This window comes from Ferdinandcohnia sp. QZ13 (assembly GCF_031324165.1).
Lineage (GTDB): Bacteria > Bacillota > Bacilli > Bacillales > Bacillaceae_L > Ferdinandcohnia.
Genome location: NZ_JAVIVW010000001.1, coordinates 57672 through 288357 on the forward strand (window position 1 = coordinate 57672; position 230686 = coordinate 288357).

At 36.4% G+C, this 230686-nt stretch carries 235 protein-coding genes and 3 pseudogenes (2 of these 238 only partly in view); 189 read left to right on the top strand and 49 right to left on the bottom strand.

Features of this window, described 5'->3' with window-relative positions; all coding sequences use genetic code 11:
* Nucleotides 1–1081: the start of a catalase/peroxidase HPI gene (gene katG, locus RGU12_RS00275; protein ID WP_309534270.1), read on the bottom strand. Its footprint begins 1136 nt before the window's first position; 1081 of the gene's 2217 nt are visible here — the first part of the coding sequence; the start codon lies at nucleotides 1079–1081; its stop codon lies beyond the left edge, outside the window.
* A 371-nt stretch (nucleotides 1082–1452) separates the two neighbouring features.
* On the opposite strand from katG, the gene RGU12_RS00280 reads away from it, so the two are divergent.
* The 28 genes from RGU12_RS00280 (at nucleotide 1453) to RGU12_RS00415 (ending at nucleotide 18945) form a co-directional block, all read left to right on the top strand.
* On the top strand, nucleotides 1453–1896 hold the full coding sequence (locus RGU12_RS00280; RefSeq protein WP_309534271.1) for an SRPBCC family protein: 444 nt from the start codon (nucleotides 1453–1455) through the stop codon (nucleotides 1894–1896).
* A gap of 426 nt (nucleotides 1897–2322) precedes the next feature.
* Entirely contained in the window at nucleotides 2323–2451 is a 129-nt protein-coding gene (locus RGU12_RS00285) for a hypothetical protein (RefSeq protein ID WP_309534272.1), read from the top strand.
* Between the two features lie 358 nt (nucleotides 2452–2809).
* Nucleotides 2810–3175 carry a hypothetical protein gene (locus tag RGU12_RS00290; protein ID WP_309534273.1) on the top strand — a complete coding sequence of 122 codons (366 nt, stop codon included), beginning with the start codon at nucleotides 2810–2812 and terminating at the stop codon, nucleotides 3173–3175.
* Nucleotides 3176–3240: 65 nt separating this feature from the next.
* Entirely contained in the window at nucleotides 3241–3990 is a 750-nt protein-coding gene (locus RGU12_RS00295; RefSeq protein ID WP_309534274.1) for a phosphotransferase family protein, read from the top strand.
* Between the two features lie 132 nt (nucleotides 3991–4122).
* Complete coding sequence (locus tag RGU12_RS00300) at nucleotides 4123–4308, top strand: DUF2187 family protein (protein WP_116354250.1); 186 nt, start codon at nucleotides 4123–4125, stop codon at nucleotides 4306–4308.
* A 261-nt stretch (nucleotides 4309–4569) separates the two neighbouring features.
* A complete protein-coding gene (locus tag RGU12_RS00305) occupies nucleotides 4570–5046 on the top strand; it encodes a CarD family transcriptional regulator (RefSeq protein WP_309534275.1) in 477 nt (158 codons plus the stop codon).
* A gap of 710 nt (nucleotides 5047–5756) precedes the next feature.
* Nucleotides 5757–6203 carry a GyrI-like domain-containing protein gene (locus RGU12_RS00310; protein WP_309534276.1) on the top strand — a complete coding sequence of 149 codons (447 nt, stop codon included), beginning with the start codon at nucleotides 5757–5759 and terminating at the stop codon, nucleotides 6201–6203.
* Between the two features lie 127 nt (nucleotides 6204–6330).
* Entirely contained in the window at nucleotides 6331–6804 is a 474-nt protein-coding gene (locus RGU12_RS00315; RefSeq protein ID WP_309534277.1) for a GyrI-like domain-containing protein, read from the top strand.
* 51 nt (nucleotides 6805–6855) lie between these two features.
* Complete coding sequence (locus RGU12_RS00320; RefSeq protein WP_309534278.1) at nucleotides 6856–7200, top strand: avidin-fold protein; 345 nt, start codon at nucleotides 6856–6858, stop codon at nucleotides 7198–7200.
* A gap of 60 nt (nucleotides 7201–7260) precedes the next feature.
* Entirely contained in the window at nucleotides 7261–7896 is a 636-nt protein-coding gene (locus tag RGU12_RS00325) for a DUF4253 domain-containing protein (protein WP_309534279.1), read from the top strand.
* A gap of 273 nt (nucleotides 7897–8169) precedes the next feature.
* Complete coding sequence (locus tag RGU12_RS00330; protein WP_309534280.1) at nucleotides 8170–8358, top strand: hypothetical protein; 189 nt, start codon at nucleotides 8170–8172, stop codon at nucleotides 8356–8358.
* A gap of 64 nt (nucleotides 8359–8422) precedes the next feature.
* On the top strand, nucleotides 8423–8773 hold the full coding sequence (locus tag RGU12_RS00335) for a YciI family protein (RefSeq protein WP_309534281.1): 351 nt from the start codon (nucleotides 8423–8425) through the stop codon (nucleotides 8771–8773).
* A gap of 157 nt (nucleotides 8774–8930) precedes the next feature.
* A complete protein-coding gene (locus tag RGU12_RS00340; RefSeq protein WP_309534282.1) occupies nucleotides 8931–9263 on the top strand; it encodes an HIT domain-containing protein in 333 nt (110 codons plus the stop codon).
* Nucleotides 9264–9429: 166 nt separating this feature from the next.
* The gene (locus RGU12_RS00345; protein WP_309534283.1) at nucleotides 9430–9993 is read left to right on the top strand and encodes a class I SAM-dependent methyltransferase; all 564 of its coding nucleotides are present in this window, start codon (nucleotides 9430–9432) and stop codon (nucleotides 9991–9993) included.
* A 170-nt stretch (nucleotides 9994–10163) separates the two neighbouring features.
* A complete protein-coding gene (locus tag RGU12_RS00350; protein ID WP_309534284.1) occupies nucleotides 10164–10541 on the top strand; it encodes a nuclear transport factor 2 family protein in 378 nt (125 codons plus the stop codon).
* Nucleotides 10542–10715: 174 nt separating this feature from the next.
* Nucleotides 10716–11189, top strand: coding sequence for a GNAT family N-acetyltransferase (locus RGU12_RS00355; protein ID WP_309534285.1), 474 nt, complete (start codon nucleotides 10716–10718; stop codon nucleotides 11187–11189).
* 793 nt (nucleotides 11190–11982) lie between these two features.
* The gene (locus RGU12_RS00360; RefSeq protein ID WP_309534286.1) at nucleotides 11983–12156 is read left to right on the top strand and encodes a PspC domain-containing protein; all 174 of its coding nucleotides are present in this window, start codon (nucleotides 11983–11985) and stop codon (nucleotides 12154–12156) included.
* A 51-nt stretch (nucleotides 12157–12207) separates the two neighbouring features.
* Nucleotides 12208–12609 carry a DUF3221 domain-containing protein gene (locus tag RGU12_RS00365; RefSeq protein ID WP_309534287.1) on the top strand — a complete coding sequence of 134 codons (402 nt, stop codon included), beginning with the start codon at nucleotides 12208–12210 and terminating at the stop codon, nucleotides 12607–12609.
* 147 nt (nucleotides 12610–12756) lie between these two features.
* The gene (locus RGU12_RS00370; RefSeq protein ID WP_309534288.1) at nucleotides 12757–13182 is read left to right on the top strand and encodes a hypothetical protein; all 426 of its coding nucleotides are present in this window, start codon (nucleotides 12757–12759) and stop codon (nucleotides 13180–13182) included.
* A 120-nt stretch (nucleotides 13183–13302) separates the two neighbouring features.
* Nucleotides 13303–13686, top strand: a complete 384-nt coding sequence (locus RGU12_RS00375; protein ID WP_309534289.1) for a hypothetical protein — start codon at nucleotides 13303–13305, stop codon at nucleotides 13684–13686.
* A gap of 44 nt (nucleotides 13687–13730) precedes the next feature.
* Nucleotides 13731–14162: a GNAT family N-acetyltransferase gene (locus RGU12_RS00380; protein WP_309534290.1), complete on the top strand. Its 432-nt coding sequence runs from the start codon at nucleotides 13731–13733 to the stop codon at nucleotides 14160–14162.
* A gap of 167 nt (nucleotides 14163–14329) precedes the next feature.
* The gene (locus RGU12_RS00385; RefSeq protein ID WP_309534291.1) at nucleotides 14330–15115 is read left to right on the top strand and encodes a TIM barrel protein; all 786 of its coding nucleotides are present in this window, start codon (nucleotides 14330–14332) and stop codon (nucleotides 15113–15115) included.
* Nucleotides 15116–15478: 363 nt separating this feature from the next.
* Nucleotides 15479–15604 (top strand): hypothetical protein, encoded by a 126-nt coding sequence (locus RGU12_RS00390; RefSeq protein WP_309534292.1) that lies wholly within the window; start codon nucleotides 15479–15481, stop codon nucleotides 15602–15604.
* A 46-nt stretch (nucleotides 15605–15650) separates the two neighbouring features.
* Complete coding sequence (locus RGU12_RS00395) at nucleotides 15651–16061, top strand: hypothetical protein (protein WP_309534293.1); 411 nt, start codon at nucleotides 15651–15653, stop codon at nucleotides 16059–16061.
* A gap of 187 nt (nucleotides 16062–16248) precedes the next feature.
* Nucleotides 16249–17355, top strand: coding sequence for a glycosyl hydrolase family 18 protein (locus tag RGU12_RS00400; protein WP_309534294.1), 1107 nt, complete (start codon nucleotides 16249–16251; stop codon nucleotides 17353–17355).
* Between the two features lie 172 nt (nucleotides 17356–17527).
* The gene (locus RGU12_RS00405) at nucleotides 17528–17695 is read left to right on the top strand and encodes a hypothetical protein (protein ID WP_309534295.1); all 168 of its coding nucleotides are present in this window, start codon (nucleotides 17528–17530) and stop codon (nucleotides 17693–17695) included.
* 2 nt (nucleotides 17696–17697) lie between these two features.
* Nucleotides 17698–18210: an MBL fold metallo-hydrolase gene (locus RGU12_RS00410; protein WP_309534296.1), complete on the top strand. Its 513-nt coding sequence runs from the start codon at nucleotides 17698–17700 to the stop codon at nucleotides 18208–18210.
* A gap of 225 nt (nucleotides 18211–18435) precedes the next feature.
* Nucleotides 18436–18945: a DinB family protein gene (locus RGU12_RS00415; RefSeq protein ID WP_309534297.1), complete on the top strand. Its 510-nt coding sequence runs from the start codon at nucleotides 18436–18438 to the stop codon at nucleotides 18943–18945.
* A gap of 79 nt (nucleotides 18946–19024) precedes the next feature.
* Here RGU12_RS00415 and RGU12_RS00420 read toward each other — a convergent pair whose 3' ends face one another.
* Nucleotides 19025–19477 (bottom strand): GNAT family N-acetyltransferase, encoded by a 453-nt coding sequence (locus RGU12_RS00420; RefSeq protein WP_309534298.1) that lies wholly within the window; start codon nucleotides 19475–19477, stop codon nucleotides 19025–19027.
* Between the two features lie 467 nt (nucleotides 19478–19944).
* On the opposite strand from RGU12_RS00420, the gene RGU12_RS00425 reads away from it, so the two are divergent.
* The 6 genes and pseudogenes from RGU12_RS00425 (at nucleotide 19945) to RGU12_RS00450 (ending at nucleotide 24248) form a co-directional block, all read left to right on the top strand.
* Nucleotides 19945–20613 (top strand): Type 1 glutamine amidotransferase-like domain-containing protein, encoded by a 669-nt coding sequence (locus tag RGU12_RS00425; RefSeq protein ID WP_309534299.1) that lies wholly within the window; start codon nucleotides 19945–19947, stop codon nucleotides 20611–20613.
* A gap of 203 nt (nucleotides 20614–20816) precedes the next feature.
* Complete coding sequence (locus tag RGU12_RS00430; RefSeq protein ID WP_309534300.1) at nucleotides 20817–21023, top strand: hypothetical protein; 207 nt, start codon at nucleotides 20817–20819, stop codon at nucleotides 21021–21023.
* 175 nt (nucleotides 21024–21198) lie between these two features.
* A pseudogene (locus RGU12_RS00435) lies at nucleotides 21199–21635 on the top strand (VOC family protein).
* Between the two features lie 154 nt (nucleotides 21636–21789).
* Nucleotides 21790–22947: an acyltransferase family protein gene (locus tag RGU12_RS00440; RefSeq protein ID WP_309534301.1), complete on the top strand. Its 1158-nt coding sequence runs from the start codon at nucleotides 21790–21792 to the stop codon at nucleotides 22945–22947.
* Between the two features lie 254 nt (nucleotides 22948–23201).
* Complete coding sequence (locus tag RGU12_RS00445; protein ID WP_309534302.1) at nucleotides 23202–23651, top strand: DUF3995 domain-containing protein; 450 nt, start codon at nucleotides 23202–23204, stop codon at nucleotides 23649–23651.
* 114 nt (nucleotides 23652–23765) lie between these two features.
* Nucleotides 23766–24248, top strand: a complete 483-nt coding sequence (locus RGU12_RS00450) for a hypothetical protein (RefSeq protein ID WP_309534303.1) — start codon at nucleotides 23766–23768, stop codon at nucleotides 24246–24248.
* Between the two features lie 133 nt (nucleotides 24249–24381).
* On the opposite strand, the gene RGU12_RS00455 is transcribed toward RGU12_RS00450, so the two are convergent.
* Both RGU12_RS00455 and RGU12_RS00460 read right to left on the bottom strand, forming a co-directional pair.
* Entirely contained in the window at nucleotides 24382–24717 is a 336-nt protein-coding gene (locus RGU12_RS00455; protein WP_309534304.1) for a L,D-transpeptidase, read from the bottom strand.
* 199 nt (nucleotides 24718–24916) lie between these two features.
* Nucleotides 24917–25339 carry an RDD family protein gene (locus RGU12_RS00460; protein ID WP_309534305.1) on the bottom strand — a complete coding sequence of 141 codons (423 nt, stop codon included), beginning with the start codon at nucleotides 25337–25339 and terminating at the stop codon, nucleotides 24917–24919.
* A 233-nt stretch (nucleotides 25340–25572) separates the two neighbouring features.
* On the opposite strand from RGU12_RS00460, the gene RGU12_RS00465 reads away from it, so the two are divergent.
* The 6 genes from RGU12_RS00465 (at nucleotide 25573) to RGU12_RS00490 (ending at nucleotide 32588) form a co-directional block, all read left to right on the top strand.
* Nucleotides 25573–26673, top strand: a complete 1101-nt coding sequence (locus RGU12_RS00465) for a GerAB/ArcD/ProY family transporter (protein ID WP_309534306.1) — start codon at nucleotides 25573–25575, stop codon at nucleotides 26671–26673.
* Nucleotides 26670–28145, top strand: coding sequence for a spore germination protein (locus RGU12_RS00470; RefSeq protein ID WP_309534307.1), 1476 nt, complete (start codon nucleotides 26670–26672; stop codon nucleotides 28143–28145). The genes RGU12_RS00465 and RGU12_RS00470 overlap by 4 nt, the downstream gene beginning before the upstream one ends.
* Before the next feature lie 6 nt (nucleotides 28146–28151).
* Nucleotides 28152–29300 (top strand): Ger(x)C family spore germination protein, encoded by a 1149-nt coding sequence (locus tag RGU12_RS00475; RefSeq protein WP_309534308.1) that lies wholly within the window; start codon nucleotides 28152–28154, stop codon nucleotides 29298–29300.
* 652 nt (nucleotides 29301–29952) lie between these two features.
* Nucleotides 29953–30450: a DinB family protein gene (locus tag RGU12_RS00480; protein WP_309534309.1), complete on the top strand. Its 498-nt coding sequence runs from the start codon at nucleotides 29953–29955 to the stop codon at nucleotides 30448–30450.
* A gap of 604 nt (nucleotides 30451–31054) precedes the next feature.
* Entirely contained in the window at nucleotides 31055–31411 is a 357-nt protein-coding gene (locus tag RGU12_RS00485; RefSeq protein ID WP_309534310.1) for a hypothetical protein, read from the top strand.
* A gap of 376 nt (nucleotides 31412–31787) precedes the next feature.
* On the top strand, nucleotides 31788–32588 hold the full coding sequence (locus RGU12_RS00490; protein WP_309534311.1) for a phosphotransferase: 801 nt from the start codon (nucleotides 31788–31790) through the stop codon (nucleotides 32586–32588).
* A gap of 746 nt (nucleotides 32589–33334) precedes the next feature.
* Here the strand turns inward: RGU12_RS00490 and RGU12_RS00495 are convergent.
* From RGU12_RS00495 to RGU12_RS00505, 3 genes are all read right to left on the bottom strand, one after another.
* Nucleotides 33335–34570 carry an IS110 family RNA-guided transposase gene (locus RGU12_RS00495; protein WP_309534312.1) on the bottom strand — a complete coding sequence of 412 codons (1236 nt, stop codon included), beginning with the start codon at nucleotides 34568–34570 and terminating at the stop codon, nucleotides 33335–33337.
* A gap of 418 nt (nucleotides 34571–34988) precedes the next feature.
* Nucleotides 34989–35555: a permease gene (locus RGU12_RS00500; RefSeq protein ID WP_309534313.1), complete on the bottom strand. Its 567-nt coding sequence runs from the start codon at nucleotides 35553–35555 to the stop codon at nucleotides 34989–34991.
* A gap of 674 nt (nucleotides 35556–36229) precedes the next feature.
* Nucleotides 36230–36832, bottom strand: coding sequence for a hypothetical protein (locus RGU12_RS00505; RefSeq protein ID WP_309534314.1), 603 nt, complete (start codon nucleotides 36830–36832; stop codon nucleotides 36230–36232).
* A gap of 417 nt (nucleotides 36833–37249) precedes the next feature.
* Between RGU12_RS00505 and RGU12_RS00510 the strand changes: the two are divergent.
* The 19 genes and pseudogenes from RGU12_RS00510 (at nucleotide 37250) to RGU12_RS00595 (ending at nucleotide 53982) form a co-directional block, all read left to right on the top strand.
* Nucleotides 37250–37453, top strand: a pseudogene (locus RGU12_RS00510) (hypothetical protein).
* A 535-nt stretch (nucleotides 37454–37988) separates the two neighbouring features.
* On the top strand, nucleotides 37989–39296 hold the full coding sequence (gene ltrA, locus RGU12_RS00515) for a group II intron reverse transcriptase/maturase (protein ID WP_309534315.1): 1308 nt from the start codon (nucleotides 37989–37991) through the stop codon (nucleotides 39294–39296).
* Nucleotides 39297–40177: 881 nt separating this feature from the next.
* Nucleotides 40178–40270, top strand: a complete 93-nt coding sequence (locus RGU12_RS23815; RefSeq protein WP_483867241.1) for a sunset domain-containing protein — start codon at nucleotides 40178–40180, stop codon at nucleotides 40268–40270.
* Between the two features lie 79 nt (nucleotides 40271–40349).
* Nucleotides 40350–40895, top strand: a complete 546-nt coding sequence (locus RGU12_RS00520; protein WP_309534316.1) for a hypothetical protein — start codon at nucleotides 40350–40352, stop codon at nucleotides 40893–40895.
* A 192-nt stretch (nucleotides 40896–41087) separates the two neighbouring features.
* Nucleotides 41088–41576 (top strand): GNAT family N-acetyltransferase, encoded by a 489-nt coding sequence (locus RGU12_RS00525; protein ID WP_309534317.1) that lies wholly within the window; start codon nucleotides 41088–41090, stop codon nucleotides 41574–41576.
* Nucleotides 41577–41843: 267 nt separating this feature from the next.
* Nucleotides 41844–42404, top strand: coding sequence for a sigma-70 family RNA polymerase sigma factor (locus RGU12_RS00530; RefSeq protein WP_309534318.1), 561 nt, complete (start codon nucleotides 41844–41846; stop codon nucleotides 42402–42404).
* On the top strand, nucleotides 42394–43869 hold the full coding sequence (locus tag RGU12_RS00535) for a hypothetical protein (RefSeq protein WP_309534319.1): 1476 nt from the start codon (nucleotides 42394–42396) through the stop codon (nucleotides 43867–43869). The genes RGU12_RS00530 and RGU12_RS00535 overlap by 11 nt, the downstream gene beginning before the upstream one ends.
* Before the next feature lie 565 nt (nucleotides 43870–44434).
* A complete protein-coding gene (locus RGU12_RS00540; protein WP_309534320.1) occupies nucleotides 44435–44935 on the top strand; it encodes a GyrI-like domain-containing protein in 501 nt (166 codons plus the stop codon).
* Nucleotides 44936–45005: 70 nt separating this feature from the next.
* Complete coding sequence (locus RGU12_RS00545) at nucleotides 45006–45533, top strand: AAA family ATPase (protein WP_309534321.1); 528 nt, start codon at nucleotides 45006–45008, stop codon at nucleotides 45531–45533.
* A gap of 339 nt (nucleotides 45534–45872) precedes the next feature.
* Nucleotides 45873–46835 carry a catechol 2,3-dioxygenase gene (locus tag RGU12_RS00550; protein ID WP_309534322.1) on the top strand — a complete coding sequence of 321 codons (963 nt, stop codon included), beginning with the start codon at nucleotides 45873–45875 and terminating at the stop codon, nucleotides 46833–46835.
* Between the two features lie 149 nt (nucleotides 46836–46984).
* The gene (gene thmT / locus RGU12_RS00555; protein WP_309534323.1) at nucleotides 46985–47188 is read left to right on the top strand and encodes a 2-hydroxymuconate tautomerase; all 204 of its coding nucleotides are present in this window, start codon (nucleotides 46985–46987) and stop codon (nucleotides 47186–47188) included.
* A gap of 214 nt (nucleotides 47189–47402) precedes the next feature.
* On the top strand, nucleotides 47403–48059 hold the full coding sequence (locus RGU12_RS00560; RefSeq protein WP_309536242.1) for an HAD family hydrolase: 657 nt from the start codon (nucleotides 47403–47405) through the stop codon (nucleotides 48057–48059).
* A gap of 128 nt (nucleotides 48060–48187) precedes the next feature.
* Entirely contained in the window at nucleotides 48188–49003 is an 816-nt protein-coding gene (locus tag RGU12_RS00565) for a lipid II flippase Amj family protein (RefSeq protein ID WP_309534324.1), read from the top strand.
* A gap of 85 nt (nucleotides 49004–49088) precedes the next feature.
* Complete coding sequence (locus tag RGU12_RS00570) at nucleotides 49089–49583, top strand: phosphoribosylanthranilate isomerase (protein ID WP_309534325.1); 495 nt, start codon at nucleotides 49089–49091, stop codon at nucleotides 49581–49583.
* A gap of 675 nt (nucleotides 49584–50258) precedes the next feature.
* Entirely contained in the window at nucleotides 50259–50828 is a 570-nt protein-coding gene (locus RGU12_RS00575) for a hypothetical protein (RefSeq protein WP_309534326.1), read from the top strand.
* Between the two features lie 28 nt (nucleotides 50829–50856).
* Nucleotides 50857–51453 (top strand): class I SAM-dependent methyltransferase, encoded by a 597-nt coding sequence (locus tag RGU12_RS00580; RefSeq protein ID WP_309534327.1) that lies wholly within the window; start codon nucleotides 50857–50859, stop codon nucleotides 51451–51453.
* Between the two features lie 172 nt (nucleotides 51454–51625).
* A complete protein-coding gene (locus tag RGU12_RS00585; protein ID WP_309534328.1) occupies nucleotides 51626–52267 on the top strand; it encodes an alpha/beta family hydrolase in 642 nt (213 codons plus the stop codon).
* A 152-nt stretch (nucleotides 52268–52419) separates the two neighbouring features.
* On the top strand, nucleotides 52420–53361 hold the full coding sequence (locus RGU12_RS00590) for a phosphotransferase enzyme family protein (RefSeq protein WP_396232288.1): 942 nt from the start codon (nucleotides 52420–52422) through the stop codon (nucleotides 53359–53361).
* A gap of 120 nt (nucleotides 53362–53481) precedes the next feature.
* Nucleotides 53482–53982 carry a GNAT family N-acetyltransferase gene (locus tag RGU12_RS00595; protein ID WP_309534329.1) on the top strand — a complete coding sequence of 167 codons (501 nt, stop codon included), beginning with the start codon at nucleotides 53482–53484 and terminating at the stop codon, nucleotides 53980–53982.
* 89 nt (nucleotides 53983–54071) lie between these two features.
* Here RGU12_RS00595 and RGU12_RS00600 read toward each other — a convergent pair whose 3' ends face one another.
* Complete coding sequence (locus tag RGU12_RS00600; RefSeq protein ID WP_309534330.1) at nucleotides 54072–54695, bottom strand: LysE family translocator; 624 nt, start codon at nucleotides 54693–54695, stop codon at nucleotides 54072–54074.
* Nucleotides 54696–54786: 91 nt separating this feature from the next.
* Complete coding sequence (locus RGU12_RS00605) at nucleotides 54787–55488, bottom strand: FTR1 family iron permease (RefSeq protein ID WP_309534331.1); 702 nt, start codon at nucleotides 55486–55488, stop codon at nucleotides 54787–54789.
* Between the two features lie 218 nt (nucleotides 55489–55706).
* On the opposite strand from RGU12_RS00605, the gene RGU12_RS00610 reads away from it, so the two are divergent.
* From RGU12_RS00610 to RGU12_RS00675, 14 genes are all read left to right on the top strand, one after another.
* Nucleotides 55707–56132 (top strand): RND transporter, encoded by a 426-nt coding sequence (locus RGU12_RS00610; RefSeq protein WP_309534332.1) that lies wholly within the window; start codon nucleotides 55707–55709, stop codon nucleotides 56130–56132.
* A 306-nt stretch (nucleotides 56133–56438) separates the two neighbouring features.
* Nucleotides 56439–56756 (top strand): hypothetical protein, encoded by a 318-nt coding sequence (locus tag RGU12_RS00615; RefSeq protein WP_309534333.1) that lies wholly within the window; start codon nucleotides 56439–56441, stop codon nucleotides 56754–56756.
* Between the two features lie 47 nt (nucleotides 56757–56803).
* Nucleotides 56804–57268, top strand: coding sequence for a spore coat protein (locus tag RGU12_RS00620; protein WP_116350226.1), 465 nt, complete (start codon nucleotides 56804–56806; stop codon nucleotides 57266–57268).
* A gap of 603 nt (nucleotides 57269–57871) precedes the next feature.
* Nucleotides 57872–58147, top strand: a complete 276-nt coding sequence (locus tag RGU12_RS00625; RefSeq protein ID WP_309534334.1) for a histidine kinase — start codon at nucleotides 57872–57874, stop codon at nucleotides 58145–58147.
* Between the two features lie 88 nt (nucleotides 58148–58235).
* Nucleotides 58236–58775, top strand: coding sequence for a DUF1572 family protein (locus RGU12_RS00630; protein WP_309534335.1), 540 nt, complete (start codon nucleotides 58236–58238; stop codon nucleotides 58773–58775).
* 176 nt (nucleotides 58776–58951) lie between these two features.
* On the top strand, nucleotides 58952–59653 hold the full coding sequence (gene vanR / locus RGU12_RS00635) for a vancomycin resistance response regulator transcription factor, VanR-F/VanR-M family (protein ID WP_309534336.1): 702 nt from the start codon (nucleotides 58952–58954) through the stop codon (nucleotides 59651–59653).
* Complete coding sequence (locus RGU12_RS00640) at nucleotides 59646–60752, top strand: sensor histidine kinase (protein WP_309534337.1); 1107 nt, start codon at nucleotides 59646–59648, stop codon at nucleotides 60750–60752. Before vanR ends, RGU12_RS00640 begins: the two co-directional genes overlap by 8 nt.
* A gap of 95 nt (nucleotides 60753–60847) precedes the next feature.
* Entirely contained in the window at nucleotides 60848–61720 is an 873-nt protein-coding gene (gene vanY / locus RGU12_RS00645; protein WP_309536244.1) for a VanY-A/VanY-F/VanY-M family D-Ala-D-Ala carboxypeptidase, read from the top strand.
* Between the two features lie 549 nt (nucleotides 61721–62269).
* Nucleotides 62270–63505: an MFS transporter gene (locus tag RGU12_RS00650; RefSeq protein ID WP_309534338.1), complete on the top strand. Its 1236-nt coding sequence runs from the start codon at nucleotides 62270–62272 to the stop codon at nucleotides 63503–63505.
* Between the two features lie 230 nt (nucleotides 63506–63735).
* Nucleotides 63736–65109, top strand: a complete 1374-nt coding sequence (locus tag RGU12_RS00655; RefSeq protein ID WP_309534339.1) for a hypothetical protein — start codon at nucleotides 63736–63738, stop codon at nucleotides 65107–65109.
* Nucleotides 65110–65429: 320 nt separating this feature from the next.
* Nucleotides 65430–68822, top strand: coding sequence for a phosphodiester glycosidase family protein (locus RGU12_RS00660; RefSeq protein WP_309534340.1), 3393 nt, complete (start codon nucleotides 65430–65432; stop codon nucleotides 68820–68822).
* Between the two features lie 176 nt (nucleotides 68823–68998).
* A complete protein-coding gene (locus RGU12_RS00665) occupies nucleotides 68999–69376 on the top strand; it encodes an SET domain-containing protein (RefSeq protein WP_309534341.1) in 378 nt (125 codons plus the stop codon).
* Between the two features lie 94 nt (nucleotides 69377–69470).
* Nucleotides 69471–69680 carry a hypothetical protein gene (locus RGU12_RS00670; protein ID WP_116350235.1) on the top strand — a complete coding sequence of 70 codons (210 nt, stop codon included), beginning with the start codon at nucleotides 69471–69473 and terminating at the stop codon, nucleotides 69678–69680.
* A gap of 361 nt (nucleotides 69681–70041) precedes the next feature.
* Nucleotides 70042–73950: a carbohydrate binding domain-containing protein gene (locus RGU12_RS00675; protein ID WP_309534342.1), complete on the top strand. Its 3909-nt coding sequence runs from the start codon at nucleotides 70042–70044 to the stop codon at nucleotides 73948–73950.
* Nucleotides 73951–74013: 63 nt separating this feature from the next.
* Here RGU12_RS00675 and RGU12_RS00680 read toward each other — a convergent pair whose 3' ends face one another.
* The 4 genes from RGU12_RS00680 to RGU12_RS00695 all read right to left on the bottom strand — a co-directional run bounded on the left by RGU12_RS00680 (nucleotide 74014) and on the right by RGU12_RS00695 (nucleotide 82419).
* Nucleotides 74014–77061 (bottom strand): FIMAH domain-containing protein, encoded by a 3048-nt coding sequence (locus RGU12_RS00680; protein WP_309534343.1) that lies wholly within the window; start codon nucleotides 77059–77061, stop codon nucleotides 74014–74016.
* A 104-nt stretch (nucleotides 77062–77165) separates the two neighbouring features.
* Complete coding sequence (locus tag RGU12_RS00685) at nucleotides 77166–79145, bottom strand: WD40 repeat domain-containing protein (protein WP_309534344.1); 1980 nt, start codon at nucleotides 79143–79145, stop codon at nucleotides 77166–77168.
* A gap of 887 nt (nucleotides 79146–80032) precedes the next feature.
* Nucleotides 80033–81628, bottom strand: a complete 1596-nt coding sequence (locus RGU12_RS00690; RefSeq protein ID WP_309534345.1) for an FAD-dependent oxidoreductase — start codon at nucleotides 81626–81628, stop codon at nucleotides 80033–80035.
* Nucleotides 81629–81795: 167 nt separating this feature from the next.
* The gene (locus RGU12_RS00695; protein ID WP_309534346.1) at nucleotides 81796–82419 is read right to left on the bottom strand and encodes a YesL family protein; all 624 of its coding nucleotides are present in this window, start codon (nucleotides 82417–82419) and stop codon (nucleotides 81796–81798) included.
* A 217-nt stretch (nucleotides 82420–82636) separates the two neighbouring features.
* On the opposite strand from RGU12_RS00695, the gene RGU12_RS00700 reads away from it, so the two are divergent.
* From RGU12_RS00700 to RGU12_RS00720, 5 genes are all read left to right on the top strand, one after another.
* Nucleotides 82637–83716 (top strand): GNAT family N-acetyltransferase, encoded by a 1080-nt coding sequence (locus RGU12_RS00700; protein ID WP_309534347.1) that lies wholly within the window; start codon nucleotides 82637–82639, stop codon nucleotides 83714–83716.
* Between the two features lie 312 nt (nucleotides 83717–84028).
* The gene (locus RGU12_RS00705) at nucleotides 84029–85297 is read left to right on the top strand and encodes a sugar ABC transporter substrate-binding protein (protein WP_309534348.1); all 1269 of its coding nucleotides are present in this window, start codon (nucleotides 84029–84031) and stop codon (nucleotides 85295–85297) included.
* A 105-nt stretch (nucleotides 85298–85402) separates the two neighbouring features.
* Nucleotides 85403–86359 (top strand): carbohydrate ABC transporter permease, encoded by a 957-nt coding sequence (locus tag RGU12_RS00710; protein ID WP_396232289.1) that lies wholly within the window; start codon nucleotides 85403–85405, stop codon nucleotides 86357–86359.
* Nucleotides 86360–86392: 33 nt separating this feature from the next.
* The gene (locus RGU12_RS00715) at nucleotides 86393–87199 is read left to right on the top strand and encodes a carbohydrate ABC transporter permease (RefSeq protein ID WP_396232290.1); all 807 of its coding nucleotides are present in this window, start codon (nucleotides 86393–86395) and stop codon (nucleotides 87197–87199) included.
* Between the two features lie 26 nt (nucleotides 87200–87225).
* Nucleotides 87226–88125: a Gfo/Idh/MocA family protein gene (locus RGU12_RS00720; protein WP_309534349.1), complete on the top strand. Its 900-nt coding sequence runs from the start codon at nucleotides 87226–87228 to the stop codon at nucleotides 88123–88125.
* Nucleotides 88126–88173: 48 nt separating this feature from the next.
* Here RGU12_RS00720 and RGU12_RS00725 read toward each other — a convergent pair whose 3' ends face one another.
* Complete coding sequence (locus RGU12_RS00725) at nucleotides 88174–89541, bottom strand: hypothetical protein (protein WP_309534350.1); 1368 nt, start codon at nucleotides 89539–89541, stop codon at nucleotides 88174–88176.
* 220 nt (nucleotides 89542–89761) lie between these two features.
* Between RGU12_RS00725 and RGU12_RS00730 the strand changes: the two genes are divergently transcribed.
* The 15 genes from RGU12_RS00730 (at nucleotide 89762) to RGU12_RS00800 (ending at nucleotide 107761) form a co-directional block, all read left to right on the top strand.
* Nucleotides 89762–90778, top strand: coding sequence for an NAD-dependent epimerase/dehydratase family protein (locus tag RGU12_RS00730; RefSeq protein WP_309534351.1), 1017 nt, complete (start codon nucleotides 89762–89764; stop codon nucleotides 90776–90778).
* Entirely contained in the window at nucleotides 90778–91833 is a 1056-nt protein-coding gene (locus RGU12_RS00735) for a dihydrodipicolinate synthase family protein (protein ID WP_309534352.1), read from the top strand. The genes RGU12_RS00730 and RGU12_RS00735 overlap by 1 nt, the downstream gene beginning before the upstream one ends.
* A gap of 21 nt (nucleotides 91834–91854) precedes the next feature.
* Nucleotides 91855–92859: a zinc-dependent alcohol dehydrogenase gene (locus tag RGU12_RS00740; protein WP_309534353.1), complete on the top strand. Its 1005-nt coding sequence runs from the start codon at nucleotides 91855–91857 to the stop codon at nucleotides 92857–92859.
* Between the two features lie 39 nt (nucleotides 92860–92898).
* Nucleotides 92899–94065, top strand: a complete 1167-nt coding sequence (gene nagA, locus RGU12_RS00745) for an N-acetylglucosamine-6-phosphate deacetylase (RefSeq protein ID WP_309534354.1) — start codon at nucleotides 92899–92901, stop codon at nucleotides 94063–94065.
* Between the two features lie 47 nt (nucleotides 94066–94112).
* Complete coding sequence (locus RGU12_RS00750) at nucleotides 94113–95996, top strand: beta-N-acetylhexosaminidase (RefSeq protein ID WP_309534355.1); 1884 nt, start codon at nucleotides 94113–94115, stop codon at nucleotides 95994–95996.
* A gap of 28 nt (nucleotides 95997–96024) precedes the next feature.
* Nucleotides 96025–97368 (top strand): GH1 family beta-glucosidase, encoded by a 1344-nt coding sequence (locus tag RGU12_RS00755; RefSeq protein WP_309534356.1) that lies wholly within the window; start codon nucleotides 96025–96027, stop codon nucleotides 97366–97368.
* Nucleotides 97369–97416: 48 nt separating this feature from the next.
* Entirely contained in the window at nucleotides 97417–98400 is a 984-nt protein-coding gene (locus tag RGU12_RS00760) for a Gfo/Idh/MocA family protein (RefSeq protein ID WP_309534357.1), read from the top strand.
* Nucleotide 98401: 1 nt separating this feature from the next.
* Nucleotides 98402–99376, top strand: coding sequence for a Gfo/Idh/MocA family protein (locus tag RGU12_RS00765; RefSeq protein WP_309534358.1), 975 nt, complete (start codon nucleotides 98402–98404; stop codon nucleotides 99374–99376).
* A 21-nt stretch (nucleotides 99377–99397) separates the two neighbouring features.
* Nucleotides 99398–100975: an FAD-dependent oxidoreductase gene (locus tag RGU12_RS00770; RefSeq protein ID WP_309534359.1), complete on the top strand. Its 1578-nt coding sequence runs from the start codon at nucleotides 99398–99400 to the stop codon at nucleotides 100973–100975.
* A 26-nt stretch (nucleotides 100976–101001) separates the two neighbouring features.
* Nucleotides 101002–102843, top strand: a complete 1842-nt coding sequence (locus tag RGU12_RS00775; RefSeq protein WP_309534360.1) for a hypothetical protein — start codon at nucleotides 101002–101004, stop codon at nucleotides 102841–102843.
* A 16-nt stretch (nucleotides 102844–102859) separates the two neighbouring features.
* Nucleotides 102860–104449, top strand: a complete 1590-nt coding sequence (locus RGU12_RS00780) for a hypothetical protein (RefSeq protein WP_309534361.1) — start codon at nucleotides 102860–102862, stop codon at nucleotides 104447–104449.
* 13 nt (nucleotides 104450–104462) lie between these two features.
* Complete coding sequence (locus RGU12_RS00785; protein WP_309534362.1) at nucleotides 104463–105080, top strand: SGNH/GDSL hydrolase family protein; 618 nt, start codon at nucleotides 104463–104465, stop codon at nucleotides 105078–105080.
* Between the two features lie 166 nt (nucleotides 105081–105246).
* Complete coding sequence (locus RGU12_RS00790) at nucleotides 105247–105804, top strand: hypothetical protein (RefSeq protein WP_309534363.1); 558 nt, start codon at nucleotides 105247–105249, stop codon at nucleotides 105802–105804.
* A gap of 479 nt (nucleotides 105805–106283) precedes the next feature.
* The gene (locus RGU12_RS00795) at nucleotides 106284–107012 is read left to right on the top strand and encodes an ABC transporter ATP-binding protein (RefSeq protein WP_309534364.1); all 729 of its coding nucleotides are present in this window, start codon (nucleotides 106284–106286) and stop codon (nucleotides 107010–107012) included.
* Nucleotides 107009–107761 carry an ABC transporter permease gene (locus RGU12_RS00800; RefSeq protein WP_116350259.1) on the top strand — a complete coding sequence of 251 codons (753 nt, stop codon included), beginning with the start codon at nucleotides 107009–107011 and terminating at the stop codon, nucleotides 107759–107761. The genes RGU12_RS00795 and RGU12_RS00800 overlap by 4 nt, the downstream gene beginning before the upstream one ends.
* 135 nt (nucleotides 107762–107896) lie before the next feature.
* On the opposite strand, the gene RGU12_RS00805 is transcribed toward RGU12_RS00800, so the two are convergent.
* Together RGU12_RS00805 and RGU12_RS00810 are read right to left on the bottom strand one after the other, a co-directional pair.
* Nucleotides 107897–108598 (bottom strand): cell wall hydrolase, encoded by a 702-nt coding sequence (locus tag RGU12_RS00805; RefSeq protein WP_309534365.1) that lies wholly within the window; start codon nucleotides 108596–108598, stop codon nucleotides 107897–107899.
* Nucleotides 108599–108776: 178 nt separating this feature from the next.
* The gene (locus tag RGU12_RS00810; RefSeq protein ID WP_309534366.1) at nucleotides 108777–110348 is read right to left on the bottom strand and encodes a glucose PTS transporter subunit IIA; all 1572 of its coding nucleotides are present in this window, start codon (nucleotides 110346–110348) and stop codon (nucleotides 108777–108779) included.
* 143 nt (nucleotides 110349–110491) lie between these two features.
* Between RGU12_RS00810 and RGU12_RS00815 the strand changes: the two genes are divergently transcribed.
* Nucleotides 110492–111676, top strand: coding sequence for a helix-turn-helix domain-containing protein (locus RGU12_RS00815; RefSeq protein ID WP_309534367.1), 1185 nt, complete (start codon nucleotides 110492–110494; stop codon nucleotides 111674–111676).
* 47 nt (nucleotides 111677–111723) lie between these two features.
* Here the strand turns inward: RGU12_RS00815 and RGU12_RS00820 are convergent, their stop codons facing one another.
* On the bottom strand, nucleotides 111724–112884 hold the full coding sequence (locus tag RGU12_RS00820) for a M20 family metallopeptidase (protein ID WP_309534368.1): 1161 nt from the start codon (nucleotides 112882–112884) through the stop codon (nucleotides 111724–111726).
* Nucleotides 112885–113083: 199 nt separating this feature from the next.
* On the opposite strand from RGU12_RS00820, the gene RGU12_RS00825 reads away from it, so the two are divergent.
* The 12 genes from RGU12_RS00825 (at nucleotide 113084) to yodN (ending at nucleotide 124191) form a co-directional block, all read left to right on the top strand.
* Nucleotides 113084–113239 (top strand): YjcZ family sporulation protein, encoded by a 156-nt coding sequence (locus RGU12_RS00825; RefSeq protein WP_309534369.1) that lies wholly within the window; start codon nucleotides 113084–113086, stop codon nucleotides 113237–113239.
* A 207-nt stretch (nucleotides 113240–113446) separates the two neighbouring features.
* Nucleotides 113447–114367 carry an NAD(P)/FAD-dependent oxidoreductase gene (locus RGU12_RS00830; RefSeq protein WP_309534370.1) on the top strand — a complete coding sequence of 307 codons (921 nt, stop codon included), beginning with the start codon at nucleotides 113447–113449 and terminating at the stop codon, nucleotides 114365–114367.
* A gap of 446 nt (nucleotides 114368–114813) precedes the next feature.
* A complete protein-coding gene (locus RGU12_RS00835) occupies nucleotides 114814–116169 on the top strand; it encodes an aspartate aminotransferase family protein (RefSeq protein WP_309534371.1) in 1356 nt (451 codons plus the stop codon).
* A 20-nt stretch (nucleotides 116170–116189) separates the two neighbouring features.
* On the top strand, nucleotides 116190–116882 hold the full coding sequence (locus RGU12_RS00840) for a CoA transferase subunit A (protein WP_309536247.1): 693 nt from the start codon (nucleotides 116190–116192) through the stop codon (nucleotides 116880–116882).
* Entirely contained in the window at nucleotides 116867–117508 is a 642-nt protein-coding gene (locus tag RGU12_RS00845) for a 3-oxoacid CoA-transferase subunit B (RefSeq protein ID WP_309534372.1), read from the top strand. Before RGU12_RS00840 ends, RGU12_RS00845 begins: the two co-directional genes overlap by 16 nt.
* A 35-nt stretch (nucleotides 117509–117543) precedes the next feature.
* Entirely contained in the window at nucleotides 117544–118794 is a 1251-nt protein-coding gene (locus RGU12_RS00850) for a peptidase (RefSeq protein WP_396232332.1), read from the top strand.
* Between the two features lie 38 nt (nucleotides 118795–118832).
* Nucleotides 118833–119687 (top strand): putative beta-lysine N-acetyltransferase, encoded by an 855-nt coding sequence (gene ablB, locus RGU12_RS00855; RefSeq protein ID WP_309534374.1) that lies wholly within the window; start codon nucleotides 118833–118835, stop codon nucleotides 119685–119687.
* Between the two features lie 57 nt (nucleotides 119688–119744).
* On the top strand, nucleotides 119745–121121 hold the full coding sequence (locus tag RGU12_RS00860) for a sigma-54 interaction domain-containing protein (protein WP_309534375.1): 1377 nt from the start codon (nucleotides 119745–119747) through the stop codon (nucleotides 121119–121121).
* Between the two features lie 72 nt (nucleotides 121122–121193).
* Complete coding sequence (gene kamA / locus RGU12_RS00865; RefSeq protein WP_309534376.1) at nucleotides 121194–122606, top strand: lysine 2,3-aminomutase; 1413 nt, start codon at nucleotides 121194–121196, stop codon at nucleotides 122604–122606.
* A gap of 18 nt (nucleotides 122607–122624) precedes the next feature.
* Nucleotides 122625–122897: a YokU family protein gene (locus RGU12_RS00870; protein WP_309534377.1), complete on the top strand. Its 273-nt coding sequence runs from the start codon at nucleotides 122625–122627 to the stop codon at nucleotides 122895–122897.
* A gap of 66 nt (nucleotides 122898–122963) precedes the next feature.
* Nucleotides 122964–123182, top strand: a complete 219-nt coding sequence (locus RGU12_RS00875) for a YozE family protein (protein WP_116350273.1) — start codon at nucleotides 122964–122966, stop codon at nucleotides 123180–123182.
* Between the two features lie 316 nt (nucleotides 123183–123498).
* The gene (yodN, locus tag RGU12_RS00880) at nucleotides 123499–124191 is read left to right on the top strand and encodes a germination protein YodN (protein WP_309534378.1); all 693 of its coding nucleotides are present in this window, start codon (nucleotides 123499–123501) and stop codon (nucleotides 124189–124191) included.
* On the opposite strand, the gene RGU12_RS00885 is transcribed toward yodN, so the two are convergent.
* The gene (locus tag RGU12_RS00885) at nucleotides 124188–124385 is read right to left on the bottom strand and encodes a hypothetical protein (RefSeq protein WP_309534379.1); all 198 of its coding nucleotides are present in this window, start codon (nucleotides 124383–124385) and stop codon (nucleotides 124188–124190) included. The two genes, yodN and RGU12_RS00885, sit on opposite strands and share 4 nt — an antisense overlap.
* Nucleotides 124386–124531: 146 nt before the next feature.
* Here RGU12_RS00885 and RGU12_RS00890 point away from each other — a divergent pair, with 146 nt between their 5' ends.
* Both RGU12_RS00890 and RGU12_RS00895 read left to right on the top strand, forming a co-directional pair.
* Nucleotides 124532–124702, top strand: a complete 171-nt coding sequence (locus tag RGU12_RS00890; RefSeq protein WP_116350842.1) for a YozD family protein — start codon at nucleotides 124532–124534, stop codon at nucleotides 124700–124702.
* Between the two features lie 118 nt (nucleotides 124703–124820).
* Nucleotides 124821–125590, top strand: a pseudogene (locus RGU12_RS00895) (sporulation protein).
* 38 nt (nucleotides 125591–125628) lie between these two features.
* Here RGU12_RS00895 and yoyE read toward each other — a convergent pair.
* Together yoyE and RGU12_RS00905 are read right to left on the bottom strand one after the other, a co-directional pair.
* Nucleotides 125629–125775, bottom strand: a complete 147-nt coding sequence (yoyE, locus tag RGU12_RS00900; protein WP_010281467.1) for a protein YoyE — start codon at nucleotides 125773–125775, stop codon at nucleotides 125629–125631.
* A 14-nt stretch (nucleotides 125776–125789) separates the two neighbouring features.
* Nucleotides 125790–125924: a hypothetical protein gene (locus RGU12_RS00905; RefSeq protein ID WP_309534380.1), complete on the bottom strand. Its 135-nt coding sequence runs from the start codon at nucleotides 125922–125924 to the stop codon at nucleotides 125790–125792.
* Nucleotides 125925–126054: 130 nt separating this feature from the next.
* On the opposite strand from RGU12_RS00905, the gene deoD reads away from it, so the two are divergent.
* The 3 genes from deoD to RGU12_RS00920 all read left to right on the top strand — a co-directional run bounded on the left by deoD (nucleotide 126055) and on the right by RGU12_RS00920 (nucleotide 129327).
* Nucleotides 126055–126759: a purine-nucleoside phosphorylase gene (deoD, locus tag RGU12_RS00910; protein ID WP_309534381.1), complete on the top strand. Its 705-nt coding sequence runs from the start codon at nucleotides 126055–126057 to the stop codon at nucleotides 126757–126759.
* 61 nt (nucleotides 126760–126820) lie between these two features.
* Entirely contained in the window at nucleotides 126821–129013 is a 2193-nt protein-coding gene (locus tag RGU12_RS00915) for an amidohydrolase family protein (RefSeq protein ID WP_309534382.1), read from the top strand.
* Between the two features lie 74 nt (nucleotides 129014–129087).
* Complete coding sequence (locus RGU12_RS00920; RefSeq protein WP_309534383.1) at nucleotides 129088–129327, top strand: hypothetical protein; 240 nt, start codon at nucleotides 129088–129090, stop codon at nucleotides 129325–129327.
* 237 nt (nucleotides 129328–129564) lie between these two features.
* Here the strand turns inward: RGU12_RS00920 and RGU12_RS00925 are convergent, their stop codons facing one another.
* Genes RGU12_RS00925 through RGU12_RS00940 form a run of 4 tightly spaced genes read right to left on the bottom strand, consistent with a single transcriptional unit; the run spans nucleotide 129565 to nucleotide 130598 of the window.
* A complete protein-coding gene (locus tag RGU12_RS00925) occupies nucleotides 129565–129801 on the bottom strand; it encodes a hypothetical protein (protein ID WP_116350280.1) in 237 nt (78 codons plus the stop codon).
* Between the two features lie 32 nt (nucleotides 129802–129833).
* Nucleotides 129834–130067, bottom strand: a complete 234-nt coding sequence (locus RGU12_RS00930) for a spore germination protein (RefSeq protein WP_309534384.1) — start codon at nucleotides 130065–130067, stop codon at nucleotides 129834–129836.
* 12 nt (nucleotides 130068–130079) lie between these two features.
* Entirely contained in the window at nucleotides 130080–130331 is a 252-nt protein-coding gene (locus tag RGU12_RS00935; RefSeq protein ID WP_116350282.1) for a hypothetical protein, read from the bottom strand.
* A 36-nt stretch (nucleotides 130332–130367) separates the two neighbouring features.
* Nucleotides 130368–130598 (bottom strand): hypothetical protein, encoded by a 231-nt coding sequence (locus RGU12_RS00940; protein ID WP_309534385.1) that lies wholly within the window; start codon nucleotides 130596–130598, stop codon nucleotides 130368–130370.
* A gap of 156 nt (nucleotides 130599–130754) precedes the next feature.
* On the opposite strand from RGU12_RS00940, the gene RGU12_RS00945 reads away from it, so the two are divergent.
* From RGU12_RS00945 to RGU12_RS00960, 4 genes are all read left to right on the top strand, one after another.
* Nucleotides 130755–131222 carry an Hsp20/alpha crystallin family protein gene (locus RGU12_RS00945; protein WP_309534386.1) on the top strand — a complete coding sequence of 156 codons (468 nt, stop codon included), beginning with the start codon at nucleotides 130755–130757 and terminating at the stop codon, nucleotides 131220–131222.
* A 29-nt stretch (nucleotides 131223–131251) separates the two neighbouring features.
* Nucleotides 131252–132112 carry a hypothetical protein gene (locus tag RGU12_RS00950; RefSeq protein ID WP_309534387.1) on the top strand — a complete coding sequence of 287 codons (861 nt, stop codon included), beginning with the start codon at nucleotides 131252–131254 and terminating at the stop codon, nucleotides 132110–132112.
* A 93-nt stretch (nucleotides 132113–132205) separates the two neighbouring features.
* On the top strand, nucleotides 132206–133015 hold the full coding sequence (gene mutM, locus RGU12_RS00955; protein WP_309534388.1) for a DNA-formamidopyrimidine glycosylase: 810 nt from the start codon (nucleotides 132206–132208) through the stop codon (nucleotides 133013–133015).
* Between the two features lie 72 nt (nucleotides 133016–133087).
* Nucleotides 133088–133354 (top strand): phosphocarrier protein HPr, encoded by a 267-nt coding sequence (locus RGU12_RS00960; protein ID WP_116350287.1) that lies wholly within the window; start codon nucleotides 133088–133090, stop codon nucleotides 133352–133354.
* A gap of 44 nt (nucleotides 133355–133398) precedes the next feature.
* Here the strand turns inward: RGU12_RS00960 and RGU12_RS00965 are convergent, their stop codons facing one another.
* The gene (locus RGU12_RS00965) at nucleotides 133399–133632 is read right to left on the bottom strand and encodes a hypothetical protein (protein ID WP_116350288.1); all 234 of its coding nucleotides are present in this window, start codon (nucleotides 133630–133632) and stop codon (nucleotides 133399–133401) included.
* A gap of 173 nt (nucleotides 133633–133805) precedes the next feature.
* Between RGU12_RS00965 and RGU12_RS00970 the strand changes: the two genes are divergently transcribed.
* The 5 genes from RGU12_RS00970 to RGU12_RS00990 all read left to right on the top strand — a co-directional run bounded on the left by RGU12_RS00970 (nucleotide 133806) and on the right by RGU12_RS00990 (nucleotide 136938).
* A complete protein-coding gene (locus RGU12_RS00970) occupies nucleotides 133806–134150 on the top strand; it encodes a YojF family protein (RefSeq protein WP_309534389.1) in 345 nt (114 codons plus the stop codon).
* A 41-nt stretch (nucleotides 134151–134191) separates the two neighbouring features.
* Nucleotides 134192–134857, top strand: a complete 666-nt coding sequence (gene bshB2, locus RGU12_RS00975; protein ID WP_309534390.1) for a bacillithiol biosynthesis deacetylase BshB2 — start codon at nucleotides 134192–134194, stop codon at nucleotides 134855–134857.
* A 47-nt stretch (nucleotides 134858–134904) separates the two neighbouring features.
* A complete protein-coding gene (yoyC, locus tag RGU12_RS00980; RefSeq protein WP_116350291.1) occupies nucleotides 134905–135189 on the top strand; it encodes a protein YoyC in 285 nt (94 codons plus the stop codon).
* A 134-nt stretch (nucleotides 135190–135323) separates the two neighbouring features.
* Nucleotides 135324–135509 (top strand): hypothetical protein, encoded by a 186-nt coding sequence (locus RGU12_RS00985; protein WP_116350292.1) that lies wholly within the window; start codon nucleotides 135324–135326, stop codon nucleotides 135507–135509.
* 214 nt (nucleotides 135510–135723) lie between these two features.
* The gene (locus tag RGU12_RS00990) at nucleotides 135724–136938 is read left to right on the top strand and encodes an ISL3 family transposase (RefSeq protein ID WP_309534391.1); all 1215 of its coding nucleotides are present in this window, start codon (nucleotides 135724–135726) and stop codon (nucleotides 136936–136938) included.
* A 303-nt stretch (nucleotides 136939–137241) separates the two neighbouring features.
* On the opposite strand, the gene RGU12_RS00995 is transcribed toward RGU12_RS00990, so the two are convergent.
* The gene (locus RGU12_RS00995; RefSeq protein WP_309534392.1) at nucleotides 137242–137367 is read right to left on the bottom strand and encodes a hypothetical protein; all 126 of its coding nucleotides are present in this window, start codon (nucleotides 137365–137367) and stop codon (nucleotides 137242–137244) included.
* A 95-nt stretch (nucleotides 137368–137462) separates the two neighbouring features.
* Here RGU12_RS00995 and RGU12_RS01000 point away from each other — a divergent pair, with 95 nt between their 5' ends.
* Nucleotides 137463–138293 (top strand): deoxyribonuclease IV, encoded by an 831-nt coding sequence (locus tag RGU12_RS01000; RefSeq protein ID WP_309534393.1) that lies wholly within the window; start codon nucleotides 137463–137465, stop codon nucleotides 138291–138293.
* 158 nt (nucleotides 138294–138451) lie between these two features.
* On the opposite strand, the gene RGU12_RS01005 is transcribed toward RGU12_RS01000, so the two are convergent.
* Nucleotides 138452–139816, bottom strand: a complete 1365-nt coding sequence (locus RGU12_RS01005) for an MATE family efflux transporter (protein WP_309534394.1) — start codon at nucleotides 139814–139816, stop codon at nucleotides 138452–138454.
* 181 nt (nucleotides 139817–139997) lie between these two features.
* Between RGU12_RS01005 and RGU12_RS01010 the strand changes: the two genes are divergently transcribed.
* From RGU12_RS01010 to RGU12_RS01020, 4 genes are all read left to right on the top strand, one after another.
* Nucleotides 139998–141236: a DHH family phosphoesterase gene (locus tag RGU12_RS01010; RefSeq protein ID WP_309534395.1), complete on the top strand. Its 1239-nt coding sequence runs from the start codon at nucleotides 139998–140000 to the stop codon at nucleotides 141234–141236.
* 104 nt (nucleotides 141237–141340) lie between these two features.
* Nucleotides 141341–141427, top strand: a complete 87-nt coding sequence (locus RGU12_RS23725; RefSeq protein WP_223254366.1) for a putative holin-like toxin — start codon at nucleotides 141341–141343, stop codon at nucleotides 141425–141427.
* Nucleotides 141428–141692: 265 nt separating this feature from the next.
* Nucleotides 141693–142577, top strand: coding sequence for an ATP-binding protein (locus tag RGU12_RS01015; protein ID WP_309534396.1), 885 nt, complete (start codon nucleotides 141693–141695; stop codon nucleotides 142575–142577).
* 10 nt (nucleotides 142578–142587) lie between these two features.
* Complete coding sequence (locus RGU12_RS01020) at nucleotides 142588–144504, top strand: vWA domain-containing protein (RefSeq protein ID WP_309534397.1); 1917 nt, start codon at nucleotides 142588–142590, stop codon at nucleotides 144502–144504.
* A 59-nt stretch (nucleotides 144505–144563) separates the two neighbouring features.
* Here the strand turns inward: RGU12_RS01020 and RGU12_RS01025 are convergent, their stop codons facing one another.
* Entirely contained in the window at nucleotides 144564–145115 is a 552-nt protein-coding gene (locus RGU12_RS01025; protein ID WP_309534398.1) for a response regulator transcription factor, read from the bottom strand.
* 198 nt (nucleotides 145116–145313) lie between these two features.
* On the opposite strand from RGU12_RS01025, the gene RGU12_RS01030 reads away from it, so the two are divergent.
* Nucleotides 145314–145712, top strand: coding sequence for a hypothetical protein (locus RGU12_RS01030; RefSeq protein ID WP_309534399.1), 399 nt, complete (start codon nucleotides 145314–145316; stop codon nucleotides 145710–145712).
* A gap of 65 nt (nucleotides 145713–145777) precedes the next feature.
* Here the strand turns inward: RGU12_RS01030 and RGU12_RS01035 are convergent, their stop codons facing one another.
* Nucleotides 145778–146224, bottom strand: coding sequence for a cupredoxin domain-containing protein (locus RGU12_RS01035; protein ID WP_309534400.1), 447 nt, complete (start codon nucleotides 146222–146224; stop codon nucleotides 145778–145780).
* A 174-nt stretch (nucleotides 146225–146398) separates the two neighbouring features.
* Here RGU12_RS01035 and RGU12_RS01040 point away from each other — a divergent pair, with 174 nt between their 5' ends.
* Nucleotides 146399–147511 (top strand): histidine kinase N-terminal domain-containing protein, encoded by a 1113-nt coding sequence (locus RGU12_RS01040; RefSeq protein WP_309534401.1) that lies wholly within the window; start codon nucleotides 146399–146401, stop codon nucleotides 147509–147511.
* A gap of 80 nt (nucleotides 147512–147591) precedes the next feature.
* Nucleotides 147592–149763, top strand: a complete 2172-nt coding sequence (locus RGU12_RS01045) for a DNA topoisomerase III (RefSeq protein WP_309534402.1) — start codon at nucleotides 147592–147594, stop codon at nucleotides 149761–149763.
* Between the two features lie 112 nt (nucleotides 149764–149875).
* On the opposite strand, the gene RGU12_RS01050 is transcribed toward RGU12_RS01045, so the two are convergent.
* A complete protein-coding gene (locus tag RGU12_RS01050; RefSeq protein WP_309534403.1) occupies nucleotides 149876–151702 on the bottom strand; it encodes a M6 family metalloprotease domain-containing protein in 1827 nt (608 codons plus the stop codon).
* Nucleotides 151703–151954: 252 nt separating this feature from the next.
* On the opposite strand from RGU12_RS01050, the gene RGU12_RS01055 reads away from it, so the two are divergent.
* The 3 genes from RGU12_RS01055 to RGU12_RS01065 all read left to right on the top strand — a co-directional run bounded on the left by RGU12_RS01055 (nucleotide 151955) and on the right by RGU12_RS01065 (nucleotide 155989).
* On the top strand, nucleotides 151955–152836 hold the full coding sequence (locus RGU12_RS01055; RefSeq protein WP_309534404.1) for an aminoglycoside 6-adenylyltransferase: 882 nt from the start codon (nucleotides 151955–151957) through the stop codon (nucleotides 152834–152836).
* Between the two features lie 75 nt (nucleotides 152837–152911).
* The gene (locus RGU12_RS01060; RefSeq protein WP_309534405.1) at nucleotides 152912–155266 is read left to right on the top strand and encodes a polyprenyl synthetase family protein; all 2355 of its coding nucleotides are present in this window, start codon (nucleotides 152912–152914) and stop codon (nucleotides 155264–155266) included.
* A 147-nt stretch (nucleotides 155267–155413) separates the two neighbouring features.
* Nucleotides 155414–155989 carry a hypothetical protein gene (locus RGU12_RS01065; protein ID WP_309534406.1) on the top strand — a complete coding sequence of 192 codons (576 nt, stop codon included), beginning with the start codon at nucleotides 155414–155416 and terminating at the stop codon, nucleotides 155987–155989.
* A gap of 53 nt (nucleotides 155990–156042) precedes the next feature.
* Here RGU12_RS01065 and RGU12_RS01070 read toward each other — a convergent pair whose 3' ends face one another.
* Together RGU12_RS01070 and RGU12_RS01075 are read right to left on the bottom strand one after the other, a co-directional pair.
* Complete coding sequence (locus tag RGU12_RS01070) at nucleotides 156043–156189, bottom strand: hypothetical protein (protein ID WP_309534407.1); 147 nt, start codon at nucleotides 156187–156189, stop codon at nucleotides 156043–156045.
* A gap of 19 nt (nucleotides 156190–156208) precedes the next feature.
* Nucleotides 156209–156649 (bottom strand): GNAT family N-acetyltransferase, encoded by a 441-nt coding sequence (locus RGU12_RS01075; RefSeq protein WP_309534408.1) that lies wholly within the window; start codon nucleotides 156647–156649, stop codon nucleotides 156209–156211.
* A gap of 144 nt (nucleotides 156650–156793) precedes the next feature.
* Between RGU12_RS01075 and RGU12_RS01080 the strand changes: the two genes are divergently transcribed.
* From RGU12_RS01080 to RGU12_RS01100, 5 genes are read left to right on the top strand one after another with little or no spacing between them, the layout of a single operon-like run.
* On the top strand, nucleotides 156794–157540 hold the full coding sequence (locus RGU12_RS01080) for a nucleotidyltransferase domain-containing protein (RefSeq protein ID WP_309534409.1): 747 nt from the start codon (nucleotides 156794–156796) through the stop codon (nucleotides 157538–157540).
* Entirely contained in the window at nucleotides 157530–158285 is a 756-nt protein-coding gene (locus RGU12_RS01085) for a class I SAM-dependent methyltransferase (protein WP_309534410.1), read from the top strand. The genes RGU12_RS01080 and RGU12_RS01085 overlap by 11 nt, the downstream gene beginning before the upstream one ends.
* Nucleotides 158286–158302: 17 nt before the next feature.
* Nucleotides 158303–158980: an HAD family hydrolase gene (locus RGU12_RS01090; protein ID WP_309534411.1), complete on the top strand. Its 678-nt coding sequence runs from the start codon at nucleotides 158303–158305 to the stop codon at nucleotides 158978–158980.
* Entirely contained in the window at nucleotides 158967–159356 is a 390-nt protein-coding gene (locus RGU12_RS01095; protein WP_309534412.1) for a VOC family protein, read from the top strand. The genes RGU12_RS01090 and RGU12_RS01095 overlap by 14 nt, the downstream gene beginning before the upstream one ends.
* A 13-nt stretch (nucleotides 159357–159369) precedes the next feature.
* Nucleotides 159370–160323: an MBL fold metallo-hydrolase gene (locus tag RGU12_RS01100; RefSeq protein ID WP_309534413.1), complete on the top strand. Its 954-nt coding sequence runs from the start codon at nucleotides 159370–159372 to the stop codon at nucleotides 160321–160323.
* Between the two features lie 60 nt (nucleotides 160324–160383).
* Here RGU12_RS01100 and pepF read toward each other — a convergent pair whose 3' ends face one another.
* Nucleotides 160384–162198, bottom strand: coding sequence for an oligoendopeptidase F (pepF, locus tag RGU12_RS01105; protein ID WP_309534414.1), 1815 nt, complete (start codon nucleotides 162196–162198; stop codon nucleotides 160384–160386).
* A gap of 726 nt (nucleotides 162199–162924) precedes the next feature.
* Between pepF and RGU12_RS01110 the strand changes: the two genes are divergently transcribed.
* Nucleotides 162925–165144, top strand: coding sequence for a glycoside hydrolase family 3 protein (locus RGU12_RS01110; protein ID WP_309534415.1), 2220 nt, complete (start codon nucleotides 162925–162927; stop codon nucleotides 165142–165144).
* Between the two features lie 58 nt (nucleotides 165145–165202).
* On the opposite strand, the gene corA is transcribed toward RGU12_RS01110, so the two are convergent.
* The gene (corA, locus tag RGU12_RS01115) at nucleotides 165203–166153 is read right to left on the bottom strand and encodes a magnesium/cobalt transporter CorA (RefSeq protein WP_309534416.1); all 951 of its coding nucleotides are present in this window, start codon (nucleotides 166151–166153) and stop codon (nucleotides 165203–165205) included.
* A 114-nt stretch (nucleotides 166154–166267) separates the two neighbouring features.
* Here corA and RGU12_RS01120 point away from each other — a divergent pair, with 114 nt between their 5' ends.
* The 6 genes from RGU12_RS01120 to RGU12_RS23730 all read left to right on the top strand — a co-directional run bounded on the left by RGU12_RS01120 (nucleotide 166268) and on the right by RGU12_RS23730 (nucleotide 174444).
* Complete coding sequence (locus RGU12_RS01120) at nucleotides 166268–167602, top strand: MDR family MFS transporter (RefSeq protein WP_309534417.1); 1335 nt, start codon at nucleotides 166268–166270, stop codon at nucleotides 167600–167602.
* Between the two features lie 116 nt (nucleotides 167603–167718).
* Nucleotides 167719–169485, top strand: a complete 1767-nt coding sequence (locus tag RGU12_RS01125) for an ABC transporter ATP-binding protein (protein ID WP_309534418.1) — start codon at nucleotides 167719–167721, stop codon at nucleotides 169483–169485.
* Nucleotides 169442–171238: an ABC transporter ATP-binding protein gene (locus RGU12_RS01130; protein ID WP_309534419.1), complete on the top strand. Its 1797-nt coding sequence runs from the start codon at nucleotides 169442–169444 to the stop codon at nucleotides 171236–171238. The genes RGU12_RS01125 and RGU12_RS01130 overlap by 44 nt, the downstream gene beginning before the upstream one ends.
* Before the next feature lie 104 nt (nucleotides 171239–171342).
* Entirely contained in the window at nucleotides 171343–171789 is a 447-nt protein-coding gene (locus RGU12_RS01135; RefSeq protein WP_309534420.1) for a YndM family protein, read from the top strand.
* Nucleotides 171790–171910: 121 nt separating this feature from the next.
* Nucleotides 171911–173881 carry a DUF4179 domain-containing protein gene (locus RGU12_RS01140; protein ID WP_309534421.1) on the top strand — a complete coding sequence of 657 codons (1971 nt, stop codon included), beginning with the start codon at nucleotides 171911–171913 and terminating at the stop codon, nucleotides 173879–173881.
* Between the two features lie 128 nt (nucleotides 173882–174009).
* A complete protein-coding gene (locus tag RGU12_RS23730; RefSeq protein WP_396232291.1) occupies nucleotides 174010–174444 on the top strand; it encodes an IS3 family transposase in 435 nt (144 codons plus the stop codon).
* 44 nt (nucleotides 174445–174488) lie between these two features.
* On the opposite strand, the gene mntR is transcribed toward RGU12_RS23730, so the two are convergent.
* Both mntR and RGU12_RS01160 read right to left on the bottom strand, forming a co-directional pair.
* The gene (gene mntR, locus RGU12_RS01155; protein WP_309536249.1) at nucleotides 174489–174905 is read right to left on the bottom strand and encodes a transcriptional regulator MntR; all 417 of its coding nucleotides are present in this window, start codon (nucleotides 174903–174905) and stop codon (nucleotides 174489–174491) included.
* A gap of 249 nt (nucleotides 174906–175154) precedes the next feature.
* Nucleotides 175155–176111, bottom strand: a complete 957-nt coding sequence (locus tag RGU12_RS01160) for a hypothetical protein (protein ID WP_309534422.1) — start codon at nucleotides 176109–176111, stop codon at nucleotides 175155–175157.
* 134 nt (nucleotides 176112–176245) lie between these two features.
* Between RGU12_RS01160 and RGU12_RS01165 the strand changes: the two genes are divergently transcribed.
* The 5 genes from RGU12_RS01165 to dacB all read left to right on the top strand — a co-directional run bounded on the left by RGU12_RS01165 (nucleotide 176246) and on the right by dacB (nucleotide 180920).
* The gene (locus RGU12_RS01165; RefSeq protein ID WP_309534423.1) at nucleotides 176246–176980 is read left to right on the top strand and encodes an SDR family oxidoreductase; all 735 of its coding nucleotides are present in this window, start codon (nucleotides 176246–176248) and stop codon (nucleotides 176978–176980) included.
* A 23-nt stretch (nucleotides 176981–177003) separates the two neighbouring features.
* Nucleotides 177004–177759, top strand: a complete 756-nt coding sequence (locus RGU12_RS01170) for an exodeoxyribonuclease III (protein WP_309534424.1) — start codon at nucleotides 177004–177006, stop codon at nucleotides 177757–177759.
* 96 nt (nucleotides 177760–177855) lie between these two features.
* Nucleotides 177856–178470 carry a DedA family protein gene (locus RGU12_RS01175; RefSeq protein ID WP_309534425.1) on the top strand — a complete coding sequence of 205 codons (615 nt, stop codon included), beginning with the start codon at nucleotides 177856–177858 and terminating at the stop codon, nucleotides 178468–178470.
* Between the two features lie 25 nt (nucleotides 178471–178495).
* The gene (locus RGU12_RS01180; protein WP_309534426.1) at nucleotides 178496–179326 is read left to right on the top strand and encodes an undecaprenyl-diphosphate phosphatase; all 831 of its coding nucleotides are present in this window, start codon (nucleotides 178496–178498) and stop codon (nucleotides 179324–179326) included.
* A gap of 178 nt (nucleotides 179327–179504) precedes the next feature.
* Nucleotides 179505–180920 carry a D-alanyl-D-alanine carboxypeptidase/D-alanyl-D-alanine endopeptidase gene (dacB, locus tag RGU12_RS01185; protein WP_309534427.1) on the top strand — a complete coding sequence of 472 codons (1416 nt, stop codon included), beginning with the start codon at nucleotides 179505–179507 and terminating at the stop codon, nucleotides 180918–180920.
* A 33-nt stretch (nucleotides 180921–180953) separates the two neighbouring features.
* Here the strand turns inward: dacB and RGU12_RS01190 are convergent, their stop codons facing one another.
* Nucleotides 180954–181487, bottom strand: a complete 534-nt coding sequence (locus RGU12_RS01190) for a YceI family protein (protein ID WP_309534428.1) — start codon at nucleotides 181485–181487, stop codon at nucleotides 180954–180956.
* Nucleotides 181488–181721: 234 nt separating this feature from the next.
* Here RGU12_RS01190 and RGU12_RS01195 point away from each other — a divergent pair, with 234 nt between their 5' ends.
* Nucleotides 181722–183059, top strand: a complete 1338-nt coding sequence (locus RGU12_RS01195) for a hemolysin family protein (protein ID WP_309534429.1) — start codon at nucleotides 181722–181724, stop codon at nucleotides 183057–183059.
* A 38-nt stretch (nucleotides 183060–183097) separates the two neighbouring features.
* On the opposite strand, the gene RGU12_RS01200 is transcribed toward RGU12_RS01195, so the two are convergent.
* Complete coding sequence (locus tag RGU12_RS01200; RefSeq protein WP_309534430.1) at nucleotides 183098–184441, bottom strand: sodium-dependent transporter; 1344 nt, start codon at nucleotides 184439–184441, stop codon at nucleotides 183098–183100.
* Between the two features lie 311 nt (nucleotides 184442–184752).
* Between RGU12_RS01200 and RGU12_RS01205 the strand changes: the two genes are divergently transcribed.
* From RGU12_RS01205 to RGU12_RS01215, 3 genes are read left to right on the top strand one after another with little or no spacing between them, the layout of a single operon-like run.
* Nucleotides 184753–185766: an ABC transporter substrate-binding protein gene (locus RGU12_RS01205; RefSeq protein WP_309534431.1), complete on the top strand. Its 1014-nt coding sequence runs from the start codon at nucleotides 184753–184755 to the stop codon at nucleotides 185764–185766.
* Between the two features lie 18 nt (nucleotides 185767–185784).
* Nucleotides 185785–186816, top strand: a complete 1032-nt coding sequence (locus RGU12_RS01210; RefSeq protein WP_309534432.1) for an ABC transporter permease — start codon at nucleotides 185785–185787, stop codon at nucleotides 186814–186816.
* Nucleotides 186791–187585, top strand: coding sequence for an ABC transporter ATP-binding protein (locus tag RGU12_RS01215; protein ID WP_309534433.1), 795 nt, complete (start codon nucleotides 186791–186793; stop codon nucleotides 187583–187585). Before RGU12_RS01210 ends, RGU12_RS01215 begins: the two co-directional genes overlap by 26 nt.
* Nucleotides 187586–187673: 88 nt before the next feature.
* Here RGU12_RS01215 and RGU12_RS01220 read toward each other — a convergent pair whose 3' ends face one another.
* On the bottom strand, nucleotides 187674–187874 hold the full coding sequence (locus RGU12_RS01220) for a hypothetical protein (RefSeq protein WP_309534434.1): 201 nt from the start codon (nucleotides 187872–187874) through the stop codon (nucleotides 187674–187676).
* Nucleotides 187875–188053: 179 nt separating this feature from the next.
* Here RGU12_RS01220 and RGU12_RS01225 point away from each other — a divergent pair, with 179 nt between their 5' ends.
* The 3 genes from RGU12_RS01225 (at nucleotide 188054) to RGU12_RS01235 (ending at nucleotide 189754) form a co-directional block, all read left to right on the top strand.
* Nucleotides 188054–188284, top strand: a complete 231-nt coding sequence (locus RGU12_RS01225; RefSeq protein WP_309534435.1) for a hypothetical protein — start codon at nucleotides 188054–188056, stop codon at nucleotides 188282–188284.
* Between the two features lie 155 nt (nucleotides 188285–188439).
* On the top strand, nucleotides 188440–188733 hold the full coding sequence (locus RGU12_RS01230; protein ID WP_309534436.1) for a DUF6509 family protein: 294 nt from the start codon (nucleotides 188440–188442) through the stop codon (nucleotides 188731–188733).
* A gap of 88 nt (nucleotides 188734–188821) precedes the next feature.
* Nucleotides 188822–189754, top strand: a complete 933-nt coding sequence (locus tag RGU12_RS01235; RefSeq protein WP_309534437.1) for a manganese-dependent inorganic pyrophosphatase — start codon at nucleotides 188822–188824, stop codon at nucleotides 189752–189754.
* Nucleotides 189755–189799: 45 nt separating this feature from the next.
* On the opposite strand, the gene RGU12_RS01240 is transcribed toward RGU12_RS01235, so the two are convergent.
* Complete coding sequence (locus tag RGU12_RS01240; protein WP_309534438.1) at nucleotides 189800–190390, bottom strand: guanylate kinase; 591 nt, start codon at nucleotides 190388–190390, stop codon at nucleotides 189800–189802.
* Between the two features lie 307 nt (nucleotides 190391–190697).
* On the opposite strand from RGU12_RS01240, the gene desA reads away from it, so the two are divergent.
* From desA to RGU12_RS01325, 17 genes are all read left to right on the top strand, one after another.
* The gene (gene desA / locus RGU12_RS01245) at nucleotides 190698–191735 is read left to right on the top strand and encodes a Delta(5) desaturase DesA (RefSeq protein WP_116350337.1); all 1038 of its coding nucleotides are present in this window, start codon (nucleotides 190698–190700) and stop codon (nucleotides 191733–191735) included.
* 68 nt (nucleotides 191736–191803) lie between these two features.
* Nucleotides 191804–192937 (top strand): sensor histidine kinase, encoded by a 1134-nt coding sequence (locus RGU12_RS01250; RefSeq protein WP_309534439.1) that lies wholly within the window; start codon nucleotides 191804–191806, stop codon nucleotides 192935–192937.
* Nucleotides 192934–193533, top strand: coding sequence for a response regulator (locus RGU12_RS01255; protein WP_309534440.1), 600 nt, complete (start codon nucleotides 192934–192936; stop codon nucleotides 193531–193533). The genes RGU12_RS01250 and RGU12_RS01255 overlap by 4 nt, the downstream gene beginning before the upstream one ends.
* Before the next feature lie 84 nt (nucleotides 193534–193617).
* Nucleotides 193618–193791, top strand: a complete 174-nt coding sequence (tatA, locus tag RGU12_RS01260; protein WP_309534441.1) for a twin-arginine translocase TatA/TatE family subunit — start codon at nucleotides 193618–193620, stop codon at nucleotides 193789–193791.
* A gap of 269 nt (nucleotides 193792–194060) precedes the next feature.
* On the top strand, nucleotides 194061–194417 hold the full coding sequence (locus RGU12_RS01265) for a YhgE/Pip domain-containing protein (protein ID WP_309534442.1): 357 nt from the start codon (nucleotides 194061–194063) through the stop codon (nucleotides 194415–194417).
* Between the two features lie 256 nt (nucleotides 194418–194673).
* A complete protein-coding gene (gene pgoN / locus RGU12_RS01270) occupies nucleotides 194674–195513 on the top strand; it encodes a glyoxal/methylglyoxal reductase (RefSeq protein WP_309534443.1) in 840 nt (279 codons plus the stop codon).
* A gap of 166 nt (nucleotides 195514–195679) precedes the next feature.
* Nucleotides 195680–196165 carry a DinB family protein gene (locus tag RGU12_RS01275; RefSeq protein WP_309534444.1) on the top strand — a complete coding sequence of 162 codons (486 nt, stop codon included), beginning with the start codon at nucleotides 195680–195682 and terminating at the stop codon, nucleotides 196163–196165.
* Between the two features lie 62 nt (nucleotides 196166–196227).
* Complete coding sequence (locus tag RGU12_RS01280) at nucleotides 196228–196677, top strand: MaoC family dehydratase N-terminal domain-containing protein (RefSeq protein WP_309534445.1); 450 nt, start codon at nucleotides 196228–196230, stop codon at nucleotides 196675–196677.
* Nucleotides 196674–197078 (top strand): MaoC/PaaZ C-terminal domain-containing protein, encoded by a 405-nt coding sequence (locus RGU12_RS01285; protein WP_309534446.1) that lies wholly within the window; start codon nucleotides 196674–196676, stop codon nucleotides 197076–197078. Before RGU12_RS01280 ends, RGU12_RS01285 begins: the two co-directional genes overlap by 4 nt.
* 156 nt (nucleotides 197079–197234) lie before the next feature.
* Entirely contained in the window at nucleotides 197235–197672 is a 438-nt protein-coding gene (hutP, locus tag RGU12_RS01290) for a histidine utilization transcription antiterminator HutP (protein WP_309534447.1), read from the top strand.
* 148 nt (nucleotides 197673–197820) lie between these two features.
* Complete coding sequence (hutH, locus tag RGU12_RS01295; RefSeq protein ID WP_309534448.1) at nucleotides 197821–199338, top strand: histidine ammonia-lyase; 1518 nt, start codon at nucleotides 197821–197823, stop codon at nucleotides 199336–199338.
* 20 nt (nucleotides 199339–199358) lie between these two features.
* Nucleotides 199359–201014 (top strand): urocanate hydratase, encoded by a 1656-nt coding sequence (hutU, locus tag RGU12_RS01300; RefSeq protein WP_309534449.1) that lies wholly within the window; start codon nucleotides 199359–199361, stop codon nucleotides 201012–201014.
* A gap of 32 nt (nucleotides 201015–201046) precedes the next feature.
* Entirely contained in the window at nucleotides 201047–202303 is a 1257-nt protein-coding gene (hutI, locus tag RGU12_RS01305; RefSeq protein WP_309534450.1) for an imidazolonepropionase, read from the top strand.
* Nucleotides 202296–203237: a formimidoylglutamase gene (hutG, locus tag RGU12_RS01310; protein WP_309534451.1), complete on the top strand. Its 942-nt coding sequence runs from the start codon at nucleotides 202296–202298 to the stop codon at nucleotides 203235–203237. Before hutI ends, hutG begins: the two co-directional genes overlap by 8 nt.
* Nucleotides 203238–203310: 73 nt before the next feature.
* The gene (locus RGU12_RS01315) at nucleotides 203311–204099 is read left to right on the top strand and encodes a nucleotidyltransferase domain-containing protein (protein ID WP_309534452.1); all 789 of its coding nucleotides are present in this window, start codon (nucleotides 203311–203313) and stop codon (nucleotides 204097–204099) included.
* Nucleotides 204100–204201: 102 nt separating this feature from the next.
* The gene (locus tag RGU12_RS01320) at nucleotides 204202–204570 is read left to right on the top strand and encodes an ArsR/SmtB family transcription factor (RefSeq protein ID WP_309534453.1); all 369 of its coding nucleotides are present in this window, start codon (nucleotides 204202–204204) and stop codon (nucleotides 204568–204570) included.
* Nucleotides 204563–206677, top strand: coding sequence for a heavy metal translocating P-type ATPase (locus RGU12_RS01325; RefSeq protein WP_309534454.1), 2115 nt, complete (start codon nucleotides 204563–204565; stop codon nucleotides 206675–206677). The genes RGU12_RS01320 and RGU12_RS01325 overlap by 8 nt, the downstream gene beginning before the upstream one ends.
* Nucleotides 206678–206694: 17 nt before the next feature.
* On the opposite strand, the gene RGU12_RS01330 is transcribed toward RGU12_RS01325, so the two are convergent.
* Together RGU12_RS01330 and RGU12_RS01335 are read right to left on the bottom strand one after the other, a co-directional pair.
* Nucleotides 206695–206850, bottom strand: a complete 156-nt coding sequence (locus RGU12_RS01330; protein WP_309534455.1) for a hypothetical protein — start codon at nucleotides 206848–206850, stop codon at nucleotides 206695–206697.
* Nucleotides 206851–207003: 153 nt separating this feature from the next.
* A complete protein-coding gene (locus tag RGU12_RS01335) occupies nucleotides 207004–207135 on the bottom strand; it encodes a hypothetical protein (RefSeq protein WP_309534456.1) in 132 nt (43 codons plus the stop codon).
* Nucleotides 207136–207314: 179 nt separating this feature from the next.
* Here RGU12_RS01335 and RGU12_RS01340 point away from each other — a divergent pair, with 179 nt between their 5' ends.
* The 6 genes from RGU12_RS01340 to RGU12_RS01365 all read left to right on the top strand — a co-directional run bounded on the left by RGU12_RS01340 (nucleotide 207315) and on the right by RGU12_RS01365 (nucleotide 213530).
* A complete protein-coding gene (locus tag RGU12_RS01340; protein WP_309534457.1) occupies nucleotides 207315–208436 on the top strand; it encodes an NAD(P)/FAD-dependent oxidoreductase in 1122 nt (373 codons plus the stop codon).
* A gap of 160 nt (nucleotides 208437–208596) precedes the next feature.
* Nucleotides 208597–209511: a hypothetical protein gene (locus RGU12_RS01345; protein WP_309534458.1), complete on the top strand. Its 915-nt coding sequence runs from the start codon at nucleotides 208597–208599 to the stop codon at nucleotides 209509–209511.
* Nucleotides 209512–209524: 13 nt separating this feature from the next.
* Nucleotides 209525–210181 carry a DUF4129 domain-containing protein gene (locus tag RGU12_RS01350; RefSeq protein WP_309534459.1) on the top strand — a complete coding sequence of 219 codons (657 nt, stop codon included), beginning with the start codon at nucleotides 209525–209527 and terminating at the stop codon, nucleotides 210179–210181.
* Nucleotides 210168–211295 carry a DUF4350 domain-containing protein gene (locus RGU12_RS01355; protein WP_309534460.1) on the top strand — a complete coding sequence of 376 codons (1128 nt, stop codon included), beginning with the start codon at nucleotides 210168–210170 and terminating at the stop codon, nucleotides 211293–211295. The genes RGU12_RS01350 and RGU12_RS01355 overlap by 14 nt, the downstream gene beginning before the upstream one ends.
* Entirely contained in the window at nucleotides 211292–212221 is a 930-nt protein-coding gene (locus RGU12_RS01360) for an AAA family ATPase (protein WP_309534461.1), read from the top strand. Before RGU12_RS01355 ends, RGU12_RS01360 begins: the two co-directional genes overlap by 4 nt.
* The gene (locus RGU12_RS01365) at nucleotides 212172–213530 is read left to right on the top strand and encodes a DUF58 domain-containing protein (protein ID WP_309534462.1); all 1359 of its coding nucleotides are present in this window, start codon (nucleotides 212172–212174) and stop codon (nucleotides 213528–213530) included. The genes RGU12_RS01360 and RGU12_RS01365 overlap by 50 nt, the downstream gene beginning before the upstream one ends.
* Here RGU12_RS01365 and RGU12_RS01370 read toward each other — a convergent pair.
* Nucleotides 213508–214488, bottom strand: a complete 981-nt coding sequence (locus tag RGU12_RS01370; protein ID WP_309534463.1) for a stage II sporulation protein M — start codon at nucleotides 214486–214488, stop codon at nucleotides 213508–213510. The two genes, RGU12_RS01365 and RGU12_RS01370, sit on opposite strands and share 23 nt — an antisense overlap.
* Before the next feature lie 103 nt (nucleotides 214489–214591).
* Between RGU12_RS01370 and RGU12_RS01375 the strand changes: the two genes are divergently transcribed.
* The 3 genes from RGU12_RS01375 to RGU12_RS01385 all read left to right on the top strand — a co-directional run bounded on the left by RGU12_RS01375 (nucleotide 214592) and on the right by RGU12_RS01385 (nucleotide 217999).
* Nucleotides 214592–215398 (top strand): RDD family protein, encoded by an 807-nt coding sequence (locus RGU12_RS01375; protein ID WP_309534464.1) that lies wholly within the window; start codon nucleotides 214592–214594, stop codon nucleotides 215396–215398.
* Between the two features lie 178 nt (nucleotides 215399–215576).
* On the top strand, nucleotides 215577–216251 hold the full coding sequence (locus tag RGU12_RS01380) for an N-acetylmuramoyl-L-alanine amidase (RefSeq protein WP_309534465.1): 675 nt from the start codon (nucleotides 215577–215579) through the stop codon (nucleotides 216249–216251).
* Between the two features lie 152 nt (nucleotides 216252–216403).
* Nucleotides 216404–217999 carry a long-chain-fatty-acid--CoA ligase gene (locus RGU12_RS01385; protein ID WP_396232292.1) on the top strand — a complete coding sequence of 532 codons (1596 nt, stop codon included), beginning with the start codon at nucleotides 216404–216406 and terminating at the stop codon, nucleotides 217997–217999.
* Nucleotides 218000–218043: 44 nt separating this feature from the next.
* Here the strand turns inward: RGU12_RS01385 and RGU12_RS01390 are convergent, their stop codons facing one another.
* On the bottom strand, nucleotides 218044–218925 hold the full coding sequence (locus tag RGU12_RS01390) for a DMT family transporter (RefSeq protein ID WP_309534467.1): 882 nt from the start codon (nucleotides 218923–218925) through the stop codon (nucleotides 218044–218046).
* A 430-nt stretch (nucleotides 218926–219355) separates the two neighbouring features.
* Here RGU12_RS01390 and RGU12_RS01395 point away from each other — a divergent pair, with 430 nt between their 5' ends.
* The 6 genes from RGU12_RS01395 to RGU12_RS01420 all read left to right on the top strand — a co-directional run bounded on the left by RGU12_RS01395 (nucleotide 219356) and on the right by RGU12_RS01420 (nucleotide 224607).
* Nucleotides 219356–219634 (top strand): DUF1292 domain-containing protein, encoded by a 279-nt coding sequence (locus RGU12_RS01395; protein ID WP_309534468.1) that lies wholly within the window; start codon nucleotides 219356–219358, stop codon nucleotides 219632–219634.
* Nucleotides 219635–219862: 228 nt separating this feature from the next.
* On the top strand, nucleotides 219863–220411 hold the full coding sequence (locus RGU12_RS01400; RefSeq protein ID WP_309534469.1) for a cysteine hydrolase family protein: 549 nt from the start codon (nucleotides 219863–219865) through the stop codon (nucleotides 220409–220411).
* Nucleotides 220412–220435: 24 nt separating this feature from the next.
* Complete coding sequence (locus RGU12_RS01405) at nucleotides 220436–221911, top strand: nicotinate phosphoribosyltransferase (RefSeq protein WP_309534470.1); 1476 nt, start codon at nucleotides 220436–220438, stop codon at nucleotides 221909–221911.
* 44 nt (nucleotides 221912–221955) lie between these two features.
* Nucleotides 221956–222774, top strand: coding sequence for an NAD(+) synthase (nadE, locus tag RGU12_RS01410; protein WP_309534471.1), 819 nt, complete (start codon nucleotides 221956–221958; stop codon nucleotides 222772–222774).
* Between the two features lie 110 nt (nucleotides 222775–222884).
* Nucleotides 222885–223787, top strand: a complete 903-nt coding sequence (locus RGU12_RS01415; protein WP_309534472.1) for a WD40/YVTN/BNR-like repeat-containing protein — start codon at nucleotides 222885–222887, stop codon at nucleotides 223785–223787.
* Nucleotides 223780–224607, top strand: coding sequence for a hypothetical protein (locus RGU12_RS01420; protein ID WP_309534473.1), 828 nt, complete (start codon nucleotides 223780–223782; stop codon nucleotides 224605–224607). The genes RGU12_RS01415 and RGU12_RS01420 overlap by 8 nt, the downstream gene beginning before the upstream one ends.
* A 33-nt stretch (nucleotides 224608–224640) precedes the next feature.
* On the opposite strand, the gene RGU12_RS01425 is transcribed toward RGU12_RS01420, so the two are convergent.
* From RGU12_RS01425 to RGU12_RS01435, 3 genes are all read right to left on the bottom strand, one after another.
* On the bottom strand, nucleotides 224641–224856 hold the full coding sequence (locus RGU12_RS01425) for a hypothetical protein (RefSeq protein WP_309534474.1): 216 nt from the start codon (nucleotides 224854–224856) through the stop codon (nucleotides 224641–224643).
* A gap of 222 nt (nucleotides 224857–225078) precedes the next feature.
* Nucleotides 225079–225651 (bottom strand): DUF502 domain-containing protein, encoded by a 573-nt coding sequence (locus tag RGU12_RS01430; RefSeq protein WP_309534475.1) that lies wholly within the window; start codon nucleotides 225649–225651, stop codon nucleotides 225079–225081.
* Between the two features lie 113 nt (nucleotides 225652–225764).
* On the bottom strand, nucleotides 225765–227015 hold the full coding sequence (locus tag RGU12_RS01435; protein ID WP_309534476.1) for an MFS transporter: 1251 nt from the start codon (nucleotides 227013–227015) through the stop codon (nucleotides 225765–225767).
* Between the two features lie 209 nt (nucleotides 227016–227224).
* Between RGU12_RS01435 and RGU12_RS01440 the strand changes: the two genes are divergently transcribed.
* On the top strand, nucleotides 227225–227494 hold the full coding sequence (locus tag RGU12_RS01440; protein WP_309534477.1) for a phospholipase A2 family protein: 270 nt from the start codon (nucleotides 227225–227227) through the stop codon (nucleotides 227492–227494).
* 53 nt (nucleotides 227495–227547) lie between these two features.
* On the opposite strand, the gene RGU12_RS01445 is transcribed toward RGU12_RS01440, so the two are convergent.
* Nucleotides 227548–228525 carry a Rieske 2Fe-2S domain-containing protein gene (locus RGU12_RS01445; protein WP_309534478.1) on the bottom strand — a complete coding sequence of 326 codons (978 nt, stop codon included), beginning with the start codon at nucleotides 228523–228525 and terminating at the stop codon, nucleotides 227548–227550.
* Nucleotides 228526–228798: 273 nt separating this feature from the next.
* Between RGU12_RS01445 and RGU12_RS01450 the strand changes: the two genes are divergently transcribed.
* Complete coding sequence (locus RGU12_RS01450; protein ID WP_309534479.1) at nucleotides 228799–230133, top strand: uracil-xanthine permease family protein; 1335 nt, start codon at nucleotides 228799–228801, stop codon at nucleotides 230131–230133.
* Between the two features lie 95 nt (nucleotides 230134–230228).
* On the opposite strand, the gene hmpA is transcribed toward RGU12_RS01450, so the two are convergent.
* Nucleotides 230229–230686, bottom strand: partial view of an NO-inducible flavohemoprotein gene (gene hmpA, locus RGU12_RS01455; RefSeq protein ID WP_309534480.1) — the 3' end only. It continues 763 nt past the right edge of the window; only the last 458 of its 1221 coding nucleotides appear in the window; its start codon lies off the right edge, out of view; the stop codon is at nucleotides 230229–230231.

Here is a 230686-nt window from a genome sequence, read left to right on the forward strand (position 1 = left end):
CATCTGGAGCAAGATGTTCCGCGGCTGGATCTACCACAAGCCATTGCCATGCACCTGCAGGACTCTTTGTCAGCCACCACTCATATCCAAATAATAGATCAAAGTAGCCATTGTCCCACTGGGTTGGGTTAGCAGTCCAAGCACCTTCGATACCACTCCCGATAGTGTCGCGACCATACCCTTTACCGTAAGAACTTTGCCAACCTAAGCCTTGTGCTTCAATAGGAGCAGCCTCTGGCTCTGGTCCTACTTGAGAAGGATCTCCTGCACCATGAGCTTTACCGAAAGTATGTCCTCCAGCGATCAGTGCAACTGTCTCTTCATCGTTCATTCCCATCCGTGCAAAGGTTTCACGAATATCCTTTGCGCTTGCAATCGGGTCAGGTTTTCCATTTGGCCCTTCTGGATTCACATAAATAAGCCCCATTTGGACGGCAGCAAGCGGATTTTCAAGGTCACGTTCGCCAGTGTAACGGTTATCAGCAAGCCATTCGGTTTCAGCTCCCCAATAGACGTCTTCTTCTGGATGCCAAATGTCTGGGCGTCCTGCTCCAAATCCAATTGTTGGTCCACCCATATCTTCAATGGCAACATTACCTGCTAAAACAAGTAAATCTGCCCATGAAATCTTATTCCCATACTTTTGCTTAATTGGCCATAGGATTCGTCGTGCTCTGTCAAGGAGAACGTTGTCAGGCCAACTGTTAAGTGGTGCGAAACGTTGGTTTCCTGTTCCACCGCCACCTCGACCATCACCAATACGGTATGTACCAGCAGCATGCCAAGACATACGAATAAACATAGGACCATAATGTCCATAGTCAGCAGGGTACCAATCTTGACTGTCTGTCATGAGATCACGAAGATCTTGCTTTAGAGCATCGTAATCTAATTTCTTAAATTCTTCAGCGTAATCAAAGTCTTCGTCCATAGGGTTGGATTTTCGATCATGCTGATGGAGAATATTCAAGTTTAGCGCATTTGGCCACCAGTCTCGATTCGTATTCCCACTTGCATTGTTACTAGTAACACCCCCATGAAAAGGGCATCCTCCAATGTTTTCATTGTCTTTAGTATCCATTTTTAAATCTCTCCTTCTGTGATAATTTAGTAATTTATACATCTAGTTTTAAGAAACTAGGATGATCATAATTTTCGTGTGATTATTACAATAGAAGAAGGGCAGAGTTGAAAGAAATATAGACTTTGAAAATTCTAGAGCATCAGGACTATTATATTTTGAAGTGTAGCCAATTATGATAGATACATAGCTGCGAACAAAAGAAGTAAATCGTAGAGGCAAAAATGATGTAAGGGACTAAGAAGCATACTTGATCCGATGTAATATAAAAAGTTATAATATTTTGTATATTACCATTATAATGAAAGTGTTGAATATAAAGCAAGTTTGATGCACACACACCTAAAATCCATGGAAGGGAGGTCTGTCAAATGCCAGTTATCAACCATAAAACCTATATTAAAGTACCGTTAGAGCTAGTGTATAAAACAATTTCAACATCCCATGGGTGGAATGCTTGGTTTACCGATGACACATCTTTAGAGATAAGCTCAGATGGAACTGGTGAAATCAGATTAAGATGGAAAAATTTCGGTTGTGAGAATGTAAATATTGAGGATGGGGGTAAAATCCTTGAGGCAACCCCTAATAAAAAATTTGTTTTTCAATGGTCTCCAGGTGAACAATTTTCTACAGTAACTTTTACACTCGAGCCTTATAAAGACGGAACAGTAGTTGTACTTGATGAGACGGGTTACACTTATTCTGAAAAAGACATAAAAGCCTGTATTGATTGTGCTGTAGGATGGGGAGAAGCATTAACCCTCTTAAAAATATACCTAGAACATGGAATTGTGTATAAACAGGATTTATAAAAGAGCTAATAACTAAATCGCAAGAATATTGGAGTTACAAAAATCTAGAACTAATCTTTTTAGTAGATCTTTCCATTCTCTTTGGATCCCGATTAAAATGATAGAAAGAATACTCGTTTTCAATAGAAAGACCATACCTGCTTTCGATTTTGTTCTCAAAATTCAAGCTTTCTTTCATTATACTAAATGCATGGCATGCTGTAATTGGCTGCAATGCTATTTCATAAACCTGTCAGATATTGTTCGATTAGTAGAAATGGATTTAAGTACCGTATAGGATTGGAAAATAAATTACAAGTTAAAGATTACTTTAATAAAGGACATTTATATTATTTGTGGAATGTTTAGTTAAGTTGTTTATGATGATATGCAAGACTTTATGGGATTTTTCACAATTACCTGTGTTGCAATGAAAGGAGTTTTAACATGAATTGGATCTACCTTGTTTTATTAATTGTTACGGTTCCATTGGGACTTTGGGGATTAGTAGCTAGAGCGAAATGGTTAGAAGAGCAATCAAAAAAGATTAGAAGTGAAAACCATTCAAAAAAATGACATCTGAGACTATAGGGTGCTTGCCTTTAAGAAGGAGAAGCAACCTTTTTTATTTCATAAGATATATTGTTAGCTTGATGAAAAATAAATAAGGGTTGGTACACTGTAATAAATATTCCGTCACAAACGGTAGCAGAGAAAATGGGGATGCAGGAATTTAAGAAATTTGAGAAAAACAAATTGCCAAGTAGCTTTTAAAACGGATGATTCAGTAAATCTGTAATATCGTGTTTAGGCGGCATGAGAGACATTGTGCATCCCAACCCGTGCGACAATCCATGAAGAATTATCGCTTTTGAAATTTGTGTATAAACGCTGCAGTTAAGCTTAAAGGGTAATTATCCAGGGGGATATCCTTATGAAAATAACAAGCAAAATTATTTTACTCTTATTTACTTTTATTTTTTTTGTTTCAGGTTGTACGTATCCCTATCAAAAAACAGAAATCGTTTCAGAAGAACCTTTAATCATAGGCTATATAACAGATATAAATGAGGAAAAACAAGTTATTCATGTTGTAGAAAATATCTCGAAGGAAGATGCCTTAAATGGTGTAACAATTGATATTGGCTCTTGGGTACAAATGAATAATGTGATTATTAATGATGTTTTTGAAATTGGAAATAAAGTTGCTATTTGGGATTCACCAATTAACGAGAATTCAAGTAAAGAAGAGAGGAAAGCCATGCCACTTGCAAAGAATATTGTATTGATAGAGAAATAATGCACTTTTTTTGAAGTTATCATGCAAACAAAGCAGGGAAATTAAAAATGTAGGGAGATAACCCAATGTTTTTAGGTAATCCGATAGCGAAAGGTAATACTGCAATAATTTATCTTTCTGACAACAAAATAGTAAAAGTTTTTAACGGTTTTTTGCCAGATACGGAATCTATAAATGAAGCAAATAAACAAAGATATGCCTATTTAAGTGGACTTCCTGTACCTGAGATTTTTGATGTTACCAAGATAAACGGAAAACAAGCAATCATAATGGAATATGTGAAGGGAGAAACATTGGGAGATTTGTTTATCAAACATAAAGAACAAGCAGAACATTACTTGAATATTTCAGTTGCCATGCAGCTTGATATTCATAGTATCATTCCTGATGGCCTCGAACCAATGCATGATAAATTATACCGTCAAATTGAGAGTGTAAATGAATTAGATAAACGGCAAAAAAGTTATTTGTTAAAGAAATTGGAATCATTTACTTACGAAGATAGGCTCTGTCATGGTGACTTTCATTTATTTAATTTGATTCTGTCAGAAAACCAAGTAGTCGTTATCGATTGGGTTGATTCAAGTGCTGGAGATATTCGTGCTGATATTTATCGGACCTATCTTTTATACTCCCAATTTTCGTCTGAATTAGCTGAGATGTACTTGCGACTTTATTGTGAAAAGAGTGGAATTTTAAGGTCTGAAGTATTTCAGTGGGCTCCCATCATTGCTGGAGGAAGATTATCTGAAGGTGTCTCATCGGAGAATTCTGAAAGACTTATTGAGATAATAAATCGCTACTGCCCATTATAATATGACAACGCTATGTATAAAACTTCACTTGAATTAACGGATGCTTTCCCTTAAACAATAATTACAACTCGTATTTTATTGTTCCTGCATTTTTTTATCGTTGCTGAAAATAATAAGTGCGGGGGTGAAAAAATGGCAACTGCTAAAATCGGGGACAATATTGTATTTAAGCGTGATGGGGAAAGCTATGAAGGAACTGTTACGGTTGTAAGAGAAAATTCGGTTATTGTTGAGTACGGATACAATAAGGCAAAAGATGAACCTATTACAACGATAGTCAATCATAAAAATTATAAAATATCGAAAGCATCTTCATGAACAAATGTACGTAAGTAACGAGCGCGATTGCTAAAAGTGGCAGTCGCTTTTTGTGTTATTAGCACATGCTGATTAAGACTATACGGATGTAGATATTTCAAAATAGACGCTAGAAAAATAATCTTCACTTTATTGGTAATCCGAAACGATTCTATTGTTTTTCTTTCCAAAAAAACTGTTGACAATAAAAACAGATTTATGATATTATTAAAAATTTGATTAAAAATACTATGTGTGTTAAGGTTAAGAAGGTTACCGTATATGGAGGTGGATTATTTGTTTCAAATTGGTGATAACATTGTTTATCCTATGCACGGCACAGGTATCATTAAAGCTATAGAAGAAAAGGAAATCTCAGGAGAAAAACAACAGTATTACGTCATAAAAATGTTAATCGGTAATATGCTAGTCATGATTCCCACGGGTAAAATATTGAGTTCAAATATACGCCCTGTTACTGACATACATGCATTAAAGGACATTATACACATTTTTCAGCATGGAGAATCAGACCGATTACTGCTGTGGAAACAAAGGTATAAAGTGAACGCGGAAAAAATAAAAACGGGTAAAATACAAGAATGTGCTGAAGTTGTTCGTGATTTAATGCGTTTGAAGAAAGAAAAAGCACTTAATACAAGCGAAAAAAAAATGTTAGACAACGCACATGAATTTTTGATTAGTGAACTTGAATTGATCAAAGGAATTACCGAAAATCAAATCAAAAGTTTCTGTTAATGTTAATTTTTGATAAACCCCTCCCGAAAATAACCTTATTTTTGGGGAATATGTTTATTATTTATTAATAAATCTTTTCAAAGGCACCAACTTCTTCAACTCACCTTTAGAGCATTAACCTCTTTTGTTATTTCTACAATCTAATCCATTTTACTATTTGAATTTCTTTTATGAACGTTTGAAGTTTCATCAAAAAAACGTTAAATAGTCACTTGATTTTTGCAATCCTGATTCACACTGGCACGGCCAAGGAGCCGTAAGGATGAAAGAGAGGTAGGGCTTTCATTGTTTTAGGTACACAATTTATTAATAAGTCATTATTTCTATAAGAAAAAACAAGCAATTTCACAACTTTCTTTAAGAATTTTTCACAACACTGAGAGAGAGAGAATAGAATTTGTTTATATCTTTAAGTAAAAGAGAAAAACGAATTGTAACACCATATGGTTAACTGCAAAAATGGTTTCCAGACTAGGAACCATTTTTTGTTTTTTAGGATTTATCTAAGGGATTTAAAAAAATGATAATTGAACTATGGGTGCGTTAATTTAAGAATGATATTAACCACCTTTTTATCAATTCCATATTGAACAAATATTGAATTACAGTTGCGTACCAGAAATCCTTACTTCAATGCAGGAAGTAAGGATTTTTTATTGAATTAATAAAATTAGAATATTATGGATTTTATGTAGATGGGAGATGCTAATATGTCGTTTATGATGGTTGAGAAAGAATTTAAGCTTGTTGGGTTAAAAGGTAGTGGGGAGTTTGTTAACTATGGTGATGAAGTACCCTTACTTGCAAAGCAACTATTAAGTCGCTCAAGGGAAATCAAAAATTCAACAGAGACCGAAATTGCCTTATTTGAGCCTAAAAAGGATGAGGATCATAGGATAGGTGATTATTATGTAGGGTTAATTGTAAGCGAGAAATTAAATGAAGTACCAACTGGAATGGATTATATTGAGATAAATAAAAGGTACATAACTACCAGAGGGAATATAGTAAACTTGGGGGAACTTCATTTGAATTTATTGGATTGGGCAGAAGAACAAGGTTATCAAAGAGATCTCGATTCTTATATTATCGAGACATATCACCCTATGGGGGAAGGTTTTGAAGAAGTACAGATTTATTTACCAATTCAAGCTTAACAATCCAAAAACCATCTTTAACAAAAGAAACAAGTAAGTCCAAGTGGGAATTACACTAAGAGATAAACGGGATAAAAAGTCTTATAACAATGTAATTAGCACTATGTATAAGAAAGGAGAAGTAAAAATGGGAAGCTCGGTAACGTTCAATGGACTAAAAGAAATTACGGAAAAGAAATTAGTCGGTTATCGTGTCGTTTGCAGTGATATAACAGGGTATGGTCAGGAAATTCCGAAGGCATCTTTGTTATTGGAGCAACGCAAAGGTGAAATCATGCATTTAGTCGAACCGGTTCATCTCATCGGAGCATTTAAAGTAACGGAGTTATCTGATGAAGATGACGGTTACTGGGTTTGTTACGAGGTTAATGAATTTGAGATGATCCCTGAAGGAATGGTATGTCTTATGGTCCCTACACAAAAGTATGCAGTCCTCCATTTTAAAGGACATGCATCTCAAATTTATCATGTATATACTCAGTTACATGAATGGATTAACGAGAATGGGTATAAGCGTTTACCTGAAGAGTGGACAATAGAAATTTACTCTAAATGGACTGAAACAGAAGATATTGTATATCTATGTGATCCGATTTTATAAATTTAATTTTCGCAGATTGAGAAATGCGCTTAACAATGGGAAGGAGAAAAAATGATAAATTATAATGGTCGTAGATTTGTTTCAATTGAAAATACAGCTAACGGTGAAGTTTCTTCAAAGACTATTTTCGAATACAAACAAGAGGGGCATATCATCTCAGCAACATATAATGGAGGGGAAATTGTAAAAGGAACTTTGGTTGGAGTAATAAAAGAAGACGGTTGCTTAGAGTTTAGATATAACCACGTTAACAACAAAAATGAAATAAGAGGCGGAAAATGCGTTTCTACTCCAAAAATCTTACCAGATGGGCGAATTAGGTTATATGAAAATTGGAAATGGCTTGACGCTGAAGCCACTGAGGGACATTCAATTATTGAGGAAATTAGTATATAAAACTAGTAAAAAAGAGAAAATAAATGTAAAAAAGATACTTTCATAAGCAGGTGGCGATAAATGAATTTGAAGAGTTTTTTCGGATTAGGGAAAAAACACAAAAACGAAATAAATGATGAAATGCTTAAAGAACCGGGATTTACTCAAGAAGTATTAAATATCATAAAGCAAGTTTCCAATAACAATTTACAACCATTAAAAATAAATGATTTATATAAGGATGATAGAATTGCAACAGTGGGAATATCTTTTATGACCTTTGAAGAGGAAGCCGAAAAGCTGGTTGTTGAACTTCAATCTAAAATTAAACATCTAGGCTATTATGCTTTTATGAATGAACGGAATTTTATTAAGGGTAATAAAAGTAAATGTAGAATAGGGGTTCTAAAAGGAACTGACCAGTTTGAACTTTTAAAAATTTTACAAACAAATGGAGATAATTATGATATTAGCAATGATGATGTTATTTCAAAACTAAAGCAATGGAATAAACGTTATCCTTTTTCTATTATTGGCGCAGATTTCGATTGGATTGAAGCAAAATTCAAAGTGCTACCCTCTGACCAACACATAAAATCATTTGCTAAAGAAATGTATGAATTTTGTCCAGATATCGTCGAACAAGGAACTGGAAGTATTGAAGAACTAATTGAAGAAATCAAAGATACGAAAAAATTATTCTTGTGGTGGGACTAATAAGCTTTATTTCTTGCTACCGTTGATTCATAAAGAAAAGATGAAAATTATCAAGTTCCCGCAAAATAATTAATTTACACAATAAGCTAGTTCGCTGCAACTGTAGAGAATTTAGAGAGTATTGATCCTAGATTGGATTGGTGCAAATTTTTTTAGAATCTTTTGAAGTAACAGTGTGTGAGTGGAACAAGGATTATATACATATGTGTCGAAATAGGTAAGTAGATAAATTGGTTTATAATTGAAGAATTACATTTTAGTTGGGAGAATATAATGAATTTACGTGTTGAACAGTATGTTGCTATGTTACTTTTAATATCATTTGGAACGTTCTTTCTTTTGGGAACATGGTTGGGTGGAACGAATGAACCCTACAGAGATTTTTTACTTACTTTTACAGTTGTTCATTTTGTTATGTGGAAATTAATAACTATAAAGAAGAAGGAGGAGAAAAAAGAATAATAGATTATTACTGTTAGATGGTCAATTAGAGTAAGTTTTTCTAAAAAAGAAGGAGGGAATTTTTATGCTGTTTATGCTGATTGTCAAAGCCTCGAAAAATTCGGAAGCAGGAAAACTCCCGAGCACTGAGCTCATGGAAGCAATGGATAAGTACAATGAGGAATTAGTTAAGGCTGGCGTACGGGTTATGGCTAAAGGACTTCATCCAAGTTCAGATGGGATCCGCCTTTCGTTTCCGAAACCAGGGGAAAAGCCGGTGGTTACCGGAGGTCCGTTTACGGAAACAAAAGAATTGATTGCCGGTTTCATTTTGATTGATGTGAACTCAAGAGATGAAGCCATCGAGTGGGCCATGAGGATGCCGGACCCGCAAGGACATGGGGAAGGTCAAATTGAATTGCGTCAAGTATTTTAGGCGCCATACCAAACTAATAAACGGTTATGAAACAAGAAAAATACTCTGAGTGATATTTATTGAATTTCATATATTAACAAATCACCAAACAGCTTAGTTGAACAATGGAATTGAATAAATTAGAAATAAAAAATAGTATTTTTTTAGGGAGGGCATTATGACTGAAGACTTTTATTGTGATGAAGTATTAAGTGGTAAAACCCAAGTAGATAAAGTGATAGAGACAGAAAATGTATTAGCCTATTATCATACAAGACCTTTTTATCCAGTCCATATTGTTGCTATACCAAAGAAACATATACCTTCTTTAATTACATTAGAAGAAAGTGATAACGAATTATTAATAGAATTACTGGGAGTAATTAAAAAGGTTGCAACTATGGTTACTGAAGAAAACGGTGCTTGTAGAGTTATTACCAACCTAGGAGATTATCAGGACTCAAAACATCTCCATTGGCATATCGTCTCTGGGAAGCCATTGATAAAATAAAATCGTGATAGAGTGTGAGGGAGAAACAGAAATTATAAATATTGAAAAAAACATTAGAACTAAAGGACTTATTTAAATACCATGAAATAACGTAATTACATTTATTTTCGATATGTTTTTAATTGGGATAATATAACTATATTAATCACTAAAATCGGGGTACTAAATGAACAAACTTCAAGATGAAATAAAGGTTGTTATCGGAGCGGGAGAATATGTTAATAATCCTGGTTGGATACATACACAGGAAGAAGAATTAAATCTATTAAACGAAAAAATGTGGGAAAAAAGATTCAGTGAGAGTTCAATAAAAGCTATTTTGGCTGAACACGTCTGGGAACATCTTACTTACGAAGAAGGTATTGAGGCAGCGAAAATGTGTTTTAAATACCTAAAACCTTCTGGCTACATTCGTTGTGCGGTACCTGATGGTTATTTTCCGGATGAATCTTACCAAAATACTGTTCAAGTAGGGGGACCTGGACCAAAAGACCACGCAGCAGCAAGTCATAAAATAGTTCACAATTATAAAACTTTAACAAAAATGTTTGAAAGTGCGGGATATAAAGTTAAATTGCTTGAATATTGTGATGAGGAAGGGAGTTTTCATCAGAATACTTGGTACGGTGCCGATGGTGTAATTTTTCGTTCTAAGAAGTTTGACCCAAGAAACCAAGGCGAAAAACTCGTATTTCCTTCTTTGATTATTGATGCTCTGAAACTATCATAATTTATAAGTACGTGAAGACATATACTTGAACTAAAGCAGCGATATTCCAAGAAGGATTATCGCCTATTTTTGTTGAAAATATTAAGTGAGTCGTGCAGTTTTACTTTAACTTAAGTCCACTAGAAAAGAAATTGTTATAGATACCATTAAATCATAGGGAGAAATGAAAATTGAACACTATAGAGGAAGTATTAAATGACTATTTTATCGCATGGAATAAAGGATTCATTAGCAAGAATGGTGATGGCATTAGAGCTTATATGTCAAAGAGTTTTATAGGATATTGGGCTCATTCGAATATAGATAATCCGGAACCGTATTATTATGACTATGACCTCGATAGTGTAATAAGACAAATGGACAATGCTGAAAAAAGTTTTGTAATTGCTTCAATCACTGAGCGTAAAAATGGAGAAGAATATTTAATTTTAGGTAGAGAAACGAACACAATAAATGGTGAACCTTTTTCTGCTCAATGTATGTTTGTATGGAGAAAAGAAGATAATGCGTGGAAATTATTGAGAGAATATATTGAATTGGAAAGGTAGGTTCTTCGTACGGTAACAGGATCGTTGACAATATAAAAGAATCTTTAAATTTGGCTTGCTCTAAGAATATATAAGTGGAAGTTAGGAAATTTTGATAATCTCACGATTAGGAACAGGTCTTTTCAAAAAGAAATAAAAAATGAAAAGAAAATCCAGATAATAGGGGAGAGAAATATGGTCATTCGCAAACTAAATATCAATGAACAGCCCCCAATGGATTTATTGATATTAGCTGACCCTTCGAGGATACTTGTTGAGGAATATATGCAAAGGGGAGAATGCTTTGTAGCTGAAAGCGATGGTCAAATCATTGGAGAATATGTACTACTCCCGACAAGACCTAAAACGGTGGAGCTGGTAAATATAGCAGTAAAAGAAACCCATCAAGGCAAAGGATTGGGTAAACAATTATTATTGAATGCAATTGAAGTGGCTAGGTCAAAGGGATACAGAACCATCGAAGTCGGTACTGGAAATTCAAGCATTGGACAAATAGCACTCTATCAAAAATGTGGGTTTAGAATAACGGGTGTTGATATAGATTACTTCAATAGGCACTATTCAGAAGCAATTTTCGAAAATGGAATACAGTGTAGAGATATGGTGAGATTAGCTCTAGATTTGCAGGTTGAAAAAGTAAGTTTCTGACTACTGGGTAATAAGTATCATTGTAGAAACTTTTATTTTTAAAGGAACACTTGACTATACAAGAACTATTTACCTAAGGAGCCGTTAAGTTAAAAGGAGATAACCATTAATAAAGTTATTCTGTAATAGGGACCTATTAAGGTCCTTTTTTATTAGTCTTGCATTTAGAAAATGCGGATTTTTTGCGGGCTAAAAACTAAAAGATAGTAATAGCGAAAGAAGGATTATCCCTTTGTGCATTGAAGTTATAAATGTAAATGTGCATGCATTTGAATGTAATAAAAAGTTGTGCTAATCAAAATGAAGTGGGGAGGAAATAACATTTGAAAGTAAATTACAAAAAGGTGTTGGGTTACTTACTATATTTTTGGGGTTTCTTTATTTTGTTCGTTTTTGTCAGCAATGTAAATGCCTATTTTCATTCCATGTCGAATGAACAGTTTAGAATATATCCTTGGCAGATCCTAAAAGTTTTAATGTATTTCCCAATTGGGGTGTATCTGGGACTTCCTGACTTTTTAGTAAAAATGAAAAAGAAGGGAAAATGGACACTAAATTTTTATAAGATTATATTGGTAGGGCTACCTATGATGTATCTATCTTTTTACTGGTATATTCCCCTTTCATTTCCGATTCCCAATGTCTTAACCTACACAAACTCTATATTTAGTTTGGGAACTATAATTGCTGGTTTTATTTTTATTAACAGCTTTAGCAAAGTTTAAAAATCGAAAAGTTGTTGTGTCAAACAAATCAATTAAGTAACATAACAATACTTAGAGGGGGAATTGACATGTTACAAAAATTTTCTAAATCGACCAATGATAGGGCACTATTTGGAGTATGTGGAGGAATAGCTGAGTCTCTTGGTATTTCACCTTTAATTGTAAGGACAATTTTTTTCGTAACTGTTGGGTTTTCTATCTATTTGTATATATTTTTAGCAGCCGTATTACGAGATAGATGACCCTCGTAATTTCTTATCCAATTTATTGAAATTGTTTTGAGGAGGTTTAACTTGGTTAAGAATCTACAAAATAAAAGTATACTGTTAGCTTTTTTACTCGCTTTAGTTATATTTGTGATCTTTAACGCAATTCCACCTCGAAATAAACCTATTGATTTTGCAGAACTTCCTGATAATTATATGATTATCGAAGGTTATGTCGTTTCCAAACGAATCGATTCTATCTGGTTAGCAAAAAAGCCAGTTAGTTTTGTAGGAAGAGCTTCAGTTTATATTACAGGGTATGGTGCGAGTAGCATTAATGTATCTAAAAGTAAGGATTTCGAGGATAAAATGACATTTAGACAACTTAAGATAAACCAAAAAGTACGTGTTTATTGTGATTATATTAGAGAATCAAATCCCCCTAAAACAGTAGCTTTCTATCTCGAGATAATTGAAAATAACGATTAACCCTAGTATGGATTAGCAGACTCATAAACTTTTTTTATTTTCAACTTTTATTGTACTAAATCCAAATACCATGTCATGATCCAAGAAGGATAATCACTTCTTTTGTTGAAATTAATAAGCTATTAACTGTGATTTAGGGGGATATTATTGAAAAAATATTCATTTGCATTTCTGTTACTACTAATAATAGTTGTAGTTTTAATTAACATTTATACGTATCGTGAACAAAACTTGGATGAATTATTAGATATGGATAATGTTGATAAGTTTCATATAGTTACTGAGTATAAAGACTCTTATGAATTTAAACTTTCAAAAATTGACCAAGAAGCTATTAATAAACTCGCGGCCTATTTAAATCAATACAAAGTAAAACTAACAAATAAGGATGGTTGGGTCTCTAATTATGAAAATGAACGATTTGAACTTTACCTTGGATACAAAAATGGGGAAATGGAAATATATACACTTGAACGAGACGTTATTGCCTCAAACAGAGTTTACAAGGTATTGAATGCACCTTTGGATTATAAATGGATAAAGGAATTTGAGCGGGACATCAATTCAAAATAAGAAAAGAATATACGATTGAAAGAAGAATTTATAGCTATAAGTACGGTTTGAAAAAACCAAGTGGGGAAATCATATTTAAAGGTCTTCAAACTGTTAGGTTATGGAGAGGGGGGAGGTATATTGGTTACAGAGATAATAGTTTTCGGGATTGTTTGGGGTGCATTATTTATTTACTTTTTAACACCATTTACAAGTTTGGTAACTTTTGAATCTCACAAAGGCAGTGATGTAGCATTCAAACATGTTTTTATAGATAGTTTAATTAAAATTGTGATGCATAAAAAAGCAATCCTTGCTCTTCTAATGTTGGTCATTACTTTAGTTTTTATCTGGTCTTATTACTCACAACTTGAATGGTATAATCTTGCTCATGGTGTAGGCGAAATGTCTATAAGACCAAAACTACTAGCCATATACTACATCGTAAGTGTAATAATATATTCGGCACTACTTTATCTTTTTTTAGCTCTCAGAAGAGCCTTAGTGTTCATAAAAAATACCTAATAAAGCTAAATGTAAGGTTAATAAAAAAGGATAGGGAGATATAAATGGAAATCAGAATAGCAACAATAAATGATGTTGAGGATTTAACTTCGTTGGTGAATCAACTTGGATATCCAACTACTGTAGAAAGTATGAAAGTACGTTTTGAAAATATTGAATCTAATCCTGATTATCACACTTTAATAGCTTCTTATGATAGCAAAACGGTTGGGATGATTGGAATGGTTAAAGGTTATTATTATGAGATCGATGGCTTGTATGTTCGTATTGTAGCATTTGTTGTAGACTCTAATTTTCGTAGGAAAGGGATAGGAAAAGAACTTTTAGAAGAAGCAGAAAGTTGGGCAAGAAGAGGTGGAGCGGTTGGGATAGGATTAAATAGTGGCAACCGACGAGAGAGGATCAATGCTCATAAATTTTACAAAAATATGGGTTATGTTGAAAAAAGTATCGGCTTCGCAAAAAGTCTAATCTAAATCTTCTTGAATGAATATCGGGACTGTCAAAATATAATTTTATTATACGTAATTAGATTTGAGTGACAGTATTTTGATCTTTTTTACATATTATAAAAGCAAGTAGTTTTCGGGAGGCGTAAATAACAAAAATGCATAATTGTATAGGACTTTCTGGAAGTATCATTATGACAGATCCTGATAAATTCCCTTTATTATTTACTAATGAGAATGTAAGTCATATTGAGATTGGTGAGTTTCCAAGCGAAGAGTCGTTACATAATTTCTTAGATCTGTTACATAAGAAAAATCTTACTTTCGGTCTACACTCCCCTCTGTATAGAAATCAAAGTAAATATGATCTGCTGGAAAAAGTACAATACGAACCTGAACAGGCTTGGGAACAGTTTGAATCAGAAGTTAAATATATGTCCCAATTAGGTGCTGAATATATCTTAGTCCACTTTCCTTATTTTAAAGAAGAAAAAAACATAGATACTACTGATATGATTGAAAATGGCTTAAAAAGATTACATGACCTTCAAGAAAGATATTCGATATCTATTGTTTGTGAACCGAAACTGGGTCTTAATAGGTCATCGTTTGGGATAAGAGCTCTTGAGCAATTTTCAACTGAGATTTGGGACAAGTATGGCATAAAACTGTGCATAGATATAGGGGATTACTTGTTAGCGACTGGTGATAAAGCGTTAGATTATATCAAGAAATGGACAAGGCATATAAAAGTAGTTCATCTACACAATGTAGAGTTTCATAATAATAAATACATATGGGTACCTGTCCACCCATCTCATGAAAAAGACAATTCACATTTTAATGTAAAGGATCTAATTTATAAGCTGTCGAAAAGTTCTGGAGTGTTTTTTATTTTTGAACATACACCCCATACAAATCCAACAGAAACGTTTGTTAATGAGGGAATTAATTGGGTAAAGGATATAATTAGAGAATAACCAAATTATGATGCCTGGCCTAATTGGTGCGATTGTCCCAAAAAGGATTATCGCTTATTTTTGTTGAAAAAGGAGAATTTAGCTGATACGCCGAATGTTTAGTGATATTGAAAGGTCAGGGGGGTTCTTATCTATGTAATATATAGCCTTTCGTCTATTAAATATCAATTTAGATTAATTTCAAAACATATACAAATTAAAGAAGAACAGATGGAATAGATGATGAGATAGAGAAACAATTTGAAGAAGATTTAAAACGGGAATAAGGGTGCAATAATCCAAGTAAGCTTAATGCACTTTTTGTTGACTTGAACCATAGCAATTACCGTTTTGTTAAGGCCATTAAAATGGAGGAATTTAACAATGAAGATCGGACTAATTGGTGATAGTTTAACAGAAGGTCGACCGGGAGTGTCTTTTGTAAATATATTAAAAGAAAACCACCAAAAATTACATATGATAATCTTGGTAAACCAGGAGAGAAAGTAAAAAGTTTACCAATCCCGAGGAATTTAAGGAGTATTACAACAAAGTATTGGAGTTGGTTATTGCGTCTTCTAAACATGTGGTTACGGTTTCGCCAGCCATAGTGGGTGAAACTTCACAGAATGAATTCAATAAAGAAATAAAAAATTTATCCACCATCATCCAATCCCTCTCTATAAATCATGTAAATGTAAGTTTCCTAGATATGTATTCCGTATTTGAGAAACACCTCTCTAGTGTAACTAGTTCAGATTATATCAGTATCAAAGTGATGAGAGTGATGCTTGATGCTCTCTTTTATAAGAATCCAACTAGCATTGACCGGTTATCAAAAAAACGAGGACTTCACTTCACGTTGGATGGCATACATTTAAATAGTACGATTGCAGCACTTTGTGCCGACGAATATTCAACTATGATAGATCGACTCCTATTCAACGACCACAAGTCCATTCAGTAAAATACTTTTTTATAGGGGTGGTATAAATAGCAGGATATAGGAAGGTTGCTATTAAAACTGATGTACTTATATTAATTTGAGATGCTCTTATTTCCGAAATCCTTTAAGGGGAGGGAAATCAATTCGTGAATAAGAAACACCTTTTCTAATCACCTTAAGTAATAACCAAATTAGAAGAAGGTGTAGTATGGCGAGAAATTATTTTCGGACATTCACCATCATTTCGTTAAGCATAGTCTTATTACTAATGTCGTCGTGTAGTCAGCCCAAAAGTGAAGAGGAACCCAAAAATGATAAAACTCCCCGTGAAGTGTTAGGTTTCTACACAGAACAGGAAGGAACGTATCCAGGCTCTCAACCTACAGTTAACTCGCAATTCACCAGTTTAAGCATCATTGCACCTTTTTGGTATAAGCTTGATGATAAACGTCCAGGCAATCTTATAGCTTCCGTTTCATCAGATCATAAAAGTAAGGTTATTCAGAGTGCTCACGATAAAAACCTGAAGGTATATATGGTTGTACATAATCTCTTCTTTGAAACCGTGGAGAAGGGAAAACAAGTAGCGAGTAATGTACTTAATGACGATAAAAACCGGAATGTTTTCATTCAGAACCTCCGCAATGAAATAGCTCAGTTTAAATATGATGGTATCAATATCGACATGGAAAATTTGAATTTGACTGACAAAGATTCCTTTAGCCTGATGATAAAAGAATTGTCTGATGCTCTGCATCGTGATGGAAAAGTAGTTACCGTTTCAGTCCCTGCAAACACCGGTGATTCCCGCGCTAACCCTTGGTCTCCGTGGTTTGATTACGAAAAACTTGGCCGATATTCGGATGGGTTAATGATTATGACATACGATGAACACAATCCAAGAACAAAACCCGGTCCAACAGCTTCAGTTGATTGGACAGAAGCAACGATTCGTTATGCCTTAAAACAGGGAGTACCACCATCAAAGATTTTACTCGGTATCGCAGGTTATGGATGGGACTGGGATACAACAGCAGACAAAGCTGCCTATAGCTCCTATGCACAGTTAATGGATCAGAAAGAAAAATATAAATCGAAAGTGATATGGGACACCGATTCACAAACACCTCATTTCAGTTACGTAGATAAAGAACAACACAGCCACCACGTATGGTTTGAGAATAGTAAGAGTCTTCGGTTTAAGTTAGACCTTGTAGAAAAATATGACTTAAGAGGAATCGGGATTTGGCGACTTGGTTTAGAGGACCCAGCGTACTGGACGACCATATCCGAGAAAATTGGGGTCAAAAGGTGATGGAATGATCACCCCAATCCTGAACATATTTTGAAACAAGGGTTTGAATGGTTTCAATTCCATTAAAATGCGATTCCTTAGTTACAATGGGGCGACGGTCCAATGTGGACTATCGCCTACTTTCGTTAACGTTATTCAGGTAAAAAGAATTACGCAATTAGAGGGGATAAATATGGGGAAATATGAGGTAAAGCAAATAAACAATCTATTGAATTATGATTTGGATAGTTTAGTAAAACAAAGCAAAGAAGAGTGTTATCGTTTTGTAGAAAGACTAATAAATGATTATAAAAATGGCAGTAATACTTTTGACCATTATGGAGAAGGGCAGAATTTTTAAAAGTGATTAGAACCCATTTTATTGCCACACACGGTCACAAAGATCATATTGGAGCAATACAATTTTTAGGTGAAATTGAAATCTATATTCATAATCTGGATTTAGAATTAATTCCAGAGAATATTAGAAACAAATTAAATAGGAAACTTCCAGATATCGGTCAAACTTTAAGTAATTTAGAATGTGTTCTCCTTGGACACCATACTGAAGGATCTGTTTTACTATATCAACGTAGAAGCAAAGTGTTATTTTGCGGAGACCATCTCTGTTTTTTTGGAGAACAATTGAGCGGTAATGTTGTAGATATAGGTGTTTGTGAGAAGCAAAAATATAAGCAGTTTGTTTCTGAATGGTCTCAAAACGAGGAAATGAGAGAACAGCACAATTTTAGTTTATTTATCGAAGGATTAAAAAAAAATACCAAATACGACGTTGATTATTTATGTACGGGGCACGGTGTAGTTTTAAAAGGTAAAATAAATGAATTTATTTCTGATTTGCTTAAGTTTGAATAGTTAACAATAATTTTTTTCAACTTACGGGAGCTATTTTTCTAGAAGGAGATTAGCCTTTTTTATTGATATAAAGAAGCAGAATAGTTGAACGATTTATTTGTTTCCGTGGTAACATATGGATAAAAACAATTCACATGAATACACATTGCAATAAAGGAAATATTTTCTTGACAGTCGAATATTAGCCCAGAACCATAATCAACTATTCCGATGAGGAGGATTCTTGTGCGTCCACGACCATTATTTATTGAAAATCCAGAGCATTATAGGTATGTTAGTCTTGTGCCAGATGGAGATATTGAAGAAATTCTTAGTAAGCAACGAACTAAGACCATTACCCTCTTAAGCAGCGTATCAGAGGAGTTAGCAAGGAAGGCGTACGCACCAGGGAAATGGACTTTAAAAGAAGTGATAGGGCATATGACCGACTCGGAACGTGTGATGTCGTATCGAATGCTTGCTATTGCACGAAATGAAAGTGCACCACTCCCAGCAATGGATCAGGATCAATACGTTTCTGCGGCAAACTTCAACAAATTATCCTGGGAGCAGTTACTAGCTGGTTTAGATACGGTACGCTCCAACACGTTAAGCCTTATTTCAACCATTGATGATGCAGCGTGGGTTCGTAATGGAACAGTAATGAACAGCCCAGTTTCGGTAGGTACCATTGCATATGGCATTGTCGGGCACGAGTTACACCATATGAAAGTGATTAGTGATAAATACTTATAAGTCTTTTTCTAATAATGAAAAAACCTAATTTCTCATTTATTGCTGAAAAATTAGGTTTTTTAATATTGAAACTTCCAGATTACTTTTCCAATTGCCATTTTAACATTTTATTTTCTGAACCAATTCTGTTCATTTGTAACTTTTCTAACACTCTTATTGAAGGAACGTTATCATCAAGACATTCAGCAACTATCTTAGTTACGTTTTTATCTGAAAAAGCCCACTCTATAAGTTTTTGAACTGCTTCAGTTGCATAACCCTTACCTTGAGTGGAAGGTACAATCCCATATCCAATTTCAACGATGTTTTCTGAATTAGGTTTGCCTTTAAAACCAATATCACCAATAATAGTGTTATTTTCTTGATTAATCACAAACCATACACCCCAACCTAAAAGAGTAGAATCATCTTTTAGTTCTCTTAAATACATATTTATATGGGGACCCATTTCATAATCTTCTGATGTTCTAATAATGGATATTGACTCTTCTGTACAAGGAATCAATTTCAGTCTTTGTGTTAGTATTTCCACTATTTATCTCCTTTTTATATTTTTATCTCCTGGGTAGTATTTATCGAAATAATAGTTTCAATAAGATTCGTATCACTTTCCAGTTTTTGTACTTGTATTTTACCCCAAAATAGGGACTTGCTGTAGGGATATTTCCACTTTTTTAAACATTTATTCAATAATTGGAAGTTAGGTAATGATTGTGAAAATTTGTACTTCAACTATAGGGTGCCATACTTCAAGAAGGAAGCATGGCTATTCTTATTGAAGTAAAGAAGAGAATAGTTGAACAAGGATTTATATAAGTTTTGTAGAATTATAAAGTAAAGTACAGATTGAGCTTTACTAGGTATTCGAATAGACAAATAAGCTGAACATCGATTAACAATAAATCTATTAAAGTGTTCTAATCAAACATAAAGCTAGGGTTTTTATCTTTGAAGTAAGAACAAACTTGGCAGTACCAAACAAAGACAAGGAGTGAAGTTATGAAATTTCTGCTTACATCTGGAGGCATCAATAACAAAAGCATATACGACGCGCTGGTTGACATGCTGGGCAAGCCGATTGCGGATTCCAACGCCCTGTGCATCCCCACTGCGATGTATGGACACCCTTGGGTTGGCCCTGGCGTCAAAGCCTGGCAGTTCATCAGTGGGAAAGAAGAGAATCCCATGGTCGACCTCGGTTGGAAATCCGTCGGCGTGCTGGAGCTGACAGCACTTCCAAGCATCGACGAAGACCGCTGGATACCTCTGGTACAGGAGACAGACGTACTGCTGGTGTCAGGCGGCGACGCCCTTTACCTGTGCCACTGGATGCGTCAATCCGGTCTGGCAGACCTTTTACCGTCACTGAACTCTGTCTATGTAGGAATGAGTGCTGGGAGCATGGTGTTGGCACCTAACATAGGGGAATACTTCGTTGGCTGGACTCCACCAAGCGGTGGTGATGAAACACTGAGACTGGTTGATTTTTCAATCTTTCCGCACCTGGACCACGAGATGCTGCCGGGAAACACCATGGCTGCCGCAGAGAGATGGGCAGCAGGGATGCAGGGGCCTGCATATGCGATTGATGATCAAACAGCAATCAAAGTAATCGAAGGTGCGGTAGAAGTTTTATCAGAAGGGCATTGGAAACTGTTTACACCTTGATCTTACACAACGCCCGTTTCTTGGTATAATCCCATGGGATAGTGGGATAATTTGAAAATAAATAGAAACTTAATGTCACGATTCTTCAATTTAGAAGAATCGTTTTTTCTTACTCACTAAAGGGTAGCGTTTCTTCAAGAAGGAGATTGTACTCTTTTTATTGAATTATAGGGGCAGGTATCTTTAATAATAGGGGAGATAAAATGGAAGGGAATAAAGTAAAAAAGCAACTTAAAATGGGCTTTATTTTGTTTGGAGTTTTTCTTATATCGGGAAGTATACAAGTTATTTTTACCCCATATAACTTTGTTCGAGTTGTATCGTTATTTTTGGTTATTGGAAGTTCATTATCTTTAGGTGCATTTATTAGAGAAATACTTATTATTAAGACAATGAATCCTAATCAATAAATTTAATTTTCTTTTTCAAATTACGGGTAGCAATTAACTGGACAGAACTATAGCTTTTTCAACTATTGTGGCAGGTGTATGGAAGAAGTACATATCCTGTTTTGAGCGAGAATTTCAAAATAAACATTACACGAACACAGGTATTGAAAATAACAGGTACATAGGAGGACGAAATATGAAGATCGATAGAATAGATCATGTGAGTATAAACGTAAATGATCTTTCAGAGGCTAAAGTGTTTTTTCTTGATTTAGGACTTGAAGTGCAAGCGGAATGGGAATTGGATGGTGAACAGTTGGATAGAATAGTTGGGCTTAATGGTGTTAAAACGGCATGTGTAGGATTGGGGATGCCAGATGGTCAGACATGGATAGAACTAGTTAAATTTTATACGCCATCAGATGAAAAAGATATTCAGCAACCTTTTGCAAATACGCTGGGTATCCGACATATTTGCTTTGCTGTTGAAAATATTGAAGCTATTGTTGCAAAGTTGAAAAAGAGGGTACGGAAATCTTTAGTGAGATACAGCAATATGAGGAAAGCTATAAGTTATGCTACGTTCGTGGTCCGGAGGGTATTATTTTGGAGTTGGCGGAGAAACTCGGATAAATATTGAAGGGTCTTTAAATGATTTAGATCTCCGACTTTAAAGAATTCTTCGTAAACTGTCGGGTAGTGATAGTCCAAGAAGGATTATAATATTCAAAATTGAGTGTACTTAATTTTATGAAAGATATAAAATTGTCTAAAAAGGGGGAAAGTTATGGAAGTTAGGAATCGATTTTCTAGACATTACGATTTAGACTGGATAAAGGTATTAGTTATGTTCATCGTGTTCCTTTATCATTGTTCAATGTTCTTTAATTCTTTTGATTGGCACATTAAAAACAATAAAATCAACCATACATATATCGAATTTTTTTCCCTCTTAGTGGGAAATTGGATCATGCCAATATTTTTTGTAATATCTGGAATTGCTACTTATCACGCTCTAAAAAGAAGAAATGCTCAAAGTTTTATGAAAGAAAGGTTTTTACGACTTGGAATACCCTTGCTTCTAGGAATCTTTCTATTATCACCCCCTCAAGTGTATATTGAAAGAATTACGAATAATCATTTTAAAGGTTCTTTCCTACAATTCTTTCCTCATTACTTTGACGGACTATATTTAGAAATTGGTGGAAATGGTAACTTTGCATTTTTTGGACACCACCTTTGGTATCTTTTAATGTTATTACTTTTTTCGGTCATTACGTTGCCACTATTTCTAAAAACTCGAAAAAATGTGAGTGGTAAAGATTTTAATATTCTTCATTACTTATTAATTCCTATCCCCCTTACAGTCGCCGCTTTAACTGTCAATAGTATTGTAAATTTAGCGAGTTGGGGAATAATCTTTTATTTCTTATTGTATATTTTAGGATTTTACTTCTTTTCCAGAGAATCGTTAAGGGAGTTTGTGCGTAAAATAGGCTTTTTAGCAGGTGTTTTAGGTATACTTTGTACAGCTTCATATATATTCTGGGTTATGTTCTATGGTTTTCCGATGAATGTTTCCATCAGTTGGGCAATTTTCGTGATAATTCGTGTCCTTTTGGTATGGAACTTGCTATTTTTTATCTTATTCTTAGGCGACAAATATTTGAACTTATCAAATAGAGCTTTAAAATATACAAGTGAAGCATCTATGCCATTTTATATTCTTCATCAACCTATAATTATTTTAATAGGATTTTTTATCTATAATTTAGGATGGTTGGTACCTGTAAAATTATTTTTTTTAGTAGCAACAGCATTTTTGATCATTATGTGTTTGTACCATTTTATTATTCGTCGAGTTAACTTTCTCCGTGTTCTTTTCGGTTTAAAAGAAATGAAGAAAGAAACTTTTAGTCAACAAACTATGGAGATTAGTAAATAGAAATATTTTATGTATTGAAAATTGAGACAGCATATAGTTGCTGTCTTTTAGTTTATTGATAGTTTAAGTTATTAAACTAACGGCCCCCAATACTGAAGATCAGGAAGAAGTTTGAAAAAGTTAGAGTAGAATGATAAGAACCATATAAATTACTGATATCTATGTTAGATACCTTAGGGCACCATTCATTTATTGTAATAATCTGAAGTTATTACTGTATGTTGTGCATATAAAAGAAAATGGGAGGTGTTACTATGTTGAGAAACAACAATTCATTTATTACTTTGGGTATTGTTTGGACCGTTATATTTGCTGGTATGAGCTTCTATTGGGCTGCTGGCGGTATGGTCGGTGTTAGATCCTTAGGTGGAGCTGTGTATGACATGGCTATAAACCCTAACCCTTCATTCATTAATATTGTATGGCTTACCGGTTTCATTAAATTACTTGGCGCAATATTATTGTTGATGCTTTTTGTTCAATGGAGAAACCCTATAATAACCAGAATGCTTTACTACATCACTAAAGTTGTAGGAGTTTTAATTTTCTTATATGGGTTACTGAATTTTATAACAATATTAATGAGTGTGTTTGATATTTTAGATTTTGACCTAGATTCGTATGCAACTTTCTGGAGATTAGTGTTTTGGGAACCATTTTGGATGGCAGGTGGTGTGTTTTACTTTTTCACTGTTAAAAGATAAGGATTTTTCACCTCAATAATATTTTTTTCTTAATATACTTTTTGGAACGAAATTCCATAGACGGGTGCTTTTCTTCAGCAAGAAGATGTCACCTTTATTATTGGAGAATATGGTATGTTTATTTTAGATCAATTTTTTGTAGCTATAGCAAATGGAAAAATTGCTGGAGTTACGGCGTGGACAGATGGAATAAAAAAATCGGTAAGATCAAATAGAAAAGAGTTGAGAAAGCACTTAGGTTTCTTCAAGGGAAGCATGACAGGAATCACATATCTTAGGGGGGGAATGATGAGTAAAAAACGTATTATTTTATCAAGTTTTTTAATATTATTGATACTATTTCTATCATTTACAAAACCGTCTTCTGATACTTTTAACAATTGGTTATCCAACAAATATAATTTAGAATGCCAAGAAAATGAATGTGTAAGAGATTCTAACAATTATAAGGTTGTTAATAGAGATTTAGACAATTACGTTTTATTTAACAAGATAGGAATAAAATTACAAAAGGAAGATGGAGTTTTTTTACAAATTGAAGGGATAGGAATCTTTGGAGTATTCTCCACATTTACATACAAAGCATTCGAAGAATGAATAATGAATTTATTCAACTTCATGAAAGAACGTTAACTTTCATTTTTGTGCCGAAGATCCATGGATGGCTAACTTGGCATTTAGAGCAAGTTGACCCCAAACCTATGTGGTAAAGGGTAAAAGGTTTACAAAGTCATTTATGAATAACAACCGTAGTACCAATTGGAACTCTAGATGATAAGTCTAGAACATCATGATTAAACATTCTAATACATCCGTGTGAGACATTCTTACCAATTGAAGCCGGGTTATTTGTTCCGTGTATACCGTAATGACGTCTTGACAGTCCCATCCACAACACTCCAAACGGTCCTCCGGGATTAGGTTGTTTATTAATAATCGTGTATGTCCCAGTAGGCGTTGGTGCCAATATTTTTCCGATTGCAATAGGGTAAGTTTTTATCCTCCTGTTTCCATCAAAAAGTGTTAATTGATGCTTTGATGTTGATACGTTAACCCATTTCGCCAAGAAGATCAACTCCCTTTTTTTTACTATTTGTATGAAGTAACCCAGGCATTAAATAGGTGCATTTCTTTAAAAAGGAGAAGTGTTTTTTTTCGAAGTTAAATCTTGTGACACGGTAATAAAGCCACTATTAATAAAATTGAGTTTTATATAGCTTTTTCGGTTTGGTGGTCCACGGGACTGTCCCTCTGGTCTTCCCCTGTTAATTTCTATCGGGGGGATTGTAGGTCACACATGTGCCGGCTACGAAGTCATGGATTGCTCTTTTATCTTCTCGGACGCACACCATTACTACACTTACAATGAATCCGATTCCTAACGTCAACGCATAAATTAGCCCTGCCACTACAATCCGAAGTAGCATATTCCCAATGTGTAATTTTTCACCATCAACCCTCGAAATTCGAATCCCACATGTCCTTTTTCCAACCGTATACCCGTACCAAAAGAGTGGTAGGCTTAGAGCATATAAGAATTCTAGAAGTCCAGATTGCCAAGAATCATCATCTATTGGAAAGTGAAAAATGAGTGAAAGTAGAAAAATGGCAAAAAAAACGACAATACCATCGATAATTGAAGCACCCAGTCGAATCCAAAATCCAGCTGGTTCAAAATCACTAAGCATGTAAACACCTCCAATATAATGTATTCATCTAAGATGATTCCTATTAATGGTAATGTTATTTTACCATCGTTTGAAACCGGTCACCACCAAGATGAATTAAATCAATTTATAAAAGAGATGAACCTTTTTAGTCAGTTATGGAGGCGGCCAATATAATCCCTTTTTCGAAATACATATTTACACAATTTTTACTAAATAATATATAAAACATATGTGGATTTGGGTGGATGGTTGTGGGATCAAATTCGAATGATAAAATAAATGTCTTTTTAGGTCTTTTTATGATTATATCGGCTGCAGGAATTGTTTCACATGTCATTGTAATTCCTGCAATTCTTGATAAGGCAGGCAGAGATGCTTGGATTTCCGTGCTTTTGATTGCTATTTTATTTATGGGATGGATTTTCATTGTGTATTGTATACAGCGGAAAACAAAACAGCAGCATTTGTTTTTATGGATAAAGGAAAAAGGAAACAAGTTGGTGGCATATTTCTTTGGCGCACTGGGTGCTTTATTCTTGCTGGCGGCCTCAACGGTTTCTTTTATCGATACTGTCTCCTGGGCCACTACGACCTATTTACCAAGAACCCCTCCTTTGGTTTTAAGTTTTTCATTGGCGGTTATATGTTTGTTGCCTGCCCTGAATGGAATAAGAAGTATTTCTGTCATTAATGGCATTTTGCTGCCAGCCGTTATCATCTTCGGGTTCATGGTAGCTATCGGTAATATCCCACATAAAGATTACAGTTTATTGCTCCCCCTTCTGGAAAACGGCTGGTTTCCTGCCTTGAAAGGCATATTAGCAGCCGGAGCTGGTATTTTTGAATTATTTCTCGTCCTTCTTTTTCAGCACAAAATAGAAGGAAAGTTCAAGCTTAGATATTTGTTTGTAACTGGTATTGTTCTTATTATCCTGACGCTTGGTCCGCTAATGGGGTCAATCGCTATTTTCGGACCAGAGGAAGCTTCCAAGCAGCGTTTTCCTGCCTATGAGCAATGGGCTATGCTAAGCCTGGGGAGATACCTTGAACACTTGGATTTCATCTCTATTTATCAATGGATGGTTGGGATATTTATTCGGATTTCCTTATCGATTTACTTAATCCCTGAGGTGTTCAACTTCGAAGGCAAAAAGAGGGTGAGCATTCAGATTATCATAGGTTTGTTCCTAAGTGTATCGGTACTGTTTAATCCTGTGGGCGATTTGGTGTTTTTGACTTTTGTAAAAAACTATTTCCTTCCGATATCAACTCTTTTCATTTTTTTCTATACGTTGACCCTGTGCTTATATGTATTGGTTAAGTCTAAGAAAAAGGGGATTAGGACACAGTGAAGCATACTAAAGATAATCAAGAGGGACAATCGAAGGAGTTGGAAGAACTCGGCTTTGCCGGTATATTGGACCTTTTCAAGGACTGCGATGATGTCAGCCATCAAACAATCGTAACTAAGAGAGGCTGTACTATGAACCTAGTTTATTGCCAGGGGCTTTACGATAAACGGAAATATGACACCATTTTGATTCCTTCCCTTAAAAGGATGCTTGAGGAGTGCTCTGGTGAAAGATTGAACATGGGTGATTTCATAGAGCGGCTGGACATTCCTCCAAATAGCTTAAAAGATATAAAAGAATTGATATCAAGGATCTTCAATGGCGAAATTTTAATTTATATTAACAATCAAGTGTATTTTACGGTTGATATTTCTGATCACCCGAAAAGAAATCCACAGGATCCAAATACTGAGATCAGCATTAAGGGGGCAAGGGATGGCTTCGTAGAGGAGATTGGAGTCAATATCGCTCTTATACGAAAAAGACTACGGACCAACAGCCTGGTATGCAAAAGCTATATTATTGGGGAGCGCACACAGACAAAGGTGGCTTTGTTGTATGTAGATGATATTATCAACAAAGACATAAAAGACGATATTCAAAAACGCCTTTCCAGCATAAAAATTGATGGGATCGTAAACTCCAATCAATTAAAGGAGCTTCTGTCAGATTCAGGTTTTGATTTACTTCCAATACTGGATTATACCGGAAGACCAGATTTGGCTGTAGATTGTTTGCTGAGGGGAAGATTTTTAGTTTTGGTCGATGGAATTCCAACGATAGCCATTGGCCCAGGCAACTTAACCATGCTTTTTAAAAGTGCGGAAGATAATGAATATAACTTTTTATATAACTCATTTGAAAGGATACTGAGGATTGTTGGCCTTTTCGTATCAACTTTTTTACCTGGAATATGGATTGCACTCATTACAATCCACCAGGACCAGCTTCCTTTTACACTATTAGCGGTATTGGTAGAATCGAGAAAAGGTGTCCCGCTGCCTTCAGCAGTGGAAGCAACGATTATGCTATTATTGTTTTCTCTATTTCGGGAAGCAGGTTTAAGGTTGCCTGTAGCAATAGGACAGACATTGAGTGTTATCGGGGGTTTGATTATTGGTGACGCTGCCATTAGAGCTGGATTGACTAACCCTGCAATGCTGGTTGTGATTGCTACATCGGAAGTAGCTACATATACCCTTGTCAATCTATCTTTGACTGGAGCGATAAGTGTTTATCGGTTCGTGGTCCTTTTACTGGCAGGCACTCTCGGTTTTTGGGGAGTGTTCTTGGCTATTGCCCTTTTGCTTATTTATACAGCACAGCTTCGTCCCTTTGGAATCCCTTATTTGGCTCCATTTACGCTGGAAGAGCCCAAATCCTTATTAAATATTTTCTTCAGAATCCCCTGGAAATGGATCAAAACAAGGCCACGCTTTTTGAAACCCCAGGATTCTACTAAACAGGAGTGATACCTTATGTTAAAGAAGAAGTTGGCAGTAGTCTTAATGCTTCCTCTTTTGCTTTCAGCGTGCTGGGATAACAATGAAATTGACAAAGTGCTGTATATTCATGCCTTGGGAGTTGATTACAAGGAAGGGGAATACCAAGTATATGCCCAGCTTATAAATATCGGTGGCCTTGGAAGAAGTGAGGGCGGAGGAGGTATTCAGACTTCCCCTAGTACAGTCGGAATGGGAAAAGGAAATACAGTTGACAGTGCCGTTTTTGACTTTTATAAAAATGTGCCTCAAAGGATATTTTGGGGACACCTCTCTTCCATGGTTTTTACAGAGGATGCTTTAAAACAACAAAACATCGTGCTATCGGCAATGGATGTCATAAACCGGTATAGGGAAACCAGATATACAGTTTGGATTTCCAGCACAAATTCTTCGATAAGGGATCTCTTGAATACTTTTCCTATCCTTGGGATATCGCCAATGTTCACGAGACTTTCAGATCCAAGGACTAGTTATGAGCAAAGTTCTTTCGTAGAGCCAAAAAGATTTCAAAAGTTCCTTATAGAATTAAATGAACCAGCCCACACCTCCGCCATTCCAAGATTAGAGCTTTTAGATAATTATTGGCTAGAGAAGGATAATTCATTACCGGCTTACAGAATCAATGGGATAAATATTTATAGCAAGAACGGGTATAAAGGGAAGTTGGTAGGAGAACAAATAGAAGGTCTCAGCTGGATAAAAGAAGGGGAAAGAATCAGTGTTTTTCCTCAAAAGGACGGTTACCAGGCCGCTTCAATCGTATTTAGTAATGTAAAGACCAAAATCAAACCGAAAATCGAAAATGGTTCGCTAACTTTTACAGTGGAAGTAAAAGCAAAAGGAACTATTACGGAGCTTAATCAGGAATTATCGGAAGCTGAAATCAATCAACTGGCAAAAGAACAGATCGCCTCCTATATAAAGACAACCTATCTTGCAGCATTAGAAAAAGAGACTGACTTATACAGAGTTACAGAGACAATATACCGAAAAGACCCACAATCATGGAAGAAAATCACTAATAATGGCCGAACATTGCCACTAACCAATGAATCATTAAAAAAGATTACAATAAAATCCAAAATACAATCTTCAGGAAAACAAAAATTAAAAAAGACGTGAGAAAAATTTTGGACGTTCTTTTTTATGGGTAAAGCTGTTACAGGAGCTTTTTAGAGGTTCTAATCTTTTTGAAAAAATTGTTCTCTTTATGCTGCTCATTTTCTATAATAACGTAGCATTGTGAACAATTACGCTTAAATGAAACCACCTAATAGAATTTCGTTTCTTATTGCATTAATGGGGCGTATTTTGAAGATCAAGATGCCGTAAATGGTGACTTCTTTTTTATTTAGAAACCGATAAGATTTCCGTAAATAAGAAGCTCGTGACTTAAGTCATGAGTGGTTCAATTGTCATGATGAAGGAATAAAAGCTGGATGAGCCGAATAAGTCATAGTGATCAAGGTTTTGTTGTATTCTCAAAATAAGAGAATGGAGTATTTCATTGAGAATATTATTTCTTATATGGCCTACGTCAAAAATTAGGTTATTTTATGCTTTGAATGGCTATTTTCTAAATTGATCGAGGATAATTGATATCGTCACCCGGGATTTTCGATTACCCTGTCATATTGTATATCCAATATGGAAGGGACACTTGGATTTGGTTTTTACCTAATATTGGATTGATTAATTTATACTTTAGTCAGATTTCTCTTTTTCTTGTCTTTTAACATTGAAGGACTAAATTAAACTGTAAGGAGTTGGTTGTATGCAAGTTGTAACTAAAATGTTTTTAGAACAACTCGACATGCATTGGCGTGAGAATGATTGGTTTGCATCCTTCGATCAGGCGCTTCATGGAGTCAGCGCAGCTGAGGCAGCATGGACAAATTCGGGAATCAGTAATTCAATTTGGCAGATTGTCAACCACTTGATATTTTGGAATGAAGACGTAATCCATCGAATTAAGGGCACAGAGAATCCGCATAAGGCAGAAAACAATGAAGAAACCTTTGGAAATCCGGGGGATCCTGAAGACGAAATTGGGTGGGCACAGACAGTGCAGCTACTTAATGAAGTCATGAATAAATTAAAAACGGTCATTGCGGACCTTGACGATGAAAAGGTAAAAGCACCGTATGCAGCTAACAGGTACTCTATTGAGCGTTTACTCAGCAATATCATGATGCACGATACGTATCATCTTGGCCAAATTGTTCTGTTGCGAAAGTTGCAATCTTCTTGGAGTGGCGTTGATTGGTCCTAATGCAATTCGCCCAGTAGTAGAAGCAGTATTGACGATGTGCAGCCCTATTCAATCTATATGGTGAAGTGGTGATTTTCTGCATTATGGATGGTTAAATGGGGGTTTAGTCAAATAAATTAGAACGTATTTACACAGAAATCTTTCGCATATTTCATTATCCAACAGTCTGGCGCTTTTCTTAAATAAGTAGGCGTCTTTTTGTATGTACAACACATCTAGGGATTGATTTTAATGAGGTGTAAAACTAGAATGTGAATTCCTGTACTTAAAGTCAAGGGTGCAATACTAAAAAAGGCGATCATAATGGTCGCTCTTTCTTTTTAATATTTTCATTTTTATATATGGAATATTATGTTAGCATGGAAGTCACAGATTTTGTTTTACGTGGTTAAAAACCCCATTCCTTCATCATCCTTGGATAATTTGGTTTTGATTTTAAATCAGTTATCATTTTAATCTAGAAAAAGATGAACAGGAGAATTAGTTGAAATATCCAAAAGGAGTTATAGAACCTTATTATATTGTGGTGTAATATAGAGGAGTTCTAAAATAAGATGCAGAAAATTATATAGAGTTATAGGCCTTTACCGAAGGATATTTACGTATGGTGGTGATAAAAATTAAAACTCTCGCCTTATATATATTTGGGTTTGTTCGATTTGTTATTTTAGTTGTATCCATATTATTGAGTATATGGTTCTTCGTAGTATCTGTATTTTCAGGGATTGCGGCAATAGGAGAAACTCAAGAAGAGTGGGTTTATGTGTTAACACAATATCTATATTTTCTTGTTTGTGCTTTATTAATAGGTTTGATGAATGAATTTGAAAAGAAAATAAATAAAGAGGATTATGATATAAGCACAAATATATGGTTATTCGATTTATATTTGCTTATATTAATCGCTCATTATGAATTACCTAAAAAACTATTATTGAAAATGATGGGGAGTTCAAAATAAAAAGCCAGGTCAAGTTACCTGGTTATTCTTTTGAGGTATCACAAACAGACAGAGTACTTAAATAACAATGTAATGTCCTCTTTATTTATTTGGAAACCTTTGGTAACATCTAAAATAGAGATGTAAAGAAAGGGGAATCTATATTACACATGTGGATTACTTTGAAATGATTATCTAATTGGATAGAGAGACGATTGCGATTCCTATTGTTAAGGATACGTTTATTTGTCTATCTTAAATCATTCAAGGGAGTCATGGTGTGGACAATTAAATTCCCATTACCAAGCAGATACCTTTGTATATCTGCTTTTAACTATGGGTAAAAATACATCTCTATTGACACAATCATAGCGTCCCAATTTTTGGGGGAATTTAAATGACAAGTCAGTACGAAAAAGAAGAAATGCTAACAGGAGGAAATGTCTCAAACGTATTTCGTTCCGGAGATACTGTACGACGAGAATTAAAGACTGATAGTGTTAATATTCATACATTATTGCAGCATTTGGAGAGTAAAGGTTTTGGTTATGCACCGAAGTTTTTAGGTATTGATGAAAAAAATAGAGAGATATTATCATTTATTGAAGGAGAAGCTGGTAATTATCCTTTAAAAAAATATATGTTGTCTAATGATGTATTAAAAGAAATAGCGAACATGCTTCGTCTCTATCATGATGCTGTGAGTGATTTTCCGTTATCTGCTGAATGGAAACCGATGGATAATACTCCAGATAAAATGGAGGTTATATGTCACAATGATTTTGCCATTTACAACATCATTTTTAATCACGAAAAACCAGTAGGTATTATTGATTTTGATGTTGCTGCTCCTGGTCCAAGACTTTGGGATATAGCTTATACTCTTTACACTTGCGTTCCTTTAAGTAGGATTTATCACTTTGAAACAGGTGAAGCGGTTTATTATGATCCATCAACGGATGCCGACCGTATCAAACAAAGAGTAAAATTGTTTTTTGAATCTTATGGTATCGAGGGAATGGAAGAAGATTATTTAGAGATGGTATTGCGACGATTAGATGGATTATGTAAATACATGATAAAAAGAGCAAGTGAAGGTGACCATGCTTTTCAAAAGATGATAGACCAAGGACAACTTGAATATTATCAAAAGGAAATAAAATTCATTCGTAATCATGGAAAAGAGTGGGTTTCCTAAAAAATGCACTTAATGAATAGTAATAGCGTCAAGCAGGTTTGACGCTATTTTTGTTATTGTCTAAAGGGGCAGCATTCCTGTAATAAATAGAGTTGATAAAAGGTAAGTTTGTGAAGAAATGTACTTCAAATAAAGGGTGCGCTGATTCAAGAAGGATTAAAGTACTTTATTGTTGAAGTTATTAAACTAAAGGAAAAGGTTAGCGGAAGAAGGAAATAGAAAATCAAAGTAGAATTGATTTAAAGGATTGAACTTGTTTTTCCGAGTCAGAATAGTTAAACAACGATTAGTTAATTGGGAGTTAGAAGATGAAAAATAAAAAGAGAAATAGAGACGGCTTTTTTAAAGATACCCTACTTGAGTTTGTATTTGAAGTGGTTTGGAACATCTTAATGTTTATACCAAGAATGATAATTCGCTTAATAGGAAACATTTGGTGAAGTAGTTAGTCAAAATAGAGCTACAAGAGCGATTGCAAATAAGAGCTGTCGTTTTTTTACAAACAAGACAGCATTCCTGTAATCTGTAAATAGGATAAGTTTGTGAATAAACGCAAGGTGCTTTAGCGAAACAAGAAGTTGTAGTTGCGGCTCCTTTTTCTTGTTCAACTAAACCAGCTAATAGTTTGTCAATATTTTTCAATAAAAAGTTTAAATTTGTCATGATATACTAAAAATGTGCATGCCAAATAACCTTCCGTAATCCTCTAATTGGAAGGTTTTACTCTATTTAGTTAGATTTAGACACTATGCTATATCTTGGAAAGTCGATTTACTTTTTAACATTGCAAAAATCCAATGTAAGAGCTTATTAACACAAGCAATCATAGCTACTTTAAAAGGCTTTCCTTCTGCACGTTTCCTGTCGTAAAACTCCCTCATTTTTTTGTTACTGGGAATGATTTCGTCAGTCGTTTTCTTCTTACGACAATCACGAATGGCACAACGAACAGCCATATATAAGGCATGACGAAGCCTGCTAGATCCTCGTTTGGTGATTCGATTCTTTGTAGCCGTAAACTTCCCTGACTCAAATACACTAGGATCAACTCCGGCGAATGCTACAAGCTTTTTAGGGTTGTTAAATCTATCTATCTCACCAATTTCAGAAATAATCGTTGCCGCGATTTTTTCTCCAATACCATGGATTGATTTGATAATATTATATTCTTCAATTTCTTTAGCGAGGGCATCTATCTCTGACTCTAACTTTGATAGGTGCTCTTTATACTGAAGAATCATTTTAATATACATACCTAGGCTTAGTATATGACTTTGATAAACTGTCTTTTCAAAAGGATTACGTGAAGCCGCAGCTTTAAGTTGAATTGCTTTTTCCTTTGCCCACCTGCTCGATCGACTCTTACAAAAACCATTTATCTTGTCTGTAATTACTTCTTCACTTGCACTCAAAATATCCTCGGAAGGGGGGAACTCTGAAAGAGTTAAAAGTGACACCACCGAATATAAATCTCCAAAAACCCCTTTATATTCAGGAAACACTTGTTCAAGCACTGCTTGAAATTGTAGCTTTGTTTGAATCATCACTCCAGTTATATTTTCATGTTGCCTTGTAAGGTTGCGAAGGTTTAATAACTGGACTCCACGTTTTTTAAAAGGCTCTAATTCCTCCTTATAAAACAACTCACAAAGAAGATAAGCATCAATGGCATCTGTCTTTACTTTTCTTAAACTTGATCCTCTTGCCTTATATGAAATCAATGGATTGATGATAATCAATAAATATCCTCGTTCTTCCAAGTATTGAACGACTGGAGTTTGATAATGCCCAGTAGCTTCTAAAATTACCGAAGGCTTCATTCCAGACTCTCTTTTCACATCCTCAAGAAATACTTCAAGTGAATTAAGCCCCTCAACAGTATGGGAAATTTTAAAACTCTTACGATATGGAGTGCCTTTATCTAAAAATGCCTGAACTTGACTTTCACCATTTGAAACATCCAGACCAACGACTGGATTCATTCTAAATCTCCTCCTAAACTAGTAATTTGCCAGTAACCCCTAATTCCTCCATGCAGTATCACAGCTTCGCTTGTTATACGAGATCTAGGTCCCAACCAGCCTCAATCATGTTTCTACAAGTAGGGGGCGAACAGTTTAGCTGTCGGGGTCGAAGCCCCACGGGCAGATACGTTCTACCCTGGCTACTGATATAATAAAACCATATAAAAAATGGTCAACCAGAAATATTTAGCATTCTGGTTAACCTTATAATACGAACGGGGCAGGTTAGTTGAAGATCGATGTTTAACTTGTGTTCAACAATCGGACCAGATTGTTGAAGAAATACAATTCGATTATGACCAAGGGAGTACAATCAATCGTATCGTAAATAAAGAGGTGTGGCATGATTCAATATATGATTGAATCATGCCTTTTTTTATGAGAAAACGTCAATGCCTAATGAAAGAAGGAGAAAGACGGTCATTATACAACCAGCTAGAATGGCTTTTCCCTTGTGTGTAGGATCAGAAGACTGGAGTACGTGACTGAAATAAAAAATAGAACCAGCTGTTATTAAGAGAAGTTCGATTAGGATGCTTACAAAAACAAAATCCCATAATCCTAAACCAAGGAGAGGTAGGCCGCCTGCGTTTCCCGGGAGAATGGGTAGATCGGGACGATGAACGATTAAATCCAAAACCCAGTGGCTAAAAGCTACAGCTCCAATAATTGCCCCTGATCTTTTACCCCAAAAACCACCAGCAAGGAACCCTGCTAGAATGGAAAGCAACATGGCCCCTATGAAAGAATGAGTATAAAATGCATAAATCATCATCTTGGCATAGCCGCCCTCGCCGATTGGTTCTATTGACTCCATCCCGGCTAAATTGAATGGAATAAAGGCTATATCAAGTAACTGAGTGCAGACCAACAACGACCAAAGTGGTAGTTCTGGGGTTTTACTTTTCACTACAGCAGCAACTCCAAAATGTCCAGCGAACATCTCAACCATCTCCTAGATATTGAAATAATGAATAATCCATTTTATTATAAATAACTTTAATTTTCTTCGTTGGAGATAATTGTGAAATTTGTGTAATTTTTGTGGTTAGGTTTTTTTAAATCCATTAGGTTGTTCAACAAACGGGCGCGATTCTTAAAAACGAAGATCGCTTTTTTTATTCAAGTAAAAAGTCAGTTTAGTGCAAAAAGCAATATAACAATAGATAAGATGGGGAATATAATTGCACTAATACTATAAGAAGGACTTTTCCTCTTTTTATAGAATAAGACCGACAAGTTAGTGAGGAGCTTATATATAAATAAATTTTAAAGGAGAAACATATGAAATGGTGGAAGTTATTTCTAATGAGCTTGCTTACTATTTTTTTATTCAAATTAACAGTTGAAATAATAAAAAACTTTCCTAAAGCCCATACGACAAACAGACTGAAATAAGGGCTACCATTAAGGCAGTCCTTAATACTGTATATTTGGAACTAAGTAGTTAGATATTAAAACCTACCTTCTATTTTCCATAACGTATTTTCATGTGAAGTATAAGTTCCACCAAGCTGAAGACCAAATTTAACTTGTACTTTTACGAACGCATCCACTCCAAAATCATCGTTATACTCTACATTTAATTGGAATTCCTTTAAGCCATTATTGATACGATCATGTGGTATTTTGTCTCCATGATATCTCTTTATTAAACCAGTATAACTCTTGAGGTAAGGTTGGCTCTTTGCCTTCAAGTGTTGCATTATAAACGATATTCGTTGAATTGCTTTTTGAGGTATTCACACCTGCACCTGCAGAAAATACATTCAAGTTTGCATCCGCATTAAAGGAGGTATCCTTTTTTATTCCCTTTATATATTCAACTTTGATTTCTTTTGCTCCTAAACTAGTCAAAAGATTTATTAACTCGTAGTATTTAGTTTCTAATTTGTTAGGATGGAAGTTCGCAGCTGGATAATAAACACCTTCATATAACGGATGAGCCACATATAGGATATTCGGTTGTGGGTGTCCTAAAGGCAAAGTCAGTTCATGAGCATCATCAATTAAGATAGGTTTTACATCGTTCCCAAGCCAATGCTTTCTTGTTGCTTTCCATTCATCATGAATGCTATTAAAGTATTCATCTCCAAAAGGAGTCTCAGTTTTAGGGATTGTATTATATAAACGATACTTATAATCAAAAAGACTAAAAAATGATATAAACTGCCTTCTCCATATTTTAAACTTTTTAATAGTGGTACCATGTTTGGACATTTTTCATTTGCTCGTAATTCCAAAACATCATCGTACACAAATTCTGTAGTCCTATAAAACTTCCCCTCATAGATTTTTTTATTTTGATTGTCTAAAATTCTAACATATTTATCCCATATGTAATAATAGTTGTACTGTACTTACGTTTTTGCTATTTTGATATTGAACTTAAGGGCAAGAAAACGATGGTTTTAACCTCTATAACCAGGAGAACTATTCCACGAGTGGAAGAGTAGGTAGGTTTAAGTCTATATGTGATATAAAAGAGGATTGTGAAATATTGTGCTTAAACTACAGGGTGCGTTGTTCCAAAAATGATTAATGCACTTTTTGATGAAGTTATTAGATTAATTGGTGCAGGATAGTAGGAATTAAAGAGTACAAAAAGATTTTATTATAATGTGAGGAGATGGTTTTTTGGTTAGTTTACTGGAGAATATATTACAATTATCAGCAGCAATACTACTTCTATGTTCATTCTATTATTATAGACATTTTTAAAAAAATAAGAGAGAAAGAAAACTAACACCAATTGAACTTACAATATATGTTATTACTCAAGTTGCAATTTATCTTTGTGCAGGTAGTTATCTACTTCTGTTTTTGGATAGAATTTATTGAACAATGAGATCCAATAGTCCAAGAATGATTAATGCACTTTTTGTTGGCGTGCCCAGGCAAGCCGTTAATTGCTAACTGGTGAAAGTCCAGTCTAGGTAAGAACCAAGTCGCCTAGTAGCTGACAGGCAACTGGTGGAGAAATCCTAAGGTTGGAGCCCTGTATCAGCAACTTTACAGGTTGTAACATAAAGTGAATCCTGCCGCCTCGTCAAGAGCAACCTGGAAACAGGACAAGGAGAAGTCGAGCCTTGCGACAAAGGGCGAAGACCATGGAAGGTGTGTAGAACTTGGAACAACACTCAAGAATCTCTCGGGGTATGGGGAACGACATGTAAAGAAAGTAATTATCGGAACTGGGGAGACCCTACTTTACCCTTAAGGTTAAGGAGAGAGAAAGCTTATAAGCAATTGCGAAATGGCGGACTGTAAAGAGGGAGTCGGAGGAGGTCATAGTACTTATGATTATCATGACAACACAACATGATATAGGGAAGGACCTCTGCTTTGTTCATGTGTTAGAAGGAGGTAAGAGTGAGTGAATGCTATAAAATTAGCTAACTACACCGATGTAAAAGCTCAAGAACTTTGGAAGACACTATATCTCTGTGCCAAGGAGAATCCGAAACGCAAGTTTCATGCTTTATATGATAAGATATATCGACCTGATATATTACTAGAAGCCTGGAAGCGTGTAAAAAGAAAGAAAGGTAGTGGAGGAGTAGACGGACAAACGATTGAAGAAATCGTTACAAACTATGGGGAGAGAAAATTCTTAAATGAGTTGTATATCCAGCTAAAAGAGAATGAATATAATCCAAGCCCTGTATTAAGAACGTATATTCCAAAAGAAAATGGAAAGAAGAGACCATTAGGAATTCCAACTATAAAAGACAGAGTGGTACAAATGGCTACGAAGATGGTTATTGAACCAATATTCGAAGCGGATTTTCAAGAATGCTCTTTTGGCTTTCGTCCTAAAAGAAATGCACACCAAGCAATGGCAAGCATAAGAGAGGCAAGCAAAAGAAGCTCTTGGGTGGTAGACGTTGATATTCAAGGATATTTCGACAACATTAACCAAGAAAAGTTGTTAAAATTAATTGAACAGAAAATCAATGAACGCAGAGTCTTAAAGTTGATTCGCAAATGGTTGGGAGCTGGAATAATGGAAGAGGGTAAAGTCAGAAATCCCCTAACGGGGACACCACAGGGAGGTGTGATTTCTCCTTTACTGGCAAATATTTATCTAAACACATTGGACAAGCTCTGGATAAAGAAATTCCATCACCTAGGAGAATTAGTTCGTTATGCTGATGACCTTGTAATATTGACAAGGACAAAACAACAAGCTCTTGTGAGTATACAAGTACTGAAGGCTATTATGAATAAGTTAGACCTGACGATTAATCGAGACAAATCAAGATTAGTTCACTTGTTCGATAATAAAGAAGGGTTTGATTTCCTAGGTTTCCACAATCGAAAATTTGAGGTACACAATAAAGGTGGAAGACCCTTTTACGCTATGGCTCATATACCAAAGAAGAATGCCATGAAAAAGATGAGAGCAAAGATTAAAGCATACACAGAACCTAGAAATAAACTATATTTAGACATAAAAGAATTGGTTAAAGGATTAAATAGGATATTGCAAGGTTACAAGAACTATTACAAAATCTCGCGAATTGCGTTTAAGTGGCTAAATCAGATTGACTGGTATGTACTGGAAAGGCTCACACTCTTTTACAACAAGAAAAGAAACATAAGAAGAAAACATGGTAATTTAAAGAAAGTACAGGGAGAGATAAATCATTTAATCGTGAAGCTGGCTCGGAATTATCCATAATGCACAAGAAAGAAGAACATCGGAAAGCCGTATGAGGGAAAACTTCACGTACGGTTTGATGAGGGGGACCTGAAATTAGGTGAAATAGCGTAAGCTATTCCACTGAAATCAGTTTTCTACTCTACAAGTGATTTAACTAACGATGCAGATTAATTGAACAATTATTATTACATAAATGTAATGGGGAGGTGAATTTCTTTGGGACTTATACTTATTGGTATTGTAATCTTTCTTTTAGGTGTTCTTACTCCTATAAGTGATTTAATAACTGTACCAATTTCAATAATCGTTATCGTGTTTGGAATTTATCGTATAGTAAAAAGAAATAGGTAAACTATCTTATTGAAGTAACGGGTGCGTTGATCTAAGAAGGATTAGCCACCTTTTTTGTTGAATTCCTATTGAATAAGCGAAGCGGAATAGGTGAACAAGGGATAATTATATATGAGGTGAAATTAATTGAATATTAGACTTGCTGAAGAAAAATGCATTAACATTAATAAAAATGAGATGGGATAATACCATTGAATTTGATGAGAGCTGTTAATGAGAAAAAAGTAGAGAGAACAATCCCAAACTACCCAATTTATAATCAATCGGTCATATCCAAAAGCTCCTTCAATTAGAGCTTTTCAATCACTTAGGTCATATTTGAAAAAAAGATAAATCCAAGTTTCACAAAGTATTTTAAAAAATGCCCACAAGTCATGAGTGAAATCACAGGAAAATATAACCTTTTGTCGAAATAGGTAATAAATCCTATATATACTTTAATTTGCAAAAGTGAATTTGCAGGGTTTGTAGAGATTTAAATATATGAATCAATAAATTTATTAAAGTCTACATTGAATTAAAGGAGGTAAAGATGAAGAAGATTATAATTGTTTCTATTTTATGATGTTACTGAAGCTGAAGAGATGTTTTGTACAGAAACAGAAGCAAGAGAAGCAGGATATAGAAAGAGTAAACGTTAAGGGGGAGATTTTAGATTAATTTATATTAGATTTATGTGTGGGTAGAGTAACAAAATAATTTATAGAAAGGAATTGTCAGATGAACTTAAAGAATATATCGATATTAACTAAGTTTTTAATTGGGTTATTAGGGTTTAGCCTTTTAATATCATTTGGCAGAGGAGCAATAACCTTTTATGATGGTGCACTTGCTTTTTGGGAATTTGACTATCATCAATTAGTAATGACTGAATCGATACTAGTGGCAAACTTATCTGATTTATTTTATTCAATTTCCTTTTTTAGTGTATTATTTCTACTACTAATACATGCATTACTTATTTATTTGTTTTTTACAGGTAAGAAAGTCTTTATACCTTTGTTTCTTTTAACAAACTTCTTTGCAGTACTTATAACCTTCATTTTAAGTTCAATTACTAATATTCTTACAGAGGAATATCTAGAGTATACTGAAACTTATATTTCTATTGTAATATCAATTTTTTGGTTAGTATTCTTCCTATTATCAAATGAAGCAAGAAGCCTATTTAGTAATGAACTTAAAAGAAAAAAGTATATTAAACTCACCGAAGAAGAATATAACAATCTCTTGAAAAATAAAAATTCAGTTAATCGGACATTGTGATAAAAACAAAATATAGCAATTATTACTTTACTAAACTATATTGGACAAAAACTAAGAACTAAGTAATGTTTATTAAGCTAAGGAGTGCCAATCTTCAAGCAAGTGAAATGCCATTATTAGTTAAAATTATTGTACTAACGGAGCAGTTTAGTTCAATAAGAAATTCTGTTTTAAGGAGGGTTTTCATCGCTTATGAGTATCACTATTGAGCAAGTAGATTATGAGAGAAAATTTGTTTTAAGACATCTGATTGAATTGTACAATTATGATTTTAGTGAATTTACAAATGATGATGTAAATAAGATTGGTTTATATGACTATAAGTATTTAGATAATTATTGGAATGAGCCAAACAGATATCCATTCTTTATTAAAGTTAATAGTAAATATGCTGGATTTGCTTTAATAAGAAAGATTACGAATGATAGCAGCAATGATGTTTATAATTCGATGGCTGAGTTTTTTGTTATGAAAAAGTATAGAAAAATGGGTGTAGGGAGAACAGCTGCTATAAATTTATTTGAAAAATATAAAGAGAAGTGGGAAGTATCTGTGATAAAAGAAAACAAAGATGCTCAAATATTTTGGGAAAAAGTAATCTGTAAATATTCAAATGGTAATTATATAGAAAACAAAAATGAAGATGGAGACACTATATTTTCATTGAAAATTACTAATTAGTATCTTGAACTAAAGGGTGCGATTCTTGAATAACCAGGAATCGCTTTTTAATTCTCTGTGGTGAAGAACAGATTTTTGCGATTCATGGATGACTAACGATTGAATTTCCCGTTTACTAACCAAACTCATACTTCAGTGTTGAAGTATGGGTTTCTTCTTTATACTAAATTATAGGCCTTAAGCTTTTTCTAAAGTAATTTATATATTAGTAGAACCTAAACATGATTAGTTTCGTCTAATACTTAAAACCTAAAAGGAAGCGAATACATGATTGAAGTGGAAAGGAAACCTGATACATCAATTGAATATCTTGACAATGAAGAGAAAATTACGCGGTTAATGGATCAATATGGCCAAGAAGTTATTATGCTGGCTTATACATATGTGAAAGATAAGCAATTGGCAGAGGATATTGCCCAAGAAGTCTTTATTAAGTGTTATGAAAAATTGGATTCGTTTAGGCATGAGTCTTCGTACAAAACCTGGATTTACCGCATAACGATTAATAAGTGTAAAGACGTTTTTAAGAGTTGGCATTATAGACTTCTAATTTTTACTGACCTTATTAAAGGAAAAAAAGATATTGCTGCCCAATCGGCAGAATTTGAGAATGTAAAAAGAGAAGAAAACTTATGGGTTGCAGAAATGGTTATGAGCTTACCATTAAAGTTAAGAGAAGTTATTATTCTATACTACTTTGAGGAACTAAAAATTGAAGAAATTGCAGAGATGTTAGAAATCAAATTAAACACAGTAAAAACAAGATTGCATCGAGCTAGGTATGTATTAGAGAAAAAATTAAAGAGAGGCGATCTTAATGGAAGATAAACTGAAGGATTTAAAAAGTATTTTAAGAGATTCTCTAACAGATGAAAAAAATATTCATTTTACTGAAAAACATAAAAATAGAGTTGTAAAATCTATTAAATCAAATTCTTTACGAACCAATTTTTCTAGGTCGTTTAATAAAAGAATTCATCTGATACTTAGTGCAGCAATTACTTTTGTTTTACTAGCGGGTACATATCACATAGCAGGTATTAATGATATTTTTTCTGAAAATGAAGCAAATCAAATTATTAGGGAGCATAAAACAAATAACGTTACTTCAAGCCCAGAAAAGAATATACAACAGAACGAGGTTATTGTACCTCCTGCTCAGGAAGAAAATTACAAAGACATGACCAAAGACGAGGTATACAAGAAACTATTGTCATCAGGTAAATTTGATACTGTAAAAGGTGAATATGAAATTCAAACTGTAATCCATGATGGTATAAAAATGAGTTCAAATGTTAAATATTCACTGGGGTTAAGTCCACTAAAGGGTGGCTACAGCGTTGAAGCGTATAATCAAGGTGGTAGTGTGGCGAACACTATAACGTACTATAAAGAAGATACTCTGTGGACATTAGATAGTGTATCTAAAACCTATTCGGAGAGAAGATATAGAAACAGCGTGCAACCTCCGATAGCCCGAAGTTCACTGTTCCCACGTGAAATCACATTAAATTACTTAAAAAGTTTAGATAACTGGGAGATTGAAATACAGAACGAAAAGATCCTTACTCACAATACAATTGTTATAAAAGGCAATTTAAACGAATATGCAGCTGAGAAACACAGTGCAAAAACCTTTCGTTTCTGGATTGATAAAGATTCTGGAGTCCTCCTAAAATATGAAACATATAATGGAAAAGGCGAGGTTGTTGACTATTTATATCCAAAAGAACTTCAAATTAATGTGCCAATTGACACAAAAATGTTCATTCCAAATTTAGAAGGATATAAAAAATTGAATCGGGAATCAGCTCAGGAAAGACAAAAACAAAACGACAAACAACAACAAACAGAACTGAACTTACATAAACCCATATTCTCAAATGAAAAAGGTTACCTCTATGTCCATGGAATAACCTTGGGAGACTCAATGGATAAGGTAATAGAACGCCTAGGAGAAAAATATTCATTAGATGAAGAGGATGGTAGTGGGGCAGACGTAATCTTGGATTATAATGGGCTTGCAAGATTTTATTTTAAAGATAAAAAGTTAGACTGGATATTATTAATGAAAGTAGATAAAAAATACTTTAACAAAGAATTTGATGATTATGAAGGCTCTAAATTTACATCAGCTGATAGTGACCGCTATTTTTACTCTATGGAGACTAATCAAATATTAACAGCCACTACGAACGTTCCTAATCAGGATCTATATTTGTACCTATCATATCCTGGTCCAGAGATCCAAGAAAATCCAGATTTTCTAAAGATGAAGCAAAGCTTAGAATAATTCTAAGCCATACTTAGATAAAGTAGAAGGAATGAGAAAAACCCCCTTAAAATTAAAGGAGGCTTACTTGCTTATGTTATATAATAATGCCTTCATAAGAGGTAGGGATAGCCAATTGAAATCATTTCTCTGGAGTCATCATTGCTAACTATCTTAAGGATCTTAATTAGGACCAACGTTATAAAATCAGCACTTTCATTTAACCCGTAAATTTCACATTACTATAATTCAATAATGCTAGTATGCTGAATGCCCTTATAATATACTCTATGATTATGTGCATAAGTTCCCTGGCTAGCTCTCATTCGAGTTGCTTACATCCTTTACGTTTATATTAACGCTGTAATGATGTAATAAATTTTGTGAATAATTGCACTTAGGTTAAATGGTAGCAATACCTAAACAAGGCAATTATATTGGTCGCTTTTTCTTTTTTAAATTCCTATATAATATTTGGAATATTATGTTAGTATGATAGTGACAGTTTTTGTACTAACAGAGCAGAGAGAAAATAAGATACTAGTTTACTCACTAGAAACATGGAAAATGTAAAGGAGATGAAGAAATGAATCATATTTTTCTGGAATTAGTGGAAAAGCATAAGCCAAAAATTGTAGATAAAAGGGAATTTAGAGTTGTTGGAATATCGTGTAATACAACCATGATGGATAAAGACATTAAAGTACCTAATATCGTTGAGGAATTCCATTCTTCTAGAATCGGCGAGGTCAAAAATAGAGTTGATGAAACAATTTCTTATGGTATTTTTGTTGACCCACCAAATTTTAACCCTGAAAAAGATGAGTTTACTTGGATTGCTGGTGTAGAAGTACCAAATGATGAAGATATCCCAAAAGAGATGACGTCAATAACCATTTCCGCCCATCAATATGCAGTACTAGAATATAATCCAAAGACTGATGATATTAATCCCTATCAGTTTCTTTATCAATGGTTTACGAGCGAGGGATATGAAGAAGCGGATCTCATTGGCTTTGAAGTTTATAACCCATATAAAGGTGTAGACTCGAATTATGTCCTGCATTTACCTGTTAAAAAAAAGTAAAATAGATATGAAATAAACAGAAGTGGCATCATTTTGCTAGCTGAGTAAGTTTCTTTGAAAGGGGAACAAAATGATCATAATGATAAACGGAGCCTTTGGTGTTGGGAAAACTACAATTGCAAATGAGCTTCAGAAAGAAATAAAAAATAGTATGGTATATGACCCAGAAGAAATTGGTTTTATGTTACGAAATGTGGTTCCAGAAGAAATAAAGAGATTCGAGGCTGCGACAGGCGATTTTCAAGATTTGTATTTATGGAGAGAATTAACTGTTGAGGTGGCAAAACGTATAAACTCAAAATATAAGATGAATCTTTTGGTACCAATGACGATTCGAAAACCTGATTATTTTCATTACATTTTTAATGGGTTCAAAAGTATTGATGAGCAAACGTATCACTTTTGTTTAACAGCAAGTAAACAAACTATTTTTGATCGGTTAAGGTACCGTGGTGAGGAAGAAGGAAATTGGTGTTTTCAACAAACGGAGAAATGTTTGGAAGCCTACAATGAAAATGACTTTGGAGAGTACATAGACACTGAAAAGGGTAGCATTAACGTCATTATTGACAGTATAAAAGAAAAGCTAAACCTTTGATGAAAAAATAATAGTATTAAATTTGAAATATATGAAAAGCGGGATACTACCCGTTTTTTTTTGTAAACTTTTATAGAATATAAAAGTAGAAACTCTCATAATAATTGATAATTGAATATATTCTTAATATTGTGTAATATAATTCTATAATAAGTAATTGTAAGCGTTTTACATATTTATCTTGTATTCCTATAAAGGGGGGCTTTTTTGATAATAGAATAGAAGGTAAGGAAGTCACCGACTACGCCCGTTTAATTTCAAGTGTGTATGATGAGCTACATGATGAACAGATATATGTATTTATTAATAAAAATATTTTTATAACCAGGAGGTTTTATTATGTCAAATTTTGATGTAGCCCAATTAGCTCATGTAGAACTGTATTCTCCAAAGCCTGAAGAGACACTTAAGTTTTTTACAGATTATCTTGGCTTGCAAATTAGTGCAAGAGAAGGGCAGTCTGTTTATTTAAGGGCCTATGAAGATTTCTATCATCATACATTGAAAATCACAGAAGCAAAGGAAGCGGGTATGGCACATACTGCCTGGAGGGCTAGCTCTGAAGCTGCATTGTATCAAAGAGTTCAATCCCTTGAAAAAAGTGGATATGGGAAGGGTTGGATTGAAGGAGACCTTGGACATGGGGCTGCATATCAATTCCAAACACCTGATGGACATAATATGGAAATTCTTTGGAATGTTGAGTATTACCAAGCTCCAGAAGATCAAAAGACAATGCTGAAGAGTCGCCCACAAAAGAGACCGAATATCGGAATTCCAGCAAGGCGTTTAGATCATATTAATTTAATGTGTGGAAATGTCACACAAAATAAACAGTTCATGGCAGACGAATTAGGTTTTAAGCTTCGTGAAAATATTATCATGAATGATGGGGCCGAGATGGGTGCATGGATGAGTGTTAGCCCACTAGTACATGAAATAGCGCTTATGGGGGACCAAAGTGGTGAAAAAGGAAGATTCCATCATGTTGCTTATTGGTATGGATATCCTCAACATTTAATGGATTTAGCGGATTTACTAGTTGAAAACGGTATAGAAATCGAAGCAGGTCCAGGAAAACACGGGATAAGTCAGGCGTACTTTATGTATGTTTTTGAGCCGGGTGGAAACCGTGTCGAGTTATTTGGAGATTCCGGTTACTTAATATTGGATCCAGATTGGAAAACAATTACCTGGAAAGAGGAAGAATTGGATAAGGGGATCATTTGGTATGGTTCACCACTCCCTCAAGAATATTTCCTATATGGGACACCTGATCGATCATCAGTTAAAGTGAAGTAAAGGAAAACGAATGTTAAAACGACAAATTTTCATTTGGAGATCATAAACCCATACAATTTCAAATAATTAATATGTATGACGATAGTTGTTATGGTTACTTATAACCTCGCAAACTATTATGTTATGTATTGAAGAAAGGAGCTTCAATCATGCCATTTGTACAGATAAATATTCTTGAAGGGCGTTCGCCAGAGAAAAAAGAACGATTAATTCGAGAAGTCTCTATGTTAGTATCTGAAGTATTAGAGTCTCCAATTGAAAATGTCCGTATTATGATCAATGAAATGCCTCCAGAACATTGGGGGATTGCCGGAGAATCCGTGAAAAAGCGAACACAAAAGAGTAATGAATGATCGGGAATACTACAACTATAACTATTAAATGAAGTTAACTATTGAATCAAATAGCGCAATCTATGTTATACATAAATAAAAACAGTAACTTCAAATGACATAGATTCTGCAAAGATCATCAATGATGGTCTTTCTTTTTTTGGAAAAAACTTGGAATATTATGATAATATTAAAGTGAGAAAGGTTGTGAATTTATTTGAGACGTTATAAGGCAATGCTATTTGATTTAGATGATACCTTACTTAATAGGGATAAGGCAGTAGAAAAAATGTTTCTACAGATTTTAGAAAAGTGTTATGGGGCTCCGAAACAGCAAACAAAAAACGACATGTTACAATCATTCAAAGAATATGATAAAAGAAGCTATGGCGATAGTGATAAAACAAAAGTGTTGGAATCTTTTTTTGATGAATACCATCCAAAAGTTAGATTGCCTCGCAGAGACATTCAAGAATTTTGGAATGAAAATTTTCCGCAATGTTTCTCTATAGACCAAAATACTATACATATCGTAAATACTATAAAGATGCATGTTAAGGTAGGAATTATAACAAACGGCTCAACACAGAGACAAAAAGCAAAAATAATGAACACTCATTTAAATCGTTGTTTTGATACAATCATTATTTCTGAAGAAGTGGGATTTAGTAAACCTAACGAACAAATATATGAATTAGCATTACATAAGCTTAACGTGCGACCGGAAGAAGTATTATTCGTAGGAGATAACATAGTAAAGGATATTGGAGGTTGTCAAAATGCAAATATGAAGGGCATATGGTTCAATCCTCATATGACCAAAAATGAAACCGATATAAAACCATATACCGAGATTCATTCTTTTGATAGATTATTAAGTTATTTGGCATAAAAGACAAAATCAAGCTTTTACACTTTGCAATTTTTAAAATAACGAAAGGCCAGAATCATACAAAAGAGAGATTTTTATATTTATAGTAAAATAAGATACCAGTTTAATTTTAAAAAGAAGGTAACAAGATGGAGTTCGTAACTGAAAAAGTATTATTTATAGCATTGTTTATTTTTATTATCCATTCGATTGAAACACTAGCTTATGCTGTGAGGTTATCAGGTGCAAGGGTAAAGCTGATTGCCTCAGCTTTATCACTCTTTAACATAATGGTAATCTTTTCGAGATTGGCAAACATGATGCAACAACCCTTCACCGGGAGTTTAATTGATAATGCTCCAAAAGAGAACGCTTTGCAGTTTGTTGAAGCCCAATTTCGAATACTCATTAGTGCATCAACAGCTGGAACAGTATTTGGAATCATTCTCCTTCCAACTTTTATTGCTTTATTTTCAAGAGCAATCATCCATTTATCAGAGGAAAGAGGTTCTGTACCTTCTTTAATAAAAAGGATATTTTCTCTACAGTACATAAAGCGTGGCATAACACATTTTAGTCTACCTAAGTTTACTTACTTGCAGGATACAAGAATAAAAGATATGCCCATTAGATTATTTTTTATAAATATGATAATTACAGCTATCTATACAATCGGTGTTTTATCTGCATTATATGCAGCTTTATTGGCTCCAGAAAGAGCTTCTACCGCTATTATGGCATCAGGTTTAATAAATGGGATTGCAACAATCCTTTTAGTCATCTTTATAGATCCTAAATTATCTGTAATAGCAGACGATGTTGTTAATCAACGTGGGAGTTACAATAAATTAAAGACTATGTCGTTAATGATGGTAACTTCAAGGTTGCTTGGTACAATACTTGCTCAATTTTTGTTCATTTGGGGAGCAAGATACATAGCATGGTTTACAAAATTTATCGTGTAGATGTTCCGAGATTTTAAGCGGTATTTTACGAACAATGCTGGTTTGTGGATGGAATAAGGGAGTAATCAGGAAAAGTGGGGGACCAATGGGTACTAACAAGTTTAATGAGTTTATTGAAATTGCAAAAAGACTAAATGATATTGAAATTATTCCATTGCTCATGGGGTCAGTAGGTTTAGAAATCGTTACAGGAAAGAGTTGGAATGCCCAAGACTTAGATATTCATGTACCTGGTGACAGAAGAGGCTGGGAGGTACCACCTGAACTATCTATATTTAACTGGGATAAAATTATGAATATCATGAATTCCATGGGATTTACCCTAATTGATTTGCATGAGCATGAGTTTTCTAAGGAAAGTTTATCCGTGGAATTTGGTATTACTGACACATTACCGGATTTTGCAGGGGTAGCATTAGAGGAATTAGAATTACATCAAAAGGGAGAGGTAAAGTATTATTTGCTAAATCCTAAGCAATATCTATCTGTTTACGAGGCTTCATCGAAGGACAGTTACCGAGCAGATAAAAATAATAACAAAGATCGTAAAAAAATTGACTTTCTAAAAAGTATGGATTAATACGCTGACCCTTTTCCTGCATAAGCGGGTTCGCGTTTTCATTTTGACTACTTTTGTTGAAGGTAGTGATCTATCATTACAGTAACGTTTAACAGAATGGGGAGAAAAAGATATGTGGTGGGTTGTCATTTTGATTTTAGGAATTTTGGTGTTTACTTTATTTATTGATTGGAGACGAAAGAAAAACATTAATAAATCAAATACAGTAAACGTACAGAACAGTACAACTTCAAATTATAAGTTGGAAGACACTATATATAAACATAAATGAAGATTACTGTTTATACTCTCACAGAGTTCATATTATATAAAACCATCGGTTGAAACGAGATCACGCCTTTAACTCCTTTGAGCATCTAGTGAGAACGTGCCAATGAGTATGTCGATTTCAGTTCAATTAAGCTAGTAGACATTCAACATTAGAATTATTTTATAGAGATTAAACTAGGTTATACAAATATTCGATCAAATGAGTAAGATTATATTATATATCTTTTGAATTATGAAAAACATGAATTAAAAGATCTATCTACTTTTAATTATGATTTCAAGGAAGAAAGATAGTTGCGGATAAATAGTTCGGAATATTTAAAAAATAAAACAACCGTGATATTTTGATATTTGCAGGATAAAACTTTCGGTGTTTATAGGTTTTCATTACGAGGAGGGAATTGAATGAAAAAAACAAATTTACTCTTTGTTTTGTTTCTTTTTTTTGTAGCAGGCTGCATGAATTCTGAGAATATCCAGAAAGTAAATAACGCTAGTATACTAAATGATGATAAATTATTACATCTGGAAAAACGGATAAATGAACTTGAAAAAATGCAGATGGAGTTTCAGAGTTTAAGTAAATCTGATTCAACTGATAATAATGACGTGTATGATCAACTTGAAATCCGGTTACTTCAAGTGGAACATATTATAAATCATATTCCAGAATTGGAAGTAAAATTAGGATACATCGAAGAATCCCAAAGTCACCAGTCTAAAAACAGCATACGTGTTCAATTAATAGAAATGTTGGATGATAATAATTCCCCCAATAATTATCGAATCGAAAAGAAAGGATATATAGATATTGCGCTAAGTAATGATGTTCTCATTTACACATTAGATGGTTTAAATTCAGAAAAAGTATTGGTAGAAGAATTACAGTCCAAAATAAACGAGTATCATCGTTTATTTACTTTCCATATTGTAGATGAAAAGGCCATTTTAATTACAGAAAAATACTTACCTTGATTGATATAAATTTATAGGAGTTTGAAACATGGAAAATAACATTTTTGAGGATTTGGCAAATCGATATGATACAAGAGAAAGAATTGAACTCGCTAAAGTGATCGTTGAGGTAGTAAGATCGGAGTTACAAAATAGTAAATCAAAATCGTTAATAGACTATGGAAGTGGAACTGGTCTAATCAGCTTAGAAATATCAGACCTAGTCGATTCCATTTTGTTGGTAGATTCGACAAAACAAATGCTGGAGGTTGCGAAAACTAAAATATCTCAAAAAGGAATCACCAACTCCAACGTACTTTATTCAGATTTTACTCAGGAAACTCCTGAACTTAAGGCTGACATCGTTTTACTATCACTTGTCCTTCTTCATATTCCGGACACAGACAAAATTTTACAAGAACTGTTCCGTATTCTGAATGATGGCGGCAAACTAATTATTATTGATTTTGATAAGAACGATCGAATAAATCATCCAAAAGTACATAACGGGTTTTTACACAATGAGTTGAAAAAAAGATTGTCAGAGGTTGGATTTAAATCAATTGAAATGAAGACATTCTATCAAGGAACTCGTATTTTTATGAATCAAGATGCATCCATATTTATATCCACCTGTATTAAATGATTCTTATTTTTTGTTTTTTACACACAGTAGAAAACATTCATAACAAGGGATCTGAGTTTTGGTATGAAGCTTTTAATGAAGAGCTATGATATTTATAAGCAGTCATTTTTGAAGAAGGAATTTTTGCTTATAGTAAAGAATACAAAAGTAGAAAACCATAGGGAGTGAGAAAATGGAGACGAATAAAAAAGTGCTTGGTTCGAAAAGTATCCCATTTAGATTAATTGAACAAAAACAAGAAGTAAATAGTTTAGTTATTGTGTTACCAGGGGCTGGTTACACAACCCAGGCTCCATTGTTACACTTTACCACAGGTTTATTCTATACGAAAGGTTTTGATGTTTTACATATAAATTATTCTTATAATAGGCAAGAATTATCTGATATAAGTATTGAAGATTTCAAAAGAGATGTACAACTTGCAATTGACAATGCAATAAAGAGCAAAAATTATAGTAATTATTATATAGTGGCTAAATCAATAGGAACAAAAGCTTTAAGTGATCTTTTAAATAATACAAGGTTACAAGAAGCAAAAGTAGTATGGTTGACTCCGATATTACAAAATGATGAGGTCTTTAAGACTATGGCCAATTGTAATAATAAGGGACTTTGTATTATAGGAGATAAAGATCCTTGTTTCATTGAGCAACGCTTTGAAAGGTTGACAAATAATCATAATCTTACATTAAAAGTACTAGAGGGTGGAAATCATGGTTTAGAGCTTGAGAAAGAACCAATAAAATCTATTGATCTATTAAAAGATGTAATTTCTGATATGAATGAGTTTTTAAAATTGAACGGGCATCCATAAAAGGATGTCTTTATTTCTATTGTACTAACGGTTAGTTGATCCGATTAAAAGGATTAACTCTATTTTTGCAGAGTTTATTTTACAAAAGCATGTTAAAAACTTTATTAACTTAATTTCTACTTAAAACAGAAATAGAGAGAGGGAGAATTATTTTGGTACAAGAAATACTTGAACTACTTAACAAATTTTATCCTGTGAATTTAATAAAAGTTGAATCGGTAACAAACGAGATGTTTCGGTGTACTTCTGATGAAGGTTATTATTTTGCGAGAATTACAAACTATAAAAGTTTTGATGAACAGTTAGAAGAAGTGAATTATACAAATTTTCTACATAAAGAGGGATTGGGTGTATCTCCAACAATCTCGTCTTTAAATGGTAATGTTGTAGAAAAGATAACTCTTGGTCACAAAGAAATTTTAACAGTTCTTTATAAACCAGTTCCTGGTGTACATCTCCAAAGAAATCAATGGAATGCAAACGTATTAAAAGAATTGGGTCGACAAATAGGTAAATTACATCGTTTATCGAAGAAGTATGAAAGGATACATAGAGTTAGATATATTAATGATTGGCATGATAACGAGGAATACGCCTTTCTCAAATATATTCCTAAAGAAGAAGTGGCGATAAGAGATCTTGCAAAAGATGTTTTGTTAACGATAAAAAATATCCCGAAAAATGATACGAATTATGGATTGTTACATGGCGATTTATGGTTAGAAAATATATTGGTTGATAATGATTTCAATTTAGGAATGGTTGATTTTCAAGATTGTGAGAAACATTTTTATATTTTTGATTTAGCAGTTCCCATTTACAGTGCGTTAGAGTATTCGTTTGTTGGTGGAGGTAGTATTGTTGAGTATGGACGTCAAATCACAAAAGCAATCATAGAAGGATACTTAGAGGAAAATGACATATCCTCGGAAATGCTAGAAAGACTACCCCTATTTATTAAACTAAAGGAGATATTTGAATACAGTTTAATGCATATGTATTGGAATAAAGAGAAGTTGACTGAAGAACAGATAAGAATAATGAACCATTATAGAATGAGGCTTGAACAAAATCATTCGATTCCAATCACGTAGCCCAAATAGTTCATGTCATTTGATAATAGAGTAAAAGGTACAATTACATAATGATTATTAAAATGCATTTTGAACAACGTGAAGTATTATTTTCTAAGAAAAATAGATGGAGGGAATAAGGTGGTAAGGGTTGTAAAAGTAGATAGAGATGAACACTTACTGGCAGCCATTGATGGTCTATATAGAGAAGTGTGGAATCAATCCATAATCGAACGATTGAAAAAACATATAAATTACGACGGATTTAGGGGATATCTAATGAAGTCAAATGATGAGGGAATTATAGGATTTTCTTATGGTTATATATCACGATCAGGTCAATATTATCACAATATACTCGCAAATGAACTTGGGCCAATTGCGTACGAGAAATGGCTTGAAGATTGTTTTGAGTTTGTTGAATTAGCTGTGCATCCTAACCATAGAAACCAGGGTTACGGTACAATTCTCATTCATGAATTACTAAAGGAAGTAACGAATAAGACCACTGTTCTAACTACTCAAGTAGATAATCGTTCTGCCCGTAGTTTGTATCAAAGATTGGGATGGGTGGTTGTTAAGGAACCCTTTATACCAAGTAAAAATGATTCTCCATATGTGATTATGGGTAAGGCTTTGTGATAAAAAGTGAATAATGTGGTTAAACAAATATTCTCGTTAAGAAACCCCGTCCTAATAGTAGAACAGGGTTTTCTTCGCTCAATGAAGGGTCATTTTTGGCTAAATGCAATTTTTAATCCGATAAGGGTGAATAGAGACCCTTGAATATAGTTAATCTTTTTAGAGAAGGTCGGATTTTCACGTAAGAAATAACCTACTTTGCCAGCAAATATACTAATTAAAGAAAAAATGACTAACGTTTGCGCTAAAAAGAGGATTCCATAAATAAGCATTTGAATGGAAACATGCCCATTCTCATAGTTAATGAATTGTGGGAAGAATGCTAGGAAAAACAATGAAACTTTTGGGTTTAATAGATTCATAATAACCCCTTTTTTGTACAAAGATTTGTAGTCTAAGGTGTCCTCATTGTGAAGGTTAAAACTCGATGCTTTTTCTCTGAAAGACTTAAATGCTAAGAATAATAAGTATGCTGCTCCTGCGTATTTTACGAAGGTGAATGCAAAAGCAGATTTGTAAATAACAGCTGAAATTCCTATGGTTGCAGCTGTAATATGTACCAATAATCCTGTGCAAAGCCCAAGTGTTGTAAAAATCCCTGCATTTTTTCCTTTAGCTATACTCTGTGCCAAAGTGAATAAGTTATCAGGTCCTGGCATAATCGTAAGAACGATGGCTGCACCCAAAAACGATATAACAGAAAGGTAATCCACGTCATCCCTCCTCTAATAAACTATTGGTTTATTTTAACATAACATACATATAGATCTAGCATAACTAGTGTTGGCCTTTTTATGAGTAGATTTAGGCATTTTCTTTCTTGAATTTCGCAAAATCATTTTTAAATAAGAGGTAAAATGAAGGAAGAATGAATGCTACCATTAATCCAATTTCAAGGGCTTCAGTTTCTACAGAAATAAGTTCTATAATCCCTTCTGCAAACATTTCACCACCTATGAAAATAAGAATGAGTCCTAACCCCTTAAAAATAAAGCCTAGATTTAATTTTATGGTTGTTTTAAATAGTAAGATAGCTACCAGGATAGACGCTATGATTCCAATAAAACTTCCTAAAACAACCGTGCTTGCTGCTTCAGTTACTTGGGTTAAATTAAAGATAACTAGCTCCATTCCTTCACGCGCCACTGATAAAAACGCTAATAGAAATAATCCAATTCCTGATTTTGTCTTGGCAACCTGTTCTTTTATCTGTGTTGTTACATGTTGATTGCGGTGCAACCATAAAATAAAGTAGGCAATCAGTCCAGCTGCAACTAACATCATGGAAACTTCTAAAATTTCCTCAGCTTCATGAGAAATACGTTGAGCAAACTGAAATAGGATAAATCCAAGTACTGCACTTCCTACTACTCCTGCAATTGTACCTGACACTACAACTCTAGTTAGATGGTTTCGGCCAAGTTTCGTTAAAGTTATAAGGATGATTCCGATAACTAACGCTGCTTCAAGTCCTTCACGGAAAGATAAAAATAAAGAATCTAACATAAAAAAGCACTCCTTTATTAAAATTGATAATCATTTTCACTAAATACAATAATAATGATAATCATTCTCACTGTCAATTGTAAATAAAGCAAAACTGTATATTTTTTAAATTCCCAGTAATATAAAAGTAAAAGAGAAAGGTACAGAATAATTTTGGGTGTGGATAATAAAGGAAATTAGTATTATTTTGTTGAATAAGAACAGGTAGGAGGGATCAAATGAACAAAAAAGAATACATAAAAGCTATAAACTGGACAATTTTCATACTTGCAATAGTTACGGCGATTATTACAGCTTACACCACTCTCTATGACCTTAACCATACACCTAGATTTGGAGAAGATGCGCAGTCTCGTGCAGGATTCCGATGGGGATCGTTGCATATTATGATCTCGATTGCCATACTGATCATTTCAGCTTTATTAGTAAGAAGCTGGAAACGCCTCTATCCATATAATGTTCCGATTGCAATTATTCTGGTTGGTTTTTGTTATGTATTATTTTTTCTTACATTCACGATTGGATGGGTCGGGGCGGTAGGCATGCTGGGTTTCTTTACCGCTCTCCTAGTAGGTGTGGCTTTAATGATTTCGTATTCTGTGGCTAATCTTATTGAACGGCGAAAAACTGTAAATAAAAGTTAAGTAAGCTTGCTCTGTAAAAGAATAATGCATTTTACACAATAACCACATTTTACGAATGGTGCGATAGTCCAGAAGGATTATCGCTTATTTTCATTTAGAGCAATTACTTAAGAACAGCTTAAGGTACTTTTATATAGCAAAAGACATTCACTTAAACCCAATTTTTAGTGAATATTAAATGTCATTCATATGTCTGAACAAATACCTATTTAGGATAAATATAAGGAAATTCCACGTATGACTTATACACTAAACGTGACATTTACATATAGTAGCATTGTGTAATTGATTAAAGGAGGGTTGAGAATGGGGGTAAATCCAAAAGACTTACAAGATTCGCAGCAAAAACTCACAAACATGCTTGTTAAAAATATTTTAAATAAACATGGCGTTCAATTAAGTACACCTAATGTTTCAAGGAATCAAAAACAAGAACTTCGAAATACAATTCGAAAATTACAAGAGCAAACTCATCAATTTTTGAATAACACACAAACAACTTTAACAGAAAATGATGTAAATCCAGATACAGGAATGGTTGAAGATACAAATACAAATAGACCAAAAGTTTATAAATCAGTTGTTACAAACAAATCAACAGGTCAAAATCGTAAATTGAAATAACATAATAACCTTTCAAATTAATTAAAAAATCAAGGAGGAAAATGATTATGAACCAAGAAACTTATCGTTTCAATACTGCAGATCAAAATAAATGGTCTGCATTGGATCCAAGTTCTGAACACCCATGCAATATTAACAATGAAGAAATCGTTCAGGAGGCGACTCAAGCAGCAGATAATTTACAGTTCAATGAGGAATTAATTTTTATTAAAGATTCATGTGATGTTACTGTAACAACTACAGATACAAAGGCGGCATTAAATTTACAAGCTGCTTTACAAGCTGCAATTGCTGTAGTTGTAAGTATTTCAATTGCTGATAGCTCACAAGCTCAGAGAGTGACTCAGGAATTACTACAAGCATCTAGAAACAGACAGATTTCTCGCCAAAAGACTGTCATCGAAAACTCAAGAAATGTTAATGTTACAACAACTGACACGCAAGTTGCTGTGAACGTACAACTTTTACTTCAAGTTTTACTTGCGTTATTAGTTGAAGTTAATATCCTTTAATCACTCTCCTGCTACTATTCTATGATAATGAGTCAAACCATGACATTAAAATTAGCCACTTTTTTTGAAGAAATTTTTCGAGATGGATAAACTAATTAGCGGGTTCAGATGAGATATTAAGAATATCTTTTAGAGGTGCAAATAGGAAACTCATTTGCACCTCTATTCCGTATTATAACTATGTTTATAAGCAAATTTACGGTTATTAACATACAAATTAGTGCCCATGTAAAGGTGAACCGCCTTTTTAGAAAAAATGTTCGAACGAGTAGATTACTTACATAATATGTTGTGTTAATATTTAGAAAAAGGGATAGGGCTTTGTGGATATTAACAATGATGAAAAGAATATTGTTTCTAATCACCGCAATCGTATTTTTTTTCATATATCTAAAAATATATAAATTTATTTTTACCTATTTCTTACCTCACTATGAGGTAACGGGCTTATTTACTCTACTAATCGGTTTCCTTCTTTTGGCTGTTTTATCAATCATTTCGACCCAGATAACCTTTGATATTAATCGACGAAGTAACGAAGGTAATACCAAAATTAGAGGGTTACTTACATAGTTATTTGTAATTGAGAGTGTGGCTGATTTGATGAAAAAATATCTTGGATTCATTTCATTGGTTTTGATTGTGATTTTTGTATTATTAGCAATTATTTTTCCTCATGTATTGGATCGTTTACCTGAATCTTTAGACCTGTTGTTATTATTAGGACTGTTGCTAGGTTCATTCATTACTGCAATATTTAGTGTGAAAGGACGATTAAAAACAATTGCTTTATCCATTTCAACTCTTGGTATGTTCGGATTAGTCATCTTATTTATTATTGTTATAAGTATGATGTTATTTGGGAACTTTGGAACATAACTTGAATAAATTGGAATTTTTTTCATGAGCGGGTTCAAGTTTGTAATTTATATAAAGGAAGCCGTTTTTAAATCTGGAGGGGATGACTGTGAATCTTGGAAGCGAATATTTGAGAATTGTCATTGAAAAATTTAAAGAGGTAAAAAGCCTTGGAGAGAAGACAATGATTCAGTTATCGGAAGAAGAAATCCATTGGGCCTATAATAACGAGTCCAATAGTGTAGCAATCATAGTAAAGCATTTAAGCGGTAATATGGTTTCAAGATGGAGCGACTTTTTAACATCAGACGGGGAAAAACCATATAGAAAACGTGATTGGGAATTTTTAGATGATATATCCTCGAAATCAGAGTTAATAACTGTCTGGGAAAAAGGGTGGGAAGTCTTAATTAATGCCCTAACTAATTTAAGTGAACAAGATTTATTAAAACATATTTATATTCGTGGAGAGCGTCATTTGGTTCTAGAGGCCATTGAAAGGCAAGTGGCCCATTACGCTTATCATGTCGGCCAGATTGTTTATATTGGTAAGCAAATAAAAGATAGTTCTTGGGAGAGCCTCAGCATCCCAAGAGGAGAATCCGAAGAATACTTAAAGGAAATGCTTAACAAACACAAAAATCATTAGTTTAAAAGTAAAAAGCTACTCAAAGCGAATAAAAAAATACGACCATCAGTTGATGGTTTTTTTTAGGAACTTTTTTTGGTTTTATCCGTATTAACAGATGTTTAACAATATGACCTTTTAATAAATAAATAGAAAATGGAATTTAGATTATGTTCATTTTACATAGGAGTGGGAAGATGAGAGATATTTCGGTATTAGTTGCGGATGATGAGAAGGAAATTGCGGATTTGGTAGCGATCCATTTAGAAAAAGAAGGATACAAGTGTTTTACAGTATCAGATGGGCAAGAGGCTGTTCTTGTTGTGGAGAATCAACCAATAGATTTACTTATAGTAGATATTATGATGCCAAAAATGGATGGATTTGAAGTAACCCGTCGCATTCGCGAAAAACATAATATGCCAATCATTTTTCTAAGTGCGAAAGCATCGGACTTTGATAAAGTACAGGGACTAGTCATTGGAGCAGATGATTATATGACGAAACCATTCACCCCAATCGAATTGGTTGCTCGTGTAAATGCTCAGCTCAGGCGTTTCATGAAACTCAATCAGTATAAACCAAATACAAATCATACTACCAGTGTGGAATATGGTGGATTAGTTATTTCTCCTGACCAACGCACAGTTACTTTATATGATAAAAGCATCGAGCTTACCCCGAAAGAGTTTGATATTTTGTACTTACTTGCGAGCCATCCTAAGAAAGTATTTAGTGTGGAACATATTTTTCAAAATGTATGGGGCGAAGCGTATTATGAAGGTGGGAATACCGTTATGGTTCATATCCGCACACTTAGGAAAAAACTTGAAGAAGATAAACGGAAGGACAAATGGATTAAGACAGTATGGGGAGTAGGGTATTCATTCAATGGTTAAAATGGTGTTCAATTTTCGTTCTAAGATGCTAATGTTATTGGGTTTAAGTATGTTTCTTTCTGGTCTTATCACGTATCTACTCTTTAAAGGTCTGCAATATTATTATCATACGAATGTCCAATATGGAGAACCTTTGGCTCAGTTTCGATTAGTTATAGCTAGATTCGGAGACTTTACTCTCTTTTTTATTATCTTTATTTTGCTTTCATTCCTTTTTTTCTTTTTCCTTACTAAGCCATATTCTACTTATTTTAAAGAAATTTCAAACGGGATTTACTTCCTTGCCCGAGGAGATTTTAACCACAAGGTACATATCCGTTCAAATGATGAATTTGGGGACATTGCACGTGATATTAATTTGGCAAGTGAAAAATTACAAGAAGCAATTCAAAGAGGAGATTTTTCAGAAAGCAGTAAGGATCAATTGGTCGTAAATTTAGCTCATGACTTGCGCACTCCACTTACCTCTATTTTAGGATATTTGGACTTGCTCCTTAAGGATGAAGGCTTGACTAAAGAACAAATCAGGCATTTTTTATCGATTGCTTTTACGAAATCTCAACGTTTAGAAAGGTTAATTGAAGAGTTATTCGAAATTACAAGAATGAATTACGGAATGCTTCCAGTCCACAAAAAGAAAATAAATGTAGCGGACTTACTTCATCAATTAAACGAAGAATTGTATCCTGTCTTCGAAAAGAATCATTTAATGGCTCGGATGAATTGTACGTCCCAGTTACTGATTTTGGGTGATGGGGATTTGCTTGCACGTGTGTTTGAAAATCTTTTGACTAATGCCATTCGTTATGGAAATGATGGCCAGTACGTTGATATTAATGGTTTTATTGATGAAGAGGAAGTGGTTGTTCAAGTTGTGAATTATGGAGACAGTATCCCAGCTGATGATTTGCCACATATATTTGATATGTTTTATACCGGAGACAAAGCACGAACTCATCGAGAAGATAGCACAGGTCTTGGTTTGTTCATCGCAAAGAATATTGTGGAACAGCATAATGGAGTGATTACAGCAAAAAGCAGTTTAATCCAGACCATTTTTGAAGTTCGAATACCAATGGAAAATGAACCTATTCAATAAACATTTAAGAAAAATTTAAGATTTACCCTACTCTTTTTTTAAACAGTTTTACTTATTCTTTTAGTGTAAAGGAGAATAAGGAGGAAGTTGTGAAAATGAAGAAGTGGGGTTTTTTATTAGTCTTTTTATCGTGCATGAGTTTACTATACATAAAGTTTGATCCATATTCTGAACCAAAAGTGGTTATACAACATGTTAACCAACAAGATAATAGAGTGAATTCCGTAAACATCCAACGTTTAGAGATTAAAGAAGACCAAATCTATCAAGGAAATTTGCTATTGGTCAACAATGATTATCCGGTTCACCATGAGAGTATTAAGTCCGATGTCATCAATCTATATACACAGAATGAATTTTTGGAAGGATACGAATTATTAAATGGCGACATTGATTTGTCAAAGGAAATCGCACGTAAATTTTCAGAAATGGTTCTTGCTGCAGAAAATGAAGGTGTGAGTAATTTTGTCATTACTAGTGGGTTTCGAGATTTTGAGGAACAAAGTGCACTTTATCTAAATAAGGGTTCTGCCTATGCTTTACCTGCCGGCCACAGCGAACATAATCTAGGTTTATCATTGGATATAGGATCTACTCAAATGATGATGGCTGAAGCACCTGAAGGAAAGTGGATCGAAAAAAATGCATGGAAATATGGGTTTATTCTACGATATCCTGAGAATAAAATGGACATTACCGGAATTCAATATGAACCGTGGCATATCCGCTATGTTGGTTTACCACATAGTGCGATTATGAAGGAAAAGAATTTTGTTTTAGAAGAATATTTAACATATCTAAAAGAAGAAAAACAGATTTCCGCAAGTTTAGATGGGGAAAATTATACAATTTCATATTATCCTATTTCTAAAAGTACGACGATTAACGTACCGGAAAATCGGTACCTTGAGATTTCGGGTAACAATATAGATGGTGTAATTGTGACTGTTTTCGATCGAAAATTGTAACTCAAATCGTGACAAATAATAAAGCATCAGAGTTGGTGTCAATGAGGTTTGGAATCCCCTGATGTTTAGACTGCAAACAATTAGATTGATGTTTGCAGTCTCTTTTTATATCTGGTTTTATAGGACCTGATTCTCATGCAATGACACTTTACTTTCTACATTACCTTCAATTGTAAATTCATCTTTTAATGGATGACAAGTTTAAAAATGAGCAAATCCCTATATATGCACCAAAATTAATAAAAGAACTGAACATCCGCAAAACTTTGTGAATTTAATTTTTTCCACTTAATCATGAAACTCTACTTTACCAAATAATGTATAATGTAACTATTCAATGGAATGAACGAATACACAAGAACACATCTGATATGAGACCTGCTCTGAATAGGAACGAATTGAGGGGGGACATGATGTATTTAGAAGAGATGAAACTTAGGTCAACGATTCCTTGGAAAGTGAGATTTTGTAAGATCGAAACGGCGATTCTAACTAAAGTTGATGGACAATGTTTAAAGGGTAAGGCGGTTCCATTTACTGCTTCATTCTATGAATAAGACTGATTCTGTCGAATTCGGAAAAATGCATACCAATAAGCTTTTATTGATTTCTCTTGCCATGCTTGGCGCGATGACAACTTGGTTTTCAATGACAGCTGTGTTACCAACTTTAATTGACTTGTGGGACTTAAGCAGCAGTGAGATCAGCTATATTACAATTATGGTCAATTTTGGTTTTATTGTTGGCTCATTGGTTTCGGCATTTATGAATCTGCCAGATCGCATTCAACCACATATTTTATGCTTTTGGTCTGCCATGCTAGCGGGTATCTCAACCATTCTAATTGCTATACTTGCAGAAAATTTGGTTGTTGCATTGGTTTTCCGCTTTTGTACGGGTGTTGCCCTGTCTGGAGTATACGGACCAGGTTTGAAACTTGTTTCTACATGGTTTCAACTTAGGCGTGGTACGGCGATGGGGGTGGTTGTGGGCGCATTAACAATTGGTTCAGCCGGTCCCCATTTGTTCAAAGGATTTGGTTTTTCCTCCTGGGAGCTAGTGGTATTGACTACGGGTGTGTGTTCAATTTTATCCGGAACCTTATTGCTTTTTGTGAAAGTTGGACCTTTTCCTTTACCTGTAGGAACCTTTGATCCAAACGCAATCCCACGAGCTTTTAAAAATCAAAAGGTCAGACTTGCAAACTTCGGATACTTTGGTCATATGTGGGAGCTTTATGCGATGTGGTCGTGGTTTGGATTGTTTTTAACAGAGAGCTTTCGAACAAGTGGGATGAATGATTCTTCATCTGCCGCTTCGCTCGTCACATTTATTGTGATAGGCTCTGGATTGCTAGGTGCTTGGTTTGGTGGAGTTTTCGCCGATCGTATTGGGCGGGAACAAGTGACACTATGGTCCCTAGGGATTTCCGGAACAATTGCACTTTTCATTGGATTCTTCTTTGGGAGTTCACCATGGATTGTTTCTATATTCGGAGTAATCTGGGGAATAAGTATTATTGCGGACTCAGCTCAGTTTTCTGCCTTACTAACAGAGCATACAGACCAGCGTTATGTAGGGTCAACATTAACCATACAGTTGGCTATCGGCTATGTACTTACAATTATTGTGATTTTTCTCGTGCCATTTGTTGAATCAATCTTTGGCTGGAAATTTACATTCTTGATCCTTTTACCTGGACCTATTCTCGGATTTATATCGATGCTTCGATTACATCGGTTAAAAAAGAATGAAAAAATGGATAGTATTTATGAAGTAAAATGAGATGAAAAGGAAGCATAGATTTATATTTTTGATAACGCTTACAAAGAAACACAACTAAGAGGTGTTTTTAATTTGTTATCGAAAAGGGAATAGTGCCAACTAATAAATAGTAGGGAGCTGTAACTACAGCCTCTGACGCCCACAAGGACAATGGGTGAGAAAACTTGTAGTTTTTTCCTGCTATGCTATAATTTTAATGTTTGATTTATACATCTTTGTAGGAGGAAGAAATGAAACAACACCCATTGGTCCGCTATCTTTATTTATTTTATGCATCCGTATTTTTGCTCCATACGATTAATGTTTTTATAGATAGCGAGACAATCAATTACATACTTGGAGTTCTTGCGATTTTCATGCTGATTGTGTCATTTCCTTTGGCATCGGGGCTTTTTAAGATTCTAGGAGGAACATTTTTGGCAATAGGGGGATATTTATTTATTTCGACTGGTCATTTGCTTCATGTCATTCCTAGTTTACTAACTTCAAATCTATCATTATTAACGCTTTTAGCGATGCTACCTTGGATGAACAGCATTGTAAGAAGTGGAAGATTTGACCGGAATTTGAATCTGCTTATGAAAGTGAATGTATCTGATCTTGGTAAATTATATCCGCGGAGTTCATTAACGACGCATATTCTTGCAGCTTTTCTTAATCTATCAGCTGCCACGATCTCACAAGATGTACTCAAAAGCACCTTGGCCTCTTTTAGTAAAGAGATTCGTAATTCTTTTATTACAACAGCATCCCTAAGAGGTTACTCATTGGCATTGCTGTGGAGCCCGTTGGAGATTATGGTCGCTGTTTCAATATTTGCTACAGGTGTTGATTATGTCACAATCTTACCATGGCTCATTTTGATGGCAGTTGCTGCCTATCTATTAGACTCAATTTTCGGACGCATTTATTATAAAAAGTACAAATTTGAAGAATCAAATCTGAATAGGCAATCAATGATTGATAAAAAAGTAATAGGTAAAAAAATGATGCAGTTCATCATTGCACTCATCTTATTCTTAACCCTGGTTATTATGATTGGAAATCTGTTTGACTTAAGTTTTATTTTAACCGTTACCATTCTTATTTTCCCATTTGCCTTCATATGGTCTCTATTAATGAAAAGGCGAAGGAGCTTTTGGACTATTGGGTGGAATAATTGGAAAGAAAAGACCAATACGATGCAGAATTTTATCGTATTATTTATCTCACTTTCTTTATTTTCTACTAGTTTAGGAGATACAGCATTTTTGGAAGCGATTCAAAAACCACTGTCATATGTTTCTGAATATCCAATGGTCATCTTATTCCTAATTCAAGTTATTTTTGTTTTACTAAGTATGTTCGGTATCCATCCAATTGCCACGGTTGGAATTTTAACAGGAATCATTACTCCATTATTAGACGTAATGAATCCTGTTAGTATTGCTCTTGTGTTAATCACAGGATCAGTTGCAACCTTCACAGTAGGAACGTATGGGTTACTCGTCACCTTAACAGCGATGGGCACAGGACAAAGCCCTTATCGTATAACCGTTCAAAATATGCCATTTGCAATAGGTATGTGGGTAATTGGGACATTAGTAGCCTATTTGTTATTGTAAAAACATAACCTTTTATTTTATTTTCTAAAGACCTGAATCTAAAAATATTCAGGTCTTTTTTACTGTTTATTAAATAAATCCCTTCAAATCAATAGAATCATTTTAATTGATTCCTAAAACCTTAGACCTGTTTTTAAAAGAAAACCCTTCCATTTGTAAACAAATTCCCTACTTTTTTCCTGATAAAACTTAATACTACATCAATAACGGCTTAATAATCTGTAGTTATTCTATTAAGAGATTCTTGATATAATGAAAACACACTTCAAGAATATTCCTTATATTGTAAAATTTTATTTTAGTAGAGGGGAGATTAACGAATGAATGTAAAATGGTGGCGAAATGTAATAATGGCCTCAGCGATTACGGTATCATTAGCACCAACTGTCCATGCTGAAAATCAACCATCAGATGTCGCCCAAGCTCGGTCAACCTCATCAGACAGAACTGAACCCGTTATTTTTGTTGGTCCAGCTGGCAAAACGCTTGTTTCAAATCAATCGACAACACCGATTGGCCCAGGGGTAGAACTTACTAGTTTTGAACGATTTGATGCTCGAGGGTGGTTAAATGGAGAAATTATGACCATAAACCTTGGAAATGACAGTATTTCAACAGACTTACTTTTTCCAGGCAGTGTTTCTTCAGCTAAACCGTTGTCTGTAATGGCAAAAGAAGCAGGTGCAATCGCGGGTGTAAATGGAGACTTTTTCGATATTAACAATACGAAGGCTCCTTTAGGAACTGTCGTTAGTGAAGGGAAACTTGTAAAGGGTCCTCAAGGTGGGCACACATTAACAGCTAATGTAGATAAAAACGGTCTTGGTCATATTTCTACCATTCTATTAGATGGAAAGGTAAATCTACCAAACGGAGAAATTAAACTCGATGCCCTCAATCAATACGGAATTTCAAAGGATGGTATCGGTCTATACACATCTGTCTGGGGAACTGCTGAGCGTTCTCAAGCTGGAAGTCCGTTGTATGAGGTAATCGTTGTGGATGGAAAAGTTGCCTCCGTTTCAGAAGGAGCTGGAAGTGGCGCAATTTCTGAAAATGCTTTTGTACTGGTTGGACGAGAAAAGGGAGCAGAGGTCTTAACGGCATTATCCGTTGGTGATGAAGTAACTGTGGAATACGCTCCAAAGTCTGACATCGATGTTTCCTTTGCTGTTGGAGGAAATATCAAGCTTATTGAAAATGGAGAAGTTATTTCAAACTTAGACGATACGACATCCGCTCCTCGAACTGCAGTTGGATTTACTGAAGATCGTAAAACCATGATTCTTGCAGCAATTGATGGACGTCAAACAGATAGTCGTGGGATGACCTTCAAAGAGTTAGCGGAATTGATGAAGGAACATGGCGCACATTATGCCTTAAACCTTGATGGTGGAGGATCCACAACCATGGTTGCTCGAAAAACTGGCACAGATGAAGTGAAGGCTGTGAATCAACCTTCAGATGGCATTGAACGGTCTGTGCCAAATGGAATAGGAATTTTTGCAAAAGCTGGAAGCGGAGAATTAAAGAGCTTTGCAGTTGATACGGTATTTGAGTCAGACAAGAGCAAACGTGTATTCCCAGGATTCACAAGAACTTTCATTGGTTTAGGTCATGATGAAAATTATTCTCCGGTTTCAGTTGGTGAAATGAAATGGCAGGCACTTCCAGCAGATGTTGGAGCATTTGAGGAAGATGGAGTGTTCCGCGCGAAAAAGGCTGGAAATGCGATTGCGCAGGCCCAAGTGAAATCTTCAAAGGGTTCCATGGAGATTTCAGTTCTAGGTGAATTAAATCGAATAGAAGCTTCGGACGCACGATTAAGTCTTGAAATGGGACAACAATCTCGTTTTTCCGTTACCGGTTTTGACAAAGACGGGTACAGTGCACCAATCGAAGCTAGAGATGTGAGCTTAGAATATGATGAAACGGTCATATCCATCATGGAAAATGTTGATGGTAGCTTTACAGTAGTACCTAAAAAAGATGGCGATTCTGCGCTAATCACAATTACAGCAAAAGATGAGGTTGCATATCTTCCAGTAACAATTGGTCTTGCAACAAAGAACGTTGATGATTTTGAAGATATAGCTGGTTGGTCATTTACAAAATATCCAAGTGAAGTTGGAGCTAGTATGAGGCATGTCGATGGTAGGAATGGAAAAGGGATCGAGTTAGCATATGATTTTTCAACATCAACGGCTACCCGTGCAGCTTATTTACAAGCATCACCAACGATTGAGTTACCTGGTGACGTACAGAAAATCGGCCTCTGGGTAAAAGGGGATGGAAACGGTGCTTGGCTTCGTACTGTTATAGAGGATGCTGGAAACACAAGATATACACTAACACTAGCGGATCAGGTGAATTGGACAGGATGGAAGTATGTTGAAGCAACAGTACCTGAAGGCGTACGATATCCAGTAAAGCTTTGGAGAATCTATCCAGTTGAAACAAACAAAAACGAACAATACTCAGGTCAACTGGTGTTTGATGATGTTACTGTTAAAGTTCCGACTTCAATTGATGTTCCTGAACAACCGAAAAATCCAGATCCACTTATTATCCAAAATGGGGAGATAGAAAAAGGTCGTTGGAGATTTGCAGTACTTGCAGACAGTCAGTTTGTAGCTAAGTCTCCAAATAGTTCACAAGTACAGATGGCTCGAGAATCTTTAAGGCAAATCGTAGCTGCTAATCCAGAGTTCCTTGTCATCAATGGGGACCTAGTAGATACAGCATGGGAAGAAGACTTTGAACTCGCCGAGCAAATTTTGCAGGAAGAAGTAGGAGATAAACTACCAATCTATTACATTCCAGGAAACCACGAAATCATGGGACCAGGTACATTAGATAACTTCCTAGAAGTCTATGAAAATAATCGTTATACATTTGACCATAAAGGTACAAGATTTATTTTACTAGATTCTTCGACTGGAAGTTTCCGGACAAGCGATTTCCAACAGCTGCTTGACCTTAAAAAGGCGTTAACAGAAGCTGCAACGGATCCAAATGTGAAAAACGTAGTTGTAATGGCACATCATCCAACACGTGATCCACTGCCAACCAAAAATAGTCAGCTTAGTGACCGGAAAGAATCCAATCTTCTTGAACAATTTTTAACGGAATTCCGTCAAACGTCAGGAAGAAAAGGTGCACTCTTTATCGGTGGACATGCTCATACTGTAAATGTAGAACGTGTTGAAGGTGTTCCATACATGGTGGTTGGTCCTTCTGGAAAGGCGCCATACGGTTCATCTGATGCAGGTGGTTTTTATGAATGGACGATGTTTGGTGTAGATCCAAATCCAGTACCTGCTCAGGCTAAAGGGCCTGAACAATCAAATGGAAGAAGTGCAGTTTCCGGTACAGATTGGATTCAAGCAGAAGTAAATCCATTATTGTTGGACATTACCCTTCAAACACCAGAAAGTGTAAAAGTGGGAGAGACCATTAAGATTGAGGCAACTGGTCACCAAAAAGATAATCTTAACTTCCCGCTTCGCTATCCTGCAACCGTACAATGGGAAGGTAGTGACAATGTCTTGATTGGAAGTGGAGAAGAGCTTACCCGAGCAGAAACCTCTGGTAAATATACGGCGCTCTTCAATTATGAAACAGGAGAATTAAAAGCCCTGAAAGCAGGCGGAATAACTCTAAAGGTAGAAGCAAACGGAATGACAAAAGCACAAACTGTTATAATTGAATAACTGGGACAGAGGGACAGGTACAGTGTCCCAGTGTTTGTACAATCTTGAAAAAGAGGTTGCATTTTTGCAGCCTCTTTCACATTTTTGAGATGCCCCCAAACATATTAGGTTTTTATTTTTATGGATTAATGGTAAAGTTAGAAAGAAAATCAAAAAAATTGGGCAGGTATAACAACATGATCGAAATAAAAACATCTTCACTAAGTGATGGCGAATTTAATAGAGGGGTATTTGCTACAGTTGATATCAAAAAAGGGCAACTAATCCATGAAGCACCAGTGATTTCATACCCGAACGACCAACATCAGCACATTGAGAAAACATTACTCGCTGATTATGCATTTGAATATGGGATTAATCATACGGCAATCCTTCTTGGTTATGGAATGTTATTTAACCATTCCTATGAACCCAACAGCATTTATGAAATCAACTTCAAAAATCACACATTTGACTTCTATGCTTATACAGACATAAAAGCAGGAGACGAAATCCTAATTAACTACAATGGCGATGTGGATAATAAAGATGAACTCTGGTTTAACAAGGACTAGTTAGATAACAACACGTGTTTACATTTTTTAGTTAAAATGAAACGGACAACAACGAAAAATCTTACAGGCAGCAAAAATCTGGAGGTGACAAAGAATGAATAAACGATGGACTATTGGCAAAATCAAAGAATTTGTTGAGAACAATTCGGATAGTAAATTGCTTACGACGGAATTTCATGGTTTTTCACAAAAGTTACTATTTAAATGTGCATGTGGTAGTAATTTTGAAAAAACATTTACGAAATTTAAAAATAATAACCAACGTAAATGTGATGTGTGTCAACCTCCAAAACCGTCTCGTTAAATTGTAGGGAATGAAGAGCACAATCTCGTACTAATTAATACAAAAAAGGTTTTCTGCTAACGCGCAGGAAACCTTTTTTAATTCGGGGAAAAAACAATATACATTTTTTGAGCATTTTCTACTAATTGGCACTTCTAATCTATCATTTTCTTCCTGTTCTCACTTAAAGTCCAATTTACGACAGAGTATCGTAAGAAAGACCTATATGTATGATGAATATAGTTAAGTAGAATCAAAATGAGGAAGCGTTATTAGAATGTTATTATTTGATAGTAACAAAAGTAATGTAAACGCTTCCTGAAAATGAGAAAGGAGGTTAAATAAAGTTTCAAATCTAAACAATTTAAGGGAGGTTTGTTGTTTGAGCAATAGAAAGATGAAAAAAACAATCATGCTCACATTTTGTTTTACTCTTTTATTCAGTTTTATCGCTCCTTATATTAGTTCTGGAACACTCAAGGTTTCTGCAGAATCAGGCCCAAGCGTGGTACGAAATGGAGGTTTTGAAGAAGTTGTGATCCCTGGGTGGAGTCTAGTTACGAACAACCCTTCAACAAGTATCGCTATCAGTAATGAACGGGCGAATACTGGTACACATAGCTTGCATTTTATAGATTCAAATTCAAATAATCCAGGCGGGAACTTGCAGGTGACAAGTGAGAAGATAGCCGTTAATCCTGGCGAGTCCTATACTGCAAAGGCGTATGTGAATGTTGTTAAACAATCCCATAGTATCGGATACGAAGTTCATTATTTTAATACTGAAAATCAAAAGATTGGAAGTGCAACGTTCATTAATTTTCAATCAACAGTTTTAGGAACGAATCAATGGACTGAAATCAAGGTGCCTTTTACAGTTCCAGAAGGTGCTACCCAAGTTGAGCTTCGATTTAATTCAGGTCATCCATCTAATACAGAAGCTTACTTTGATGATGTTAAAATTGTGAAGGATTCTGATTCAACAGAAATTTTACCAGTAAACCAATCATTTGAAGAAGAAGTTGTATTTCCTGGATGGAGCCGCGTAACAAATAACCCTTCCACAAGTTTTGCATTTAGTTCAGAGAAAGCACATACAGGTAATAAGAGTTTATATTTTAAAGATGAAAATAACAACAATCCAGGTGGTAATTTACAGGTAACGAGTGATAAGATTCCTGTTACCACAGGAGGGTCATATATTGCGAAAGCATATGTGAATGTTGTCAGACAATCGCATAGTATTGGTTATGAGGTTCACTTTTTTAACGATGAAGGACAAAGGGTTGACAATGCTACTTTTATTAACTTTAGTGCTGCTGTTTTAGGAACTGATAAGTGGACTGAAATTCAAGTCCCATTTGACGTTCCAGAAGGTGCGACACAGGTAGAACTACGTTTCAATTCAGGTCATCCTTCAATTACGGAAGCTTATTTTGATGATGTAACACTTGAAAATCTCTCCACTGAACAACCTCCAGTTGACGACATACATACAGAAGTGGTTAATCCTGGCTTTGAAGAAGCAGTCGTTGATGGAAGCATTCCTGGGTGGACATCAGAATTTGAAGGTCCTGGTATTCAAGTAAGTACAGATAGAGCACGGTCAGGAGTGCAAAGTGTACATTTACATGATACTACTGATAAAGCAGGTGTGAGTGTTTTGAGTGATAAAATAGCAGTTGAAGCCGGTGCATCCTATTTATTGACTGTCTACTCAAACGTTGTAAGTCAAACGCATAACGTTGTGACCGAAATCCGTTATTTTGATTCAAATAATAAGAGTATAACTCAGCATCGGGAATTGAATGGTAACTTACCAAAAAATGAATGGAAAGATTTAAAAGTTTTTAGTGTAGCCCCGGATAATGCAGCATACGCAAGACTCGCTTTCTATTCTGGCGGGATTAGTTTTACAGAGGTTTATTTTGACGATGTTTCCTTTGAAAAAGTGACGGAAGATGGCCAATTTGACCGTGAATATGGAACACCTATTAATCTAGGTGAGATGGTTCATGTTCAATTAGGACAAGCAGGAGCAATTCAGGAAAATAGTTTAGGTGAAAATGAAGTATATTATCATTCTAATGGTGCCCCTGGGACGTTTTCTGTCCTAAATGCCGAGACAGGGGAACTCAAGTTTTCTAAAGTCATTGACAATACAGAAGCTGTGTGGGCAATTACGATTGGCCCAGATAAAAATGTGTATTTCGCTAGTACTTCTGATGGAAAACTATACCGATATGTACCAGAATTAAAAGAAGTCCAAGAACTAGGAGCCAATCCTTCTGCAGCTTGGGTATGGGATTTAGAAGCGACAGAAGATGGTAAAATTTATGGTGCAACCTATCCAGGTGCAGGTGTGTTTGAATATGACATTAATACTGGTGAATTTAAAGATTTTGGTAGTGTCAAAGATCAAGATTATGCACGTGGACTAGCTGTAGATGGGGATTATATCTACGTAGGAATTGGCACAATGAAGCATCTGTATAAAATCAATCGACATACAGGTGAGAAAGAAGAGCTTATTCTTGAAGGGCATTCAGGTGAGAACGGATTCATTCAGGATGTTTGGGTTGTGAATGGGAAACTTCTTGTAGCTGTATCAACCGTTAATATGATTGTCGTTGACCCTGAGACGATGGAAGTAGAGGGTTCGTTCCAATTTAGTAATATGATTTCAGAACCGGACCCTTCAGAGCCTCACATGATTTACTATAAAAATGGCACACAATTATACAAATATGACCTAAATACAAATGTAGAAACGTTGATTGAAGGAATTCCAATTCTTCCAGATACTCCACGAGTAAAGGATATGGCTTGGATTACGTTATCTACTGGGGTTACAGTCTTGGCATTTGTTACACAATATGGTGAATACATGTTATACAATCCGAAAACAAATGAACTGAACTTTGTCGCATTAGATCTTGCAGCAACAGCTGTAGCCATCCAGTCTCTTGAAACGGGTCCAGATGGAAAACTATATATGGGCGGCTATCAACGTGGTATGAGTGTATATAATCCTTTCACTGACGAGATTGAAGTAAATATTTCCTCGTTTGCTCAACCAGAGGGAATCGGATTTTTGAATGACAAAGTTTATTTTGGTACGTATGTGGGTGCGATTATGTACAGCTATGACCACAATCAGCCAGTGGATCTAAATAGTAATCCACATCTTGAATATGACATTAAAGATGAACAAGATCGTCCTTTTGTGGTTACATCAGGTGATAACAAACTATTTGTTGGAACAGTCCCTGATTATGGTGTATTAGGTGGGGCTTTAGCCATCTTTGATGAGGATACAGGTGAATGGTTCCAACAACGAAATGTTGTTCAGGATCAAAGTATTATTAGTTTAGCTTATCATGACGGTAAGTTATTTGGTGGTACTTCAGTATGGGGTGGTTTAGGAATTAACCCAAAAGCAACTGAAGCGAAGATTTTTGTATGGGATGTTGAAAAAGGTGAGAAGATGGCAGAATTCACACCTGAGATACCGGGAATAGACGTTACACCTCGTATGATTGGTGACTTATCATTTGGTCCTGATGGATACCTATGGGGTGCTGTTGAAGGAACTATTTTTAAAATGGATCCAGAAACCTATGAAGTTGTTGACAGTAAAGTGATTCGACCAAGTTTATATAATAGTAGTAAATGGTACCCATATCAACTGGAGTGGGGACCAGACGGCATGCTATATACAACCTTGTCCCGTAAACTAATTGCGATTGACCCTGAAACATTGGATTACAAAGTTCTTGTGGAAGATTTTATGAACAGTATGACTGTAGGCATTGATGGAAGCATCTATTATGCGTTAGGCAGTGAGCTACATAAAATTGCTGTTCCTGAAACGGATGCAACCTTAAAATCCATCACGATTGATGGGGAGGAGCTTGAAGGTTTTCAACCTGGTACTACTATTTATACGTTAAATGGTGAACAAACTGAAAATATCGTGGCAGAGGCTACTCAAGTGGGGGCAACCGTAGAAATCGTGCATTTAACTGATAAAGCAGAAATTGTAGTGACCGGTAAAGATGGAAAATCAACTCTATTGTATACAATTGTTTGGACGGATGAACCATCCGAACCCGAAGAACCGGGTAAGCCAGGAAAACCTGATAAGCCAGGAAAACCGGATAAACCAGGAAAACCGGATAAACCAGGAAAAACGGATAAACCAGGAAAACCGGATAAACCGGGAAAACCGGATAAACCAGGAAAGCCGATTAACCCAGGCAAACCAGACAAGTCAGGTAAACAAGAGTAATCATCACAATGTGGACTAATCAAAAATGGTCTTCTGCTCACGCAGAGGACCATTTTTTTGTTATTATTTTTTGATTGCTTCCTCAATAGAAGCAACGTTATTGAGTAATGTAATTTTGATTTCGCCCTCAATGTTACTATTGTTTAGATGCTTTCGGAAATCCTCAAGATGTTTTAGTGCTTGATCTTTCTTCCCTTTTTGGTAATGCTGTTCAGCTTGTGCTAATCGGTTGCTAAGTTGTTGTGCCACAGAATGTGGAATGCTTTCTGCTTTTTCGAGCTCGTTGATTTGCTTTGTTAATGTTTCACTTGTAACATCAACAGTTACGACAAGCGTATTTGTTTTGATTTCTTCTCCATTATATGTGACGGTTGCATAAATCTCTGTTGATCCTGCATTTTTCCCGAGAATTTTACCACCCTCAATGGTAGCAACATCAGGATTTGAATTGATCCACTCTATCTGAGCTCCTGCTAAATTGATTGTATTTCCATTTACGAGTGTAACGGTTAAATTAATGTTTTGCTCCGTACCTTGTAGCATTGATTCACCATCGACAGTTACTGTTCCATTTTCAAGTGGAACAGGTAGTTGATACAAGTTATGGTCAAATGAATAGTAAATATTTCCTTCCTTATCTACATCCATCAAATTGACATTACCATTAACCAATTGTTTACTTTTCATTGTTTCTGGATCGATAACAGTTAGTGTACGAGCAGCTGTTGTGTATAGGAAACCTTGGTTATCCCAGCGAATGAAGAATGGTCGCCATTGGCTTCCTCGGTTTACACCTTTATAAAGTTGTGTACTTTTTACAATTTCACGATTATCTGGATTCATCGCGAAGATAACTGTGTTATAAGCGCCAGCCTCATCTAGTCCCCATGCAACACCCCAGACGTTTCCATCAGGACCAACGGACAATTCGCCAATCATTTCAGGTTTTTCTAAACCTTTCACTTTGAGGTCGAATACTTCATGTTGACCCGTTGCCACATCATATTCGAACATTTTCGCTTTGGGTTCAGTTGGTTCAATGCCAAGACCACCCGATATCGTGGAGCCACCAAATACTGTTCCGTTAAGATAAGCTAATCCGATGATACTTTGATTTTTAATGATATTCCGAATGGTTTTCCACTCATTCGTTTTCGAGTCATAAATCGTAAGTGCTCCACCTAATCTTCCATAATCAGAAATGGTTCCCACAAAGAGCTTGTTATCACCAGATGTAAACGTGAAAGGCCTACTTTGATCATCCTCGATGTCTTGTACTAACTCGGGATTTTCGCCGTTTTTACCACCAGAGAAGGTAAAAGGGCGGTTTGGATCATATTTGTAAATTTTAGCTCCACCATATGTTCCAAGATAGACATCACCATTTAGAAACCCAATTCCTTCAATTTGGTGAGGATCGCGTTCTTGTAGGATGTATTTATCAATCGCCGTATCAAAGACTCCAAAAGAACCTTGATACCCACCCATATAAATCTTTTCATCTTCACCAATTTCTAAGCTTTGCATTAACAAACCTTGCATATCCACTTCTGGGTAACTGACCTTTACAGTATGTGTGGTAGGGTCGAAAATTGAGTATTCGATCTGATGATGTAAAATAGCCAACACATCTTTACCGCTTTCATCCTTTATCCAACGCATCGCTTTTGCAGGGGTAGCCGGCAGCTGCACCGTTGGCTCTACCTTTGCTGTCTTATGTGTAGTCATATCGTAGGTCCATAATTGTTGTGTATTTTTATTAATGTAGTAAAGAATATTTTCATCATATGGAGAAGGGGATGAAATGAGCCCATCAAAAGTATGCTCATCCTGCCAATCCATGGTATTCACTTCTTCACCGGTTGACTTGTCAATCGTTACTAATGAAGTTCCATATGCAACAAAAATAAAATTACCATATTCCCAAATATTCGATATAGATGTGGATGTACCTGTAATTGGTAGATTAATTTCAGTTCTTTCACCTGTTGCAAGATCCATCTTCATTAAATAAGCGGTTGTACCCATTCCGACATATAGACTATCTTCCGTAATTCCAAGTCCGCGTGCATATTGTTGACCTTCATAAAAAGTTCCTAAATCTGTAAATTGAGCAGATTCAATATTATATTCGAATACTTTCGCATTTGGATAGGTTGCTCCGTATATTTTTCCATCGTGAGAAGCCTCTAACTGCCAAACCCAATTGTCTGAAGGATTCTTCCCGAGTTGCTCTAAACGTTTTTCCTTCACTACATATCTGTATAAAATTCCATTATAAGTTCCAGCAAAATACACATTTCCATCCGCACCTACAACCATTGCCCAAACGACATCACTTCCTGGGAGGTTTTCTGAGAATATTTTTTCTCCCGTTTTCGCATCAGCTGCATAAAACGTTGCAGGTGAACCGTTCGTAGCATAGTAGAGTTCACCATCTCCAATCGCTACTCCTTGAGATTTTGCGGCCAACGCGGCTGGACCGTGATTAATAGGTTTTCCATATTTAATAGGGAAGTCTAAAATATTTGATTCTTTCTCAAAAAATCTGACATCATCATAATATCCTTTCATATTGGATGTAGATGATTGATAAATAAATATTTTAACTCCTTTTGCACCGGTGGGGGCAGTTGCTTCAATATCTACGGTTTGCCATTTATTGAACTCAGAAACATCAAAATACTTTGCAGAGTTTGATATAATAGTACCTTTTTCATCGATCCAGCGAAGCCAAATCCCTGGTTTTCCAGTTAATTCTTCAACATACAGATTGGCTGTTAATTTATATTGATTACCTTCCGTGATTGCAATTTCTTGGCTGAATAAGCCAACTACCCCGTTATTATCGATAGCTAGACTTTGGTTTCCAGTATTTACAACTTTATTCGAAATACTCATTCCGGTCTTAAAGCCTCCCGTCCAATACACCCATGATGGCAAATCTGCCTCAGATGTAGGTTTTGCTTCAAAATCCCCGTTCTCGACACTTAATTCTTTCCAATTATCTTCAGCAGCTACGGAATTCGTGTGTTGGCCATAGGGAAGAGTGGAGAAGACGAGTATTGTGGCAAGTAAAACGATAGAAAAAAGTCTCATTTTTTCTTCCAATTCCTATTCCTCCTGGATTCGTCAATATTTCTGACAGGTAAAACGAATTTTACCTGTCAGATTTGATAAGAGTTGATAGCAGAGAAATGGTTCTCGCTATTAATCTATCTGTCGTATTGATATAGCTTGGTACCTCTAGCAAAATAGATATTGCCATCTGGATCCATTGCAAATAGTTTGGTATCTTCTGCTAACACTTCATGTTCCAATGTATCCGGGTTAATTTTCACTATATCTCCTCGAACTTGACCATATAAATAACCATCATCAAATTGTAAAAAACCTTCCCGCCATAAATGACTAATTGAATCCCAATTCACTTGATACAGTTCCTTTGTCTCAACAACCTGATTAGTTGTTGTGTCAAATTTAAATAAGATGCCAGAAGTCAGCCCCCAAAGGTTTCCATCATTATCAAAGGTTAGGGCTGAAATGGCTTTTTCACCGGGAACTGGAATGGTTTCAAATTGCTTCTCACCTGTATGCATATTATAGACAAACAATTTCGCTTCATTTTCTGTAGGAGTAATACCTAGTCCACCCCAAACAGAAGTCCCACCATATAGAAGCCCGTCCTTATACGCTAATGAAATTACACTTTGATTTTCAACAATATTCCGATGCAAGGTATAATCATTTGTAGATGGATTAAATATCGTTAATGCACCACCAAGCTGTCCATAATCAGGAACTGTACCAATTGCCAATAAATCACCAGCTGATTCTAAAGCGAAGGGGCGATCCTGTCCCTCTGATTTTAAGCTGAAATGTTCAACTGGATTTATACCCATTTCATAGCTTTCAGTAGGATTGTAGGAATATAAGAACCCACCTGGATAAATTCCCATATATAATCTATTTTGATGGGTAATCATTCCTTCGATTTGTCCTAGCCCTTTATTCTCCGTTACTTGACCCGTTGTAAAATCATATTCAGCAAGCCCACCAGACAAATATCCCCCAACAAAAATATTACCGTTAGGTCCTTGAGTAAGGGATTGGATACTAACTGGTTGACCACTCAATTGACCTTGTAAAATTTGATGATTTCCCATGATTGGATTGTAGTGACGAATTTTACCATCCCAAGCAATTGAAACCAGTGTCTTACCTGGAAACTTATTATTTTCAAATTTTGCCCAACCGAAATCTCTAGCAGAAAATAGGTTATTGAAACCTGTCGGTGTTAGTTTTAATGAGTTTAAATCGTATGAATACAACTCTTCATTTTTGATAAAATAAACCAAATTACCAGGACCCGGTTCGGAAACATCAAGTCCATTTGCACCAACAATTTCATCGATGATTTTCATTGTTTTTAAATCGAAAACGAGTATTGTATTACTAGAACCGGTTGCCCGAGCAAACATCTTATTGCGAATTACATCAATATCATAGATATAGGTCTGTTTCGCATACTTATCAGGTAGTGGAATCTCTACTTTTTCACCAGTATGTATATCAACTTCGACAAGGTTTGCTCCTTGAGTTCCAAGCCCTACATAAAGTTTGTCTTTATAAATATCAAGACCCCTGGCGTATTGTTGTCCTTCTTTTACTTGGCCATAATCACGAAATTTCTTAGTTGCGGGATTGTATTGAAAGACTTTGCCGCTTGGAAAGGTTCCGCCATAAATACGACCATCCTCATCTGACTTAATGCGCCAAATAAAAGATTCACCTGGTATTGGATTTCCTAGATTCTCTACATGATTAGCACCTGGAACATACTTAAACAATGAGGCACTAGAGTACGTTCCGATATAAACATTTCCCATAGGGTCAACTGTGACACCCCATGCACCACTTGCTCCATCAAGTGGAAAACTCGCAACGCGTTCTCCAGTTTTTGCATCTAGTACATTAAACACAGCAGGGGAGCCATTAGCGACCGCGTATACCCAATCTTCACCATTTGGACCTTTTCCATAATCAGCAGCAGGAACGGAAACGGAATTAAGCACCGTGCCAATCTCACGAATATTGTTTTCTGCCGCAGATGTGTGATGGCTACCAAGTACACTTGAAAATAATGAGAAGACTAGAACTGTAATGACATAATAAGATAGAGTTTTGTTTTTCATGGCTTACCTTCCTTTCACGTTTTTAGGTAGGGCAGAGAGACTTGAAGTTGAACGTTATTGTACGAACACCACTTTGAAACCGCATATAAAAAATACGTCGAAAACACCTCCATACTTTAACTAAGTGAGTAGATAAAGACTATTAAAAATTTTCTGATTTCACTTAAAGGATAATGAAAGAATTTAGTCTTTAAAATGACGATAAAGAATTTAGTTCTATAGTAGGAGGGGGTTAGAACTCTGTTATCATACAAAAGACGGACTTGTTAGTATGCTCATCTAAAGACATTTATCAGACTTATATCACTTTTGTGAAAGGGTAAATGCGGCTAGTACATCAAGTACTTTAGCGTAAAGTCTTCATATGGATATTATTAGGGAATGGTGATCTAATTAACGTGATTAGCCTGTCAGCAGATGGATAATATTAGGAGATTAGGAACTAGATAATGTCATTAACTGGCTTAGAGATGGATAATATTAGGGGATTGTGGACTTGATAAGGGTATTAACATGCTCTCAGATAGATAATATTAGGAGGTTGAGAACTGGATAATATAATTAACAGGCTCGGAGATGGATAATATTAGGAGGTTTCGAACTAGATAATATCAATAATAGGTTCAGAGATGGATAATACTAGGAGATTGTGGACTTGATAAGGGTATTAACATGCTCTCAGATGGATAATATTAGGAGGATTGGAACTAGATAATATGATTAACAGGTTCAGGGGTGGATAATATTAGGAGGTGACGAACGAGATAATCTCATTTTTAGTTCACAGATAAATTTTTCTAAGGATATTGTAACAACAAATTTGCGAAAACATCCTACCATAAAAATAAAATAGGACTACATTTGCAATTAAAATGTAGTCCTTCTTTTTATTTCTTTCCAAACGTCTCTTTCATTCGTAATATAGGGTCATCCTCAATTGAATCATCCCATTCGAGTACTTGTCCGAAAGAGAGCAATTCCATTTTTAACTGATTGTAAGAAATGTCTTGTACGGTTGTTTGATTTTTGTGAGCTAAAGCAGCTGCAGCACCTGCTGATTGACCTAATATCATGAATACGGGTTCCATTCGTATGGAACCATAGGCGATATGGGAACTAGATAAACAAACGGGAACAAGTAAATTTGTACATTCTTCAGCTTTTGGACGAATCGAACGATACGAGATTGGGTAAGGTGAAATCGGTATTTCTACGTCGCCTTCATTGTATACACGACCATCAATGATCAATCTTCTAACATGATGGGAGTCCATTTGATAGGATGCTAATCCAATTGAATCATTTACAGTCATGTGACCTAAACAATTGTGATCTGTCATCACATAGTCAGCTATCATTCTTCTTGCCTCTCGAATATAGAGCTGATGTGGCCAATGCCCAGTTTCTTCAAATTCATCACGGGCTAATCCCCACTGGGAGACCTCGTCGCGAATCACTATAGGAACTTGTTCATCATTTGCTAAAAAGTAGAGCAAGCCAAGATTATAGGTAAAATGATCTTGGAAAATCCTTTCACGTGTCTCGAAATCCCCATCGGGCCATTCATAATTCATCCCGATATTATCAGTTGAAAATCCTCCATAGTTATTCAAATCAGTCTTTCCATTTGGTAACATCGTATGAAGATTCATCGCATCCCATACACCTGCATTGATATAACGTAACAATAATGAGTAGCGGTCACGATTATAGCAAGGTGGTTTAGGAAAAGGAACACGATTATCAGCCCGATTTGTTAAGCAAATGCGGAAATTATATGCCTGTATTCGATGGTCACCTTGTCCTTGATAGCCAAGAGTTTCATTAGTGGTTTCAGTAATACCTGGTAAAATTCCACTTGTAGGGTCGCCTTCGATTACATAGGGATCAATCCATTTGTCAAATTGGTGGTGGGGATGTCCAAATTGAATCCCATTATAGGTCTCTTTATAGGTTGCATTCGATTCTCTACCTACAACGTAAGTAACATCTGCTTTAGCCATTACGTCACCCTCATAGCTAGCATCAATAAATACATCGCCTATATATGTAGTTCCATCTTCCATGATTATTTTAGTTATCCTGGTATTCTCTTTTATAACTTCGATTACATGCTGATTATAAACAACCTCGATCTCAAAGTCATTTAGCCATTTTTCAAATACATATTTGGCTGCCTTTGGTTCAAATGTCCACTGTTCGTTCTTGTTGTAGTAGTTTCCTAATTCCTGAAAGAATTCTTTCGATAAACCACCAATTGCTTCCTTCGCACCAATATCAGAGGCACCTAACCCACTTGCGGTGATACCCCCAATATTTTTTCCGAATTCAGCAATTACGACAGATAGACCCATGCGTTTCGCTTGAATGGCCGCTGTTATTCCAGCGGGTGTAGCGCCATAGATGATCAAATCTCTTTGTATAACAGTGGGTTCGCTAACTTTTGGAGTAGGAACATAATAATGTAAGTGACTGAAATCCATTGATATCCTCCTTAAATGCGGTAACATGTTAACCCTTTCAAACCTACTTAAAAGTTTAAAAGAATAATTGGAATAATCAAGACTTTTAATGGACTTTAAGTCAGACATATTTTAGGCAGAGAAAAAGAGTGTCCCAAAATACGGACACTCTCAATAGCATTGCTGATTTATTCCTGTGTAATCAACTTTTTCTTATTATTAATTTTCAAGAAGGCGCGGTTACTACACCACGTAATTGCTAGTGCTAACACACTTCCAGTAAAAAACGGAATAATTCCTGGTATTAAATTTACAAGAATCCCCAGAAGCATACCTGCTGTCAAGATAAGAATCGTCTCTATAAGGGAACTAGCAGCAATCAAAAAGGATTGTTTGATATATTGAAAGAATTTCATTTCGAATTGTATATATACAGGAAAGAAATAAAATAATGTGACAATATACGAAATGGACAGAAATAGTAAGATTGGAAACAGGAATTGCAATTTATCTACATTCTTTTGTAAAAACATAAAATCATAAAGTAAGATATAGCCAATTAAAATGAAAAATAAGCCAAATTTATTAAGAGAAATAAATTCCTTCTTATAGGTGTTCCAGAACGTTCGAAAGATCTTCTCAACTGGTTCTTTACTAAGCCATTTGTGGACAATCGTAAACATTGCACCTGTCGAAGGGAATAGCCCTAGCACTCCAAATCCCAAAACTGTAAAAACAATCCATAGTATATTTACATATGCAAACTTCAACATCATAACTGCAAAATGATTAAATTTCTCCCATCCACCCAAATCGGCCACCTCAATCCACTTGTTGAAAAAATCATTGCGAATTATTTAAAGACAATTAATAGACTTGTCACTTGATAAAATTAACATAAAATAGAAGGTAAGTATTGTAAGTTTAGTTGTATTATAACATGGATTTAATGGTAGCGATTCCATTTTTTAAACACTTATTGGACTCCATTCCCGTGTGTTGTAATAAATGATAAAAAGAGGTGAACTTATGCTAGAAATCCGCTTGGTTAAAGAAGATGAATTCCAACAAGCCATTATTTTAGCAGATAAGGTTTTTCGTAAAGAAGGGCATGTGTCGATGGGAATTGCATTCCCACAAGTGTTTTCTTCTGCGTTGAACCAATCTTATGGCGCCTTTGTCGATGATAAACTAGTTTCATTTATTGGTTTGGTTCCATCCGTTCTACATCTTGAAGGTGCTGATATCCAGGCTTATTCAATTGGTGCTGTTTGTACAGACCCTGACTATCGCAGAAAAGGATTAGCCAACACACTATTAAAGAAAATTTTCGAGCATGTCAACAAGTCTGGTGCATCTGTTCTATTTATTTCAGGGGATTTACCACTCTATATTAAGCAAGGTTGTACTTTCTATGGAAAGATGAATCAATATAAACTTCATAGTGGTGACATTACAGCTGATACATCTTATAAAGTCAGAGAACTTGGTCCTTATGATTGGTTTCAGATTAAAAAACTAAGTCAAAATCGAAAAATTAGGTATGAACAGACCATTTATGAAATTGCGCAGCTTAATAAGGGTGCTGGGTTTGCAAGTATTTTTAAAATGAAACATAAAGTCCTTGTAGCCGAGAAGAATAATGAGTTAAATGCATTTTTAATATTTGGGGTGCCATACCAAGAACAAGAAGGAGTGGACTCTCGCGTCATTGAATGGGGTGGAGATCCAATTGCCATTCGTTCCTTGCTTGCAGAAGCATTTACATACGGCCCAGATTCTCTGTTATGGAACGTCCCAAGCTATGAAAAAGAACTTATTCAAGATCTTGACTCTTTTCAGGAAAAGGTGGATCAGACATATCCAGGAACAATAAAAATCATGAATTTGGATCTATTGCTAAACCAGCTTGGTCCATACTTTAAAGACAAACTTGTCATTTCAACTGTGGATGATAAACAGAAACGCCTTTTTAATGATGAAAATTCAACTATCTTGTGTAATCTTGATGTAGAAGAGCTGATCTTAAAAGGGAGCAAGAATGTAGATTGGTATTCTGATATTTTTCCGATCCCGTTTCCATTTCCACAAGGTTTGAATTATGTGTAATATGACTCGTTGATATGGTAAAGCGCATTTTATGCAACCATATTTTGTTTGGGAACTAAATTAAATTTCATTTCCTATTAAAGACAATTAATAGACTTGTCACAATACCCCAAACAAAATAGAATATAAGTATTCAAGCAAGAATATGTAGCAAATTTTTTTAAAATGAGATGTTACCGTTTTCAATTATGTGTATTTTCAGTCAAAATGGACGGCGGTTTAAAGGGGGGGATGGAAAAACAACAAACATTGATAGGTTATTAGTCATTGAGATTTTTTATTGAACTTAACTAAATAGGGGGAATTTCGTAGATGAAAAAGAAACGTTTTTCGTTCATGGCACTTTTGCTTTCAGGTAGCTTACTTTTTTCTGCATGTAGTAATGATTCGTCAACAACTCCTGATAAAGGAAAGGATTCAGGAAAAGTGGATGGTGAAATAACTGTTTGGGTTCATCCTTATACAGGTGATGCTAAGAAAGAAGAGGAAATGTGGAAAGAAATCACTGCAAATTACAACAAAGAGTTTCCTGACGTAGAAGTAAACATAGAAACGATTCCGTGGGCAAATCGAGACCAAAAAGTCCTAACTGCACTAGCAGCTAACAATGGACCAGATGTATTCTATGCGATTCCTGACCAAATGCCGCAATATGCAGATGTAGGAATGCTTTTAGAATTAGACCCATATTTAGAGAATTCTGATCTTGAAGGGTTTGTTGATACTTCATTAGTATCTACTACATGGAAAGACAAGAAGTATGGATTACCAATCCTGCAAGAAGCTTATACATTCATTTATAATCTAGACGTCGTGAAAGCGATTGGAGAAGATCCAGCAAATCTACCAAAAACGTGGGAAGAATTTGAGGCATGGGCAGCTAAAGCAAAAGAAAAAGGTTTCTATGCATTAAACTATCTGGGAGGAGGTTCCATGAATGGAACAATCTATCCTTGGATTTGGCAAGCTGGTGGAGATGTTGTAACAGATGAAAATGAAGTATTAATCAATAGCTCTGAAAGTGTGAAAGCGTTCGAGATAATAAATAATTTCTATCAAAAAGGATATATTCCAGAAGATTCTATTACAGCAACCACACAAGATGAATTATGGTTCGGTGGAAAAATATTGGCACAACTTGGATCTGGGATAAGTATTACGATGATGGAAAAAGAAGGTAAATTTGATTTCGCAATTGCTCCTCCATTAACTGGTGAAAAGCAATTAACATATGGTACAACTGGAATGTTTGTAGTGCCTTCAAACAGTGATAATCCAGATGCAGCAGCAGAATTTGTAAAGGCAGTAACAAATGCTGAAAATCAACGTATTTTCAATACAGTAACGCAATATATCCCAACACAAGAAGAAGCAAAAGATATTTTTGATTCCAATCAATATATGAGTCAATTAGCAACATATACACAATATGCATTACCTGGTGTTATACATCCAAAAGGGCGTGCAATCATGCCATTTATTCAAGCTGAAATTCAAGCTATGATGGCAGGAGACAAAACTCCTCAAGAAGCAGCAGATGCAGCAGCTGAAGCAATCGAAGCTGAGTTAGCAAAGCCGTAAAATAATAGCTTCTTAACGTAAAGAGAGTTTTATTCCTTTTGAGAATAAAACTCTCTGTTTATGAAAACTTGTTTTGTTTATCAATAAAAGAAATAAGGTGATAGCTTGGAAAAGGTCGTAGAAACTCATAACAAAGTACCTCTGGAAAACATAAAAAAGGTCAAGCCTCCTTTAAAGAAAAGGATCAAAGATGAATGGAGAAGAAATGGTCTTGTTTATCTTGTACTTACTCCTGTATTAATCCATTTTCTAATATTTCAAGTCATTCCATTTGTATATAGTTTTATATTAACATTTCTTAATTATCGAATTATCGGTACTTCCGAGTTCGTTGGTTTACGCAACTGGAAGCAATTGTTTCAAGATGACATTGCTTTAAAATCAATTTGGAACACTATTTTATTTTCCTTCTATTATATACTTCCTACAATGGCACTTGGTTTAATTTTAGCTCTTGTTATAAAATCAGGAATACGATTTACAAAATTTTTCAAAGGAATCTTTTTTCTGCCTGTTGTTACATCATTTGTTGTTGTGGCAGGTATCTGGGAATGGCTATTTTCTGGGACGGAATCAGGATTAATTAACTACTTATTAAGCTTTTTAGGGATTAAACCTCAGTTGTTTTTATCTGATTCTTCACAAGCCTTACTTGTATTGGCAGGTTTGAGTATATTCAAAGTATCTGGAAGCACAATGATCTATTACTTTGCAGGGCTCCAGTCCATTCCAAAAGATATGTATGAAGCCGCAAAAATTGATGGTGCTTCACCTTTAAAATCCTTTTGGTTAATCACTTTCCCATTATTAAAACCGATTCATTTCTATGTATTAATCATTACGACAATTGGTTCTTTCCAAATTTTTGACTCTGCATTCTTATTAACAAACGGAGGACCAAACTTCTCAACAAGCACAATTGTATTTTATTTATACCAAATCGGATTCACGAATTTGAACTTTAGCTATGCAGCTGTTTTATCTTACGTATTATTCGCGATTATTTTAATCATTTCGCTTATTCAGAGAAAATACTTTGGAAAAGATCAAGGTATCTATTAAGGCTGAGCGTGATTGTAAGGGAGATGAAATATCTTGATAAAAAGACTACTTAACTATTTTGTACTGTTCTTCCTAGGATTTTGCTTTCTTCTGCCATTTTTAATTATGGCATTAAGTTCATTTAAAGAAACGACTTATGCAGCTATGGATCCGTTATTTTGGATTCCAGACAGTGTGTCTTTTAGTAACTTTGCGTATCTATTTCGTAATGATAATTTCTTACGATGGATTTTTAACTCGGTTGTAATAACCATTATTCCTGTTTTTTCACAAATGTTTTTTGCTGGTTTACTAGGCTATATATTTGCTAGGAAGCAATTCATCGGAAGGGAATTCATATTCTGGACATTTATGGCCGTAATCATGATACCATCGCAACTGCTTATCATTCCGAAATTCATCATGTTTTCAAAATTTGGTTGGATTAATGAATACCAAGCTTTAATTGTTCCCGAACTTTGGGCGATAATGGGTGTATTTTTAGTTCGCCAATTCATGCAAGGGATTCCTATGGAATTAGATGAAGCCGCAAGAATGGACGGAGCTAATGATTTTCAGGTGTTTCGTAAAATTTATATGCCACTAGCATTTCCATCTATTGCGACTGTTGGGACATTTGCGTTTGTAAGTAACTGGAATGATTTATTTCAGCCATTAATTTATATGACAAATGAAAAAATGTACCCAATCACAGTTGGGCTAGCTTCCACATTGAGCAAAGAAGGAAACTTTGGAATTGAAATGGCCGGAGCGACACTCTCATTTATCCCGACCTTCTTAATCTTCTTATTCTTCCAGAAGTATTTCACAGAAGGCATACAGTTATCAGGCCTGAAATAAGTTAACGTAAGTAAGGGAGTGAATATATGGGGGATTTAAAAATAGGAATGATTGGTCTCGATACCTCACATGCAACGGCTTTTACAAAGTTATTAAACGATCCGTCCCACCCTTTTTATGTAGGGGGTGGGAAAGTAGTCATGGCGCATCCAGTGAGTTCATCTGATTTTAATTTAAGTTATTCCCGTGTTGGTCCAATTACGAAAGAAGTTGAGCAACTGGGTGTTCAAATCGTCCATACGATGGAAGAAGTGGCAGAGCATTGCGATGCGATTTTAATAGAGTCTGTTGATGGAAGGGTTCATCTTGATCAAGTAAGCAAATTGTGTAAGTTTAAGAAACCTTTATTCATTGATAAACCATTTTGCTTAACTACCTCTGATGCAAGAAGAATCGTGGAGCTAGCTGATCAATATGAGACACCTATTATGAGCTCTTCAGCCTTGCGATATGCGGAAAGCTTAAACATGGCACTTGCCATAGAGGATAAAGGGAAGATAATTGGAGCTGACTGTTTTGGACCGATGGAGATTGTTGACACCCAACGAGGGTATTTTTGGTATGGGATTCATGCGATTGAAATGCTCTATACGATAGTTGGTACTGGTGCAAAGCATGTTCGTTCAGAATCGAACGAGGATTTTGATGTACTTGTTTCAGAATGGCAAGATGGTCGTCTTTTTAGCGTGAGAGGGAATAGAAAAGGAAATGGAGATTTTGGTGCCGTTATTCATTTTGAAAAAGGTAGTGAGTATGTATCGATCAATTCTTCCTCGAAACCCTTTTATGCTAGTTTATTAGAGAATGTTTTAAGTTTTTTAAAAGACGGTAAAACACGAGTGCCGTTGCATGAAACAATAGAAATTATTCGGTTCATTGAGGCAGCAAATGAAAGTAAGGAAACGGGGAAAAAGGTGTATATATAAAAGGAAAGCCTTTAAGTGAAAACAGCGGGTAATGTAGTTCCCGCCATTTCATTCTTTTTTTATTTCATGGTCATCGAGGATAAAGCTAAGTCGATAAATACGTCTTGGTCTACCTTTGTAGGTGATCTTTTCTTCACCTACAATATCTACTAGATTGGCGTCCATCCACTTCAATAGGATTCGATGTGCACTTCTTGTTGTAATGTTTAATGTGGTGGCTAACTCTTGGGCTGTATAATCATATTTTTTATGACGTGCTACTCGTGCCATTAGCTTTGTCATATATGCGGCTGACATTCCAGCCTGTTCGGCTTTATTAAGGAGTTCGGCATCAGTGATGGATAAATCATATTTTTCATATTGAGTATCCGTGATAATGTCAACTGGACCAATCACACTTTGATCTTCACGAACGATATAGCAGACATTACCGCCTAATTCTTTTGATTGACGCAGGGCAATTCTAGCATGGTTACCTGCTTCCGCTGCAGAGAGACCGAAGCCGACACCAATACTTATGGATACACCTAACTCTGTTTTGGCTGAGTTTAAAATGGGTATGAATTTATAACCACGGGTTTCTCTTTCGAAAATACCGCGAGTCGTAATAAATGAAAACTCATCTCCACCAGAATTGATTAAGTGACCATCAATTAGCTTTGTATAGTTTAGCATCATTTGTTGAAATTTTAGCTTAAATACTTGTACTTCATGTTCTGTTTTGTATTTTTCAGTAGCTTTATCAAATTGATCAATATCGATAATACCAAATACAATTTGTGATTCCTTATTTTTACGGGCTTCCGTCGCTAGCAATGCACGCTCAAGTGACACAATTAAGTCCTGATAGGTTGGGGTTACCCATTCATTCGGTATGCCCAAATCAGACAGTTTCATTGAAACCTCCTGGGTACCAGTAATGACAATGGAATTAAAGTTTTGATAATTATATTGGTGAAATTCAACAATTTCCTCAAAAGTAGTAGTCTGACTGTAATGTGGAAAGGATGTAAATTCGTAATTGGTTTCGCCTAATTCATATAGGATTTGTTGAATGTATTTCTCTTCAACAGTATCAATAGAAATGTGCCTGAGGTCATATTTATTTTTAATTAAAAATAAGGAACGATACAGGCCAGTACCCATTAAAGGAACATAATGTGCCGGAATAGCAAAATTGAAAAGTTGTTTGGCCTTCAGGTAAGTAGGAAATTCCATGAAAAGGAGAACTTCAACCTTATTGACCAAATTTTCTATATCCTTAGGTTGGGTCGTAGAAGGTGTTGAATGTAAAAAGAAAGGTTGAAAATTAGGAAAAGATTCAAGCGCTTTCATAATTTCGTTCACAAGTTCTACAGGACTCACGATACCGATAATGATTTCAGTACCATTAGTTGATAATTGATTCGTTTTCATTATGTCATCTCCAGTAAAAGACATATTAAAGAAATGTCTCTAAATAATCTTACTACTAGATTAAGAGGAACTTATTCAATTGTCAATGAAAAAGAGGATTTATTTAAAGACTTTTAAGTGACTTGTCTTTTAATAAACCCAACTATACAATGTAGGTAATTAGTAAGTAACCATGTTTTTCCTAATAAAAACTTAAAAAACATATCTTAGGAGGATCTAAATGAAAACGATTGCGGAATTAGAGAATTTTATGTCAACGCCTAGTGAGGCATTGATAAAAGATATTCAACAACTTGATGGAGATATCATGATTTTAGGTGTAAGTGGGAAAATGGGACCGACTTTAGCCAAACTAGCGAAGAGAGCTGTTGATCAGTCAGGTTTACCCAAAAAAGTAATTGGTGTTGCAAGATTCTCAGATGAGAGTTTAATAGAAGAATTAGAGGTATCTGGAATTGAAACAATTAAAGCCGATCTTTTGAAGGAAGAAGACCTTCAAAACCTTCCAAATGTGAAAAACATTATTCTTATGGCAGGAACTAAATTTGGAACATTCGGGAATGAGCATTATACATGGGCAATGAATGCTTATCTTCCAGGACGTATCGCTGAAAAGTTTAAGGACTCACGAATTGTTGCGTTTTCAACAGGAAATGTCTATCCATTAACCTCTGTATTAAGCAATGGTTGCACGGAGGACGTTTCACCAAACCCTGTAGGTGAATATGCACAATCCTGTTTAGGAAGAGAACGAGTGCTCACGTATTTTTCTCATAAATACAAAACACCGGTTGTTCTTTTTAGATTAAATTATGCAATTGATCTTCGATATGGAGTTTTACTCGAAATTGCAAAATCAGTGTTCCAAGGTACCCCTATCGATTTAACAATGGGAAATGTGAATGTCATTTGGCAAGGTGATGCGAATGAATATGCAATTCGCTCCTTATTACATACAAATCATCCGCCACAAATCATCAATGTCACTGGACCTGAAACGCTATCTATAAGATGGTTGGCCTATGAATTCGGAAAACGAATGAAGAAGGACCCATTATTTGTGAATAGCGAGAGTCCTACAGCATTGCTGAATAATGCATCTCACGCTCATAAATTATTTGGTTATCCGAAGGTAACCGTTCAACAGATGATGGACATGATTTCTGAATGGGTTATCAGTGATGGGCAAACCATTAATAAACCAACCCATTTCCAAGAAAGAGAAGGTGCATTTTAATGCTAAAAGAGGCTGTTAAGAAAAAGCTTCATGAGGGGACGGTGATTCCAGCTCATCCGCTTGCATTGACAAAAGAAAGAAAGCTTGATGAAGCAGGTCAGCGAGCATTAACACGCTACTATATTGATGCTGGTGTTGGTGGAATTGCAGTAGGGGTTCATACCACACAATTTGAAATTCGTGATCCTGAATTCAATTTGTATCAACAGGTTCTATCTCTTGCGATTGAGGAAACGAGGAATGCCAATATTCCCGAGGGCTTTATTAAGATAGCTGGTATTTGTGGACCGACAGAACAGGCCATTAGTGAAGCAACGTTTAGTAAAGGGATTGGTTATGATTTAGGACTGTTAAGTATGGGTGGTTTAAATCATTTATCTGAAGAAGAATTACTCGAACGTGCCGAAAAGGTAGCGGATATTATTCCGATATTTGGATTTTATCTACAACCTGCAGTGGGGGGACGAATTTTCTCCTATGAATTTTGGGAGCGTTTTGCCTCCATCCCAAACGTGTATGCGATAAAAATTGCACCATTTGATCGATATTGTTCAACAGACGTTGTTCGTGCTGTTTGTCATTCAACTCGTAATGAGGAGATTGCCTTATACACTGGAAATGACGATAACATCATAAATGATTTACTCACAACATTTGAATTTCCCGTTGGAAATCAAGTGGTGGAAAAGAAAATCGTTGGTGGTCTTCTTGGACACTGGTCGGTTTGGACAAAGCGAGTCGTTGAAACATTTGAGGAGATAAAAAAGGTTAGAGATCAGGAGTTTATTCCAAAGAAGCTGTTCACTCTCGGACAACAGATCACGGATGCTAATGCTGCGATATTTGATTCGCGAAATAGTTTTAAAGGCAGCATCGCCGGAATCAATGAAATCTTAGCTAGACAAGGATTGCTTCAAGGAAATTGGTGTTTAGTAGATCGTGAAGTGTTAAGTCCAGGTCAGGCAGAAGAATTAGACCGTATTTATACTAGCTACCCACATTTGCATGATGATGAGTTTGTAAAAGCGAATTTATCAAAGTGGTTGTCTAAATAATTGACGGAAGAAGGATTTCAAATGAAAAGAATAGTCGCCCATAACAAGAAAGTTGAAATCATTGAGGATGAAGTTCCAAGTATAGAAGGAAAACCTTCCTATATTTTAGTTAAAACATTATATTCGGTTATTTCACCAGGCACTGAGCTATCATTATTATCAATTAGTGAAAATAAGCAGGTTCATCTTGGCTACAGTGCAATGGGAGAAGTCGTTGAATGTGGTAATGACATTACCGATGTGAAAAAAGGAGATCTTGTTGCTTGTTACGGCGCGCCATATGTTCACCATGATGAATATTTACGAGTACCGAAAACGTTGTATGCAAAGCTTCCCGAAAATCTCGATTCAAAGGAAGCTGCTCTAGGTGGACTTGGTGCGATTGCGATTCATGCTCTGCGTATTGCCAACCTTCAATTTGGTGAAACAGTTGTGATTGTTGGACTAGGCGTTTTAGGCCAATTAATTGCTAAAATTGCTAATGCAGCTGCTTACAATGTGATAGCGTATGACATTCACGAAAGTCGTGTAGAGATGTTAAAGAAAGAAAACATTAAATCATTTGCAACCGTAAAAGAGATGGAAGAAGCCATTCAGGTTGAAACGAAATCTCGTGGGGCAGATGCAGTACTATTGTGTGCAGGTGGAAAACGTTCACCACTCACTGATGAATGTTTAAAATGGATACGCACCAAAGGTAAAGCAGTCATTGTCGGTGATATTGAGCCAGACTTTCCTAGAGACTTAATGTTTGGTAAAGAAGCTCAGCTGCTCATTTCACGAGCTGGCGGTCCTGGAAGATATGACAGTATATATGAAAAAGAAGCAATCGACTATCCTTATGAATATGTTCGCTGGACAGAAGGGAGGAACCTGGAGGAATATATCCGACTGATTAAGGAAAAACGGATTGATGTCGGACCATTTATTTCAGAAGTAGTCGAATTTGGAGATGCACCACAAGAATTTGAAAAACTATTAAACAAGGAATCTACCACACTAACCAAATTAATACACTTTACGTAATTTGAAGAACTGGTTGAATGTGGAGGATTTCGAAATCTAATGTTGCACAACCACTATTACTTACAAGGAAATGTTGTTTCCGATAAAAGAATATATAAGAATATGGCCATAGAAATTAAAGATGGAGTAATCATTTTTGTTGGTAAGAAAGACACCATAAACAATACCGATCTGCCTATCTACCAAGTGGATGGGTGGATCTGTCCAGGTTTTATCGATACGCATATCCACGGTCTTAATGGGTATGATTTTATGGACCGTACAAAGGAAGGTTTTTATCGCATTCAAGATGGGCTCCCATCCTTTGGTGTGACAAGTTTCTTGTCAACATCAAGGGCAGCTACATTAGAGGATATTAAAACCTTCCTTTTATTAAGTAAACAAGTAGTCGCAGAAGAGCGTACTGGTGCCCAACTATTGGGTGTTCATTTAGAAGGACCCTGGATTAATCAAAAATATAAAGGTGCCCAAAGAGCGGAGTATATTGTAGATCCCGTTTTAGAAGAAGTACGATCAATCCTTCATTTGTCCGAAGGTTTGATTCGAATTGTAACCTTGGCTCCGGAGCTACCTCATGCAGTAGATGTAATTAAGTTATTGCACGAACAAAATGTTTCGATTTCAGCAGGACATACAGCTGCGACCTATGAGGAAGTGGAACAAGCGATTAAGTACGGTTTGTCGAGAGTAACACATTGTTTCAATGGGATGGGTCCGATTACACATCGCAATTTAACTATTTCACTTGCAGCACTTGATATACAAGAATTGCATTGTGAAATTATAGCAGATGGCTTTCATGTGCATTCAAAAATGATAGAAATGCTATACAAAATGAAAGGTGTCGATCACATTACATTCATTTCTGATTGTACCGGAACCAATCGATTACCAGATGGATGTCATCAAATCGGTGGGAAAACAGTCTACAAACAGAATGGAAAGGTGACTTTGGCAAATGGTAGTCTTGCAGGTAGCTCATTGACTCTAGACAAGGCGATTCAATTTAGTGTTCACAATTGCAACATTCCCCTTGAAGAGGCTGTGCAAATGGCAACTTATAATCCGGCAACTGTATGCGGGATGAGTGAACACAAAGGAAGAATTGCGGTTGGGTATGATGCGGACCTTGTCATCTTATCAAATGATGTAGAAGTAGAAAGTACGATAATAAATGGAAATTTTGTGTTCGAGCGTAATGAATAGAGAGAACAACAATGTTCGTTTAGTAAAAACGAAAAGAGGTATCGAATATGCAAATTAATTTAGTAGGTGAGACAAGTTCAATTTTAAAAGGAATAGAACTATTAGCCGATGATCTCAGTATTGAATTACATGAAAAAGGGTACCCGATTACTATCACACAAAGGGTAGGTCCAATCCATGTTAGCAATAAGGATGGGAAAGGTAACATCTTTTATCAGGAAAAAATCCATTTCTATCGCGCGATAGGGGTGTGGTTAGAGAATTATCGAAAGTCTGGTGACTTTGAGCTGACTGAACAGCCTAATTTCCAAACGAGTGGAGTTATGCTCGATGTTTCTAGGAATGCCGTGTTAAAGGTGGATGAAGTACAAGGGCTACTTAGAAAATTGGCGATCATGGGCTTAAATGTCGTCATGCTTTATACAGAGGATACTTATGAAGTTCCAGATTATCCGTATTTTGGGTATATGCGTGGTAGATACACAGAGGAAGAACTGAGGACTTGTGATGAATATGCAGATCATTTTGGAATTGAAATGATTCCTTGTATTCAAACTCTTGCCCATTTGACAATGGCCTTAAAGTGGGGATATGCAAAAGAAATTAGAGATACAGCTGATATTTTATTAGTAGGTGAATCGAAAACATATCAATTTATTGAAAGTATGATAGAGGCCGCTTCTAAACCTTTTAAATCCAAACGAATTCATATTGGTATGGATGAAGCTCATCAGCTTGGGTTAGGACGGTATTTAGATTTAAATGGATATGAGAATCGCTTTGATATTATGAACAAGCACCTAGATAAAGTAGTTTCAATCGCTAAACGCCATGGGCTGTCACCAATGATTTGGAGTGACATGTATTTTCGTTTGGGTTCAAAACACGGTGAATATTATGATAAAGACGTTCATATTCCAAAAGAAGCAATTGACTCCATACCAGAAAATGTTCAACTTGTTTATTGGGATTATTACCACGCAGATGAAGAGTTTTATCGATCTTATATTCAGAAACATAAAGAATTAGGGAGAGAGACTCTTTTTGCAGGTGGTGCTTGGACATGGAATGGAATTTCGCCAAACTATGGAAGAGCGTTTGTGACAACAGAAGCTGCACTAGCAGCGTGTAAAAAAGACGGTCTCCAAGAAGTCTTTACGACGTTATGGGGCGATAATGGAGCGGAAACGCCGCTTACAACTGCGCTACCTGTTATTCAACTTTATGCTGAACATACTTATCACGAAACAATGACAATGGAACATTTAGCCCAACGTTTCTATTTTTGTACTGGAAATCATCTTGAGGATTTTCTCGTTCTAAATCAATTGGATGAAACGCCAGGTGTGATGAAAAATAATGTAAACTCATCCAATGCATCAAAGTTCCTATTGTGGCAGGATCTTCTTTTCGGATTATTTGATGAAAATATCCGTGGCCTTGATATGAATGTACATTATCAGAAACTAATTCCTAAAATTACTGCGGCGAAGGAAAGAAATCCTAACGCAGTCCAAATTTTTGAGTTTTATGCGCAACTAGCAAACGTATTAAGTGTAAAGGCAGAGATGGGAATCCATTTGAAAGCAGCTTATGACCAGGGAGATAAGGATTCTATGACAACTCTTTTAAGAAAGATTAACTTATTGACAAACGAGGTTCATAAACTTCACCAAAAACATCGAGAAGTTTGGTTTTCCTTATATAAACCATTTGGTTGGGAAATTATCGAGTTCAGATATGGGGGACTATCAGCCCGTCTAGCAACCACACAAATACGGATTCAGCAATGGCTGGAAGGGACAATCGATCGAATTGAAGAATTAGAAGAAACAAGATTAACACATGATGGCCCAAATGGGATTCCGGAAGGTTCCTTAGGAAACCACTTTTACCACCGAATTGCAACAGCGGGTAATTTTAATTGGTAGATAGAATGCACGTTAGGAGGTAATAGGTATGCCTATTATTCGTTTTCCGAAAGACATGAAATGGGGCACAGCGACTGCAGCGTATCAAGTAGAAGGTGCAGCATTTAAGGATGGAAGAGGGTTATCCATATGGGATACCTTTTCCCACACTGCTGGAAAAGTGAAGAATGGGGATAATGGTGATATCGCATGTGATAGCTATCATCGTTACCATGAGGATATTGAATTATTAGACCAATTAGGTGCCAAAGTGTATCGCTTTTCTGTTTCTTGGCCGAGGATTTATCCAAGTGGAACAGGAAAACTCAACCCAAAAGGCTTGCAATATTATCATAACTTGATAGACAAATTAGTGGAAAAAGGGATTGAACCAATGCTTACCCTTTACCACTGGGACCTCCCGCAAGCTCTACAGGATCAAGGTGGTTGGGCGAGTCGAAATACAGTTGATGCCTTTAGACAATATGCGCAAACTATTTTTAGAGAGTTTAATGGAAAAGTGAAATATTGGCAAACCATTAATGAACCTTTATGTGCCGCTTTTTTATCAAATTATCGAGGTGTACACGCACCAGGATATCAGGATTTACAGCTTGCTGTGGATGTTTCCCACCACTTGGTGTTGGCACATGGAAAAGCGGTTAAGGTATTTCGAGAACAAGGAATCAAAGGTCAAATCGGCACAGCAACGAATACCACATGGAGAGAACCTTTTAGTAATCGAATCGAAGACATCGAAGCTTGTAGGAGAGAAATTGGCCATAACATTGATTGGTTTCTAGATCCTATTTTTAAAGGTGAGTACCCACAATATTTAGTGGATTGGTTTAAAAAGAAGGGTGCAGAACTTCATGTTGAAGACGGGGACATGGAAATCATCCAACATCCGATTGATTTTATTGGTGTCAACTATTATTCCGGTAATGTCGCACGATTTAAAGAGAATACTGGATTACTAGATGTTGAGAATATTGAAATTGATTATAACCACACACATATTGGCTGGCCGATTTATGCAGACGGCTTTTATAAAGTGTTTCAATATCTCGCAGAGCGGTATGGCAATATTCCATTATTTATTACAGAAAATGGGGCTTGTTGTGTGGATGAACTTGTAAACGGGAAAGTGGATGATCAAAACCGAATAAACTATTACAAGCAGCATCTAACAGCTGTGAGTAGAGCTATAGCATCAGGGATTCCTATTCTTGGTTATCTAGCATGGTCATTATTAGATAACTTTGAGTGGGCAGACGGTTACGGAAAACGATTTGGTCTTGTGTATGTAGACTTTCAAACTTTGGAGCGCATTCAGAAAGAAAGTTACACCTGGTATAAAAAAGTAATTGCCAATGGATGGATGGAAATATAACACATCTTAATACGCAACTTCTAGAAAAAAAGGATAGAGGTGGATTGTATGCAAAACGTTTTATTGATTGGTGCAGGAACAATGGGGAAGGAGCATGCCAGTTCTTATTACGATATGGAAGATGTTCGTGTTGTAGGAATCGTTGACACTCGAATCGATCAAGCACAGAAAATTATCGGTGAGCATGATACAAAAATTTTTCAAACGTTAGAAGAAGCGTTAAATAATCTCGAACAAATTGATGTGATTGATGTTTGTGTTCCAACTTTCCTGCATAAAGAGTATGTGCTTAAAGCTGCGGATTATGGAATTGATGTGATATGCGAAAAACCATTAGCTTACACTCTTGAAGATGCACATGAAATGATAGAGTACTGTGATAAGAAAAATGTGAAATTATTTGTAGGGCATGTTGTTCGATTCTTCCCACAGTATGCAAAAGCAAAGGAACTTGTTGCAAATGGTTCTATTGGTGATATTGGCGTCGTTCGAACAAGGCGCGGCGGGCATTTTCCGGCGGGATGGAGCGATTGGTATTCAGACAAAACCAAAAGTGGTGGTGTGATCTTAGATTTAATCATCCATGATTTTGATTTTCTACGTTGGAACTTTGGTGAAGTGGAGCGAGTATTTGCGAAAGGACTTCCTGATCTCGACTATGCCATTGTGACATTGGTTTTTAAAACAGGAGTCATCGCACATGTTGAAGGTTCATGGAGGCATCAAACGTTTTCCACACAATTTGAATTTGCTGGTAAAAGCGGGATTATCGAATATGATAGTTTAAAAGAAGAACCGGTTTTACTTTCAATTAATCAATCAATTGATGAAAAAAGTGGAGTTGAAGTACCTCAAAGTCCTTTGAGAAAATCACCATATTATATTGAACTACAGCATTTCTTGAACTGTTTAAAAACAAATGAAACGCCAATTGTGACAGCAGAAGATGCGTATAAAGCAATGGAAATCTCAGTCGCTGCCCTTCAATCTATAAAAACAGGTTTACCTGTCATACTAAAGGGGGAAAACTGACATGAAAATTGGAATCATTAGCTTCGCTCATATGCATGCCAATAGTTATGCAGCTGCCATAAAGGAAATGAAAGGTGTCACATTAGCTGGAATAGCCGATGAAAATGAGGAAAGAGGGCTTAAAAGTTCACAGTTTTTTGACACAGTTTATTATAAAAGCCATCAAGATTTACTTGAATCTGATATAGATGCAGTCATTGTGACATCAGAAAATAGTTTGCACCATCAACATGTAATTGCTGCTGCTAAAGCAGGCAAACATGTTCTATGTGAAAAGCCATTAGCTACCAATTTAAAAGATATCGAAGAAATGATTCGTGTTTGTGAACAAAATGGAGTTCTGTTAGGAACAGCTTTCCCTGTCCGATTTAATACACCTATTCAACATGCTAAAAAAGTGTTGGAAGAAGGTGTATTAGGAGATATTTTAGCAATTAAGGGAACAAATCGGGGAACAAATCCAGGTGGCTGGTTTATTGATAAGGCGAAATCAGGCGGTGGAGCGGTACTCGATCATACGGTCCATGTTGTCGATATCATGAGATGGTTTACAGGGGCAGAAGTGAAGGAAGTTTACGCAGAAATTGGAAATGTCTATATCGATCATCAGATTGATGATTGTGGGATCCTTACAATGGAATTTACTAACGGAATGTTTGCAACTCTAGATTGTAGTTGGTCAAGAAATAGCGCCTATCCTACCTGGGGCGATGTAACAATGGAAATTATCGGGACAAATGGCACTTTAAAAATTGACGCGTTCTCTCAAAAATTCGATTTCTATTCCAATCAGGAGGGGGTCAATTGGATTGGCTGGGGAGATGATATGGACACCAGTCTGATAGAGGATTTCGTTGCGAGTGTAAGAGAAGGTAGAGCCCCGCTCGCAACCGGGTATTCAGGAATGAAAGCGGTAGAAGTAGCATTAGCAGCCTATCAATCTTTCGAGAATAAAGCACCTGTAAAATTGATTTAAATGGATAAATGAGGTGATAAAATGGCAGTTTCTCATGAACTACAAGCTGATATAGTGATTATAGGTGGGGGATTAGGAGGATGTGCAGCTGCATTATCCGCCTTACAATCTAGAAAAACGGTCCTTTTAACCGAGGAGACAAAATGGATTGGTGGTCAAATTACAAACCAAGGAGTACCACCAGATGAGCATCCATGGATTGAAAGCTTTGGAGCCACAAGAAGCTATCGTACATTTCGAAAAAAAATTAGAGAATACTATCTTACGAATTTTCCAGTTAAGAACACAGAACGAATAAATGATCAATTTAATCCTGGATCTGCCATTGTAAGTAAAATAAGTCATGAGCCAAGAGTTGCTTTACGGGTGCTTTACGATATGCTAGCTCCCTATATAAGCAATGGGAAACTAACTTTATTATCAGAATATAAAATAATAACAGCTGAAACAGAACAAGATTACGTTCGAGCTGTTACCGTTCAGCATTCTAGTTCAGGAAATATCTACCATTTAAAGGGAAAGTATTTTTTGGATGCAACAGAAATTGGGGATGTATTACCACTTGCTGGTGTAGAGTATGTAATCGGTGCTGAATCTCAGGATGAAACCGCTGAAGCTCATGCACCAAAGGATTCAGAACCCTTTAATATGCAGGCGTTTACATACTGCTTTGCCATTGATCATATAGATGGAGAAAATCATACAATTGAAAAGCCTGCTCAATATGAGTTTTGGAAAAACTATCAAGCTGAATTCTGGCCAGCCAAACAATTAAGCTGGTGGGGGGTTGTCCCTCATACATTGGAGCCGATTGAATATTCTTTATTTTACGAGCCTAATCGCTTTTCACTATGGAATTACCGTCGAATTATCGATAAAAATAATTTTGAACAAGGTACGTTTCAAAGTGATATTACAATCGTCAATTGGCCACAAAATGATTACTGGTTAGGTCCTATCATTGACGTAACTGAAGAAGAAAAAGAAAAACATCTTTATAATGCTAAACAACTTAGCTTGTCCTTACTATATTGGATGCAAACGGAGGCGCCTCGTTCAGATGGTGGAAAAGGGTATCCTGGAATTCGGTTAAGAAAGGATATATTAGGAACAGAAGATGGCTTGGCTATGTATCCATATATCCGTGAATCGAGGAGAATAAAAGCCCAATTTACGGTAAAGGAACAACATGTCAGTGGTGAATTGGGAGGAAAAGAAAGTGCAACGTATTTTCCTGATAGTGTTGGTATTGGAAGTTATCGCTTAGACCTGCATCCGAGTACAGGAATGAATACATACATTGATTTTTCATCTCATCCATTCCAAATTCCACTCGGAAGTTTATTGCCTATTCGAGTTAAAAATTTGTTGCCCGCCAGCAAAAATATTGGGACTACTCATATTACGAATGGTTGTTATCGACTTCATCCGGTGGAATGGAATATCGGGGAAGCAGCCGGTCATCTAGCAGCATATTGTATGGACCATGAAATCCTCCCACATGAAGTGAGACATAAAGAAGAAAAGTTAAAGGATTTTCAGTCACGTTTAGTGAAAGCAGGAATTGAACTGGAGTGGCCAAAAATTCATAAAATATGATTAAGAATAAGAGTGAGTGATACGAAATGATCGCACTAGTTGACAAAAGTATGGAAATGAAGAGTCAGGTTCTCTTCAATCATTATTTTTCAAATATCAATGAACTTTTACATGAAGATCTCCATCAATATACATGTATTTTTATTAATGGTCTTAACAATGATAAACCAATGAAATTGTCATATGAGATACTTGAAAAGCTATGGACCTTTGTAGAACAAGGTGGGATTTTGTATGGGGAGCTCATCAATTGTGATGACTTCCCATCCTCACGTCTTTTTGGGTTCAAGCAAGACTTTTCGGTGACCAATCACCGTTTAGAAAAACTGGTGATTTCACGTGATAATTCCTTTTGTAAAAAAGGGCAGCTGCTCGAATGGCATGGTCCCTTTTTAACTGGCTTTACATTCGACACCGAAAGACTGCTAAATATCGGTCATTTTAAAGAGACTCATTGTACGGAAGATGAAGGGAAATATCCTGGTATTGTTGTGAAAAATCATGGGGAAGGAAAAGCCATTTTTACGACTTTTTCGTTTTTGAGCAATGATCAAAATTGGACGTTACGACCTAATTGGGTATGGAACCAAGTTATCAAATGGTTGCAAAAGGAGTATCACTTGCCACTTAAAAGCAAACATTTGGTTATTCAGCCCTCAAAGGAAAACAATCTTAAAAAAACAATTGAAAAGGGTATGAATTGGTTTTTAACCTCTGGAATTTTGCCGAAGGAAGATGGAAGTCTTGGAATTTATGAAAATGTCCATTCCATTCGAAGCGATATTAGTAAGGATTTTCGACCGGATTGTCATGCACATACGGCGCTTTTATTTTACCTATATGGAAAATATGCGAATGAACCTAAATGGATAGAGAGGTCTCAAAATTTACTAAACTACTTATTTGAAGCAGGCTATCAGGATACGGATTCTGATTCAGCTACGTATGGTTTCTGGAAATGGTTTCAAAGCCCGAAGGAAAAACCAGATCAACTATTTTCCGATGATAATAGTTGGGTAGCACTTGTTCTATTATATCTATACCGTAAAACCGGTAAAAAGGAATACAAAGAGAGAGGCTTATTAACGGCTTATGCTCTTTTACACACGCAAAATAAAAACGGACTTCGACCGGAGTGTATTCGGGAAAAAGAATTACTTAACCACGGCACCACATATTTCAAAAATTCAACCATGGCTAGTATGAATCCTCATTTTGAAGCAATCGTTCATTCGGCATTTATCCAAGCTTATCTTGTCTCAAAGGATGATACATTTTTACAAACTGCATATCAAGGTACGTTAACATTGCTGGATAATAAAAGAGATTTAAAGTTTATGTATAGTAAGACGGCTGGATATAGTAGATTCTTATTGTCCTTAGCACAAGTGTATGCCGTTACAAAGGATGAAACCATTTTAAAAGGGCTACATGAAATAATTGATTACTTATCTAAAAATCAACATGAATTAGGTGGAATCGAGGAACGTGATAATCCAGATCCTGATCGCTATGGTACAGAGGACACAGGAGTGTTCCGAATGAACGGGGAAGGGATTGCGGATCAATTGTATACGAATAACTTCTTGCTCATGAATGCATGGGAGGCTTGGAAAGCTACGGGCGACCCAAAAGTGAAAGAATTTTATGAAAAGCTTGTTCGCTTTTTATCTAGCATTCAAATTACTTCTCCAAAACGGGAATTTGATGGTGGCTGGATGCGTTCTTTTCATCTAGAGAGTGGGGAGTATTTTGGCAATAATGGTGACACTGGTTGGGGAGCTTATGTGATAGAAAGTGGATGGACGAATGCAATCATTCTTTCAGGCCTTATTTTAAAAGAAATAGATCAATCATTACTGGATTAGTGTGAGGAGGTGCACAATGTCGGTTACATGCAGCATTCTTTCTGATAACGTATCTATAGTATTTGCAAAAGAGGAGTTGCTCAAGTACATCCAACAAGTCGAGCAGCCCATTCCTTATTCTTTTGTGTTAGGGTTGGAACAAGAATTTACTGAAAAGGGCTTAGTCGAACAAACAACATTAATGGAAAATCCAACAGTTGACGCTTTTCAAATTGTACAAAAGGGAAACGAAATTTATATTATCGGTTCAAATCCTAGGTCCGTGCTTTATGGAGTTTATCATACTTGTAAAAAACTTTTTGGCTATAAATGGGTTCATTTTTTATCTGAAGAAAAAGTTGATTACAAAGATGGTAGTTTTATAAAATCTTCAAGTCACCGTGGGAAGATGGTTAGAAGAGGCCTAGTTATTGAAAATTATGAAGACACTTCATTCCTTTTACAGATGATCGATTGGGCAGCAAAACACTATATCAATGAGCTGTTTTTTACTTTTATGTTATGGGACAAGGTAAAACCAGTAATAGAAAAAGAGATAGAAAAGCGTGGGCTCACCATTACAATCGGTGGCCATAGTATGCACTACTTATTAAGTGATATCTCAATTTTGGATAAAGAGCAGATTAATTACTCAGATGATAGTTGGAAAGATTTACTGATTGATAAAATAAAAAACGAAATCGACAAAACATCCTCTATTAAAAGAGTATCCCTATGGCCAGCGGATATTGGGATAAAGGATGATCAAGATTTCTTAACAAAATACATTGCTTTTACTGAACAATTAAAAAAACAAATTCCTCGTATTGAAGTAGAACATATAGCTTACAATGCCGGATTATCATGGGATATGCTAGAACTACCAGATGATTTAGATAGTTCGAAAACAGTGGATACGTTATTCGCATTCTGGGGTAGAAACTATCAGCAATCTTTTAAAAATGAGGAAAAAGGATTTGAGGCTTTACATAAATGGTGTCAAGCGACGAAAACTAATCAAAAGGATATAACTATTTTTGAATACTACAGTGACCATTTTATGTTAGGTAATCTATTTCCGCCATTATTTCAAAGGATTCATGAAGATATTAATCTGTATTCGCAGTTGGGAATCAACCAAATAGTCAATCTAATCGTTCCATACTTTCCTAAAGAAAATACAAATGAACTAGATTATAAGTATCCATGGGAATCAATACAGCAAATGAACAGCTATTATTTTGCACGATTAACATGGGGCGATGGCTTTGACGAAATCGAAGGGGACTTTTACTCGATCTTTAATGAACATCAAAACGTGGCTGAAAATTTGCTTAAGAAAATGGAGTCGGTATTATCAGAGGTATCGAAATGGAACTTCCCTTTATTTCCTAGTCGGGTAATAGATCCTGAAAAAGTAACAGAATGTGATGACTTACATCTTATTATAACCGACCTTAATAAATGGAAAAATGAACTTGAACCATTTAAAGGTGATTTCCTATCAGAAATTAAAGACCCATCCAGTATGATAACTTTTTATATTTTTTATGTGTGTCAAATGCTAGAACATTACTTAGCTGAATGGATGGAAAAGATAGAGATAGTGTCAGATAAACTAAAATAGTATGGGGGAAAGTATGAAACAGCGAATTGTTTTTATTGGTGATAGTATTACGTGGTGGGGGATAAGTGAGAGTGATTCGATCGGAACTGGCTATGTACGTTTGCTACATGATTATTTGAAGGTCACCTACCCAGATAGGGATATGGACATTATAAATAAAGGGATTAGTGGTAATCGGATAACAGACCTGGCCGAGCGGTGGGACAATGATGTGATTGCCTATCAACCGGACTTTGTTTCGATATCCATTGGGATCAATGACGTTTGGAGGCAAGTGGATTCTCCTGAAATAGAACAAATTTTACCACATCGGTTTGAAGAAGTGCTTGAGCATCTTCTTATAAATACCAAGCAAAAAACCAATGCATCTATTATATTAATGGAACCCACTGTTATATCAGAAGATATTCAGGGAAAAGGGAATATGATGTTAAAACCATATGTAGAAATTATCCATTTACTTGCAAAAAAGCATCATTCAGTCGTCGTTCCCACCCATCAGGCATTCCTTTCATTTTTAAAATATAAAAAGGAGTTTCCGCTTACTATAGATGGTGTTCATATGAACACGGCAGGGAATATGCTGATGGCAAAAACATGGATACAAGCAACAAAAGAGCTACTAGGATAACCTATGAATATCAAGGAGTAACTTTCTATTTGTGGTAGAGTTACTCCTTTTTATTTGTTTAAAATTCTCCTAACTATAAGTTTCATATGTTACCCAGAATCTAACACTTTTCGACACCTCCAAAAAGGTATAATGAGTAAAATGATTGAATAGGGAGGTTCGATTCTTGCTAGATTCTAGTCATGAATTCTATTTAAGCAGTGCAGAAAAACAGTTAATTTTAAAAGGGATCAGAAATGGATTAGAGCGTTTTTATAAAGATAGAGAGGGGAAATCCGCCCTCGTTACCGAAAGAAACTTCATCTCTAGACAACGCGCCTCTTATGTTTTCGACTCCATCTACCACATCGCGAATCAACACCCAGAATTGAATGTATCACCCGAAATTCGAACAGCAGGTCTATCCTATGAATATGTGTCGCTATTTTTTGAAACTCGAAAAATTGTCGTCACCTTCAGCCAAGTGAAGAGACCAGAAGATCTACCAGAATACAGTGAATACCGAAATGAGTACACTGAAGGAAATCGCCTATACAATCCACAGCTTTCCTTTTTTCGGGAAGAGGATGAGTTTAATCTTAACATCTACAAACATCTCGTCGTCACCTTCAATGGTTCTCATGGACCGGATCCATTATTTATATGGATTGGTGCGACAACTCCTGAACAAAATGCGTGGATTTATCATGAAGAACTAACAGTAGATGTTGGTGTAGGAAGGTAACAGGTGTAACTTTCAAAATCTTACATAAAAACTGGTGTTTTATAAGGGATTTTGGTTTTATCTGGTAAAAGTTAAAAAATTCGTTTATGATAAGGATTTTTGGATGAACCTGGAAAAAGACGCAGCATAAAAGCAGTTTATGATAACACTTTTGGATATGATTGGAAATAAACCTTACATATATGGTGTATTTGAAATGGATTTTGGGGATTATTGGAAAAAAACTTTATTATATATGGCTAATATGAAATGGCTTTTGGATAATTCTGGTAAACCTATATGCATATCTTTTGCCCTGCCCCAAACTGCTTCACACCCATAATGAAGGAGACTGTGTTTCATCACAGTCTCCATTTTTTAGTCCAATTTTAAATTGAGTTTGACAAAAAAGGTACATAATATACAAAATGAATTGAAATTTTTCCGGTAAAGTGACCTATATGATATCTTATAAATAGCGAGTTAAAGGAAGTGAACACGTGCAAACATTAAAACCAGCCATTCATTTTAACGGTGTGGATTTTCACGCGGACAATAAACATATTTTAAAAAAGATAACAGGTTCCTTTTATGAAGGAACCATTACGACCTTGGTTGGACCATCTGGAGCAGGGAAAACAACGTTACTAAAGCTTTGTAATGGTCTTTTGTCTCCAAGTAATGGTGAAATTTACGTGAAGGAAAAAAACATTGATACATATGATCCGGTGGCATTGCGGAGAATTGTAGGAATTGCCCTGCAAAATGCACCAATGATAAACGGGACAGTTTTTCAGAATTTAGCTTTACCACAGACACTCCAAGGTGAAAAGTTGGAAGAACAAACAGCGAAGGATCTATTAGAGGACGTTGGATTAGAAGACGAATATTTACATCGAGATGTTCGAGATTTATCAGGTGGACAGCGTCAAAAGGTATCTATTGCTCGCACGCTAGTGAATCATCCGAAAATCATGTTGTTGGATGAAATCACCTCGGCACTTGATCGAGTCTCTAAAACCGAGATCGAGGAACTGATCGTAAAAATCAACCAGAAGTACAAGGTAACCATGATTTGGATTACCCATAATCTTCAGCAAGCCATCGATATAGGGAACTATGTTTGGGTCTTAATGGAAGGGGAAGTAATTGAAACGGGGGAGAGTACCTTACTGAAATCTCCTACAACAGAAAAAGTACGACAATTTGTGAAGGGGGAGATGGCATGAGTACACTTGCATTAGCTATCGCTCTCATTTTTGTTCTCATCCCGATATTTTTATCGAAAACCTTTAACCTAGGCTTGGAAAAAGACACTACGATTGCGGTTGTTCGCTCCATCATTCAGCTTTTTGCAGTTGGCTATATTTTAAAATTTGTCTTCGAGACGGAAAGTCTTATTTATATTTTTCTGATGGTAGTTGTCATGATCGTAGCGGCTACACAAAATGCAAGGAAAAAAGGAAAGGCAATCAAGGGTATCACTTGGAAAATTGCTGCAACCTTGGTTTTTATGGAAGTTCTCACCCAGGCTATTCTATTAGGATTTAAGATTACACCGGCAACCGCGCAGTATATCATTCCAATCAGTGGTATGGTTGTCGGAAATTCGATGGTGCTTGCAATCCTCTTTTTAAACAGATTCACAGCAGAGGTGGATGCGCATCAAGAGCAGACTGAGCTCATCCTATCCTTAGGTGGTACGCCAAAACAAGCGATTCATACTCAGCTCATTACTTCAATTAAGGCGAGTATGATTCCAACCATCGAGAGTCAAAAAACAATCGGGCTTGTTCAGCTTCCAGGGATGATGAGTGGCCAAATTATTGCAGGCGCGAGCCCAATTCAAGCTGTTCAATTTCAATTGCTCGTTCTCTTTTTACTCTTAACAACAGCAGCCGTAACAAGTGTCATGCTCGGATTCTTATCCTATCCAACATTATTTAACCAGCGCTTGCAGTTTCTGAAGATGAGATAGAACAAATTTAAAAACCAAAAATGCCTGAACCCTAGTGATATGAAAGGGTTCAGGCATTTAATCTATTATGTAACAGGCAACCTAATCAACCAACTAGGTTTCCTAGCTTATTTTCGAAAGTCAATAAAACACAATTTAATACTTAAACACATGTCGTCCAATTTTCACAGCAGTTGTCCTGGAATCCAGCCAACGACTTGTGGCAATGGTAGGGTTGTAGAAGAACAACGCTTCTTTCGCAATATATCTCATTTCAGTTAGTGCTGCTTGCACAGCTCGTTTCGATTCTTCATCTGCAGGTTTATTTATAGCACCATTTCGTACTGGCTGGAACTGACCACGTTGATAAATGACACCTCGAATTGTGTCAGGGAATTTTGGGCTTTCTAAACGATTTAATACGACCGCCGCAACTGCAACTTTTCCTTCAAATGGTTCCGCTTGAGCCTCAGCTCGTACAATTCTCGCTAATAAGTCTAACTCTTCAGTAGAAAAAGAATAACTACTTGAAACACTTTTAACCTCCGTCACAACTTGCTCTGTTTTTACCGTTTCTTTCGGTGCAACAACAACTTCTTCTATTTTCTCAACATTCATTCCTTCAAATAATGTTGGTCCATGATCATTCGTTACTTCCGTATTTATTTTCTCCCCGACAACAATCAGGTCTAAATTTTCTACTTGTGGGTTCATTACTGCTAATTCATTCAATGTCATACCATGCATTCTTGCAATTTCAGACATCGTGTCACCTTTTTGAACTGTATAGGCAAACGCTTGATCCGCAAAAAATAGAGATGCTATAAAGATTGCTAGTCCAAATATTATTTTTTTCATAGTCATAGTCCTCCTAGTCATAGTATTACTGGGTAACTCTCTATGACTCATTTCTATGAACTAAAAAAGTAGATTAGTATTACAGTTTCGTTACAGGCAGATTACATCTTGTCTATCTTACAAAATCTTTAAAAAAGGATGATCCTCTTATGATTAAGAGAACCATCCCAATACGAAATTAAATACTCAATTGTAACAAATCTTCTAACGTATTCACATTGTCCAATTTGGGGGCTTTAACATCCACATATTTTTCTGAGTTCGTTATGACAATGGGTGTGGTCGTTTCATAACCAGCATCCTTGATTTGTTGTAAGTCAAAGGTAATCAGTAAATCTCCACGTTTCACATGGTCACCTTGTTTTACATGTGGTTGGTAATACTGACCTTTCAACTTTACGGTATCAATCCCGATACAAATTAAAATTTCTGCTCCATCTTTTGATGTGACTCCAATAGCATGACCAGTTGGGAAGATAGTAGTGACAATTCCATCTACTGGAGACACAACTTTTCCATCTTCAGGTTCAATTGCGACTCCTTTTCCGACAGATTCTGTAGCAAAAATCGGATCTTTGATAGCCGTTAATGGTACTACCTTACCGTGTAATGGGCTACTAATCTTTTCTGGTCTTACAATAATTAAATTATAATTATCTCTTGTTTTTTCCGTTTTACCTTCAAATCCAAATACATAGGTGAAAATGAAACCTAGTGCAAATGCAACAGCAATACCAATTAAAAATGACAAGAGAGGGGTGAAAGCAGGTATTGAAAGAACACTTGGAAGAACAAATGAATTCATTGCAACACCTAGGCTACCATTTATTGCTCCACCAACGGCTGATGCAATTAAGACATAAACCATCGTTTTTTTATAACGTAAAATAATTCCATAGTTAATTGCCTCAGTTGTTCCAGCTAAAGAGCCTGGAACGATACCGCTTGCAGCAAGTGCTTTCAAATCTTTGTCTTTCGTTTTCAAAAAGACCGCAATACCAATCCCGATTTGGGCAAATGGAGCTGCTGCAGCCATCCCGATAATTGGGTCCGGACCAGTTGCAAGGTTTGCAATTGCTAGTGGAATAATTGTCCAATGTAAACCTGCAATCGTTAAGAATGTCCAAGCTCCTCCGAGCACAGCACCTGCTAATAAACCGCTTTTATCACTTAGGAACGTGATCAATGTACCTAGACCTTCTCCTAGTAAAGTCCCGATGGGCCCAAATACAATAAGGGTTAGGGGAACAATTATAACAAGAGATAGCAGTGGATTCATAAATAATTGAATATCTTTATAAATGACTTTTTTCAAGATTCTTTCTAGCCCTGCGTAAGCAAAAATGGCCATGAAAATAGGGAAGACAGTTGACGAATAATCAGAAAGTAAAACGGGTAGTCCAAAAAATTCAAGTGAGTCAACACCATTTTCAACAAGATGAACAATTTCAGGACTTAAAATTGAAACACCAATAACTCCACCCACATAACCATTTGCACCTAATTTTATTGCGATTGAGATCCCAAGAAAAACAGGGAGAAAGTGGAACACTGCATCACCAGCTGCAGATAGAACAATGTAGGAACCGTTTTCTTTTGAAAGCCAACCAAGCATGACAAGTACGGATAACATCGCTTTCAAAAGACCGGCACCCGCAAGAATACCTATGATGGGAGCAAAGCTTCCGGAAATAACATCTAACACCATTGATAATTTCGATTGTTCTTTATTTTTCTTTGTATGATTCATAGTAGTACCTCACAATTTTCTAAGATTATCAAGCGTTTTCAAAATAATTGCTTCTTGTATTATGATATTAGTATAATAAATACACCATGATACAATGTAGGATTATTTTGATAAAATTAGGACATATTGTGAGGATTCGTGTTTTGGAAACATCTACTATTATTTCAACAGCAATAAAATTACATTTTATTACAGATTTAAATAGTTATGTATTGGATGAGGAGGGCTCGTTATTGCACCGTCAGGAACTGGTGCAACTTCCTCTGTTAATGCAAGAAACGCGTGATGCAGCTTTTAAAACGTTATCCACAATGAGGGAGAACCAGGTGTATATTTTGCATAATGAATGGGATTTGCAATTTTTCGGATATGCTCTTCGTGGAAATGGAGTGAAATGGTGTATTCTATTAGGACCTTTTTATGAAAAAGCACCTGATTTTTTTAAGATATCGAGAGAACATCAATTATCTCGAACCGAGAGTGAAGAATTGCGGAATGTTGCTAACAAAATCTCGATTCTTACTGGAGAGAAAATTAATAGCTTTACAAGTGTTTTACAGCAATTTCGAAGTTTGATGGACAAAACAGCTCCAATTGTCATTGATTATGCTCTTAAGCATGAGCGAAATGTGAGCCAAACAACAAAAGAGGAAATCAACCAAATTGAATTGGTTGAATTACGTTATAAAATCGAAAAGGATTTTCTGCGAGCGGTGGAAATGGGGAACAAAAAGCAAGCATTACAATTAATCAATTCAAATAATCTCTTATTTTCGTTTGCAGAGCGATTTCCAAATCAACCGATTAGAAGGGTTAAAAATAATTTAATTGTCTTGAATACACTACTACGCACAGCTGCGAGAAAAGGGCAAGTGGCATCTATATTGGTCCATCGAATTTCTGAGGACTATGCCCTTAAGATTGAACAGGTTGATCAATTGGGAAAGCTTTATCAAATCGAAGATCAGATGATCGGGGATTATTGTGAATTAGTACAGTCTCACTCATTAAAACAGTACTCAATTATTATCCAAAAGGTCATTGAACATATAACAAGCTACTACGATCAGCAAATAAATATTGAAAACCTAGCCGAGCAAAATGATATAAATGTTAGTCATCTTTCAAGGAAGTTTAAACAGGAGACAGGTTATACCATAACAGGCTTTCACCAAATGCTTCGAATTAACCAAGCTAAATTTTTACTTGAAACAGAAAATCTCCCGATTGAGGATATTTCCTGGATGGTGGGATATGATGACCCCTCTTATTTTACGAGAGTTTTTAAAAAGGAAACAGGTATGACACCCACACAATTTAGAAAATAAAAGGGGCGATTCCTTGGCTAAGGGTGCCAAGAGAACCGTCCCTATGGTTATTTGTTCGCAAATTCTTTTTTAATCTTTTCTAGAAGTTGTGGCTCGGTTAAAATTTTATAGCCTGTTAGGGCCATGGTTTTGGCACCGAGGATCATGGCTTCTTTACCTTGATTGCTTAAGGCAGCCTCTCGGAAACCGTGTGTGTGACATGCAAATGGTTCATCACATATTTTTATATACGGATGGATGGAAGGAACGACATGGCTAACATTGCCCATATCAAGTGAACCGCCTTCAGCGCGTTCATGAATTTCTTCCGGATTTACCCCCAATTCGATTAATGTATCAGTAAAGGCATCTGAAAAAGTTTCATTTGTAACCATGTCATCATAGGAAAATTCATAAAATGACCATTCCATTGTTGCGCCTGTTTGGAGGGCAGCACCTTGGGCACATTTTTTTACTTTTTCCACAAGCTCGTTTACATAAGTACGAGAAGCTGCGCGAACATAGAATTGTGCCACTGCATAATCCGGTACGATATTTGCAGCTTTTCCACCTTCAGATATAATTCCATGAATACGTGCGTCTGATGTAATATGCTGTCTTAACGCATTGATGCTACTAAATGTTTGGAGGACCGCATCAAGGGCATTGATTCCTTCATGTGGGGCTGCTGCTGCATGTGCCGCTTTTCCGAAAAACTCAAATTGGATGGCATCCATAGCTAGGGAAGCACCGCTTTTTTCGTAGTGGCTCAGCGGGTGGACCATCATGGCTACATCGAGATGATCGAAGATACCTTGTTCCGCCATGGTTACTTTTCCACCTTTTGTTTCTTCAGCTGGCGTACCGTACACAATCACTTTACCGCCTGTTTCATGAATTACCTTTGACAAACCAATTCCAGCCGCAATTCCCATAGTTCCGATTAAGTTGTGTCCGCAAGCATGACCTAGTTCAGGTAAGGCATCATATTCCGACATAATCCCAATTGTTGCACCTGGTTTACCACTGTCAAATGTCGCTTCAAACGCAGTAGGGAGACCAGCAGTTCCTATTTCTACATTAAATTTATGTTTTTTGAGCTCGTCCGTTAATATTTTACAAGCTTTAAATTCTTCATGACCTAGCTCAGGGTTTGCCCCAATATATGCACTGATTTCGTAAAAACGATCTTTATTTTCTTCAATAGCCGCTAGTATTTCTGCTTTCATAATGCCCCTGCTTTCTTTTTATAAGTTTTCTATGGATTATTATAAAACATGATGTATAAAAATTCAACAAAACTACTTGGTTACTATACTATTTTTATATAATTAATGAAAGTTAGTAAAAAATAGGCACTAGCACATACAGTACAACCCATAGGCTCATATCATATGAGTGTAAAGAAAAAGAAAGGGAGATGACACTATGTACTACGGCGGATGCGGATGCTACGATGGATTTGGACACGGATATGGATACGGTGGATATGGATACGGTGGTTATGGATATCGCCATGGCTTTGTATTAATTGTCGTACTATTTATCTTATTAATTATTGTTGGTGCTTCTTGGGTACGTTAAATATATACAAAGCAATGAATAGAGAGGTTCCTTTCACATTTAGTGAAGGGAGCCTTTTTGTTTACGATAAAAATAATATGTAAACTTAAACAGTGAAATAAAATTAGGTTAATTATAAAAACATTATGTTAACTTAAAGATTTTTTGAATAGATTATTACCCACAAAACAAATGATAAAAGGTACATGTCTAAATTGAGGTGAGAGTATGGTTAATCAATATGATGTCATTATTGTCGGTGGAGGAATTGCTGGTTTACAGGCTGCGATTCAACTTGGAAGATATAAACATAAAATCGCCGTCATTGATTCAAATGACGGTCGTTCAACAATTTGTAGAAACTACCACAACATCTTAGGCTGGCCAAATGGAGTCAGTGGAGAAACATTAAGAAATCTAGGGAAAATGCATGCTGAACGTTACGGTGTTTCATTTATTCAAAATGAAGTAGTAAAAATTGAAAAAAACCATGATGTTTTTCATATCTATTGTCGAGGTGGCGATGTATATTTAGCAAAACGGTTACTGCTTGCAACTGGCGTAAAGGACAATATTCCTTCCATTGAAAATATTTATAAATGCCTTGGTCTAACCGTCTATGTATGTCCTGATTGTGACGGTTATGAAGTGGTTGATAAGCATGTCATCGTGATCGGTTCTGGTAAAACCGGAGCGAATATGGCCTTTACGTTAACCTATTTTACAAGAGATATTACTTTCATCAATCATGACTGGAGTAACCTTGACTATGAAGTGAATGTGATGTTTGACCAAAAGGGGATTATTCATATTCAAGATGAAACGGATGAGATTTTGCTTGATGAAAAAACTTCTGATTTTATCGGGGTACGCTTGAAAAGTGGAAAAATCATTGAGGGAGAACGTGGTTTCTTAGGGTTTGGGGGAAACGAGGTCAGGTCAGATCTGGCTACCCTACTCGGTATTGAACGTCTAGAAAATAAACATATCATTGTAGATCCACGAACCAAAATGACGAATATTGAGCATGTGTGGGCTGCTGGAGATATCGCGGTCCATTCCGAGCAAACTACAATCGCCATGGGGGATGGAATGCAGGCAGCTATTTGGATACATAAAAGCCTTTTGGATGAAAAAACCTCCGAATAACGAAATTATCATTCTTTACATACATATAATGTAATAATAGGCTTTTTAAGTGTTAAAACGCTTACAATTTTTAAAGAATTTGGGGATTGATACGCAGGTGTTTATGTGTTTATGAAGGGGATTACGATTAGTATTTAGTGTTGTTATGCTTTTCATAAAGCATATGAAAAGGATTATGGTTAAAAATTTAGTTCTGTTATCCCTTTCATCGAACCTATGAAAGGCAACACGATTAAGATTCTCATTTTTTTGCCCTTCATTTAACTGGACACTACCTCTCGCATCAAGATCGACCCGCAAAACTAGTAAACGTGTAGACTACCTAGATTTTACACATCATGATCACAAACAAAACTAGGAAAACATGTACCGACCGTAATCAAAACAAGGAGCAACCAGCATATTAAAAAAGCACTGCAACACCATTTTGGCGAGGAGGGTTCGTAATGGACGAAACCCGCTTGATAAAACCTTTATTGGATAAGGATTATCCGATGATTAGCCATGGGGATGGGATTTATTTATATGATACAAACGGAAAAAGATACACCGACGGCTCATCAGGGGCCATCACGGCAAGTATCGGCCATGGTGTCAAAGAAATCATTGAAGAAATCGAAAAGCAGGCACACAAAATATCATTTGTATACAGGTCACAATTCACAAGTGAGCCCGCTGAACAATTAGCCAAAAAACTTAGTGACCTAGCAAAAGGCGGTGAATACTGGTCTTTTTTTGTGAACAGCGGTTCTGAGGCAACGGAGACTGCAATGAAAATCGCGATTCAATATTGGCAGGAAAAAGGGATTAAAGGAAAAAACAAAATTTTATCCCGCTGGATGAGTTATCACGGAATCACGATCGGAGCGCTTTCAATGTCCGGACATACCGGCAGAAGAGCTCGCTTCGTTCCTTTATTAGAGGATTACCCAACCATTAAGCCACCATATTGTTTTCGCTGCCCGTTTAATACCACATATCCGTCCTGCAACCATATGTGTGCAACAGAGTTAGAACAAGCAATCAACCGAATTGGAGCGGAACATATAGCAGCCTTTATCGCTGAACCGATTATTGGAGCAGCGGGTGGGGCGATTGTCCCGCCTGAAGGCTATTATCAAGTTATTAAAGAAATCTGTGAAAAACATCAAATTTTATTTATCGCCGACGAGGTCATGACCGGGATGGGGCGTACCGGTAAAATGTTTGCCCTTGAACATTGGGATACTGAGGCAGACATCATTGCCCTCGGTAAAGGGATGAGCGCAGGCTACACGCCGGTTGCCGCAACGCTCGTCAGTGAAAAGGTGATGGAACCTATACAAAAGGGGTCAAAGCTCATCATGAGTGGACACACCTATAGTGCAAACCCTCAATCTGCAGCAGTTGCTTTAGCGGTCGTTGATTACATTGAATCTCATCAACTCGTTGAAAAATCTGAGAAACAAGGAATATATCTCATTAGGAAACTACAAGAATTACAAATAAATCATTCAATTATTGGGGATGTTCGCGGAAAAGGACTGATGTGTGGGATTGAGTTTGTCTCAGACATGATCACGAAGTTTCCTTTTAAAAAGGAAATTGATTTAACATCACTTGTTGTTGCTCAAGGACAGAATAATGGTCTCCTATTATATCCAGCTGCTGCTGGGATTGAAGGTGTTGGTGGTGATGCCATCCTTGTTGCCCCACCATTAACAATTACAAGAAATCAAATCGATGAGCTAATCGAGCTCCTCGATCAAACTTTAAAAGATGTGGAAATGGAACTAAGGAATAAAGGTGTTATATCAGCCTAATTTGGAGGTGTCATAGATTGATTGAAAATCGCTACAATAAGATTTCAACTCTAGAAGAGGCACTCGGACGTATCAATGACGGAACAACCGTAATGTTTGGAGGCTTTGGTGGGATTGGAAGCCCCCCGACACTAATTGATGGATTACTTGAGAAAAATGTCAGAGATTTGACCTTGATTGGAAATGACACAGGTTTTCCAAACATTGGAATTGGAAAACTCGTAAGCCGCGGTCATGCAAAAAAATGCATTGTATCCCATATTGGTTCAAACCCGGTTGCAGGACAATTAATGACAGAAGGAAAAATGGAAATTGAATTTTCCCCACAAGGGACACTAGCGGAACGAATTCGTGCGGGTGGAGTAGGGCTTGGTGGTATTTTAGTAGATGTCGGAATTGATAATGAAATTGTATCAAAAGGGAAACAAATCATTCACGTTGATGGTACGGATTATCTTTTAGAAAAGCCACTAACTGCCGAGGTTTCCATTATTTTTGCGAAAAAGGCGGATCCATTTGGAAACCTCGTCTATGACAAAAGTGCCCGAAATATGAATCCGCTAGTGGCAATGGCAGGTAAATTCACGATAGCCGAGGTTGAAGAAATTGTGCCACTTTCTGAACTTGACCCCGAGGAAATCGTGACGCCTGGAATTTATGTCGATATGATCATCGAAAGTAGAGGGGTGAATTGGAAATGGGTATGGGAGTAGATATTCGTAACGAAATTGCGAAGAGAGCAGCCCAAGAGATTAAGGATGGAATGATTGTAAATCTTGGAATTGGGATTCCTTCCCTCGTTCCAAATCACCTACCTGCTGGCATAAATGTCATGATCCATGCAGAAAACGGAATTTTAGGGATTGGTCCAAGCCCAGAAAAGGGAAAGGAGAACGAAAACCTTTGTAATGCTGCTGGATATCCAGTAACAACTGCAACCGGTTCCTCCTACTTTGATAGTTCAATTGCCTTTGGCATGATCCGTCGCGGGTATATTGATATTACCATTTTAGGCTCACTTCAGGTCAGTGAAAAAGGTGACCTCGCAAACTGGATTGTTCCAGGAAAACGTGTTCCAGGTATGGGCGGAGCGATGGAATTAGCGCAAAAAGCAAAGAAAGTCATTGTCTTAATGAATCATATCGACAAGCATGGAAACTCCAAGATTGTCAAGGAATGTAGCCTTCCACTCACCTCGAAAAGCTGTGTCAATCTCATCATCACTGATATGGCTGTGATTGAGGTGAAGGAGGACGGACTTCATTTACTTGAAGTTATGGCTCCTTTTACAGTCGAAGATGTCGTCAAAAATACAAGTGCCGAATTGCAACTTTTCTAAGGGAGGAGAAGTGTGTGAGTGACAATAACGCGAATGTGAAAAAGTGGATACAAGAAAACAAGAGTAAGGGGATACGTCTTTTAAAAAAGCTCGTTCAAGAACCAAGTCTACAAGGGAATGAACGATCCTCGCAGGCAATCATTATAGAAAAATGCCGCCAGCTGGGTATGGAAATTGATATCTGGGAACCAAATGGTGCAGAACTGCTAAAGCATCCTTATTTTGTGTCACCTCGATCCACTTTTCTGGATAGCCCCAATGTTGTCGGTGTCCTAAAAGGGACAGGTGGTGGGAAATCCCTTCTCTTAAATGGTCATATTGATGTCGTTCCAGAAGGCGATATTACACAATGGGAGATGGATCCATATTCTGCTGAAGTGAAAGATGGAAAATTATATGGGCGAGGCTCTACTGATATGAAGGGTGGAAATGTGGCACTCCTTTTAGCGATCCAAGCCATCAAGGATTCAGGTATTCAATTAAAAGGAGATGTTATCTTTCAAAGTGTGATCGAAGAGGAGAGTGGTGGCGCTGGTACCCTAGCGACTATTTTAAGAGGATATAAAGCAGATGGTGCGATTATCCCGGAACCGACAAATATGAAGATTTTTCCTAAACAACAAGGATCCTTGTGGTTTAAAATTGATATTTATGGTCGAATTGCACATGGCGGCACAAGGTATGAGGGGGTTAGTGCGATTGAAAAAGCGATGACTGTTGTCAATCATCTGTTAAAGCTGGAAATGATTCGCAATGGTGCAATCAATGACCCTTTGTATAAAAATACACCCATTCCTGTTCCAATTAATATTGGGAAAATTCAAGGAGGAACATGGCCATCCTCTGTTCCGGACGTTGTCACAATCGAAGGTCGAATGGGAGTTGCACCTGAGGAAACAATCGACCACGCCAAATCTGAAATGCAACAATGGCTTGCAGAATTAGACGAGATTGATAAATGGTTCGAGGAACATCCAGTTGAACTTGAATGGTTTGGGGCACGATGGGTACCAGGCACGATTGAACCCGACCATGAGCTAATGAATCTTTTAAAAAATAGTTTTAAACAGGTAAAAGGGAAAGAACCCATTATCGAAGCATCCCCGTGGGGTACAGATGGTGGGCTGTTAACAGCGGTAGGCAAAATCCCAACAATCGTCTTTGGTCCGGGAACAACTGAGGTTGCCCATTATCCAAATGAATATATAGAACTTGAGAGAATGTTTGAAACGGCAGAAATTATAGCTCATACGATTTTAGCATGGTGTGAAGTTTCAGAAGATTAATGATATGATTATAGAAAAGATTTTGAGGAGGTTTGATGTTGTCGGGTCAGAAGTATAGTGAACAAAAACAAGTAAACGACGCTACATATCAAGCAAGCATCGTCATAGATTATTTTAATCGCAGGTTGCGAGTATTAGAATACCGTGGAAATCTCTTTTCACTTTTAGATGAGGTTCACCTTATTGCCGTAGAGCATTCCTTTGAAAAAATCATTTGTATGGCAAAAAGAGAGGACCTACATTGTTTTATGGCTCACGGTTACATGATCGAAGCGATGGTCCCAAAATATTTTAATGGCAGTGATGCCTATTTTGTTACGAAATATTTTTCAAATGAAAGAAGAAACAGTGAAAAATGGATGGAAGAAGAAAAAATAATCACTGACATCTTACGCAATCCACAGCAAACCAAGCAAACAGACACCGACTTTATAATCCGCAAAGCAACGCCGAAAGACGCAGGGCAACTAGCCGCATTATATAATACTGTGTTTCAAATCTATCCAACACCATTAAACAACCCAGACTATATTGAGCAAGTGATGAAGGAATCGACCATTTTTTATGTAGTCGAAGATAACGGAACGATTATAAGTGCTGCCTCAGCCGAAGTGAACCCTACCTTTTACAATGCAGAACTCACCGACTGTGCGACGCTGGATGCATATCGAAAACATGGTTTAATGAAAAAGCTTTTAGTTCAACTTGAAAAAGAGCTGATGAATAATGGAATCTATTGTGCCTACTCGATTGCGAGGGCGCTTTCATATGGTATGAATAAAAGCTTCTACCAGTTAGGATACACGTATACTGGCAGACTCACTAACAATTGTTATATTTTTGATAAGATTGAAGATATGAATGTGTGGGTAAAAAATTTAACTAAGAAATAATTGGCCGAATTTTCGGCATCAAACGCCGGAATTTCATCATCCGATTAGGAGGTGGAGATGGTGCAAATCGGGGAAGAACTCGTCATCGCCATTTTAGATAGCATAGATGAAGCCATTCATGTTGTTAATGAGGAAGGAATCACCATCTTCTATAATCAGGTCGCAGCAGAGCACGATGGGCTTAGCCGCGAGGAGGTTCTGGGAAAGCATCTTCTTGAGGTCTTTCCCTCATTAAATGAAGACTCTAGTACTCTATTAAAAGTTATTCGCACAAAACAGCCGATTTTTCATCTCCCCCAAACCTATAAAAATAAATGGGGAAAGCTGATTGATACAGTGAATACGACCCTTCCGATTAAAATAAACGGTACCTTCATTGGAGCTGTCGAGATTGGAAAGGATTACTCTAAAATCAAAGATTTATCTAATAAATTAATGGACCTTCAATCAAAGGTTCGGGGTGTATCAAAAAAACCGAATGAAATTTACGGAGCTAAATACACCTTTCATGACATCCTGACGAAAAATGAGCACTTCAATCTTGTGAAGCAACAAGCAACTAAGGTTGCCAACTCTTCATCAACCGTATTGGTGTATGGGGAGACTGGCACAGGAAAAGAGTTACTTGTTCAAGCGATTCATAATGAATCAGCACGAAGGCAGGCACCATTTATTGCTCAAAACTGTGCGGCCTTACCTGAAAGCTTGTTAGAGAGCATTTTATTTGGAACCGTAAAAGGCAGTTATACAGGTGCGATCGACCGTGCCGGGTTATTTGAAATTGCCCATGGTGGAACACTCTTTTTAGACGAAATCAATTCAATGCCACTCGAACTCCAATCACGATTACTTCGTGTACTTGAAGATGGAATGGTACGCAGAATTGGTAGCCCAAAAGCCTTTCAAGTGGATGTCCGAGTGATTGTAGCATTAAATAAATATCCCTCGGAGTGTGTGATGGCGGGGGAATTACGGCCGGATTTGTATTACCGATTAAATGTTTTTTCACTTGAGATTCCACCATTACGCGAACGAATTGGAGATATCCCTTATTTAGTTGATTATTTTATCGGAATTTATAACCATAGCTTTCAAAAAAATGTGTCGAAAGTGGACGATGAGGTATTAGACCTTTTCGTACGGTATAAGTGGCCGGGAAATGTTCGTGAGTTAAAGCATATTATCGAGCATGCGATGATCATGGCAGAAGGTGAGAACTTGACCAAGAAATTACTACCAAATCATCTTGTCGATTCACAGGCGATAGTCTCATCACCTCCGTTAAGACCACTGCGAGAAGCCGTAAAAGAAACAGAAAACACTTTAATTGAAGCTGCAATGAAAAAATCAGGTGGGAATATCAACAAAGCCGCCAAACTACTTGAGATCCCCCGTCAAACCTTGCAGTACAAATTGCAAAAAAAGAAATTTTAATCGTTTTCTCCTCTCTGCTTTATGAGTTGGCATGCAACTTGCATGTTAATTAAGGTAGGGAGGAGATTTTTTATGCAGATGAACTTATATAAGCCTAAGCGTCATTGGAAAGATATTGAATTATGGAAGGATGTAACAGAGGAGCAATGGAATGATTGGATTTGGCAATTAACCAATACCATTCGTACAATTGATGATTTACGTAAGGTGATTAAGCTTACTCCAGAGGAAGAAGAGGGTGTCTTAATTTCGACAAAGACGATTCCTTTAAATATTACGCCGTATTATGCTTCGTTAATGAATCCAGATGACCCACGCTGTCCAATTCGGATGCAGTCAGTGCCAATTGGAAAGGAAATCTATAAAACAAAATACGATTTAGAGGATCCACTTGAAGAAGACGAAGATTCTCCAGTCGCTGGTCTGACCCACCGTTACCCTGACCGCGTCCTCTTTTTAGTAACAAACCAATGTTCGATGTATTGCCGCTATTGTACGAGAAGACGATTTTCCGGCCAAATCGGCATGGGGGTGCCGAAAAAACAGCTTGATGCTGCAATCGGCTATATCGCCAACACACCTGAAGTACGTGATGTACTTATTTCTGGTGGTGACGGTCTACTGATCAACGACAACATACTTGAGTATATTTTGAAAAATTTACGGGAGATTCCACATGTCGAAATCATTCGAATTGGCACAAGAGCACCTGTCGTATTTCCGCAGCGAATTACAGAAAATCTGTGCAATATTTTAAAGAAATATCACCCTGTTTGGCTGAATACCCACTTCAATACATCATTGGAAATTACAGAGGAAGCGAAAAAAGCGTGTGAGATGCTAGTGAATGCGGGTGTTCCAGTCGGTAACCAATCCGTAATATTGGCAGGTATTAACGACAGCGTCGAAATCATGAAAAAGCTGATGCATGATTTAGTGAAGATTAGAGTTCGGCCTTACTATATTTACCAATGTGATTTATCTGAAGGCATCGGGCACTTTAGAGCGCCTGTTTCAAAGGGCTTGGAAATCATTGAGGGTCTTCGCGGACACACATCAGGATATGCTGTACCGACATTCGTAGTTGATGCACCCGGTGGGGGTGGAAAAATTGCCTTACAGCCGAATTATCTTCTTTCACAAAGTCCTGACAAAGTGGTCCTTCGTAACTTTGAAGGAGTCATTACAACATATCCTGAGCCAGAAAACTATGTGCCTGGTCGAGCCGATGCATACTTTACTGAGCATTACGGATCGCTAGAAGATAAAAAATCAACAGCTGGAATTGCCGGTTTACTGGGCGAAGGCTTCAACCTTGTCCCAGAAGGAATTAACCGGATTTCGCGCAGAAAAAAATACAATGAAGATCCATCTCACAGTACATTAAAGGATAAACGAGAAAAACGGGATGAATTGAAAGAGAAAAAATTTCAATCCACTTTGAAAAAAATGCAGGGAAATAAGGGAGAAGAGGCATCAAGCTAAAGATAGGAGGTTAAATCTTTGAAATGTATGTGGTGTGAATCGGAAAAAGCACGTGAAGCAACAAATAGTGTGTTTTGGGAGCTTCCAGATGGAACACGTGCCATTGAAATTACAGAAATACCTAGTGTTAGGTGTGAAGCTTGTGGTATGGAATATCAAGAAGAAGACATCATTAATGAAATCGAAGACCAACTCATGCTGATTGATACAAAAAAACTTTCAAAAGCCATTCAATACAAGGAACTCATGAAGATTCCACGATTTTTGAAACATAATTACTTTCGTTTTTAGTTGACAGGACAACATAACGTGATAAAATGACAAAAAAATGGTTCGAGAGAGTAGGATGTGGTTGTCATGGGGAAGTCATTTTATCACTATATTGTGAAGTTTCGTGCGGCGAAAGCGAAAGATGAGATTAGTCAATTTGCAAATGATGTTTATTTAGATCATAGCTTTCCAATTTATTCGAAGGATTACAATGAATTGAGCTCCTATTTAGAGCTAAACGGCCAATATTTAAAAAGTATGTCCATTTTCGATCAAGCCTGGGAGCATTATCAGAACGAAGATTGATTATTGACCACCGCTTTCGGTGGTTTTTTTAGTTTAATTCACTTTTTATTAAATACAATCACTTTCAAAGATTTACTATCAATAACCAAAAATACTGCCGCAGTTTCTATAATGCTGCCACTATCCAAGATTAACTGCCACTAAATAAACGAACAAATATACCTCTAAATCGAACGCTTAACCCCCATAAATTTTAGGCTCGCCAGCCCTTCTTTTTTCTTATCTCACAAGCCCTAATCCTATGCCGTTTTTTAAAAGACTTGCATATACTATCTCACACCCTTCAAATCGACATAAAAGCTAAAGGGATGAGGATATGGATGGTAAAAACAAAAAGCCAAAATATAAAATCGGGGATATCGTCGTTGTAACGTTATATGGAACAGTTGGGTCTGTAACAGATATCCGCAAACTCGATGGAAACTTTCTTTATAAAGTAAATAAAGGCGAAGTATTCTATTCGGAAGCAGCATTAACTTTACTTTCTGAATACAAAGCAAAGTCGATGGAAATCGAAAAAATTGAGATTGAATATAAATATTATTTTGGTGACCTTGTCTTTGTTCAAGGATATGAAGACGATGTATTTAAAATTGTCGGGATACACACGGAAATTTGGAGATACAAAGAGGGTGCTTGGGAGGATGTGATTTACGAATTAGCGCGTGTGACAGATGGTGAGTGGCTCGAAGCGGGAGAGGATGAGCTCACACTACTTGCAGATTTTGATCAAGCAGAAACATTCCTTCAAAAATATTCGCTGAAGTATTTTGTGAAAAAGAAAAACAAAAATGTGGGGATGTATGAAAATATGGATATCTATCGTAAATCAGAAAAGGATCATATGCGTATTAAAAAAGAGAAAAAAGAAATCATCGATGGCTTACTTGATGTGTACAACGACTACAAGATCCTGTACGAAATGTTCCAGGATCAGAAATATAAGGACGTTATGGATTTAGCTTTGAAAAATTTACAAAAATTCAAATCCGGGAAAGGTAACGATTAACTCATGAAGAAAGCTTGCACAAGAACATAAAATAAATAAGGGATCCCTAAAAATAAAATAGTCGAAAATAATCCTTTTGTTACTTTTCCTAATACTTTGTCGAATCCATCTCCGTCAATAAATTCAAGGAATTTATTTGTCTCTTTGATTTCTGCTTGTACTGGGAATTTTACGATAACGGTATGCTTTGTCATGAGAACCCCTCCAATAGGCTTGTCCAATCTTTATATTTCATCCTATGTATGAACATGAGGATTCATGACTAAAAAATAAAATACATACAAAACTGACATAGGTGTTGATTTATAAACATACACCTTAAGTAAAGGGGGCGATCATGCTGAAGGAAATTGAGGTTGTTATTGATACCGAGGAAATTGCAGAGTTTTTCTATAACGAACTTGTCCAAAGGGGATTTGCCCCAGGAGAGGAAGAGCTAGAGGAGCTAGCAGATATTACATTTGAATACTTACTTTATAAATGTGTAATTGACGAGGAAAGAGAAGACTAGTACATATCGGCGGCGGGAATCCCGTCGTTTTTTTATGTCTAAAAATATATTAATGTTTTTTAGAAACATTTTTAGATACTAGCCGTATATTTTTATATCAATATTTAGGGGGAATACGATGTCATTATTCAATAAAATTTTTTCAAGTATTGGAATTGGAAGTGCAAGGGTTGATACGAAACTTTCAACGGATCGATTAAAAGCCGGAGAAAAAGTAACAGGCGTTGTTGAAATAGTGGGTGGAAATATGGAGCAGCAAATTGACGAGATTTATTTGTCTGTCATGACCACATATATCAAAGAATTCAATGACAGAAATATAAACAAGCAAGCAACGATTGAAAAAATGAAAATTGTAGAACCGTTCAGATTGGTAGCAATGAAAGACGTGAAATTCCGTTTTCGATGGTGATTCCACTAGATACGCCAGCAACACTAGGAAATACAAAAGTGTGGATTCATACAGGGTTGGATATTAAAAATGCCATTGATCCATCTGACAAGGATTATATTTCTGTTTCCCCTTCTCCACTAGCAGCAGGTGTATTGAATGCCATTTATGATCTAGGATTTAGCCTTCGTAAGGTGGATTGTGAAGCTGCACCATATCGCCTAAGAAGACGACTTCCATTTGTTCAGGAATTTGAATTTGTCCCAACAACTGGTGCTTACCGTGGAAAATTAGACGAAGTGGAAGTGATGTTCTACCCGCAATCAGATCATAAGCTAGAAGTTTTCATGCAGGTGGATAGACGTGCGCGAGGTTTAAGTAGCCTTATTGCAGAAGCAATGGATATGGATGAATCTTTTGTTAATTTCAATGTGACAACAGATGAACTTCCAACAATAAAATCAAAAATAAATCAAATTATTAGCTGTTATAGTTAAGGATAAAGGGCGCCCAAACTATGGACGCCTTTATACATTTACTCATTATGCCCTGGACCGTTTTTACGACCACCTGCAGCAGAAAATTCTTTTCCATGTGCAATTTGTTCAGCTTCTATTGCTTCAGGTGGTGTATGATTGTTTTTCTTAGGTGCATTTATACGGTTACGATTTTTTTTACCCATTAGGATCCCTCCACTTATTTAGGTTGCATAAATCCTTCTTTTGCTTTTTTTGATGTATTAGGTGGATTACCAACACCTTTTGTAGTGTCAGTAGCATTTGCATAGTCAACAGCTTGTCGCAATTTTTTGCTCATTTTTTCTTTAGCCACGTATGAACCCCCCTTAGGAATTATTACAACCATAGCTTTCCCCATAATTTTGCGTTCATGACTATTTTTAAGTAGAATGTATTTGTGGTAAGATAGAAAAAGTGCAAGATTTTACATAGGAGGAACATGAATGAGTACACATATCGGTGCTAAGCAAGGGGATATCGCTGAAACGATATTATTACCAGGGGACCCATTGCGTGCAAAATATATTGCAGAAAACTTTTTAGAAAATGTTACATGTTACAATGAAGTGCGAGGTATGCTCGGATTTACCGGTACATATAAAGGAAAGCGAGTATCTGTGCAAGGGACTGGAATGGGTGTTCCATCCATCTCTATATACATACATGAACTAATGAACGAATACGGTGTTCAAAACCTAATTCGCGTTGGTACATGCGGTGCGATCCAGAAAGATGTGAAAGTACGTGATGTTATTTTAGCGATGACATCATCAACGAATTCTCAGATGAACCGTATCAACTTTGGAACAGTTGATTATGCGCCAACAGCTTCGTTTGATTTACTAAAAAGGGCGTATGATGTAGGTACTGAAAAAGGGCTAAACCTAAAAGTAGGAAATGTCTTCACAAGTGACGTATTTTACAACGAAAATGCAGAATTAGAAAAATGGGCACAATATGGCATTCTTGCTATTGAAATGGAAACAACTGCACTATACACATTAGCAGCGAAGTTTGGTCGAAACGCATTATCCGTATTAACGGTTAGCGATCATATATTAACTGGAGAAGAAACAACAGCAGAAGAACGACAAACAACATTTAATGATATGATCGAGGTTGCTCTAGAAGCAGCATTAAAAGAGTAAAGGTAAGGGGAAAAGATTTCGAGTTTCGAGATTTTTTCCTCTTTTATTAAGGTGATGAGTGATGAGAAATCGTATTATTAAATATGGCGTAATGCTTGCAATTGTCCTGTTTGTCGTTTTTTTCGGTTCAAAAATCTTTTCTCCATCTGAGTCTTATACTGATACCGACGAAGCTGTTAAGAGCCAACTGATTGTAAACGGCTTCAAAATAGACGGGATTACGTTTTATGGGAGTCAGGTACTCGCCATACTAGAAGAAAAGGGTGAAAAAAAACTTTATATTGGAGACCGCAATCAATCCTTCATTGAAAATGTGAAACCATGGGAGGATTATCAACTGCCAAATAAACCTGATAGTACCTATCAAGGGGTTGAAGTAAATCCTGATTCCCACCTGATGTATTTGTATGGAAAAAAGAAAGATGGTAGTAATTTCATGGAAATCATTAATATTGCGACAAAGGAAACTGTTTCTGAAATTCCTTTTGAGAATACAGCAAAAATCAGCAATATTAAATTCAAAAATGGGTACATGGAAGGGATGTTGTACGCAAAAACGAATTTCGAGAAACAAAATGCGGATATCATTTTTAATACAACAGAATTAAATTCTCATATGGATTTGCTTACCGTAGAGCTTCCATCCAAAAAAGCGACACTCGATTGGGTCGATGCCAATCCTGAACTTGAACAAATTGTTTATACCATTAAGGATCATGGAAAGGTTTCGGCATATGTTCATGACCTAACAACGAATGAAACGACACAATTAAAAAAAGTAAATGGCGATAAGTTTTTATTCGATGGTGAACAACTTATTGGGTTCAAGTCAAAAAAGGACAAGCTCGCGATTAAAGTCTACGAATTCAAGCATTCAGATTCGGCTGATGCGCAACAATCTGAAGCATATGATATCGTCATAAAAAATGGAATCGTCCTTGATCCAGATAAAGAGACTCTTAAAATTGGATATCATGTTGGTATTAAGGATGATAAAATTGCTACGGTCACAAAAGCAACCATTCAAGGGGAAACCGAAATAGATGCGTATCAAAAAATCGTGAGCCCTGGTTTTATTGATATGCTCTCGTTCAATCCAAGTCCGATGGGAGCGAAATATAAAATTGGTGACGGGGTCACGACGAACTTATCGATGCACGGATGTACTGTTGATTTCAATGGTTTTTTTAATCAATATAGCAAATACCCTACATCTGTAAACTATGGCGGTGCGTTGTATGCGGTCAGATTGCGCTATGAGGCTGGTCTTGGTAATCATGGCACACCGACACAAGAACAAATTGACTATATGGTAAATCGTGCTCGTGAGGAAATAAAAAAGGGGGCACTCTCAGTTGCGTTTAGCCCTGAGTATTATCCTGGAACTACTCCGGAAGAGATCAAAGCTATCATGAAAGTAGCAAAGGAATATGGGCTGGTTACTCATTTTCATGGAAGACATTCAAGTCTAACGGGAGAGCACACGAGTATTGATTCTGTAAAAGAAGTTCTCGGGTATGCAAGGGAGCTCGATGCCCCTGTCCATTTCATGCATCTTCATAGTACAGGTGGAACGGGTGCGATGGAAGAGGCCCTTGCGCTAATTGAAGAAGCTCGTTCTGAAGGTTATCAGGTCACATATGATGTTTACCCATATGATTCTTGGGCGACAAATATTTCGTTTGAACGTATGGCTGGAGACTGGCAATCACGTTTTGGCATTACTTATTCTGATATTCAGGTTGCTGGAACAACCGAGCGACTTACGGCTGAAACATTTCCGATCTATCGAAAAAAAGGTGGCATCGTAATTGTCGATGCGATGGAAGAAAAAGAGCTCATTCAAGCACTTCAAGTTGACCACAGTATGATTGGAAGTGATGCAATTATGGATAATGAGTTTAATCATCCAAGAGGAGCTGGAACCTTTTCGAGGTTTATTGGCCGATATATCCGTGACCTTGATGTTGTACCACTTATGGAAGGTATGAAAAAAATAACAATTCATTCCGCAAGGCAGCTCGAGGATATTGCTCCAGCGATGGCAACACGAGGAAGACTTCATGAAGGTGCCACGGCTGATATAACGGTTTTTGATTATCATAAAATCACGGATACAGCAACAGCTGAAAAACCAGCTTCTTTATCAAAAGGCGTTGAATATGTAATCGTATCTGGACAAATCGCGAAAGATGATACCGGGGTACTAACAAACGTTAAAAATGGACAACCGATCATTGGCGTTTTTGAATAAGCAGACTCTTTTTACTAATATTTACAGCCTTATTCTCCTCCAAAACGCAAATACTTCTAATGAGGTGATTTATCATGAATCATGAGAAGGATTATGATCGAGATCATGACCGTGAGGATGTTCTCACAGACTTAGCATTGAAGGAAATTTTGGAAACTGCATACACAGCAGAAACGGAATTGATGAGACGCTATTTGATTACCTCTGAACGTATTTCTAACGATAATGAGCTTAAAGTAAGACTTGCCAATTTCGCTGAAGGGAATGCAAAGCGAACAAAACAACTTCAAAATGAAATAGAAAAATTACACTAAATACCTAGCCACGAAGGATTTCCCTTCGTGGCTTTTTTTTATTGTTTAGGAAATTATAATATTTATCATTGTGGATAACTTTTATTGGATCTATTCACGTCCAGCTCCAGCGCCTAGCCCCTCGAGGTCATAAGCCAATCGCTTCGGAAGGCAAGAAGCGCCTTCTGTCAGCGCTCGTCTTATGCTTGTCGGGGCTAATCAAGGCACTTGCGCTTTTGTTCCTCGATTCTTCCAAAATCAAACGACACTATTTTTAACGGCATTGCTGTCAGTGGCATCAGGGTCAAAAACAGCAGCAACTGGAACATTCGTCAGAGAAAAGTCACCATTTTGTTCCCCAAATGCTTGATTTCGTTTGTACGTTACAAACTGATCGACGAGTTGCATGGAACCCATATTGGCAACAGACCCATTGTCGATGGTGTTAATTTTAAATCCGAGCACATTAACAACCATTGGTGTGATTAAAACCATAAAAGCACTCCTTTTTCCTTTTGTTGGTGTACTTAAATAACACTTGATTTATTAGACAAACTGTCTAGAACATCTGTATCCCATACCTCTGAAAAGGACATCAAATTTTGCTGTAAGTCACCGTTTTTCTCGCCCACTCCCTGGTTTCGCTTGTAGGATACAAACTGATCAAGATGTTGGCTAGGCCCAAGATTAACGACAGCCCCGTTATCTACAGAATTTATCTTTATCCCTCCTACATTAAGATTCACTGGAGAAAATAGCATCCGATCACATCCTTACAGTTTTGGCAGATTGGCAGCTTCAAAAGAAGAGTTTGAATCCAGTTGATCACGGTCATCGACAAAGCTTCTTGTGCCAAAAAAGTCGCTTCCATCCCCCATGTTTTGACCAAAACCCATATTTTTCTTGTCCGAGTTATGCCATTCAGCTAAAAGGTTTTGACCCACATTGATAGCCGAGGCATTTTCAAATGAATTTACTTTAATAATATGAATATTTATATTGATGTAAGGAACTGGTCCAGCCATAGTAGCCATCCTTTCTAATCTAATTTGATCTTCGTATTATCGATTAATTTTTTGGGAGTTAGAATCACTGGGCTCATTGTCAATCACACAACTTGTACTGAAAATTTTTCGACTTTCATCTGAAAGTTGCTGACCAAAACCTTGATTTTTCTTTCCTGTGACACTTCGATTTTGTTTGATCGTTGAACCAAAAGAAACAGCCCCTAAATGATCAACATTATTTAGTTTTATATTCTTTATATTTATATTGACTGGTAAAAAAGACATACGGACATGATCCTTTCTCTTATGATAGTTATAGATATGGCAGCAAAACAGAAATTATGTTAACCAATTTTTATGAATGGAATTTAGAAATAGGTAATAGGATTAATTAGAAGGAATTGATTTTTGATTTTGAATAGAAGGCAAGGAGGATCCATCATGGATATGAATAAAATACTGCAATGGATGGATTTGGCCAAAAAATATCAAACTACTGATTTTTGGAAAGACATATTTGACCAGTCCTCCTTTGAAGATTTGATGAAAGCTCAGGCGGGTGAGGGAACAGCCAGCCCGTTTGAACCTAGACGTGATAAAAATTTTCCACCAACTGATATTTATATGACGGATAGTGATGTTTTACTCATCGCTGAATTACCTGGATATCAAAAACATGATATTCGTTTGTCTGTATCTGGGACAAACCTTTTATTAAAAGGAAATAGCAATCTAGTTCATCCTGGACAACCGTTGCAGCAGGAAAGATTTAATGGTCCCTTTGAGCGAAGCATTCAACTCCCTGAAGCCACCTTCCCAGATCAGATCCGGGCAACTTTTAGGAATGGACTACTTTTGATAACCTATAAAAGACAATTTAGGAATGAAGAATACGTCCCGATTGATTAATATGAAAATAAGAGTGAGGAAGAAAATAAATGCCGATTAAAGGGATATTCAATCAAAAAGGTCCAAGAGAACCGAATATCAATGATCTGGATAAATTGAATTTACGAATGAACGCACTGGAAGTCCAAATAAAAAAATTATTGGACTTTGAAAAGCAACTGCGGCTTTCCACTTATAACTCCAAGGGGAAACCTCCTGCGTCGAAACATGAAGACAAAAAAAATAGTACAATCCAAGAATTAGTTCCATTCATAGAGAAGATGATTTCAGAAAAGCTTGCGTCTTATGAACAAAGAGAAGAAAAATTGCAGAAAAAAATTCAACAGTTAGAAAGTCAAATGGTAGTTATAATGAAAAGTGAAAATGAAATGTCAAAAAGGAATGAAGGTCAAGAAACAGTTATAGATCCAAGAATCAGCGTGCATCTAGATTCCTTGGAATCTAAACTACTTTCGTTAGAACAAAATTTTGAATGGATGCACGAAGAACAAAAGATAATAGTGAAACAAGTAGGGGAACAACAACAGCAAACTTGTGAATGTGCTGATAATCCTATTGATGCAGCTGAGTCAACAGAAGTTCCCTTTCAACCCGTCTATATAGACAAGCTATATGTAGATAAATATGAACAGAATAACAATTTTGCACAACTCGGTATTAATAGTCTAAGCGGCACACTAAATATCGGAGCAACTTATGGAAGTGTACCTCAACAAATAAATGCTCAGATGAAAAAAGATTTTGAAAAAATAAAAGCCGCAAAGGAAGAAATGCAAAATCCGAAAAGTCAAGATGAATCTCACCATCAAGAAGAAGTAGAACCATCCTCTGAAGTTGAGAATCCCCAACAACAAGAATCCTACACAGAAATTGAGATAGAAGAAGATTGAAGCAAACCCGCCCAAAAATTTTAAAACACTAGATGAATATGCGTACATGAAACCTTTAAATTAGCTCAAGCTAATGTAAAAGGTGGTGCACCTATGCCTGAGTTGCCCGAAATGGAAACGTATAAAAACCTCCTCCAACTAAAACTTGCAGGACATACAATTAAAGACGTCGAGGTAAACCGTGAAAAGTCGATTAATAGCTCAGTTGCCGATTTTAAAAGAGAACTTATTGACAATAAAATTACCCACATTCATCGAAGGGGAAAGCATCTCATTTTTAAACTTGCTAGCGGTAAAGCACTCCTGCTACACCTCATGTTGGGTGGATTAATGTACATTGAATCAGATGACGATATCATTTCAAGGACAAAGCAAGTTATTCTTAGCTTCGGCTCACACAGGCTTACATTTATCGGACTCCGATTAGGCTACTTACATCTCCTAACTTCAAAAGAAGTGGAAGAAGAATTTGCAGACCTTGGTCCAGAGCCACTTGAGCCAAGTTTTACAGTCCAGACTTTTCAACAATTAACAGTAAATAAAAAGGGAAAACTAAAGTCAACACTAGTTGATCAACAATTTATCGCTGGAATCGGAAATCGATATTCTGATGAGATTTGCTTTGCTGCTGGTCTGTTACCAACCCGTAAACTAGACTCACTAGATCAATCTCAGATTCTAAAGTTGCATTCATCAATTCGTTCTGTTTTAGAGGAGGGAATTCGCTATGGTGGATACATCGATTTGCCACTTTTTAAAGGAGATCAACTTACAGGAGGTTTTGGAGGGAAATTTAAAGTGCATGATCGAGAAGGGGAGCCATGTATCCGATGTGGTTCGGTGATTGTGAAGAAAGATGTGTCATCTCGTAAAACTTTTTTTTGTGCAAATTGCCAAATCTAAAAATTATACTTGATTATCAGGACGATTAATGGCTATTCTATAGGAGAATGAATATTAGAAAGAGGGATAAACATGGCAGAAAAAACTTTTACCATTACAAGTGATGCTGGCTTACATGCTAGACCAGCTACAAAGCTCGTACATAAAGCAAGTCAATATCAATCAGAAATTACACTAAGCTTTAACGGAAAATCTGTAAATCTTAAATCAATTATGGGTGTAATGTCTTTAGGCGTACCAAAAGGTTCTCAAATTGTGGTACAAGCTGAAGGAAATGATGCAGATGCTGCATTAGAAGGAATTGAATCTGTATTAAAAGAAGAAAATTTAGGTGAATAATCTAAAGTAGAAAAACAACCATCTGTTCGGATGGTTGTTTTCTATTATGCAGTTTCTTCGTCATCATTTTTAGATAATACCAATGCCCCATGACGGATTAAGTATTGAAAATGAGAGATCGGGAAGACACCTTTTTGCTTTGATTCAAGCTCTATTCGAACAGATGATTGATTTATTTCAACAACTCTTAACGTTTTTGCTTCGCATAAGTTCGGAATGAATTTTGATGTAATGCCAAATTCCATATTATTAACAAGTTCAAGGTTTTCTCTTGCCAATTTGTTCACCACCTTCTCCATATAGGTAATATAACCAATAAAAAGAAAATCATACCAGATATACTATGAATTGCAACTTATTTCATTTTTTAATTCGCATTATTGGAATTTTATTGATTTAAAAGGTAATATTTAAATAGGATTAATTTATTTAGAGTTTGGAGGATTCACATTTGAAACCGATAAAGAAAGAAGAAATACAGGAATTAATTAACCGTTTTGCCAATCAAAACGTTTATATTCACCTTGAAACCACAAACGGTGCATACGCTGTTCATTCAGGTGCTCGAAAAACATCAGCAGGTGCATTTATTCGAAATGCCCTTGTTACGTATACAGAAGGAAAAATCGTCGGAAATGACCCATACCGTGTAGGACTTAAGATGGACCTAGGCTGGATTTATGCGGAAGGACTAACAGATTGGGAGTTTGACGAGAAGGATCGATTATTACTCGCTGGACATGATGAAGAAGGTAAGCTAGCTGTCGCTCTTCAAATCAGCAGCACCCCATTCTAGGACAACTGTAAAAGGCATATTTTGAAAAAAGGAGTAGTAAAATGGAACGACATATTTTAATCGTACTACCACATCCAGATGATGAAGCATTTGGAGTGTCAGGTTACATCAGCTTAAACACCCAAAAAGGGGTTCCCGTAACATATGCTTGCTTAACATTAGGGGAAATGGGCAGAAATCTTGGAAATCCGTTTTTTGCAACGAGAGAGACATTGCCCGAGATACGTAAGAAAGAGCTTAAAGAAGCTTGTAAGGCATGTGGAATTACAGATCTTCGCATGCTAGGATATCGTGATAAAACATTGGAATTCTTAGATCCTGAAAAAATTGCCGATACCATTGAAATAATCATCAAGGAAGTAAACCCGTCACTTGTTATTACATTTTATCCTGGACACGGCGTTCACCCTGACCATGATGCGACAGGTGAAGCAACTATTCGGGCGGTGAAGCGAATTCCGAAAGAAAACAGACCAAAGGTTTATTGCAAAGCCATCACCCACGACCGTGTTGAAAAAATCGGTGAGCATGATGTCGAATTTGATGTAAGTGAAGTATTAGACAAGAAAATTGCAACATTAAAAGCACATCGTTCCCAAACAGAGGGACTTATGGGTAATTTATTACAGAAAATCGATAACAAAGAAAATGAAGTATTGGATTGGCTTCGTACTGAAGTGTATTGGACCTATAAATTCGACGACTAGGAAATAGGAGCATTGTGCCATTAGACATAAAAGGAGTTCTTTAAATCATGGAGAATTATCCAGTTGATTATGATCGACTTTTAAAAGCATACCAATCACTTTGGATGAATAGAAGGCTGTGGCAAAAGGACCTCAGTAGTGAGGATATCCTTCGGTCCACCATTCAGAGGGACTTGCAGGATGAGTTAACCCATCCAAGGTTACGAAAAACGCCGTATGAAAAATTCTTCATGGCGAGTAAACGAGTTTTTGAATCAAGCTTACCAATTGAAGATAAACTTCACATCCAACATGTGTATCTCGAAGAAATGGAAAATGTGAAGAAAATGTAAATAAAATAAGAAAAAATTTACAAATAGTTCAAAAAGCAGTTGTACAACTTCTGGGTTTCCTTTATAATCTGTGCATATACAAGCGTAGCTCGTCAAAATATCTCAGCAAATCGAGTAATGAAAGGGGTATTTTTATGGAGATGAACATGTATATGGAAATTTCAGTGATCTTATTTTTGATCTTTGCATTTTCCTTCGCACATTCGATTTTTAAAGGAACCCACAAAATAGTAGCCAAAATCATTAGTGCAACGGTTATTAGCTTATGTTCATTTGTGATTATTTGGAGAACAGCAAGTCTATTATCATATTTTCATTAAATGTAATGTGACAACCAACCAAAAGAGCGAATAGAAATTCGCTCTCAGAGTGTAGACAAAGTCAGTACTGACTTTGTCTACACGTTTTTTTGGGCTCTATAATATTTGTTGGGGTTTAGAAAAAATTTGTGTGCATAAAAAAACACGCAAACTCTTCATTCTTTTATACTTGAATTGACTAGAAACAAGTGTAAAGAATGGAGTTGCGTGCAATATGGATTTTACCATGATTATTCCTGGATTAAAAGGGTCTATCCTAACCAATGTTGAAGAAGTCGGTGAAGTAGTGCGACTGTATGTTGAAATGGAACGAAAAGTAAACCGGTGCCCCAAATGTAATCAAAGAACGAATAAGGTTCATGACTATCGTGTACAAAAAATTCAACACTTAAAGTGGTTTGAAAGAAAAACTCAAATCTTTTATAAGCGTAGACGTTATGTCTGTGAGTGTGGAAAACGTTTTTCGGAGAAAAACCCTTTTGTCATGCGTTATCAGCGTACTTCAATAGAGTGGAATCAAGCAATATCGATAAAAGCGATTAAAGGAAAAACGTTCAAGGAAACGGCCGAGATCTATGGATGTTCTCCTTCAACCATCATACGTAGATTCGATCAAATATCCCGAAGCGAAATTCGTCCTGTGGAAGAGCTACCAAATGTTATAGCCATTGATGAATACAAAGGTGATACCCGGGAAGGGAAATATCAGTTAATCATTGCGGATGGGATTACAAAAGAACCGATTGATATTTTACCAAATCGCTATAAACGTACGATTAAGGACTACTTGAGAAAGCATGGATCTGGGGTTCAAATAGTCATAATGGATATGAATCATTCCTTTAAAGCAGCCGTTCAAGAGGCATTGGGTAAACCCGTTATTGTAGCTGATAGGTTTCATTTTTGTCGTTACATTTATTGGGGGCTTGATGGAGTAAGACGCCGAATACAAAATGAGTTTCATGGATACGACCGAAAAAAGTGTAAACGTATGAAACATGTATTTCATAAAGATAGCCAGCGCTTAACTAGGGATGAACGTTGGCATTTAGAGCGATACTTGGAAATGTCTAATGAACTCAGAAGAGCATATGAAATCAAAGAGGCTTATCGTTCTTGGTTTTTACGGGCCAAAGTAAATGGAAAAAGCCAGATTAGTTTGGTTAAAAAAGAATTAGAAGAATTATATAAGTTTATTGAGGATTCAAAGATACCTGAGATGATTAAAGCCATAAAGACCATACAAAATTGGCAAGTTGAAGTATTAAATAGCTTTGCCTATGAATATTCAAATGGATTTCTAGAGGGAATTAATAATTCCACCAAAGTTTTAAAGCGAAATGCTTATGGATTTAGAGTGTTTGAACGCTTTAGGGCTAAAATTTTATTAACACACAAGTATAAAAGAATAGGGGTACATATTGGTTAACCAAGTTGGGGGCATTCTCCTCAATAAAAAATGATGAATGGTACCATCCATCATTTTTTATTGAGGCCACCAAGCGAAGCGCGGTAGCCTAAAACCCCAACATTTGACTTAGAACCTTTTTTTACAGGATATCTAGATGTAAATTACTCTCCACAGACTGTCTTGAAAACGCTTGTCAGACAAGGCGCACAGCCGATCGAAGACGCGAATAGAAGTTGCCTTCATGAGCGGACGAGAGAGGCAAGCAACGAAGTATGCGAGCGTTTGTCAACAGTCTGAGAGCGAATAGAAATTCGCTCTTTTTTATTGCTCTTCTCCCATAATTGAACTAATTTTTTCAGGTGAGACAATATATAAGCCCATCTCTTCTTCTAATTCCTCAATTGATTTATCAATGACCGTCTCTTCTTTTGATGGAAAGTTTTCCAAAAAAATCACCTCGACAGCTAGTATGCCCATTTTTTTGCATATTTCTTTACTAGATTGAAAAACTAAATGGTATATGTAAAGTAGGAGACAAAACCATGAGATTTGGAAGTCATATTAGTATCCGCGATGGGTATATAGGTGCCGCTCGTCATGCCACAAAAATTGGTGCGAAGGCGTTTCAATATTTTCCGAAAAACCCACGAAGTCTGACTGTAAAAGAATTTGATCGTCATGATGCAAACGAATGCGCAAGTTATTGTAAAGCCCACGATTTACTTACAATTGCTCACACTCCATATCCTACAAATTTAGTAGCTGATAAGGATCAAATAGGGATTGTTATGGATTCTTTATTAAATGATCTAGAGATTGCCAATGAATGCGGTTCAATTGGCGTTGTTGTTCACTTTGGTGTATTAAAAAATGCAGTTACTCCTCTTGAAGGTTATCAACGGATGATCGGAACACTTAATGAAGTTTTATCGAGATGGGATGGGGAAGCCCTTATCTTATTAGAAAATAATGCTGGAAAAAGTGGACCCACTGGGACAATGATTGAAGAGCTTGTTCAAGTTAGACAACTGACTGATTTTCCGGAAAAAATCGGTTTTTGCTTAGACACATGTCACCTATACGCAAGTGGTGTTTGGAATGGAGATAATTGGCGTGAGGTAGAGACAAAAGGGACGGAGCTTGGCTATTTTGAACATCTTAAAGCTGTACATTTAAATAATTCCGTATACCCGACAAGGTCAATGAAAGACCGACATGCAAATATTCCATATGGGGATATAAAAGTGGAGCAAATCAAGGGATTTTTGTCGAGTTCAGTGTTTGGTGATATTCCATTTGTGCTCGAAACACCTCATGAAAGTCAATTTTCTCATAAAGATGAGATTCAATTTTTAAATGAGATGATGGGGTAGGGTTGCTAACGGCTATAAAAATAGAATAATGACCATAAATGGAAATTAATGACCATAGAAAGTACTTTATTGACCATAAAATCAAAATAATGACCATAGAGCAAATTTTAGGCATTTATTTAACAAAAAACCAGCCTTTCAAAAGGCTGGTTTTCGCTTTACTCCTCATTTAAATTGATTCGAGCTACTTTCTTCTGAACAATCAGCAATCGTCCTGATAACGTAATAGCACCAGCGGCAAGTCCGACAATTAATCCTATCCAATATCCGAACGCACCAAGACTGGTATATTGGGCCAACACATACCCTACCGGTAATCCAATTACCCAATAGGAGATAAGTGTCATTACAAAGGTTGTGTTTACATCTTTATATCCGCGAAGTGCTCCTTGTATCGGTGCTGCAATTGCATCTGAGAGCTGGAAGAAGATTGCATAAATCAAAAATTGAGTTGTTAACTCAATAACGGCTACATTTGTAGAGTACATTTTTGAAATCGGCTCTTGGAATACAAAAATAATCATTGCACAGACAAGTGCCATCACCACAGCAATACAAATGCCTAGAACACTATATTGTTTTGCATCCTTAAATCGATTTGCACCGACCTCAAAACCAACCACAATTGTTAAAGCCATTGAAATACTTAACGGAATCATGTAAAGCAAACTCGAAAAATTGATAGCAACCTGATGGGCTGCAATCGTAATCGTATTAAATTCACTCATGAGTAACGTTACAGCAGAGAAAATACTTGTTTCGAAAAAGATAGCAAACCCAATGGGCAAGCCGAGCTTCAAAATTTCACCCCAACTTGGAAGTGACACATTATAAAGTTTGCGAAATACGCGATACTCGACGAATGGTGTTCGATTTAAAATAATCCAAACAGCTATAATCACGATCAGCCAATATGTGATTGCAGTTGCATATCCAGCACCAGCACCGCCTAACTGAGGAAAGCCAAATTTCCCAAAAATCAACAAGTAATTAAACAACACATTTATCGGTAATGAAGAAAGAGTGATGATCATCGATACACGCGTGTGACCCAATGCATCAATAAATGATCTCAATACCGAATACACAAAGAGTGGTACAATTCCAAATGACAACCCGATTATATATTCTTTTGCAATTTCGCGAACCTCGGATTCAAGCTTCATGAGGTCTAAAATCGGATCTAGCACAAAGGAGCCAACAATGGCTACGACTATTGCAATCACGATCGAGATATAAACACCTTGCATGACCGAATGGGGCACTTTATCCCTTTGTTTGGCACCTACATACTGAGCGATTATAGGTGTGATGGCTACTAAAATTCCTGACAATCCAGTATACACTGGCACCCAAAGACTCGATCCAATCGCTACACCTGCAAGATCATTTGCCCCGGCACGCCCTGACATCATCGTATCCACAAAATTGATGAGATTTAGACCTACCTGTGTAATCAGAATAGGAAAGAGAATATGCACAAATAATTTATATTTTTCTGTTAGATTAAATGTTTGGTTCATTACATTTCCTTCTACCTTCCATATTGATTAATGGATTATATCACAAAAATGACATGATTGATGGAAAAATTTATTCTTACAACATACAAGACTCGTTCTTTTCTCTTTTTTGGTGTAAAGTAGTAAACGGGTATGAAAATTACCATTATAATCGAAACTAAGAGTGAAGGGGGAATCCAACTTGATAAAGTTATTTTCAGATAGTGATTTAGATGGAGTAGGATGTGGACTTGTTGCCAAGCTAGCATTTGGTGATGAAGTTGATGTCTCCTATTGCTCTTACCGAAACTTAAACGAGCGTGTGGAAAAATATATTGAAAATCCTGATCACAATCAAGCAAAAGTATACATAACTGATCTTGCGGTCAATGACAAAAATGAAAAAGCATTGGAAAAACGACATAAAGCCGGGCACCATATACAGATGGTAGATCATCACAAAACAGCGATGCATTTTAATAAGTATGATTGGGGTTTTGTCCAGGCTGAATATGAATCAGGCAAGAAAACGTGTGCAACCTCACTTTACTATGAATTTCTTCTTGAAAAAAATCTCATTCAAGAACATAAAGGATTAGAAGAATTTATCGAGCTTGTAAGACTTTATGACACATGGGAATGGGAGTCTGAAAATCGAGTTGAAGCAAAGCGACTTAATGATTTATTTTTTATTATTGGAATTGAAGAATTTGAGGAAAAAATGCTTGAAAGACTTCAAACTAACAGAGATTCCTTTCAGTTAACAGAGGCTGAAGATTTCCTATTAGATACTGAGGACAAGAAAATTGAGCGTTATATTAATTCGAAAAATAGACAAATCGTTCAGACATTTATCGAGGATTATTGTGTTGGTGTGGTTCATGCTGAGCAATATATTTCTGAGCTTGGAAATGCACTTGGTAAACTAAATCCACACTTGGACTTGATTGCGCTATTAAATGTTGGTACGAAAAAGATTGGACTTCGTACAATCCATGATGATGTAGACGTATCGGAATTTGCAAAGCGATATGGTGGCGGGGGACATCCAAAGGCTTCTGGCTGTTCACTTGGTGACACGGCATTTGAGCTTTTTGTAAAAAATACGTTTCCATTATATGCGATTCGCCATGATGCGCCTGAAAACCAACTTAACGCCAAAGGGAACGAACATGGGACTCTTCTTGTGAATCGAAAAGGAGAAAAGTCGTTTGTTTTCAAAAAAGAGGATCGATGGGTTATCCATCATGAGAAGAAAACTCTTGACGCAAAGTTCTCATCATTTGAAGAAGCGGAGCGTTTTGTGAAACGTCAATATGCAAGTGGTTTAGCCTTTGATAATGAACTTGTTTCTTATATAGGAGAGCATTTGAATAAGAAAGAAGATGCCATCAAAGCGAACCTTGACGGTGCACTTGTGAGTCTAAAGAACCAATTTTAAATGAAACGTGTGTTCGTATGGTAAAATGTGCTATAATAAAATGGCAATAGATTGTCCATAAGGGTGGTCGGCTAAGCTCCCAAGTGAAAGGGGGTGATGCCTATATGACGATTTATGAGAGCCTTGTGATTATGCTTTCGTTTGCGTCTCTTGTTGTTGCGATTTTATCTTTTGACAACAATAAAAAATAGACCTCCCTTATTCCGCTAAAAATCGGGTGAGGTCTATTTCATCTTAGGCTGATCCTCTTAGTGGGACCATTCTATTGCTAGACCGTAGATGCTGCCAACATCTGCGGTCTATTTGTATTTTACGAGTATTTATTAATATCATACCATACCTTCAGTAAAAATGGCACAAATACTTGAATTTCAAGGTGTATTGATTGCCCTATAGTCCAAACTTCGATAAAATACATCAGGGTATAAAGATAAGTATGAGAGGATTTGATACTTCATGACAATTCAACTAGACGAATTGAAGTTACCGACAAATATACAAACTGAAATTTCAAATAGAAAGAATCGTGTTTCTGCTGATGAGCTTTTAATCGGCAAAGGGGGATACACACCATCAGATATCAATATTATTCGTGATGCCATCATTGCCTTAAGTATTGGCAAAAATGTGCTCTTAAAGGGTCCAACAGGTTCAGGGAAAACCAAGCTGGCTGAAACCATTTCTCATTTATTTCAACAGCCAATGTACAGTATTAACTGTTCCGTCGACCTGGATGCAGAAGCGTTACTTGGCTTTAAAACGATTCAAGAGCAAGAAGGTAAGATGAAAATCGAATTTGTTGCAGGACCTGTTATCAATGCAATGAAAAAAGGATATCTCCTATACATCGATGAAATCAATATGGCGAAGCCTGAAACCTTGCCAATTTTAAACGGGGTGCTTGATTATCGAAAAATGATTACGAATCCGTTTACGGCTGAAGTTGTTCGTGCCGAGAATGGCTTTGGTGTTATTGCTGCGATTAATGAGGGCTATGTTGGAACGGTCCCTTTAAATGAAGCGTTGAAAAACCGGTTTGTTGTCATTGACGTTCCTTATATTCAAGGAGAAACGCTAAAGGAAGTACTTCAATCACAGACTGCCTTACAGGATGAACAACTAATCAATAGATTTGTTTCCTTATCATCTGATTTAATCACCCAGGTTCGTGGAGGAATGCTGTCTGAAGAGGCTGCATCCATTCGTGCATTGATTGATACTTGTGATTTAGCGATGTATATGCCACCATTGCGTGCCATCGAACGCGGTATTATTGAAAAACTTGAGGATGATCGAGAGAAAGCAGCGGTTAAAAATATAGCAGAAACTCTGTTTGAGTGAGGTTTTACCAATGAGATTTATTCAATTTAATGATAAAAAGGTCGACTCCTTTTTGTTCATGGAATTATCCGACCTTGCCAAAACAATCTCGAAAAATCCTGAACTTGAAGTGGAGTTAGGCTATAAATCATACCTCGATCCGATTCAACAAAAAGTCATCATTAGTCATTTTTGGGACAATCGCCCAACAAACGACAAACGAAATGGATTATTAAGTGATGTCTTTTTACGAACAATTGGAAGTATGAACTACACGGATTTTAAGGAAATTGATCAATATCTGAAGTATTGTAAAAGAAATGATCTTCCAAGTTTTGCAAAACAGCTGTTCATGCTTTTTGAAGATTTTCGTTTAGAAGAGCTTTGTATAAAAGAACGACCGGGAACACGGATGTCTTTTTCTGAAAGACGAAGAATTTATCGAAAGTATTATGACGATCAGCTTCATGTGAATATGGTTAAGAGTGTTCCAACGGATTCTCTGTTTAATGCGCTATTTTTACTGTTAACAGCTGAATCCCCACTTGAGGAGATTCCGTCAATTCAAGATAAAATTGACCTTGTCATTCCTTTTATACGAGGCCAAATTGCGAAAGTTTTTGATGCAAAATCAACGAAAGACATTATAAAGATTTGTAAAGAAATCATGGATGTGTTGGAGGATGTCCTAGATGAAGATATGTTAAACACCTATTTTCATTTACCAGAGCTTGATTATGCCATCCTTGAGAACAGTTTGACAATCGACGATTTAAAACGCAAGGATAAGTTGAAAAACAATGATGTGCTTGAAGATGTAAAAAAAGGGGATGAGGATATCCATGAGGAAAAGTTCGAAACCTGGCATCGTGAAACAAGCACACCAACAAAAAGCTTTTTACAATTTGATTTGGAACAAGGTTCAAGAACGAATTTGATGGGTGAAGGAGCAAGAGAAGGCGAAGAGGGTGACCAAGCGTTAGGGATTGCCCAAGGTTCGTCTCGTCAAAGCAAAAACAGCGATTACTCCAAACTTGAAGCAATGGAAATGATTCATTCCGAAAAGGAAGGTTCCTCAGAATCGGAATTTGGAAAAGATAATCGATTTGCCTATCCAGTCTTCAAGAATGCCCGAAAGCCTTTAGATGATGAGGTTATTCAATACGAAAAAAATAAAGCGATTATTGCTCCGTATCAGAAAAAGCTTAAACAAATGATTTTAAAAACATTGGAACATAAAAAGAATCTTCCAAGAGGAGATTTACATTTTGGCCGATTAAATAAAAAGCTTATTCGTATTTTTACGGATGACAATCCAAGATTATTTTATAAAAAAGAACAGCCATCCCATCAAATTGATGCAGTATTCTCGTTATTAGTTGATTGCTCCGCTTCGATGTACGATAAAATGGATCAAACGAAGCTTGGGATAGCACTGTTTCATGAAGCTTTAAAATCAGTTCAGGTTCCTCATGATGTAACAGGTTTCTGGGAGGATACCAATGATGCGGATAGTACGAAGCAACCGAATTATATGCAAACGGTAATTGATTTTGATTCTAGTCTGAAACGAAGCTATGGTGCGGAAATCATGCAGCTTGAACCAGAGGAAGACAATCGTGATGGTTTTTCGATTCGTCTACAAACGAAAAAGCTGTTACAGCGCAGTGAAAAACAGAAATTCTTACTTGTTTTTTCTGACGGTGAGCCTGCAGCATTTGATTACGAGCAAAATGGAATTATTGATACACATGAAGCCGTGTTAAAAGCACGGAAACACGGCATTGAGGTTATTAATGTTTTCTTATCAAATGGAGAGATTGATGAAGGGCAGAAAACAACGATTCAAAACATTTACGGAAAGTATAGCATTTTAGTCCCTAACATTGACCAACTACCAGACGTACTGTTTCCTTTGTTAAAAAAACTATTATATAAGAGTATCTAAATTGAAAGGGAGTAAAGCCGCTCGTAAAAGGCTTTACTCCTTACAATTATGCTTACAAACTAATAATTCTCCTTGAAGCCCCAAGTACTGCGGCATGAGTTCGCACCTAACTTTTTGATGATTGTCGATACATAATCTCTGACAGTATAGCTGCTTAGCTTTAAATTATTTGCTGCCTCTGAAATCGAAAAACCATTGGCCATTAACTGAAGTACATCGATTTCCCTTGGGGTTAACGATTTTTCTGTCACCGGAGTCATAGATGACATTCTACCTTCCCAGTGAGCATCGAGCACTTCGGCTGCACTCTGACCAAACCTCATCAACGAGATCAATAATTCCTGTGATAACTCAAAAGACGTATTCTCACCACAATCAAGAATGGCAATTCCGGTTAGTTTATTTTTAGAAGAAACAAATAGCGGTACCATTACGACTGATTTTAGCTTGAATTTTTGAACATATTCAGCAGGGAAATGGTCTTCGACATTTGCGATGTAAATCGGTTGTAGATTAATGAGCTTTTTGATGTTATGTACGACAGGTAGTATGTTTGAAATGTTTTCAATAATTTTTTCAATATCCTTTAAACAATAACCAATTAAACCCACGCCTTTTTCTCTCTCGTGGGTAAACAAGGCACAGCGGGTAAAAGGAAGACAATGGACAAATCCTGAGATAATGTTTGCATTAAGCTATAATATTTTAAAACTATGAATCCAGCTGTTTTAGCTGGATTTTTTCTTTAATAGAATGATATATCATCCCTTATCATATGATGAAGTATCAAGGTAAATGGGGTGAAGAGCATGCAAGAATCAAAGCCTTTTACACAAATTCCAGAGGAACTTATTACAAGATATTTTACATTAAGTGAAAAAGCGAAGGAAATTGAGAAAGAATTAAAAGAGATGAAAAAGGTCTTAAATGTTTATTTTGATGAAACTGTAGGAAAGCATGAAAAAGGGGAGTCATTCGTAGGAGATTTCAAGATACAACGACAAATACGTTGGTCTGAAAGCTACCATGATGAAAAAATGGTTAAACGTTTAGAAGAGTTAAATTTGAACGATTGCATTCAAGTTATTAAACAGCCTGATCAACAGAAAATTGAAGCGGCAATTACGCTAGGCCTGCTTGGACAAGCCGATATCGAGGATTGTATTCTGAAAAAGACTACAAATGCAATAACTGTTCGTAAAATGTAAAAACAGGAGAGGTAACTCTCCTGTTTTTCTTTACTGTCCTAGCTGAGATCAGCGTCAAATTTCTATTAATCCACGACAATATAACCGATCATCGGACCGTTACTGTTTTTGTCAGAGTGATTTAAACAAATAATGCGGTACATGCCTTCATCCTTAAAATTAGCTTTGAGCGAAATTTCTTCTCCTTTTTTCACAGTACCTTTAAGGTCTGTACCTTCGATATAGAAGGAGTGCCCCTTGCCATTTACCCCATAAATATTGAAGGTTACATCTTTACCCTGAGGAACATATACTGTTCCTGGATTCCAGAAATAGGACTCGATTTCTTTGCCATCATCCATTTTAGATTTCAGTTCTCCAGTTGTGATATGTATCACAACATCGTTTTTCGCTGCTTGTGGGGCGATTGTAGGTATGATTTCAGGCTTCAGCCATATCCATCCTCCAATTATTACCACTGCAGCAACGAAAGCTGTTACAATCCAACTCCTTTTAATCACGATAAAATTCATCAATCAACCCTCCTATAGTTTATCTCTTTATAATGTATGCTTGGCCCACTATAAAACTTGTCTACTATTTTAATTTTTTAAAAATTCAAAAAGGGAAAATGCGAAGTTTGTAGAATATAATAAATAACTTTGATTTTGTGCCTTTAAAAGATAGATTGAAAGGACTTGACATAAATGAATCCAGTAATTTGTGAACTCGTATATTTCCTCGAAAGCAATTTATCAATATTTTTAAAATCATGGAAAGATAAGACGGTGATGTCCGAGAATGATTTTCATAAAGACAAATTGATATTAAATGGCTTAACTATGTTTGAAATGATCAAAAATTCATTAATTAATCCAATTGATGAAGAAAAACTTAAGTCATTTGCCTATAAATTAGCTGAGGAACGCGTTGAGTCGAATATAAATATTGGGGAATTTGTCTATAATGTAAACCTTGGAAGAACTGAAATTTTAAAATACATATATAGATCAAACATTGGTCATGATCAACTGGACCCTGTTTTTGAAGAGGTTAATCGGATATTTGATTTGTTTTCCTATCATGCTGTTTCCAAATATACAGAAATGAAAGAAAAGATGCTTCAGGAAAAGATACAATACATTGATCAGAGCCACCAGGAGCGCCTGACGATTTTAGGTCAAATGGCATCAACCTTTGTTCATGAGTTCCGTAATCCACTAACAGCAGTAATCGGCTTTGTAAAATTAATAGGGAATGAAAACCCAGATATCAAATATTTAGATATAATCAGCCATGAATTAAATCAATTAAACTATAAAATTTCGCAGTTTTTACACGTTTCCAAAAAAGAGTTAATTGACAGCAATGAAAATCAAGTATCTTTACTCGATTTATTTACTGAAATCACGGAGTTTATTTATGCAAGTATCTTAGATAGTGAGGTAAAAGTTCATACTGATATTGAATCTGATATTATAATTACCGTTAATAAGGATGAAATCAGACAGGTCTTGCTAAATGTTTTAATGAATTCTATTGATGCGTTAAAACAAAGGGATTACGACCGCAACATCTGGATTAATGGACATCATATAAATAACCAGATTGTGCTTTCGATAATGAATAATGGACCTGCCATTCCTAAGGAATCTTTGGCAACGATTTTTGAACCATTTTATACAACAAAAGAATTCGGAACAGGAATTGGTCTTTTCGTTTGTAAAAAAATTATTGAAAAACATGGGGGTACTATTGGATGTACTTCCAATTCAATTATGACTGAATTTAAAATTGTCTTACCCGTATATGAACAGTAAACTCGGCAAACAACCGGGTTTTTTTTATGCTTGGCTAACTGATTCGTGTATAATAGATAGGGTGAATTGGAGGAATTAAAATGAAATCACTTGTACTTGCAGAAAAACCTTCTGTTGGAAGAGACATTGCCCGAGTATTGAACTGTCATAAAAAAGGAAATGGCTTTTTTGAAGGGGATAAATATATCGTAACATGGGCCCTTGGCCATCTTGTCACATTAGCAGACCCTGAAAAATATGGAGACCACTTTAAAACTTGGAAACTTGAGGATCTACCGATTATTCCTAATCCATTAAGTCTTGTTGTCATTAAACAAACAGGCAAACAATATAGCGCTGTAAAAACGCAAATGCATCGTAAGGACGTTAACGAAATTATTATCGCAACAGATGCAGGTCGTGAAGGAGAACTTGTTGCGAGATGGATTATTGAAAAATCAAACACTCGTAAGCCAATAAAACGATTATGGATTTCATCTGTTACCGATAAAGCAATTAAACAAGGATTTGCTACCTTAAAAAACGGGAAAGAATATGAGAATCTATATTCATCCGCTGTTGCTCGTGCTGAAGCCGATTGGTTGGTTGGAATTAATGCAACAAGAGCATTAACAACAAAGTTTAATGCGCAGCTCTCATGCGGAAGAGTGCAAACTCCTACCTTAGCGATTATCGCAAAACGTGAGGATGAAATTAGAAATTTTAAACCAATACCATATTATGAAATAAAAGCAACAACAGACGACTTAACACTAAAGTGGCAGCATGAAAAAACAAAGGAACAGCGAATTTTCAAAAAAGAAGTTTCGTCATCAATTGTTCGTTCTCTTCAGGGGCAGGATGCGAAAATCATTGATGTTCAAACTTCACAGAAGAAAAGCTATGCGCCACAGCTTTATGATCTAACCGAACTACAACGTGATGCAAATAAACGGTTCGGTTTTTCAGCAAAGGAGACCTTAAATGTTCTCCAAAAGCTATATGAACAACATAAACTAGTCACGTATCCACGAACTGATTCAAAATATCTCTCAACTGATATCATTGATACACTAAAGGATCGTATTGAGGGATGCATGGTGCAGCCATATACTAAGCTTGGTGCAAAGATCTTGAAAAATGGAATTAAGACAAACAAATCGTTTGTAGACAATAGCAAGGTTACAGATCACCATGCCATTATCCCGACTGAGGAGCGTCCAAATCTACAAGCCTTATCTGCTAAAGAGGAAAAGCTTTATGACTTGATCGTGAAGCGATTTTTAGCTGTTTTCCTTCCACCATATACCTATGAGCAAAAAAACGTTCAAGCACGTATTGGGAAGGAACTATTCGTTGCAAAAGGGATTACGGTCACATCATTAGGTTGGAAAGAGGTCATCACTTCAATTGATGAGAATGAGGATGAAGGTCAAATTCCAGCATCCGTTCAACCAGGGAAGACCCTTAATATTCTTGCGGTAAAGGAGATAGAAAAAGAAACACAGCCACCAAAGCCATTCAATGAAGGTAGCTTACTTTCAGCTATGGAAAATCCGGCAAAATACATGGCGGGGGAAAGCAAGGATTTAATTGACACAATTGGAAAAACAGGTGGACTAGGCACGGTAGCTACACGTGCGGACATTATTGATAAGTTATTTAATACCTTTTTAATTGAAAAAAGTGGCCAAGACATCCACATCACCAATAAAGGCAAACAGTTATTAGAACTTGTACCAGATGACTTGAAATCTCCTGTGTTATCAGCTGAGTGGGAGCAAAAGCTTGAACAAATTGCGAAAGGCCGATTGAAAAAGAATGCGTTCATCTCAGATATTAAACAATACACAAAAGAAGTAGTTTCAGATATCAAATCAAGCGACTCAAAATTCAAGCATGACAATATTACAGGTACAAAATGTCCAGAATGTGGAAAGTTGATGCTTGAGGTCAATGGAAAAAAAGGTAAAATGCTTGTCTGTCAGGATCGTGAGTGCGGACATCGTAAAAATATCGCCAAACTGACTAACGCTAGATGCCCGAACTGTCATAAAAAGATGGAATTGCGTGGGGAAGGGGAAGGGCAATTATTCGTGTGTAAATGTGGTCACCGTGAAAAACTATCTGCCTTCAACGAACGTCGCAAAAAGAACCAATCAGGAAAACTATCAAAAAGAGAAGTATCCAATTACATGAAAAAACAACAAAAAGAAGAACCAATCAACACTGCCTTAGCAGACGCCCTTGCGAAACTAAAGCTAGATAAGTAGAACCAGGAACCAGGGGGACGGTTCCTGTGGTTCCACCGGGCTGAATTTTGTCCAAATATCAATGTAAAATAAGAAACCTGAGTCCTATCAAGAGGCTCAGGTTTCTTCAACATTATTTTTTCTTTCCCTCGTTTGTACTGTAATAGAATTTAGCAGTAAGGGAACCATCTTCATTTTCAACAATATCAGTAACGTGGATTCCGGAATCAGCAGGTGTAGAGCCGTAGCCTTTCCAGAAGTAATAGGAACCGGTATGAACATTGCCTGAAACAGGTGTGATTTCATCTCCTGTTTTAAAGAAATCACCTGCATCACCACGGTTTACATATTTTTCGAGATCATATTTTCCATCTGCTTGTAGTACTGATAAACCGTAATGTGTAACTTTTGTACCATTACTAGCTGTTTGGGACTGATTGTATTGGAACCTCTTATTCATCCAATTGGCTACATTGTTAGGACGGAAACCGGCAGTTTGGTATAAATTAATAATATTTTCATCAACATGCCATGCTACTAAACCATGTGAATCTTCACCTTGGCGGATTAATCCTTGGTTAAATCCGCTTTGTTGGACATTTTCGAATAAGAAATATTCAGTGCCGTTTGAACCAGGTACTTCCATTTTTACAATACCGTTGTTATCGTCAGCTTGATCGATAGAAGGTAATGTGATTTCTTGAACACCATCCTCTGGACTTATTTCAATTGGATTAGCCCAACCTAAGAAAATCTTTGAGAACGGATCGAAATGTGTAGGTGAGTTCCCATTGTATTGTAAAGCATCAGGGTATCGCATCCAGGAACCACCCGACATCATTGAGTAGTTACCAGTACCTTCAGAATTATATGCTGTATCATAGAAATCAGGTAAACCTAACGCATGACCGAATTCATGGGCATATACACCAACCTGTGCAGGGTATGGGCCAGTAACGAACGCATCATCGTATTCACCTGTTGCCGCATTAAAACCTGCTACATTTCCACCAATGGCTGGTTGGATATTATAGTTGTTAACGACTACACCATCATAGGTCATATCTTCAGCAATTGTTCTTTCAATCCATTCCGATTGACTCATGCCTGCATGAACATCTGCTGGTTTACCAGTTTCATAGTACTTACCATAATATAAAGCACTTAAAATATTCCATTTATGGGACCAAAATTGAGCTGGGTCTCGGCTCCATTCGGCTCCAGTACCTTCATGAACGACGAAGACATTAGGAACTTCACCGTCAATTGCGTATTGGGAGAAATCGATTTGAGCGTCTGCAGCTTTAAGTAGGTCGCGGACAAATTCTCCAGTATGGGCATCACCGTTTACATTACCTAACACATATTTTCCATTTTCAGCATATGTTCCATCTTGATCCAGATAGTATGAGGCTCCTTTAGGTAGCTCGACCCAAACAAGTTCAGCGCCATCATGTACAAGATTTACTTTTCCGTAGCTAGATTCTTTATAAGCATTTTGCATGGTGCGATCTTTCGGTACATTTGGTCCATCGTATTCTTTAAACGCATCAAGTTCATACGGATTGTATTCAGTTCCAAAGATTAGGTCCTCATAATACTTTGCTGGAACCTGTCCCTCTAAGTCACCTAAAGGCTCGTCACCATCCTTATATTTTGCTAGAATAACCAGTACCGGTACATCTCCATTTGCCGCTTTGTAGGCAACATGGTTATCACCAGCTTGTTGGAACTTCTTCCCGTGGTTCGCGATTTTCTCAGCTGGATCTGCCTTTGAAACATCGAATCCTTGTTCTTTGGCCTTTTCAGCTAGTTCAGGAGTCGCTGCAACATAATGAGCAAGACTCAAGTCATATTTTGCAGATTTTAAAGAAGTAGAATCATTTACTTGAAATCCTGAAAGCAATACACCACCAGCTAAAGCAAGCGTTAAACCTGTTTTTGAAAGTACCTTTAACAATAACACCACTCCTTTATGTATGATAGGGAAAATATAACAGAATATTTAGAAATTCGTAAGAATCCTTAGTCCTATTAGTCCATGTATCCTAATTCCCAATCTTATACAAATCGATAAAAAGTCATAGAATTCTAGTTGTAAAGACTTGGGAGCTTGTTCTTAGTCCGTTCACATCTTTCTTTCCCAAAATGCAGGTGAATACATGGTAAAAATAGAAGATAATAGTACACATAAATTGCAAGGAGAATTTTTATGAGAACTGAACAGGAAATGATGGATATAATCTTGGGTATTGCAAGGAACGATGAACGGATTCGTGCGGTTTATATGAATGGTTCCAGAACAAACCAAAATGTTCCCAAAGACATTTTCCAAGATTACGATATTGTATATGTCGTTTCTGAAACTGAATCATTTATAAAAGAGGAGAACTGGATTCGTGTTTTTGGTGAATTAATCATGCTACAAGAACCGGACAAAAATAATCAAACATGGGGTGGACAAGTAGATGTTTATCCATCCTATGGGTATTTAATGCTTTTTAAAGATGGAAATCGAATCGATCTTCATATTGAAACGAAAGAAAATATGCTTCTTGAATACCAAAATGACAAACTTACCGTTCCATTATTGGATAAAGATGATATCTTACCATGTATTTCTGCCCCAACAGATCTTGATTATCATGTTAAAAAACCGACTGAATTAAGTTACTTAAGCACTTGTAATGATTTTTGGTGGTGTTTGCAAAATGTCGCAAAAGGAATCTGGCGACACGAATTACCATACGCAAAACAAATGTTCGAACTTGTTATTAGACCACATTTAGATCAAATGGTTTCGTGGTGGATTGGATGTGAAACAAATTTTCAAGTGTCGGTTGGAAAGATGGGGAAGTATTTTAAAAATCATCTTCCTGATACGTATTGGCAGCAGTATGAAAGAACTTATTCGGATCATAATTATGATAACTTTTGGAATTCTATATTTGTCACTTGTGAGTTATTTAGAAGCTTAGCAAGAGAAGTTGCAGAGAACTTAAGATTTGTATACCCAATTAAGGATGATAGGAACATGACTGCCTATTTAATACATGTGAGAAATTTACCGAAGGATGCAAAGAAGATATATTAATTTAAACAACAACGATATGGCTCCCATTTAAAGCATATATATTTGGTAATGAACAAAAGTAGAGGTATTTACAATATGGATAAGAATGCCGAAATTAGTTATCAGCTAGCAGAGAAGAAGGCCGCTCAGTATTTTCAAACGCTATATAGGGATGTCAAGGAAGAAAATTATATAACAGCCCTCATAAAAGACATTCATTCTTGGAAACAGCAACATGTATATCGTTCGCTATTTCCTATTGGGAGGAAGGCGAAGAAAAAAACTCATACAGAAGACTATGACGGTTATATAAAGTGGCTAAATTACACTGGAAAATTAGAACCATACTTGGATCGAAGTATTTCCTATATTTTTATGAGAGACATAGGAAAAGACCTTACGTCCATGGATACACAAACAAGAATTCAGAACGTGGTTACCCATTTGAAAGATCAATTGTTACAAACAACATCTAACGATAAAAACGAAGAATCAACTCTTTTTAGTATCACTGGATTGTACAGGTGGGGTCAAAAGGAGGGGATTGAATCAACCATTATTTGGTTAATCGATAAGTTAAAGAATGTATCTAGGAATATCCCAGAGGGACTGGATGCTACACACGCAAGAAGGAAGTTACTAAAAATCATCGCTGGAGTTGTCATCAATGAAATGGAACAACTCGAACAAAATCTCTCTGGAGATGATCGTTCGAAAAAACTTGATACCGCTATCCGATTAGGCTATGCCTATGGTCTTACTTATCCTTTTATTGATGATCTTTTGGATGCCACGGTTTTATCAAGTGTAGAGAAAAAGAAATATTCTACTATAATACGTACCACACTGTTAACCGAGTCTGTGCCACCTTTGGGTGAATGGACAGGAAAAAATCAGGAATTACTACAATTTATACATTCAGAACTTACAGAAGCCTTTCAGTACATTAAGAATCAACAGTCCAAAGAAACCGTACATTCTTTTTTCGAACAGTCTTATGTGTTTTTTCATTCCCAAGAAGTCGATCGAAAGAAAGAACTTTCGGATGAAACGTACACAAATGAAGATTTATATATTCCCATTATGATTAAATCTTCTTCTTCAAGATTGATTGTTCGTTCTCTACTTCGTGCTCCCAAAGATAAAGATATAGAGGATCGGGTTTTCTATTACGGAATCTATAATCAACTTGCAGACGATTTTGCAGATATGTTTTCGGACATGGAGGGAGGTGCGGTAACCCCGTATACCTACTATTTAAAATATCACAAGCAGCGTAATGATTTAGTGAACCCATTTGCATTATATTGGGCAGTGATTTCTTATTTAATCCACAACGTATATCGATCCGATTCAAAAGCAATGGAAATCATATTAAACCGAGCCATCAATGGATTAAAACGATTCAAAAAGCGGGTCGGGAGTAAAGTCTATGAAGAGGTTATGGAGATATTTGCTATAAGTAATTCATCCTTTACTCAGTTGATTCAAAAAATGGTGCGAAAAGCAGATGATGTTGATTTCTTTGATAAACTCATACGTGATCATATGGTCACCAATTTAAAAAACGAACAAAAAGAGCAGGAAGAATTTTCTGAGTTGATTGATGATGTCCGTACAAAGATTAATGAACTTTTGCACATTAATTTGAAAGATTCTTCTCCGATAACTGATGCCGCAAATTACAGTCTCAATGGAGACGGGAAAAGGTTGAGGCCAGTCGTTGCCTGGATGATGGGTGTGAAGGAATATGGATTAAATGAAAAAGCTATTTTTCCACTTTTGAAATCTATTGAGTACATGCATACAGCTTCTTTAATCTATGACGATCTTCCATCACAAGATAATGCAAACTTTCGAAGGGGTCAACCAACTGTCCATCAATCCTATAATACCGCTGTAGCGGAATTAACTGGCCTTTTTCTGACACAAAGAGCGGTAGCGGAGCAAGCCTCACTCACGCATTTTGATACGAAGATAGTGCTTAAACTTATCCAATACTCGGCTGAGAGCACGATGGATATGTGCAAAGGGCAAGTGATGGATTTAGAGTCTAGAGGAAAATCATTATCGCTTGAACAACTCAATCAATTGTGCTTTTTAAAAACGGGAAAGGGATTTGAAGCTGCTCTTATCATGCCTTCTATTCTTGCAAATGTGGATGAAATTCAGATTGAAGCTTTAAAAAGGTTTGCGTATCATGGAGGTATTGCTTTTCAAATCAAAGATGATTTATTAGATGTAGAAGGAACAATCGATTTACTCGGAAAATCGGTTGGTAAAGATGCAGAAAACAATCATTCAACGTTTGTCTCGGTTCTTGGAATGGAAGCTGCAAAAAAAGAAATGTGGGAACATTACTGTCTTGCAATGGAAGCATTACAAGAAATTCAACTTAAAAGTACATTTTTAAAACAAATATTAAATCATTTTGTTCAAAGAGACCGTTAATAGGAAGGCCTGCCCATAGAAACTAGGGCGGGTTTTTTATATTTTCTAGAGTACCTAGGTAAAAGCACATTTCATAGGTACAAGTTGAAAGGCATAAGCCTACCGAATAGGATGATAGTAGCCTATGAATAAGGAGTGATTTATAAAATGTATTATTACGATTCGAACACTTTAATGGCGTCATCACTACCATACTATACAGATTTTGATTATTATAACGAGTATGAAAGACAAATGGGTTCATTCTTGCCACCATTCGGAGGAGGTTCTATGATGCCTCCATTTGGACCACCAAGTCAAGGCCCAGGAGGAGTGCCGCCTTTTGGACCGCCAAGTCAAGGCCCAGGAGGAGAACCGCCTTTTGGACCACCAAGTCAAGGCCCAGGAGGAGTGCCGCCTTTTGGACCGCCAAGTCAAGGCCCAGGAGGAGAACCGCCTTTTGGAACGCCAAATCAAGGACAGGGAGTGGGAGCACCGACAGCCCCGCCACCATCATTTGTTCCACAGCAAACACAACAAGCACAGGCGTTTGCAGTCGATCCAGGTAGTATTAGAAGATGTTTGTTTAGATATACCTATGTCTGGTTGAAAGGTCGAGAGCAATTCTGGTTCTATCCAACATTTGTTGGTAGAAGATCTGTCTCCGGTTATAGATGGAATGGTTTTCGATGGATGTATTTCGGAATTAGCCTAAGACAAATTCAATCTTTTACGTGTGTTTAATGTAATTAGTGTGACTTAGAATTACTCTTCATGAGAAAAATTTCTCTAATCAATTAACCTATTATTCCAGAAGATACGATTACCAGAATGAGATTAACCAATCGAACAAAGGTAAAAGGAGAGTATAAGACGATTAAACTATTTAATATAACAATGATTCCAATAAAAACACAAAAATAGATGCTTGTACGTATTTTCATGTTCAACTCTCCTTGTAACTTAGATTAATTTTTTCACCATCACAATATGTGGACCAATCGGTGGATAATCAAAGACCTCCCCATATGGTCTAAAGCCCAACTTTTCATAATACCCTTGGACATTTGTTCTTCCCATGCACCATAGAAGTTCCGTACCCTTATCCTTAAGTATATTTTCTGCAAAATTAACAACTTCCCGTCCAGCACCAAGCTTTCGATATTCCTCAAGTGTTGCCATAGCCCTAAGACGATATTGCTTCCTACTTGAAAAATTTTCGTTCAATATGGCACAAAAGGACGCAATACTAATTAATTTCATTTCATAAAAGGCTCCCACATGGAATGCTCCTTCTTGATAATCTGTTTCATACATGCAAGCTTCGATTGGTTGGTGAGGACGGAGAATGCTATGTCTTAAATCATAAGTCATTACTGGTTCGATTTTTTTCATCACTAACATGATTTTCCTCCATTTAAAAATGATTTATATAACAATTCTATTATTCTTTTTAATTTCCTTCATACCTTTTGAAAGGAATAAAAAGGAATTTATCAAAAATTGTAGAATGTAGGTTTTGTAGAGTTATGTTTAGAGGTGGTATTCATGACAGCTATTAATAAAATGAAACCAATAAAAGCAGCCCAGCAATTTATTCAAAAATGGTTTCCTGATTGTCAAGCTGCCCTTTTAGCTGGAAGTGTAACAAGGGGTGATGCGACAGAAACGTCTGATCTTGACATCATTGTTTTTCAAAGGAACATTCTTTCGTCATATAGAGAGTCCTTATTCGATTTCGGTTGGCCAATTGAGGTTTTTGTACATAATGAAACATCCTATAAACAGTTTTTCGAAACGGACAAAAAGCGGGCAAGACCGTCTATGCCGAGAATGGTTTACGAAGGTATTATTCTTAAGAATAATGGACTAATTGAAGGAATAAAAAAAGAAGCTAAGGAACTTTTAGACATTGGACCGGATGAATGGACCAAGGAAACGGTAGATTTAAAAAGATATTTTATCACAGATACACTTGATGATTTCATGGGTTGTGAGAATAGAGAAGAAGTAATATTCATTGCAAGTAGCCTTGCTGAACTGACAAGCGAATTTGTCTTAAGAATAAACCGTAAATGGATTGGGGCTTCCAAGTGGGTATATCGATCTCTAAAAGACTTCGACCAAGAATTTGCAAATCGCTTTGTTGATGCATTTGATTTGTTTTATAAAAGCGGTGATAAATCTAAGGTAGTTCAATTAGTTAATGATGTTTTAGAGCCTTATGGTGGTCGTTTATTTGAGGGCTTTTCGCTAGGAAAAATAAGAAGTGGAGGTAAAAGTAATGATAAATGAAATACTCAAGAACAATAAGAAGAGCTGGGACAAGGTAGCACATCATTTTAATGGGAAGGATGCCCTCCCGAGTTACGGTCCTTTTACACAAACAGAAGAAGAGTTAAGGCTGTTTGTGGATTTAACAAATAAAAAAATACTTGATATCGGTTGTGGAAGTGGACATTCCTTACGATACATGGCAGAAAAAGGAGCGAGTGAACTATGGGGAGTAGATTTGTCACAAAGTCAAATTGAAACCGCGAGAGAAACACTAAAAGGTATGAATCCTAAATTGTATTGTGCACCAATGGAAAAAGATATTAATCTTCCAAAGAAATATTTTGATTTCGTTTATTCTATCTATGCGATTGGTTGGACAATGGATTTATCTGCAACTTTTAAGCTTATCTATTCTTATTTGAAACCTGGTGGAACTTTCATTTTCAGTTGGGATCATCCATTATATGCTCATCTTAAATGTGAAAATGGGCGAATAATTCTAGAAGGCTCATATCAGAATGAAGGAACGGTTACATACGATAATTTCAAAGGTGAAGATGCGCCAATGGTCATTCCAACACGAAAAATGAGTACATATATAAATGAATTAATAAAAGCGGATTTTACAATTGAAAAAGTAATTGAAAGTGATGTGTCAGAGTCTTTTGATTCAATTGAAGTAGAGGTTTCAGACCGTTATTATTCGTTATATAAAGCTCGTAAATTTCCAACAACGATGATTATCAAGGCACAAAAGGAATAATGATTGGCAGGTAAAAGATGATTAAAGCGGCTATTTTTGATTTAGACGGAACATTATTGGATAGAGACGAATCTGTAAAGAAGTTCGTTTCCAATCAATATGATAGGTTATTGGAGTTTCTACACCAGATCCCGAAAGAAACTTATATAAAGAGATTTATAGAATTAGACTGTCGCGGCTATGTTAGGAAAGACAAAGTATATCAACAACTAGTTCAAGATTTTAATATAAAGGGGTTGACTTGGCAAAAACTGCTTGAAGATTATATCTCAATGTTTAAACACAATTGTGTCCCATTCCCAAATCTCATAACTATGTTAGGAGAACTAAAGGAAACGGACCTTCAATTAGGAATGATTACAAATGGAAAGGGAAAGTTTCAGTTAGATAATATTAGATCACTTGGGATAGAGAATTATTTTGATACTATTTTAGTTTCCGAATGGGAAGGAATAAAAAAGCCAAATCCCCAAATATTTATGAAGGCAGTTGCACAATTAAATGTACAACCAAATCAATGTATATTTGTAGGCGACCATCCAAATAACGATGTAAAAGCAGCTCGTCATGTTGGTATGATAGGAATTTGGAAAAAGGATTTTGAATGGAACAATGTAGATGCAGATTATATCATTGATGATTTGGCAGAATTACCAATAATAATAAAAAGGATGTGTAATAATGAGAATTTCTAATCAAACACCCATTAAAAACACAATGGGAGGAGTATTCATTCATGTTTCAGATTTAAAAAAGTCAGTTGAATGGTACAGTAACATTTTAGGAATAGAAACCAATTTAGATAAGGTGAATTCTCCCGTTTATAACATTCCGGTTACTGGATTCACGGGCTTAACATTAGATGACCATGCTTTCGATCCAACATTCATCCACCGACCTTCACCAAATCCAATCTTTAATTTTCTAGTTGATGATATTGATGCTGCCTACGATTTTATTAAATCAAAAGATATCGAAGTCGTAAGAGAAATTGAAAGAGTGGGAGATAACTTTGCTTGGTTTAATTTTAAGGACCCGGATGGAAATGTAATCATGGCTTGTACAGGTTAATAGGATTTATAAAATGGAAAGATTAATAAACGAAACTGATTTTTTTAAGTTGTATTCAATTAGCGAAGGAGTGTACGCAGCTATAGCAAAACCCGGTAAAGGTGCTTGGAGTAATGCGGGTATTGTTGATTTAGGTGATGAAATCATAGTTTTCGACTCGCTTTCTACCCCCTCAGCAGGTTATGAACTGCGTAGACAAGCAGAATTGATAACCAGTAAGAGAGTAAAATATCTGATCAATAGCCATTATCACGGTGACCATGTTTTCGGAAATCAAGCTTTCTTAGATGCAACAATTATCTCAACAGTAATCACTAAAAAGTACTTCAAAGAAAGAAATAAATTGCAAGACTTAGAAATTGAAAGAAAAGAAATGGAAAAATATCTTGTTAGTCTTAAAGACCAAATAGAATCTAATACTGATGAAATCATTCAATCTAGTCTAACGAACCAGTATAATGAAATGTCAAAAGTGTTGGCGGATTTACCTAATCTTAGACTTGTATTACCTAAGGTCCTTTTTGAGGAAAAATTAATCATTGAAGGTTCAAAAAGAAAGGTTGAGTTGTACTGCTTTGGTGGAGGACATACCCCGAGTGATGCAATAATGTTTCTACCAAATGAAAAAATAGCGTTTATGGGAGATTTACTAACTGTGAATTTACATGTACCGATTCACAATCCAGAAGTATTTTACTCTATTTTAATAAAGGTTAAAGAAATGGATATCAATACATTCGTTCCAGGGCATGGCAATTATGGAAACAAACAATTGCTGAAAATAATGACAAGTTATTTATCGTATTTAATCGAGACGTCTAAAGAAGCAATTGGACGTAATTTACCATTAGATTCATTTTTGTCACATACAACAATACCTGAACAGTATAGAGAATGGAATGGGATAAATGGAGTCAAAGGTAATCTAACGAAAGTCTATAATTTTTATTGCAATACGAATAAATAAAGTAATATAAGGTACAGGTTAAAAAAATGCCCAGTTTAGCTCTGGGCATTTCGCTTCAAATTATTCGTAAAGACCTTCTAATTCCTCAACTAACTGACCAACATAAGCCACCGCTTTGCGAATGGCATCTGGCTTAGACATGTCAACACCTGCATATTTCATTAATTCGAGTGGTTTCATAGTACCGCCAGCTTTTAAAACCTCAATCCAGCGATCAACTACAGGCTGACCTTCTTCTTTGATTAACTGTGCAACAGCAGTTGAAGCAGTTAATCCAGCAGAATACGTATATGGATATAGGCCCATGTAATAATGTGGTTGACGCATCCAAGTTAAGCTTGCTGCATCATCAATTTCCACAGCATCTCCCCAGAAGGATTTTAATACCTCACCTTTAATTGTACTTAACGCAGGAGCCGTGAGTGGTTTTCCACTTTCAGCTAATGCATAAACACGACGTTGGTATTCGCCTTCCAGTAGGTGGGTTACAAAGTTATGATAATAAGTTCCTAGTAACTGAAGAATGACCCATCGCTTCATTCTCTTGTCATCTGTTTTCGATAACAGATGTTCAGCAAGCAGTAACTCGTTCATAGTTGATGGAGCTTCGATAAAGTATGTTGATGGACGTGTATTTCCAACGCGTTGGTTTCCATTCGCATAATAAAAATGTCCCGCATGCCCTAACTCATGAGCTAATATGAACGCTCCACGCATTGTATCAGTCCACGTAATTAGTATAAATGGATGGGCACCATATGGACTTGAACAGAAAGCACCAGTTGATTTACCGACATTAGCAGGGAGGTCAACCCAGCGCTCTGTGAGACCTTTTTTCATGATTGCACTATATTCAGGACCCATTATCTGTAAAGCCTCAAGGATTGTTTTTGATGCTTCTTCATAGGTCGTTTTCGGATTAAAATCAGGATCAAGTGGTGCTTTTAAATCGCTAAAATGCATTTTTTCTAGCCCAAGCACTCGTTGCTTAAGTTTCGCGAACTTGCGCATATGCGGCGCAAGTTCAGTTTGGATAATATCTAACTGATTATTGTACATTTCTAACGTAACTTGTTGTGGATGCAAAAGCATATGGGTAACAGATTCATAGTTACGAAGTTTAGATAGTGTAACTTGTTTCGTTACTTCCGTTGCATAGGCAGCAGCAAATGTATTTTGATATTTTTTTAACGTTTCAGAAAAAGCGTTAAACGCATTATGTCTAATCGTTGGATCTTCAGATAGTTCATAGCGATCCTCAAATAACGCAAAGGAGAGTGGTAGCTCATTTCCTTCACCATCCTTAAAAGAAGGGAAGGTCATATCAGATGCTTTGCTTCGTTGATAAATCATATATGGTGCGTTATGGACTTCTCCAAGAGCAGCCAGCGCTTCTTCTGTCTCAGGTGATAGCGTATGTGGTTTTTTCTCCAAAATCACATTTAAATTATTCTGAAAAACTGCTAACTCTTTTTCTTTACTTATGTATTGTTCAATTGTGCCCTCTGGTAAAGCAAGGATTTCAGACTCGATAAACGATAGTGCTGCACCAATCCCTGAAAAAATAGATGACACTCTTGCTGCATTTCCTTGATTTTCAGGATTTGTCGCATCCTCATTGAAACGCAAACTAGCATATGTACCTACTAAAATCATTCGTTTGCGAAGTTCTTCCTCAGCAAGTAAACAATCTAAAAATGTCTTAGCATCTTTACCTAATTGACCTTTATATTTTGTAACTGTCGAAACGTCCGCTTCAATAGCAGCTAATTCTTGTTCCCATGCGTCAACTGAAGGAAACAAGTCTTCAAGCTTCCACGTTTGTTCAACAGGTACCTCTGCACGAGTTAATAACTTTTCTTTAACCTTCGTCACGATATTACCCCCTAAAGAAATATTTCGATACTCTAACAATTTTCATTATACCTGAAATGATAGAAAAGTTAATAGTATTTTCAGATAGCTTTAATGAAATTTTAAAAATCCTTATGACTATTTGCATTGAGACACTACTCTTTTCCTATACCATTAGAAATAATTTAAAGTCGATAGACCTACTATAAATTGGTAGCTAAGCCTCATGATGATAGATATATTAAAATGGTAATATATTAGTAATTAATTAGTTTAGTAGTCTAATTAATTATAATTTTTTATACAAAAATGGAAGCGCATTCTGAAAGCGCTAACCAGATTACCGTTGTATAAAGCTGTAATCGAAATTGAGAATGTATACTAACCTCTTGATGATTTTAAAGGCTGTTTTCGTAAACTTGGTTGTTTTTGAATATGATTTGTGCGAAGGGAAGAGTTATTATTGTTCTTCCAGTGATTTAAGGGGATGGTACGAACTCTTCGAAAATGCAAGCAATTTCTTCGTTCGGTGTATTTTCAAAGAAGCAAATTCAACGTCCTTCGGGAATAGCGAGGCAAGCGAGACACCGCAGTGAAGCGAGTACCAGGAGCGGAAATCACATCGTTTTAATAGCAACAATCTTTTAGAAAACAGTCATTTTAAAAAATGTAAGAGGGAGTATTTATTCTATAAATCTTACTATTCTTATAGTAAAACTTATTATTTATTAAAGGGAGGATGGAAAAATGGCATCAGTTTCAAAAAAAATCAGAAAAGCTTCAAAGCTAAGAAAGAAACTTTTAGTTAGTACACTTGCATTATCACTTGTAGCTCCAATGATAGGTTTCGCAGATGAGCAAGGGTATACAGGTGAAGAGGGAGAAGCCACTCCATATACGGGACGAGGCGCGATAACAACATATAAAGTTGAAAAAGCAGAAGGGCAACCTGAAATAGAAGTAGCTACTCAAGATAGAATTCTTGAAATTGGCGACAAGTATTTTAGAGATGCGAATGGCAGTAGAAGTTTAGATATTTATGAGGACTGGAGAAAACCAGTTTCAGAACGTGTAGCAGATTTGATTAGCAAAATGAGCCTTGAGCAAAAAGCTGGATTAATGTATATCAACACACATACCCCAGAAGCAGATCCAGCTGATGGGAATTTTGTAACTCCTGAAAATAGTAAAATTGTCACTGATAAAAAATTACGCCATGTTATTTACCGTTTATCGCAAAATTTGGGTGATATTGCCAATTACAATAACCAAATGCAACAATTGGCTGAGGGGCTAGAATTAGGGATTCCGGTTGTCATCACTTCCAATCCAAGAAACTCTCAATCTACAGATTATACAAATATTACAAACGTTCAGGATCAACATACTTTCTGGCCAGGAACATTAGGCTTGGCAGCAGCAAGAGATGTAGATGCTGTTGGCAAATTTGCAGATATTGCTCGCCAAGAATGGAGAGCAGCTGGTATTCGTAAGGTTTATGGATATATGGCCGACGTTGCCACAGATCCACTTTGGGCGAGAATTGAAGAGACATTCGGAGAAGATCCAAAAGTAGTTGGAGACATGAATTATGAAATCGTAAAAGGATTCCAAGGTGAAGAACTAGGTACAGACAGTGTAGCCATCACGGTTAAACACTTCCCAGGCGGTGGAGCTCGGGATGATGGACAAGATCCTCACTTTGAAAATGGTAGCTTTAACATCTATCCAACAGAAGGAAGCATGGAAAAGTACCACATTCCTCCGTTCCAAAGGGCAATTGAAGCTGGTGTATCATCTGTAATGCCGTATTACGCATATCCAAGTAATGATAGTGCAGATCAGGGGTTACCACCGTATAGTGGGGATCAGCAATTTGAAGAAGTTGGAATGACATTAAATGAGGGAATTATCAAGTACTTACGTGAAGGTCTTGGTTTCAAAGGTTATGTTAACTCGGACTCAGGTGCTGTTGCCGGTAGCGCATGGGGTTATATGGATAAAACAGCAGTAGAAAAAGTGGCAAAAGCAATAAATGCAGGAACTAACATTATTTCAGGTGGCGCAACACCGGAGCTAGTTGTTGAGGCAGTTACTAGCGGATTGTTAGATGAATCAAAAGTCGATGAATCCATTACGTATACTTTATCTGAAATGATGACATTAGGTCTGTTTGAGGATCCATATGTCAATCCTGAAGAAGCGATTGCTCTTGCAAACGATGAAGAACACAGAGCATTAGCTTATGAAGCACATCAAAAATCAGTTGTTTTGATGCGAAATGACAAGATTAAAGGTGAAAAGCTATTACCATTAACTGAAGAAAAGTTAGAAAATGTTAAGCTTTATGTGGAAGGATTTGTAGGAGTTGCTGCACCAAGAAGTCATGCTAATCCTGAACAATACGTTATTGAGGAGTCTAAGAAACAATCTGATGCATTTACTGAAGATTTAAAGAATACACTTAAAGAAAAATTCCCTAACATCGAATTAGTTGATAGTGTAGAGGAAGCAACACTTGCTTATGTATATGTAAAACCAACTCAATCTAACTGGGATAATAATCCGCGTATTACAGTTGGTCCAGAAACTGGCGTATCTGAAGTAGATCGAATTGTTGAAATCCAAAAAACGGTTCCAACGATTACTGCTGTAAACTTTACGAACCAATGGCTGATTAATAAGCTAGAACCAAAAGCAGCTGCATTTATTGGTACGTTTGGTACTCAACAAGATGCAATATTTGATGTAATCACTGGAGCATTCAATCCTGTAGGTAAACTTCCATTTGCTATTCCAGCTAGTGCGAAGGCAATTGAACGCGAAGTCGGAGATGTCCCAAGCTTTGCACCAGAAGAATATAAACATTTCGTTTATAAAACAAAAGCTGGTGTCAAATATGAGTACGGATTTGGACTTTCTTACGATCAAGAAAAATCGAACAATGGTAAAAAGAACAATAAATAAAATAGGAAACGAGCAGATCCGAATCTTTGGATTTGCTCGTTTTTATCGCATCTAACTTCTATTTAAACCAACCTTTTTGTTTAAACCAAAAAAACATCCCAAGTCCAATTACAATCATAATTGCTTGGATCACAAAATACCCATATTTATATGTAAGTTCTGGCATATGCGTGAAATTCATACCGTAAATCCCGGCAATGAAAGTGAGTGGCATAAAGATAGTCGTGATGACGGTTAAAATTCGCATAACCTTATTTGTTTGATGCGAATTCAAAGATAAATAACTATCGCGAATATCAGCTGTTAATTCTCGACTGGCATCAATTTTTTCAGTAAGTCGTAGCAGGTGATCATGGATATCATGGAAATATTCGATCCGGTGCTGTAAGATATCAAGGCGATGAGAATTGATAATCCGATACACCAAATCACGCATCGGTGTAACTGTATGCCGTAATGTTAGTAAATGATGTCTTGTTTCAAAAAGTTCATCAAGTAGCTCTTCCATTGATTTTTCATTCGAATTGTCCTCAATTTCATTTAATGTGTCTTCTAACTGGTAAACAAACGGAAAATAATTATCAACTAGCTTGTCAATGATATGATATAACACAAGGGAGGGATCCCATTTTTCAACTTCTTCCGTTACGATTAACCGGTTCCACACATCATTCACTTCGCTCGACTCCATTAAATGAAAGGTCACAATATATCCTTCGCCAAGAAACATATTAATTTCTTCCTTTTCCATCGTTTCCTGATGAAGACTGTGCGAAACAAAGAATGTGTTTGTTTCATAAAAGTCTAATTTCGGACGTTGCAAGACATGGATGCAATCTTCGATTGCCAGCGGATGAAAATGAAGAGTATATGATAATTCTTCGATTTCCGATTCAGTTGGTCGATTAAAATCAATCCAAAACCACTTCCATTCGGTGTTTTTTATTTCTGAAATAGGAACATCTTTAATACGCTTATTATTATGTGTAATGGCTGTAATGCGAATCATGAAATTACCTCATTCATATTTTGTGGCATTGTATTTGTTTGAATAAACAGCATCTTTTCTTTTCCATTTTCTGTAGTATAATAGAATAATTCTAGGCTAAAAGGGGAAGACAAAATGAAATCAAAACCATTTGTTTTAGTAAGTATTGTGCTTGCAATGCTTATTAGTGCTATGGATACAACAATCCTTCAGACTACAGCCCCAACGATAGCAGAAACGCTAGGCGGGTATAGGTTATATGGATGGATGTTTGCCATATATGTATTATTTTCTACTGTTTCTTTACCAATATTCGGGAAACTTGCCGATATTTATGGAAGAAAAAAAATCTTTAGCATCTCTATTATTCTCTTTACGATAGGTTCATTACTATGCGGTTTGGCTGATTCAATGGTGGAATTAATCGTATATCGAGGTATTCAGGGACTAGGTGCTGGTGGGGTTTCACCATTAACAATGATCATTGCCGGTGACCTATATTCAATTGAAAAACGCGGGAAAATCCAAGGATTCTTTTCAGCTATGTGGGGAGTTTCTGCTGTCATTGCACCACTTATTGGTGGCTTTTTTGTTGAAACGATGTCATGGCGCTGGATTTTCTTTATCAATATACCAATTGGGATTATTGTTTTATTATGTCTAATACCATATCAAGAAAACATTACGAAGGATAAAAATCCACTGAACTATCTCAGCGCCTTTTTTTTCACAGGAAGTATGCTAGCATTTTTAATGAACACCATTACAACAGAAAATTTAGTAATCTATAATTTAATTGGTGTTATCTTATTAGTGGCATTTATCTTCGCTGAGAATAAATCGGATAAGCGTTTTATCCCAATCGAGATTCTGAAGAATAAAAATATCTCATGGATGAATATTAATGGCCTCTTGATTTTCCTAAGCATTTTCGCGTTTCAAAGTTATGTTCCATTATTTATGCAAAAGGTACAGGGGATTTCAATTATAGTGAGTGGACTCGTTCTATTTGGGATGAGTGCTGCCTGGATGTTTGCATCTGTTCCTTCAGGGAAGTTTATCATGAAATATGGGTACCGCAATACCATTTTCTTTGGAAATGCGTTGCTCGTGCTTTCTGCAATTATGGCACTTTTTATGAATAAAGACACAAGTTTCTTTTATATATTTGTAATTCTAACGATCCAAGGTTTTGCGTTTGGTTTGGTAGTAACGATTGGAACCATCGGCTCACAGGAATTGGCAGAAGCTCATCAAAAAGGAATGTCGACAAGTCTTCATTTCTTTGCAAGAAACATAGGTACAACATTTGGTGCAAGTATCATGGGGATGCTGATCACCAATCAGGTCGATGTTGCTAAAGGTATGCATCATCTTAATTTGTTTATGCTAATTGCTGTCATTGCTGCGACAATCATTAGCTTTTTGGCTAGCCAAAAATTATACTCTCATAATCTACAAAAACAGTAAAACATCAAGGGCTCTTGCTTTTGATGTTTTTTTTCTATAATAATAGTGAATTTTATTGTATGATAAAAATAATTCGGAAATTGAAATAATTGTTCGTACATAACTTGGAGGCTCATATGTTAAGAATGCTAGCGTATTTAAAACCTTATCGACTAGCCATTTCAGTCGCTCTTGGATTAACATTTGTTGAACTTGCGGTCGAACTCTTGCAACCGTTATTAATTGCAAAGGTGATTGATGATGGTATTTTACAAAAAGATCTTTCAGTAGTATTGAAGTGGGGCGGAATTATGGTCGGAATCTCGCTTCTAGCCTTTATTTCTGGAATTACGAATTCCTTTTTTGCTTCGCATACAAGTCAAAGCTTTGCCTTTGACGTAAGAAAAGAATTGTTTGGAAAAATCCAATCTTTTTCCTTCGCCAATCTTCAAAAATTCGATACAGCATCTTTAATAACTAGAATGACAAATGATGTAACCCAGATACAAAACACGGTGTTTATGAGTTTACGTATCGCAATGCGTGCACCAATGCTAATCATTTTCGGTATGATCATGGCTTTCCTTGTCAATGCAAAGCTGGCTATGATGATCATTGTTACAACTCCATTTTTAATTTTGTTTCTTATAATCGTCATGACAAAAGCAAGAAAATTATTCCAAACAGTCCAAAAGAAATTAGATATCGTGAACGGTGTAATGCGAGAAAATCTTTCTGGCATGAGATTAATAAAAGCCTTTGTACGATGGGGACATGAAACAAAACGATTCTTTTCTGCTAATGAAGACCTAAAGAATCGAACAATTAATTCACTACGGCTTATCGAATTAACGATGCCAGTACTTTTACTATTAATGAATGGAAGTATTATCGCGATTCTTTGGTTCGGTAGTATTGATGTTAGCTCAGGAAACGTTCAGGTTGGTGAGGTTGTTGCAGTCATCAATTATACAACTCGGATTACGGGGGCTCTAGGCGTTTTTTCTTGGATTATCATGCATTTTTCACGAGCAAAAGCATCATCAGACCGTCTTGTTGATGTATTAGATACGGAGGTTGATTTAGTCGAATCGAATAATAATCTACAAACTGTTCCACATGCAGAGGGTAGTATATCGTTTAAACATGTTGATTTCAGATATCCAGGAACGAATGCAAGGGTGTTACGGGATATCTCATTTTCGATTCAATCAGGTGAAACGGTTGCGATTCTAGGTGCGACAGGCTCAGGAAAAACGTCCTTGTTTCAATTAATTCCACGTTTATATGATGTTGTTCAGGGAAGTGTTCAGATAGACGACATTGATGTGAAGGATCGAAAGCTTGATGAATTACGAAAACAAATTGGCTATGTACCACAGGAGGCATTATTGTTTACTGGAACGATTAAGGATAATATCCGCTGGGGCAAACAGGATGCTTCGATGGTAGAGATTATTGAAGCAGCAAAGCGAGCCCAAATTCATGAAACAATTGAGAAGCTTCCATTAAAATACGAAACTGTCATCGGTCAAAAGGGTGTGAATCTTTCTGGTGGGCAAAAGCAACGAATTTCAATCGCAAGAGCACTTGTTCGCAACCCGAAAATCTTATTATTAGATGATAGTACAAGTGCGCTCGACCTCAAAACAGAAGCTAAACTTCTTGAAGAATTAAAAAATTACACATGTACGACCTTAATCATTACGTCAAAAATATACACAGCGATGAAAACCGATACAATTTTACTGATAGAAGATGGAAAATTACTTGCTACTGGAAGTCATGAAGAGCTATTACATTCCTCGCCTTTTTATCAAAAGGTCTATCATACTCAATTTGGAGAGGAGGGACAAGCTTATGTCAGCGCGAATGAATCGTCCGAAACAAAATCATGGGGATAAACCGCAGCAAGCAAAGGATAGAATGGGTACTATAAAAAGAATTTGGTCTTACCTTGCGGTCAATCATACATTATTAATTGCCGTACTTGCGATGGTCGTAGCAAGCTCAGGACTTGGTCTCCTCGGTCCATTCTTATTAGGAAAAGGGATCGATGAATACATCGTTTCAAAGGATCATAAAGGGATCCTTGTTTTATTACTGGGACTAGGAGTTGTTTATATTCTTCATTCCTTATCATTATGGTATCAAGCTTATTGGATGGTTGGCATAGCCCAGAATACCGTATTCTCTATGAGAACGGAACTTTTTGAACAGTTGCATCGTTTACCGATTCACTTTTTTGATAAAAGGCAACATGGGGAGCTCATGAGTCGAATTACAAATGATATTGAAAATGTCAGCTCAACCTTAAATTCATCAGTCATTCAAATATTTTCAAGCTTACTAACATTAATAGGTACAGTTGGAATTATGCTTTGGTTGAGCCCACTATTAACCTTAATCACGATGATTATTATTCCAATCATGTTTATTGGGATTAAGTGGATCACAAAGCGAACAGGGAAGCTATTTAAGGAACAGCAGCGTTATTTGGGAGAATTAAACGGTTATATTGAGGAAACAATTTCAGGTCAGCGAATTGTAAAGACTTTTTCACAGGAAGAAACCGTAATGAACGACTTCTTAGAAAAAAGTGAAAAGCTAAAGAAAGCAGGCTATTTTGCACAAGCGTATTCTGGTTTTATTCCAAAGCTTATGAACGTATTAAATAACTTAAGCTTTGCAATTATTGCCGGGATTGGCGGGGTACTTGCACTGAATGGCCATATCACGATCGGAACTATTGTCATTTTTGCCGAGTATTCAAGACAATTTACGCGACCACTCAATGACTTGGCTAACCAATTTAATACATTACTTTCTGCCATTGCGGGTGCAGAGCGTGTGTTTGATATTTTAGATGAAGATGTTGAGGCTAAGGATGAAAGAAAAGCGAAAAAAGTGAACCAAATCCAAGGTAATGTCGAATTTGATCACGTCTCTTTTTCTTATCAAAAAGATGGGAACACTATTAAGGATGTATCATTCGAGGTAAAAGCAGGACAATCTGTTGCTTTTGTCGGTCCAACAGGAGCTGGAAAAACAACAATTATTAATTTATTATCTCGATTTTATGAACCCGATTCAGGGTCAATTCTTATAGATGGGATAAATACGTCATCGATAACAAGAGAAAGCCTTCGTCAAAATATGGGCTTTGTGCTACAAGATACATATTTGTTTCAAGCATCTATCATGGATAATATTCGTTACGGAAGATTGGATGCGTCCGATGAAGAGGTAATTGAAGCAGCCAAATTAGCAAATGCTCATTCCTTTATCATGAAGTTGCCTAATCAATACATGACGGTTTTGAACCAGGATGGCAGTGGGATTAGCCAAGGACAAAAGCAGCTTCTTTCAATTGCAAGAGCAATTCTTGCAAATCCGTCTATTCTTATTCTTGACGAAGCAACAAGTAGTATTGACACGGTTACAGAAATGAAAATTCAAGAGGCACTACAGCGTTTGATGAAGGGAAAGACAAGTTTTATTATTGCCCACCGTTTGAATACGATTGAAAGAGCCGATCAAATCATTGTTTTAAACGAAGGAGAAATTGTGGAAAGAGGAACACATGCTTCTCTTATAGAGCAAAAGGGATATTATTACAATCTACACAATCGTCAAATAGAAAATCGGGCAATCTAGTCTCTACGTTTGCAGAAATTTCACGACCAAAAATTACCTTTTATATTCTATTCATTATCTTCAAAAGATAGGTCTAAATAAGAATAAAAGGGTGATGTCAAAAAATGAGGCATTTCAAGGCTCTCGGAATTAAATTTATTATAATAGCAATTGTTCTCTTGTCGCTATTCGGAATTTTTAGAGGCGCATCTCTCGGTAATTTACTATTAATGAGCCTTCTCGTAACAGGAATTTCATATCTCATAGGTGATTTGTTTACGTTACCTAGAATGGGAAATTTATTTGCTACATTGGCAGACTTCGGGTTATCATTTTTCTCAGTTTGGCTGTTGAGTTATTTGTTTTTGGAAAACACCTCATCTTTAATTACAGCCTCCCTTACTGCTGCGGCGTTAATTACTGCTTGTGAGGCTCTTTTCCATGCCTACATGAGAAATAAGGTGCTCGATGACGAAAATCGGGAACAAGTAAGACAACAGTTTCAACCAAGCTATCAAACAGAGGTTGCTGAAGAATACGAGGTAGAACCAAAAGACCTAAAAAAGAAATAAAGAAGATGAGGCTAAATCGTAACTGATTTAGTCTTTTTTATTGCTTTTTAGAAGGATTCAGGCGATATTTGTTGAATATTGAAGAAAAGGAAGATTTCTACCAAAGGGAGAGACAGAAATTGTGCTAATAGCGGAAACGGATCCCGTATTAATTAAATTGATAAAAGAAAATAACCTTGCAGCCATAATTAAATGGTTTGAACAAAGGAAAGATAGCTTATACAAACTTGCCAGGACATATTTACATTCTTCCAGTGACATTCAAGATGTGTTTTACACGGTTATGTTTAATTTGCAGGCTGACATACGAAAAATAAAAAAGAATCCTGACTTAGAAAAATGGGTTATCTCTCAACTCCTACAAGAATGTAAAAATAGGAACAATTTTGAAGAACTGGATGACTCCCTCGTATTAAGCTATGTTCTAGGGCTTTCACAGAAAGAGGTTTCCGAGATTCTTGGAATCTCAGTTGAATCAGTTAAAGCCCGTCTCCATAAGGGAATCCAAAGTTTAAGTGGTAGTAAGGAAGCTCATTACCAGGATAAATTTATTGATTATTTAAGTCGTACATTAGACCGAACTGAAAAGATTGAACTCGAAATCCATTTACATACATGTCAGAGTTGCCAGCAAAGTTTAGCGGGTTTTCAGAATGCCATTAACTCACTGATTAAAAGTGCCGAAGAGATTGAGGTACCGGGAGAGTTTTTAGACCCTGTAATCACAGCATTAAATAAAATAGAAGAGGATAAAAGAAATAAGAAAAAGAAACGTACAACTATTGGCGTTGGAATCGCCTCTTCACTATTAATCCTATTCTTAATTGGTTATGCCTCCAACGCTTTTGCTTATATATATTATTCCTGGCTAGATTGGCGTGATCTAGAGGATGAGCAGTTATTGGATTATTTAAAAAGTGGCATCGGAGAGCCGCTCGATCTTGTGCAAGAATCCAATGGAATAAAGGTAACCATTAAAAGCGCCATTGCCGATGAATTTCAAACCCTAATCTATTATGAGGTTGAGAACCTTGAGGAAGAAGAACAATATGGTATTAATTTTTGGGATGGTGTATATGTTGAGAAGGAATTTGAAACCTTTGATCAACAGGCATATCCTGTCAACCATCTACCAGTTCAGCCTTTGGATAGTGATGGGACCATTTTTAAAGGAACTCTGAGTTTATTGCCTGTTACGTCCGAAGCAAAATCAATAAAGTTAAATATCTCGAAGCTTCAAAAAATTGGCGAAGACCCCAAAAATCCTGTATGGATGGCTTATAATGGACAGGCGAGTTTTGAATACGGAAAATGGAACTTCGAAATACCTGTTAAAAAGCAAGCGTCCATTGAGCGTCCTGTTAATAAAAAAGTGACAGTAGATGGTGTGCCTATTGAGTTTGAAAAATTGATTATTACTCCAACTTTAACAGCTCTTCAATACAGATTTAAACCATATACAGTTGATAAAAATATTAATGAACTATTTTTTGAAGGTATCCAAACGAAAGAAAAGACGGCAAAACCAATTTCATATGGATGGAACTTTCCAATTGAGAGTAATATGAATGAATATTTCACATTTCACTCTGTTTTTGATTCACTATATTTCGATAATCCAAAAGAGGTTCGTATACCTTTACATTCATTATCGTACTATATGAATGATTTTTATAATGTGGATATTGATATGAATCAACCATTTCCTCAAACCTTTGAATATCTCGGTAGCAAAATTTCAATTGATAAAGTTGATCTTGGCATTCCTACAAAAATTGAAATAACAACTGAAATGAGTGAAGAACGAAAATTTGAGTCAATCGATTTTAGTGTAGTAAATAATGATGCAATGGGGGTTACGGGTATTGAGGGCGTATTGGTAGACAGAAAGGGAAACATATTTAACAGAGAGGAATACGACTATTATGCAAACATGGATGTGATTGATAAACCACGCCATTATCAAACGAAAATGTTCATCGAGCTTCAAAACGAAATTTCGGCAGAAGAAATCATTCCTGGTTGGCTCTCTGTTCGTGGATATCAGGGAACAACTTATTTAGATGAAGTCATTAACTTAGATTTAAAATAAAAAGCTCAGGTACCTGAAGTGAACCCCTTAAGTTGGACTAAACATCCATCTTAGGGGGTTTTTAGTTTGACTAAATTTTCGAGTGAATTTAAAGAAAAGATTGTTCTAGAGTATCTGAACGCTGTTACTTGGAACCTGTAATGGATCTTTACTCTGGTGAGATCCTTTCCTTTAACATTGGTCTTCATCCTACTGTGAAATTTGCTTTAGCTCCGTTGCATGAAGCCCTAGAAGCTCTTCCAGAGCTTCCTTATCGGACAACTGTTCATTCAGATCAAGGGTTTCAATACCAACATCGCAGCTGGGTAAAAGAGCTTAAGGATCATCATGTTTTTCAAAGTATGTCACGAAAAGCTACATGTCTTGATAATGCGGCAATGGAAAGCTTCCTTCACCTTTTGAAATGTGAAACAATCCATCTTCATGATTATCGATCTTTTGAGGAGGTTGTACAGGCAGCTAGTAAGTGGATTAGTTACTACAACAACTATCGAATTAAACAAAAACACGGTGGCCTGAGCCCCGTACAGTACAGGTTTCAAACCACCGAGCAAGTAGCATAATATTTTTGTCCAACTTTATGGGGTCAGATCAACCCTAAGCTTTTTTACATCTTATCTTGTCGAAATTGTAAGTATTGCTTTCTAACTGAAGGATTCTCTTCAAAAAAGTCAATTAAAGTAGACAAACAAAGAGAAGTTTCCTTGCTGATATAATGCTCGAGTTTTTCGACTTCTTCATAAATATTTTTATCTTGTACGCCAATCATTTTTAAAAAGTCCTCTAGCATTTCATGCTTTTCGACTAGTTTTTTCGCGATTGTTGTTCCTTTATCTGTAAGTACAAATCCTCTATATTTTTCATATATTCCAAATCCTTCCTCGTCCAATTTTTGCATCATCTTAGTAACAGAAGAAGGGAGGACATTTAATGAAGAAGCAATATCTACGCTTCGAGCGTAGCCTTTTTGCTGAATGGATAAATAAATTTTCTCTAAATAATCTTCCATACTCGGTGTCGGGATCGTCATTACCGCCTTTCAATCAAATGCACCACGGCATATTTGCGCCCAGATTTTTTTAGGCCCATACGAGATAGGTCACAAAGACGTTGCCACAGGAAGTGGCGTTCTTAGTCTTTGATCATCTTTTGGAGAATTCCTTTGAAAAATCTGAGGCATCCGCCGAAGGTTTGTAGTTAATTCTAGATTCTTCTACAGAATAACTACAACGTCTTCTCTTATTATATAATGAAACGCGGGTATTTTTCTATCCTAATCCTCTACCAGTAGTCGAATATCTTTTGAGCGAAAGCCAATCGATGTGTTTAAATCAAGAACATCCAGAGAAACCACAGCATTTTCGGGTAAATCGATATTTGAAAAAGTAATTAAGCCACTTGGGTCCTGTGAAATTTTATAGTATTCGTAGTCTCCTAGATTCAACCGGTAGGCAACGTCTTTCTTTTTCTCCACCGAAAAAGTCAAACTGTTGTCAGAAACTGATGACAATACTGGAGTTTTTAATTTGCGGTCCTTATCAATCTTAATTCCAGTTTGTTTCTCAATAAAGTTTAGTAAATCATCGTTACCAAGTATATTTTCTAGATTTTGATTTTCATGCTCCGTTCGCATATAGAAGCCTTCATTTGTATAGACATCGTCTGGATCTGCCTCATCAGTTGGTCCGTATAATAGAACATAATCGTCTGCAAAAATTTCTTGGGGATACCATTCATGCGCCGAAACTGAATAATTCAAAAATGAATTCCAGTTGACAGGAAAATGATGTAATCCTCTAAGTTTTGCCCATTTTGAAAATGGAAAGTGATGTGTCGGAAAATAATAATAGGCAAAATGATGCCCGTATTCATGTGATAATGTATCTCGGTATTCCCGCGCACTAGTGTATTCATTTCCTTTATATAAGGTAATGCTACTTATAAATGGGTGATAGATTCCTGTAATCATATGATTTGAAGGAGATGGACCTTCCATTACTCGAACTTCCTTCAAAAGGTTGATTTCATCACCATGTTTATTTTTTATTAATTCTTTATATAAATCTTCTAATTTGCGCTCGTTCCAGTTTTGTGAGTAGCTGAGGAAGAGAATTCCCTCTGGGGATTCATATTTGGCATAAAAAGAGGAGTCATACGTGATAGGGTCTAAGCTTAGCAAAACCGGAAGACTACATAACAATAATAGAAAAATGAACACTTTTTTTCTCATAACCTTTATCACCCCATACGTCATTTTATCATTCTTAGAACCATTGAATCTCTGTTTTATTTTGCCAGATTGTTATAGTCGATTATAATGAGAGAGGTAGAATATAAATTTTTGTTTTAGGTTGGTGAAGTAAAATGAGGCGTGTGGTAATAATAACTGGAGCGGCAAATGGAATTGGAAAAGGGCTTGCAAAAGCGTATGCCGAAAACGGAGATAAAGTTGTATTAGCAGATATGGATGTTGAAGCTGGAAACAACCTATCAAGTGAACTTAACAAAAAAGGTGTGGAAGCTATTTTTATCAAAACGGATGTAAGATACGAACAGGATATCTTCCAATTGGTAAACCAAACCTATCAAACTTATGGTAAAATAGATATTTTAATAAACAACGCGGGTAAAAATTTATTCAAGTCACCTTTCGATGTAACAGTTGAAGAATGGGATGATGTGATTAATACAAATCTACGAAGTGTATTCTTATGTTCGAGAGAAGTTGCAAAATATATGAAGAAATCTGGTGGGTCGATCGTCAATATTGCGTCAACGAGAGCGATTATGTCTGAGCCGCATTCAGAAGGGTATGCAGCCACAAAAGGCGGGATCGTTGCGATTACTCATGCACTTGCTGCTTCATTTTCAGAATATCAGATTACCGTAAATGCAATTTCACCCGGATGGATTGAAACTGGGAACTATGAGGAGCTTCGTGAAATTGATCACGGTCAGCATTTTGCGAAGCGAGTCGGAAAACCAGCGGATATCGCTAATTCATGTCTCTATTTAACTGATCCGAAAAATAATTTCGTGACAGGAATTAATCTTATCGTAGATGGCGGAATGACTAGAAAAATGATTTATGAGGAGTAACATAGAGAGGAAGCTTTAAAATTATGAAACTTGTATCATGGAATGTTAATGGATTACGGGCTTGTGTAAAGAAAGGATTCTTAGATTATTTTCACGAAATGGATGCTGATATCTTTTGCGTACAGGAAACAAAGCTCCAGGAAGGTCAGATTGAACTAGATCTTGAAGGATACTATCAGTATTGGAACTACGCGCTTAAAAAAGGCTATTCTGGAACTGCAGTTTTTACGAAGGAAAAGCCACTTTCCGTTTCATATGGTGTTGGTAATGAAAATGAGCAGGATGAGGGAAGAATTCTTACATTGGAATTCGCAGACTTTTATTTAATCAATGTTTACACACCGAATTCACAAAGGGATCTTGCACGTCTCGGTTATCGACTTGACTGGGAAGATCGTATGAGTGAATATCTCATTGATTTAAATAAGAAGAAGCCAATTGTTCTTTGTGGGGATTTGAATGTCGCGCATGCCGACATTGATTTAAAGAATGCGAAATCGAATCGAGGAAATTCTGGTTTCACCGATGAAGAGCGTGGAAAAATGACGGATTTGCTTAACTCTGGTTTTATTGATTCCTTTAGATATTTTTATCCCGACGTAACGGATCAATATACATGGTGGAGTTACATGCGAAATGTGCGTGAAAAAAATATTGGATGGAGAATTGATTATTTTATTGTTTCCGAACAATTAAAAGACAGATTGAAAGATTCTCAAATCCACTCGCACGTAATGGGAAGCGATCATTGCCCAGTCGTACTGGAAATACAGGAATAGGAAAATTTTTAAGGAATACTTTAAAGTAGGACAAACATAGATTACAATAAGTATGCTTATCGATTTATTGGAATAGCATCTTATTTGGAGGTAAACATGCAAAACTGGATAACAGAATTTATGGATCAATTTGGGTATATAGGGATTTTTCTATTAATTGCTTTAGAAAACATCTTTCCACCTATTCCATCTGAGGTTATTTTAACAGCAGGTGGATTTATGACGACAAAAACAAATTTAACTGTGACAGGAGTCATCATCGCCGCAACACTCGGTTCAGTCGTAGGTGCAATCATTCTTTACGGAATTGGCCGCTTACTTGATGTGGAGCGTTTGGAGAAAATCGTTGACCGCTATGGTCGCATTTTACGGGTAACAAAAGAAGATATCCATAAAGCAGATGCGTGGTTTGATAAATATGGATATTGGACTGTATTTTTCTGCCGAATGGTGCCATTAATTAGGAGCTTGATTTCCATTCCAGCCGGGATGTCCAATATGAATTTTTGGATGTTCATTTTGTTTACAACACTTGGAACTTTAATCTGGAATGTGATCCTTGTAATGCTAGGAGCCGCTTTTGGTGAATCATGGGATGTCATTGTTCATTACATGGACATTTACTCCAATATTACGTATGCATTAATCGCTTTAGCGGGAATTGGATTTCTTGTTATATTTTTCAGCAAGAGAAGATCAAAAACGAGATAAGTAAAAAAGGAGTATATTATATCTGATGGAAATTATTGAAATTATAAAAGCCATAATTTTAGGAATGGTTGAGGGGCTTACTGAATTTGCGCCCGTTTCTTCAACCGGTCACATGATTATCGTCGATGATATGTGGCTGAAAACACAGGAATTTCTTGGAAAGTACCCGGCAAATACATTTAAGGTTGTCATCCAACTTGGCTCTATTTTAGCCGTTGTTGTTGTTTTTAAGGATAGGTTTATTGATTTATTGGGACTTAATCGAAAAAATAAAATTGTCCCGGTGGGAGCAAAGCATCTACGCTTAACTCATATCATTGTGGGATTAATTCCTGCAGGTGTTCTAGGTGTGTTATTAGAGGATACAATTGATGAGCATTTATTCACAACAGAAACGGTATTAATTGGGCTCGTAATTGGGGCCATTTTAATGATTATTGCAGACCGTTATAGCAAAAACCACCCAAATACACAAACAGTCGATCAGATTACGTATAAACAAGCTTTAACAGTCGGACTTATTCAATGTTTATCACTATGGCCAGGATTTTCACGTTCAGGCGCCACTATATCAGGTGGTGTACTAGTGGGATTAAGCCATAGAGCAGCAGCAGATTTTACCTTTATCATGGCTGTACCGATTATGGCAGGAGCGAGTGGTATCTCGCTTTTAAAAAACATCGAGTATTTTTCAATGGACGCACTTCCAATATTTATTGCGGGATTCATTAGTGCATTCGTATTCGCTCTTATTTCTATTCGATTTTTCTTACGCTTAATCGATAAAATTAAACTATTACCATTTGCTATTTACCGCATTGTATTAGCGGCTGTCATTTATTTTGTATTTTTATAAGTTAGTAAGCATCTCTGCAAAGGGATGCTTTTTTTCTTGGTTCTTCATATTACGCTTGTTTTTGTGTAAAATATGGTAATAGTTCCAAACTTGTACAAAAGTACTAAATGAGGAGGAATTAATTATTAGCTCTCGAAACTATTTTCTGTTTGCGATTATGCTGTTAGTAATTGTCATCATGCCACAACAAGAAAAAGCAGATGCAAATGCGAGCCAAAAGCAAGTGTTCGGGCAACTGAATCAGCTTATCTTGAATGAACCGAACTTAAAAGGAGCAATCGCCGGAATAAGTGTAAGATCAGCTAAAAGTGGAGAAATCCTGTATCAACACGCTGGCGATGTCAGACTTAGACCTGCTTCCAATTTAAAACTCATCACGGCCGCCACAGCTTTATCGGCACTTGGTGAAAATCATCAATTTTCAACCGAGATTCTGACAGATGGAAAACTCGAAGGAAACAAACTAATAGGAAATCTTTATCTGAAGGGAAAAGGAGATCCCACATTGCTTCAGGAAGATTTAGATTTACTTGCAAAAAAAATTAAGAACTCTGGAGTCGACGTGATTTTCGGAAACGTGATTGCGGATGATACTTGGTATGACGATGAGCGGTATTCGATGGATTTAACATGGAGTGATGAAACTTATTATTATGGTTCAGCTGTTTCGGGATTAACCGCATCTCCAAATAAGGATTATGATTCCGGAACAATAATTGTGGAGGTTTCACCTGGGAAGAAAGCGGGTACCAAAGCAGTAATTTCCTTACAACCATCGAGCAATTACATAAAAATCATTAATAACACAAAAACCGTTCAAAAAGAAGAAAAGAAAGACATTTCTATCATTCGCGAGCATGGGGAGAATGTGATTACGATTGAAGGAACAATCCCAGTTCATGCAATTCCTATTCAAGAGTGGATGACCGTGTGGGAGCCTACAGGCTATGCGTTGGACTTATTTAAGCAATCATTAGCGAAGCAGGGAATCCACGTGATGGGAACGGAAGGCATTGCAAAAACACCTGATAAGGCAGCACTTCTTGTATCAGATAAATCCATTCCATTAAATGAACTTCTTATTCCTTTTATGAAGTTAAGCAATAATGGCCACGGAGAAACATTAGTTAAGGAGATGGGACGTGCCCGTTATGGTGAAGGCAGCTGGGAAAAAGGAATAAATGTTGTGAAGGAAGAACTTCGAAAGATAGGTGTTGACCCTAGTAGTATGGTGATTAGAGACGGGTCTGGAATTTCACACGTGAATTTGGTTTCTGCTAATGATATCTCAAAATTTCTCTATTCCGCCCAAAACCAAGAATGGTTTCCTACATTTTTACACTCATTACCGATTGCTGGAAACAGTGAACGTCTTGTTGGTGGTTCTTTACGATATCGATTAAAAAACCCAGAGATGGCGGGAAAGGTAAAAGCAAAAACAGGGACAATCACAACGGTTAGTTCTCTATCAGGCTATTTGAAAACAAGAAGTGGGGAAGATCTAATCTTTTCAATCCTATTGAATAATCTAATGAATGATGCACACGGAAAACCAATTGAAGATAAAATCGTTACATTGTTATATGAATATTAAAAAGCAGGCTCATTATGGCCTGCTTTGCATGGTTTATTCAGCTTTTGCTGCTTCAATTTCGATTGAAATTTTTACTTGGTCTCCAACTAGAACTCCACCAGTTTCAAGTGCTGCATTCCAGACTAAACCATAATCACTGCGATTTAGGCTGCCAGTTGCGCTGAATCCAGCTTTTTCATTTCCCCAAGGATCTTTTCCAGCACCTTCAAATACAACTTGGAATGTTTCAGGTTTTGTTGTGCCGCGGATGGTTAAATCACCCGTTACATCGTATTCACCATCATCCGTTTTAACAATCGATGTTGATTTGAACGTCATTGATGGATGGTTTTCAACATCAAAGAAGTCAGCTGAACGAAGGTGGTTATCGCGATCTTCATTCTTTGTATTAATACTTGTAAGGTCGATTCTAAATTCGATATTTGCTGTAGTTAAGTCAGCTGGATCTGCTTCAATTATTGCTTCAAAGTTCTCGAATGAACCTTTTACCTTTGCAATCATCATGTGTTTTACTGAAAAATCAATACTGCTGTGTGATGCATCTACTGCCCATTTTGTATTTGCCATTTTTAATTCCTCCATAAAAATATTATTTTACTATCACTTATCTCGAATTCAAGATATATTACTTTAAGACAAATTATAATGGTGATTTTTGTTAATGTCAACATAAATGTAAAAAAATTTAAGCATGATTCCCACGAGATTTCGTATCACATAGTAAAATAAGCATAATGGATATAAGAGAAGGGGAATTTAATAAAATGATGTTCGTTTTTTTGATCATTGGAGGTATTTATTATGGTTGTTGAGATTTTAATCCTTGTCGTTTTGATTTTGTTGAATTCATTTTTTGCGGCTTCTGAAATGGCAATGGTTTCATTAAATGACAACAAAGTAAAATTGATGGCTGACAGTGGAGATAAAAAAGCAATTTTATTACATAGGCTTCTGTCAAATCCGAGTGGTTTTTTAGCGACCATTCAGATCGGAATTACTTTAGCTGGCTTTCTTGCAAGTGCATTTGCAGCCGGAAGCTTTGCTACTTACTTAACAAACTGGCTTGTAGACATTGGTGTTCCAGTTGCACCAAGTATTATTGATTCCCTATCTGTGATAGTCATTACACTTATTTTATCCTACTTCACATTAGTAATCGGTGAACTAGTGCCGAAAAGACTTGCCCTACAGAAGGCGGAGGAAATCTCTTTAATTGCGGCAAGGCCTTTAACGATTTTATCAAAAGTAACATCACCATTTGTTAAGCTACTAACGTTATCAACCAATGGACTTGTACGCTTATTTGGAGTCGATCCGAATGCGGATGATGAAAATGTAACTGAAGAAGAAATTCGAATGATGGTTGATGTAGGAAAAGAAAGAGGGACTATACAAGAATCAGAAAAATTTATGATCAATAATATTTTTGAATTTGATAATAAAACTGTATCAGACATCATGACACATCGGACGAACATTATTGCAATCCCACTTGATTACACATTAAAAGAAATCATTCATTTAGTTACAGTTGAGAAATATACACGCTTTCCAGTATATGATGAAAGTATTGATCAAATTGTGGGGATCTTACATTCAAAAGAGCTGATAAAATTCGTTGATGATTGTGATGACACTGCATTTAACTTAAAAGACTTACTAAGAGATCCTTATTTTGTTTTAGAATCAAAGCATACTAATGAATTATTTAAGGAAATGCAAAAAAACAATATCCATATGGCCATTGTGATTGATGAATATGGTGGGACAGATGGGATTGTTACAATTGAGGACTTAATTGAAGAAATCGTCGGGAATATATTTGACGAGTACGATGAATACACCATTGAGGACGAAGAATACATCCAGCTTGATGAAAATACTTATTCTATGGCTGGAACAATTAATTTGTATGAAGTTGAAGGTCTTTTGAAAATCGACTTTCCAACAGATGAATATGATACATTAAGTGGCTTTGTAATTGGCCAGTTAGGGTATATTCCTTCAGGGGATGTACATCCACAAATTGACTACAAAAATCATACATTTAAAGTAATCGAAATGGATGAAAAACGAATTATGAGAATAAAGGTTATGAAGAATGCAGCTCCATCTGAAATCGAAGAAGAAAAAGAGTAAGACTAAAGGGTGTTCCAAGTAAAACTGGAACACCCTTTTTAAATAACACCTAAACTATCCAAGAAAACTATTGCAATCACAACCGGTACCACATATCGAATGAGAAAGAACCAAGCCTTTAACAGAGAAATGGGAATGCTACTGCCCATTTGCATCTCTTTATAAAGAATTGTACGTGGAAATTTAAACGAAACAAAAAGGGATATAAAGAAAGCTCCAATCGGTAATAGAATATTACTTACAAGGTAATCTGCAAGGTCAAAAATAGATTTTCCAAATAAATGAACATCACTTAATACCCCGTAAGAAAGAGCCGATGGAACGCCCACTAAAAAAATAATAAGTCCTGACATCCATGCGTAAAACTTTCGCTTTTGAACATTACCTTTTGTTAAAATCGCTACTATTAATTCAAGCATTGAAAATGCAGAGGTGAGTGTAGCAAATAAAAATAAGAGAAGGAAAGCAACTAAAAAGAGCATTCCAAATGGCATGTAGTTAAAAACAGTCGGTAGTACATTAAATAAAAGAACAGGTCCTGCGTCCGGCTCTAAGTCAAAAGCAAACACCGCTGGAAAAATGGCCAATCCAGCTAAAAGGGTTACAAGTATATTTAATAACACAATTGAAAACGCGGACTGTACCAAATCTTCCTTTTTCGAAAGATAAGAACTATAGGTTAACATCGTACTGGCACCAACACTAAGGGCGAAAAAAGATTGACCTAATGCAAATAGAATCGTTTCAGAAGTTAAAGAAGAAAGGGAAGGCTTCAAAATAAACAAAATTCCCTCAAGTGAGTTTTCAAGAGTAATCGATCGTATGATAATGACTAAAAATAGGATGAAAAGTGCTGGCATCATCCATTTACTTGCTTTTTCAATCCCAGATTGGACCCCTTTAGCAACTACAATAATCGTAATTAACATAAATACAAGTTGTACAAAAATTACGAGGAATGGATTTGAAATTGTTTCTCCAAAATAACTTCCATACTCTGTTTCCGTTAAACCGTTTAATCTTCCAATACTTCCGCTAACCAAATAAATTAAGATCCAGCCACCTACCACACTATAAAATGAGAGTAATATAGCGTTTGTAATGAAACCTAAACGGCCAACGATGTGCCAATTTGTTTTTGGAGCCAATTCTTTAAAGGATTCTATCGCGTTTTTTTGTGTCGTTCTGCCAATTACAAATTCAGCTAATAAAAGTGGTAAACCGACTAACAGGGTAAAAATAAGAAAAATAATGAAAAAAATGCCTCCACCACTAGTACCAGCCACATACGGGAATTTCCAAATGGCCCCTAATCCAATAGCAGATCCTGCTGCAGCTAAAATAAAGCTAATTTTTGAAGACCATTGTTCAGATTGCTTCAAGCAAATACCTCCATTACAACTTCATATTGTTTTAGTCTTTGTTAACTAAAAAAATTAAAACGTATTATCACAGGAAAACAAAAATTCGTATTTTGCATGACAAAAAAAGTATAACCTGAAAGTGTAAAATGTTCAGAAAATAATTGACGCAATGTACCTAGAGTGATAATATAACGATTAAACAATGACACACATTAACGCTTTTTTGCTTTACTGCAGTAAAACTGATGTGCGATAAAATCATTATTCTAGTAAAGTAATAGAATACTAGAATAAACAAAAAGTGTAAAGGAAATTAAGGGGGATTATGCATGAAAAGTTCAAGTAAATTTGTAGGAGTGTTATTGGCTGGTTTTCTTGCTTTAGCAGGTTGTGCTTCGTCAGATAACACATCAGGTAATGCGGGTGGAAACAGTGACAAAGAGCAGGTTGTAGTTGGTATTTCACAATATGCACCACATACTTCATTAGATGCAGCGACTGAAGGCTTCATTAAGGCATTAGAAGATGAAGGATTTAAGGAAGGCGAAAATTTAAAAATTGATTCCCAAAATGCTCAAGGAGAGCAAAGTAATACTGCAACAATTGCCCAAAACCTTGTGGGGAACAAAGTAGATTTAATTTTTGCGAACGCAACACCAAGTGCAATGGCTGCACTTAATGCAACAAGTGACATTCCAATTATTTTCACTTCTGTCACAGATCCAGTTGGTGCTGGCTTAGTAGAAGCATTTGACAAGCCAGGTGACAACATTACGGGTACAACAGATAATCATCCAGATGCTACAAAAACAACAATCAACTTTATAACAGAGGAAATGGGAGCAAAGAAGATTGGTGTTATCTATAACTCTGGTGAACAAAATTCTGTCGTTCAGGTTGAGCAGGTAAAAGAGTTTGCTGAACAAGGTGGTGCGGAGTTAGTTGAAGTTTCCGTTTCAACAACCGCTGAAGTGAAGCAAGCGGCTGAAAGCTTAGTTGGGCGTGTAGATGCCATCTATATTCCAACTGATAACACTGCAGTTCAAGCGTTAGATTCTATTATTTCAGTAGCAAATGAAAAAGATATTCCACTTTTCGTTGGTGAGCTTGACTCAATGAAAGCGGGTGGATTTGCAGCCAGCGGTTTTGAATACTTTGATATAGGGTACCAATCTGGACTTATGGCAGCTAAGATTCTAAAAGGTGAGAAGAAAGCATCTGAAATTCCAGTTGAACTTCCTGACACCCTACAGCTTTTCATCAACAAAAAAGCTGCTGAAGAACAAGGAATTGAAATTAAACCTGAATGGGAAAAGATTGCTGAGATCTACGAAGGGCAATAAAAGAAAGGATGATTCAACATGTTTACGGCATTATTTGGGGCATTTGAATCAGGAATCATCTATGCAATCATGGCAATTGGTGTTTACCTGTCCTTCCGTATACTAGATTTTCCAGACTTGACGGTTGACGGCAGCTTCGTTACAGGAGCTGCTGTTTCCGCCATTTTGATCACAAATGGAGTAAATCCTTTTATTGCAACTCTTCTAGCACTTGTTGCTGGATTTATTGCAGGTAGTATCACAGGATTACTACACACGGTTGGAAAAATAAATGCATTACTATCTGGTATTTTGATGATGATCGCCCTATATTCAATCAATTTACGAATAATGGGGAAATCAAATGTTTCATTATTAAATATTGATACCACTTTTACAAACGTATCAGGAGTATCGGCTTCATCAGGAATAGATTCATCCTTCAATTCTGTATTATCAGCAATGGGTTTAGGTAATAGCCTGCCTAAAACATGGGGTATCTTGCTTTTCATGATTGTTGTTACATTTGTAATAAAATTATTGATTGACCTCTTCCTACGTACGGAAATTGGTCTTGCAGTTAGAGCAACGGGAGATAATAAAAAGATGATTTCCAGCTTTTCTGCTAATACAAACTTAATGACAATCCTTGGACTAGGTCTATCTAATGCCCTTGTTGCATTTTCGGGATCATTGATCGCGCAACAAGGTGGATTTGCTGATGTCGGAATGGGTATAGGGATGATCGTAATTGGCTTAGCTTCCGTTATAATTGGTGAGGCCTTATTTGGTGCCAAAACGATTGCAAGGGCAACACTTGCAGTTATTGGGGGAGCTATCATTTATCGTATCGTTGTTTCACTTGCGTTACGTGTGGAGTTCCTACAACCAGGAGACATGAAATTAATTACAGCGATTATCGTAATCATTGCGCTTGTCCTTCCTAAAATACTTGAAGGAACAAAAGAAAAAAGCAGAAGAGCGAAACGACAACAACAACGTGTTCAAATGAACAGTGTACCTTCAGAAAGAAAGGGTGAGTCAAGTGCTACACTTAAATCAAATTCATAAAATCTTTAATGAAGGTACACCTGATGAAAAGATTGCCCTTGATTGGACCAATTTACACTTAAAAGAAGGCGACTTTGTGACTGTCATTGGTAGTAATGGTGCCGGTAAATCTACGTTAATGAATGTAATATCCGGTGTGCTCATTCCTGATGCAGGTGCTGTTGAAATTGCTGGGAAAGATGTTACATTTTTACCTGAACATAAACGCGCTAAGCTAATCGGGCGTGTATTCCAGGACCCAATGGCAGGTACTGCACCAAACATGACCATTGAGGAAAACCTAGCCATGGCATACTCACGAAATAAGACTCGTAACTTGCGTAAAGGGGTTACTAAGAAACGTAAGGACTACTTTAAAGAAGTTCTAGAAACCCTTAACCTTGGGTTAGAGAATCGACTTTCTGCTAAGGTAGGCTTATTATCTGGGGGAGAACGCCAAGCACTATCACTTTTAATGGCGACATTTACAGAGCCTTCTATTTTGTTACTTGATGAACATACGGCAGCACTTGACCCAGCACGTGCTGACTTAATCACAAACTTAACAAAAGAAATCGTGCAGAAATACAACCTAACTACATTAATGGTCACACACAATATGCAACAAGCCCTTGATTTAGGGAACCGTCTAATTATGATGGATAAGGGACAAATTATTTTAGAAGTAGATGAACAGGAAAAAGCAAATTTGACTGTTGATCGACTGCTAGAAGAGTTCCAAAGAATTAGGGGTGCAAAGCTGACAAATGACCGTGCATTACTTTCATAAACTAATACCTCAATCAGTATAGGTTTGAAGACCCATTACATGCAGGTTAAATAAAAAAACGGCCGCTTTATCACGAAGCGGTCGTTTTTTACGCTGTTGAACGATTTTCGACAAGTTGTTGCTTTTCTCTTTCCGTTTCAATCGCAGTTACAATATATGCAAATCCGTTTAATACAAAAATAACCACATTTGATTGTACTCGTTCTGTTTCCCCTAAATACGTATTCATCAAAATAATACCGGAGTAAAGTACGACTAAAAATAATGCCATTCTATTCATTACTACCATTCGACGACAACTCCTTTGCGACTGGGATTATTATTATTCTATTTTGAATCGGTGTGTCCTATGAATTAAAATCCCATTAAACCATGTTAAAAATGGATAAATGTCCTGTCATACGCGTCCAATCAAGTCGTTCACTTTCCCATATTTTAATGTATAAGCTTGAAGGGAGTGAAACCGAGATGAGTGAAAATAGAAGTGAAAATAGAAGTGAAAATAGAAGACGCCATGTAATCAATGCAGACAGAGTAATTATCAATGCTGATGAGGTAATTATCATTGAAACAAATGACAAAAGAAGACATAAAAGACGTGACTTTGATGATGTAGGTGGTGTAGAAGACCGCAGACGTAATCACGATCATGAAGAAGGTGCTCAAGAAAATGAGCGCAGAAGAATGTTTCCATGGTAGTTTTTAAGAATCGTATGGGTGTTCCAAAACTTTGGAATACCTTTTTTAATTGTATTGAAAATTTAGTCTCAAGTTGAGAAACTTTTTCACGGATCAGGAAAGAATGTGTATAATAGGTACGGATTGTAATCATTAAGAAGGGTGGCAAAATAAGGATGAATATTACCGGATATTCGGTCGAAAAATTAAAGGATCCAACGGGAATCTTAGAAGGTGAACGCTATGAGTTCTTTTTGGATATTGAAGTTCCAGAGGATGATGAACTATATTCTGAAAATGGAATAGAATTAAAAGTGATTTATGCAGTGGATCAGAAGGGAGAACGAATTGCCCAATATTATTTTTACGAAAGAGGTACTGAAAAAGTACTTGATTTTGAGCTTGAAGAAGATGAAGAAATAGCCGTGAATACGTTTTGTAAAGAACATTTAGAAGATGAAAATGAATAAATATGTCTAAAATTGTTTAATCCATTCCAATCTTTGTGTAAAATGAGAGAGTACATCATACATATTAAGCAATAAGGAGTAATGCAAAATGGAAAAAGTACTAGTTTTTGGCCACAAGAATCCAGATACTGATACAATCTGTTCAGCAATTGCATATGCAGAACTAAAAAAGAATCTAGGTTTAGATGCTGAGCCAGTGCGCTTAGGCGAAGTAAACAGTGAAACCCAATACGCATTGAATTATTTTAAAGCTGAAGCACCACGTTTAGTGGAAAATGTAGGTAATGAAGTTCAATCGGTTATTCTGGTGGACCACAACGAACGTCAACAGAGTGCAGACGGACTAGAAAATGTAAAAATCAAAGAAGTAATCGACCATCACCGTGTTGCTAACTTCGAAACAAGTGATCCATTGTATTTCCGTGTAGAGCCAGTTGGTTGTACAGCAACTATACTTAACAAGCTATATAAAGAAAACAAGGTTGAAATTAAAAAAGAGATTGCTGGCTTAATGCTATCAGCGATCATCTCTGACTCCCTATTATTCAAATCACCAACGTGTACGGATGAAGATGTTCAAGCAGCACGTGAATTAGCAGAAATCGCAGGTGTTGACGCTGAAAGCTATGGTCTTGAAATGTTAAAAGCCGGTGCAAATGTTAGTGATAAAACGGCCGAACAATTGGTTTCATTAGATTCAAAAGAATTCTCTATGAATGAAAACAAAGTTCAAATTGCTCAGGTAAACGTAGTTGATCCACAGGACGTACTTTCAAGACAAAGCGAGCTTGAAGAAGTAATGAACCAACAAATCAATGATAACGGGCTTGATTTATTCTTACTTGTTATTACTGATATTTTGAACAATGACTCTGTTGGACTTGCGGTGGGTGAGAAAACAACTGCAGTAGAAAAAGCATTTAATGTTACACTTCTAAACAAAACAGCAGAATTAAAAGGTGTGGTTTCTCGTAAGAAACAGGTTGTGCCAGTACTTACAGAAGCATTTAATAGTCTATAATAATTTGTAATGCCCCAAGAGTTTATTCGCTTGGGGCATTACATGTTAATAGTCATCAGCAATTAGCTGTCGATCTAGATAAGTTTCAATCATTTCACTAATCTGATAAGAAACTTGAGGTAGGTCGTAGTTTTCAAAGATGTGCTCACATGAAGTTTTATAATCCATGGTTTCATCATAATGGTTCATATGCCTTTCAATATCTTCGGCACTATCCCCGCGTTCTTTTTGGCGCTCATGTACCGTATCGCGATCAGCATACACAAAAATCCGGATCGCTCTATCTCCATACATTTGCTTCAATAGGTCAGCCCCTTCTGGGTTGAGTGTTAAGTAAACCACCTTATGCTTCTTGAAGATGTTTACTATGTCAATTTCACGTATTCCATAAAAGTGTCCATCAATCTCAACACTCTCTAGAAATTCATTTTGCTGCATCATTTGTTGAAAGGTTTCTTTACTTACAAAGTGGTAATCATCTCCGTTGTTTTCAAAAGGGCGGGGGCTTCGAGTTGTGAATGAGGGAACGGTTTGCATATCAAATGCAGTAGCAACCATTTTGCCTAATGTTTTCCTACCAGAACCATCTGGACCCGTATAAATAAATATCCTTTCTTTGTCCTTTAATTTGTACATAGATTTCCTCCTTTTAGAAAAAAATTTCACAAGAGTATTAGTTTAAATATTCTGTTTTTTAATTATAGCATAAAAATTGGGGTTTAGCCCATTTGGAATATTAATTTTTTGTATATTTTAAATATTTGTAACGACATATGACATTTATCATGTAATTTATATGACACCTATGTCTAGTGGAAATCTTTTTTCTCCTATAACATTAAAAATGTAAAAACACGTGTTGACAATTTGTCGGCACAATACCTTATTATTTTTAAAATCAAATTAAAAAATATGAAACGAGAAAAAAGAAAGGAAAGATGATATGAACAAATTAGATCAGCGTAGTTTACGAAAACAAGTTGCACCATTTGAAAAGTCAAACTTTAAGGCTAGTCTTTTTCAGCTTTTCAACACATTAATTCCCTATCTTGGATTATGGGTACTTGCATATTATTCATTAAATATTTCTTATGTCTTGACATTTGTATTTGGAGTGATAGCAGCAGGGTTTCTTGTTCGGATGTTTATCATTTTCCATGACTGTTGTCATCATTCATTCTTTAAAAATCGGAAGGCAAACAAAATCATTGGAACCATTTTTGGGATCTTAACATTATTTCCTTATAGTAAATGGGGACATGACCATTCCGTCCATCATGCCACTAGCTCAAATCTAGATAAACGTGGAACGGGTGATATTTGGGTAATGACGGTTGCAGAGTACATGGAAGCATCTACTTGGAAGCGTCTTTGCTACAGAATTTACCGTAATCCGTTTGTGATGTTTATTTTAGGACCAATTTTTGTGTTCTTAATTGAAAATCGTTTTAACAGAAGAAAAGCGAGAAAAAATGAACGTCTCAACACCTATATAACGAATGTAGGAATCGTAGGTCTAGCCACTATTTTATGTTGGACAATTGGTTGGCAGTCGTTTTTAATTGTTCAGGGAACGATTTTTATGGTTTCTGGAATTGCAGGTGTATGGTTATTTTATGTTCAGCATACATTTGAAGATTCCTATTTTGAGGAAGATGAAAATTGGGAATATGTAAAGGCAGCCGTAGAAGGTAGTTCATTTTATAAGCTTCCCAAACCATTACAGTGGTTAACAGGAAATATCGGCTATCACCATGTGCATCACCTAAGTCCGCGTGTTCCGAATTACAAGCTTGAAGAAGTGCACAACCAGACAGCTCCACTACAGCATGTACCAACGATTACGTTAAAAACAAGCTTAAAATCACTTAAATTTCGATTATGGGATGAAGACGAAAAAGTTTTTGTAGGCTATGGTAAAATAAAAGAAATGGTTGCAGACCAAAAGAATGTAAAAGAAATTCCCAGCTTAGAAAAATAGGCTGGGTTTTCCTGTAGGTTAATATGATATGATACAGAATAATCACGAATAAAATGAGGGTATATCCTATGAAGAAATATTCACTTTTTCAAAAATGGTCAGGAGTCTCACCTTATATTTGGGCAGTCATGAGTATACTACCGTTTTATTTTATCTTTCAATCATCATCGACACCTGAAATTATCGCTGGACTCATCTTAACGGTCATTTTCTTCCTTTCATTACGATTTGCTTTTATCTCGAAAACATGGCCCGTTTATTTATGGACTTCAATCTTAATTGGTATTTCGTTAACCATGTCCATACTTTTTGCCTTTATTTATTTTGCTTTCTATATTGCATATTACAATGGACATATTAAAAACCGGGTTGCTTTCTTAACGTTATACATCATACACCTTGTAGCCACAACATTCTCGATCAATTATAATCTCGTGATTCAGGATGAGGTGTTTATAACCCAATTGCCATTTAACATCATTATTTGGATTAGCGTTATTCTGTTGCCTTTTAATATTTATAATAAAAAGAAACAAGAGAAGCTAGAGGAGCAACTTGAGGATGCTAACAAACGAATTGCCGAACTGGTAAAACAAGAAGAACGTCAAAGAATTGCACGTGATCTACATGATACATTAGGACAAAAGCTCTCCATGATTGGTCTTAAAAGTGACTTAGCAAGGAAACTCATACAAAAAGATCCGGAAAAAGCACGACATGAATTAATCGATGTCCAGCAAACCGCAAGGACAGCATTAAATGAAGTTCGAAAAATGGTATCCCAAATGAGGGGTATTCGTATTAAAGAAGAAATTGCACGTGTAAAAGAAATACTGCGTGCAGCTGATATTGAATTTAAGTATATAGTGAATGAATCATTAAAGGATATATCATTATTCTACGAGAATATCATTAGTATGTTAATAAAAGAGGCAATCAACAATGTGGTGAAACATAGTAAAGCAACTCAGTGTACAATAGAAATCACCCAGTTTGAAGAAGAGATCCGATTAGTGATTAAGGACAATGGGATTGGGATCATTCCAGATTTAGATGTGAACGATGGTCATGGATTACAAGGAATGAGGGAACGTTTAGAATTTGTAAATGGAAGCCTCGATATTAGAACGGATGATGGAACAACGTTAATCATTCATATTCCAAATGTACGTAAACAGGTCGAAGTGGAGGGACTCTTATGATTCGAATCGTAATTGCGGAAGACCAAAGAATGGTCCTCGGGGCACTAGGCTCACTTTTAAACTTAGAGGACGATATGGAAGTAGTTGGTATGGCTAATAATGGGGAGGAAGCGATTTCGCTTGTAAAGGAGCTTCAACCTGATATTTGTATGATGGATATTGAGATGCCTTTAAAAACAGGACTTGAAGCTGCTGAGGAGCTTAAAAAAACGGACTGTAAAGTAATCATTTTAACTACCTTCGCCCGTACTGGATATTTTCAACGTGCACTAAAAGCTGGTGTGAAGGGTTACCTCTTAAAAGACAGTCCTAGTGACGAATTGGCAGATTCGATTCGTAGTGTGATGAGTGGTAAACGTGTATATGCTCCTGAATTAATGGATGATTTATATGCTGATGAAAACCCGTTAACGGATCGTGAACTTGAAGTACTCGAACTTGTTGCTGATGGGAAAAATACGAAGGAAATTGCCGACGAGCTACGAATTAAAACTGGCACTGTCCGAAATTATATTTCTACTATTTTAGACAAGCTTGAAGTGAAGAATCGTATTGAAGCAATCACACAGTCAAAAGAAAAAGGTTGGTTTAAGTAGGAGAACTAAAAAATTGAATTGAAAAAATAACATAAGAGGAATAAAATAAGGTTGCAATACATTTCGTTTTAGGGTGGAATGATTATGGGAAACCTTGGTTTCGGAGAATTATTATTAATTATCTTTTTTGCGTTGCTTGTATTCGGACCTAAAAAATTGCCAGAGCTTGGAAAGGCAGCAGGAACAACACTTCGAGAATTTAAAAAGGCTACTAAAGGCATCCTTGAGGATGACGATATTGAAACAAAATCAAAATAAGAACTGGATTTAGAGAGGGAGAGAACCTCTCTTTTTTGTTGCAAAGAAATGTATGATGTTTGTTCTAGTACTTTTAAATTCGTTTTACTCCTTCATCCCCCCAAAGGGACTACAACCATTGTTATTCTCTCTATACTCCATATTTCGTAATTTTACATACAGAACAAGTTTTCGCTATTTTTTTACCAATAATTCGTAATATTATGATTATTATAAAGAGGTAATGAATGGTCGTTCAGTTTTTGGTAAATTGAATTGGAGGTGGAACAATGAATTTGAAGCAATTGCTTTCTAGCGAATTCGGAAAATTAAAAGCGAATAAGGCGATTATAGTATCCGTAGTTGCCGCATTATTAGTTCCCATTGTATATGCAGGCATTTTATTATCAGCGACATGGGGGCCTTATGATCATTTATCCAACTTGCCAGTGGCCGTTGTGAACAATGACAATGGAGCAGTGTCGGGTGATGAACCGCTAAATGTAGGAGCTGAATTAGTAGACGAACTTAAAGCGGGTGAAGATTTAGGGGGGCATTTTGTAACTTCCACTGAAGCAATGAAAGGACTCCAAAACAATGATTACTATATGTTCATTGTTATTCCGGAGGATTTCTCACAACGGTAACATAAGTTATGGAACCTGACCCTACAAAACTTGAGTTAGGGTATATTCAAAACGAAGGCTTAAACTTTTTGGCTTCACAGGAAACCAATAGTGCAATGGAAAAAATTCGAGAAAAATTGGCAAATAAAATTACTTCAGAATATACCTCGCAAGTATTTGCAAGTCTTGTTTTAAGCACATGTTTCTTATTTGAAAAATTGTTAATCGTGTGAGAAACTATTAATGGTAAATCTTTCAATAAAAGAGGAGGATACATATGGTAAAAAGTCTTCAAGATACAACGACCTTACATAATGGAGTCAAAATGCCATGGTTTGGCCTAGGGGTTTTTAAAGTGCATGAGGGGCAAGAAGTCATTGATTCTGTAAAATGGGCAATCAAGCACGGCTATATAAGTATAGATACGGCTGCTGTCTATAAAAATGAAGAAGGTGTAGGACAGGCTATTCGAGAGTCCGGTATTAATAGAGATGAGTTGTTTGTTACATCTAAGGTCTGGAACAGTGACCAAGGCTATGAATCTACACTACAAGCATTTGAAACAAGCCTACAAAAACTAGGTCTTGACTACTTAGACTTATATCTCATCCACTGGCCAGGTAAAGACAAGTATATTGAAACATGGCATGCCCTTGAAAAGCTATACAAGGACGGACGTGTACGAGCGATTGGCGTAAGTAATTTCCATGTTCATCATCTTGAAAATCTTATCAAGAATTCTGAGATTAAGCCTATGGTAAACCAAGTTGAATACCATCCACATCTGACACAGACAGAATTACATGAATTCTGTAAAAAAGAAGGAATTCAATTAGAAGCGTGGTCTCCACTTAAGCGCGGAGAATTACTAAATGACCCAACTCTTTTAGGAATTAGCAAAAAATACAATAAATCTGTTGCACAGGTTATTTTACGCTGGGATCTTCAAAACGGCGTTGTAACCATTCCAAAATCAATTAAAGAACAACGAATTAAAGAAAATGCGGATGTCTTTGACTTTGAACTTACACAAGAAGACATGGAAAAAATCAGTGCACTAAATAAAAATGACAGAATCGGTTCAAATCCAGATACAAATATGACTGATTTTGTGTGATTACCAATTTAAGCCATACGGATTAATTCCGTGTGGCTTTTTTGATTAAAGAACTGATAACGTAGGAGGAAATCATACTTTATCTGTAGAATTGGTAATATTTACGAATAAATATTTTTATAGTTTATTAACGTCAATAATTTTCTAGAATCGGGAGGTCGCTTTCGTGCAAATGTTTTTTAGATATAACTGGATGGTAAGAGAAGAATGGTATCGTTGGTGTGAAGAATTAAGTGAAGAGGAACTTCTGCAAAATCGAACGGGTGGAGTGGGGAGTATATTGCATACACTCTTCCATATTGTTGATGTCGAGTGGAGCTGGATACGCCTTATACAAGGTAAACCGGACTTTCAAGAAAGTTTCAATAATTATAATAGCTTAATTAAGATTCAAGAGTTAGATGCCAAACTGCATGTTGAGGTTGAAAGATTCGTGAACAACTGGGATTCAACAATGGAAAATCGTTTATTTTATGATACACTACCTGACGGAAAAATTATAACGGATACCTGGGGGGAAATCGTGCGACATATCATTGCCCATGAAATTCACCATGTCGGACAATTATCCATTTGGGCAAGGGAAATCGGAAAAAAGCCTATTTCTGCAAACGTCATCGGTCGGGGTCTTTCTTCTTATTCAAATAACTAATTCTAATATAAATTTAGTTTTTAGGTTTATTTATAATCCAAGAGTTTAAAGGAGTGTTGTATGTGTATAAAGATTTTATCGGTAAACAATCAGCAAAAGTAAAAAATGTTGTTGAAAGAGGAGCGGTCAAAAAATTTGCAGAGGCAATTGGTGACCCTCATCCCATATTTATGGATGAAGAGTTTGGAAAAGCATCTAGATATAAAACAAATATTGCGCCCCCGACATTTCCTCGAGTATTTGAATTCGGAAAGATCGAGGGGTTCGTTTTACCTGAAAAAGGACTCATCCATGGTGAACAGATTTACAATTATGAAAGACCGTTGCTAGTAGAAGAAGAGATTTATTGTTACTCAAAGGTAGAAAAATACGTGGAGAAAAAAGGATCTACAGGGTCAATGGGCTTTTTAACCATTAGTGAAAATGGGGTGGACTTAAATGGTGATCTCATTTTTTCTTCTAAGCTTGTCGTTATTATTACAGAAGCGGTTAGAAAGGGGATGTTAGCATGAGTACGTTAGCGGATATTGAAATTGGTTCATCGTTAGAAAACATACAGCTACCTCCTGTTACGAGAATGGACTTAATTAAATATTCAGGTGCTTCTGGCGATTACAATCCAATACATACCATTGATGATGAAGCGCATAAAGCCGGGTTACCAGGTGTGATTGCACATGGCATGTGGACAATGGGGAACCTTGCAAAGCTTTTTACACCATTCTATGAAGAAGGCTTTATCAAAACCTATTCCATCCGCTTTCGTAACATGGTTTTTTTAGAAGACATCATTACGCTGAAAGCCTCATTGAAAAGGATAGACGGAAACGAGCTGATTTTTGAAGTTGCTGCAGTAAACCAAGATGAAAAAGATGTGATCAAAGGTAGTATCGTGTTTCAAAAATATGCTTAAATCTAATTTTCATTTAATTCAACTTTAACATGGTAGATTACTACTATAGTAATATACTAAAATTTACCAAATTCATTGACATTTGGATTGGCTGACCATTACAATAAAAATAGTTAATAGATATTAGGAAAATTCAGAAACTAGAGGTTCTTAGTTATGAGTCAAAAAATAGCAATTGGTAAAATTGCTGTACTACTTGCAACCTTAACCGAAGAAGAAATGGAAGCTTTTTCTCATTCATTACAGGATATTAATTACTGTCAAGGAAAAGTTGGTTCGATGAATATGCAGAAGGTGATCGCTGCTGTTGAAACAGCTGCTAAGCGTCATGGTCTTATTCACGATTCACAATACCGTGAAACCCATGCGTTGTACCATGCAGTTATCGAAGGAATCGAAGGAGTTACAAGAGGGCAAACGGCAATCGGAGAAATCAGTCGTACAGTTGGTCTTCGTTTTGCAATCGTTCGAGGGACACCTTATACAAATGAGGAAGAAGGCGAATGGATTGCAGTAGCCTTTTATGGAACAATCGGTGCTCCTATTAAAGGTCTCGAACACGAAACAATCGGTCTCGGGATCAATCATATTTAAAACAATAATACTTGTTTACATTGCCTATAGTCCTTTAGTCAATAGGAGGCGATGATGGTATCTCTATGCCATTATCGCCTCTTTTCTTTTTTTCATGACTCATTTACTAGAACAAGTAACGGACACATAAATAGCTAGGAGGTTGCGTATGGTTGAGTTAACAGGACAGTCGTTAACGTTAGAACAAGTCAAACGGATTTGTTATGACTTTGAACCAGTAACAATAAGCAAGGAATCGCTTCAAAAAGTAGAACAGAGCCGCAAAGCGGTTGAGAAAATTGTGACTGATAAAAAGACTATCTACGGAATTAATACGGGATTTGGAAAGTTTAGTGATGTCATCATTGCCGATGACGATGTAAATGATCTACAGCTTAATTTAATTCGCTCCCATGCCTGTGGAGTTGGCGAACCTTTCCCTGAAGTTGTTTCACGCGCCATGGTTTTACTCCGGTTGAATGCACTACTGAAAGGTTTTTCGGGGATTCGTCCTGTCATCGCTGAAAGTCTAGTAACTTTATTAAACATGAAAATACATCCAGTTATTCCACAGCAGGGTTCTCTTGGGGCTTCTGGAGATTTAGCGCCCCTCTCACATTTAGCCCTTGTTCTCCTTGGAGAAGGAAAAGTCCATTACAATGGAAAGATTCTCCCGACAAGGGATGTTTTGTTAAAAGAGGGTATTCAGCCAGTTATTCTGCAGGCGAAAGAAGGTCTTGCACTCATTAATGGTACCCAAGCAATGACTGCAATGGGTGTGGTGAATTGGTTAGAAGCCACACAGCTAGCCCTACAAAGTGAAATGATTGCAGCATTAACACTTGAGGGACTTGAAGGAATTATTGATGCCTTTCATCCAGCTATACATGAGGCACGTGGATATCAACAGCAAATAGATGTAGCAAAAAGAATACGTGACCTCTTATCAGGAAGTCAATTGATTACAAGACAAGGAGAAAAGCGAGTGCAGGATGCCTATTCATTACGTTGCATTCCACAAGTTCACGGAGCTTCCTGGCAGTCATTAGACTATGTAAAAGAAAAACTAGAAATTGAAATGAATGCTGCCACTGATAATCCGTTAATTTTTGAAGATGGCAACTTGGTAATTTCAGGCGGAAACTTCCATGGGCAGCCAATCGCCATTGCGATGGATTTTATGAAAATTGCTGTTGCAGAGTTTGCGAGTATTTCTGAGCGTCGAATTGAAAGACTAGTGAACCCACAGCTAAATGATTTGCCCCCATTTTTAAGTGCTCAACCTGGTTTACAATCGGGGGCAATGATTATGCAGTATGTGGCTGCATCACTCGTATCTGAGAATAAAACACTCGCACACCCTGCAAGTGTTGACTCCATCCCATCTTCAGCCAACCAAGAGGATCATGTGAGTATGGGGACTATCGGGTCACGCCATGCCTATCAAATTATACAGAATGTACGACGAGTAATAGCGATTGAATGTATTTGTGCTTTGCAGGCAGTCGAATATCGTGGCACACATAAAATGGCACCAGCTACTCAAGCCTTTTATGAGGAAGCAAGAAAGATTGTTCCATCGATAACTGAGGACCGTATTTTTGCTGAAGATATAGAGAAGGTAACGGAATGGCTTAAAAAAAATAATCTAGTGTGGACAGCCAAACTAGAACTAATTGGTAATTAACTTTGAAAGGGGAAGAAGCCATGTCAATTCAAAATCGTGTCGTACATGTAAAAAAAGGAACAGAGCTTGAGTGTAAAGGTTGGGAGCAAGAAGCTGCGTTGCGAATGCTATATAACAATTTAGATCCGGCAGTTGCGGAGAAACCAGAAGAACTTGTAGTGTATGGTGGTATTGGAAAAGCCGCAAGAAATTGGGAAGCTTTTGATGCGATTGTATCCACCCTCCGTCGTTTAGAAAATGATGAAACGATGTTAATTCAGTCTGGTAAACCAGTCGCAGTGTTTAAGACGCACAAAAGCGCACCACGTGTTTTACTTTCAAACTCTGTTCTCGTACCGAAGTGGGCAAACTGGGAGCATTTCCATGAGCTTGATAAAAAGGGCTTAATGATGTATGGCCAAATGACAGCAGGAAGCTGGATCTATATCGGTTCCCAAGGAATTTTACAAGGAACCTATGAAACTTTCGCTGAAGTTGCACGCCAGCATTTTAACGGCTCATTAAAAGGAACAATTACTCTTACAGCTGGATTAGGCGGAATGGGTGGTGCTCAGCCACTTGCAGTTACCATGAATGGTGGTGTATGCATCGCAGTGGATGTTGACAAGTCTCGAATTCAAAAACGGATTGATACAAAGTACTGTGATCGAATGACAGATTCAATTGAAGAAGCAATCAAATGGGCCATTGAAGCCAAACACAATGGAGATGCTTTATCGATTGGATTAATTGGAAACGCTGCCGAAGTGCATCATGAAATCCTAAATTGTAATATCCAAATTGATGTGATGACTGACCAAACTTCTGCCCACGACCCATTAAACGGGTATGTTCCGGAAGGGTATTCGGTTAAAGAAGCAAATATACTACGTGCGGAAGACCCTAAGAAATATGTGGACTTGTCTACTGCCTCCATGGCAAACCATGTTCGGGCAATGCTAGAATTTCAACGTAGAGGTACCGTTACATTTGACTATGGAAACAATATTCGTCAAGTAGCAAAAGACGTGGGTGTTCATCATGCATTTGATTTTCCTGGCTTTGTTCCTGCTTACATTCGTCCATTATTCTGCGAAGGAAAAGGACCGTTCCGCTGGGCTGCTCTATCCGGGGACCCGCAAGATATCTATCGAACAGATGACTTAATTAAGGAACTATTCCCTGAAAATAAAGCATTGCTTCGCTGGATTGAAATGGCTCAGGAAAAAGTGGAGTTCCAAGGGCTACCAGCTCGAATCTGCTGGCTCGGGTACGGGGAACGTGTAAAAATGGGTCTAGCCATTAATGAATTGGTTCGAAAAGGTGAATTGAAAGCACCAATAGTAATTGGTCGGGATCACCTAGACTGCGGTTCTGTTGCATCACCAAACCGTGAAACGGAAAGCATGAAGGATGGTAGTGATGCGGTAGGTGACTGGGCTATTTTAAATGCTTTAGTTAATGTTGCCGCAGGTGGTTCATGGATTTCTGTCCATCATGGTGGTGGAGTCGGGATGGGCTATTCACTACACGCGGGAATGGTAGTGGTTGCTGACGGAACGGATCTAGCAGAAGAACGACTCCGTAGAGTCCTTACTACTGACCCGGGCATGGGTATTGTACGCCATGCAGATGCCGGTTATGAAAAGGCGATTGAAGTAGCAAAGGAAAAAGGCGTTGATATCCCGATGTTATAAGACTATCAATCTACCAGGAAAGGAGCACTATCATGCAATACGATTTACTCATTCACAATATAGGACAATTGATTTTACCAAAAGAAACAACTAAACCCCTTAAAGGGGAAGAAATGAAGCAGCTTAAGGTTAAAGTAAATGCAGCATTGGCAATCAAGGATGGAAAAATAGCGTGGATTGGAACAAATAGTGAAGCCAACCATTTACAAACTAAAGAAAGTCTTGATGCAAAGCAAAAGGTAGTATCTCCTGGACTTGTGGACCCCCATACCCATTTGGTATTTGGTGGTTCGCGTGAAAAAGAGCTCGCTTTAAAGCAAGCAGGCGTTCCTTATCTTGACATCCTTGCAAAAGGTGGAGGTATTTTATCCACTGTTGAGGCAACAAGAAAGGCAACAGAGGAAGAACTAGTTGAAAAGGCATCCTTCCATCTAAAACGCATCCTTTCATACGGTGTGACAACGTTGGAAGCTAAAAGCGGGTATGGTTTAGACCCAGAAACTGAACTAAAACAACTAAAAGTTGTAAAAAAACTAAATGAAAAATACCCAATATCAATTATTTCTACCTTTTTAGGACCACACGCCATTCCTCCAACCTATAAAGGGAATGAATCTGAATTCTTGAATGAGATGGTTCGGCTACTTGATACTGTTAATGAGGAAAACCTTGGAGAGTTTGCTGATATTTTCTGCGAAACAGGTGTATTCACAACAGAGCAATCGGAATATTTTTTACAAAAAGCAAAGGAAAAGGGGTTTGGCTTAAAAATTCACGCCGATGAAATCGACTCATTAGGGGGTACTGAGTTAGCAGTTAAACTGGGAGCAACAAGTGCAGACCACTTAGTGGCTGCATCTGATGAAGCAATAACTATGCTTTCCAACAGCGATACTGTTGCTGTTTTGTTACCTGGAACAACATTTTATCTTGGTAAGGACAGCTATGCTCGTGCTCGAAAAATGATCGATGAAGGAGTAGCTGTAGCTCTTGCAACCGATTTTAATCCTGGAAGCTGTGTAACTGAAAACTTACAACTTATCATGTCACTTGCTGCCCTAAAATTACGAATGACACCAGAAGAAATTTGGAATGCAGTTACTGTCAATGCCGCATTTGCAATCGGTAAAGGGGAAGAAGCTGGAACACTTACTATCGGTCATAACGCAAATTTTGTCCTATGGGACATTCCGAATTATATGTACCTTCCATACCATTTTGGTGTTAACCACACAAATAGTGTTTATGTGAGTGGTAAAAAAGTGTGGGGGAGAAACGAAAATGTCTGATTTTCATTTTCTTACACCAGGTCAGCCTGCAGTTTTTAAAGATCAATATGTAACGAAGGTAACAGAATGCATAAAGGCATATCAAAATGGAACAAAAGCTGATTTTGGTATTATCGGTCTTCCAGCATCAAAGTCGTCAATCTCACCATCGTTCGCAGCAGACGCGCCTAAAACGATACGAAACGCATTGAATGCATACTCAACATATTCAGGGCAAAAGAATAAAGATTACAAGGGTACATCAATATTAGACTTTGGTGATGTACTTATCCATCCAACAAACCTTGAAGAAACTACTGAACGTTTATATTTAAGTGTCAAAGAAATGCTGCAAACCAATTCGTGTAATAAGTATATCATCCTAGGTGGCGACCACGGTGTGAGTTATCCATCGATTCGTGCCTTTCAGGAATATTACGGAAGAGTCGGTGTCATCCAATGGGATGCCCACCATGATGTACGAAATTTAGAGGATGGTGGTCGAACAAACGGGACACCTTTCCGAAGTTTACTGGAGGGTGGCTTTCTAAACGGAGAAGATCTAACCCAAATTGGAATTCGTGACTTTGCAAATGCACGTGAATATCATTTATATGTAAAAAACAAAGAGGTCACGGTTTACACAATGGATGATGTAGACCGCATCGGAATTGTACCTATTATACAAAAAGAAATAGAACGACTATCGCAAAAGGTCGATCTTATCTATCTTTCTGTAGATATGGACGTGGTTGATCAAGCATTTGCACCTGGCTGTCCAGCGATTGGACCTGGTGGTTTGACATCAAGAGAGCTACTTTCCAGTATAACAGCCGCCGCAGACCATCCGAAAGTAAAAGCAATGGATATTGTTGAAATTGACCCATCTAAAGATATTCGCGATATCACTAGTAGACTTGCCGCACATACAATGTTGCGTTTTATGTATACGTAAATAGTGAATACTATTAATAAAAGGAGATGAGATTCACATCTCCTTTTCTCATGTAAAGAAAAGGAGGATCACTGTGAAAGAACATATCATAGAAGTCCTTAAACAAATTGAAAAGGAATACGAAGTTAAAATACTTTATGCATGTGAAGTTGGGAGCCGAACCTGGAGTGTTTCATCAGAATTAAGTGACTATGATGTCCGGTTTATTTATATCCATAAAATTGATTGGTACCTTTCGATTGATCAAAAGCGAGATGTGCTTGAAATTCCGAAACACCAAAAAGTAAACATTCCATTAGATCCTTTAGTAGACATGAGTGGCTGGGAGCTTACAAAGGCACTTCGTCTATTTCGCAAATCAAATCCGGGACTTTTAGAATGGTTACATTCAAATATCATCTATACTCAGACATATTCCTTCGTCGAAAAAATGAAACAACTTGAACCCATAATTTTTTCACCAAATGCTTGTATCTATCATTACGTCAAAATGGCAAAGGGAAATTTTAAAACCATTCAGGAGAAAGGACCGAATATTAAAACGTATATGAATGTAATCCGCCCTCTTTTAATGGCTAAATATATACAAAAATACAATCGCATGGGCAATCTTGATATGAATAGCTTAATAAATGAACTCTTACCAAATGGCGTATTAAAAACAAACATTGAAAACATCATGAAATTAAAATCTAAAGGTGAAAATGTAAAAAACCAAAACTTACTAATTGATACGTTTATTGATGAACAATTCACAGATTTAAAGCATTATGTATCTAAACATAAACACACTATACCAAATCCAACACCGCAACTTAATCAACTCTTTCGAGAGATATTATCAAAAGCATGGGATAATTGATCGTGTTTTTTGATTATGCCCATTATTCAAATATTGACTTGAATGTTTAATAATTAAAAATATATAATTTATTCAAATGAATACTTTAATGAGGGGATATAAATGTCTAAAAAGGATACCTGTGAAATTTATTGTTATGACGAAGAGAAGGTAAAGCGGATACAAAGTGAGTTAAAAAAAGTTGATATTTTAAGTGTAGCCCAATTGTTCAAAGCTATAGCGGATGAAAACAGGGCCAAAATCGCTTTTGCTTTAACTCAGGATGATGAATTATGTGTATGCGACCTAGCAAATGTAATTGGTGTTACAATTGCAAATGCTTCTCACCATCTTCGGACACTGCATAAACAGGGTGTTGTAAAATATAGAAAAGAAGGAAAATTAGTCTTTTATTCTTTAGATGATGATCATATTAGACATTTACTAAAAATTGCCCTCGCTCATAAAGAAGAGGTGAAGAATTATGTCTGAACAAGCTACAAAGACTTACCGAGTTCAAGGCTTTTCCTGAGCAGGCTGTGCAAAGACGTTCGAAACGAACGTAAAACACCTGGATGGTGTTATAGATGCTAATGTAAACTTTGGGGCTTCAAAAATAACAGTAACAGGTAATACAACAATTGAAGAACTTGAAAAGGCAGGTGCTTTTGAAAATTTAAAGCTGCGAGACGAGCGTGAAAAAGCAGCACCACAAATACCATTTTGGAAGCAAAAACAAACTATTAAAGTCTATATATCTTCCGTTTTTCTCTTAGTGAGTTGGCTTTTAGCAGAAGCATATGGAGAAGGACATATCGCTTCAACAATCGGCTATGCTGCAGCCATAATCATCGGTGGCTATACACTGTTTCAAAAGGGATTTAAAAACTTGCTTCGCTTCAATTTTGACATGAATACTCTCATGACCGTAGCTATTATTGGGGCTGCCCTTATTGGAGAATGGGGTGAAGGGGCAACTGTTGTGATTTTATTTGCAATAAGCGAGGCCTTGGAACGTTATTCAATGGACAAAGCCCGAAAATCAATTGAGTCATTGATTGATATAGCACCGAATGAAGCGTTGATCCGTCGCGGAACTGAAGAAAAGATGATTCATGTCGAGGATATTCAAATCGGCGACATCATGATTGTGAAGCCTGGTCAAAAGATTGCCATGGATGGAATCGTGACGAAGGGTAACTCTTCCATTAATCAAGCTTCAATAACTGGTGAAAGTGTTCTAGTTAGCAAAAATATAAATGATGAGGTATTTGCAGGTACTCTGAATGAAGAAGGACTTCTTGAAGTCAAAGTAACGAAACGTGTTGAAGATACAACAATTGCAAAAATCATCCATTTGGTTGAGGAAGCACAAGCTGAACGTGCCCCTTCTCAAGCATTTGTAGATAAATTCGCGAAATACTATACACCTGCAATCATTGTCTTAGCTATTTTAATAGCGGTTATTCCTCCATTGTTCTTTGAAGCAAGTTGGAACGTATGGATCTATCAAGGATTGGCTGCCCTAGTCGTAGGATGTCCATGTGCCTTAGTCGTATCTACTCCAGTTGCAGTTGTAACAGCAATCGGTAACGCTGCGCGACATGGTGTACTGATCAAGGGCGGTATTTACCTTGAGGAAGCAGGTTCACTTAAAGTTATTGCATTTGACAAAACGGGTACATTAACAAAAGGAGTTCCTGCTGTAACTGAAATCGTTTCTTATGATGAGAATGAGCAAAAATGGCTGACACTTACCGCTGCCATTGAAAAAGGCTCCCAACATCCACTTGCTACAGCTATCATAAAAAAAGCTGAGGGACTTCCTTATAAAGAAGTAATGATTGAAAATTTTCAATCTATTACAGGTAAAGGTGTAAAAGCTAAAATTGGAGAAGTAGTGTATTATGTTGGTAGTCCTGCTCTATTTGAAGAAGTGCAAAAAGATAGTTTAAAAGAAAAACAAGAGAAGATAGTACACATGCAAAGTCAAGGAAAAACAGTAATAATCCTAGGAACTGAGGAAAAAATTCTTTTACTCATCGCGGTAGCCGATGAATTAAGGGAATCATCAAAAGAGGTCATTCGCAACTTACATGAAGCAGGCATTAAAAAAACAATTATGCTCACAGGTGATAATCAATTAACAGCTAATGCGATTGGAAATGAAGTGGGTGTAACTGAAATTAAAGCGGATTTACTTCCTGAGGACAAACTAGCTTCTATTACAGAGCTTCAAGCCAGTTACCAAAATGTTGCGATGGTTGGAGATGGGGTAAATGACGCTCCGGCACTAGCAGCTGCGACTGTTGGTGTTGCGATGGGAGGAGCCGGAACGGACACCGCCCTTGAAACAGCTGACATTGCGTTAATGTCTGATGACCTTCGAAAATTGCCGTTTACAATTAAATTGAGTCGAAAAGCATTATGGATCATTAAACAAAACATCACTTTTTCATTAGCAATAAAAGCTATAGCCTTGTTATTGGTTGTCCCAGGTTGGCTCACACTTTGGATCGCCATTTTTGCTGATATGGGTGCAACACTGATTGTGACATTAAACAGCTTGCGACTATTAAAGGTTAAGGAACAGGGGTAACAGCGTTATCCCTTTTCTTATGCAATTTTTTCATCAGAATCTTCTTCTATTTTCTTGAAATGAGTATGCCTGACGTCCCAAAAATATACTCTAGGAAGACCCCAATGTTGCCAGTATTCATGAACGAGAGATGCTCCAACAAATAAAATCATTTGAAGTTCCAATTGTTTCAATCAAATCACCCCTTAAAACAATATACGGGTGCCTGCGGTTGTCCAATAACCGCTATTATAACCAATCGTTCAAAAAAGAAAAAACCCGTTCCAAAAAGTCAAATCAAGGAACAGGTCAAATATGTACCGGTACGAAAATTCGTTACTTAACTATTATTTGTTTTTGCGTTTTTCGCGAGCTGCTTTCTTTCTTGCCTTTTTACTCATGCCTTGCTCTGCACCAAATTCCGTGTCCATACTATTTGCTCCTGTTTGTTGCTGGTTATTTTTATTTTTGTTGGCCATTCGCCTTACCTCCTTTCATTTTTGAAAATGCGCTGTATATATTTTTTCCTATATTTTACAGCATCATCTATATACTGTATAAAAAAACAGAAAAATATACAAATTTCGACAAAAAGCTGTTTTAAATCAACATTTTTAGTAAAATAATTTACATATCGTATAGAAGGGATTTTGAAAACATGACAACCTATCTTGTAATTGGTGCTGGGATTCTTGGTGCATCAACAGCCTATCATCTTGCTAAAGCAGGTGCACAAGTAACAATTGTCGACCGACAAGACCAGGGACAAGCTACTGATGCCGCCGCAGGTATTGTCTGTCCGTGGTTATCCCAACGTAGAAATAAGGCGTGGTACAATTTAGCGAAAGCAGGGGCAAAATATTACGAAACATTAATAAGTGAGCTGGAGGCATTGGGCGAGACTAACACTGGTTATAAAAAGGTTGGAGCGGTTAGTCTTCATTTAGATGAAAGCAAGCTTGATAAAATAGAAGAGAGAGCGCAATCTCGTCGGAAGGATGCACCAGAAATTGGAAAAATTACACGTTTGACTTCAACAGAAACAACAGCCCTGTTTCCGCCATTGTCTGATCAATACTCAGCGGTACATGTAAGTGGTGCTGCAAGAGTAAATGGACGCGAACTCCGAAATGCCTTAATTCGTGGTGCCAAGCAATATGGTGCTTTCGAGCGAAAAGGAAGTGCTTCTTTAGTTAAAGAGGATGGCAATGTAATAGGTGCTCAATTAGAGGATGAAATTTTAACAGCTGATAAAATCATTGTAACAGCAGGGATTTGGGCTAAAGAATTACTAAAGCCACTCGAAATCGAATTTCTAGTTTCCTCACAAAAGGCCCAAATTGTCCACTTAGGTCTTGAAAATACAAACACAGACAGTTGGTCGGTTGTCATGCCACCAAATGACCAATACATTCTAGCATTTGATGGGGGAAGAGTTGTTGTGGGTGCAACCCATGAAAATGATAAAGGAATCGATTATCGGGTAACCGCAGGTGGACTTCATGAAATTTTTGATAAAGCCTTACATATTGCTCCAGGTTTATCGGAAGGAACGGTTTTAGAAACAAGAGTTGGATTTCGACCGTTCACTCCAGAATTTCTACCAGTAATTGGAGTTATGCCAGACTATGAAAACATTTTTGTTGCTAACGGTCTCGGGGCGTCAGGTTTAACTGTTGGTCCATTTTTAGGTGGTGAATTAGCGAAGCTTTCGATGGGAAAACCGCTAGAAATTGATTTGAATCTATATGATATAAAAGGGGCAATTAAACCTCATTAGTGTAAAAAAATCATCGCCAGATTCCTTAAAGGAGTTTGGCATTTTATAATTTAACCACCAACTAACTAGAAAAAATTTCTAAAATAATACAGAAAAACTTCCAGAATAATGTTAAAATAGGCGATATTAGTATTTGATTACATAATAGGGGGATGGCAGATTGAACACAAAATTTTCACAGCCTAAGGGGTTTGGGGAAATCCTTGACCTCACCTTTAGTTTGAGCAAAATACATTTTCGGGACTTTTTTACGATTTTACTCATTTTTATGGGGCCGGTATACATACTCGAGGCGGTCATTTTATTAGCATCGGGAACAAGCTTCTTTAGAGAAGTAGGTCCTGGAGATGACTGGATCTCTCAAATCGCGAATAGCTTTGATGAGACAGTAGTTGCCGAAAATATAGGATTGGGCGGGGCATTAGGAACAATATTTATCGCTATTCTTGGCTTGGTTCTATTTCCTGTCGCCGAAGCTGCACTTCTAATTGCATTAAATCATATCCGCAAGAATGAGGAATATTCGATCAGTTCGGTGATTAAGAAAGCTTTTTCACGATTTTGGGCTATGCTTGGTAGCAATATAGTGTTTGGTCTTATTGTATTTGGGTTCTTTTTTGTTTCAATTTTAATTATAGTTCCCATTGGTATTTTCGGTGGAATTGCAATTCCACTTTTCGGGGTTCTGTTTGCAATTGTATTAGGGTTGGGCTTATTTGTTGGACTCGGTTATTTACTGACACGCTGGGGCTTTTATTTTGGTTCGGTTGTACTAGATTATGAATCTCCTGGATTATCTAGAAGTTGGCATCTTTCTAAGAAACGAGGCTGGGTTCTTTTTGGTCTATATATTGTTTTCTTCTTAATTATCAGCGCGATTAGCTTTGCAGTTGAGACGACATTCAGCATCTTTTTAGGAAATAGTGTTCTACTCTCCTTAATTGTTAACTTTACAGCCATTTTTACTACCTTACTTTTTGCTGTTGGGTATGGTGTAATGTACCTTGATGCAAAGGTTCGACATGATGCTGAGGATTTGGATGAAATGATTGAGGGGTTTAATGAACCAAGATAAGTGGTGATCAATTATGGGACAAATGAATGAAGCAAGGGAACGGATGGAAGAAATTCTGAATGGAAAAGAATATCGAATTTACTATGATGAATCAAGGAACGTGTTTCAGGAATGGTGGGATCAAATAAAAAAATGGCTGGCTGACTTTATCGAAAATTTATTCCCTGCACTTGAGTCTGGGGGCGGTGCTGCAGAAGTGGTGCTAGTCCTTATTATTCTTGGAGCACTCCTGCTATTAGGTATTGCGATTTTTTTACTAGTACGAAATAAAAGGAGAAATACAAATTTAAGTAAACGCAATCCCCTTCATTCTGCTGTGGAATTAAGCTGGACATATCAAAAGCATGTACAAGAGGCGTTAAAACATGAAAAAAATCAGGATTTTTCACCTGCGACTAGACATTTATTTTTGGCACTTCTCCTGTTTTTCCATGATAAAGAATGGCTAGAGGCAAAATTATGGAAAACAAATTGGGAGTATTATGATGAACTGCGTAAAGTAAAACAGGCTTGGGCCGATGAATTTTATGATTTAGCATTGGTGTTCGATGAGGTTGCATATGGGGAATATGAGATTGATCAAGTAGAATACAATCAATTTCGAGAAAAAACCTTTGCTTGGCTAGAACACTCAGAAGGAGGAAAGGAGAAGCAGCATGCAGAACCGTAAAGTATGGATCACCTTAATTGGGCTTATTGCGCTCCTACTCTTACTAACGTATTTTATTGAATCTTACAACCCAAAGGTGTATCCACATTATGTATCTGATTCTCCTTCTCCAACGGGTGTAAAAGCGATTTATACATATTTAAACGATGAGCATAAAGTTAAAAAATGGTCACATTCACCAAACCTTCTTACCAACCAAGATGCAAATCAAGTTCTAATAATGGTGGAACCTTATTTCACTCCAGAACAAGAAGAGGCGGATGGGTATCTTGATTTTATAAAGGCTGGAAACAAAATTATTTTGTTTAAATCGAATCCACGAGGGATGTTTGATATTAAAACCCTTCCTGTCGAAATCGACCCTTTTAATGAGGAAGCCGTTACCATTAAAAATAAAGACGGGAAAGAATTTGATGCATTCTTCCAAGCCACTAATAGAATCATTCCTAGTGAAAAAGAGATGGTACTTTTAGAAGATGACGTCGGTGTAATAGCAACAAGTCGAAGAATAGGTGAAGGTGAACTGATCACAACCATTTCACCAGAGTGGATGTTGAATGGCAATCTATCAAACTATGATCATATTCCTCTGGTATTATCATTGATTGAACATAAAGATGTCTCCGTTTATTATTTTGATGAATATATTCACGGGACGAAAAATGCCTCTACAGTTACAACCTTATACCCTGTTTGGTTTTTAGTGTTCCTTTTACAAGGTGGAATTATCGTTATACTATGGGTTTGGTACAAAGGTAAACGGTTTGGTCCAGTTATTGTTCCCCGCGAAGAAACAGTTCGATTTAGTGACGAAAGTATTCAAGCATTGAGCGCATGGTATTTAAGAGGGCGTTACTACCATGAATCTATCAATATACAAGCAGATTACGTAAAACAGCTTTTACAGGAGAAATGGGGAGTTCCATTTCAGCGGGATTGGTCGGACCTTTCTACCAAATTGGTTCAACGATGGACTGGAAAAAATGAAAGGGAAATTAAACGTTATCTTGATGACCTCACAAACATATTAAAGACTGAAAAACTATCCAAACAAGATTATTTGTTATGGTCAAATAAATTAGATGAATTACGAAAAGAGGTGGAGAAAGGATGAGACCGGAACTTGCATCCTTACTAGAGAAATACGAACAACGAATTTTAGGTCAAAATATGAATCTCAGACTTTTACTTTCTGCCATTCTAGCTGGCGGTCATGTCTTGATTGAAGGTGTTCCAGGAACCGGAAAAACCCAAATGGTACGAACTCTTGCCACCTTACTTGGTGGGGATTTTAACCGAATCCAGTTTACACCTGATCTTTTACCAAGCGACATTACAGGAAGTATGATCTACAACATGAAAGAAGGACATTTTGAAACATTAAAAGGACCTGTTTTTACAAATGTCCTTTTAGCTGATGAAATTAACCGTACACCTGCTAAAACCCAAGCAGCCTTATTAGAAGCCATGGAGGAAAAACAGGTTACGATTCAAGGTGAGACATACAAGTTACCTGAGGTATTCTTTGTTGTAGCCACACAGAACCCTATTGAATTTGAGGGAACCTACCGATTACCAGAGGCTCAACAGGACCGTTTTTTATTTAAACTTTCAATTGATTTTCCTGCTTTTAATGAAGAAAAAATTGTTGTGAAACAAGTAGTTGAACAAAAATTCTATAATGAAGTAGCTTCTAATGTTCTTGATCTAAGCACCTTCTTATCCATACGTAATGAAATTGAAAAAGTTATTTTAGGTGACGGTGTTCTCGATTATATTATGCAAATCGTACGTAAAACGAGGGAATCTGAAACCATTCGATTTGGAGCAAGCACAAGGGCCGCTATTTCGATTGCGAAGGCGGCTCAGGCTTGGGCATATTTAGCTGGGCGAGATTATATCACACCAGATGATGTGAAATTGGTTTCAAAGCCTGCGTTAAGGCATCGGATTCAGTTATCTCCACATGCAGAATTGGAGGGAATCACCATTGACGAAATCATTGAAGAACTTGTGGGATCGGTTCCTGTTCCTCGATAAGGGGATTCTGCCTACAAAGAGGTTGATTTTAGTTTTACTATTACTTTCAATTGGATTTTTGGTGTTGTCATCATTTGAATTATCATGGGGACTGATCATTGGTCTTAATTTATTTGTTCTTTTTGGAAGTTTAGTTGACTTATTTTTTTCACCTAGAAAAAAGTATTTATCAGCCAATCGCAAATTACCGTCTGAAGTGGAGAGAGGACTTCCCACTCTGATTGAGGTTGAAATTTCCAACAATTCCACATTTGGTCTTTCATATCGATTAGTAGATGGTATTCCAGATTCCTTTACGAAATCCTTCCCTATCAAAGGAAACATTTCAGGTAAGACGACTTCACGAATCACTTACCAAATAGAAGCAATGGAACGCGGTGATTATCAAATAAATAAACTATATTTGCGATACAAGAGTTTACTAGGTTTATGGGAAAAACAACTCACGTTTACTATAGAAGACCACGTAAAAGTGATTCCTGATCTCTCAGAAACTAGGCAATACCTTGAAAATGCACAGAAATTTTTATTGTATGAAGGTGTAAAAATTCGCAAGCAACAAACCGGAACTGGTGAGTTTTCTAAAATCAGGAGTTATGTCGTCGGTGATGATCCGCGAACAATCAATTGGAGACAAACAGCTAAATTACATGAAGTCATGACAAATGAGTATGAACCAGAGCATGGAAAGTATATTACGGTATTACTTGATTGTGGCAGAATGATGGGTGCTGAGTTAGAAAAGGGAAATCGTCTTGAAAGAGCGATTGAATCCGCTATTACTGTTGCGACAGCAGCTCTTCAAAATGGAGATTATGTATCCATGCTAGCTTTTTCAACGGATGTAAAAGTTTTTGTCCCAGCCGGAAAAGGGATTACACATCTTCAAACTATTTTACAAGCGATTTATAATCTTAAGGTAGATGCGGTTGAATCAAATTATGGCGCTGTTCTATCTTATTTAGAAACAGTCCAAAAGAAGCGGAGTCTGCTTTTAATGTTTAGCGATGTACAAACGTTTGTGCGGGAAGAAAGCGCGTTGGTTTATTTACGAAAATTACGAAAACGGCATTATTTTCTCATGATTGGTGTAGAGGATGAAACTCTAAATCAAAGGATTAATGAGAAGCCTACAACTATTCAAAAAGCGATGCTAAAAAGTATGGCACAGCAGCAAATGCTTGTAAAAAAGAGAGAAAAACAAAAATGGGAAAACCAAGGCCTCATGATGATAGAGGCCAAGGAGGATAAGTTAGCAGTAACAGCCGTTTCCTATTATATTGATATTATGAATCGGAATTTGCTGTAGCTTCTTTTCTCATTAAAAAAAGTTTCCCTGTCAAGATGTAGAGGATTAACCCGATTACTGTAATGAATGCAACAGCGTATTTGGCTTCAAGCGAAATGGTCGCAGGTGTGATAAAGCCTTCGATGATGCCAGCAATGACAAATAAAGGAATTGTTCCTAGAAGTAGTTGAACAGAGCGTTTCGCCTGAATCTTTAGCTGATAACCTCTTGTGTACGGACCGGGCACGAGCAACTTGTATCCCATTAGCAGACCGGCTCCACCTGCTATAAATATAGCGGTAAGCTCGATCATCCCATGTGGAACGATATATGCCCAAAAATCATACGTTTTTCCATAATGCCAAAACAAACCAGCCAGGGCTCCGACGATGATACCGTTGTAGATTAATAGATAGACTGTTAACACACCAAAGGTAATTCCGCTTGCGAACGCGAGGATCGCCACCTGAATATTATTCGTCATAATACTTGCTGACATGAGGGATGAATCAACTTCACCATCTTGACTACCCAAATAGTCTGGATCAACCCCTTGAGCTATTTCTGCTGGCAAAATAGAAAACATATGGAGTGGATCCTGTAGGACTGAAAAAAAACTACCGACGCCACCTATAGTAAACAAAACAAAAGCAACAACTACAAATTTCCATTGCTCAAGTAAGAGTCCGATAAATTTCGTACTAAAGAAATAGCGAATTTGTTGGAAGCTTGAAACCTGATCTTTGTACAAAAGATTATGTGCCTTTGATACAAGACCGTTTAAATAAGGGGTAATCTCCTCATTTGGAAAATAGGTTTGACTGTAGGAAAGATGCCCGGCGCATTTTTGGTAAAGCCTATGAAACTCGTTAATTTCGTTGCTGCTACGAGATTTTCTACGCTTATGTAAAGTGAAAATCATTCGCTCAAGCTGCTTCCACTCATCTCGGTGTTGTTTGACAAATTGTTTCATGTTCACAGTCTAATCACCTCTTGAAATAGCAATAACCTTATTATAGTAATTTTAGAGAAAAATAGAAACTACGAATGTAAAAAACAACCAGAAAAGGGGGGGAGCTTTTTTGAATCAAGAACTGACCAAAATTAAAACACCTGAATTTGTTTCCATTCAATTTCAGTTAGCAGGGGTAGGTAGCCGGGCTGCTGCTTTCTTGCTTGATACATTGATATTGTCAATTTCAAGTTTTCTTATTTTATTTACCTTATTGCTTATTTTACACGGAGTATCCGATTTTTGGTTGCTTGGTGAAACGTTTTTTTCTGGACCAGTAGCCATTGCCATTATATTGTTATTCCTATTGAACTGGGGTTATTTTTTTCTATTGGAATTTTTTGCTGGGGGCAAGACGCTTGGGAAAAAGATTGTTGGAATTCGTGTAATTCAAGAAAACGGGCATAGTATAACATTGTTATCGAGTTTTATCCGGAACTTTCTACGCATCATTGATTCCTTACCAGCTTCATACTTTTTGGGAATTATCATGATCTTTTTTCACCCAAAGCATAAACGATTGGGAGACCTTGTTGCTGGTACAATTGTTATACATGAAAGGCGATCGAAAAATCTAAAAAAACAAAGTCCACTTGATAAGGAAATTCATAGACGTAGCCTTAGAAAAGATTCAATTACAATCGATCAGTGGACAATCAAATCTTTCGGAAACAAGGAATGGAAGCTACTGCAAACTTATTGCAATCGATTTTTACAACTAAAAGATGATGTGAAAGACAGAAGGACAAAACAAATTGCCGATATTTTGTTACCAAAGGCAGGAATTGACGTAACAGGCAAAACATTTGAGCAATTAGAAAATGAGTTATTAGTCCTATATCTCATTTTACGTGATGAATGGGAATTTGAACTTTAAAGCGCTTCAATCTGTGCGTGTTATAATGTCCATTAATTTGAAAAATCTTCCTACTTTAGACTGACATCCTAGTAATTACACTGTATAATTAATCTCGAATAACAAGAAATTGCAATACATATAGGTGATAATACCCACAAAAACTAGGGTTAAGTTGAAAACAGGAGATTTGGAAAACATGGAATGGAAGAAAGTTTGTATGGGCTGCATACTTACAGCACTGTTGTTCGGCTGTGCTGCGCAATCTAAGGAAATAAAAATTGAGAATACTGTGGTAGATGTGGCCACAGAAGAGATCATTGCAACAACCAATAAATCTTTACCTCTTGATCATTCGGAACAGCGCATAAACGAAATTACACATCTAATGATCCATTTTATTAGTAATGCCGGACTCAAACCTGAAGATCCATACAATGTAGATGATATCTATTCCATATTTGAAGAATATGGTCTTTCGGTTCATTATCTAATAGATCGCGAGGGAGAAATCTATAGTCTTGTATCTGAAGATAGAGTCGCATATCATGCAGGAAAAGGGAGTTTACCGAACTTCCCTGAATACGATAATAATATGAATCAATATTCGATCGGGATTGAGCTAATTGCAATAGGAACTAAAGAAGAGATGACAGGGATAATAGATGAAGAGACGTATAATCAAATCGACCCTTCGCTAGCTGGCTACACAGATGCCCAATACCAATCATTGCATCAGTTAATAGATAATATCTTGAAGAGAAATCCATCGATTTTACGAGACAGAAGCCACGTGATTGGGCATGATGAATATGCACCTGGAAGAAAAACAGACCCTGGTTCCCTATTTGATTGGACAAGAATCGGATTTTGACTTAATGTATCTTACTTTAGAAAACCATTTCTTTAAAGGACAGTTCAATTTAAAGAAATGGTTTTTTATTTCTAAATAATTTGAAAATAGTATGAATATTCCTTATAATGTAAGTGTTTACACGTTTCGTTTTATACTTACTAAAGGGGGAAATGAACTTGTATGTACCTTTGCTTTTATCTCAATTTTTAGATCGTGCTGTCAAACTGTATGGTGAAAAAACTGCACTAATTGATGATGACAAAAGCTTTACGTATGCAGAAGTAAACGATAGAGTGAATCAACTTTCCCGAGGATTAAGACATCTTGGTGTTGAGAAAGGGAATCGTGTTGCATATTTAGCTCCAAATTCTTCAGAAATGTTTGAGGGATTTTATGGAGTGTTTCAAATTGGCGCCATCATTGTACCATTAAACACAAGATTAATTCCATCCGATTATGAGTACATATTAAATCATAGTGAAACGAAAATCTTGTTTGTCGATCATGAGCTACTAGGACAAATTGAACCGATTCGTGAAAGATTAAATACGGTAGAAAAGATTATTGTCCATGGTGGGAAGGATAACACAGAATGGACGATTTCATATGAGGAATGGCTCGCAAGCTTTGAAAATGAACCAATCGAACGCCCTGAAATGGATGAGAAAGACATTGCAACACTTTTATATACAAGTGGAACAACTGGAAAACCAAAGGGTGTTATGCTCTCACATCGCAGTAATTACCTCCATGCCTTAACAACTATGCACCACCTTCGCGTATCAGATCGTGATATACTACTTCATATTTTACCGATGTTTCATGTCAATGGCTGGGGCTCACCTTTTTACTACACAGCTAACGGAGCTACACAGGTTTGCTTAAGAAAGGTAAAGCCTGAAGAGATTTTTAGAAAAATAGATACGTATAAAGTTACCGTTATGCATATGGCACCAACAGTTCTGAATACGTTATTACAATATACGGCATCAAATGGATTTACAAAGCAAGAACAAAATATCCGAATTGTCATCGCTGGTTCTGCACCTCCACCAGCATTTGTAAAACGTGTTGAAGAGGAGCTCGAATGGGAATTTATCCAAGTATATGGTATGACAGAAGCATCACCACTTATCACAACGTGCATAATCCGAGATACACAGGATAATGTTTCGAAAGAAGAAAAGTATCGCTTAAAAGCAAAAGCTGGGTATGAATTTATAGGAGCAGAGGTACGTGTTGTCAATCAATACGGGGAAGATGTAGCTCAGGATGGGAAAGAAATTGGGGAAGTGATCGTACGTAGTAATACTGTTATGGAAGGATACTTAAACAATAAAGAAGGTACGGACGAAGTGATTCGAAATGGCTATTATCACACAGGTGATATGGCGATTGTAGATGCAAATGGCAATATCGAAATAGCCGATCGTAAAAAAGACATTATTATTAGTGGTGGGGAAAACATCTCTTCCATCGAGGTTGAAAGTGCATTATATGATCATCCTGCTGTTTTAGAGGTTGCGATTATTTCCATTCCTCATGAGAAGTGGGGAGAGACACCACAGGCAATTGTGGTCAAACGTGAAGGGCATGATGTGACCGAAGAAGAGTTAATTGCATTCTCTCGTAATCGTCTGGCCCACTTTAAGGCTCCGACAAAGGTAGTCTTTAGAAATGAACTACCCAAAACTGCGTCTGGTAAAATTCAAAAGGTTCATCTTCGGAAGGAATACTGGCAGGAAAAAGAAAAATTTATTAACTAAAAGGAAGGACCCTATTCCCCCAATTGGGGAATGGGGTCCTCCATTTACGCACCAAGATTTTGTTCTATTTTTTTGTCTTTTGCAAATGTCCAATTAACCAAAAAGATACCTAGGAAAATAAGCAAGGCCCCCCCATATACAAACCATTCTACAACCTCATTTAAAATTATCCAGCCTGAGAGAACTCCAAAGAATGGTGCAAGAAACAAGAATGCAGACGTTTTACCGGGGTCGCCTTTATTTATTAAGTAAAACCAAATGGCAAATTGAACGATTGAAGCCATGATTGCAAGCCATAAAATGATAAATACCGATGTGGAAGTAATCGAGATTGTAGGGTCTTCAAACGTGAAGCTCATCAATAGCAGTAGGATACCACCGAATAACATCTGATAAGCTGTTAGCACCCAAATATTAAAACGGACGCCCCAATTTTTAATTAACAATGTCCCTATCGACCAGGAAATAGCCGAGCCAAGACCCAATACGACTCCAATTTCTAATTGAAGATGAAAGCCAAGCGTAATGAAAACCCCTATAAACCCAATGATTACCCCAGTCCAATGAAAAAAGTGATAGCGAATTCCTAGAAACAACGTACTTAAAATGACAACAAGTAAAGGATTGCTAAATGTGAGGATAGAAGATTCACCAGCAGTGATCGTCCGTAAGCTTAAAAAGATACACCCCATCACACCAGTTGTTTGAAAAAGTCCGATGGTGAATATTCGTAACCAATCTTGAAGTTGATTTGGAAGTGGTTTTTTCCAGACAAACAACGCCATGAGAATACCTGCAATTGTAAAGCGTAAACCAACTAGAAGAAGTGGCGATACATAATCTAACCCGATTTTTCCAACCGCAAAAGATGAGCCCATTAACGCAGTAGTGGTGACAACAAGAACACCAAATAGGAAAGGATTCATTTCATTACTCCCACTTTTTTCCTCATCATAGCATAAATTTAGGTTAAACATATACGATTTTCAGCTAAAAACCAAAAGAAAAAGGCAAGCTACATGCGCTTACCTTTCAAGTATCAATGAGAATTTGACAATACAAATTGAATATCCCTTCTACGCAAGAGTTGGAATTCGAACCAAATACTGAAGTCTAACAGTTAATTTTTTCATGAAAACCATCATTTTCACGAAAGTATAATACAACTCTGGGAATAAGCGAAATAGAATATTCAATGTATATCCCTCCACATTGATTAGTAGTGAGAGTAAAAAACTCTTCACAGGGTTATTATTTACTAACAACGAATTATCATGTGTACAAGGTATGTTTTAATCGGTACAATGAAAAGATAAAATAGTACTAGTTCATAACCTATTTGGGGAGGAAAAGAATATGGAAAAAGTAACAGTTGGAGAAGTTTTTTCTATCAGTGATGAATCAGGTGAGGATCAAGATGTTGAGGTACTCGGCGTAGTAACAATTGAAGGTACTGAATACGCTGCAGTTGGTTTTCTCGACGACCTAGAAGAAGATACCGAGGAAGATATCGATGTTTTCTTTTTAAAGATTGATGAAGAGGGAGATTTTTCAGCGATTGAAAGTGATGAAGAATTTGAGAAAGTATCCGCAGCCTTTGACGAAATCTTTGATGAAGAATTAGACGAAGAATAAAAACATCGGAACCCCACGAAACTCGGTGGGGTTCTTTACGTTAAACCCTTTGATTCTTTAAATAATTCAAAACATATAACAAAAAAGTGCAATTCTATTCAATATTCCACAAAATTCATATAAAATGAACTAAAGGTGAAAACTTTACACAAATTTAAACTAAATTACATAAAGTTTATCTTTTTGATGACTCGAACCGAAAGATTATATTAAAGAGGAGGAAATACTTTGAAAAAAGCATTGTTAAATGTAGATTATACAAATGATTTTGTTGCAAGTGACGGGGCATTAACTTGTGGGAAACCAGGGCAAGATATTGAAAAAGAAATTGTTCGTATCACTGAGGAATTTATCTCAAGCGGTGATTATGTTGTATTTGCAATTGATCTTCATAAAGAAGGCGATGGCCTACATCCTGAAACAAAGTTATTCCCACCTCACAATATAGAAGATACATCAGGAAGATTTCTATATGGGGATCTTCAAAGAGTTTTCAATGAACAACAAACAAATCCGAATGTATATTGGATGGATAAAACGAGATATTCTGCGTTTGCTGGAACAGACCTTGAGATTAAGTTGCGTGAACGTGGCATCAATGAAGTTCATATAGTGGGTGTTTGTACAGATATTTGTGTTCTCCACACGGCTGTTGATGCATATAACCGTGGATTTAAAATTGTTATCCACAGTTCAGCCGTCGCAAGCTTTAACCAAGCGGGGCATGAGTGGGCACTCGGACATTTTAAAGATTCAATCGGCGCAGAAGTTCGTTAGGTTATTTACTGGAGGTAATTTTTGATGAACAAACATTTTAATGATGACAGCATGGCATTACATACAGATTTATATCAAATAAACATGGCAGAAATTTATTGGCGGGAAGGATTACATAACCGTAGAGCAGTCTTTGAGGTAAACTTTCGGAAGCTTCCATTTGGGAATGGATATGCAGTTTATGCTGGACTTGAGAGAATTATCCATTTTCTAGAAAATTTCTCATTCAGTGAAACGGACATCGCCTATTTAAAGGAAGAAGGATATAAAGAAGATTTTCTTAATTATCTAAAGGAACTTCGTTTTACTGGAACTTTACGTTCAATGAAGGAAGGAGAAGTCGTATTTGCAAATGAACCTCTTCTTCGTATTGAAGGCCCCATTTGTGAAGTGGTATTATTAGAAACTCCAATCCTAAATATTATTAATTACCAAACGCTGATTGCCACAAAGGCTTCCCGTATTAAGCAGGTTGTTGGAGACCAAAATGCTATGGAATTCGGTACAAGACGAGCACAAGAAATGGATGCGGCGATTTGGGGAACGAGAGCCGCATATATCGCTGGATTTGATTCAACTTCAAATGTACGAGCAGGCAAATTATTTGGAATACCTATTTCTGGTACACATGCTCATTCATTAGTACAAGCATATCGAGATGAGTATCAAGCGTTTAAACATTATGCAAGCACACATAAAGATTGTGTTTTTCTTGTTGATACATATGATACATTGAAATCCGGTGTTCCGAATGCCATTAGAGTTGCTAAGGAAGAAGGAGACAATATTAATTTCATTGGAATACGCCTTGATAGTGGTGACTTGTCCTATTTATCAAAAGAAGCACGAAAAATGCTTGATGAAGCAGGATTTAAGGACGCAAAAATTGTGGCTTCGAATGATCTTGATGAACATACGATTATCAACTTAAAATCCCAAGGGGCTAAAATCGACTCATGGGGGATCGGAACAAAGCTTATTACTGCTTATGACCAACCAGCTCTTGGTGCTGTCTACAAACTTGTGTCAATTGAAGATAAAAATGGGGATATGGTAGACACTATAAAAATAAGCGGGAACCCTGAAAAAGTTTCAACACCGGGATTGAAGCGAGTGTATAGAATCATTAATAAAAATAGTCGAAAATCTGAAGGTGACTATATTACTCTTGAGCACGAGGAACCACAGAATGAGAAGCGAATCAAAATGTTCCATCCAGTTCATACATTTATAAGTAAATTTGTTACTAATTTTGAAGCGCGTGAATTGCAGTATACAATTTTTGATCATGGTAAACTTGTGTATGAGATTCCAACTTTACAGGAAATTCGCTCATTTTTAAATGAAAATCTGGAACTACTATGGGATGAGTACAAGCGTCCGACGATGCCAGAGGAATATCCAGTCGACCTAAGCCAGGAGTGCTGGAATAATAAAATGAAACGAATTGAAGAAGTAAAGGAAAATATCGAAGAAATGATTGGGAAAATGAACAATTAACCAGTTTGTTGCGAAAAGACCATTTTATAATGGAGGGATCTTTCATGAGTATTCAGCAACAGATAATGAAAGAATTACATGTAAAGCCAACAATTGACCCAAAAGAAGAAATTAAACGTAGGGTAAACTTTTTAAAGGAATATGTCATAAAAAGCAAGACGAATGGATTTGTATTAGGAATAAGTGGTGGTCAGGATTCTACTCTAGCAGGGAAGCTTTGTCAATTGGCTGCCATGGAACTTCGAAATGAGGGGCATGAGACCACATTTATTGCTGTTCGTTTGCCTTATCGTGTTCAGAAGGACGAAGAGGATGCAAAAGCAGCTCTTGCATTTATCAAGCCAGACCGTGCAATCACCTTTGATATTGCAACTACTGTTGATGCTTTTGTGACGGAGTACAAGAAATCGACTTCTGAAGAAATCAGTGATTTTAATAAGGGAAATGTAAAGGCAAGAGAAAGAATGATTGCTCAATATGCAGTTGGTGGGATGCATAATTTATTAGTGGTAGGAACCGACCATGCCGCTGAATCAGTCACTGGTTTCTTCACGAAATATGGGGATGGGGGAGCCGACATCCTTCCATTAACAGGGTTAACCAAGCGACAAGGACGTACCCTTTTACAGGAGCTAGGTGCAGAGGAACGTCTGTATTTAAAGGTTCCAACAGCGGATTTATTAGACGTAAAACCATTGCAGGCTGATGAAACGGAGTTAGGGATTAGCTATGAAATTCTTGACGATTATTTGGAAGGTAAAACAGTTTCCAAAGAAGACGCAGAAAAAATAGAAAAACGCTATCAAATATCCAAACATAAACGACATTTGCCAGCAAGTATGTTTGATGACTGGTGGAAGTAGTGTTGGGCCTGTTTCTAAAAAATAGAGACAGGCTTTTTTCTTTATTTGCCTATTGTCTATTGGAAGCTTTTGCTAAAATAAAGGGATAAAAGAACAAAGGAGTTTTTCTTTTGAAAAATCTAATAATCGTGGTTTCAAGTTTAGTCATTCTACTGTTAATAATTTCCATTTTTCAATTTGAAAAATCATTTGATCTAACACCACCTGTACAGGATGACATGTCAAGTCCATCTGAAAATCGCGAGAGACCTAAGTCTTTACAGCCTAACATTGTGATTGATTCAATTGGTTACACACTGCAAAATAATGAATTAAAGATTACATATGACAATGGATATGATTGGGTTACAGTGCCAGTAGAGGTTGAGCAACTATTTAGTGGTGAGTATAACGGAAACAAAACAGAGCTTATAAATAACAGCTTTATTCTTACAGATAAAAGAGCCACTTTTTTATATATAGAAGGTGGTATTAAACTAATTACATCACTCGACAAGGGGTTAACATGGCAGGAATCAATGATTTATCCAAATGCTCCAGGCATTAGATTTCGGAAAGTGGATTTCCTAAATGAAAAATTTGGATATGTTATTGTTTCTGGGGATCGAACAATGTCTCAGGAATGGTCAGCTGCATTCATCACAAATGACGGGGGAAAAACGTGGAGAGAAACAGCTTCCCCAGGTACAACAAGGCTTATTTATAATGGTGCTTTTGTCGATGAAAACACCGGCTTCTTATCATACGGTATCATCAATCCTGAAGAACCTGATTTTTATGTAACAACCGATGCTGGATTTTCATGGAAAAAAGCCACATTTTCGATCTCGGAAAAATATAATAAAATTTTTGTGACGGCAGAACTTCCTTTTAAAGAAGATGGTCACCTTGCTGTTCTTCTTAACCAAGGGCCTAATGGAGATTATAAGGGGGGAAAGGTAAAAGGGAAATTTGTTTCATTTGATCAAGGGTTATCATGGGAGTTTGCATTGGAGGTAGCACCAAATGAATAGTCGTAAAAAAGCAATAGGATGGATCTTCTTTGTAGCTGCAATCGGATTTTTTCTTCTACAAATGAACTATTTTTTCCTTCAATCCAAACTTCTAATTGAATATAGTGATAATCGTTTATTTTATGTGATTAATATTTTCGTTGGAATCTTTATAAGTCTGTCATTTTGGATGCTGCTACCGATAAAGAAGAAAGGACGGATTCTCAGTTCATCTGTATTTCTGCTTTTTATTATTTTTAATGGCATTCTGCTTTTTAAACATCCAATCAACCAGTTCATAAGGGTTTCTCCTGATTTTAAGCATGTATTCATAATAAAAGATAATAGGGAGGAAGCTCATTATTATCGAACCTATTATGGAATTTTCGCACGACAAAAGGATACTCTTCCATATCCAATGAATGGTGAATATAAAATTGATTGGCTAACAAATGATGTTGCTGCGATGACCTATAAGGCGAAAGACAATTCAATTCACCAATATGTTGGTACATATGGTGACCGAGGTAGAGGGGGATCGTATTATTATGTTGGTTCTGCCATTTATGGGGAATGGAAGGGTGGAAATAGCAAAATATCTAGTCACACAGACGGAATTACAGTCGAACATGAAGGAAATTCGGCAACCTTTACCTGGGATCAAGTTATTCAATTTGGTACTTTAGCAGTTGTTTTAGTTGAAAATAATGAAGCTAAATGGACAGTTGCATTAAATGATGATTTTAAAATGGATCCTTCTACAGGAATAGGTGTAACAGGAACGATTAGTCTTTATAAGGCATCAATGGGGGATGTTGAAATCATTACACTACAAAGATAGGAACGCACTCCTTCATCGGTGCGTTCTCTGATTTTAACGTCTTTTCTTTTTTGAATCGTCAACTGTTTTCTTTTTCACTATCCGGTCTAACTCAACCTGGATATGAATATTTCTTTCATCAATATCGATTACTTTGGAAACTTTTCCTTTTTTTCCTTTTATTTTGATCGCGTCATCAACAGATGGCACCGTTTGTACCAGTTGGGTTAATAAAAGATTTTTATTTTCAAAGTAATGAACAACATACATGCTTATCACCTCTTAGAATTAGTTATAAGAGCCCAAATATTTACGTGATAATATATGTTTAAAATTTGTTTTGGTCCATAAAACTTAAAAAATATTTTCAATATATTAACTCAACATTTAGTTGAATATAATAGTATTATGTTAACTAGAGTGTAAATACAAAACGAACGTACAAATTTTTCCTAATTGTACGTTCGTTTTTATTGATAAGGTATTTCGTTTTTATTTTGACGTCATCCCACCTGAAACTACAAATTTCATGGCATCTTCAGGCTTGACGTCAATAATTTCAACTTCATCCTTGCGAATTAAGAAGGTGAAACCTGCAATTTGAAAAGTTTGCTGAATATAAACAGCAACATAGTCCTTCAATGGATCATAAAAACTTTCGACATCTTCAGTCGTGATAAAACCAATTACTTTTACGTCCGTACCTGGCATCGTCACAAGTGCAACCTTTGAAAATGACTTTTTCTCGCCAAGAAAGGAATTGAATGTATCCTTAATAACAGAGTATAGAGTTTTAATTAAGGGGATTCTTTCTAACAATCTGTCAATCAAACGGAAAATAGCTCCCGCAAATACTTTCGTTGATAACCAGCCTAGAATCGTAATGACGACAAACGTAAGTAATAATCCAATTCCGGGGATATAATCCTCTCTCAAATACGGCTTCAGGAAATTCCCTAAAATCCCATCTAAAAACAAAAAGACTTTAAAAACTACATACACAACTAAAATAATCGGAACAATTGTCAAAATTCCATTAATAAAATTTCGTAAGATGCTTTTCATTTAAATTTCTCCTTGTATCCCTTTTGTGCTGCTTAAAGATTTTACACCATAGTCAAACTAGAATTCAAATGTCCATGGTTCTATTTTTAGGCGTAAAAAGGGCAAACTTTGAATTAGCTTGCCCTTTTATTAACTATTTTTATTCGATTCGGTTCAGGCAATAAAAGATTCATAATCGCCGCAGCAAGAACAATTAAGATTGATATATAAAGAGATAATTCATAATTACCATAACTACTATATAATAGTCCTGGAATATAAGCACCTAATGCCGAACCAATTTGATGGCTAAGAGATAAACACCCTACAATAAATCCAATTGAATAGTTTTTAAAATATTGAGTTAACAATAATTGAGTGGGTGCAACTGTAGCAAAATCAACGAATCCAAAAATAGCTGCAAATAGTAACAATAACACAGTGTTGTGAGAGTAAACTAGAATGCCTATTGATAAAGCACGTGTAAAATAAATAAAAACTAATAGTTTACGGCTACTCCAATAATCAATGATAACACCAGAAAGCAAGATTCCAACAATATTACAAGCAGCTAAAATACTTACTGCTGTGCCTGTTACAGTTGCTGAAAAGCCATGGTGGTGGGATAAAGGAATTAGGTGTGTATCCATCAAACCCGTTGTTGTAAATCCACAAACAGCAAAAGGTAACATTAAAAACCAGAATTGGCGCATTTTAAACAGAACTTTAAGTGAGACAGATTTCTTAACAGGTTCTGTCTCAGATTCTTCTTTCTCAATTATTTTTCCGCCCAAAGGCTCCATTTCTTTTTCATCGGGATGGTTGCGTAAAAAGAAGAATACGACAGGGAATACGATGACGATTAACAGAGCACCTAAAATAAAGATTGTGATCCTCCAATCAAACCAATGAATTAACATAAGAGAGCCTGGAACAAGGAGCATTTGTCCAAATCCAAAGCCAGCTTCCATAATCCCTAATGCTAGACCACGTTTTTTATTAAACCAATTCGTAATAAGAACTGTGCCAGCTACGTTCGATGCACCGCCAACACCCACTGATACTAGAGAATAAATGACGAATAATTGCCAAGGCTGCGTAACAAAAGTGATGAAAAAGAAGCTGATTCCTACAATAAACGTACTAATAGATAAAATAAGGCGCGCACCATATTTGTCTATAAATCTCCCAATAAAGGGTTGTGATAGACCATAAATGACAAAACTTATGGTTGAAATGAGTGAAGTTGTCGCCCTGTCCATATGTAAGTCTTGCTCCCAAGGCTCAACAAACGCTCCGAATGCTAACCTTCCTCCTTGAACTGCTAAAAATGCGAGGAACGTGACAAATACAATCATCCACGCATAATGAAATTTACCCTTCATTTTGATCTCCTTCGTCTGATGTAAAAATAGAGTGGACAATGTTAAATATTCCATTTGCCCTTGATAATAATGTTATACTATCAAACTTTTATCAGACTTTTCAATTCTTTTTTAATAGTCTTAACAGTATGCTTTGTAAAAGCCCTTCCTTTCCAAAAACCAAAACATATTTTAGTAATATAGTCTGAAATAAAAAGGAGGGGAGAGTGATGAGCGATAGAAGAGGGTTCGGTTTTTGTATGCCTGGCTATAGATGGTGTGGTCCAGGCTGTGGTGGTTCTGGTCCACCCACAAATCGGGTAGATTCATGTTGTATGAGACATGACCTTTGCTATCGACGATATGGTCCGTCACGGGATTGTGACCAAGCTTTTATGGAGTGTTTGCGGCGAAAACAGAGAAACCGATATACAAAAGAGGGAAGAGATGCAGCATTATTTTATAACGTAATGAGATTTAGAAATTTATTTCGACTATAAAAAAGGGTGCCAATCAATCCTATAAAAATAGGGGATTGGCACTTTTTTCTAGATTAGGCAGTTCCAAGAGTAACGCCGATTTTTTTCAAATATTGACGATATGCAATACTCATACGATCAGATTTTAAGGAAAGCTCAACCTGTAGATCTAATGGAAGATCTTCCGGCTTTTGATTTTCAACAATGGGCTTGTCCTGTGCAAAAATCATATCCTGGAACTTAACCGTTTCTTCGTCAGTTGTACCTGTGTCATAGTTAAAGGAAATAATTCCATGAGCAATCGATTTTTCTTCCGTAACAGGTTGAATCATAAGGACAATTGTCATTTTATTATCGTTGTCAGGGTCTCTCTTTGTAAATTGAACAACAAGAGGATTGAATACTTCGTACGTATAATAAACATCCTTAGCCACCCCAGTTCCATCTGGATCTGGTTGGAAGATGGCAATCTCATCAGAGTAAATAGAATCTTGGCCCTGATGAACATCGTAATCGCCAATCACTGGCTTGTCTTGAACACCTAGGAAGCCTTCATGAACGAATGCAAGGTGACCAACATCGAGGAAATTTTCAACAACCCTAGGTGGCTTCGCATTTATTTCAATTTGTCCCCAAATTACATTATGATAGCTTTCGTCAAGAAACGGACGATATGTAAACATTTTAGGATTATTATTATTTAAATTCACCCATACATAGCCGTATTCTTCACGGCAATTAAATTTAATTGCCTTTGCTTTTAATGGAATTTTTCTTCCTTCAGGCAATTGAGGAATCTTTGTACAATCTCCTTCAGAATTATATTCCCAGCCATGGTATGGACAAACGAGCTGTCCATCTTTTACACATCCTAAAGATAGAGCTGCACCACGATGTATACAAAGGTCTTTAAAAGCGTGAATACCTTCTTCTGTTCTAAATAAAACAATTCTTTCACCTAGTATGATGACTTGTTGTGGTTCTTCTTTAATATCTTCAGCTCTTGCTGAAACAATCCATTGATCTCTTAATACTTGGTCTTCAACTAACATGACCAATCCTCCTTAATTCTTGTATTCCCTCATTACATTTTATATAGAAGAACTTACAAAGTCAACGAAAACCGAACATTAATAAAATACCTATATAAAATATTCGTATTTTGTATTTACATTTTAAAAAACCTTCTTTATAATTCAAATATGTTATACAACGTGTTAATAGTGTTATTACCATAACTACTATATGTTACCATTAATAACCAGAGTTTTACTCTGAAGAAGTAGCTTTATATTTATTTATTTCATAACATTGGGGGAAGAACAGTGGAACAAAATTCTCAAAACCCGAACTTAACCGTCGGAGTCAATGACAAAATTAGTGTCGGTAAATCTCTTTTACTAGGTTTTCAACACGTACTTGCAATGGATCTTTATATTGCTCCAATTATAATTGCTGGCCTACTTGCATTGAACACAATGGATACAACTTACTTTATTCAGATGTGTTTTCTTGCAGCTGGTATCGCTACCCTCATTCAAACCATCGGAGGTTTAAAATTACCTGTTGTTCAGGGGCCTTCTTATGTACCAATCGGTGCCCTTGCTGCAATCGGTGGTAAACTTGGATTAGGAGCAGTATTCGGAAGCTTAATACCAGGTGCTCTATTAATTGCAATCTTAGGTTATCCATTAAAAGTATTTGCAAAAACCGTTAGAAAAATTATTCCTCCATTAGTAGGAGGTACAGTAATTGTCATAGTAGGGATTTCGTTAATGCCTAGTGCGTTCAATAGCATTTATTCTGCACCGGGAAATGTCGGTCATAATGTGATTGTCGCTGCCGTTTCAGCAGGAGTATTATTGGTATTTATGTTACTTGGTCGTAAAAAATCGGGATATGGTACGTTTTTCCGTTTAGTTTCAGTTATTTTGGCAATTTTAATTGGAACAATCACAGCATCATTTTTTGGTACTGTAGATTTTTCAGCTGTTAAGGAAGCAAAGTGGATTTCATTACCAAGCTTCTTTCCATTTGGACAACCTATTTTTGATCTTCAAGCCATTTTAACAATGGTATTTATTTATATGATTATTTTAATTGAAACAACAGGTACTTGGTTTGTTGTATCAACGGTTACAAATGAAGAGTTGGATGATCAGCGATTGAATCGTGGATCTGTAGGCGAGGGGCTTGGCTGTTTTGTAGGTTCTTTAGTTGGCGGAACACCGGTGACAGGTTATTCTTCTAATGCCGGCATTCTGGCGATTACTGGAGTTGCTAGCCGTATGGCAATTATTGCAGCAGGGGTTATTTTAATTTTCTTAGGGCTTATTCCAAAGCTATCAGCAATTATTACTTGTATTCCTCAGCCTGTTATCCAAGGTATTTTCGGAGTTGTTTGTGTGGCAATCGTAATGAATGGTTTAAAGGTAATTCAACATGTTACGATTGATGACCGAAACATGATTGTAATCGGAGTTCCTATTCTGTTAACGGTTGGAACAATTGTATTACCAAAAGAGATTCTTTACAGTGTTCCTGATTTTGCTAACTATATTCTTTCTTCTGGTACAGCTGTTGGTGCAATCGCGGTATTGATCCTCAACTTGCTCATTCCTGAGGAAAAGAAAAAAGTAAAAACTGAATCCTTATCATAATCGTAAATGCCATCTAGTAAAAGCTAGGTGGCTTTTTATAATTTAAAAAGCCCTCAATTTCATCATAGAAACTGAGAGCCTTTAAGAATATTAGTTTATGCAGTTACTGCTTCTGCTGATTCTTCTAATTCACTAGCAGGACCAAAGAATTCGAAGTGAATATTTTCTGATTCAACGCCCCATTCTTTTAATGAGCGATACATCATCTTCATGAATGGTACTGGTCCACAGAAGTAGAAGTCTGCATCTGTTGTTCCAACAGTTGTTTTTAACCAATCAAGGTCAATGAAGCCTTCCTTATCAAAGTTCGATTCTTGACGATCTTGGTCGGTAGGGGCCGAATAAGCAACGAAATTCTTCACATTCTCATGTTTTGATGCAAGATCAGCAACATCGTCTTTTAATGCGTGAACCTCACTATTAAGTGCACCATGGATGAACATAACTTCACGTTCAGGCTGTTGCTCTACAATTGTATTTAACATGCTGACCATTGGTGTTAATCCAACACCACCACTTAATAAAATGGCAGGAGTTTCTTTTGCTTCAAGAA

What these genes read in the sequence shown, in the direction of transcription:
- RGU12_RS00280 (WP_309534271.1), top strand. Translation starts at nt 1,453, where the DNA reads ATGCCAGTTATCAACCATAAAACCTATATTAAAGTACCGTTAGAGCTA.
- RGU12_RS00285 (WP_309534272.1), top strand. Translation starts at nt 2,323, where the DNA reads ATGAATTGGATCTACCTTGTTTTATTAATTGTTACGGTTCCATTGGGA.
- RGU12_RS00290 (WP_309534273.1), top strand. Translation starts at nt 2,810, where the DNA reads ATGAAAATAACAAGCAAAATTATTTTACTCTTATTTACTTTTATTTTT.
- RGU12_RS00295 (WP_309534274.1), top strand. Translation starts at nt 3,241, where the DNA reads ATGTTTTTAGGTAATCCGATAGCGAAAGGTAATACTGCAATAATTTAT.
- RGU12_RS00300 (WP_116354250.1), top strand. Translation starts at nt 4,123, where the DNA reads ATGGCAACTGCTAAAATCGGGGACAATATTGTATTTAAGCGTGATGGG.
- RGU12_RS00305 (WP_309534275.1), top strand. Translation starts at nt 4,570, where the DNA reads ATGGAGGTGGATTATTTGTTTCAAATTGGTGATAACATTGTTTATCCT.
- RGU12_RS00310 (WP_309534276.1), top strand. Translation starts at nt 5,757, where the DNA reads ATGTCGTTTATGATGGTTGAGAAAGAATTTAAGCTTGTTGGGTTAAAA.
- RGU12_RS00315 (WP_309534277.1), top strand. Translation starts at nt 6,331, where the DNA reads ATGGGAAGCTCGGTAACGTTCAATGGACTAAAAGAAATTACGGAAAAG.
- RGU12_RS00320 (WP_309534278.1), top strand. Translation starts at nt 6,856, where the DNA reads ATGATAAATTATAATGGTCGTAGATTTGTTTCAATTGAAAATACAGCT.
- RGU12_RS00325 (WP_309534279.1), top strand. Translation starts at nt 7,261, where the DNA reads ATGAATTTGAAGAGTTTTTTCGGATTAGGGAAAAAACACAAAAACGAA.
- RGU12_RS00330 (WP_309534280.1), top strand. Translation starts at nt 8,170, where the DNA reads ATGAATTTACGTGTTGAACAGTATGTTGCTATGTTACTTTTAATATCA.
- RGU12_RS00335 (WP_309534281.1), top strand. Translation starts at nt 8,423, where the DNA reads ATGCTGTTTATGCTGATTGTCAAAGCCTCGAAAAATTCGGAAGCAGGA.
- RGU12_RS00340 (WP_309534282.1), top strand. Translation starts at nt 8,931, where the DNA reads ATGACTGAAGACTTTTATTGTGATGAAGTATTAAGTGGTAAAACCCAA.
- RGU12_RS00345 (WP_309534283.1), top strand. Translation starts at nt 9,430, where the DNA reads ATGAACAAACTTCAAGATGAAATAAAGGTTGTTATCGGAGCGGGAGAA.
- RGU12_RS00355 (WP_309534285.1), top strand. Translation starts at nt 10,716, where the DNA reads ATGGTCATTCGCAAACTAAATATCAATGAACAGCCCCCAATGGATTTA.
- RGU12_RS00360 (WP_309534286.1), top strand. Translation starts at nt 11,983, where the DNA reads ATGTTACAAAAATTTTCTAAATCGACCAATGATAGGGCACTATTTGGA.
- RGU12_RS00380 (WP_309534290.1), top strand. Translation starts at nt 13,731, where the DNA reads ATGGAAATCAGAATAGCAACAATAAATGATGTTGAGGATTTAACTTCG.
- RGU12_RS00385 (WP_309534291.1), top strand. Translation starts at nt 14,330, where the DNA reads ATGACAGATCCTGATAAATTCCCTTTATTATTTACTAATGAGAATGTA.
- RGU12_RS00390 (WP_309534292.1), top strand. Translation starts at nt 15,479, where the DNA reads ATGAAGATCGGACTAATTGGTGATAGTTTAACAGAAGGTCGACCGGGA.
- RGU12_RS00400 (WP_309534294.1), top strand. Translation starts at nt 16,249, where the DNA reads ATGGCGAGAAATTATTTTCGGACATTCACCATCATTTCGTTAAGCATA.
- RGU12_RS00405 (WP_309534295.1), top strand. Translation starts at nt 17,528, where the DNA reads ATGGGGAAATATGAGGTAAAGCAAATAAACAATCTATTGAATTATGAT.
- RGU12_RS00425 (WP_309534299.1), top strand. Translation starts at nt 19,945, where the DNA reads ATGAAATTTCTGCTTACATCTGGAGGCATCAATAACAAAAGCATATAC.
- RGU12_RS00430 (WP_309534300.1), top strand. Translation starts at nt 20,817, where the DNA reads ATGGAAGGGAATAAAGTAAAAAAGCAACTTAAAATGGGCTTTATTTTG.
- RGU12_RS00440 (WP_309534301.1), top strand. Translation starts at nt 21,790, where the DNA reads ATGGAAGTTAGGAATCGATTTTCTAGACATTACGATTTAGACTGGATA.
- RGU12_RS00445 (WP_309534302.1), top strand. Translation starts at nt 23,202, where the DNA reads ATGTTGAGAAACAACAATTCATTTATTACTTTGGGTATTGTTTGGACC.
- RGU12_RS00450 (WP_309534303.1), top strand. Translation starts at nt 23,766, where the DNA reads ATGTTTATTTTAGATCAATTTTTTGTAGCTATAGCAAATGGAAAAATT.
- RGU12_RS00460 (WP_309534305.1), bottom strand. Translation starts at nt 25,339, where the DNA reads ATGCTTAGTGATTTTGAACCAGCTGGATTTTGGATTCGACTGGGTGCT.
- RGU12_RS00475 (WP_309534308.1), top strand. Translation starts at nt 28,152, where the DNA reads ATGTTAAAGAAGAAGTTGGCAGTAGTCTTAATGCTTCCTCTTTTGCTT.
- RGU12_RS00480 (WP_309534309.1), top strand. Translation starts at nt 29,953, where the DNA reads ATGCAAGTTGTAACTAAAATGTTTTTAGAACAACTCGACATGCATTGG.
- RGU12_RS00485 (WP_309534310.1), top strand. Translation starts at nt 31,055, where the DNA reads ATGGTGGTGATAAAAATTAAAACTCTCGCCTTATATATATTTGGGTTT.
- RGU12_RS00490 (WP_309534311.1), top strand. Translation starts at nt 31,788, where the DNA reads ATGACAAGTCAGTACGAAAAAGAAGAAATGCTAACAGGAGGAAATGTC.
- RGU12_RS00495 (WP_309534312.1), bottom strand. Translation starts at nt 34,570, where the DNA reads ATGAATCCAGTCGTTGGTCTGGATGTTTCAAATGGTGAAAGTCAAGTT.
- RGU12_RS00500 (WP_309534313.1), bottom strand. Translation starts at nt 35,555, where the DNA reads ATGTTCGCTGGACATTTTGGAGTTGCTGCTGTAGTGAAAAGTAAAACC.
- RGU12_RS00505 (WP_309534314.1), bottom strand. Translation starts at nt 36,832, where the DNA reads ATGTCCAAACATGGTACCACTATTAAAAAGTTTAAAATATGGAGAAGG.
- RGU12_RS00520 (WP_309534316.1), top strand. Translation starts at nt 40,350, where the DNA reads ATGAACTTAAAGAATATATCGATATTAACTAAGTTTTTAATTGGGTTA.
- RGU12_RS00525 (WP_309534317.1), top strand. Translation starts at nt 41,088, where the DNA reads ATGAGTATCACTATTGAGCAAGTAGATTATGAGAGAAAATTTGTTTTA.
- RGU12_RS00530 (WP_309534318.1), top strand. Translation starts at nt 41,844, where the DNA reads ATGATTGAAGTGGAAAGGAAACCTGATACATCAATTGAATATCTTGAC.
- RGU12_RS00535 (WP_309534319.1), top strand. Translation starts at nt 42,394, where the DNA reads ATGGAAGATAAACTGAAGGATTTAAAAAGTATTTTAAGAGATTCTCTA.
- RGU12_RS00540 (WP_309534320.1), top strand. Translation starts at nt 44,435, where the DNA reads ATGAATCATATTTTTCTGGAATTAGTGGAAAAGCATAAGCCAAAAATT.
- RGU12_RS00545 (WP_309534321.1), top strand. Translation starts at nt 45,006, where the DNA reads ATGATCATAATGATAAACGGAGCCTTTGGTGTTGGGAAAACTACAATT.
- RGU12_RS00550 (WP_309534322.1), top strand. Translation starts at nt 45,873, where the DNA reads ATGTCAAATTTTGATGTAGCCCAATTAGCTCATGTAGAACTGTATTCT.
- thmT (WP_309534323.1), top strand. Translation starts at nt 46,985, where the DNA reads ATGCCATTTGTACAGATAAATATTCTTGAAGGGCGTTCGCCAGAGAAA.
- RGU12_RS00560 (WP_309536242.1), top strand. Translation starts at nt 47,403, where the DNA reads ATGCTATTTGATTTAGATGATACCTTACTTAATAGGGATAAGGCAGTA.
- RGU12_RS00565 (WP_309534324.1), top strand. Translation starts at nt 48,188, where the DNA reads ATGGAGTTCGTAACTGAAAAAGTATTATTTATAGCATTGTTTATTTTT.
- RGU12_RS00570 (WP_309534325.1), top strand. Translation starts at nt 49,089, where the DNA reads ATGGGTACTAACAAGTTTAATGAGTTTATTGAAATTGCAAAAAGACTA.
- RGU12_RS00575 (WP_309534326.1), top strand. Translation starts at nt 50,259, where the DNA reads ATGAAAAAAACAAATTTACTCTTTGTTTTGTTTCTTTTTTTTGTAGCA.
- RGU12_RS00580 (WP_309534327.1), top strand. Translation starts at nt 50,857, where the DNA reads ATGGAAAATAACATTTTTGAGGATTTGGCAAATCGATATGATACAAGA.
- RGU12_RS00585 (WP_309534328.1), top strand. Translation starts at nt 51,626, where the DNA reads ATGGAGACGAATAAAAAAGTGCTTGGTTCGAAAAGTATCCCATTTAGA.
- RGU12_RS00605 (WP_309534331.1), bottom strand. Translation starts at nt 55,488, where the DNA reads ATGTTAGATTCTTTATTTTTATCTTTCCGTGAAGGACTTGAAGCAGCG.
- RGU12_RS00610 (WP_309534332.1), top strand. Translation starts at nt 55,707, where the DNA reads ATGAACAAAAAAGAATACATAAAAGCTATAAACTGGACAATTTTCATA.
- RGU12_RS00615 (WP_309534333.1), top strand. Translation starts at nt 56,439, where the DNA reads ATGGGGGTAAATCCAAAAGACTTACAAGATTCGCAGCAAAAACTCACA.
- RGU12_RS00620 (WP_116350226.1), top strand. Translation starts at nt 56,804, where the DNA reads ATGAACCAAGAAACTTATCGTTTCAATACTGCAGATCAAAATAAATGG.
- RGU12_RS00625 (WP_309534334.1), top strand. Translation starts at nt 57,872, where the DNA reads ATGAAAAAATATCTTGGATTCATTTCATTGGTTTTGATTGTGATTTTT.
- vanR (WP_309534336.1), top strand. Translation starts at nt 58,952, where the DNA reads ATGAGAGATATTTCGGTATTAGTTGCGGATGATGAGAAGGAAATTGCG.
- RGU12_RS00640 (WP_309534337.1), top strand. Translation starts at nt 59,646, where the DNA reads ATGGTTAAAATGGTGTTCAATTTTCGTTCTAAGATGCTAATGTTATTG.
- vanY (WP_309536244.1), top strand. Translation starts at nt 60,848, where the DNA reads ATGAAGAAGTGGGGTTTTTTATTAGTCTTTTTATCGTGCATGAGTTTA.
- RGU12_RS00650 (WP_309534338.1), top strand. Translation starts at nt 62,270, where the DNA reads ATGAATAAGACTGATTCTGTCGAATTCGGAAAAATGCATACCAATAAG.
- RGU12_RS00655 (WP_309534339.1), top strand. Translation starts at nt 63,736, where the DNA reads ATGAAACAACACCCATTGGTCCGCTATCTTTATTTATTTTATGCATCC.
- RGU12_RS00660 (WP_309534340.1), top strand. Translation starts at nt 65,430, where the DNA reads ATGAATGTAAAATGGTGGCGAAATGTAATAATGGCCTCAGCGATTACG.
- RGU12_RS00665 (WP_309534341.1), top strand. Translation starts at nt 68,999, where the DNA reads ATGATCGAAATAAAAACATCTTCACTAAGTGATGGCGAATTTAATAGA.
- RGU12_RS00670 (WP_116350235.1), top strand. Translation starts at nt 69,471, where the DNA reads ATGAATAAACGATGGACTATTGGCAAAATCAAAGAATTTGTTGAGAAC.
- RGU12_RS00685 (WP_309534344.1), bottom strand. Translation starts at nt 79,145, where the DNA reads ATGAAAAACAAAACTCTATCTTATTATGTCATTACAGTTCTAGTCTTC.
- RGU12_RS00690 (WP_309534345.1), bottom strand. Translation starts at nt 81,628, where the DNA reads ATGGATTTCAGTCACTTACATTATTATGTTCCTACTCCAAAAGTTAGC.
- RGU12_RS00700 (WP_309534347.1), top strand. Translation starts at nt 82,637, where the DNA reads ATGCTAGAAATCCGCTTGGTTAAAGAAGATGAATTCCAACAAGCCATT.
- RGU12_RS00705 (WP_309534348.1), top strand. Translation starts at nt 84,029, where the DNA reads ATGAAAAAGAAACGTTTTTCGTTCATGGCACTTTTGCTTTCAGGTAGC.
- RGU12_RS00720 (WP_309534349.1), top strand. Translation starts at nt 87,226, where the DNA reads ATGGGGGATTTAAAAATAGGAATGATTGGTCTCGATACCTCACATGCA.
- RGU12_RS00725 (WP_309534350.1), bottom strand. Translation starts at nt 89,541, where the DNA reads ATGAAAACGAATCAATTATCAACTAATGGTACTGAAATCATTATCGGT.
- RGU12_RS00730 (WP_309534351.1), top strand. Translation starts at nt 89,762, where the DNA reads ATGAAAACGATTGCGGAATTAGAGAATTTTATGTCAACGCCTAGTGAG.
- RGU12_RS00735 (WP_309534352.1), top strand. Translation starts at nt 90,778, where the DNA reads ATGCTAAAAGAGGCTGTTAAGAAAAAGCTTCATGAGGGGACGGTGATT.
- RGU12_RS00740 (WP_309534353.1), top strand. Translation starts at nt 91,855, where the DNA reads ATGAAAAGAATAGTCGCCCATAACAAGAAAGTTGAAATCATTGAGGAT.
- nagA (WP_309534354.1), top strand. Translation starts at nt 92,899, where the DNA reads ATGTTGCACAACCACTATTACTTACAAGGAAATGTTGTTTCCGATAAA.
- RGU12_RS00750 (WP_309534355.1), top strand. Translation starts at nt 94,113, where the DNA reads ATGCAAATTAATTTAGTAGGTGAGACAAGTTCAATTTTAAAAGGAATA.
- RGU12_RS00755 (WP_309534356.1), top strand. Translation starts at nt 96,025, where the DNA reads ATGCCTATTATTCGTTTTCCGAAAGACATGAAATGGGGCACAGCGACT.
- RGU12_RS00760 (WP_309534357.1), top strand. Translation starts at nt 97,417, where the DNA reads ATGCAAAACGTTTTATTGATTGGTGCAGGAACAATGGGGAAGGAGCAT.
- RGU12_RS00765 (WP_309534358.1), top strand. Translation starts at nt 98,402, where the DNA reads ATGAAAATTGGAATCATTAGCTTCGCTCATATGCATGCCAATAGTTAT.
- RGU12_RS00770 (WP_309534359.1), top strand. Translation starts at nt 99,398, where the DNA reads ATGGCAGTTTCTCATGAACTACAAGCTGATATAGTGATTATAGGTGGG.
- RGU12_RS00775 (WP_309534360.1), top strand. Translation starts at nt 101,002, where the DNA reads ATGATCGCACTAGTTGACAAAAGTATGGAAATGAAGAGTCAGGTTCTC.
- RGU12_RS00780 (WP_309534361.1), top strand. Translation starts at nt 102,860, where the DNA reads ATGTCGGTTACATGCAGCATTCTTTCTGATAACGTATCTATAGTATTT.
- RGU12_RS00785 (WP_309534362.1), top strand. Translation starts at nt 104,463, where the DNA reads ATGAAACAGCGAATTGTTTTTATTGGTGATAGTATTACGTGGTGGGGG.
- RGU12_RS00800 (WP_116350259.1), top strand. Translation starts at nt 107,009, where the DNA reads ATGAGTACACTTGCATTAGCTATCGCTCTCATTTTTGTTCTCATCCCG.
- RGU12_RS00805 (WP_309534365.1), bottom strand. Translation starts at nt 108,598, where the DNA reads ATGAAAAAAATAATATTTGGACTAGCAATCTTTATAGCATCTCTATTT.
- RGU12_RS00810 (WP_309534366.1), bottom strand. Translation starts at nt 110,348, where the DNA reads ATGAATCATACAAAGAAAAATAAAGAACAATCGAAATTATCAATGGTG.
- RGU12_RS00820 (WP_309534368.1), bottom strand. Translation starts at nt 112,884, where the DNA reads ATGAAAGCAGAAATACTAGCGGCTATTGAAGAAAATAAAGATCGTTTT.
- RGU12_RS00825 (WP_309534369.1), top strand. Translation starts at nt 113,084, where the DNA reads ATGTACTACGGCGGATGCGGATGCTACGATGGATTTGGACACGGATAT.
- RGU12_RS00830 (WP_309534370.1), top strand. Translation starts at nt 113,447, where the DNA reads ATGGTTAATCAATATGATGTCATTATTGTCGGTGGAGGAATTGCTGGT.
- RGU12_RS00835 (WP_309534371.1), top strand. Translation starts at nt 114,814, where the DNA reads ATGGACGAAACCCGCTTGATAAAACCTTTATTGGATAAGGATTATCCG.
- RGU12_RS00845 (WP_309534372.1), top strand. Translation starts at nt 116,867, where the DNA reads ATGGGTATGGGAGTAGATATTCGTAACGAAATTGCGAAGAGAGCAGCC.
- RGU12_RS00860 (WP_309534375.1), top strand. Translation starts at nt 119,745, where the DNA reads ATGGTGCAAATCGGGGAAGAACTCGTCATCGCCATTTTAGATAGCATA.
- kamA (WP_309534376.1), top strand. Translation starts at nt 121,194, where the DNA reads ATGCAGATGAACTTATATAAGCCTAAGCGTCATTGGAAAGATATTGAA.
- RGU12_RS00875 (WP_116350273.1), top strand. Translation starts at nt 122,964, where the DNA reads ATGGGGAAGTCATTTTATCACTATATTGTGAAGTTTCGTGCGGCGAAA.
- yodN (WP_309534378.1), top strand. Translation starts at nt 123,499, where the DNA reads ATGGATGGTAAAAACAAAAAGCCAAAATATAAAATCGGGGATATCGTC.
- RGU12_RS00885 (WP_309534379.1), bottom strand. Translation starts at nt 124,385, where the DNA reads ATGACAAAGCATACCGTTATCGTAAAATTCCCAGTACAAGCAGAAATC.
- yoyE (WP_010281467.1), bottom strand. Translation starts at nt 125,775, where the DNA reads ATGGGTAAAAAAAATCGTAACCGTATAAATGCACCTAAGAAAAACAAT.
- deoD (WP_309534381.1), top strand. Translation starts at nt 126,055, where the DNA reads ATGAGTACACATATCGGTGCTAAGCAAGGGGATATCGCTGAAACGATA.
- RGU12_RS00915 (WP_309534382.1), top strand. Translation starts at nt 126,821, where the DNA reads ATGAGAAATCGTATTATTAAATATGGCGTAATGCTTGCAATTGTCCTG.
- RGU12_RS00920 (WP_309534383.1), top strand. Translation starts at nt 129,088, where the DNA reads ATGAATCATGAGAAGGATTATGATCGAGATCATGACCGTGAGGATGTT.
- RGU12_RS00925 (WP_116350280.1), bottom strand. Translation starts at nt 129,801, where the DNA reads ATGGTTTTAATCACACCAATGGTTGTTAATGTGCTCGGATTTAAAATT.
- RGU12_RS00930 (WP_309534384.1), bottom strand. Translation starts at nt 130,067, where the DNA reads ATGCTATTTTCTCCAGTGAATCTTAATGTAGGAGGGATAAAGATAAAT.
- RGU12_RS00935 (WP_116350282.1), bottom strand. Translation starts at nt 130,331, where the DNA reads ATGGCTGGACCAGTTCCTTACATCAATATAAATATTCATATTATTAAA.
- RGU12_RS00940 (WP_309534385.1), bottom strand. Translation starts at nt 130,598, where the DNA reads ATGTCTTTTTTACCAGTCAATATAAATATAAAGAATATAAAACTAAAT.
- RGU12_RS00945 (WP_309534386.1), top strand. Translation starts at nt 130,755, where the DNA reads ATGGATATGAATAAAATACTGCAATGGATGGATTTGGCCAAAAAATAT.
- RGU12_RS00950 (WP_309534387.1), top strand. Translation starts at nt 131,252, where the DNA reads ATGCCGATTAAAGGGATATTCAATCAAAAAGGTCCAAGAGAACCGAAT.
- mutM (WP_309534388.1), top strand. Translation starts at nt 132,206, where the DNA reads ATGCCTGAGTTGCCCGAAATGGAAACGTATAAAAACCTCCTCCAACTA.
- RGU12_RS00960 (WP_116350287.1), top strand. Translation starts at nt 133,088, where the DNA reads ATGGCAGAAAAAACTTTTACCATTACAAGTGATGCTGGCTTACATGCT.
- bshB2 (WP_309534390.1), top strand. Translation starts at nt 134,192, where the DNA reads ATGGAACGACATATTTTAATCGTACTACCACATCCAGATGATGAAGCA.
- yoyC (WP_116350291.1), top strand. Translation starts at nt 134,905, where the DNA reads ATGGAGAATTATCCAGTTGATTATGATCGACTTTTAAAAGCATACCAA.
- RGU12_RS00985 (WP_116350292.1), top strand. Translation starts at nt 135,324, where the DNA reads ATGGAGATGAACATGTATATGGAAATTTCAGTGATCTTATTTTTGATC.
- RGU12_RS00990 (WP_309534391.1), top strand. Translation starts at nt 135,724, where the DNA reads ATGGATTTTACCATGATTATTCCTGGATTAAAAGGGTCTATCCTAACC.
- RGU12_RS01000 (WP_309534393.1), top strand. Translation starts at nt 137,463, where the DNA reads ATGAGATTTGGAAGTCATATTAGTATCCGCGATGGGTATATAGGTGCC.
- RGU12_RS01005 (WP_309534394.1), bottom strand. Translation starts at nt 139,816, where the DNA reads ATGAACCAAACATTTAATCTAACAGAAAAATATAAATTATTTGTGCAT.
- RGU12_RS23725 (WP_223254366.1), top strand. Translation starts at nt 141,341, where the DNA reads ATGACGATTTATGAGAGCCTTGTGATTATGCTTTCGTTTGCGTCTCTT.
- RGU12_RS01015 (WP_309534396.1), top strand. Translation starts at nt 141,693, where the DNA reads ATGACAATTCAACTAGACGAATTGAAGTTACCGACAAATATACAAACT.
- RGU12_RS01020 (WP_309534397.1), top strand. Translation starts at nt 142,588, where the DNA reads ATGAGATTTATTCAATTTAATGATAAAAAGGTCGACTCCTTTTTGTTC.
- RGU12_RS01030 (WP_309534399.1), top strand. Translation starts at nt 145,314, where the DNA reads ATGCAAGAATCAAAGCCTTTTACACAAATTCCAGAGGAACTTATTACA.
- RGU12_RS01035 (WP_309534400.1), bottom strand. Translation starts at nt 146,224, where the DNA reads ATGAATTTTATCGTGATTAAAAGGAGTTGGATTGTAACAGCTTTCGTT.
- RGU12_RS01040 (WP_309534401.1), top strand. Translation starts at nt 146,399, where the DNA reads ATGAATCCAGTAATTTGTGAACTCGTATATTTCCTCGAAAGCAATTTA.
- RGU12_RS01045 (WP_309534402.1), top strand. Translation starts at nt 147,592, where the DNA reads ATGAAATCACTTGTACTTGCAGAAAAACCTTCTGTTGGAAGAGACATT.
- RGU12_RS01055 (WP_309534404.1), top strand. Translation starts at nt 151,955, where the DNA reads ATGAGAACTGAACAGGAAATGATGGATATAATCTTGGGTATTGCAAGG.
- RGU12_RS01060 (WP_309534405.1), top strand. Translation starts at nt 152,912, where the DNA reads ATGGATAAGAATGCCGAAATTAGTTATCAGCTAGCAGAGAAGAAGGCC.
- RGU12_RS01065 (WP_309534406.1), top strand. Translation starts at nt 155,414, where the DNA reads ATGTATTATTACGATTCGAACACTTTAATGGCGTCATCACTACCATAC.
- RGU12_RS01070 (WP_309534407.1), bottom strand. Translation starts at nt 156,189, where the DNA reads ATGAAAATACGTACAAGCATCTATTTTTGTGTTTTTATTGGAATCATT.
- RGU12_RS01075 (WP_309534408.1), bottom strand. Translation starts at nt 156,649, where the DNA reads ATGTTAGTGATGAAAAAAATCGAACCAGTAATGACTTATGATTTAAGA.
- RGU12_RS01080 (WP_309534409.1), top strand. Translation starts at nt 156,794, where the DNA reads ATGACAGCTATTAATAAAATGAAACCAATAAAAGCAGCCCAGCAATTT.
- RGU12_RS01085 (WP_309534410.1), top strand. Translation starts at nt 157,530, where the DNA reads ATGATAAATGAAATACTCAAGAACAATAAGAAGAGCTGGGACAAGGTA.
- RGU12_RS01090 (WP_309534411.1), top strand. Translation starts at nt 158,303, where the DNA reads ATGATTAAAGCGGCTATTTTTGATTTAGACGGAACATTATTGGATAGA.
- RGU12_RS01095 (WP_309534412.1), top strand. Translation starts at nt 158,967, where the DNA reads ATGAGAATTTCTAATCAAACACCCATTAAAAACACAATGGGAGGAGTA.
- RGU12_RS01100 (WP_309534413.1), top strand. Translation starts at nt 159,370, where the DNA reads ATGGAAAGATTAATAAACGAAACTGATTTTTTTAAGTTGTATTCAATT.
- RGU12_RS01110 (WP_309534415.1), top strand. Translation starts at nt 162,925, where the DNA reads ATGGCATCAGTTTCAAAAAAAATCAGAAAAGCTTCAAAGCTAAGAAAG.
- corA (WP_309534416.1), bottom strand. Translation starts at nt 166,153, where the DNA reads ATGATTCGCATTACAGCCATTACACATAATAATAAGCGTATTAAAGAT.
- RGU12_RS01120 (WP_309534417.1), top strand. Translation starts at nt 166,268, where the DNA reads ATGAAATCAAAACCATTTGTTTTAGTAAGTATTGTGCTTGCAATGCTT.
- RGU12_RS01125 (WP_309534418.1), top strand. Translation starts at nt 167,719, where the DNA reads ATGTTAAGAATGCTAGCGTATTTAAAACCTTATCGACTAGCCATTTCA.
- RGU12_RS01130 (WP_309534419.1), top strand. Translation starts at nt 169,442, where the DNA reads ATGTCAGCGCGAATGAATCGTCCGAAACAAAATCATGGGGATAAACCG.
- RGU12_RS01135 (WP_309534420.1), top strand. Translation starts at nt 171,343, where the DNA reads ATGAGGCATTTCAAGGCTCTCGGAATTAAATTTATTATAATAGCAATT.
- RGU12_RS01160 (WP_309534422.1), bottom strand. Translation starts at nt 176,111, where the DNA reads ATGAGAAAAAAAGTGTTCATTTTTCTATTATTGTTATGTAGTCTTCCG.
- RGU12_RS01165 (WP_309534423.1), top strand. Translation starts at nt 176,246, where the DNA reads ATGAGGCGTGTGGTAATAATAACTGGAGCGGCAAATGGAATTGGAAAA.
- RGU12_RS01170 (WP_309534424.1), top strand. Translation starts at nt 177,004, where the DNA reads ATGAAACTTGTATCATGGAATGTTAATGGATTACGGGCTTGTGTAAAG.
- RGU12_RS01175 (WP_309534425.1), top strand. Translation starts at nt 177,856, where the DNA reads ATGCAAAACTGGATAACAGAATTTATGGATCAATTTGGGTATATAGGG.
- RGU12_RS01180 (WP_309534426.1), top strand. Translation starts at nt 178,496, where the DNA reads ATGGAAATTATTGAAATTATAAAAGCCATAATTTTAGGAATGGTTGAG.
- dacB (WP_309534427.1), top strand. Translation starts at nt 179,505, where the DNA reads ATGCCACAACAAGAAAAAGCAGATGCAAATGCGAGCCAAAAGCAAGTG.
- RGU12_RS01190 (WP_309534428.1), bottom strand. Translation starts at nt 181,487, where the DNA reads ATGGCAAATACAAAATGGGCAGTAGATGCATCACACAGCAGTATTGAT.
- RGU12_RS01195 (WP_309534429.1), top strand. Translation starts at nt 181,722, where the DNA reads ATGGTTGTTGAGATTTTAATCCTTGTCGTTTTGATTTTGTTGAATTCA.
- RGU12_RS01205 (WP_309534431.1), top strand. Translation starts at nt 184,753, where the DNA reads ATGAAAAGTTCAAGTAAATTTGTAGGAGTGTTATTGGCTGGTTTTCTT.
- RGU12_RS01210 (WP_309534432.1), top strand. Translation starts at nt 185,785, where the DNA reads ATGTTTACGGCATTATTTGGGGCATTTGAATCAGGAATCATCTATGCA.
- RGU12_RS01220 (WP_309534434.1), bottom strand. Translation starts at nt 187,874, where the DNA reads ATGGTAGTAATGAATAGAATGGCATTATTTTTAGTCGTACTTTACTCC.
- RGU12_RS01225 (WP_309534435.1), top strand. Translation starts at nt 188,054, where the DNA reads ATGAGTGAAAATAGAAGTGAAAATAGAAGTGAAAATAGAAGACGCCAT.
- RGU12_RS01230 (WP_309534436.1), top strand. Translation starts at nt 188,440, where the DNA reads ATGAATATTACCGGATATTCGGTCGAAAAATTAAAGGATCCAACGGGA.
- RGU12_RS01235 (WP_309534437.1), top strand. Translation starts at nt 188,822, where the DNA reads ATGGAAAAAGTACTAGTTTTTGGCCACAAGAATCCAGATACTGATACA.
- RGU12_RS01240 (WP_309534438.1), bottom strand. Translation starts at nt 190,390, where the DNA reads ATGTACAAATTAAAGGACAAAGAAAGGATATTTATTTATACGGGTCCA.
- desA (WP_116350337.1), top strand. Translation starts at nt 190,698, where the DNA reads ATGAACAAATTAGATCAGCGTAGTTTACGAAAACAAGTTGCACCATTT.
- RGU12_RS01250 (WP_309534439.1), top strand. Translation starts at nt 191,804, where the DNA reads ATGAAGAAATATTCACTTTTTCAAAAATGGTCAGGAGTCTCACCTTAT.
- RGU12_RS01255 (WP_309534440.1), top strand. Translation starts at nt 192,934, where the DNA reads ATGATTCGAATCGTAATTGCGGAAGACCAAAGAATGGTCCTCGGGGCA.
- tatA (WP_309534441.1), top strand. Translation starts at nt 193,618, where the DNA reads ATGGGAAACCTTGGTTTCGGAGAATTATTATTAATTATCTTTTTTGCG.
- RGU12_RS01265 (WP_309534442.1), top strand. Translation starts at nt 194,061, where the DNA reads ATGAATTTGAAGCAATTGCTTTCTAGCGAATTCGGAAAATTAAAAGCG.
- pgoN (WP_309534443.1), top strand. Translation starts at nt 194,674, where the DNA reads ATGGTAAAAAGTCTTCAAGATACAACGACCTTACATAATGGAGTCAAA.
- RGU12_RS01285 (WP_309534446.1), top strand. Translation starts at nt 196,674, where the DNA reads ATGAGTACGTTAGCGGATATTGAAATTGGTTCATCGTTAGAAAACATA.
- hutP (WP_309534447.1), top strand. Translation starts at nt 197,235, where the DNA reads ATGAGTCAAAAAATAGCAATTGGTAAAATTGCTGTACTACTTGCAACC.
- hutH (WP_309534448.1), top strand. Translation starts at nt 197,821, where the DNA reads ATGGTTGAGTTAACAGGACAGTCGTTAACGTTAGAACAAGTCAAACGG.
- hutU (WP_309534449.1), top strand. Translation starts at nt 199,359, where the DNA reads ATGTCAATTCAAAATCGTGTCGTACATGTAAAAAAAGGAACAGAGCTT.
- hutI (WP_309534450.1), top strand. Translation starts at nt 201,047, where the DNA reads ATGCAATACGATTTACTCATTCACAATATAGGACAATTGATTTTACCA.
- hutG (WP_309534451.1), top strand. Translation starts at nt 202,296, where the DNA reads ATGTCTGATTTTCATTTTCTTACACCAGGTCAGCCTGCAGTTTTTAAA.
- RGU12_RS01320 (WP_309534453.1), top strand. Translation starts at nt 204,202, where the DNA reads ATGTCTAAAAAGGATACCTGTGAAATTTATTGTTATGACGAAGAGAAG.
- RGU12_RS01335 (WP_309534456.1), bottom strand. Translation starts at nt 207,135, where the DNA reads ATGGCCAACAAAAATAAAAATAACCAGCAACAAACAGGAGCAAATAGT.
- RGU12_RS01340 (WP_309534457.1), top strand. Translation starts at nt 207,315, where the DNA reads ATGACAACCTATCTTGTAATTGGTGCTGGGATTCTTGGTGCATCAACA.
- RGU12_RS01350 (WP_309534459.1), top strand. Translation starts at nt 209,525, where the DNA reads ATGGGACAAATGAATGAAGCAAGGGAACGGATGGAAGAAATTCTGAAT.
- RGU12_RS01355 (WP_309534460.1), top strand. Translation starts at nt 210,168, where the DNA reads ATGCAGAACCGTAAAGTATGGATCACCTTAATTGGGCTTATTGCGCTC.
- RGU12_RS01360 (WP_309534461.1), top strand. Translation starts at nt 211,292, where the DNA reads ATGAGACCGGAACTTGCATCCTTACTAGAGAAATACGAACAACGAATT.
- RGU12_RS01380 (WP_309534465.1), top strand. Translation starts at nt 215,577, where the DNA reads ATGGAATGGAAGAAAGTTTGTATGGGCTGCATACTTACAGCACTGTTG.
- RGU12_RS01385 (WP_396232292.1), top strand. Translation starts at nt 216,404, where the DNA reads ATGAACTTGTATGTACCTTTGCTTTTATCTCAATTTTTAGATCGTGCT.
- RGU12_RS01390 (WP_309534467.1), bottom strand. Translation starts at nt 218,925, where the DNA reads ATGAATCCTTTCCTATTTGGTGTTCTTGTTGTCACCACTACTGCGTTA.
- RGU12_RS01395 (WP_309534468.1), top strand. Translation starts at nt 219,356, where the DNA reads ATGGAAAAAGTAACAGTTGGAGAAGTTTTTTCTATCAGTGATGAATCA.
- RGU12_RS01405 (WP_309534470.1), top strand. Translation starts at nt 220,436, where the DNA reads ATGAACAAACATTTTAATGATGACAGCATGGCATTACATACAGATTTA.
- nadE (WP_309534471.1), top strand. Translation starts at nt 221,956, where the DNA reads ATGAGTATTCAGCAACAGATAATGAAAGAATTACATGTAAAGCCAACA.
- RGU12_RS01420 (WP_309534473.1), top strand. Translation starts at nt 223,780, where the DNA reads ATGAATAGTCGTAAAAAAGCAATAGGATGGATCTTCTTTGTAGCTGCA.
- RGU12_RS01425 (WP_309534474.1), bottom strand. Translation starts at nt 224,856, where the DNA reads ATGTATGTTGTTCATTACTTTGAAAATAAAAATCTTTTATTAACCCAA.
- RGU12_RS01430 (WP_309534475.1), bottom strand. Translation starts at nt 225,651, where the DNA reads ATGAAAAGCATCTTACGAAATTTTATTAATGGAATTTTGACAATTGTT.
- RGU12_RS01435 (WP_309534476.1), bottom strand. Translation starts at nt 227,015, where the DNA reads ATGAAGGGTAAATTTCATTATGCGTGGATGATTGTATTTGTCACGTTC.
- RGU12_RS01440 (WP_309534477.1), top strand. Translation starts at nt 227,225, where the DNA reads ATGAGCGATAGAAGAGGGTTCGGTTTTTGTATGCCTGGCTATAGATGG.
- RGU12_RS01445 (WP_309534478.1), bottom strand. Translation starts at nt 228,525, where the DNA reads ATGTTAGTTGAAGACCAAGTATTAAGAGATCAATGGATTGTTTCAGCA.